This is a genomic window from Tenacibaculum todarodis (assembly GCF_001889045.1).
Classification (GTDB): Bacteria; Bacteroidota; Bacteroidia; order Flavobacteriales; family Flavobacteriaceae; genus Polaribacter; species Polaribacter todarodis.
Genome location: NZ_CP018155.1, coordinates 2,066,717 through 2,297,402, shown reverse-complemented (window position 1 = coordinate 2,297,402; position 230,686 = coordinate 2,066,717). Strand labels below are relative to the sequence as shown.

General features: G+C 30.7%; 211 protein-coding genes and 4 tRNA genes (2 of these 215 cut by a window edge). 122 read left to right on the top strand and 93 right to left on the bottom strand.

The features are described 5' to 3' along the window. Positions 1–618 carry the 3' portion of a DUF4837 family protein gene (locus LPB136_RS10510; protein ID WP_083426213.1) on the top strand. Its footprint begins 369 nt before the window's first position, so only the last 618 of its 987 coding nucleotides appear in the window; its start codon lies beyond the left edge, outside the window; the stop codon is at positions 616–618. Positions 619–858: 240 nt separating this feature from the next. Here the strand turns inward: LPB136_RS10510 and LPB136_RS10505 are convergent, their stop codons facing one another. Together LPB136_RS10505 and LPB136_RS10500 are read right to left on the bottom strand one after the other, a co-directional pair. Further along, positions 859–2,757, bottom strand: coding sequence for an amidophosphoribosyltransferase (locus tag LPB136_RS10505; protein ID WP_072556284.1), 1,899 nt, complete (start codon positions 2,755–2,757; stop codon positions 859–861). A gap of 64 nt (positions 2,758–2,821) precedes the next feature. Continuing rightward, positions 2,822–3,748, bottom strand: coding sequence for a PfkB family carbohydrate kinase (locus LPB136_RS10500; RefSeq protein WP_072556283.1), 927 nt, complete (start codon positions 3,746–3,748; stop codon positions 2,822–2,824). A 75-nt stretch (positions 3,749–3,823) separates the two neighbouring features. On the opposite strand from LPB136_RS10500, the gene LPB136_RS10495 reads away from it, so the two are divergent. The 10 genes from LPB136_RS10495 to LPB136_RS10450 all read left to right on the top strand — a co-directional run bounded on the left by LPB136_RS10495 (position 3,824) and on the right by LPB136_RS10450 (position 10,745). Beyond that, positions 3,824–4,249, top strand: a complete 426-nt coding sequence (locus LPB136_RS10495) for a SufE family protein (protein ID WP_072556282.1) — start codon at positions 3,824–3,826, stop codon at positions 4,247–4,249. A gap of 7 nt (positions 4,250–4,256) precedes the next feature. Then, positions 4,257–4,577: a DUF59 domain-containing protein gene (locus LPB136_RS10490; RefSeq protein ID WP_072556281.1), complete on the top strand. Its 321-nt coding sequence runs from the start codon at positions 4,257–4,259 to the stop codon at positions 4,575–4,577. Positions 4,578–4,686: 109 nt separating this feature from the next. Further along, positions 4,687–5,196, top strand: coding sequence for a DUF2480 family protein (locus LPB136_RS10485; RefSeq protein WP_072556280.1), 510 nt, complete (start codon positions 4,687–4,689; stop codon positions 5,194–5,196). Between the two features lie 7 nt (positions 5,197–5,203). Beyond that, positions 5,204–6,052 carry a DUF3078 domain-containing protein gene (locus LPB136_RS10480; RefSeq protein WP_072556279.1) on the top strand — a complete coding sequence of 283 codons (849 nt, stop codon included), beginning with the start codon at positions 5,204–5,206 and terminating at the stop codon, positions 6,050–6,052. 80 nt (positions 6,053–6,132) lie between these two features. Continuing rightward, the gene (locus tag LPB136_RS10475) at positions 6,133–7,059 is read left to right on the top strand and encodes a DUF3078 domain-containing protein (protein WP_072556278.1); all 927 of its coding nucleotides are present in this window, start codon (positions 6,133–6,135) and stop codon (positions 7,057–7,059) included. A 225-nt stretch (positions 7,060–7,284) separates the two neighbouring features. After that, positions 7,285–8,364, top strand: a complete 1,080-nt coding sequence (locus tag LPB136_RS10470; RefSeq protein WP_072556277.1) for a CNNM domain-containing protein — start codon at positions 7,285–7,287, stop codon at positions 8,362–8,364. 111 nt (positions 8,365–8,475) lie between these two features. Next, positions 8,476–8,805 (top strand): ArsR/SmtB family transcription factor, encoded by a 330-nt coding sequence (locus tag LPB136_RS10465; protein ID WP_072556276.1) that lies wholly within the window; start codon positions 8,476–8,478, stop codon positions 8,803–8,805. A 40-nt stretch (positions 8,806–8,845) separates the two neighbouring features. After that, positions 8,846–9,313, top strand: a complete 468-nt coding sequence (locus LPB136_RS10460; RefSeq protein ID WP_072556275.1) for a DUF6428 family protein — start codon at positions 8,846–8,848, stop codon at positions 9,311–9,313. Positions 9,314–9,329: 16 nt separating this feature from the next. Then, the gene (locus tag LPB136_RS10455) at positions 9,330–10,097 is read left to right on the top strand and encodes a metallophosphoesterase family protein (protein ID WP_072556274.1); all 768 of its coding nucleotides are present in this window, start codon (positions 9,330–9,332) and stop codon (positions 10,095–10,097) included. 18 nt (positions 10,098–10,115) lie between these two features. Beyond that, positions 10,116–10,745 (top strand): arsenate-mycothiol transferase ArsC, encoded by a 630-nt coding sequence (locus LPB136_RS10450; RefSeq protein ID WP_072556273.1) that lies wholly within the window; start codon positions 10,116–10,118, stop codon positions 10,743–10,745. A 37-nt stretch (positions 10,746–10,782) separates the two neighbouring features. Here the strand turns inward: LPB136_RS10450 and hflX are convergent, their stop codons facing one another. Continuing rightward, a complete protein-coding gene (gene hflX, locus LPB136_RS10445; protein WP_072556272.1) occupies positions 10,783–11,988 on the bottom strand; it encodes a GTPase HflX in 1,206 nt (401 codons plus the stop codon). A gap of 104 nt (positions 11,989–12,092) precedes the next feature. On the opposite strand from hflX, the gene dinB reads away from it, so the two are divergent. Continuing rightward, on the top strand, positions 12,093–13,175 hold the full coding sequence (dinB, locus tag LPB136_RS10440) for a DNA polymerase IV (protein WP_072556271.1): 1,083 nt from the start codon (positions 12,093–12,095) through the stop codon (positions 13,173–13,175). Here the strand turns inward: dinB and LPB136_RS10435 are convergent. The 3 genes from LPB136_RS10435 to LPB136_RS10425 all read right to left on the bottom strand — a co-directional run bounded on the left by LPB136_RS10435 (position 13,172) and on the right by LPB136_RS10425 (position 16,370). Continuing rightward, positions 13,172–15,085 (bottom strand): tetratricopeptide repeat-containing sensor histidine kinase, encoded by a 1,914-nt coding sequence (locus tag LPB136_RS10435; protein ID WP_072556270.1) that lies wholly within the window; start codon positions 15,083–15,085, stop codon positions 13,172–13,174. The genes dinB and LPB136_RS10435 overlap by 4 nt on opposite strands. Before the next feature lie 13 nt (positions 15,086–15,098). Then, positions 15,099–15,833 (bottom strand): LytR/AlgR family response regulator transcription factor, encoded by a 735-nt coding sequence (locus LPB136_RS10430; protein ID WP_072556269.1) that lies wholly within the window; start codon positions 15,831–15,833, stop codon positions 15,099–15,101. A 345-nt stretch (positions 15,834–16,178) separates the two neighbouring features. Then, entirely contained in the window at positions 16,179–16,370 is a 192-nt protein-coding gene (locus LPB136_RS10425) for a cold-shock protein (protein ID WP_072556268.1), read from the bottom strand. A gap of 390 nt (positions 16,371–16,760) precedes the next feature. Here LPB136_RS10425 and LPB136_RS10420 point away from each other — a divergent pair, with 390 nt between their 5' ends. Then, a complete protein-coding gene (locus LPB136_RS10420) occupies positions 16,761–18,035 on the top strand; it encodes a ribonucleotide-diphosphate reductase subunit beta (protein ID WP_072556267.1) in 1,275 nt (424 codons plus the stop codon). 3 nt (positions 18,036–18,038) lie between these two features. Further along, positions 18,039–19,823, top strand: coding sequence for a ribonucleoside-diphosphate reductase subunit alpha (locus LPB136_RS10415; protein ID WP_072556266.1), 1,785 nt, complete (start codon positions 18,039–18,041; stop codon positions 19,821–19,823). A gap of 208 nt (positions 19,824–20,031) precedes the next feature. On the opposite strand, the gene LPB136_RS10410 is transcribed toward LPB136_RS10415, so the two are convergent. Next, positions 20,032–20,271: a helix-turn-helix domain-containing protein gene (locus tag LPB136_RS10410; RefSeq protein WP_237267381.1), complete on the bottom strand. Its 240-nt coding sequence runs from the start codon at positions 20,269–20,271 to the stop codon at positions 20,032–20,034. Positions 20,272–20,419: 148 nt separating this feature from the next. On the opposite strand from LPB136_RS10410, the gene LPB136_RS10405 reads away from it, so the two are divergent. Genes LPB136_RS10405 through LPB136_RS10395 form a run of 3 tightly spaced genes read left to right on the top strand, consistent with a single transcriptional unit; the run spans position 20,420 to position 22,932 of the window. After that, entirely contained in the window at positions 20,420–22,192 is a 1,773-nt protein-coding gene (locus LPB136_RS10405; protein WP_072556265.1) for a hypothetical protein, read from the top strand. 11 nt (positions 22,193–22,203) lie between these two features. Continuing rightward, the gene (locus LPB136_RS10400) at positions 22,204–22,680 is read left to right on the top strand and encodes a hypothetical protein (protein WP_072556264.1); all 477 of its coding nucleotides are present in this window, start codon (positions 22,204–22,206) and stop codon (positions 22,678–22,680) included. A gap of 39 nt (positions 22,681–22,719) precedes the next feature. Next, positions 22,720–22,932: a hypothetical protein gene (locus LPB136_RS10395; RefSeq protein ID WP_072556263.1), complete on the top strand. Its 213-nt coding sequence runs from the start codon at positions 22,720–22,722 to the stop codon at positions 22,930–22,932. Positions 22,933–23,011: 79 nt separating this feature from the next. On the opposite strand, the gene radA is transcribed toward LPB136_RS10395, so the two are convergent. From radA to panC, 6 genes are all read right to left on the bottom strand, one after another. After that, entirely contained in the window at positions 23,012–24,370 is a 1,359-nt protein-coding gene (gene radA / locus LPB136_RS10390; RefSeq protein ID WP_072556262.1) for a DNA repair protein RadA, read from the bottom strand. Positions 24,371–24,456: 86 nt separating this feature from the next. After that, positions 24,457–24,738, bottom strand: coding sequence for a type II toxin-antitoxin system RelE/ParE family toxin (locus LPB136_RS10385; protein ID WP_072556261.1), 282 nt, complete (start codon positions 24,736–24,738; stop codon positions 24,457–24,459). Continuing rightward, a complete protein-coding gene (locus tag LPB136_RS10380; RefSeq protein ID WP_072556260.1) occupies positions 24,728–24,958 on the bottom strand; it encodes an addiction module protein in 231 nt (76 codons plus the stop codon). Before LPB136_RS10380 ends, LPB136_RS10385 begins: the two co-directional genes overlap by 11 nt. Positions 24,959–25,189: 231 nt before the next feature. Further along, entirely contained in the window at positions 25,190–26,137 is a 948-nt protein-coding gene (locus tag LPB136_RS10375; RefSeq protein ID WP_072556259.1) for a lysylphosphatidylglycerol synthase transmembrane domain-containing protein, read from the bottom strand. 2 nt (positions 26,138–26,139) lie between these two features. Further along, positions 26,140–26,490, bottom strand: a complete 351-nt coding sequence (gene panD, locus LPB136_RS10370) for an aspartate 1-decarboxylase (protein WP_072556258.1) — start codon at positions 26,488–26,490, stop codon at positions 26,140–26,142. Positions 26,491–26,538: 48 nt separating this feature from the next. Then, a complete protein-coding gene (panC, locus tag LPB136_RS10365) occupies positions 26,539–27,384 on the bottom strand; it encodes a pantoate--beta-alanine ligase (RefSeq protein ID WP_072556257.1) in 846 nt (281 codons plus the stop codon). Between the two features lie 98 nt (positions 27,385–27,482). Here panC and LPB136_RS10360 point away from each other — a divergent pair, with 98 nt between their 5' ends. Genes LPB136_RS10360 through glmS form a run of 3 tightly spaced genes read left to right on the top strand, consistent with a single transcriptional unit; the run spans position 27,483 to position 31,737 of the window. Further along, positions 27,483–28,304 (top strand): glycogen/starch synthase, encoded by an 822-nt coding sequence (locus LPB136_RS10360; protein WP_072556256.1) that lies wholly within the window; start codon positions 27,483–27,485, stop codon positions 28,302–28,304. A gap of 11 nt (positions 28,305–28,315) precedes the next feature. Then, on the top strand, positions 28,316–29,857 hold the full coding sequence (locus tag LPB136_RS10355; RefSeq protein ID WP_072556255.1) for a DUF4270 family protein: 1,542 nt from the start codon (positions 28,316–28,318) through the stop codon (positions 29,855–29,857). Between the two features lie 23 nt (positions 29,858–29,880). Continuing rightward, positions 29,881–31,737, top strand: a complete 1,857-nt coding sequence (glmS, locus tag LPB136_RS10350; RefSeq protein WP_072556254.1) for a glutamine--fructose-6-phosphate transaminase (isomerizing) — start codon at positions 29,881–29,883, stop codon at positions 31,735–31,737. Positions 31,738–31,777: 40 nt separating this feature from the next. Here glmS and LPB136_RS10345 read toward each other — a convergent pair whose 3' ends face one another. Beyond that, the gene (locus tag LPB136_RS10345) at positions 31,778–32,395 is read right to left on the bottom strand and encodes an FAD-dependent oxidoreductase (RefSeq protein ID WP_072556253.1); all 618 of its coding nucleotides are present in this window, start codon (positions 32,393–32,395) and stop codon (positions 31,778–31,780) included. Between the two features lies 1 nt (position 32,396). Further along, positions 32,397–32,978, bottom strand: coding sequence for a MarC family protein (locus LPB136_RS10340; protein ID WP_072556252.1), 582 nt, complete (start codon positions 32,976–32,978; stop codon positions 32,397–32,399). Between the two features lie 83 nt (positions 32,979–33,061). Between LPB136_RS10340 and LPB136_RS10335 the strand changes: the two genes are divergently transcribed. Then, complete coding sequence (locus tag LPB136_RS10335) at positions 33,062–33,631, top strand: DUF3109 family protein (RefSeq protein ID WP_072556251.1); 570 nt, start codon at positions 33,062–33,064, stop codon at positions 33,629–33,631. Between the two features lie 108 nt (positions 33,632–33,739). Continuing rightward, complete coding sequence (locus tag LPB136_RS10330) at positions 33,740–33,994, top strand: hypothetical protein (protein ID WP_072556250.1); 255 nt, start codon at positions 33,740–33,742, stop codon at positions 33,992–33,994. 51 nt (positions 33,995–34,045) lie between these two features. Here LPB136_RS10330 and LPB136_RS10325 read toward each other — a convergent pair whose 3' ends face one another. From LPB136_RS10325 to LPB136_RS10315, 3 genes are all read right to left on the bottom strand, one after another. Further along, complete coding sequence (locus tag LPB136_RS10325) at positions 34,046–35,383, bottom strand: deoxyguanosinetriphosphate triphosphohydrolase (protein ID WP_072556249.1); 1,338 nt, start codon at positions 35,381–35,383, stop codon at positions 34,046–34,048. Positions 35,384–35,507: 124 nt separating this feature from the next. Continuing rightward, entirely contained in the window at positions 35,508–36,254 is a 747-nt protein-coding gene (locus tag LPB136_RS10320; RefSeq protein ID WP_072556248.1) for a uroporphyrinogen-III synthase, read from the bottom strand. 14 nt (positions 36,255–36,268) lie between these two features. Then, on the bottom strand, positions 36,269–36,859 hold the full coding sequence (locus LPB136_RS10315) for a DUF4271 domain-containing protein (protein WP_418361247.1): 591 nt from the start codon (positions 36,857–36,859) through the stop codon (positions 36,269–36,271). 120 nt (positions 36,860–36,979) lie between these two features. Here LPB136_RS10315 and LPB136_RS10310 point away from each other — a divergent pair, with 120 nt between their 5' ends. The 3 genes from LPB136_RS10310 to LPB136_RS10300 are packed head-to-tail and all read left to right on the top strand — an operon-like array spanning position 36,980 to position 39,533. Further along, on the top strand, positions 36,980–37,699 hold the full coding sequence (locus tag LPB136_RS10310) for a polyprenol monophosphomannose synthase (RefSeq protein ID WP_072556246.1): 720 nt from the start codon (positions 36,980–36,982) through the stop codon (positions 37,697–37,699). A 2-nt stretch (positions 37,700–37,701) separates the two neighbouring features. Further along, the gene (locus LPB136_RS10305; protein ID WP_072556245.1) at positions 37,702–39,042 is read left to right on the top strand and encodes a dihydroorotase; all 1,341 of its coding nucleotides are present in this window, start codon (positions 37,702–37,704) and stop codon (positions 39,040–39,042) included. After that, complete coding sequence (locus LPB136_RS10300; protein ID WP_072556244.1) at positions 39,042–39,533, top strand: DUF4296 domain-containing protein; 492 nt, start codon at positions 39,042–39,044, stop codon at positions 39,531–39,533. The genes LPB136_RS10305 and LPB136_RS10300 overlap by 1 nt, the downstream gene beginning before the upstream one ends. 7 nt (positions 39,534–39,540) lie before the next feature. On the opposite strand, the gene LPB136_RS10295 is transcribed toward LPB136_RS10300, so the two are convergent. Next, the gene (locus tag LPB136_RS10295; RefSeq protein ID WP_072556968.1) at positions 39,541–40,542 is read right to left on the bottom strand and encodes an NAD-dependent epimerase/dehydratase family protein; all 1,002 of its coding nucleotides are present in this window, start codon (positions 40,540–40,542) and stop codon (positions 39,541–39,543) included. Positions 40,543–40,603: 61 nt separating this feature from the next. Here LPB136_RS10295 and tyrS point away from each other — a divergent pair, with 61 nt between their 5' ends. The 4 genes from tyrS to LPB136_RS10275 all read left to right on the top strand — a co-directional run bounded on the left by tyrS (position 40,604) and on the right by LPB136_RS10275 (position 44,752). Beyond that, complete coding sequence (gene tyrS, locus LPB136_RS10290; protein ID WP_072556243.1) at positions 40,604–41,908, top strand: tyrosine--tRNA ligase; 1,305 nt, start codon at positions 40,604–40,606, stop codon at positions 41,906–41,908. A 398-nt stretch (positions 41,909–42,306) separates the two neighbouring features. Continuing rightward, positions 42,307–42,675 carry a hypothetical protein gene (locus tag LPB136_RS10285; protein WP_083426212.1) on the top strand — a complete coding sequence of 123 codons (369 nt, stop codon included), beginning with the start codon at positions 42,307–42,309 and terminating at the stop codon, positions 42,673–42,675. Positions 42,676–42,752: 77 nt separating this feature from the next. Next, the gene (locus LPB136_RS10280) at positions 42,753–43,790 is read left to right on the top strand and encodes a transporter family protein (RefSeq protein ID WP_072556242.1); all 1,038 of its coding nucleotides are present in this window, start codon (positions 42,753–42,755) and stop codon (positions 43,788–43,790) included. A 50-nt stretch (positions 43,791–43,840) separates the two neighbouring features. Beyond that, positions 43,841–44,752 (top strand): metallophosphoesterase, encoded by a 912-nt coding sequence (locus LPB136_RS10275; protein ID WP_237267379.1) that lies wholly within the window; start codon positions 43,841–43,843, stop codon positions 44,750–44,752. A 9-nt stretch (positions 44,753–44,761) separates the two neighbouring features. Here LPB136_RS10275 and LPB136_RS10270 read toward each other — a convergent pair whose 3' ends face one another. Beyond that, entirely contained in the window at positions 44,762–47,077 is a 2,316-nt protein-coding gene (locus tag LPB136_RS10270; protein WP_072556240.1) for a TonB-dependent receptor, read from the bottom strand. 89 nt (positions 47,078–47,166) lie between these two features. Here LPB136_RS10270 and LPB136_RS10265 point away from each other — a divergent pair, with 89 nt between their 5' ends. The 7 genes from LPB136_RS10265 to LPB136_RS10235 all read left to right on the top strand — a co-directional run bounded on the left by LPB136_RS10265 (position 47,167) and on the right by LPB136_RS10235 (position 56,716). Further along, complete coding sequence (locus tag LPB136_RS10265) at positions 47,167–47,823, top strand: metal-dependent transcriptional regulator (RefSeq protein WP_072556239.1); 657 nt, start codon at positions 47,167–47,169, stop codon at positions 47,821–47,823. Further along, positions 47,820–48,656: a ZIP family metal transporter gene (locus LPB136_RS10260; RefSeq protein ID WP_072556238.1), complete on the top strand. Its 837-nt coding sequence runs from the start codon at positions 47,820–47,822 to the stop codon at positions 48,654–48,656. Before LPB136_RS10265 ends, LPB136_RS10260 begins: the two co-directional genes overlap by 4 nt. 125 nt (positions 48,657–48,781) lie before the next feature. After that, positions 48,782–51,937: a UvrD-helicase domain-containing protein gene (locus LPB136_RS10255; RefSeq protein ID WP_072556237.1), complete on the top strand. Its 3,156-nt coding sequence runs from the start codon at positions 48,782–48,784 to the stop codon at positions 51,935–51,937. Between the two features lie 48 nt (positions 51,938–51,985). Beyond that, positions 51,986–53,179 carry a glycine C-acetyltransferase gene (gene kbl, locus LPB136_RS10250; protein ID WP_072556236.1) on the top strand — a complete coding sequence of 398 codons (1,194 nt, stop codon included), beginning with the start codon at positions 51,986–51,988 and terminating at the stop codon, positions 53,177–53,179. A gap of 106 nt (positions 53,180–53,285) precedes the next feature. After that, on the top strand, positions 53,286–54,665 hold the full coding sequence (locus LPB136_RS10245; protein ID WP_072556235.1) for an OmpA family protein: 1,380 nt from the start codon (positions 53,286–53,288) through the stop codon (positions 54,663–54,665). 169 nt (positions 54,666–54,834) lie between these two features. Further along, the gene (atpD, locus tag LPB136_RS10240; protein ID WP_072556234.1) at positions 54,835–56,346 is read left to right on the top strand and encodes a F0F1 ATP synthase subunit beta; all 1,512 of its coding nucleotides are present in this window, start codon (positions 54,835–54,837) and stop codon (positions 56,344–56,346) included. A 76-nt stretch (positions 56,347–56,422) separates the two neighbouring features. After that, positions 56,423–56,716 (top strand): F0F1 ATP synthase subunit delta/epsilon, encoded by a 294-nt coding sequence (locus tag LPB136_RS10235; RefSeq protein ID WP_072556233.1) that lies wholly within the window; start codon positions 56,423–56,425, stop codon positions 56,714–56,716. Positions 56,717–56,784: 68 nt separating this feature from the next. On the opposite strand, the gene LPB136_RS10230 is transcribed toward LPB136_RS10235, so the two are convergent. The 3 genes from LPB136_RS10230 to LPB136_RS10220 are packed head-to-tail and all read right to left on the bottom strand — an operon-like array spanning position 56,785 to position 60,358. Further along, positions 56,785–58,593, bottom strand: a complete 1,809-nt coding sequence (locus tag LPB136_RS10230) for a GNAT family N-acyltransferase (protein WP_072556232.1) — start codon at positions 58,591–58,593, stop codon at positions 56,785–56,787. 51 nt (positions 58,594–58,644) lie between these two features. Next, a complete protein-coding gene (locus tag LPB136_RS10225; RefSeq protein ID WP_072556231.1) occupies positions 58,645–59,889 on the bottom strand; it encodes an aspartate kinase in 1,245 nt (414 codons plus the stop codon). Further along, positions 59,876–60,358, bottom strand: coding sequence for a GNAT family N-acetyltransferase (locus tag LPB136_RS10220; protein WP_072556230.1), 483 nt, complete (start codon positions 60,356–60,358; stop codon positions 59,876–59,878). Before LPB136_RS10220 ends, LPB136_RS10225 begins: the two co-directional genes overlap by 14 nt. Before the next feature lie 171 nt (positions 60,359–60,529). On the opposite strand from LPB136_RS10220, the gene fbp reads away from it, so the two are divergent. Both fbp and LPB136_RS10210 read left to right on the top strand, forming a co-directional pair. Then, positions 60,530–61,564, top strand: a complete 1,035-nt coding sequence (gene fbp / locus LPB136_RS10215; RefSeq protein WP_072556229.1) for a class 1 fructose-bisphosphatase — start codon at positions 60,530–60,532, stop codon at positions 61,562–61,564. Positions 61,565–61,685: 121 nt separating this feature from the next. Continuing rightward, positions 61,686–62,294, top strand: a complete 609-nt coding sequence (locus LPB136_RS10210; RefSeq protein ID WP_072556228.1) for a superoxide dismutase — start codon at positions 61,686–61,688, stop codon at positions 62,292–62,294. 59 nt (positions 62,295–62,353) lie between these two features. Here the strand turns inward: LPB136_RS10210 and LPB136_RS10205 are convergent, their stop codons facing one another. The 3 genes from LPB136_RS10205 to LPB136_RS10195 all read right to left on the bottom strand — a co-directional run bounded on the left by LPB136_RS10205 (position 62,354) and on the right by LPB136_RS10195 (position 64,789). Beyond that, a complete protein-coding gene (locus tag LPB136_RS10205) occupies positions 62,354–62,893 on the bottom strand; it encodes a hypothetical protein (RefSeq protein ID WP_072556227.1) in 540 nt (179 codons plus the stop codon). 101 nt (positions 62,894–62,994) lie between these two features. Further along, positions 62,995–64,143, bottom strand: coding sequence for a cystathionine gamma-synthase (locus LPB136_RS10200; RefSeq protein ID WP_072556226.1), 1,149 nt, complete (start codon positions 64,141–64,143; stop codon positions 62,995–62,997). Between the two features lie 190 nt (positions 64,144–64,333). Then, the gene (locus LPB136_RS10195; RefSeq protein WP_072556225.1) at positions 64,334–64,789 is read right to left on the bottom strand and encodes a DinB family protein; all 456 of its coding nucleotides are present in this window, start codon (positions 64,787–64,789) and stop codon (positions 64,334–64,336) included. 39 nt (positions 64,790–64,828) lie between these two features. On the opposite strand from LPB136_RS10195, the gene LPB136_RS10190 reads away from it, so the two are divergent. Further along, complete coding sequence (locus LPB136_RS10190; RefSeq protein WP_072556224.1) at positions 64,829–65,176, top strand: arsenate reductase family protein; 348 nt, start codon at positions 64,829–64,831, stop codon at positions 65,174–65,176. Positions 65,177–65,208: 32 nt separating this feature from the next. Here the strand turns inward: LPB136_RS10190 and LPB136_RS10185 are convergent, their stop codons facing one another. The 4 genes from LPB136_RS10185 to LPB136_RS10170 are packed head-to-tail and all read right to left on the bottom strand — an operon-like array spanning position 65,209 to position 68,534. Then, positions 65,209–65,685: a DUF4252 domain-containing protein gene (locus tag LPB136_RS10185; RefSeq protein WP_072556223.1), complete on the bottom strand. Its 477-nt coding sequence runs from the start codon at positions 65,683–65,685 to the stop codon at positions 65,209–65,211. Positions 65,686–65,736: 51 nt separating this feature from the next. Continuing rightward, positions 65,737–66,741 carry a DUF3089 domain-containing protein gene (locus LPB136_RS10180; protein WP_072556222.1) on the bottom strand — a complete coding sequence of 335 codons (1,005 nt, stop codon included), beginning with the start codon at positions 66,739–66,741 and terminating at the stop codon, positions 65,737–65,739. Between the two features lie 4 nt (positions 66,742–66,745). After that, positions 66,746–67,732 carry a glycosyltransferase family 4 protein gene (locus LPB136_RS10175; protein WP_072556221.1) on the bottom strand — a complete coding sequence of 329 codons (987 nt, stop codon included), beginning with the start codon at positions 67,730–67,732 and terminating at the stop codon, positions 66,746–66,748. 4 nt (positions 67,733–67,736) lie between these two features. Continuing rightward, positions 67,737–68,534, bottom strand: coding sequence for a hypothetical protein (locus LPB136_RS10170; protein WP_072556220.1), 798 nt, complete (start codon positions 68,532–68,534; stop codon positions 67,737–67,739). Positions 68,535–68,633: 99 nt separating this feature from the next. Between LPB136_RS10170 and LPB136_RS10165 the strand changes: the two genes are divergently transcribed. The 3 genes from LPB136_RS10165 to mscL are packed head-to-tail and all read left to right on the top strand — an operon-like array spanning position 68,634 to position 70,805. After that, positions 68,634–69,245 carry a thymidine kinase gene (locus LPB136_RS10165; protein ID WP_072556219.1) on the top strand — a complete coding sequence of 204 codons (612 nt, stop codon included), beginning with the start codon at positions 68,634–68,636 and terminating at the stop codon, positions 69,243–69,245. Beyond that, a complete protein-coding gene (alr, locus tag LPB136_RS10160) occupies positions 69,238–70,338 on the top strand; it encodes an alanine racemase (RefSeq protein ID WP_072556218.1) in 1,101 nt (366 codons plus the stop codon). Before LPB136_RS10165 ends, alr begins: the two co-directional genes overlap by 8 nt. Before the next feature lie 56 nt (positions 70,339–70,394). After that, complete coding sequence (mscL, locus tag LPB136_RS10155; protein ID WP_072556217.1) at positions 70,395–70,805, top strand: large conductance mechanosensitive channel protein MscL; 411 nt, start codon at positions 70,395–70,397, stop codon at positions 70,803–70,805. A gap of 213 nt (positions 70,806–71,018) precedes the next feature. Here mscL and LPB136_RS10150 read toward each other — a convergent pair whose 3' ends face one another. From LPB136_RS10150 to lysM, 8 genes are all read right to left on the bottom strand, one after another. Next, positions 71,019–71,576, bottom strand: a complete 558-nt coding sequence (locus LPB136_RS10150; protein ID WP_072556216.1) for an MOSC domain-containing protein — start codon at positions 71,574–71,576, stop codon at positions 71,019–71,021. Between the two features lie 3 nt (positions 71,577–71,579). Next, complete coding sequence (locus tag LPB136_RS10145; protein WP_072556215.1) at positions 71,580–73,076, bottom strand: GH3 auxin-responsive promoter family protein; 1,497 nt, start codon at positions 73,074–73,076, stop codon at positions 71,580–71,582. Continuing rightward, positions 73,077–73,943, bottom strand: coding sequence for a M23 family metallopeptidase (locus tag LPB136_RS10140; RefSeq protein ID WP_072556214.1), 867 nt, complete (start codon positions 73,941–73,943; stop codon positions 73,077–73,079). Between the two features lie 89 nt (positions 73,944–74,032). Next, positions 74,033–74,617 (bottom strand): nicotinate (nicotinamide) nucleotide adenylyltransferase, encoded by a 585-nt coding sequence (gene nadD / locus LPB136_RS10135; protein WP_072556213.1) that lies wholly within the window; start codon positions 74,615–74,617, stop codon positions 74,033–74,035. Continuing rightward, the gene (gmk, locus tag LPB136_RS10130) at positions 74,618–75,220 is read right to left on the bottom strand and encodes a guanylate kinase (RefSeq protein WP_072556212.1); all 603 of its coding nucleotides are present in this window, start codon (positions 75,218–75,220) and stop codon (positions 74,618–74,620) included. It lies immediately after the preceding gene. A 1-nt stretch (position 75,221) separates the two neighbouring features. Beyond that, on the bottom strand, positions 75,222–76,088 hold the full coding sequence (locus LPB136_RS10125) for a YicC/YloC family endoribonuclease (protein ID WP_237267378.1): 867 nt from the start codon (positions 76,086–76,088) through the stop codon (positions 75,222–75,224). Between the two features lie 31 nt (positions 76,089–76,119). After that, entirely contained in the window at positions 76,120–77,016 is an 897-nt protein-coding gene (locus tag LPB136_RS10120; RefSeq protein ID WP_072556210.1) for a DMT family transporter, read from the bottom strand. Between the two features lie 123 nt (positions 77,017–77,139). Beyond that, entirely contained in the window at positions 77,140–77,610 is a 471-nt protein-coding gene (lysM, locus tag LPB136_RS10115; RefSeq protein WP_072556209.1) for a peptidoglycan-binding protein LysM, read from the bottom strand. A 123-nt stretch (positions 77,611–77,733) separates the two neighbouring features. Between lysM and upp the strand changes: the two genes are divergently transcribed. Beyond that, positions 77,734–78,387: a uracil phosphoribosyltransferase gene (gene upp, locus LPB136_RS10110; RefSeq protein ID WP_072556208.1), complete on the top strand. Its 654-nt coding sequence runs from the start codon at positions 77,734–77,736 to the stop codon at positions 78,385–78,387. Here the strand turns inward: upp and LPB136_RS14140 are convergent. Beyond that, positions 78,382–79,308: a DUF6427 family protein gene (locus LPB136_RS14140; RefSeq protein WP_072556207.1), complete on the bottom strand. Its 927-nt coding sequence runs from the start codon at positions 79,306–79,308 to the stop codon at positions 78,382–78,384. The two genes, upp and LPB136_RS14140, sit on opposite strands and share 6 nt — an antisense overlap. A 41-nt stretch (positions 79,309–79,349) precedes the next feature. On the opposite strand from LPB136_RS14140, the gene LPB136_RS10100 reads away from it, so the two are divergent. From LPB136_RS10100 to LPB136_RS10005, 20 genes are all read left to right on the top strand, one after another. After that, positions 79,350–79,571 carry a DUF6341 family protein gene (locus tag LPB136_RS10100; protein WP_072556206.1) on the top strand — a complete coding sequence of 74 codons (222 nt, stop codon included), beginning with the start codon at positions 79,350–79,352 and terminating at the stop codon, positions 79,569–79,571. A gap of 12 nt (positions 79,572–79,583) precedes the next feature. After that, positions 79,584–80,255 carry a tRNA (guanosine(46)-N7)-methyltransferase TrmB gene (trmB, locus tag LPB136_RS10095; protein ID WP_072556205.1) on the top strand — a complete coding sequence of 224 codons (672 nt, stop codon included), beginning with the start codon at positions 79,584–79,586 and terminating at the stop codon, positions 80,253–80,255. Between the two features lie 56 nt (positions 80,256–80,311). Further along, positions 80,312–80,641, top strand: coding sequence for an MGMT family protein (locus LPB136_RS10090; protein ID WP_072556204.1), 330 nt, complete (start codon positions 80,312–80,314; stop codon positions 80,639–80,641). Between the two features lie 100 nt (positions 80,642–80,741). After that, positions 80,742–81,875 carry an Mrp/NBP35 family ATP-binding protein gene (locus LPB136_RS10085; protein ID WP_072556203.1) on the top strand — a complete coding sequence of 378 codons (1,134 nt, stop codon included), beginning with the start codon at positions 80,742–80,744 and terminating at the stop codon, positions 81,873–81,875. 9 nt (positions 81,876–81,884) lie between these two features. Then, entirely contained in the window at positions 81,885–82,121 is a 237-nt protein-coding gene (locus tag LPB136_RS10080) for a NifU family protein (protein WP_072556202.1), read from the top strand. Positions 82,122–82,334: 213 nt separating this feature from the next. Then, positions 82,335–83,390: an NAD(P)/FAD-dependent oxidoreductase gene (locus LPB136_RS10075; RefSeq protein ID WP_072556201.1), complete on the top strand. Its 1,056-nt coding sequence runs from the start codon at positions 82,335–82,337 to the stop codon at positions 83,388–83,390. A 42-nt stretch (positions 83,391–83,432) separates the two neighbouring features. Next, entirely contained in the window at positions 83,433–83,780 is a 348-nt protein-coding gene (locus tag LPB136_RS10070; RefSeq protein WP_072556200.1) for a four helix bundle protein, read from the top strand. A 35-nt stretch (positions 83,781–83,815) separates the two neighbouring features. Continuing rightward, the gene (locus LPB136_RS10065) at positions 83,816–84,145 is read left to right on the top strand and encodes a 2Fe-2S iron-sulfur cluster-binding family protein (RefSeq protein WP_072556199.1); all 330 of its coding nucleotides are present in this window, start codon (positions 83,816–83,818) and stop codon (positions 84,143–84,145) included. 236 nt (positions 84,146–84,381) lie between these two features. Beyond that, complete coding sequence (locus LPB136_RS10060) at positions 84,382–85,539, top strand: homogentisate 1,2-dioxygenase (RefSeq protein ID WP_072556198.1); 1,158 nt, start codon at positions 84,382–84,384, stop codon at positions 85,537–85,539. Between the two features lie 69 nt (positions 85,540–85,608). Then, positions 85,609–85,935 (top strand): four helix bundle protein, encoded by a 327-nt coding sequence (locus LPB136_RS10055; RefSeq protein ID WP_237267377.1) that lies wholly within the window; start codon positions 85,609–85,611, stop codon positions 85,933–85,935. Positions 85,936–85,982: 47 nt separating this feature from the next. Continuing rightward, positions 85,983–87,146 (top strand): 4-hydroxyphenylpyruvate dioxygenase, encoded by a 1,164-nt coding sequence (hppD, locus tag LPB136_RS10050; RefSeq protein WP_072556196.1) that lies wholly within the window; start codon positions 85,983–85,985, stop codon positions 87,144–87,146. A gap of 244 nt (positions 87,147–87,390) precedes the next feature. Beyond that, positions 87,391–88,311 carry a tryptophan 2,3-dioxygenase family protein gene (locus tag LPB136_RS10045; protein ID WP_072556195.1) on the top strand — a complete coding sequence of 307 codons (921 nt, stop codon included), beginning with the start codon at positions 87,391–87,393 and terminating at the stop codon, positions 88,309–88,311. Between the two features lie 166 nt (positions 88,312–88,477). Further along, positions 88,478–89,254, top strand: coding sequence for a DUF3108 domain-containing protein (locus LPB136_RS10040; protein ID WP_072556194.1), 777 nt, complete (start codon positions 88,478–88,480; stop codon positions 89,252–89,254). A 98-nt stretch (positions 89,255–89,352) separates the two neighbouring features. Next, entirely contained in the window at positions 89,353–90,630 is a 1,278-nt protein-coding gene (locus LPB136_RS10035) for a peptidoglycan DD-metalloendopeptidase family protein (protein ID WP_072556193.1), read from the top strand. 6 nt (positions 90,631–90,636) lie between these two features. Then, positions 90,637–92,205 carry a glucose-6-phosphate isomerase gene (gene pgi / locus LPB136_RS10030; RefSeq protein WP_072556192.1) on the top strand — a complete coding sequence of 523 codons (1,569 nt, stop codon included), beginning with the start codon at positions 90,637–90,639 and terminating at the stop codon, positions 92,203–92,205. Positions 92,206–92,426: 221 nt separating this feature from the next. Next, positions 92,427–94,976, top strand: a complete 2,550-nt coding sequence (locus LPB136_RS10025) for a TonB-dependent receptor (RefSeq protein WP_072556191.1) — start codon at positions 92,427–92,429, stop codon at positions 94,974–94,976. A gap of 11 nt (positions 94,977–94,987) precedes the next feature. Next, complete coding sequence (locus LPB136_RS10020) at positions 94,988–96,634, top strand: choice-of-anchor J domain-containing protein (protein ID WP_072556190.1); 1,647 nt, start codon at positions 94,988–94,990, stop codon at positions 96,632–96,634. Positions 96,635–96,734: 100 nt separating this feature from the next. After that, positions 96,735–97,148, top strand: a complete 414-nt coding sequence (locus LPB136_RS10015; protein ID WP_204218324.1) for a hypothetical protein — start codon at positions 96,735–96,737, stop codon at positions 97,146–97,148. 47 nt (positions 97,149–97,195) lie between these two features. Then, positions 97,196–97,930: a lysophospholipid acyltransferase family protein gene (locus tag LPB136_RS10010; protein WP_072556189.1), complete on the top strand. Its 735-nt coding sequence runs from the start codon at positions 97,196–97,198 to the stop codon at positions 97,928–97,930. Continuing rightward, positions 97,931–98,911: an acyl-ACP desaturase gene (locus tag LPB136_RS10005; protein ID WP_072556188.1), complete on the top strand. Its 981-nt coding sequence runs from the start codon at positions 97,931–97,933 to the stop codon at positions 98,909–98,911. It begins immediately after the preceding gene. Between the two features lie 165 nt (positions 98,912–99,076). On the opposite strand, the gene LPB136_RS10000 is transcribed toward LPB136_RS10005, so the two are convergent. Next, positions 99,077–99,883 (bottom strand): nitrilase family protein, encoded by an 807-nt coding sequence (locus LPB136_RS10000; RefSeq protein ID WP_072556187.1) that lies wholly within the window; start codon positions 99,881–99,883, stop codon positions 99,077–99,079. A 147-nt stretch (positions 99,884–100,030) separates the two neighbouring features. Here LPB136_RS10000 and LPB136_RS09995 point away from each other — a divergent pair, with 147 nt between their 5' ends. Beyond that, on the top strand, positions 100,031–102,772 hold the full coding sequence (locus LPB136_RS09995) for a PD-(D/E)XK nuclease family protein (protein ID WP_072556186.1): 2,742 nt from the start codon (positions 100,031–100,033) through the stop codon (positions 102,770–102,772). Positions 102,773–102,862: 90 nt separating this feature from the next. Here LPB136_RS09995 and LPB136_RS09990 read toward each other — a convergent pair whose 3' ends face one another. Then, positions 102,863–103,657, bottom strand: a complete 795-nt coding sequence (locus LPB136_RS09990) for a universal stress protein (protein ID WP_072556185.1) — start codon at positions 103,655–103,657, stop codon at positions 102,863–102,865. A gap of 207 nt (positions 103,658–103,864) precedes the next feature. On the opposite strand from LPB136_RS09990, the gene LPB136_RS09985 reads away from it, so the two are divergent. The 3 genes from LPB136_RS09985 (at position 103,865) to LPB136_RS09975 (ending at position 106,564) form a co-directional block, all read left to right on the top strand. After that, positions 103,865–105,199 (top strand): MATE family efflux transporter, encoded by a 1,335-nt coding sequence (locus LPB136_RS09985; protein WP_072556184.1) that lies wholly within the window; start codon positions 103,865–103,867, stop codon positions 105,197–105,199. Between the two features lie 22 nt (positions 105,200–105,221). Beyond that, entirely contained in the window at positions 105,222–105,989 is a 768-nt protein-coding gene (locus tag LPB136_RS09980; protein ID WP_072556183.1) for an enoyl-CoA hydratase/isomerase family protein, read from the top strand. A 122-nt stretch (positions 105,990–106,111) separates the two neighbouring features. Continuing rightward, complete coding sequence (locus tag LPB136_RS09975; RefSeq protein WP_072556182.1) at positions 106,112–106,564, top strand: 6-pyruvoyl trahydropterin synthase family protein; 453 nt, start codon at positions 106,112–106,114, stop codon at positions 106,562–106,564. Between the two features lie 85 nt (positions 106,565–106,649). Here the strand turns inward: LPB136_RS09975 and pth are convergent, their stop codons facing one another. The 3 genes from pth to LPB136_RS09960 form a co-directional block, all read right to left on the bottom strand. Next, complete coding sequence (pth, locus tag LPB136_RS09970; RefSeq protein WP_072556181.1) at positions 106,650–107,279, bottom strand: aminoacyl-tRNA hydrolase; 630 nt, start codon at positions 107,277–107,279, stop codon at positions 106,650–106,652. Positions 107,280–107,386: 107 nt separating this feature from the next. After that, a complete protein-coding gene (locus LPB136_RS09965; RefSeq protein ID WP_072556180.1) occupies positions 107,387–108,007 on the bottom strand; it encodes a 50S ribosomal protein L25/general stress protein Ctc in 621 nt (206 codons plus the stop codon). A 61-nt stretch (positions 108,008–108,068) separates the two neighbouring features. Continuing rightward, the gene (locus tag LPB136_RS09960; protein WP_072556179.1) at positions 108,069–109,010 is read right to left on the bottom strand and encodes a ribose-phosphate pyrophosphokinase; all 942 of its coding nucleotides are present in this window, start codon (positions 109,008–109,010) and stop codon (positions 108,069–108,071) included. Between the two features lie 126 nt (positions 109,011–109,136). Here LPB136_RS09960 and LPB136_RS09955 point away from each other — a divergent pair. Next, positions 109,137–109,218: transfer RNA gene (locus LPB136_RS09955), tRNA-Leu, on the top strand. A gap of 167 nt (positions 109,219–109,385) precedes the next feature. On the opposite strand, the gene LPB136_RS09950 is transcribed toward LPB136_RS09955, so the two are convergent. After that, entirely contained in the window at positions 109,386–112,619 is a 3,234-nt protein-coding gene (locus tag LPB136_RS09950; RefSeq protein WP_083426211.1) for an Ig-like domain-containing protein, read from the bottom strand. Between the two features lie 726 nt (positions 112,620–113,345). On the opposite strand from LPB136_RS09950, the gene LPB136_RS09940 reads away from it, so the two are divergent. Next, positions 113,346–117,275, top strand: a complete 3,930-nt coding sequence (locus LPB136_RS09940; protein WP_072556176.1) for a hybrid sensor histidine kinase/response regulator transcription factor — start codon at positions 113,346–113,348, stop codon at positions 117,273–117,275. A 112-nt stretch (positions 117,276–117,387) separates the two neighbouring features. Here the strand turns inward: LPB136_RS09940 and LPB136_RS09935 are convergent. The 3 genes from LPB136_RS09935 to LPB136_RS09925 form a co-directional block, all read right to left on the bottom strand. Then, positions 117,388–117,471 (bottom strand) — tRNA-Leu (locus LPB136_RS09935). 23 nt (positions 117,472–117,494) lie between these two features. Continuing rightward, positions 117,495–117,566, bottom strand: a tRNA-Gly gene (locus LPB136_RS09930). Between the two features lie 26 nt (positions 117,567–117,592). Beyond that, positions 117,593–117,666, bottom strand: a tRNA-Asn gene (locus LPB136_RS09925). A gap of 181 nt (positions 117,667–117,847) precedes the next feature. On the opposite strand from LPB136_RS09925, the gene LPB136_RS09920 reads away from it, so the two are divergent. From LPB136_RS09920 to LPB136_RS09890, 7 genes are all read left to right on the top strand, one after another. Beyond that, positions 117,848–120,574: a 2-oxoglutarate dehydrogenase E1 component gene (locus LPB136_RS09920; protein ID WP_072556175.1), complete on the top strand. Its 2,727-nt coding sequence runs from the start codon at positions 117,848–117,850 to the stop codon at positions 120,572–120,574. A 165-nt stretch (positions 120,575–120,739) separates the two neighbouring features. Further along, a complete protein-coding gene (gene odhB / locus LPB136_RS09915; RefSeq protein ID WP_072556174.1) occupies positions 120,740–121,954 on the top strand; it encodes a 2-oxoglutarate dehydrogenase complex dihydrolipoyllysine-residue succinyltransferase in 1,215 nt (404 codons plus the stop codon). Between the two features lie 625 nt (positions 121,955–122,579). Continuing rightward, on the top strand, positions 122,580–123,638 hold the full coding sequence (locus LPB136_RS09910) for a toxin-antitoxin system YwqK family antitoxin (RefSeq protein WP_072556173.1): 1,059 nt from the start codon (positions 122,580–122,582) through the stop codon (positions 123,636–123,638). 80 nt (positions 123,639–123,718) lie between these two features. Further along, a complete protein-coding gene (locus LPB136_RS09905; protein ID WP_072556172.1) occupies positions 123,719–124,087 on the top strand; it encodes a DUF2200 domain-containing protein in 369 nt (122 codons plus the stop codon). Then, positions 124,080–125,261, top strand: coding sequence for an MFS transporter (locus LPB136_RS09900; RefSeq protein WP_072556171.1), 1,182 nt, complete (start codon positions 124,080–124,082; stop codon positions 125,259–125,261). Before LPB136_RS09905 ends, LPB136_RS09900 begins: the two co-directional genes overlap by 8 nt. Before the next feature lie 37 nt (positions 125,262–125,298). Next, entirely contained in the window at positions 125,299–127,707 is a 2,409-nt protein-coding gene (locus LPB136_RS09895) for a helix-turn-helix domain-containing protein (RefSeq protein WP_072556170.1), read from the top strand. 166 nt (positions 127,708–127,873) lie between these two features. Next, positions 127,874–128,752 (top strand): phosphatidylserine decarboxylase, encoded by an 879-nt coding sequence (locus LPB136_RS09890; RefSeq protein WP_072556169.1) that lies wholly within the window; start codon positions 127,874–127,876, stop codon positions 128,750–128,752. Positions 128,753–128,902: 150 nt separating this feature from the next. Here LPB136_RS09890 and sufD read toward each other — a convergent pair whose 3' ends face one another. From sufD to LPB136_RS09855, 7 genes are all read right to left on the bottom strand, one after another. Beyond that, the gene (gene sufD / locus LPB136_RS09885; RefSeq protein ID WP_072556168.1) at positions 128,903–130,216 is read right to left on the bottom strand and encodes a Fe-S cluster assembly protein SufD; all 1,314 of its coding nucleotides are present in this window, start codon (positions 130,214–130,216) and stop codon (positions 128,903–128,905) included. Positions 130,217–130,364: 148 nt separating this feature from the next. Then, a complete protein-coding gene (gene sufC / locus LPB136_RS09880) occupies positions 130,365–131,114 on the bottom strand; it encodes a Fe-S cluster assembly ATPase SufC (RefSeq protein WP_072556167.1) in 750 nt (249 codons plus the stop codon). Between the two features lie 39 nt (positions 131,115–131,153). Beyond that, on the bottom strand, positions 131,154–131,978 hold the full coding sequence (locus LPB136_RS09875; protein ID WP_072556965.1) for an N-acyl homoserine lactonase family protein: 825 nt from the start codon (positions 131,976–131,978) through the stop codon (positions 131,154–131,156). 91 nt (positions 131,979–132,069) lie between these two features. After that, on the bottom strand, positions 132,070–133,515 hold the full coding sequence (gene sufB / locus LPB136_RS09870; protein ID WP_072556166.1) for a Fe-S cluster assembly protein SufB: 1,446 nt from the start codon (positions 133,513–133,515) through the stop codon (positions 132,070–132,072). Positions 133,516–133,554: 39 nt separating this feature from the next. After that, on the bottom strand, positions 133,555–133,947 hold the full coding sequence (locus LPB136_RS09865; protein ID WP_072556165.1) for a four helix bundle protein: 393 nt from the start codon (positions 133,945–133,947) through the stop codon (positions 133,555–133,557). Between the two features lie 35 nt (positions 133,948–133,982). Continuing rightward, entirely contained in the window at positions 133,983–134,312 is a 330-nt protein-coding gene (locus LPB136_RS09860; protein ID WP_072556164.1) for a HesB/IscA family protein, read from the bottom strand. Between the two features lie 130 nt (positions 134,313–134,442). Further along, entirely contained in the window at positions 134,443–136,356 is a 1,914-nt protein-coding gene (locus LPB136_RS09855; protein WP_072556163.1) for a M1 family metallopeptidase, read from the bottom strand. 47 nt (positions 136,357–136,403) lie between these two features. On the opposite strand from LPB136_RS09855, the gene thiL reads away from it, so the two are divergent. Continuing rightward, positions 136,404–137,453, top strand: coding sequence for a thiamine-phosphate kinase (thiL, locus tag LPB136_RS09850; RefSeq protein WP_072556162.1), 1,050 nt, complete (start codon positions 136,404–136,406; stop codon positions 137,451–137,453). Positions 137,454–137,505: 52 nt separating this feature from the next. Here thiL and LPB136_RS09845 read toward each other — a convergent pair whose 3' ends face one another. From LPB136_RS09845 to LPB136_RS09835, 3 genes are all read right to left on the bottom strand, one after another. Then, complete coding sequence (locus LPB136_RS09845; protein WP_072556161.1) at positions 137,506–139,896, bottom strand: TonB-dependent receptor; 2,391 nt, start codon at positions 139,894–139,896, stop codon at positions 137,506–137,508. Between the two features lie 146 nt (positions 139,897–140,042). Continuing rightward, entirely contained in the window at positions 140,043–141,158 is a 1,116-nt protein-coding gene (locus tag LPB136_RS09840) for a helix-turn-helix domain-containing protein (RefSeq protein ID WP_072556160.1), read from the bottom strand. 38 nt (positions 141,159–141,196) lie between these two features. After that, positions 141,197–141,976 carry an alpha/beta fold hydrolase gene (locus LPB136_RS09835; RefSeq protein WP_072556159.1) on the bottom strand — a complete coding sequence of 260 codons (780 nt, stop codon included), beginning with the start codon at positions 141,974–141,976 and terminating at the stop codon, positions 141,197–141,199. 35 nt (positions 141,977–142,011) lie between these two features. Here LPB136_RS09835 and brnQ point away from each other — a divergent pair, with 35 nt between their 5' ends. Beyond that, the gene (brnQ, locus tag LPB136_RS09830) at positions 142,012–143,286 is read left to right on the top strand and encodes a branched-chain amino acid transport system II carrier protein (protein ID WP_072556158.1); all 1,275 of its coding nucleotides are present in this window, start codon (positions 142,012–142,014) and stop codon (positions 143,284–143,286) included. A 36-nt stretch (positions 143,287–143,322) separates the two neighbouring features. Here the strand turns inward: brnQ and LPB136_RS09825 are convergent, their stop codons facing one another. After that, positions 143,323–144,642: a sulfatase-like hydrolase/transferase gene (locus LPB136_RS09825; RefSeq protein ID WP_237267376.1), complete on the bottom strand. Its 1,320-nt coding sequence runs from the start codon at positions 144,640–144,642 to the stop codon at positions 143,323–143,325. Beyond that, on the bottom strand, positions 144,614–145,834 hold the full coding sequence (locus LPB136_RS09820; RefSeq protein ID WP_072556157.1) for a cytochrome-c peroxidase: 1,221 nt from the start codon (positions 145,832–145,834) through the stop codon (positions 144,614–144,616). Before LPB136_RS09820 ends, LPB136_RS09825 begins: the two co-directional genes overlap by 29 nt. Positions 145,835–145,961: 127 nt before the next feature. On the opposite strand from LPB136_RS09820, the gene LPB136_RS09815 reads away from it, so the two are divergent. From LPB136_RS09815 to LPB136_RS09805, 3 genes are all read left to right on the top strand, one after another. Continuing rightward, complete coding sequence (locus LPB136_RS09815; protein ID WP_072556156.1) at positions 145,962–146,801, top strand: helix-turn-helix domain-containing protein; 840 nt, start codon at positions 145,962–145,964, stop codon at positions 146,799–146,801. A gap of 438 nt (positions 146,802–147,239) precedes the next feature. Continuing rightward, positions 147,240–147,788, top strand: coding sequence for a carboxymuconolactone decarboxylase family protein (locus tag LPB136_RS09810; protein WP_072556155.1), 549 nt, complete (start codon positions 147,240–147,242; stop codon positions 147,786–147,788). A gap of 32 nt (positions 147,789–147,820) precedes the next feature. Next, a complete protein-coding gene (locus LPB136_RS09805; RefSeq protein WP_072556154.1) occupies positions 147,821–148,189 on the top strand; it encodes a cupredoxin domain-containing protein in 369 nt (122 codons plus the stop codon). A gap of 69 nt (positions 148,190–148,258) precedes the next feature. On the opposite strand, the gene LPB136_RS09800 is transcribed toward LPB136_RS09805, so the two are convergent. The 5 genes from LPB136_RS09800 to LPB136_RS09780 form a co-directional block, all read right to left on the bottom strand. After that, positions 148,259–148,756 (bottom strand): DUF3575 domain-containing protein, encoded by a 498-nt coding sequence (locus LPB136_RS09800; RefSeq protein WP_072556153.1) that lies wholly within the window; start codon positions 148,754–148,756, stop codon positions 148,259–148,261. Positions 148,757–148,818: 62 nt separating this feature from the next. Continuing rightward, entirely contained in the window at positions 148,819–152,196 is a 3,378-nt protein-coding gene (locus LPB136_RS09795) for a hypothetical protein (protein WP_072556152.1), read from the bottom strand. 75 nt (positions 152,197–152,271) lie between these two features. Next, positions 152,272–152,754: a methylated-DNA--[protein]-cysteine S-methyltransferase gene (locus LPB136_RS09790; protein WP_072556963.1), complete on the bottom strand. Its 483-nt coding sequence runs from the start codon at positions 152,752–152,754 to the stop codon at positions 152,272–152,274. Positions 152,755–152,756: 2 nt separating this feature from the next. Continuing rightward, on the bottom strand, positions 152,757–153,842 hold the full coding sequence (locus tag LPB136_RS09785; RefSeq protein ID WP_072556151.1) for an acyltransferase family protein: 1,086 nt from the start codon (positions 153,840–153,842) through the stop codon (positions 152,757–152,759). Next, positions 153,835–154,599, bottom strand: a complete 765-nt coding sequence (locus LPB136_RS09780) for a TatD family hydrolase (RefSeq protein WP_072556150.1) — start codon at positions 154,597–154,599, stop codon at positions 153,835–153,837. Before LPB136_RS09780 ends, LPB136_RS09785 begins: the two co-directional genes overlap by 8 nt. Before the next feature lie 33 nt (positions 154,600–154,632). On the opposite strand from LPB136_RS09780, the gene LPB136_RS09775 reads away from it, so the two are divergent. Both LPB136_RS09775 and LPB136_RS09770 read left to right on the top strand, forming a co-directional pair. Continuing rightward, positions 154,633–155,115 (top strand): retropepsin-like aspartic protease, encoded by a 483-nt coding sequence (locus LPB136_RS09775; RefSeq protein WP_072556149.1) that lies wholly within the window; start codon positions 154,633–154,635, stop codon positions 155,113–155,115. A gap of 165 nt (positions 155,116–155,280) precedes the next feature. Beyond that, a complete protein-coding gene (locus LPB136_RS09770; RefSeq protein ID WP_072556148.1) occupies positions 155,281–155,496 on the top strand; it encodes a hypothetical protein in 216 nt (71 codons plus the stop codon). On the opposite strand, the gene LPB136_RS09765 is transcribed toward LPB136_RS09770, so the two are convergent. Beyond that, entirely contained in the window at positions 155,493–156,680 is a 1,188-nt protein-coding gene (locus LPB136_RS09765; protein ID WP_204218322.1) for a pyridoxal phosphate-dependent aminotransferase, read from the bottom strand. The two genes, LPB136_RS09770 and LPB136_RS09765, sit on opposite strands and share 4 nt — an antisense overlap. Positions 156,681–156,695: 15 nt before the next feature. Further along, positions 156,696–157,787: a fatty acid desaturase family protein gene (locus tag LPB136_RS09760; protein WP_072556147.1), complete on the bottom strand. Its 1,092-nt coding sequence runs from the start codon at positions 157,785–157,787 to the stop codon at positions 156,696–156,698. 119 nt (positions 157,788–157,906) lie between these two features. On the opposite strand from LPB136_RS09760, the gene rsmG reads away from it, so the two are divergent. Then, positions 157,907–158,536 carry a 16S rRNA (guanine(527)-N(7))-methyltransferase RsmG gene (gene rsmG, locus LPB136_RS09755; protein ID WP_072556146.1) on the top strand — a complete coding sequence of 210 codons (630 nt, stop codon included), beginning with the start codon at positions 157,907–157,909 and terminating at the stop codon, positions 158,534–158,536. Here rsmG and LPB136_RS09750 read toward each other — a convergent pair. Both LPB136_RS09750 and pruA read right to left on the bottom strand, forming a co-directional pair. After that, complete coding sequence (locus tag LPB136_RS09750) at positions 158,533–159,765, bottom strand: DEAD/DEAH box helicase (protein WP_072556145.1); 1,233 nt, start codon at positions 159,763–159,765, stop codon at positions 158,533–158,535. The two genes, rsmG and LPB136_RS09750, sit on opposite strands and share 4 nt — an antisense overlap. A gap of 618 nt (positions 159,766–160,383) precedes the next feature. Continuing rightward, on the bottom strand, positions 160,384–162,009 hold the full coding sequence (gene pruA / locus LPB136_RS09740; protein WP_072556143.1) for an L-glutamate gamma-semialdehyde dehydrogenase: 1,626 nt from the start codon (positions 162,007–162,009) through the stop codon (positions 160,384–160,386). Between the two features lie 82 nt (positions 162,010–162,091). On the opposite strand from pruA, the gene LPB136_RS09735 reads away from it, so the two are divergent. Continuing rightward, positions 162,092–162,772: an NRDE family protein gene (locus LPB136_RS09735; RefSeq protein WP_072556142.1), complete on the top strand. Its 681-nt coding sequence runs from the start codon at positions 162,092–162,094 to the stop codon at positions 162,770–162,772. On the opposite strand, the gene LPB136_RS09730 is transcribed toward LPB136_RS09735, so the two are convergent. From LPB136_RS09730 to LPB136_RS09720, 3 genes are all read right to left on the bottom strand, one after another. After that, complete coding sequence (locus LPB136_RS09730) at positions 162,769–163,911, bottom strand: DUF3667 domain-containing protein (RefSeq protein ID WP_072556141.1); 1,143 nt, start codon at positions 163,909–163,911, stop codon at positions 162,769–162,771. The genes LPB136_RS09735 and LPB136_RS09730 overlap by 4 nt on opposite strands. Beyond that, a complete protein-coding gene (apaG, locus tag LPB136_RS09725; RefSeq protein ID WP_072556140.1) occupies positions 163,912–164,298 on the bottom strand; it encodes a Co2+/Mg2+ efflux protein ApaG in 387 nt (128 codons plus the stop codon). A 74-nt stretch (positions 164,299–164,372) separates the two neighbouring features. Continuing rightward, positions 164,373–165,590: a type IX secretion system plug protein gene (locus LPB136_RS09720; protein WP_204218320.1), complete on the bottom strand. Its 1,218-nt coding sequence runs from the start codon at positions 165,588–165,590 to the stop codon at positions 164,373–164,375. A 161-nt stretch (positions 165,591–165,751) separates the two neighbouring features. Between LPB136_RS09720 and LPB136_RS09715 the strand changes: the two genes are divergently transcribed. The 6 genes from LPB136_RS09715 to nqrF are packed head-to-tail and all read left to right on the top strand — an operon-like array spanning position 165,752 to position 171,759. Beyond that, complete coding sequence (locus LPB136_RS09715; RefSeq protein ID WP_072556138.1) at positions 165,752–167,098, top strand: Na(+)-translocating NADH-quinone reductase subunit A; 1,347 nt, start codon at positions 165,752–165,754, stop codon at positions 167,096–167,098. A gap of 1 nt (position 167,099) precedes the next feature. Beyond that, positions 167,100–168,305 (top strand): NADH:ubiquinone reductase (Na(+)-transporting) subunit B, encoded by a 1,206-nt coding sequence (locus tag LPB136_RS09710; RefSeq protein ID WP_072556137.1) that lies wholly within the window; start codon positions 167,100–167,102, stop codon positions 168,303–168,305. 2 nt (positions 168,306–168,307) lie between these two features. Next, the gene (locus LPB136_RS09705) at positions 168,308–169,054 is read left to right on the top strand and encodes a Na(+)-translocating NADH-quinone reductase subunit C (protein ID WP_072556136.1); all 747 of its coding nucleotides are present in this window, start codon (positions 168,308–168,310) and stop codon (positions 169,052–169,054) included. 1 nt (position 169,055) lies between these two features. Continuing rightward, the gene (locus tag LPB136_RS09700; RefSeq protein WP_072556135.1) at positions 169,056–169,703 is read left to right on the top strand and encodes an NADH:ubiquinone reductase (Na(+)-transporting) subunit D; all 648 of its coding nucleotides are present in this window, start codon (positions 169,056–169,058) and stop codon (positions 169,701–169,703) included. An 8-nt stretch (positions 169,704–169,711) separates the two neighbouring features. Next, positions 169,712–170,452 carry an NADH:ubiquinone reductase (Na(+)-transporting) subunit E gene (gene nqrE, locus LPB136_RS09695; RefSeq protein ID WP_072556134.1) on the top strand — a complete coding sequence of 247 codons (741 nt, stop codon included), beginning with the start codon at positions 169,712–169,714 and terminating at the stop codon, positions 170,450–170,452. Continuing rightward, positions 170,452–171,759 carry an NADH:ubiquinone reductase (Na(+)-transporting) subunit F gene (gene nqrF, locus LPB136_RS09690; RefSeq protein WP_204218318.1) on the top strand — a complete coding sequence of 436 codons (1,308 nt, stop codon included), beginning with the start codon at positions 170,452–170,454 and terminating at the stop codon, positions 171,757–171,759. The genes nqrE and nqrF overlap by 1 nt, the downstream gene beginning before the upstream one ends. Before the next feature lie 118 nt (positions 171,760–171,877). Here the strand turns inward: nqrF and LPB136_RS09685 are convergent, their stop codons facing one another. Further along, the gene (locus LPB136_RS09685; protein WP_072556132.1) at positions 171,878–172,636 is read right to left on the bottom strand and encodes an HNH endonuclease; all 759 of its coding nucleotides are present in this window, start codon (positions 172,634–172,636) and stop codon (positions 171,878–171,880) included. A 5-nt stretch (positions 172,637–172,641) separates the two neighbouring features. Beyond that, positions 172,642–173,964, bottom strand: coding sequence for a serine hydrolase domain-containing protein (locus LPB136_RS09680; RefSeq protein ID WP_072556131.1), 1,323 nt, complete (start codon positions 173,962–173,964; stop codon positions 172,642–172,644). A 92-nt stretch (positions 173,965–174,056) separates the two neighbouring features. On the opposite strand from LPB136_RS09680, the gene LPB136_RS09675 reads away from it, so the two are divergent. After that, on the top strand, positions 174,057–175,268 hold the full coding sequence (locus LPB136_RS09675; RefSeq protein ID WP_072556130.1) for an aminotransferase class V-fold PLP-dependent enzyme: 1,212 nt from the start codon (positions 174,057–174,059) through the stop codon (positions 175,266–175,268). A 70-nt stretch (positions 175,269–175,338) separates the two neighbouring features. Here the strand turns inward: LPB136_RS09675 and LPB136_RS09670 are convergent, their stop codons facing one another. Further along, a complete protein-coding gene (locus tag LPB136_RS09670; protein ID WP_072556129.1) occupies positions 175,339–175,749 on the bottom strand; it encodes a BrxA/BrxB family bacilliredoxin in 411 nt (136 codons plus the stop codon). 288 nt (positions 175,750–176,037) lie between these two features. Here LPB136_RS09670 and LPB136_RS09665 point away from each other — a divergent pair, with 288 nt between their 5' ends. The 7 genes from LPB136_RS09665 to LPB136_RS09635 all read left to right on the top strand — a co-directional run bounded on the left by LPB136_RS09665 (position 176,038) and on the right by LPB136_RS09635 (position 184,349). Next, on the top strand, positions 176,038–176,814 hold the full coding sequence (locus LPB136_RS09665; protein ID WP_072556128.1) for a TerB family tellurite resistance protein: 777 nt from the start codon (positions 176,038–176,040) through the stop codon (positions 176,812–176,814). A gap of 12 nt (positions 176,815–176,826) precedes the next feature. Beyond that, positions 176,827–178,416: a DUF11 domain-containing protein gene (locus LPB136_RS09660; protein ID WP_083426209.1), complete on the top strand. Its 1,590-nt coding sequence runs from the start codon at positions 176,827–176,829 to the stop codon at positions 178,414–178,416. A 93-nt stretch (positions 178,417–178,509) separates the two neighbouring features. Beyond that, complete coding sequence (gene ileS / locus LPB136_RS09655) at positions 178,510–181,914, top strand: isoleucine--tRNA ligase (RefSeq protein WP_072556126.1); 3,405 nt, start codon at positions 178,510–178,512, stop codon at positions 181,912–181,914. 4 nt (positions 181,915–181,918) lie between these two features. Beyond that, a complete protein-coding gene (locus LPB136_RS09650; RefSeq protein WP_072556125.1) occupies positions 181,919–182,296 on the top strand; it encodes a TraR/DksA family transcriptional regulator in 378 nt (125 codons plus the stop codon). A 37-nt stretch (positions 182,297–182,333) separates the two neighbouring features. Continuing rightward, the gene (locus LPB136_RS09645; RefSeq protein WP_158009629.1) at positions 182,334–182,975 is read left to right on the top strand and encodes a hypothetical protein; all 642 of its coding nucleotides are present in this window, start codon (positions 182,334–182,336) and stop codon (positions 182,973–182,975) included. 42 nt (positions 182,976–183,017) lie between these two features. Continuing rightward, on the top strand, positions 183,018–183,623 hold the full coding sequence (locus tag LPB136_RS09640) for a lipoprotein signal peptidase (protein ID WP_072556123.1): 606 nt from the start codon (positions 183,018–183,020) through the stop codon (positions 183,621–183,623). 120 nt (positions 183,624–183,743) lie between these two features. Beyond that, complete coding sequence (locus tag LPB136_RS09635) at positions 183,744–184,349, top strand: DUF4230 domain-containing protein (RefSeq protein WP_072556122.1); 606 nt, start codon at positions 183,744–183,746, stop codon at positions 184,347–184,349. On the opposite strand, the gene LPB136_RS09630 is transcribed toward LPB136_RS09635, so the two are convergent. The 5 genes from LPB136_RS09630 to rplU form a co-directional block, all read right to left on the bottom strand. Continuing rightward, positions 184,346–184,759: a DUF6691 family protein gene (locus LPB136_RS09630; protein WP_072556121.1), complete on the bottom strand. Its 414-nt coding sequence runs from the start codon at positions 184,757–184,759 to the stop codon at positions 184,346–184,348. The two genes, LPB136_RS09635 and LPB136_RS09630, sit on opposite strands and share 4 nt — an antisense overlap. Positions 184,760–184,853: 94 nt before the next feature. After that, on the bottom strand, positions 184,854–185,411 hold the full coding sequence (locus LPB136_RS09625) for a YeeE/YedE family protein (RefSeq protein WP_072556120.1): 558 nt from the start codon (positions 185,409–185,411) through the stop codon (positions 184,854–184,856). Between the two features lie 2 nt (positions 185,412–185,413). Further along, the gene (locus tag LPB136_RS09620; RefSeq protein WP_072556119.1) at positions 185,414–186,649 is read right to left on the bottom strand and encodes a 3-deoxy-D-manno-octulosonic acid transferase; all 1,236 of its coding nucleotides are present in this window, start codon (positions 186,647–186,649) and stop codon (positions 185,414–185,416) included. Between the two features lie 91 nt (positions 186,650–186,740). Beyond that, positions 186,741–187,001: a 50S ribosomal protein L27 gene (rpmA, locus tag LPB136_RS09615; RefSeq protein ID WP_072556118.1), complete on the bottom strand. Its 261-nt coding sequence runs from the start codon at positions 186,999–187,001 to the stop codon at positions 186,741–186,743. Positions 187,002–187,039: 38 nt separating this feature from the next. Next, on the bottom strand, positions 187,040–187,690 hold the full coding sequence (rplU, locus tag LPB136_RS09610) for a 50S ribosomal protein L21 (protein WP_072556117.1): 651 nt from the start codon (positions 187,688–187,690) through the stop codon (positions 187,040–187,042). Between the two features lie 251 nt (positions 187,691–187,941). Here rplU and LPB136_RS09605 point away from each other — a divergent pair, with 251 nt between their 5' ends. Both LPB136_RS09605 and LPB136_RS09600 read left to right on the top strand, forming a co-directional pair. After that, positions 187,942–189,249: a M16 family metallopeptidase gene (locus tag LPB136_RS09605; protein WP_072556116.1), complete on the top strand. Its 1,308-nt coding sequence runs from the start codon at positions 187,942–187,944 to the stop codon at positions 189,247–189,249. Positions 189,250–189,257: 8 nt separating this feature from the next. Then, positions 189,258–191,303 (top strand): M16 family metallopeptidase, encoded by a 2,046-nt coding sequence (locus tag LPB136_RS09600; RefSeq protein WP_072556115.1) that lies wholly within the window; start codon positions 189,258–189,260, stop codon positions 191,301–191,303. 208 nt (positions 191,304–191,511) lie between these two features. Here LPB136_RS09600 and LPB136_RS09595 read toward each other — a convergent pair whose 3' ends face one another. Next, positions 191,512–192,384: a DMT family transporter gene (locus LPB136_RS09595; protein WP_072556114.1), complete on the bottom strand. Its 873-nt coding sequence runs from the start codon at positions 192,382–192,384 to the stop codon at positions 191,512–191,514. Between the two features lie 96 nt (positions 192,385–192,480). Here LPB136_RS09595 and LPB136_RS09590 point away from each other — a divergent pair, with 96 nt between their 5' ends. Together LPB136_RS09590 and LPB136_RS09585 are read left to right on the top strand one after the other, a co-directional pair. Next, entirely contained in the window at positions 192,481–192,933 is a 453-nt protein-coding gene (locus tag LPB136_RS09590) for a cation transporter (RefSeq protein WP_072556113.1), read from the top strand. 106 nt (positions 192,934–193,039) lie between these two features. Then, positions 193,040–194,056, top strand: a complete 1,017-nt coding sequence (locus tag LPB136_RS09585) for a COX15/CtaA family protein (RefSeq protein WP_072556112.1) — start codon at positions 193,040–193,042, stop codon at positions 194,054–194,056. Here the strand turns inward: LPB136_RS09585 and LPB136_RS09580 are convergent. From LPB136_RS09580 to mutY, 5 genes are read right to left on the bottom strand one after another with little or no spacing between them, the layout of a single operon-like run. Continuing rightward, positions 194,006–194,581 (bottom strand): hypothetical protein, encoded by a 576-nt coding sequence (locus tag LPB136_RS09580; protein WP_072556111.1) that lies wholly within the window; start codon positions 194,579–194,581, stop codon positions 194,006–194,008. The genes LPB136_RS09585 and LPB136_RS09580 overlap by 51 nt on opposite strands. A 17-nt stretch (positions 194,582–194,598) precedes the next feature. Further along, positions 194,599–195,153 carry a gliding motility lipoprotein GldD gene (gldD, locus tag LPB136_RS09575; protein WP_072556110.1) on the bottom strand — a complete coding sequence of 185 codons (555 nt, stop codon included), beginning with the start codon at positions 195,151–195,153 and terminating at the stop codon, positions 194,599–194,601. Then, positions 195,146–196,447 (bottom strand): gliding motility-associated protein GldE, encoded by a 1,302-nt coding sequence (locus tag LPB136_RS09570; protein WP_072556109.1) that lies wholly within the window; start codon positions 196,445–196,447, stop codon positions 195,146–195,148. Before LPB136_RS09570 ends, gldD begins: the two co-directional genes overlap by 8 nt. A gap of 20 nt (positions 196,448–196,467) precedes the next feature. Next, positions 196,468–196,908 (bottom strand): single-stranded DNA-binding protein, encoded by a 441-nt coding sequence (locus LPB136_RS09565; RefSeq protein WP_072556108.1) that lies wholly within the window; start codon positions 196,906–196,908, stop codon positions 196,468–196,470. Positions 196,909–196,948: 40 nt separating this feature from the next. Further along, positions 196,949–197,992: an A/G-specific adenine glycosylase gene (mutY, locus tag LPB136_RS09560; RefSeq protein ID WP_072556107.1), complete on the bottom strand. Its 1,044-nt coding sequence runs from the start codon at positions 197,990–197,992 to the stop codon at positions 196,949–196,951. Between the two features lie 113 nt (positions 197,993–198,105). On the opposite strand from mutY, the gene LPB136_RS09555 reads away from it, so the two are divergent. Both LPB136_RS09555 and LPB136_RS09550 read left to right on the top strand, forming a co-directional pair. Then, on the top strand, positions 198,106–198,414 hold the full coding sequence (locus tag LPB136_RS09555; protein ID WP_303435322.1) for an HU family DNA-binding protein: 309 nt from the start codon (positions 198,106–198,108) through the stop codon (positions 198,412–198,414). A gap of 281 nt (positions 198,415–198,695) precedes the next feature. Then, complete coding sequence (locus LPB136_RS09550) at positions 198,696–200,225, top strand: Rne/Rng family ribonuclease (protein ID WP_072556105.1); 1,530 nt, start codon at positions 198,696–198,698, stop codon at positions 200,223–200,225. Between the two features lie 60 nt (positions 200,226–200,285). On the opposite strand, the gene LPB136_RS09545 is transcribed toward LPB136_RS09550, so the two are convergent. Then, positions 200,286–200,915: a hypothetical protein gene (locus LPB136_RS09545; protein ID WP_072556104.1), complete on the bottom strand. Its 630-nt coding sequence runs from the start codon at positions 200,913–200,915 to the stop codon at positions 200,286–200,288. Positions 200,916–200,921: 6 nt separating this feature from the next. Beyond that, the gene (locus LPB136_RS09540; RefSeq protein WP_072556103.1) at positions 200,922–202,559 is read right to left on the bottom strand and encodes a hypothetical protein; all 1,638 of its coding nucleotides are present in this window, start codon (positions 202,557–202,559) and stop codon (positions 200,922–200,924) included. A gap of 127 nt (positions 202,560–202,686) precedes the next feature. Between LPB136_RS09540 and LPB136_RS09535 the strand changes: the two genes are divergently transcribed. Beyond that, a complete protein-coding gene (locus tag LPB136_RS09535) occupies positions 202,687–202,965 on the top strand; it encodes a helix-turn-helix domain-containing protein (RefSeq protein ID WP_072556102.1) in 279 nt (92 codons plus the stop codon). Here LPB136_RS09535 and LPB136_RS09530 read toward each other — a convergent pair. Both LPB136_RS09530 and uvrC read right to left on the bottom strand, forming a co-directional pair. After that, the gene (locus LPB136_RS09530) at positions 202,943–205,144 is read right to left on the bottom strand and encodes a patatin-like phospholipase family protein (RefSeq protein WP_072556101.1); all 2,202 of its coding nucleotides are present in this window, start codon (positions 205,142–205,144) and stop codon (positions 202,943–202,945) included. The two genes, LPB136_RS09535 and LPB136_RS09530, sit on opposite strands and share 23 nt — an antisense overlap. Then, positions 205,141–206,937: an excinuclease ABC subunit UvrC gene (uvrC, locus tag LPB136_RS09525; RefSeq protein WP_072556100.1), complete on the bottom strand. Its 1,797-nt coding sequence runs from the start codon at positions 206,935–206,937 to the stop codon at positions 205,141–205,143. The genes LPB136_RS09530 and uvrC overlap by 4 nt, the downstream gene beginning before the upstream one ends. A 65-nt stretch (positions 206,938–207,002) precedes the next feature. Between uvrC and moaA the strand changes: the two genes are divergently transcribed. The 8 genes from moaA (at position 207,003) to LPB136_RS09485 (ending at position 214,354) form a co-directional block, all read left to right on the top strand. Beyond that, on the top strand, positions 207,003–207,995 hold the full coding sequence (moaA, locus tag LPB136_RS09520; protein ID WP_072556099.1) for a GTP 3',8-cyclase MoaA: 993 nt from the start codon (positions 207,003–207,005) through the stop codon (positions 207,993–207,995). Positions 207,996–208,077: 82 nt separating this feature from the next. Beyond that, positions 208,078–208,269, top strand: a complete 192-nt coding sequence (locus LPB136_RS09515; RefSeq protein ID WP_072556098.1) for a hypothetical protein — start codon at positions 208,078–208,080, stop codon at positions 208,267–208,269. 5 nt (positions 208,270–208,274) lie between these two features. After that, on the top strand, positions 208,275–209,468 hold the full coding sequence (locus LPB136_RS09510) for a molybdopterin molybdotransferase MoeA (RefSeq protein ID WP_072556097.1): 1,194 nt from the start codon (positions 208,275–208,277) through the stop codon (positions 209,466–209,468). A 34-nt stretch (positions 209,469–209,502) separates the two neighbouring features. After that, positions 209,503–209,859 carry a four helix bundle protein gene (locus LPB136_RS09505; RefSeq protein WP_072556096.1) on the top strand — a complete coding sequence of 119 codons (357 nt, stop codon included), beginning with the start codon at positions 209,503–209,505 and terminating at the stop codon, positions 209,857–209,859. A gap of 25 nt (positions 209,860–209,884) precedes the next feature. Continuing rightward, entirely contained in the window at positions 209,885–210,358 is a 474-nt protein-coding gene (gene moaC, locus LPB136_RS09500) for a cyclic pyranopterin monophosphate synthase MoaC (RefSeq protein WP_072556095.1), read from the top strand. Beyond that, positions 210,351–211,508 carry an NTP transferase domain-containing protein gene (locus LPB136_RS09495; protein WP_072556094.1) on the top strand — a complete coding sequence of 386 codons (1,158 nt, stop codon included), beginning with the start codon at positions 210,351–210,353 and terminating at the stop codon, positions 211,506–211,508. The genes moaC and LPB136_RS09495 overlap by 8 nt, the downstream gene beginning before the upstream one ends. Continuing rightward, positions 211,508–212,584, top strand: coding sequence for a HesA/MoeB/ThiF family protein (locus LPB136_RS09490; protein ID WP_072556093.1), 1,077 nt, complete (start codon positions 211,508–211,510; stop codon positions 212,582–212,584). Before LPB136_RS09495 ends, LPB136_RS09490 begins: the two co-directional genes overlap by 1 nt. Beyond that, complete coding sequence (locus LPB136_RS09485; protein ID WP_072556092.1) at positions 212,585–214,354, top strand: MutS-related protein; 1,770 nt, start codon at positions 212,585–212,587, stop codon at positions 214,352–214,354. 90 nt (positions 214,355–214,444) lie between these two features. Here the strand turns inward: LPB136_RS09485 and LPB136_RS09480 are convergent, their stop codons facing one another. Beyond that, entirely contained in the window at positions 214,445–214,867 is a 423-nt protein-coding gene (locus LPB136_RS09480; protein WP_072556091.1) for a molybdenum cofactor biosynthesis protein MoaE, read from the bottom strand. 65 nt (positions 214,868–214,932) lie between these two features. On the opposite strand from LPB136_RS09480, the gene LPB136_RS09475 reads away from it, so the two are divergent. Beyond that, a complete protein-coding gene (locus LPB136_RS09475) occupies positions 214,933–215,205 on the top strand; it encodes a DUF3817 domain-containing protein (protein WP_072556090.1) in 273 nt (90 codons plus the stop codon). 104 nt (positions 215,206–215,309) lie between these two features. On the opposite strand, the gene LPB136_RS09470 is transcribed toward LPB136_RS09475, so the two are convergent. Together LPB136_RS09470 and LPB136_RS09460 are read right to left on the bottom strand one after the other, a co-directional pair. Further along, a complete protein-coding gene (locus tag LPB136_RS09470) occupies positions 215,310–215,552 on the bottom strand; it encodes a MoaD/ThiS family protein (protein ID WP_072556089.1) in 243 nt (80 codons plus the stop codon). 721 nt (positions 215,553–216,273) lie between these two features. Further along, positions 216,274–218,721, bottom strand: a complete 2,448-nt coding sequence (locus tag LPB136_RS09460; protein WP_072556087.1) for a DUF5686 and carboxypeptidase regulatory-like domain-containing protein — start codon at positions 218,719–218,721, stop codon at positions 216,274–216,276. Between the two features lie 142 nt (positions 218,722–218,863). On the opposite strand from LPB136_RS09460, the gene LPB136_RS09455 reads away from it, so the two are divergent. The 7 genes from LPB136_RS09455 to LPB136_RS09425 all read left to right on the top strand — a co-directional run. Continuing rightward, positions 218,864–221,152 (top strand): NADP-dependent malic enzyme, encoded by a 2,289-nt coding sequence (locus tag LPB136_RS09455; protein ID WP_072556086.1) that lies wholly within the window; start codon positions 218,864–218,866, stop codon positions 221,150–221,152. Positions 221,153–221,211: 59 nt separating this feature from the next. Continuing rightward, positions 221,212–221,793 (top strand): Holliday junction branch migration protein RuvA, encoded by a 582-nt coding sequence (ruvA, locus tag LPB136_RS09450; protein ID WP_072556085.1) that lies wholly within the window; start codon positions 221,212–221,214, stop codon positions 221,791–221,793. Then, entirely contained in the window at positions 221,794–228,933 is a 7,140-nt protein-coding gene (gene sov, locus LPB136_RS09445) for a T9SS outer membrane translocon Sov/SprA (protein ID WP_237267373.1), read from the top strand. A 19-nt stretch (positions 228,934–228,952) separates the two neighbouring features. Next, positions 228,953–229,333: a glycine cleavage system protein GcvH gene (gcvH, locus tag LPB136_RS09440; RefSeq protein WP_072556084.1), complete on the top strand. Its 381-nt coding sequence runs from the start codon at positions 228,953–228,955 to the stop codon at positions 229,331–229,333. Next, complete coding sequence (locus LPB136_RS09435) at positions 229,299–229,685, top strand: VanZ family protein (RefSeq protein WP_072556083.1); 387 nt, start codon at positions 229,299–229,301, stop codon at positions 229,683–229,685. The genes gcvH and LPB136_RS09435 overlap by 35 nt, the downstream gene beginning before the upstream one ends. A 64-nt stretch (positions 229,686–229,749) precedes the next feature. Next, entirely contained in the window at positions 229,750–230,472 is a 723-nt protein-coding gene (locus LPB136_RS09430) for an energy transducer TonB (protein ID WP_072556082.1), read from the top strand. A 139-nt stretch (positions 230,473–230,611) separates the two neighbouring features. Next, positions 230,612–230,686, top strand: the 5' end (the start) of a protein-coding gene (locus LPB136_RS09425) for an energy transducer TonB (protein ID WP_072556081.1). Its footprint extends 672 nt past the window's final position; 75 of the gene's 747 nt are visible here — the first part of the coding sequence; it begins with the start codon at positions 230,612–230,614; its stop codon lies off the right edge, out of view.

Sequence of the window (230,686 nt, the reverse complement as noted above, 5' to 3'; positions counted from 1 at the left end):
GCTGGTTTTATTAAAGTAATTCAACAAAAAAGCAAAGAAATTATAAAAACATTTCAAGCGTTAGACATTAAAAAAATGCAACGTCATTTTGCAAAAAATAAACTTGATGATTCAAAATATAAAACCACTAAAAATTTAGGGTTGTCATTAACAATTCCTAAAATATTTAAAACGGTAGATGACACAGGAGAATTTTTATGGTTACGCCAACATTTAAAAAGTGGAATTGCTCGAGGAGACGGAAGCAATAACATCTTAATTTATGCTTTACCTTTAGAAGATGAAGCTACAGTTGCCGAAAACATTACTAAAATGAGAGATGCAATTGGTGAAAAATACATTCCAGGAAGCGATGAAGGTATGTATATGATAACCGAACAAGCTTATGCACCATTTACTTTTGATGCAGAAATTGATGGTAAAAAAGCCTACGAAACTCGTGGAAAATGGGAAGTTAAAAACGATTTTATGGCTGGTCCATTCATCAACTACACAATTGTAGATAAAAAGAACAACAGACTTATTGTTTTTGAAGGATTTACCTATGCGCCGTCGGTAAACAAGCGCGATTTTATTTTTGAGCTAGAAGCAATCGGTAAATCGTTAAAAATTAAATAACTTTTTTTGGGTATTTCCCTGCGGGTCGTGCTATTCGCTATATCTTTTATGTGGTAACTTTTTTAAAAGTTACCACATAAAAGGATGCCGCTACTATCACTAATACGCTTACTTATAAAGTTTTAGCAAACCCGCTAATTTTACGATTTTTTACATTAAATACAGAATCTGTATATTTGAGTACTAACTAAAATTTTACAGTATTATGGAAATCAATTTTTATATTTTATAAAGAGTGTATTAATACGCTCTTTTATTATTTCCTTCATAAAAATTAATAAACGCTTCGTTTACTACTCTATTTCCACCATCAGTTGGATAATCTCCAGTAAAATACCAATCACCTAAATTATCTGGACAAGCTACATGTAAATTATCTACCGATTGATAAATAACTTCCACTTCAGCATTTATATCTTCCGTTTTTAACATTTGTGCTGTCTTGGCAGAAATTTGTTCCCTAGTAAAGGGTGCGTAAACTTCTTTTACAAAGTTTACAATTTCACTATCTGGTTTACCTCTTTGTGCAATTGCTTTTTTATAAACTTCTTCAACAATTCCATATTGATTAGTATCTTTTAACAATTCTAAAGCTGCTTTAAAAGCAATAAAATCACCAATTCTTGCCATATCAATTCCGTAACAATCTGGGTATCTAATTTGAGGAGCAGAAGAAACCACAACTATTTTCTTTGGTTTTAATCTGTCTAAAATTCTAATAATACTCTTTTTTAACGTAGTTCCACGAACAATACTATCATCGATAATTACTAAATTATCAGTAGGCTTTACAACACCGTATGTAATATCGTAAACATGTTCAACCAAATCATCTCTAGAGCTATCATCTGCAATAAAAGTTCTTAGTTTGGCATCTTTAATGGCAATTTTTTCAAAACGAGGTCTTTTAGATAAAATATCTACAACCTGTTCTTTTGTTAATTTACCGTTTCCTGCTAAAATACCCGCCGTTTTTTGCTGATTCAAAACATCTTCAGCAGCTTCCATCATTCCATAAAATGATGTTTCTGCCGTGTTAGGAATGTAGGTAAATACACTATTTTCTATATCGCTATTAATAGATTTTAGAATCTGTGGAAATACGTACTTCCCTAAGTTTTTTCTTTCTTCATAAATAGAAGCATCACTTCCTCTAGAAAAATAAATACGTTCAAAAGAACATGCTTTTCTTTCTCTTGGTTCTAAAACTTTTTTAATAGAAGTTATTCCATTTTTCTTAATAATTAAGGCATGCCCACGTTCTAATTCTTGAACCTTATCAATTTCTACATTAAAAACTGTTTGTATAACAGGTCTTTCAGACGCAACTACAACAACTTCTTCATCTTCATAAAAATAGGTTGGTCTAATTCCGTTTGGATCACGTAAAACAAAAGCATCTCCATGACCAACTAAACCTGCCATTGCATAACCACCATCCCAGTTTTTTGAAGATCTTTTTAATATTTTTTTAATACTTAAATTTTCTTCAATATAAGGTGATGCATTTTTTTTATTAAAACCTTTCTTTTTTGCTTGTTGGTAAAGTTTAGACACTTCATCTTCTAAGAAATGACCAATTTTTTCCATTACAGTTACTGTGTCTGTAAATTCTTTAGGGTGTTGTCCTAGTTCAACCAATTCTTCTAATAATTGATTAGAGTTGGTCATGTTAAAATTACCAGCAACTATTAAGTTTTTGTGTTTCCAGTTACTTTGACGTAAAAAAGGATGTACACTTTCTATAGAGTTTTTTCCGAAGGTACCATAACGAACGTGTCCTAAGAATAGGTTACCAATGTATGGCATGTTTTCCTCTTGCCAGGCAACATCGTCTTTTTTATCAGGATTTTGCTCTAAAACACCGTTTAAACGATCGTTAATTTGGGCAAAAATATCTTGTATTGGTTGTGTTTTATTAGAACGAACTCTACTAATATAACGAGTTCCAGGTTCTACATTAAATTTCACACTTGCAAAACCAGCTCCGTCTTGGCCACGGTTGTGTTGTTTTTCCATTAACAAATACATTTTATTAATTCCGTAGAAAGCAGAACCGTATTTGTCTTTGTAAAACTGTAATGGTTTTTTTAATCTAACTAATGCAATTCCGCATTCGTGTTTAATGGCGTCACTCATTATTGTGTTGTTTTTGTTGTGTTGTTGTATAAAAAAATCCGCGTGTTTAGACGCGGATTTTAATTTATGATAATTCTATATCAAATTGTGTTAATTCTTTAAACGCTTGCAAACGATTTTGAACTTCTTCTTTGGTTAGTTCTTCCATTCGATGTGTTCCAAATTTTTCTACACAAAAGGAAGCTAAATTTGAACCGTAAATAATGGCGTTTTTCATGTTTTCAAAAGAAACGTCTTCTGTTTTTGTTAAATAACCACAAAAACCACCAGCAAAAGTATCTCCTGCTCCTGTTGGATCAAAAACCTCAGCTAAAGGTAATGCAGGTGCAAAAAACATTTTTCCTTCGTTAAATAACAAAGCTCCGTGTTCTCCTTTTTTAATTACTACATATTTTGGTCCCATTGAATGAATTTTCTTAGCAGCATTTACTAAAGAATATTCTCCACTTAATTGGCGTGCTTCTTCATCATTAATTGTAATAACATCCACACGTTTTAAAACGGTGTGTAAATCTGCTAATGCAATATCCATCCAAAAGTTCATAGTATCTAAAACTACTAATTTTGGTCTTTCATTCATTTGGTCTAAAACAGACGCTTGCGTTAATGGATGTAAATTTCCTAACATTACAATGTCAGAATTTTTAAAATCTTCAGGAACTACTGGAGAAAAATGCTCTAATACATTTAATTCAGTAACTAAAGTATCACGAGAGTTCATATCATTATGATATTTACCACTCCAAAAGAATGTTTTTCCTTCTTTAATAACCTCTATACCTTCCGTATTAATTCCTTTGTTATTCATCATATCTAAATACGATTGTGGAAAATCTCCACCAACAACAGAAACAACACCAGTTTGTACACCAAACTGAGAAGCTGCCAACCCAACATAGGTTCCAGAACCTCCTAAAATTTTATCTGTTTTACCAAAAGGTGTTTCAATAGCGTCAAACGCAACAGTACCAACTGCTAATAATTTACTCATTTCTTAAATTTTATCAGTAATTTTGCACGGTAATTGTACAAAACAATTTGTAAAGTGCAAAAATAGTTTTAAAAAATGACTATCAAAGAAATACAAGAAGAAATTATTGATGAGTTTGACATGTTTGATGATTGGATGGAACGTTATCAATATATAATAGATTTAGGAAAAACATTACCCTTAATTGATGCAGCTTATAAAGTTGATGAAAATCTGATAAAAGGCTGTCAATCAAAAGTTTGGTTGTATTCAGATTTAAATGAAGAGACTTTAACTTTTACGGCAGATAGCGATGCAATTTTAACCAAAGGAATTGTAGCGTTGTTGTTACGTGTATATTCAAACCAAACTCCGCAGGCAATTTTAGCTGCTGAAACTAGTTTTATTGATGAAATAGGTTTAAAGGAACATTTAAGTCCAACAAGAGCAAATGGTTTGGTTTCTATGATTAAACAAATAAAAATGTATGCGATTGCTCAGCAAACTAAGCTTACAAAATAATAGTATAATGACAGATAAAGAATTAGAGGAAATAGGCGATAAAATTGTAAATGTTTTAAAAACTATTTACGATCCAGAAATACCAGTAGATATTTACGAATTAGGTTTAATCTACGATGTTTTTGTTTCTGAAGAAAACGACGCAAAAATATTAATGACACTTACGTCTCCAAATTGTCCTGTAGCTGAAAGTTTACCAGTTGATATTGAAGAGAAAGTAAAATCGTTAAAAGAAATTAACTCTTGTGAAGTAGAAATTACTTTTGATCCAACGTGGACACAAGAAATGATGAGCGAAGAAGCAAAGCTAGAGTTAGGAATGCTATAATTTAGTTATCAGTTATCAGTTATCAGTTATCAGTTGGATTGTGCAGCATTCAGTAGTAGTGCGCAAAACTTTATAACTTTTAACTTTAAGACTTTACAACTATAAAATAATGTCAGAAGAAATAATAAATAGAGTAGCCAACAGCAAACTAAAAACCTTTGACCTTGAGGAAATTTATCCTGAAGGAAAAAGAGTTGTTTTTGATATAAAAGACTGGTTGTTTGAAGAATTAATTCTGAAAGAAACAGATTTTAGAGCATCTGTTAAAAATCATGATTGGTCTCAATACAAGAGAAAATTTGTAGCTGTAACTTGTTCTGTAGATGCTATTATTCCGTCTTGGGCTTTTATGTTAGTGGCAGCAGAATTAACGCCGTTTGCAAATAAAGTTGTTATTGGGAATTTAGAATTACTAGAAACAGTTTTGTATCAAGAATTATTAGGCTTTGTAGATTTTAAAGATTTTGCAGATGCTCCAGTAATTATAAAAGGTTGTGCAGATAAGCCAATTCCGCCAAGTGCATTCGCTTTTTTAATAGAAAAACTACAACCAATAGCAAAATCAATAATGTTTGGTGAGGCTTGTTCGACGGTTCCATTATATAAACATAAAAAATAGTGAGAGAATGAAAAACGTTTATTTTTCAATAATATGTATCTTTTTAATTAGTGTTTCGGTATTTGGTAATCATACTACAGACAGCATTCAAAAATGGGCTATTAAAGGAAAATTCACTTTTTTATTCAATCAATCTGCTTTTTCAAATTGGACTTCCGGAGGAGATAATACTATTGCAGGAAATGTTAATATTAATTACGATTTCAACTACAAAAAAGGAAAATGGAATTGGGATAATAAGATTATAACAGGTTATGGTTTAAGCCATGTAGATGATAAAGGATTTAGAAAAACAAATGATCAGTTCGAATACAATTCTCTACTAGGTCTTAAGTCTAAAGGATTATGGTTTTTCTCTTTTTTTAATAACATAACTACTCAGTTTACGCGTGGTTACGATTACTCTCAAACACCGGTTAAACCAACTTCTACTTTTTTTTCGCCAGCGTATATAAGCTTTGGACCTGGATTATTATGGAAAAAATCCGACGATTATAGGATAAACATTGCGCCAGCAACATCTCGTTTTACTTTTGTTTCTGAAGAGTTTTCCGGGAAATATGGTGTAGATGTTGGAGAAACCAGCAGTTATAGTTTAGGTTTTAACCTTTCTACTTATATGAAGTTTGATTTAATGGAAAACATTAATATGGAGAATATAGTAGCAATTTATTCCGATTATTTAAATCATCCTGAAAATATAGATGTTAATTATCAAATGAATTTACTATTTACAATCAATAAATACTTTTCTATGAACATGACTTTGCATGCTGTTATTGACGATAATACGTCCAAAAGAATTCAGTTTAGAGAGATTTTTGGCTTAGGATTAAGCTATTTTTTTCAAAAATAAAGTGACTTTAAAAAAATATACTTGTCTAAATAAAAAAGCGTAAGTTTGCGCACATTTTTAAAAAATAAAAATTAAATAAAATGAAAAAATTAATTTTAATAGTAGCTTTTGCTATAACAGGTGTTTCATTAAACGCTCAAACAGTTGAACAACTTAAAAAAGAACTTGCAACTAAAAACGATGCAATAGGTAAATTACAAGGAGAAGCAGGTGCTTTACAATCTCAAATAGATGCTTTTCCAGGTTGGAAATATGGTGCATTTGGTACTTTTGGAGCAAACATTTCTGGATTTAACAACTGGTATTCTAAAGGAGCAACGTCTGATAACAAATCAGGTAATATTGGTATTGTAGGTAACGGTTTTGCAAATTTAGATAGAGAAAAGTTTTTCTGGAGAAACTCTTTAAACGTAAACTTATCTTGGATAAAAAATGATTCAGGTGATGAATCTAACGGTTTTGAAGGAGCAAACGATGTATTTACATTAAGCTCTTTATACGGATATAAATTATCTGATAAATTAGCTGTTTCTGCTTTAGGAGAATACAGAACTACTTTAATTAATAGCTTTAACGATCCTGGATATTTAGATTTAGGTGTTGGTATTACTTGGACTCCAATTCAAAACTTAGTGGTTGTTGTTCACCCATTAAACTACAACTTTGTATTTAGTGATAATGATACTGCTTACGAATCTTCTTTAGGTGCAAAAATCTTTGCAGATTATACAAGAAAATTAGGTCCAGTAAACTTTAAATCTAACTTATCTGCTTTCCAAAGTTATAAGTCTGGAGATTTATCTAACGTAACTTGGGTAAACTCTTTCGGATACACTTTCTGGAAAGGAATTGGTTTAGGGTTTGAGTTTGGTTTACGTAAAAACAAACAAGAAGCTTTAGCTAATGCTTTAGGACAAACACCAGCTTTAATTCCATCACCAACATTTGGTAATGTAGACAACAAATTACAATCTTACTGGTTATTTGGTCTTAACTTTTCAATGTAAGTTAAACCCAATTACAAGATTAAAAATAATAAACCTCAAGCAGCAATGTTTGAGGTTTTTTATTTGAAGCTATTTCCTGCTTTTCACTATATCTTTTTTATGAAAAATAAAAAAGGATGCCGTTTCAATCAGGGCTAACCATATTTATTAACTTTTTTCATATCTTAAAAATGGAGTCTTATTTACTGATTTCTTTTTATGTATTTTTGCTAAAAATTATTCTGAATGACATTATTATTAATTTACGGAACCGTATCTATTTTCTTTTCATTTTTATGTTCAATCTTAGAAGCTGTACTTTTAAGTGTTACACCAACATTTGTTAATGTAGCAAAAAGTGAAGGAAAATCTTTTGCAGAAGATTTAGAAACCTTAAAAAAAGATGTAGACAAACCTTTAATTGCAATTCTTACCTTAAATACATTAGCACATACAGTTGGAGCAATCTTAGTTGGAGCAGAAGCAAAAAAGGTTTTTAATGATGATGGTTATGGAGTTTTTATTGTCTCAGCCGTAATGACAATATTAATTTTAGTAGCTTCAGAAATTGTACCAAAAACTATTGGTGCAACCTACTGGAAACAATTAGCCAACTTTACTACAAAAGCATTAAATATGATGATATTTCCATTAAAATGGACAGGTATTTTATGGATTTTACAATTAGCAACAAAACTTATTGGAGGAAAAGGCGGACATGGAGAAAGTGTTTTAAGTAGAGAAGATTTTACAGCAATGGCAGATATTGCTCACGAAGAAGGCGTTTTTAAAGAATCAGAAAGTAAAGTAATTAAAAACTTACTAAACTTTAAAAAGATTTTAGCAAAAGATATTATGACCCCAAGTACAGTCTTAAAATCTGCCAACGAAAAGCAAACTATACAAGCCTTTTATGACGCACATACAAACCTGCGTTTTTCTAGAGTTCCTGTTTTTTCTGAAAAATCAGATAATATTACAGGTTATTTCCTAAAATATAACTTACTAGAAGCAATTATTAAAGGAAACGGAAATGAGCCATTAAAATCAATAAAAAGAGATATAATTGTTACTAATAGAGATTTATCAATTCCAAGTTTGTTTGAAAAACTAATAGAGCAAAGAGAACATATTGCCTTGGTTGTAGATGAATATGGATCTGTAAGTGGTTTGGTTTCTCAAGAAGATGTAATAGAAACCTTACTTGGTTTAGAAATTATGGACGAATTTGATAACGTAGCAGACTTACAATCTATGGCACGTAAAAATTGGGAAGTAAGAGCAAAACTAATGGGCATTATTCAAGAAGAAATTCCCGAAGAATAATCTAAGTACTCTTTTCACCTTTATTTAAGTATACCTTTTTTTAAAAATAAACAGCAGTTCTTTTCTGATTTAAATATTAATCGTAATATTGCAATATACTAATTAAGTAAAATGGGAATAACAAAATCAGAAATATTTACAGACCAACAAAATCAAATTGCATTGTATGCAAAAGTATTTGGACATCCAGCAAGAGTAGCAATTTTACAACACTTGTTTAAAATTAATGCGTGCGTTTGTGGCGATTTGGTAAACGAAATTGGTTTAGCACAACCAACTATTTCTCAACATTTAAAAGAATTAAAACAATTAGGACTTATAAAAGGAAGTGTTGAAGGAACCAGTGTTTGCTATTGTGTAAATTCAGAAAAATGGTCTGAAATGAAAAAAATAATGATTCAATTCTTGGATCAGGACATGTTAACAACCGATTGCTGTTAAACCCAACAAATAAACGTTAAACGTAATAAAAAATATAGAGATGAAACTTTCAGAAATTAAAAGTAAATTAAAACAATTAGACAAAATAGCCTTTCAATTACCAAATGGAGAATTAGTTCCTAGCCATTTTCATGTAACTGAAGTAGGTAAAATAACTAAAAATTTTATCGATTGTGGAGGAACTGTAAGAAATGAAGAGGTTGTAAATTTTCAACTTTGGAACGCAGATGACTACGATCATAGATTACATCCAGAAAAATTAATACACATTATAGAGCTTTCAGAAAAAGTTTTAAAAATAGAAGATCTAGAGGTTGAAGTAGAGTACCAAGCAGAAACTATTGGTAAATTTGGACTTGATTTTGACGGGACAAATTTCTTGTTAACTTCAAAACAGACAGATTGTTTAGCTCAAGATGCATGCGGAATTCCAGCTGAAAAACCAAAATTACAGTTTTCAGAAATTTCTTCAGGAGACACTTGTACTCCAGGAAGTGGTTGTTGCTAATTCTTAAATAGAAAACATGAAAATAGCTTTATTTAGTGATGTACATGCAAATTTACCTGCACTAAACGCTTTCTTTGAAAGTGTAGATAAACAAAACATAGATGCAATATATTGTCTTGGAGATTTGGTAGGTTATAATATTTGGCCAAATGAAGTAATACAAGCCATTAAAGAAAGAAGAATACCAACAATAGCAGGTAATCACGATTTTAATATTGCAAGAATGTCTACAGACAATGTAGCAGCTTATAAAACAGATAAAAACTTAAATAAAGGAAGTATTTCTAAAGCTTTTACAAATGAAGTTCTTAGTTTAGAAAATAGAAAATATTTACACACATTACCAATGCATATTAATTTAGAATTTCAATTAAAAGAATCTAAATTTAACCTGCTTTTGGTACACGGAAGTCCAAACAAAATAGATGAATATTTATTTGAAGAAAACGAAAATATGTTAAGCATAATGGAAAATGCAAACGCAGATATTCTTTGTTTTGGACATACACATAAGCCTTATCATAAAGTTTTAAGCACTAAAAAATCTGGAGAATTAAAATATAAACATGCAATTAATACAGGTTCTGTTGGAAAGCCAAAAGACAACAATAATAAAGGGTGTTATGTAATTTTAGACATAAATGAAAACGCCTCTTTGTTAAATAAACAAAGTATTAAAGTAGAATTTATACGTTTTAATTACAACATTGAAAAAGCTGCTAAAGCAGTTGAAGAAAGCATTTTATCAAATGATTTTGCTGAAAACTTAAGATACGGATATTAGACAAACATTGAAATAAAAATGACAACAACACTAACAACCTTATTTTCAGAAATAGCATCAACAATTAAAGGATTAGATCCACAAACTATTTCTGAAGAACGTAAACAAGTTCTACAACCATTAGTAGATTTTATACAGGCTAAAGTTGATAATAAGCAAGAAATTAGAATCAATTTTATTTGTACGCACAATTCTAGAAGAAGTCATTTATCACAAGTTTGGGCGCAAACAATGGCAAATTATTTTAACGTTAAAAATGTATTTTGTTACTCTGGTGGAACGGAAGAAACAGCACTTTTTCCTGTAGTTGCAAAAACGTTACAAAATTCAGGTTTTCAAATAACAACCCTTTCCGAAGGAAAAAACCCAGTTTATAGTATAAAGTTTTCAGAAAACGAACACCCAATAATTGGATTTTCTAAAAAGTTAGATAGCGATTTTAACCCAAAATCTAAATTTGCAGCAATAATGACGTGCTCGCAAGCAGATGGAGGTTGTCCTTTTATTGCAGGTGCAGAAACAAGAATCCCTATTACTTTTGAAGATCCTAAAGCATTTGATAACACACCACAACAAGCAGAAAAATATAATGAAAGAAGCTTACAAATAGCAACAGAGTTATTGTATGTTTTTTCTCTAATAAAGTAAAAAAAAATCCCGCTAAAGCGGGATTTTTTTATTTAAATTATTCAGTATACTCATCATATAAAAAGTTATTATATGGAAAACGCTGAATGTGTATTTTTTTAACTTGTTGATATGTTTTTTCTTTAAAAGCCTCTAAATTATCCTTGTTTAAAGCAGAAATAAAGATAGATTCTTTTTCTAAATCACTCATCCAAGTTTTTTTCCAATCTTCTAAAGTGTAATGTATTTTCGTTTTTTCAGTAACTAAATCGTCCTCATCAATGGTTTCATGAGAATATGCATCAATTTTATTAAAAACCATTATTATAGGTTTGTCACCGCTATCAATTTCATCTAAAATTGTATTTACGGAAGCAATATGATCTTCAAAATTAGGATGCGAAATATCTACAACATGTAGTAATAAATCTGCTTCGCGAACTTCATCTAACGTAGATTTAAAAGACTCAACTAATTGTGTTGGTAATTTTCTAATAAACCCAACTGTGTCTGTCATTAAAAACGGAATGTTCTTAATAACAACTTTTCTAACGGTTGTGTCTAAGGTTGCAAAAAGCTTGTTTTCTGCAAAAACATCACTTTTACTAACTACATTCATTAGGGTAGATTTACCCACATTTGTATATCCAACTAAAGCAACTCTAACCATTTTACCACGGTTTTTACGTTGCACAGCCATTTGTTTATCAATAGTTAAAAGCTTCTTTTTTAAGACGGTAATTTTATCACGAATAATACGTCTATCTGTTTCAATCTCTGTTTCACCAGGACCACGCATTCCAATACCACCTTTTTGTTTGTCGAGGTGCGTCCAAAGACGTGTTAAACGAGGTAATAAATATTGACATTGTGCCAATTCTACCTGTGTTTTTGCTGAGCTTGTTTGCGCTCTTTGAGCAAAAATGTCTAAGATTAAGTTGGTTCTGTCTAAGATTTTACAATCTAAAACTTTTTCTATATTTCTTATTTGTGCTGGTGATAATTCATCATCAAAAATAGCAGTACCAATATTGTGAGATTCTATGTAGGCTCTTACTTCGTCTAGTTTACCAACACCTAAAAATGTTTTAGGATTTGGTTTTTCCATTTTTTGAACAAAGCGTTTTACCGCTTTTCCTCCAGCAGTTAATGTTAAAAACTCTAACTCATCTAAATATTCATCTGATTGTGTTTCGTTTTGTTGTTGTGTAATTACACCAATTAAAACGGCTTTTTCTGAAGTTACTTCTCTCTCGTCTATCATACACAACAAAAGTACAAATATTGTTGTATTGATTTTGATTTTTTTACTTTTGAGTTCATAATGAATTTTTAAAAAGAAAAGCACAAATTAGTTGTCAGAATAACATGGAACTAAAACCACCATTTAAAAAAATAATTCATGTAGATATGGATGCTTTTTACGCATCTGTAGAGCAATTGGACAATCCTGATTTGAGAGATAAACCTCTTGCTGTTGGTGGAAGCGGTAAGCGTGGAGTGATTTCAGCAGCAAGTTATGAGGCAAGAAAATTTGGAGTACGTTCTGCAATGAGCGGGGTTTTGGCAAGACAAAAATGTCCGCATTTAATTTTTGTTCCACCACGTTTTGAGCGCTACAAGGAAATTTCAACTGAAATACGAAAAATATTCCACGAGTATTCAGATTTAGTTGAACCACTATCTTTAGACGAAGCATATATTGATGTTACTGAAAATAAAAAAGGAAATCCGTCTGCGAGTATGATTGCAGAAGAAATTCGCCAGAAAATTTGGGATAAACTTGAGTTGAGAGCTTCTGCAGGAATTTCAATTAATAAATTTATTGCCAAAGTAGCGTCTGATATTAACAAGCCAAACGGACAAAAAACGATAAACCCGGAAGAAGTTTTAGATTTTTTAGAACAGTTACCAGTAAATAAATTTTATGGCGTTGGTAAAGTTACCGCAGCTAAGATGTACAATTTTGGAATTTTTACTGGGTTAGATTTAAAGAATAAAACTATTGAAGAATTGGTAAATCTCTTCGGAAAAAGTGGTGCACATTATTACAATATTGTTAGAGGAATTAGTAAAAGCGTTGTAAAACCGAATAGAATTAGAAAATCGGTTGCTGCAGAAAGAACTTTTTTTGATAATATTTCTTCGGAAGTATTTCTGATGGAAAAACTATCTAAAATTGCAGATGAATTAGAACGACGTTTGGTAAAGTCAGATACTAAAGGAAAAACGGTTACCTTAAAAATTAAATATTCAGATTTTACAATGCAAACTCGAAGCAAAACTGGATTGAATTTTCTTCAACAAAAAGAAGAATTTTTACCCATTGTTAAAGAGTTGTTGTATCAAGAAAAACTACAAAATTCGGTTCGTTTAGTAGGTATTTCTTTCAGTAACTTAAATACAGAAAAGAGAGAACCTGTTTTTATACAATTAAAGTTCGATTTTTAAACCAAAGGTATTTTAATCTCTACTTTTGTTCCTTCAATATTATTTTTTTCGCCATTAATATCTGTATATTTAAGAGAGAAATCTTTTTCTAAACCTCTTACAAAACTTCTTAATCGCTCTGTAGTTAAACCAATTCCAATAGATTTTCTATTTGTAGTTTTACCTGCTTTAATTTTGGCAGAAGCTTTTCTCCCAATACCATTATCTTCAATAGAAATCAAAATATAATCTTCTTCTGTTTTTGTTACAGAAAGAGCTATTTTCTTAATCCCTTTTTTAGAAGATAAACCATGCCAAATAGCGTTTTCTATAAATGGTTGTAAAACTAATGGAGGTATTTTTATACTATCTAATTTTAAGTTTTCATCTACACTAAATGTGTAGTTTATTTCATTGTTAAAACGGATGTTTTCTATACTCATATATAACTCCATTGTTTCTAACTCTTCTCTTAAGCTTATTTCTTTTACGTTAGATGCTTCAAGTATTTTTCTAATAAGTTTAGCAAATTTATTTAAATAATAAACTGCATTTTTTTGCTCATTATTTATGATGTAAAGTTTTATAGAATTTAAAGCATTAAAAATAAAATGAGGGTTCATTTGACTTTGCAATGCTTCTTGTTTTAGAGTAAGAAATTTTTTCTCGTTTCGTAAAGAACGTTCCCTTATTATTGAATATAGAATAACAATTAAAAGAACAAATAAACTCGCAATAAGTATAAAGATATTTCTATTTTTTTCTAATTGTAGTTTAGCAATTTCATTTTGTTTAGATAAATCTTTAAGTTGGTTTTTAGTTCTTTGTTTATCGTATCTAGATCTTAATTCGTTAACATATAGTAGGTTGAGGTTGTTGTAGGTTTTTGCGTCTTCTTCTTTTGCTATCTTATAATATTGATGAGCTTTCTTAAAATCTTTTTTCTTTTCATATAATAATGATAAATTTTCATTAGACCGTACTACAATATTTTGAACATTATAGTTAGAAGCAATCTGTAGCGCTTTGTTTAAATTTTTTTGTGCTGGGTTTAATTTATTCAGATGTACTTGAGCTAAACCTAAAGTATTATAGGTGTTAGAAAGATAATACATATCTTTTTGTTTAATGGCTCTTTGTAAAACAGTATCAACTGTTTTTAGTGCTTTGTCGTATTTTTTTTGTTTTATTAATACATTAGCTATACTATAAGCACAGATAATTTTACCAACACTGTTTTCAAGAGCATTATTAAAATTTAAAGATTTAAGGTAGTTTTCATATGCACCATCTAAATCACCAAGCTCTTCTTTTGCATTACCGATATTTTGATAGTTAATAGCAAGACCTAACTTATTATTAAGTTGTTTTTGCACAACAATTGAATTACTAAATTCATTTAAAGCTAACTCATATTGTCTTAATGAAATATAAAGATTTCCCATACTGTTTTGAGAAATACTAATACTTTTTTTGATATCAATACTTGGGTTTTTAATATTCAGGGCAATGTCAAGAGCTTCTTGGTGGTAGTTTAATGCATTTGGAATGTCATCTTGTCTTCTGTAAGCTGAACCTATTGAGTTTAATACTTTTAATTCTGAGATTGTATCCTTTAGTTGTTTGGTTATTTCTACAGCTTTATTGTATTCAGAAATAGATTTTTCAAATAAAGAAAGATCCCTATTTATTCTTCCTAAAGATCTATGTCCATAAAACTGACCATATAAATAAGAGCTCTCTTTACTTTTATTAATTAATAATTTTAAATCTTTTTCATGTCTTCTATGCTTTTTAAAAATAGAGTCTACAATATCATCGCTAATAATGTTATTATTAATAAGGTATTGTATTTTTTCATTTACTTCTTTTTCTTGTGAAGAAATTGAAATAGAAAAAAGAATAATAAAAGTAAAAAGTATTTTTTTCATGCTATAACGATGCTTAAAATTTTTCTAAAAACTCAGATTTTCTTTGACGAGAAACAGGTATTTTATGATTTCCTTCAATTATAACATAACCATCTGTTTTTAAGAATTCTTTAATTTTATTTAAATTGATGATAAATGAATTATGAATTCTAAAAAAATGATTTGAAGGCAATAATTGATCTACCTCTTTAAGTTTTTTTGTTAAGACAATTTTTTTGTTTCCTATAGTATGTATTGTTGAATAATTTCCTTCAGACTCTACAAATAAAATTTCATCAGACTCTAAGAAGATAAGTTTTCCGTCTGTACTAACAGTAATTTTTCGTTGATTAAACTTCTCATTAAAACCAGTTAATATTTTTTCAAATTTTTCTGTATTATCAAAATGATAGTTATGTTTCTCAACCTTTTCTAGTGTGTCTTTTAAATCATCGGTGTCAATCGGTTTTAAAAGATAATCTATTGCTTCGTTTTTTAATGCTTTAATTGCGTAGTCATTATAAGCAGTTGTAATAACCACAGCAAAATCTCTTTTTTCAATTCGTTCTAAGAATTGAAAACCATCCATGGTTGGCATTTCAATATCTAAAAAAAGACAATCTATTTTATTTTTTTTTAGATAAACAAGGGCTTCTTCTGGATTGTTAAAAGTAGCTACAACATTAATAATTTCTTTGAAATTAGAAATTTCCCAAGACAAACTTTTTATTGCTTTAAGCTCGTCGTCTACAATTACAGCATTTATCATAAGTAAAGAGGGTTTTAGGTTTCAAAAATACTATATAATTTTATAAAACATCTTTTTAAGAAAATTATAACACAAAAAATAGCAGATTATACAAAAAACAATACCATTTATACAAAACACTATTTTAAAACCTAGCATATAATGTATATTTGTAGTGTAATTGAAGGGTTACAAAATATTAAAATTCAGTTTGAATTTAAAACATAGTTAAGGAATTGGGGGATTAATTAATTATGAAAAAACAAAAGCGATACTTATGTGTCGCTTTTTTTTGTTTATAATATTATTAGGTATAAAAAAACCTCGTAAAGATTTACGAGGTTTGTGTTTTGTAAAAAATAAAAATTAGATTACTCTAACGTCTACTGCATTTAAGCCTTTTCTACCTTCTTTTAAGTCAAATTCTACTGCATCTCCTTCTCTAATCTCATCGATTAAACCACTTACGTGCACGAAATACTCTTCTTTTGAACCATCTTCAATAACAAACCCAAATCCTTTAGATTCGTTAAAAAATTTTACTGTACCGTTTTTCACTTGTAATAAATATAAATTGTTAATAAGCTATAAAGATACTACTATTTAACTAATTTTCTTAATGAGTTTTTTATTTTTAGTTAAAATCCTTTTTTATAAAAAAACTAAATTCAAATAACTTTAAATAAATAATAGCTACAAATTTCAAATATGCCGTTTTTAAGAATTTCCATAAAACACACATGTAGGAGCGTTTTTTAATTTTTAAATAACTGTTAATCAATTTGTTATAAAAATTGTTTTTTTAATAAAAAACAAAAAAAAACAGTTTTTGTTAAAAACTTCAAGGGTTTTGTGAATAAGTATGGCTTTCATTTTGAAGCAAAAAAAGCAATCTTTGTGAGAGTCGTTCTCAACGATTAATTAACAATTAAATAATCTTATTTTACCGTGGAAATTACGCAAATCATAAAAAGGGACTCAGAAACTACTATTTTTGAGTTAGAAAAAATTATTAACGCTATAGAAAAAGCGATGATTACTGTAAATCACGGTACTAGAGAAGATGCTATAGCAATTTCTAAGATCGTAAACGGTACTTTATTAGAAAGAAAATTAAATGAACCTACTTATACACCAACTGTAGAGCAAGTTCAAGACATCGTAGAGTTCAAGTTAATGGACAGTCCTTTTCACGATGTAGCAAAAGCGTACATTTTATATAGAGATGAGCAAACAAGAAGTAGAAAAGCTAATATTTTTGAGAAGCGTATAAATTTAAAGCCATATGAATATCCTGCTTTAAATGAATATGTAGATGCCATTAGACATTCTTATTGGATTCACACTGAGTTTAATTACACAAGTGATATACAAGATTTTAAAACATCGCTTACTGAGGTAGAGAAAAATGCTATAAAAAATACCATGTTAGCAATTTCTCAAATAGAAGTTGCTGTTAAAACTTTTTGGGGAGACATTTATAAAAAGATGCCAAAACCAGAAATTGGTTCAGTTGGAGCAACGTTTTCAGAAAGTGAAGTGCGTCATCATGATGCATACTCTCATTTATTAGAAGTTTTAGGATTAAACAACGAGTTTAAAAACTTGAAGAAAAATCCTGTAATTATGAAGCGTGTTAATTACTTGGAAAATGCATTAAAAAATGTAAAAAGTGAAGACAACCAAGAGTTTTCTGAATCTATAATTTTATTTTCTCTATTTATTGAGCACGTATCTTTATTTTCTCAGTTTCTTATTATAATGGCTTTTAATAAGCATAAAAATGTATTAAAAGGAATTTCTAACGTTGTAGAAGCAACTTCTAAAGAAGAGCAAATTCACGGAGATTTTGGTATCGATTTAATTAAAATTATAAAAGAAGAAAATCCAGATTGGTTTAATGAAGAACATAATTTATTAGTACAAGAAACCTGTAAAGAAGCATTTCTTTCAGAAAGTAAACTAATAGATTGGATTTTTGAAGATGGAGAATTAGACTTCTTACCTAAAAACGTAATAAATGAGTTTATTAAAAATAGATTTAATAACTCTTTAGAAAGTATTGGTATTTCAAAAGTGTTTGATGTAGACCAAACTTTATTAGCAGAAACAGATTGGTTTGATGATGAAATTATTGGAACCAAACACGGAGATTTTTTCGTGAAAAGATCTATCAACTATAGTAAAAGAACAAAAAGTATAACAAGCGACGACCTATTTTAAATTATGAACCAAAACGAAACAAAGACTACCCAAACAGAACTTACTGATCACGAAAAGTTAATCCAAGCACAAAACGCTGCTAGAGAAGAAATGCTTAAAAGCAAAAATGAACCAGAAATTGAATGGCTAACAGAAAACAGTCGTAAGTTTTTAGAATCTGGTTATTTAACAGGAGATACAACACCAGAAGAAAGAATCCGTGAAATAGCAGACAATGCAGAACGTATTTTAAAAATTGATGGTTTTTCTGATAAGTTTTATAAATATATGGCTGCTGGTTATTTCTCATTAGCATCGCCAGTTTGGTCTAACTTCGGAAAGAAAAGAGGTTTACCTATTAGTTGTTTTGGTAGTCACGTTGCAGATGATATGGGAGATATTTTATTCTCACAATCAGAAGTTGGTATGATGTCTAAATTAGGAGGAGGAACTTCTGGATATTTTGGTAAGTTGCGTGAAAGAGGAGCAGATGTAAAAAATAATGGTTCATCATCTGGTTCAGTTCACATTATGCAATTGTTTGAAAAAATGGTTGACGTAGTAAGTCAAGGTTCAGTAAGAAGAGGTCGTTTCTCTCCATACTTACCAATAGATCATCAAGATATTGAAGAGTTTTTAGAAATAGGAACAGAAGGAAACCCAATACAAGAATTAACGCATGGTGTTACGGTAAGTAACGAGTGGATGCAAGAAATGATTGATGGTGATGTTGCAAAAAGAAGTCTTTGGGCTAAAATATTACAAAGAAGAGGAGAAATAGGATATCCATATATACTTTTTAGAGACAATGCAAACAATGGAACGGTAGATGTTTATAAAGACAATAACCACGAGATTTATGCAAGTAATTTATGTACAGAAATAATGTTACCATCTAATGAAGATTGGTCTTTTGTTTGTTGTTTATCATCAGTTAATTTGGTGCATTATGACAAATGGAAAGATACAGATGCAGTAGAAACACTAGCATTCTTTTTAGATGCAGTAATGCAAGAATTTATTACCAAGTTAGAAGTATATAAAGACTCATCAGATAGAGACGATCAGTTTACGTTTCGTTTTATGGAAAAAGCCTATAATTTTGCAAAAGAAAATAGAGCATTAGGTTTAGGTGCTTTAGGATGGCACTCTTTATTACAATCTAAAATGTTGGCTTTTGATAGTGCAGAAGCATATTCTTTAAACAGTGAAATCTTTAAAGTAATTAAAGAAAAATCTTACAAAGCATCTGAAGAGATGGCTAAAATGTATGGAGAACCAGCAGTTTTAAAAGGGTATGGAAGACGTAATACAACCTTAAATGCAGTTGCACCAACAACATCATCTGCGTTTATTTTAGGACAAGTATCTCAAGGTATTGAGCCAATTTGGTCTAATATTTATGTAAAAGATATTGCAAAGATTAAAACAACTATTAAGAACCCAATTCTAGAGAAATTATTAGTAGAAAAAGGGAACAATACACCAGATGTTTGGAGAAGTATTAGAGATAATGATGGTTCCGTACAACATTTAGATATTTTAACCGAAGCAGAAAAAGATGTATTTAAGACGTACTCAGAAATAGACCAAAATGTAATTGTATATCAAGCAGCAAATAGACAAAACCATATTGATCAAGGGCAGTCTATTAACATTATGGTGCACCCAGATATGCCAATTAAAGATGTAAATAAAGTGTACATTAATGCTTGGAAATTAGGCGTAAAATCTATGTATTACCAACACAGTATGAATGCTGCACAAAAATTTAAACAAAAGAAAGACTGTTTAAATTGCGAAGGATAATTCATTTGTCATTCTGAACTTGTTTCAGAATCTCATAAATTAAAAGTTCTTAAAAAGAGAAGTCGGAAGGCTTCTCTTTTTTTTGAAGCTATTTCCAGCTTTCACTACTCGCTTTTTTTATTCAGAAAAAGAATAAAAAAGAGCTCAAACAAACCGTTCAATCTGGGCTAAGCATATTTAAATACTTTTGAGTTTCTCTAACTTTCTGTCATTCCTGGGAAGTCAATTCATTAAAAAAATCTACAAAAGAAATTTCTAATGCTTCGGTAATCTTTAAAATTGTTAAAAGAGAAGTATTAATTTCAGCTCGCTCGATTCTACCAATTTGATTTATAGGAATATCTGCATCATTTGCTAAATCTTCTTGCGATAAACTTTTTAGAACTCTAAAATACTTTAGAGTCTTACCAACATTTATTAGAAAAAGTTCTTCTTGTTTGTTTATCACACACAAATGTGTGAATAGCTTTAATTTTTTATAAACACATATTTGTGTTATTTAAATTTTATTTATACATTTAACCAGAAAAATTGTTAGAAGACGAGCTATGATGTCTTCTTATTGCTAAAAATTTATTAACTTTAATTTTATTACTATGAAAAAAATTACACGATTTTATCATTTATTAACACTATTTATTTTATTATTTGGAACCTCATTATTTCTTTGGAACTGTCAAGGTGATAGTAAGATTGAATCTAACAACTTTATAAGTATTAGTAAAGTTGATGCAAGTCATTTACTTACTAACTTAAAAGTACAATCTAAAATTCAACAAAGAAATAATTTCAAAACAAGTAATAGAGAAGAACAAAATTTAATAGATGAACTATTAAATTTTACTGTTATTGGTGAACAAGCAAAACATATAGAACAAAATAATTATCAATCTTACACTTTCTCTACAAAAAGAAGGAATTCAATAGAAGGAATTCAAGAAAACTATTTTTTAAATTTACAAGAAGATGGTTCTTATAGAGAATACCTTATTTGGTATTTTACAGACAAAGAAAATTTTATTAACGCAGAAATAAACCCTTCTTTAATTGTAGGAAAAACAATGAAAATAATTGATTTAGGTTTATTAGAAACGTCAAATGATGCAAACATGTCATCACGTGATGGTGACACTATAACCAATCTTGTAAATAATTTACCAGGTGTTGGTTGCTACGAAATAATAATGCCTGAAGATTGTGATTGTAATGGTAGTTATGCTATAACAAATAAAGATTGCCCATCTGGAGGAGGTATCGGTACTATAGAGTTTGGCGGACCTGATATTACATTAACAGGTGGAGGAACACCATCAGAAGGCGGAAACGGAGGTGGGAACGGAAGCAACTCCTCATCTTCAAATGAAACAATATATACTTCAATAACAGGAACGCCTTTCGATACATGCTTAATTAGTAATTATGATTTATTTTATCAATTAAGTGAAGCAAATCAAAAAGCTATAGAAACATTTATAAATGAGAATGATTGTAATGAAGATACAAAAGGTTTTGTAAAACTTGCTATTGAAGCTTTGATGGATGGAGATGAAGTAGATTTTGAAGATAGAATTATTATAGATTCTACTTTTAAAGATACAAGTTTAGAATGTATACACAATAAATTAAATGAAGGAGATAATTTATATAAAAGAATGATTTCTAATTTTAACAGTACTAATGGCAATTCTATAACTTTTGCTAAAGGAACTACACCAAACGGTACATGGGCAATTACAAGAGGTCATGCAAGTAATGATAGAAATTTTAAAATTACTGTTAAAAATATAGTAGATAGCAGTTCTAATTTACATAAATTAAAGATTTTATGCCATGAGATGATTCATGCATATATGTTTGATGCTCTTAAAGATTGGGGATATATGAATTTTGATTCGATTGGAACACCATGGTTGGATGTAGATGCATTAAATTGTCAAAATATACCCACAGGAACTACTACAGTAGACCTTAATTCCTTATCTGAAGAAGAGAGATTTATTTCTGTTTTATGCGCTATCCAACATGCTGGTGGTATAACTTCAGATTGGTCTCATGAAGTTTTTAATACTATAACTTTTGATATGTTAGTTTATAGGCAAGAATTAGAAAATTTGGTGTTTAACCAACATGATTGGGATTCAGAAAGTTCAGTTTTAGTAAATATTCTTCAAAATAAATTCGGAACAGATTGGAAAAGAAAAACATCTGAGTATTTAAGTTGGAGTGGGTTAAATGATACTCAAGAATTTGCAGATTGGGCTGCTAATAATAATATTGATTCAACAATAGTAAATGGTAAAGTTGTTTATCCTGAATTTGAAGATCTAATATATAATATTGATTTCAGAGGTAAATCAGACTGTAATTAAATATTATAAAAATGAAATTAAACAAAATAACGTTCTTCCTATTTCTAATTGGAATATGCTCTAATGTATTTTCACAACAAGAAAAAATAATTTATTTAGATTTTAATAAAAATTTAGATAGTGTTAAAATAATTTATAAAAAACATAATGACTCATTAACATTTGTTTCATTTCGTTTTTCTAAAAAAATACCAAAGGAAGAATATCGATACCAACTTTCTTTTAAGGAAGGTGAAATTACAAAAGGAATTGAAGCAACTCATATAGATTTTGAACCAGGAATAATAAATTTGCGATATTATTCTGATATACTAAAGTTTTATAATTGTGGTGAATTGAATATTAATAAACAGAATATTATTAGCTATACAGATTTTTTGGAAACAAAATTTAGTAGTTTCCTTAATCTATTATATGATGCAGATAAAGTTTTTTTTATCTTAAAAAAAGAAAATAAAATTTATGAAGTTAAAGTGTCTCCCTATTAAACTTAGTAAATATGAAAATAAAGAAAATAAATATATTGGTTGGGAGGGAAAAGAATTCCAAAAACCTTAACTTATAGAGTAAAAAGTAATAAAAAAGAAATCATAGCACATTGTACTATCCACGATGATAATTTAAAAATTATAGACTATAATTGGTTAATGAAAAATAGTTGGAAGGAAAACAATCCTAATATTTTTTTTAAAGATTTATATTTTTTATTTAAAATAGAAAAAGATAAATATGTAAAATAAAAAGTAATGAGAACAGTTGTTGCTTATTAAATTATCGTTTAAAGAGAAGTCGAAAGGCTTCTCTTTTTTTATAAAATATCTAAGCAAACAACGTTGCAAAGGCCTCTTCAATTTTACCAACTAAAATCAATTTTATATTGTGATTTTTAGAGGCTGTTTTATTGTATTTTGAAGCAACAAAAGTTTTATAACCTAACTTTTCTGCTTCAATAATTCGTTGGTCTATTTTAGAAACGGGTCTTATTTCTCCAGCCAAACCAACTTCTGCAGCAAAACAAACATTTGGGTTTATTGCAATATCTTGGTTAGATGATAAAATTGCCGCAACAACTGCTAAGTCAATTGCAGGGTCGTCAACATTAATTCCGCCAGTAACGTTTAAAAACACATCTTTTGCACCTAATTTAAAGCCTGCTCTTTTTTCTAGCACGGCTAAAATCATGTGCAATCTTTTTAGATTATAACCTGTTGTAGAACGTTGAGGTGTTCCGTAAACTGCTGTAGAAACCAAGGCTTGTATTTCTATCATTAACGGTCTAATTCCTTCTAAAGTAGATGCAATTGCGGTTCCGCTTAAATCGGCATCTTTTTTAGAAATTAATATTTCTGATGGATTAGAAACCTCTCTTAATCCGGTTGAAAGCATTTCGTAAATACCTAATTCTGCTGTAGAACCAAATCTATTTTTTTGTGAGCGTAATATTCTATACGTATGGTTTCTGTCGCCTTCAAATTGTAAAACAACATCTACCATGTGTTCTAAAATTTTTGGGCCAGCAATGTGTCCTTCTTTGTTAATATGACCAATTAGCAATACTGGAGTTGCTGTTTCTTTAGCAAATTTTATCAATTCTGCGGAAGTTTCTCTAATTTGAGAAATACTTCCTGGAGAAGCTTCAATAGAATTTGTGTGTAATGTTTGAATAGAATCTATCACCAAAACTTCTGGTGCAACTTCTTCTATGTTTTTAAAAATTTGTTGCGTATTTGTTTCCGTTAAAATTAAGCAATTAGAGTTGCTACTTTCTAACCGTTCTGCGCGCATTTTTATTTGCGATTGACTTTCTTCACCTGAAACATACAGTACTTTTTGTTTGATGTTTAAAGCAACTTGCAGTAATAAAGTAGATTTTCCAATTCCGGGTTCTCCACCTAAAAGTGTTACAGATCCTTTTACCAATCCGCCACCAAGAACGGTGTCTAGTTCGTTATTATTGGTAATTACTCTTTCTTCAGGATTTAACTGAATGTCGGCAATTTTTAAGGGTTTTGTAACTGATTTTGCTGTTGTGGCTTGTTTCCAACTTCTTTTTTCTTCTTTCTGAATTACTTCTTCTACAATGGTATTCCACTCTTTACAAGCGCCACATTGTCCAACCCATTTTGCGTGTTGAGTTCCACAGTTTTGACAGAAAAAAGTTGTTTTGGTTTTTGCCATTTAATTTTAGTTACAAAGTTTTAGGGTAACAAAGTTACAAAGTTATCTTGTTACTTTAAGATGTTTTTAGGCTAGAAAAATAACTTCTATTTTGGTGATTTTTGACTTGTGTGAAGAATAGCATGAATATAAATAATGTCTTTTTCTAAAGTATAGTGAATTCCGTATCTAAATCTTTTTGTAAAAGTAATTCTAAAATCTTTGTATCGTTTTTGAAATAAATTAGGGTTTTCTTGAATTGCATCTATAAGTTTTGAAATTTCAAAATACAATTCAGAACCAAGGTTTATTTCTTTAGAATCATACCATTTTAAAGCTTCTAGGAGTTCTTGTTCAGCTTCTGGTTTAATGACAACTTTAAACGCCATATTTTAATGATAATTCAGATTTTACTTCGTTCCAATTTCTACCGCTCTTTGGGCTTTCCTTGTGAAGTTTTAATCTTTTATCTAAAATTGTTTTATGTGCATCAGAAATTTCTTCACTTTTAGAATGTAGTTTATAAACAGCTTCTACTTCATTTAGAATGTTTTCATCTGTTTCTAAAATCCATTTTGCTAATTCTTTTCTTTTTTCCTGAAGACTCATAAAAATTCCATTTTATCAAAGATACTATTTTTTAAATAAGAAATTTGCGTTGAAGGTTTTCTAAAAAGCTAGCAAACAGTTGCGTTAGCGATTGCAACGGCATCCTTTTTGTTTTTTCAACAAAAAGATATAGCCTTTTGACTCCGCTCAAGATAAATTCCAAGCGCGACTTGGTCCTGAATGTCTTCAGGATAAAGTAACGCCCACATTTCAACTACGCTCAATGCAAGCTTATTTTTTGTCTTTATTGTAAATTGGAAGGAATAGGAATGATAAGCCACCGAAAATGATGATCATTGCAGTTTGCGCTGTCCACATAATCCACCCAAAAGCGGTTGCAGGTTCTTCTGAAACACCAAATAACGCTAATGCGCCAGCTACGGCAACTGGATATAAACCAATACCACCGTTTGTTGCGGCTATTGAGAATCCGCCAGCAATAAAACCGATTAAAACGCCACCAAAAGGAACGTTTAAACCACTAATTGCAGGAATTGTTGCCCAAAACATTGCTACATACATTGCCCATATAAATACGGTGTGAAAGATAAACGCCCACTTATTTTTCATTTTAAAAATACTGGTAACGCCTTCTACTAAACCTGTAATAAATGTTTTAATTTTTAATCCAAAACCAGTTTTTGCTTTTTTAACGTATCTGGTAAAAACGAAAAAAAGCAAAGTTAAAACGGCTAAACCTATAATTATTTTTGTTGGATCGAAGTTTTTTGTGAGTAATTCGTAAATAAAATCGAATTGAAAAAAGAGTGTAATTGCTATGATTATTAGCATCATAATTAGGTCTGCAATACGTTCTGCAACAATGGTTCCAAAACCTTTTTCGAACGGAATACCTTCGTAATTGCTCATTACTGCTGCACGGGAAACTTCTCCTGCTCTTGGAACAGCATAATTTACTAAATAGGCAACTAAAACTGCCATAGTACTGTTTGCAAATTTTGGTTTAAAACCTAATGGTTCTAACATAAATTTCCAACGATAAGCTCTTGATAAATGGCTTAGAACTCCAAAGAATAATCCGAGTGCAATCCACCAATAATTGGCTTCTTTAAAGTATTGTAAAAGTGTTTCTAAAGAAACTTTAGATAAAGAATACCAAACTAAAAAACCACCCAAAGCGAGCGGTAATATAATTTTTAAAATCTTTTTAATATTCAAAACTATGTAAGTGTATTATCTTTTTCGTTAGGAAAAACTAATGAAGGTTTAAACTTTTTAGCTTCTTCTAATTCTAAAAATCCGTAAACAATTAAGATTAAAACGTCTCCTTTTGCAACTTTTCTTGCAGCGGCTCCGTTTAATGTTATTTCTCCGCTTCCTCTTGGTCCTGGAATTGCATAGGTTTCTAAACGTTCTCCATTATTGTTGTTTACAATTTGAACGCGTTCTCCTTCTATAATGTTGGCTGCGTCCATTAAATCTTCGTCAATGGTAATGCTTCCTATATAATTTAAATCGGCACCTGTAACTTTTACACGGTGAATTTTAGATTTTACAACTTGTACTAACATACTGCAAAAATAGTTTTTTAATGGTTAATGATTTGTTTTTGAACTGTTTTATTTTAAACGAATGTTATCTATTAATCTAATTTCCCCAGCAAAAACGGCAATAAATGCTCTGTATTTTTGTTTTGGTTCTTTTTTATTAACGGTTTCTAACGTTTTTTCGTTTGCAATGGTAAAATACTCCAATTCTAATAATGGGTGTTTTTTAAACTTCTTTTCTACCCATTTAGTAACTTTATCTGCACTTTTTGTGCCAAATTTTTTCTTTGCTTTTTTAAGCGTTTTATAGATAAATGGTGCTGCTTCTCTGTATTCTTTTGTTAAACGAGCGTTTCTAGAACTCATTGCCAAACCATCTTCTTCTCTAAAAATATCGCATCCTTTAATTTTTAAAGGTATTGTGTGTTTTTCCACCATTTTCTTGATGATTTGTAGTTGCTGAAAATCTTTTTTGCCAAAATAAGCAGTATCTGGCGCTACAATTTCAAACAAGGTCTTTACAATTGTACCAACGCCATCAAAATGACCATCTCTAAATTTACCTTCCATTTGGTGTTCTAATCCGTCAAAATCAAAACGTTCAGAACTAATGTTTTCTGCGTAAATTTCTTCTACCGAAGGTGAGAATAATACATCACAATTTACACTTTCTAAAAGTTGAATATCATTTTCTAAAGTTTTAGGGTATTTAACCAAATCTTCTTTGTTATCAAACTGTGTAGGGTTTACAAAAATGCTAACAACTGTTATGTCATTCTTCTCTTGAGCATTTTTTACAAGTGATAAATGTCCTTGATGTAACGCGCCCATTGTGGGAACAAAACCAATGGTTTTTTTATCATTTTTAAGTGTTGATAGATATTTTTTTAATTCAGATTTTTTATCAAATTTTCTCATTGGATGTAAATTGGAATACATGCGAAATTAGCATTTTAACATGATTTTTGCATATATTTTCGTATTTTTGCACTCGTAATTTTAAAGAGATTGATTTAATGAAGGACAAAAGAATATTATATGTTTCGTCGGAAGTAGTTCCTTACTTACCAGAAACCGAGTTATCATCAACCGCATTTAACGTTGCAAAGAAAGCACACTCTAAAGGAGTTCAAACCCGTATTTTTATGCCACGTTTTGGTGTAATTAACGAAAGAAGACATCAATTACACGAAGTTATTCGTTTGTCTGGTATGAATTTGATAATCAATGATATGGATATGCCTTTGATTATAAAAGTTGCTTCAATTCCTAAGGAAAGAATGCAGGTTTACTTTATTGATAATGAAGAATATTTTAAGCGTAAAGCTGTATATTCTGATGAAGATGAAGAACTTTTTGACGACAATGACGAACGCATGATTTTCTTTGCAAAAGGTGTTGTTGAAACAGTTAAAAAATTAAATTGGGCTCCAGATATTATTCATATTCATGGTTGGATGGCTTCTTTGCTTCCGCTTTATTTAAGAGAATTTTATAAGGAAGAACCATTGTTTACCGAAAGCAAGATTGTAACTTCGCTATATAATAGTGGTTTTGAAGGTGAATTAGATAGTGAAATGGCAGATAAAGTCCGTTTTGATAACTTAGACGAAGCTAAAGTTAAAACTATAGAAACACCAAACCATACCAATATTTTAAAAAGTGCCATAGAAAATTCTGATGCTATTATTAAAGGTAGTGATGATTTATCTGAAGAAATAACAGAATTTATTGAAAAATCTGATACAGTAGTTTTAGACTTTCAAAAAGACGAAGATATTACAGAGGCATATTTAGAGTTTTACTCAGAAAAAGTTTTAGAAAATTTAAACGATTAGTTCATTTTACGATGATTAAAAAAAGTGCTTATGTAGGAGCTTTCCTACTATTTTTATTCGGTGTTATTTCTTGTGAAAAAGATTTTACAGATATTGGTTCTTCAGTAATAAACAATGGAGTTTTTGAAACTAAAGACACTTTGTTAGATATTACAATTTCTCCAGTTGATATTGCTGCTGTTAGAGCAGATGGAGGTATAAGTGTAAACTTAGGAGAATACCTTTTAGGTGTTTATAAAAGCGATGATTTTAAAACTATTGAAGCTTCTATTGTTTCTCAAGTTGGTTTGCTAGCTGATTTAAAAGTTGTTGAAAATACGTATGGTGCAGATACTACCGTTGTAACTAAAATGGATAAGGTTTTAATCCGATTACCATATCAATCTACTAACACGGTTAATGCTGAAACAAGTGATGGAAATAGCTTTAGAATTGATTCAATTTTAGGTGATCCTACAATACCAGTTGCAGTAAAAGTGTATAGAAATTTAACTTTTTTAAATACATTGAATCCAGCAAACCCTACACAACAAAACACTTATTTATCTGACGCAGTTTATTCTAAAGGAAATGAGTTAAATGAAGATGCAAACTTTTCTTTTACTGTTCCTCAAACGTATCCTTTAGCTGACTTAAATTATGGTAAAAAAGATACAGTATACTATTTTAACAGACATTTAAGTAATGGTAATACTTTTACCGACAGTTTAAAAATTGCTAATTCGGCCCCTTTTATGGCTATTCCGCTTGATAATGACAAAATAAAAACCTTGTTTTTAGATAAATATGAAACAACGGATTTTGAGTCACTACAAGCATTTCAAAATTATTTTAGAGGTTTAATAATTGAAGCTTCTGGAGCAGATGGTTCTTTAGTTCCTTTTAATTTTTCTACAGGATCACCGGTAATAGATATTTTTTATACAAATACTGTTTTAGCAAATGGATCAGTAATAGATACAATTACTAAAAATAATTCTTTTCCTTTAAGTGGTGTTACAAATAGTATTTATAAGCCTACTGCGGGTAGTGCTCCTTCAGCAGGTAACTTTGTAGTTCAAGGTACAGCAGGAACAATGGCTAACATTGATATTTTACAAGGAACAGAATTGCAAGATTTAAGAAGTCAAGATTGGTTAATTAACGATGCTTCTTTAGTTTTTTATATAGACCAATCTAAAGACACAACTCACGTTCCTTTAAGTTTATTTTTATATAAAAATGAAGATGGTAATCCTAGCCTTATAAAAGATGTAATTTCTGAAGGATCAACGGTTTTTGGTGGTCAATTATTAACAGACGAAACCAACGCAAAAGATAGATACCACTTTAGAATAACTGATTATATCTCTGATTTATTATCTGGAGAATCTTCTTATAACCCTGCCTTAGGCTTAAAGGTTTATAATGCAACAGATTTACCAAATAGTACTATTGATACAATTGTAGATTCATTTAACTGGAATCCAAGAGGAATTGTGCTTCACAGTAATACTTCTTCAAATACTGCTAGAAAAGCGCAATTAAAAATATCATATTCAGTAAAAAAATAACTTATTAAAAAAACCTAATTGTTATGTGTGGAATTACAGGTTATATTGGCTTTAGAGATGCTTATCCTATTGTAATAAACGGATTAAAACGTCTAGAATATAGAGGTTATGATAGTTCTGGTGTTATGCTATATGACGGAGAGGAAATGAGAATGTCAAAAACTAAAGGAAAAGTTTCTGACTTAGAGCTAATCACCAATAAAGAAGAAGAAAGAAAACTTGGTAAAATTGGTATTGGACATACTCGTTGGGCAACACATGGTGTTCCAAATGATGTAAATTCTCACCCACATTTTTCTCAATCTGGAGATTTAGTTATTGTTCATAACGGAATTATAGAAAATTATGACACTATTAAGCAAGAATTAATTAATAGAGGTTATAAATTTCATAGTGATACAGATACAGAGGTTTTAATAAACCTTATTGAAGAAGTTAAAAAGAACGAAAAATGTAAACTAGGTAAAGCTGTACAAATAGCATTAACGAATGTTATTGGAGCTTATGCAATTGCTGTTTTTGACAAAACTAAGCCTAATGAAATTGTAGTAGCTCGTCTTGGTAGTCCAATTGCAATTGGAGTTGGTAAAGATAATAAAGAATTTTTTGTAGCTTCTGATGCGTCTCCTTTTATAGAATACACTAAAGAAGCTATTTATCTAGAAGATGGTGAATTAGCTATTATTAAAATAGGAAAAGAAGTACGTGTTCGTCAGATTAAGAATGATAAAATAGTAGACGCTACCATTCAAGAACTTCAAATGAGCTTAGAGCAAATAGAAAAAGGTGGTTACGATCACTTTATGCTTAAAGAAATTTATGAACAGCCAAAGGCAATTACAGACACTTATAGAGGTCGTATGTTAGCTGATGAAGGTATTATTAGAATGTCAGGAGTAGATGATAATCTTCAAAAGTTTTTAAATGCTGACAGAATTATAATTATTGCTTGTGGTACATCTTGGCATGCAGGTTTAGTTGGAGAATACCTTTTTGAAGATATGGCTCGTATTCCTGTTGAAGTTGAATATGCTTCTGAATTTAGATATCGAAATCCAATTATAACTTCAAAAGATGTAGTAATTGCTATCTCTCAATCTGGAGAAACTGCGGATACTTTAGCAGCTATCAAATTAGCAAAATCTAAAGGCGCATTTGTTTTTGGCGTTTGTAATGTTGTAGGATCTTCAATTGCAAGAGAAACACATGCAGGTGCATATACACATGCAGGTCCAGAAATTGGTGTGGCATCTACTAAAGCATTTACAACACAGATAACTGTTTTATCTTTAATTGCTTTGAAATTAGGAGAAGAAAAAGGTACTTTATCTAAGAATGTATTTCATACGTATTTACAAAGAATGCAGTTAATTCCTGGAAAAGTAGAAGAGTTATTAAAAATAGATAAAAAAGTACAGGAAATTGCTAGAGTCTATAAAGATGCTACTAACTGTTTATATTTAGGGCGTGGTTTTAATTTTCCGGTAGCTTTAGAAGGCGCATTAAAATTAAAAGAGATTTCTTATATCCATGCAGAAGGTTATCCTGCTGCGGAGATGAAACACGGACCAATTGCTTTAATTGATGAAAACATGCCAATTTTTGTAATTGCAACTAATAAAGGTCATTACGAAAAAGTAGTAAGTAATATTCAAGAAATAAAAGCGCGTAGCGGAAAAATTATTGCAATTGTTACTGAAGGTGATACTGAGGTTAAAAAGATTGCAGATCATGTAATTGAAATTCCAGAAACAGAAGAAGCTTTAACTCCTTTGTTAACTACAATACCATTACAGTTATTATCTTATCATATAGCGGTATTCTTAGAAAAAGATGTTGATCAGCCTAGAAATTTAGCGAAAGCTGTTACGGTTGAATAAATTTCAATCATTTTAAATATAAAAAAATCCGATGTAAATTTTACATCGGATTTTTTATTTTATCATGAATTTTGGTATGATTTCCATCGTTCCAATCGGTTAGAATATCTGTGGCTACACTTGCGCCACTTCCTGCTGCAATTGCAAACTGACTTCGCCAACCCGCTATTGTTCCACAGACGTATAATCCTTTTTTTATAAGGTGATTATAATTGCGTAATTGAATTCTGTCTTTTTGAGGATTGGCTCTTTGATGCGGTTCTATATATTGCTTTAATCCAACAATATCAAAAGGTTTAGAGTAATTTAACGCAACCACAATATTTGTTGCAGTATAAGCTTGTTTATTGGTTGTTATTTTAAAACCCTCTTTAATATCTTGAACTGAACATACTTTTTCATTTTCAATTTGAAAAACATGTGGATATACATCTTGTAACTGTTGTTTTCCTTCGGTTAAAACCTCGCTTCCTCGCTTTCCCTCAGGTAAACCTAAAACGTTGTTAAATAAAGCATTTTGTAAATGAGAAGAACGTTGATGTAAAATAATACCAATTGTCTTATTTTCTGCAAACCATTTGTTTTTTGCAGAACCTAAAACTAGTGCACATTGCATACCTGCAACACCACCTCCAATTATTAAAACATCAAAATTCATATTATGCAAATAACTCTTTAATATTATGAGCAAATAACTTTACAGCAATTGCTAAAAGTATTACACCAAATACTTTTCTAATAATTTTTATTCCATTTGCACCAATAATGCGTTCAATTTTTGAAGAGGTTTTTAAGACAATATAAATTACAAAAACATTTAATATTACTGCAATAATTATATTTTCTATATTAAACTCTGCACGTAAAGAAAGTAAGGTTGTTAAACTTCCTGGACCAGCAATTAATGGAAAGGCTAAAGGGAAAACAGTTGCTGTTATTCCGCCTTCTTCATCGTCTTTGTATAATGTTATACCTAAAATCATTTCTAAGGCTATAAAAAACAGGATAAAAGAACCTGCTACTGCAAAAGAATTAACATCTACTCCAATTAATGATAGTAAACTTTGCCCTAAGAAAAGGAAAATTATCATAATAAAACCAGCGATAAGTGAGGCTTTTTCAGATTGAATATGGCCTACTTTTTTACGTAAATCTATAATAATAGGAATATTTCCAATAATATCTATTACAGCAAATAAAACCATAAACGCTGTAAAAATTTCTTTAAAATTAAAATTCATTGTTGTTTATTTAATACCGCAAAATTAGTTAAGAAATCTTAATATACGTTTATAAAAGGTAAAAATAACTGTACTTTTGCATTATGTTTCAACTAGGAAAGACAATAGTATCGGAAGATATCATAGAAAAAGATTTTGTTTGTAATCTATCAGCTTGTAAAGGAGTTTGTTGTGTAGCGGGTGAAGCCGGTGCTCCACTTGACAAAGAAGAAACAAAAATATTGGAAGATATTTACCCGAAAGTTAAACCTTTTTTAAGAGCTGAAGGAATAGAAGCTATAGAGCAACAAGGTACTTGGGTTACTAGCGATTTTGGTGAGTTAGAAACGCCATTAATTGATGGAGAAGCGTGTGCTTATGTTACTTTTGATGAAAAAAACACAGCAATGTGTGGAATAGAACATGCCTATAATAAAGGTATTGTAGATTGGAAAAAACCAATTTCTTGCCATTTATATCCGGTTCGAGTAAAAGATTATAGTGAGTTTGCTGCTGTAAATTATCATAAATGGGATATCTGTGATGATGCTTGTACGTTGGGAAAAGAATTACAAGTACCTGTTTACAAATTTCTAAAAGAAGCTTTGATTAGAAAGTTTGGTGAAAATTGGTATTTAGAGCTAGAGAAAACTGCCGAGAAGCAAAATAGATAATTCCTTCCACATAAATAGTTAAATACCTTTTTGAAAATCAGTGTTTTACATTGATGTTTAACTATTTGTATTACATAATTTTGGGTTCTAATTATAAAACTAAATATTATGCCACACCATGCAAAAGGAACATCAGGATGGACAAAAATAACTACTTATCAAGCGGTTTGGGATCCAAAAATTGATTTAGGTAAATTTTACTTCACCTTTTTTAACGGAAAAAGAGAAGAAACACCTTATATGACTTCAGCTAATTTTGCCCGAGTTATTGATATACTTAGAAATGAAACTCCTGTCTATGGAAATTCTAGCACAGGTTCTGTAACAACACAAGGAGAATCTGTCGGGGAGGAAGAAAGCTAGTATTAACTTATTTGAATTAATAGAAAAAGAGCTAATTATTTAGCTCTTTTTTTAAATAATATTCCCCATTAATTTTTTGTGTAATCTAATAGCAAAACCATCTGATAAACCAGCAATATAACTGCATATTTGCATGATTCTATCGTATAAATTTTCTTGCTCTTTTTGATACTCTTCAGGTAATAGATTTAACACTAAGTTGTCGTAATTAGATTGATTTCCATCAAACTTATTGTTTAAAGCCGTTACAAAAACATCTAATAAATCGGCTATAATTTTATAACCTGCAACCTCTTTTTCTACAACTTCTTTAGAATTATATATTTTGGCAACACTAAGTTTTATAATGTCATTTATTTGGGCTTCGTATTTACACTTGTCTAGTAAACCTTTGTCGAAATCACCTTTTAAAATGGCTTCTTCATTATCTAAAAATATAGCTACAGCCTCGTTAATTAACACGCCAATTGCTAAGGCACGTAAATAACTTATTCTGTCTTTTTTATGTTGAAGTGAATGATATTTATTGCTATCAATTTTGTCTTTAACTAGTTTAATCATGTATTCTAAAGCAAATTCTTCGTCTATTAAACCAAGATTAATTCCGTCTTCAAAATCTATAATTGTGTAGCAAATATCATCTGCTGCTTCTACTAAATAAGCTAATGGATGTCGGTAAAAAGAAATTCCGTCACTTTCTTTTTTCAATAAACCTAAGTCTTCCGTAAGATCTAAAAAGGCTACTTTTTCTGATTGAAAAAAGCCGTATTTTTTATCTACAATATGATGCGTTGGTTTTTTTGGTAAGGACTCTTTTGGGTATTTTATAAACGCGCCTAAGGTTGCGTAGCTTAAACGCAAACCACCTTCTGTACCTTGTCTATTTTCGGTTAAAATTTTGAATCCGTTTGCGTTTCCTTCAAAATCTATTAGATCTTGGTACTCTTTATTTGTAAGTTGGTTTTTGTATTTTAATCCGTTTCCCGTTTTAAAATATTCACCAATTGCTTTTTCTCCGGAATGCCCAAAAGGTGGATTTCCTATATCATGCATTACTGAAGCACCAGCTACAATTGCGCCAAAATCATTGAATGTATAACCTAGTTTTGCTAATTCTGGATGACGTTCTAACAATACTTTTCCAACTCGCCTTCCAAGTGTTCTTCCAACAACGGAAACTTCTAAACTATGTGTTAAACGTGTATGTACAAAATCGGTTTTAGAGAGTGGAATTACCTGTGTTTTATCTTGTAAACTTCTAAAAGCTGATGAAAATATAATTCTATCAAAATCTACTTCAAACCCTAAACGAGTTTCGTCTTGTGCTATTCGTTCTCGTTTTTGAGTATCGCCAAAACGTTTTAAAGAAAGAAGTTGTTCCCAATTCATTGTGTATATATTTTAATGAAGTTTATGATAAGTTTAATTAAATAAGTTTCGAATTTACAAAAAAAAGAGAAGTCTTTTTAGACTTCTCTTTTCTCTTTATTTAATTTCTAAAAAACAAAATGTATTATTTTTTATTAACACCTTTAATGTATTTTTCTAAAGCCATTGTCATAGAAGGAGTTTCTGGTGTTGGTGCAGCAATGTCTACACGTAAACCTCTATCTTCTACTGCTTTTATGGTTGAGTTTCCAAATACAGCAAGACGTGTTTTGTTTTGTTTAAATTCCGGGAAATTTTTAAATAAACTATCTATTCCAGAAGGGCTAAAGAAAACTAATATGTCGTAAAAAACATCTTCTAAATCAGATAAGTCACTTACAACAGTTCTGTATAAATCAGCACGTTTCCAGCTTATTTTTAGCTTGTCTAATTCTTCAGGAATTAAAGGCTTTAATTTGTCGGAAGAAGGTAGTAAAAACTTTTCGTCTTTGTGTTTTTTAATCAGCTTAGTAAGTTCAGGAAATGTTCTTGTTCCTACATAAATTTTTCGCTTACGATATACAACGTATTTTTGCAAGTAATAAGCTACAGCTTCAGATTGACAAAAATATTTCATGTCATCAGGAACCGTAAAACGCATTTCTTCAGCAATTCTAAAGTAATGATCTACAGCGTTTCTACTTGTTAAAATAACAGCTGTAAAATCTTTTAAATCTATTTTATTAGCTCTAACTTCTTTCACAGAAATTCCTTCTACATGTATAAAAGACCTAAAATCTACTTTAATCTTTTGTTTATCTGCCAAATCAAAATAAGGCGAGGTCTCAGTTTTTGGTGCCGGTTGAGACACTAAAATAGTTTTCACTTTCATAGTATATCCTTTACTTATTTTAGTATTTTTAAAATAATAAATAGCGGTGCTATTTCAAGGGCGCAAAGATACAAAATAAAATAAAACAAGTGCTTTATAATCAGCTTTTTGTTATTGTAAAAAACTAAACCAAAACGAATTCCAAGTAAAATTAGAAAACTTCCCCAAAGAAAATTGTTATTTTTATAACCATAATTATAAATTATTAAAATAGGGAATAACCAAATTGAAAGTGTATAAAGGTAACCAACTTTTGTAAAAATAAAATACCTGATATAATCTGAAAGGTTAAGAAGTTTACTAAAAGAATAATCTAATAAACTTCTGATAATCATATATATAAATGTAAATGAAATTAAATAAATATAAGAAATTAGATTGTTTTGTGTTTGAGTTTCAGGGATTAATGTATGTATAAATAAACTAAGTGTTAAAACACAAAAAGAATATATTAAAACATGAAAAGTAGAAAAAATAGCAGGTTTCTCTTCAGCTCGTTTCTCTATAAATCCACGTGTAAAAAAAGAGATTGAATATCCTAAAAAACGTGAAGGTTTATATAGTTTCATAAAAAAAAGCAAAATAAAGCCTATTAGGAATAACATTGTTATCCAATTATTTTGTGTTAGTTCTCTAGGTATTGCTTGCATTTTTCAACAGAAATATTAACGCTAAATTAGGAATAAAATGATGTATATTTGTCTCTTATTTGAATAAAATCTACAATGTCTGACGCATTAGTTATAATACCTACGTACAACGAAAAAGAAAACATCGAAGCTATAATACGAGAAGTTTTTAATCAAGAAAAAGACTTTCATATTTTAGTTGTTGATGATAATTCTCCAGATGGTACTGGAAATATAGTAGAAAACCTTCAAAAAGAGTTTTCAACTAAACTACATATAGAAAAACGTACAGGGAAAAACGGTTTAGGAACTGCATATATTCACGGTTTTAAATGGGCTATTGAAAAAAAGTACGATTATATTATTGAAATGGATGCAGATTTTTCTCATAATCCAAAAGATTTAATAAGACTTTATAATGAATGTGCTAAAAAAGGCGCAGATGTTTCTGTGGGATCTCGATATTCTGTTGGAGTAAATGTTGTTAATTGGCCAATGCACAGAGTTTTACTTTCTTATTTTGCTTCTAAATACGTGCGTTTTATTACTGGAATTCCTTTGCATGATACAACTGCTGGTTTTGTTTGCTGGAAACGTAATGTTTTAGAAACACTTAGATTAGACAAAATTAAATTTATTGGTTATGCTTTTCAAATTGAAATGAAATACAAAGCCTGGAAACGCGGTTTTAAGATTAATGAAGTTTCTGTGATCTTTACAGATAGAACTTTAGGAGAATCTAAAATGAGTGGAAATATTGTATACGAAGCGCTTTTTGGAGTAATAAAAATGCGTTTAAGTAAATTACCAAAATAAAAATGACACAACATACCTTAATAAAAAATGCAAAAATTGTAAATGAGAATACCGTTTTTAATGGAGATATTCTTATTGAAAATGAACTTATTAAAGAGATTTCAGAATCAATTATAGCTCCTGAAAATGCAACTATAATTGATGCAAAAGGCAGTTATTTAATTCCTGGAATGATAGACGATCAAGTACATTTTCGTGAGCCGGGTTTAACACACAAAGCAAATATTGCTACAGAAAGCAAAGCTGCAATTGCTGGCGGAATTACCTCTTTTATTGAAATGCCAAACACAATTCCGCAGGCAACAACTCAAGAATTGTTAGAAGATAAATTTAACATTGCAGCTAAAGATTCTTACGCTAATTACTCATTTATGTTTGGTGGAACAAACGATAATTTAGAAGAGTTATTAAAAACCAATCCAGAAAATGTTGCTGGAATTAAATTGTTTTTAGGTTCATCTACAGGAAATATGTTGGTGGATAATGAAGCCGTTTTAGAGAAAATTTTCTCTTCAACAAAAATGGTGATTTCTGTACATTGTGAAGATGAAGCTACAATTAGAAAAAACACAGAAAAATATAAAGCCGAATTTGGAGATGATATTCCTTTAAAATATCACCCAATTATTAGAAGTGAAGAAGCGTGCTATATTTCATCTTCAAAAGCAATTGAATTGGCTAAAAAAACAGGCGCACGTTTGCATGTTTTTCATTTATCAACAGCTAAAGAAACAGCTTTATTTCGTAACGATATTCCGTTAGAAGAAAAACAAATAACAGCAGAGGTTTGCGTACATCATTTATGGTTTACAGATGCAGATTATGATACAAAAGGAACACATATTAAATGGAATCCAGCTGTTAAATCTCAAAAGGATAAAGATGGTTTGTGGAAAGCATTGTTAGATGACAGAATAGATATTATTGCTACAGATCATGCGCCACATACTTTAGAAGAAAAAGATAATGTATATACAAAAGCACCAAGTGGAGGTCCGTTAGTACAACATGCAATTCCTGCTATTTTTGAGAAAGTAAAAGAAGGCGTTTTATCGGTTGAAAAAGCGGTAGAAAAAATGTGTCATAATCCTGCTAAAATTTTTAAAGTTAAACAACGAGGATTTATAAAAGAAGGTTTTTATGCCGATTTAGTTTTGGTAGACACCAACAATTCTTGGACAGTTTCTAAAGAAAATATTTTATACAAGTGTGGTTGGTCTCCGTTTGAAGGAACTGAGTTTTCAAGTAAAATTACCCACACTTTTGTAAATGGAGAATTAATATACAGCAATGGTGTCTTTAACGAAGAGAAAAAAGGAAAGCGATTAACTTTTAACAGATAATGAAAAAAGTTTTATACATACTTGTTTTTATTTTTCTAGGTTCTTGTACAAGTAATACAATTTACAAGAAACCAGAAAATTTAATACCAAAAGACACTATGGTTGCTCTTTTGTCTGATATGTATATTGCATTATCTGCTAAAAACGTAAAGAATAAAATTCAGCAAAGACAAGTAAATTATTTGCCTTTTGTGTACGATAAATATAAAATAGACAGTGCTAGATTTAAAGAAAGCAATGTGTATTATACATCTGTTATAGAACAATACAATGAAATTTTACTAGAAGTAAAAGATAACATTAATAAGGAACATAAGAAGTACTCTGAGGAATTAAAAACACAAGATTCTATAAAGAATTTAGATAAAAAAAAGATAAAAGAAGAACGTCTTAAAAGTAAAAATAAGGAAGGAAAACTTAAGAATCTTATAAAATTAGACTCTTCTCAGTTAAAAAAACCAATTTTAGAAAAAGGGTTTAAAAAAAGATAATTTCTTTTTATAAAGGGTAATTTTTAGCAACTCGTTTAACAACAGTTTCTATTTTTTCAAAGCTGAAATTTAATGTTTTTGTTATTTTTTCTGCTGAATAGTAAGAAATTCCATGAGCAGATTTTGCCGAATGTTTTGTTAACAAAGGTTCTTTTCCAGTAAATTTTGATATAACCCAAGCAACTCTCCAAAAAATTGCAGTTTGCCAAGGTTTAATTTTTTTAGAAGGATGTTTTTTATCAAAAGCATCTGCTATTGAAAAGAAAATATCTTTGAATGATTTGTTTTCAGAAACTAGTATAAATCGTTCGTTTTTTACTTCAGAATTCATTAATAAAGTCATCGCTTTTACAACATCTTGTACACCAACAAATCCTGTTATTCCTTCAGTATAAAACTTAAATCCATTATAAATTTGGGTAAATAGTTTACTTGATCCTGTATTCCAAAAACCACTTCCTAAAATTACACCAGGATTTACAATTACTACATCAACACCTTCTTGACTTGCGCGCCAAACTTCCATCTCTGCACCAAATTTTGTAATTGCGTAACCGTGATTATCATCTTCATCATTCCATTCATTTTCTTCAGTAATAATTTCTCCGTTTATAGCATTTCCAACTGCAGCAATAGAACCTACAAAACAAAGTTTATCAACTTTAGCATCAATAGCAAGATTTACAATAATTGCGGTTCCATGAATATTTACTTTTCGCATTTCTCTATAATCTTTCGGATTAAAAGAAACCAAAGCTGCACAATGATATACTTTTTTAATGTTAATAAATGCAGGAATCATTGAAGGAATATCAGTAATATCCGCTTTTATCCATTCAATTTTAGAAAAATGTTTTGTTACTTCAGAAGTATAAAAAGAGAATACTTCTTTTACTTTTTCAAGCGTATTTTCAGAACGATATATAGCACGAATTTTATCATCATTTAACGTTAAATGATATAATAAATGTGCTCCAACCAAACCAGTTCCGCCAGTAACTAAAATCATAGCACGAAAATAGTTTTTTTTAAACGATAAAATTATCTTTGCGCTTTTAAAATATACCAAGATGACAAAGAATTTAGTTGAAGAATTACGTTGGCGTGGAATGATACACGATATGATGCCAGGAACTGAAGAGCAATTGCAAAAAGAAATGACTGCTGCCTATATTGGTTTTGATCCAACATCAGATTCGCTACATATTGGTAGTTTAGTACCAATTATTTTATTAGTTCACTTAGAAAGAGCTGGACATAAACCAGTAGCTTTAGTAGGTGGAGCAACAGGTATGATTGGTGATCCATCAGGAAAATCTGACGAACGTAATTTATTAAATGAAGAAGCATTAGCTAAAAATGTAGATGGAATTAAAAGAACGTTAGCTCGTTTTTTAGATTTTGATAACGGTACGGCTAACTCTCCAATTTTAGTAAATAATTACGATTGGATGAAAAACTTTTCATTTATTGAATTTGCTCGTGATGTTGGTAAAAGAATTACCGTAAACTACATGATGGCAAAAGATTCTGTGAAAAAGCGTATTTCTGGAGAAGAATCTGGCGGAATGAGTTTTACAGAGTTTACATACCAATTAATTCAAGGATACGATTTTTACCACTTATATAAAGCCCACAATTGTAAAATACAAATGGGAGGTTCTGATCAATGGGGAAATATTACCACAGGAACAGAACTTGTAAGAAGAATGAATGTTGGTGAAGAAGCTAAGGCTTATGCAATGACATGTCCATTAATTACAAAGGCAGATGGTTCTAAATTTGGTAAATCTGAAGGTGGAAATGTTTGGTTAGATGCTTCAAAAACATCTGTATATAAATTTTACCAATTTTGGCTAAATACATCTGATGAAGATGCAGAAAAGTATGTGAAAATATTTACTTTTTTAGATGAAAAAACCGTTGAAGCTTTAATTGAAGAGCACAAAGAAGCACCACATGTTAGAGTTTTACAAAAACGATTAGCAGAAGAGGTTACTACATTTGTGCACTCAAAAGAAGAACTAGATAAAGCTATTGCAGCTTCTAATATTTTATTCGGAAAATCTACTTCAGAAGATTTAAAATCCTTAGACGAGCAAACATTCTTAGATGTATTTGCTGGTGTTCCACAAGCGGAAGTTTCTAAAGATGATATAGCAGAAGGATTAGATATGATTGGTGCATTGTCAGCAAAAACAAACTTTTTAAAATCTAACGGAGATGCGCGTAGAGCTTTAAAAGAAAATGCTGTTTCGGTAAATAAAGAAAAAGTAAAAGAAGATTTTGTTATTACTGCTAAAGATTTAATAGCAGATAAATATGTGTTATTACAACGCGGAAAAAAGACTTATTTCTTGTTAAAAATCGCTTAATTAAAAAGAGTTCCTTGAGGCGGTGCCTCGAGGTTTCCTTTAAACCTGTCATTCCCGCGAAGGCGGGAATCTAAAACACATTTTTTTAGTTAAAAAAACAGGTGTTTTAAGAAGCAATTTTCACACTAAAAGTTAAAGGGCATCGCTTACAGTTGATGCCTTTTTTTTTGTACTTATTGCAACAAGAGCCTTTTGGTTTTATGCAATTGGTAGCACAAGACGTTTCGCAAGAAGAAAGCGAAAGAATATTTTTAACTGCTGTATGTTCTTTGTAAAATACAATCATAATTCTCTACAAAAATAATACTTATTTAGAATAAATAAAAATAATATTGTTTATTTTTTATTGCTTATTATTTTCAATAGAAATATCTTTGCCTTCTTTTCTAATAAATATTTTGAAGAAACAATACGTAACCTTTTTTTTAGTCTTTTTGTATTTAGTTGCAATGCTAAAGCCAATTGCTCCATTTGTAGAGTATGCTATAAAATACGATTACATTTCTAAGGTGCTATGTATTAATGTAGATAAGCCAGAACTACAATGTAATGGTAAATGTTACTTAATGAAGAAGTTAGAAAATGAACAAAAAGAAGATAGAAAAGCGTTAAGAGTTTCTATGGAAGAATATCCTGTTGGCTTTGTTATCTTACTTAAAATTAAAGAAAATTCATCATTTCTTTTTCAAACTAAAGAAAAACATAGTACTCCTAAGAATTATTCTTTTTTATATACATCTTCAGTATTTCACCCTCCAACAGTTTAAGTTTAAAATACCCGTATTAAATCAATCAGCTTTTATAAGTTGATTAAAAACACGCATAAAAACTTAAAATTTCACAAATGAAAAAATTTATTTTTTTAGGGATATTTGTATTCCTATCAAGCTTAATTATAGCACAAGAAAAAGAAGAAAAACAGTTAACAAATTGGAACGGAAATAGACCTGACGGACATGCTCCAATATCCGTAATGGGAGATCATTACCACAGTAAAGGTGGTATTATGTTTTCATATCGTTATATGAGTATGAATATGAAAGGATTACTTTCTGGATCAGATGAGGTATCTAATACTGAAGCTCACGATGCTGGTTATATGGTAACGCCTTTAGAAATGCCAATGAAAATGCACATGTTAGGAGCTATGTATGCACCAACGGATAGAATTACTTTAGTTGCAATGGCAATGTACACGCAGAACGATATGGATTTACAAATGAGAATGATGGGTAATATTGTTCCATTTTCAACTTCATCTTCTGGGTTTGGAGATTTAAAATTAGGTATGATTTATAAGTTCTTAAATAAAAACAGTCAATCTTTACACGGATCTTTAAACTTTTCTTTACCAACAGGAAGTATTGAAGAAATGGATGTAACTCCAATGAGCTCTCCTAATGAAGTTCAATTACCATATCCTATGCAATTAGGAAGCGGAACTTTTGATACTGAATTAGGTGTAACTTATTTAGGTCAAAAAGAAACTATTTCTTGGGGTAATCAATTAAAAGCTATTGTACGTTTTGGCGATAATTCTAACGATTATTCTTTTGGAAACAAATATGAATTAAACAACTGGTTTGCTGTGAAAACTGACGATTGGTTAAGTTTTTCTGTGCGTTTACAAGGTTTAATTGTTGATGAAATTGATGGAACAAACCCTAATTTAAATCCGATGATGGTAACAACAGCAGATACTACAAACTCTGGTGGAAGTTATATTAATGGAGGTTTAGGTTTTAATTTATATGCTCCAAAAGGAAGTTTAAAAGGTTTTAGACTTGGGTTTGAATATGCAACACCATTATATCAAGATGTTAACGGAATTCAATTAGAGCAAAAAGAAACTATAACAGTTGGTTTACAATATGCTTTGTAATCTTTTATAGAAATTTTTAAAAAGCGAGGTTTTATAACCTCGCTTTTTTTATGCATCTTTGGGTTATGTCTTCTAATAGTAGAATAACCAGCGCATTTAAAAAAGCAAAAACCCTTCCTTTAAATAAGGAGTCTAAATACGTGTTGTTTAGCGATTGTCATAGAGGTAACAATAGTTTTGCAGACGATTTTAAACACAATAGAGAAGTTTTTGTATTTGCTCTTGAGCAATATTTAAAAAAGGATTTTACCTATATTGAATTAGGTGATGGAGACGAACTTTGGGAAAATAATTTTAAAGATATCTTTGAAGCTAACAAAGATGTTTTTGGTGTTTTAAAGAAGTTTCACTCTAAAAATCAGCTTCATTTTATTTGGGGAAATCATGATATGGATTATAAAAACCCAAAGAACGTAGAAAAAAACTTAGCTTCTTATTATAGTTTTTCTGAGCAAAAAAAGAAAGAGCTTATGGTAAATGTTTCTTTTTCTGAAGCAATTATTTTAAAAAACACAGAAGAAGAATCTATATTTTTAATGCACGGTCATCAGGCAGATTGGTTTAATTACGTTTTTTGGAAATTAAGTAGATTTTTAGTGCGTTTTCTTTGGAGACCATTGCAATTAATTGGGATAAAAGATCCAACAAGTCCAGCACAAAACTTTAAAGAGTTAATTAAAGTTGAGCGTAAAATTGAAAAATGGATTCAAAGAAATAATAATCAAATGGTAATTACTGGTCATACACACAGACCAAGGTTTCCAAATTTTGACGAGTTACCTCACTTCAATGATGGTAGTTGTGTGCATCCACGATGTATTACTGGTTTAGAGATTGAAAACAATCAAATTACGCTAATAAAATGGCATTTAGAAAGTGATAAAGAAGGAAAAATGCATATTATAAGGACTAATTTAGAAGGTCCAAAAGAACTCTCTACTTACTTTAATATGAAAAAATAATATACTTTATTAACTCCCAAATTTTATTCCGAAGAAAATAGTTCTTGGTGTTGCTGGTCCGTAAATAAAATTACTATCACGTTCTTTTCCAATATCAAATTTAGATTGGTAACTATCAAACAGATTTTTTACACCAGCTGAAAACTCTAAATTGGTTTGTAACTTAGAAAGATTAAAATTATAACTCGATTTAATTCCAATTTCCGTAAAACTTGGAGAAGTAAAATATTCATCAGCAATTAAATTTTGTGGAGAAGCTACGTGTAAAACTTCCATTTCTCCTGTATAAACCAAGTTTAAAGCTGTTTTAAATTTCTGATTTGGCGAATACGTTAGTGTTGCAAAACCATAATTATTAGGAGTTCTTAAAAACTCTTGTTTCGGATTTAAAGCATCTGAATATTGAACAGGTGAAGCGTTTTTACTTGATTGAAATGTAAAACCACTTTCTAATTGGAAAATTCCATCGTAATTTAAACGAGCTTCTAAAGCAATTCCTTTAACGGTTGCTCCATCTCCATTTCTTTTTTCGAACAATTCACCAAAAGAATCGGTACCAATATTTTCTAAAATAAAAGCATCGTCTAGTTTTGTGTAAAAACTTTCCACAGTAAATCCGTAGATATAATGTTCGGTTGGTTTGTCATAATTAAAAGATACACTATAACTATTAGAACGTTCTTTTTTTAAGTCTTCTGCTAACTGAACTCTTGAAATTCCGCCACCTGCAAAAGCAATATGTAAATCGGTGTCAAAAGCTTGTGGAGCTCTAAAACCAGTTCCCCAAGTTGCTCTAAGTTGTGTTTTTTCAAATGGTTTATACAATAATGAAACTCGCGGACTAACCACATTATTAACTACTTCTTTGTTAATAGCTCTATTGTTTAACGTATGATTATCAAAACGTGCTCCAGCCAATAAATTCCATTTTTCGTTTATTTCCCAATCGCTTTGAAAGAAGATTCCAATGTTTTGCGTTAATTGATCTACTTTATATTGATAGGCTTCAATCACATCAAAAACATCATCTTGTACAAATTCACCTCCAAAAGTTAATACGTTATTTCCGCCTAAAAATTCGTCTAATTTATGGTTTAATTGAAGTCCACCTTGAAACGTTGTAGTTTCTGAAGTTCCATATGGCGGATTAGCTAAATGGTCTAAATCTTCAGCAGTTCCTTGCTCCGGACGAATACCAGTATAATGTTCTCTTCCGGTATATTGTGTTGCTAAATATGTGATTAATGAGCTTTTTTGGTCATTAAAATTAATTTGATAATCAATATTACCAACATACACATCGTGCGTTCTTTCTTCAGATTGAAAAGCAAAATGCGGAGCACCTTCAACCATTTCGCCACCATAACGGTATTCATTCATTTTACTAAAATTAACTTCTATTTTTTGATTTTCTGTTGGAAGAAAAAATAAGTTTGTACCAAAAGAAGTATTCTTTAATTCAGGTAATTCAGAAAAATTATCGCCGTTTGCATCGTATAAATTTCGGTGTCTGTTATTTACAAAAAATGAAACTCCTGCATTTCTATCTTCATTAACAACAGTTGCGTTTCCAGCAAAAATATGATCTGAACTTCCTTTAATATTTTGATACGTGTAACCAACGCTAAAATCGTTTCGTTTCGGGATTTTAGTAATCACATTTACAGTTCCTCCAATTGCACTTGAGCCGTATAAAGCAGAACCGCCTCCGCGAACAACCTCAATCCTATCAATCATATTTGCAGGAATTTGTTCTAAACCGTATAAACCAGTTAACGGACTAAAAATAGGTCTTCCGTTTATTAAAATTTGAGAATATCCACCAGCTAAACCATTCATTCTTAACTGCGTATAATTACACGTTTGACAATCAGTTTCTACACGTAAACCTGTTTGAAATTTTAAGCCTTCAGATAAATTACAAGCTTGTACATCAGCTAATGTTTGTGAGTTTATGATGTTTACAATTACAGGAGATTTTGTCCTTCTTTTGTCAGTTCTTGTTCCGGTTACCGTAATTTGATCTAATATTTCAGCAGTTTCTTTTAATGTAAAGTTTACAGTTTTTACTTCGTTAGCGTTTACAGTTATCGTTTTTCTTTGAGATAAAAACCCAACAGAAGAAACTATTAAAACAACTTTATTTTTTTTGGTTTTTATTTCGTACAATCCGTTTTCGTCGGCTGTAGTTCCGTTTATTGAACCTTTAATAACAATGTTTGCAAAAGGTAAATCGCTACTATTTGTAGTTGTTATTTTTCCTTTAATTGTTTGTGCATTTACAAAAGCAGAGAATAGTAAGAATACCGTAAAAAACTTATTCATTTTAAATTTTATTTTTGCAAATGTAAAATAATTTTTAGACTTATCTAAAAATATGTTTTTATAAATCAAAAAGTTATATATTTGCAGTAATGTTTACACAATCGGAAGAAAATTATATAAAGGCAATTTATCATTTAGCTGCAATTTCAGAAAAAGGAATTAGTACAAATGCAATTGCTAAAAAACTGGATACCAAAGCGTCTTCGGTAACTGATATGATTAAAAAATTATCTGATAAAGAAGTGGTCATTTATAAGAAATACCAAGGAGTTACCTTAACGGATTTTGGAAAGAAAACGGCTGCTAATATTGTTAGAAAACATCGATTATGGGAAGTTTTTTTAGTTGAAAAACTAAATTTTTCTTGGGATGAAGTACATGATGTTGCAGAGCAATTAGAGCATATTAAATCGCAAAAATTAATTGATGAATTAGATGCTTTGTTAGATTTTCCGACACATGATCCACATGGAGATCCAATTCCAGACAAAGAAGGTAATTTACAAACTATTGAAAAAAGTTTATTGTCAGTTTTAACTAAAGATGAAATCGGAATTTTAGTTGGTGTAAACGATTCATCTTCTGAATTTTTACGTTTTTTAGACAAACAAGGCATCGCTTTGGGGCAACAAATAACAATTATAGAAAAAGAGCCTTTTGATGACTCTTTATCAATAAAAATAAATGATAAGAAATTATCTATTTCAAACAAAATAGCAAACAATTTATATATTAAAAAACAATGAGTACATTTGATCAATTAGTAGATTTTGCGAAAGAAAATCCCATTTGGGCAGCATTATATGCTTCCCTTTTTACTTGGGGATTAACCGCTTTAGGTGCAAGTTTAGTTTTCTTTTTTAAGAAAATGAACAGAGCTGTCTTGGACGGAATGTTAGGTTTTACTGGAGGAGTAATGGTTGCTGCAAGTTTTTGGAGTTTATTGGCTCCAGCAATAGAAAACAGTCCAGGAGAAGGTTTTATGAAGGTTATACCTTCGGCAATTGGGTTCGGTTTAGGAGCTTTAGCGCTTTTTGGAATGGATAAAATTCTACCGCATTTACACATTAATTTTAAGGAAGAAGAGGCAGAAGGTGTAAAAACGGAGTGGCACAAAACTACCTTATTAGTGTTGGCAATTACGTTGCATAATATTCCAGAAGGTTTAGCGGTTGGGGTACTTTTTGGAGCAGCATCAACGTTGGTTGGTGTGGAGCAAACTGAAATGATTATCGCTGCAATTTCGTTGGCAATTGGTATTGGAATTCAGAATTTTCCAGAAGGTTTTGCCGTTGCAATGCCTTTAAGAAGACAAGGAGTTAGTAGGTTTAAAAGTTTTTGGTATGGACAACTATCAGCAATTGTAGAACCTGTAGCTGCGGTCCTGGGAGCTTTAGCAGTTTCATTTTTCACACCAATTTTACCGTATGCATTAGCTTTTGCAGCAGGAGCAATGATTTTTGTGGTTGTTGAAGAAGTAATTCCTGAAACACAAAGAGATAAATACACAGATATTGCCACGCTTGGTTTTATTGGCGGATTTATAGTAATGATGTCTTTAGATGTAGGTTTAGGTTAGAAGAACACAATGTGTTCATATAAATATTTTAAAAGAAGAATTTCATTAGTTGAAGTTCTGCTTTTCTTTTTCTTGATTCTTGTCTCTTGATTCTAAAAAGTCTATTTTGCACTAAAATAAATCAATTGCAACAACCATCAACTTTTCAAGTTTATAACGCATCCGCAGGAAGCGGAAAAACCTTTACATTAGTAAAAGAATATTTAAAGATTTTATTACAATCTGAAGATATTTTTCGATTTCAGAAAGTGTTGGCAATAACGTTTACCAACAAAGCTGCTGGTGAAATGAAGGAACGTGTAATGGAAAATTTACAAGCATTTTCCGAAGGAAATAAAACTGATTTATATCCAAAAATTCTCGAAGAAACTTCATTAGATGCCACTACAATTACAGAAAGAAGTAAGAAGGTTTTAGATGCAATTTTACAAAATTACTCCGCTTTTTCAATTACAACTATTGATAGTTTTACGCATAAAATAATTAAAAGTTTTGCGTTCGATTTAGGTTTGTCGCTCAATTTTGAAGTTGAAATGGACGCGGTTTCTTTGTTAAATGAAGCCGTTGATGTACTGATTTCTAAAATAGGAACCGATAAAAAACTTACTGAAACCTTAATTGAATTTTCGCTTGATAAAGCAGACGATGATAAATCTTGGGATGTTTCTAAAGAACTATATGAATTTGCTCGAATCTTGTTAAATGAAGACGATAATCTGCATTTTAGAGAATTAGCAGATAAAAGTTTAGAGGATTTTACAAGTTTAAAAATAAAACTTCAAAAATTAAATACTCAAATAGAAAAAGAGTTTAAAGATTTTGGGGATAATGTACTAGAATTTATAGAAAATAAAGGATTATTAACAACCGATTTTAGCTACCAAGATTACCCTAATCATTTTAAAAAATATCAAAATTTACGCTTCTTAAAAACCACAGATATTAAGTTTGAAGGACGCTTAAATTCTAATATAGAAAACGATAAAAACTTATATGGCGGAAAAACTTCTCCTTTAGCTAAAGAAACTTTAGATGATTTAAAAGAGCAATTTCATGCATTTTATTTTCAATCTAAAGAGCTTTATGAGACTAAATTTAAAGCTTATTTGTTAAATAAATTAGCCTTAAAAAGTATAATTCCGTTAGCGGTTTTAAACAATATTAATAGCGAATTAACAACCATAAAAGAAGATAATAACCTTCGATTAAATGCAGAGTTTAATCAGCTTATTTCAGATAATATAAAAGACCAACCTGCACCGTTTATTTATGAGCGAATTGGGCAACGTTTTATGCATTATTTTATTGATGAAATGCAAGATACTTCGGTGTTACAATGGCAAAATTTAATTCCGTTGATAGACAATGCGCTTGCCCAAGAAAACAGTAATTTATTGTTGGTTGGTGATGGAAAACAAGCCATTTATCGTTGGCGAGGTGGTAAGGCTGAACAATTTATAGATTTAGGTTCGGAGGAAGAAAACTCTGTTAATCCTTTTTTACTTCCGAAGGAAATAAAAACGTTAGAAACCAATTATCGTAGTTATTCTGAAGTGATTAATTTTAACAATAAATTCTTTCAACATACAGCAAGTTTTTTGCAAAATGAAAGTTATAATCGATTATTTATAGATGGAAATAAGCAATTAGAAAATGCCAAAAAAGGCGGATTTGTTTCACTTTCATTTTTAGAGAAAGCTGATGAGAAAGAAGATGAGAAATTAAAATACCAAAGAAAAGTTTTAGAGCGAATCAATATTTTAAAAAACGATTTTCAATTGAATGAAATTTGCGTTTTAACACGTAAAAAGAAACACGGAATTGAAGTTGCAAGTTTTTTATCTGAAAATGGAATTGATGTTATTTCACCAGATAGTTTGTTGTTGGAAAACAGCCAGAAAGTTGCTTTTTTAATTACAGTTTTACAAGTAGTTCAACATCCAAAAGATGAGGAAACCCGTTTTGAAATGTTACATTTTTTGCATGATCATTTATCGGTTTCAATTACAAAAGACGAATTTTTACATCAATTTGCTAAGAAAGAGATTGCTGTAATTTTTCAGGAATTAAATAGCTACGGTGTTTCGTTCGATTTAAATGCTTTTCAGCAAATTCCGTTTTACGAAAAAGTAGAAGCCATTATTAGAAGTTTTAATTTGGTAAACTCTTCAGATGCGTATGTACAATTCTTTTTAGATGTTGTTTTGGAGCAACAAAGAAAAGGAACTAATACTCAAGAGTTTTTAGATTTTTGGGAAGTTAAAAAGAAGAGTTTAAGTATTGTTGCTTCAGAAAATTCCAATGCGGTTCAAGTGATGACTATTCATAAATCGAAAGGTTTGGAATTTTCAGTAGTTATTTTTCCGTACGATTTAGATATTTACAGACAAGTTGATCCTAAGGTTTGGTTGAATGAATTACCGCCTACATTTGAAGGGTTCAAAGAACTATTGGTTCCGTTTACAAATGATTTGCAATATATAAATGATCGTGGAGCAGAAATTTATCAGCAACAAAGAGAGGAATTAGAGTTGGATAATTTCAATTTATTGTATGTTGCTTTAACACGTTCAGTTGAGCAATTGCATATTATTACAGAGAAGAAGCTTCCTGCAAAAGGTAAAGACAGAACAAATAGGTATTCACATATTTTTATTGAGTATTTAAAGAAAAATCAACTTTGGAATGATGATGAATTAGAATATTCCTTTGGAAACCCTGAAAGAATAAGTAAGCCTAAAAAAGAAGATTCAATTACAGAAGTACAAGAAACGTTTATTTCTTCGCCTTGGCAAGAGCACAATATTGCTATGTTAGCAAGTGCTTCTAAATTATGGGATACAGAACAGGGAAAGGCAATTGATTTTGGGAATTTAATTCATGAGATGCTATCGAAAATCATCACAAAAGAAGATATTGAAAAAGTAGTGAATCAATATAAAAACCAAGGAGAACTTCCGCAGGAAAAAGCATCAGAAATTGAAAAGAGTATTAATCAAATTGTGAATCATGATGAACTTAATGCCTATTTTTCAGAAGAAGTTGCCGTTTTTAACGAAAGGGAAATAGTTACAATAGACGGACAATTGATAATTCCGGACAGATTGGTTTTCAATAAACAAAATGAAGCCATTATTATAGATTATAAAACGGGAAAACCTTCAAAAAGTTATCATCAACAGTTATTAAAATACGAACAAGTTTTAAATTCAATGAATTTTAAAGTTGATAAAAAACTACTCATATATATTAATGAAGAAATTGATGTTGTTGAAGTATAGTCAAATTAAGGAAACTTTGTAACTTTGTTTTTTAAAAATTGATAAAAAATGTACGGTAAAATTAAAGATACTTTAAAGAACGAAATCCAGGAAATTAAAGATGCTGGGTTATATAAGTCGGAGAGAATTATTACATCGTCTCAAGATGCAGTAATTAAAATTTCAACAGGAGAAGAGGTAATTAACTTTTGTGCAAACAATTATTTAGGATTGTCTAATAACCCAGAAGTTATTCAAGCCGCAAAAGACACAATGGATTCTCATGGCTTTGGAATGTCTTCTGTGCGTTTTATTTGTGGAACACAAGATATTCATAAGAAATTAGAAAAAACAATTGCAGATTTTTATACAACTGAAGACACTATATTATATGCAGCAGCTTTTGATGCAAATGGTGGTGTTTTTGAACCTTTACTTACAAAAGAAGATGCCATTATTTCTGATAGTTTAAATCATGCTTCTATTATAGACGGAGTTCGTTTGTGTAAAGCGGCGCGTTATCGTTACAATAATAATGACATGACTTCTTTGGAAGAGCAGCTAATTGAAGCGAATAAACAAAACCATAGATTTAAAATTATTGTTACTGATGGAGTTTTCTCAATGGATGGAATTGTTGCAAAGTTAGATGAGATTTGCGATTTAGCAGACAAATACGATGCAATGGTTATGGTTGATGAATGCCACGCTACAGGTTTTATTGGTAAAACAGGTCGTGGAACTGTAGAGTTAAAGAATGTAATGGACAGAGTTGATATTGTAACAGGAACTTTAGGGAAAGCTTTAGGCGGAGCAATGGGAGGTTATACAACAGGTAAAAAAGAAATAATAGAAATCTTACGTCAGCGTTCTCGTCCTTATTTATTTTCAAACTCTTTGGCACCATCTTTAGTTGGAGGTGCTTTAAAAGTTTTTGATATAATTTCTAACGATACTACTTTACGTGATAAATTAGAATGGAATACCAATTATTTCCGTACAGAAATGGAAAAAGCAGGTTTCGATTTAGTAGGAGCAGATGCTGCAATAGTACCTGTTATGTTATATGATGCCAAACTTTCGCAAGAAATGGCAAATAAATTATTAGAAGAAGGAATTTATGTTATTGGTTTTTTCTTTCCGGTTGTACCAAAAGAGAAAGCTAGAATACGTGTTCAGTTGTCAGCTGCACACACAAAAGAACATATAGATAAGGCGGTGAAGGCTTTTGTGAAGGTAGGGAAAGAGCTTAATATTATATAAAAATAAGATTTTATTATAAGTTTTTATACATTTATCTTTGTAGATAAGTTTTAACAACTTACTTTTGCTTATTATAAAAACGAACTTTTAATTTAAAAATTTGATAATGAAACGATTAAAATTGGCTGTGATAGCTATGTTTGCTTTGCTAACAGTTAGTAATGTAAACGCACAAGATGAAAACAACCCATGGGTAGTAGGTTTCGGTATAAACTCTGTTGATATTAGAGGAAAAAGAAACTTTGGGGATTTAGTAAAAGATGGTATTGGTACATCTGATTGGAATATTCTTCCTTCAATTTCTAGAATCTCTGCTGAAAAATATTTAGAAGATGGGTTTACTTTACAAGTAGCAGGATCTTTAAATAAAATTGAGACTTACTTAAAACCAGACGATTCAGATTTTTTATATTATGCTATAGATGCAAATGTAAAATATAATGTTAACTCATTAGTCGATATGATTTTTAATGGGACTTCTCAATATTTTGATCCTTATATTTATGTTGGTGGAGGTTATACTTCTATTGACTCACAAGGAGCAGCAATGTTAAATGCAGGTGCTGGTTTTAATGTTTGGTTTAATGATAACTTAGGTTTAAACTTACAATCTGGTGCAAAACATGACTTTGGAGATAAAGTAAGAGGACACTTTCAACACACTTTAGGTTTAGTATTTAAATTTGGAGGAAAAGATACTGACGGAGATAAAATTTATGACAAAGACGATGCTTGTCCAGAAACACCTGGTTTAGCTGAGTTTAATGGTTGTCCTGATACTGACGGAGACGGAATCAAAGATTCTGAAGACGCTTGTCCTAATGTAGCTGGTTTAGCTTCAATGAATGGTTGTCCTGATACTGATGGTGATGGAATCAAAGATTCTGCTGATGCTTGTCCAACTGTAAAAGGAACTAAAGCTATGAAAGGTTGTCCTGATGCTGATGGAGACGGAGTAACTGATGCTTCTGATAAATGTCCTAAAGTAGCTGGTCCAGCTTCAAACGGTGGATGTCCTTGGGCAGATACTGATAAAGATGGAGTTTTTGATAAAGATGATAAATGTCCTAAAGTTGCAGGTCCTGCTTCTAACAATGGATGTCCTGAAGCAAAACCAGTAATTACTGAAGCTGCTGAGGCTGAATTGAAAACTTTTGCAAGAACTATTTTATTTAACACTAGTAGATCAACTTTCAAATCAGGTGTAACTGATAAATTAGATGCAATTGTAAAAATTATGTCAGATTATCCAAACGCTAGTTTTGTAATTGAAGGTCACACAGATAGTTCAGGTGCTGCAAGTTTTAATCAAAAATTATCTAACTCTAGAGCGAATGCTGTTATGGGTTATTTAGCAAACAAAGGTGTAGCTTCTTCAAGAATGTCTGCTGTTGGTTATGGAGAAGATTCTCCAATTGATACTAATGCTACTAGAGCTGGTAAAGCAAATAACCGTAGAGTTGAAATTAGAGTTACAAACAAGTAATTTTAATTAGATTATAATAATTTTAAAAGCCTCGCATTTGCGAGGCTTTTTTCATATATAAAAACTAGTAAAAACACTTTTTATATTGTTATAAAAAATCTACCTTTGCACCGCGAAAAGTGAGGGTAAACTTCACAAAATAAATTAAATAACTTAATTACATAAAGTAATGTCTACAATAACAGGTAAAGTTTCTCAAATTATTGGCCCAGTTATCGATGTTGAATTCGACACTCAAAACGCTGAATTACCAAAAATTTATGATTCATTAGAAATTAAAAAAACAGACGGATCTATATTAGTTCTTGAAGTACAACAGCACGTAGGTGAAGATACGGTTAGAACTATATCTATGGATGCTACAGATGGTTTACAAAGAGGTCAAGAAGTTTTGGCTACTGGTAGCCCAATCCAAATGCCAATAGGAAATGATATATACGGTCGTTTATTTAATGTAACTGGAGAGGCAATTGATGGATTAGGAGATTTACCTAAAAAAGGTGATGCAGGTTTACCAATTCACCGTTTAGCACCTAAATTTGAAGATTTATCAGTTTCAACTGAAGTTTTATTTACAGGTATTAAAGTAATCGATTTAATTGAGCCTTATGCAAAAGGAGGTAAAATTGGTTTATTTGGTGGAGCAGGAGTTGGTAAAACAGTATTAATTCAAGAGTTAATTAACAACATTGCAAAAGGACACGGAGGTTTATCTGTATTTGCAGGAGTTGGAGAAAGAACTCGTGAAGGAAATGATTTACTTAGAGAGATGTTAGAATCTGGAATTATCAAGTATGGTGATGACTTTATGCATTCTATGGAAGAAGGCGGATGGGATTTATCTAAAGTTGATAAGCCAGGAATGAGAGATTCAAAAGCAACTTTTGTTTTTGGACAAATGAATGAGCCACCTGGAGCACGTGCACGTGTTGCGTTATCAGGTTTAACTATAGCTGAGTATTTTCGTGATGGAGCAGGAGAAGCACAAGGAAAAGATGTACTTTTCTTCGTAGATAATATCTTCCGTTTTACACAAGCAGGTTCTGAGGTTTCTGCCTTATTAGGTCGTATGCCTTCTGCGGTAGGTTACCAACCTACATTAGCAACAGAAATGGGAGCAATGCAAGAACGTATTACTTCAACTAAAAAAGGTTCTATTACATCTGTACAAGCAGTTTATGTACCTGCAGATGATTTAACGGATCCAGCACCAGCAACCACTTTTGCGCATTTAGATGCAACAACAGTATTGTCTCGTAAAATTGCAGAGTTAGGTATTTATCCAGCGGTAGATCCTTTAGATTCTACTTCAAGAATTTTATCTGCTGAAATTTTAGGTGATGAACATTATAATACAGCAACAGCTGTAAAAGAATTATTACAACGTTATAAAGAATTACAAGATATTATCGCAATTTTAGGTATGGAAGAATTATCTGAAGAGGATAAATTAGTAGTTCACAGAGCACGTCGTGTACAACGTTTCTTATCTCAACCATTCCACGTTGCTGAGCAATTTACTGGTATTCCTGGTGTTTTAGTAGACATTAAAGATACTATTAAAGGATTCAACATGATTATGGATGGTGAATTAGATAAATATCCTGAAGCAGCGTTTAACTTACGTGGATCAATTCAAGATGCAATTGACGCAGGAGAAAAAATGTTAGCTGAAGCGTAAAACTAGTTTTGAGTTATGAGTTTTAAGTTATGAGTTAACTAAAAACTAAAGACTAAGAACTAAAAACTATAAAAATATGTTTTTAGAAATTGTAACACCAGAAGCTATCTTATTTTCATCAGAAATTGATTCTGTGACGGTACCTGGAATTAATGGTGATTTTCAAATGATGAATAATCACGCACCAGTTGTTTCTATCTTAAAAGAAGGAATGGTTAAGATTCATGTTCATACACAAGAACATTTAGTGCTAAATGACTTAAGTGGTCAATTTGTTCCACATATAGATGATGATAAAGTATTAACTTTAAGTATTAAATCTGGAACTTTAGAATTGAAAGATAACAAAGTAATTGTATTAGCGGATTAAGTTCGTTAAAACCCATAAAAAAAGCCAAACTTTTAAAGTTTGGCTTTTTTGTTTTATATAAACAATATTTATTTATTTAGTTCTTCTTGTGCTTTGCGTTCTAATTCAGCTTGAAACTCTTCCATAACTGGTTTAACAGTGCTTTCGGGTATATCTGCCACCTTAATATACATTAAACCATCAATTGCATTATTAAATTTTGGATCTACGTTAAAAGCTACCAAACGAGCGTTCTGTTTCACATACTTCTTTATTAAAACAGGTATACGCAATGCTCCTGGTTCAATCTCATCAATAATCTTATCAAATTTTTGCATATCCGCTTTTGTAGCATCGAAGACAAAATCTTTATCACCATCTTTTAGTTGAACCTTAAACTCTTTCTTAGGATGAATATATTGTGCAACATACGGATCGTAATAATGAGATTTCATAAACTCAATCATTAAAGATTTAGAAAATTCAGAAAACTGATTACTAATACTAACTCCACCCATTAAATATTTGTACTTAGGATAACGAAGCGTAACATGTACAATTCCTTTCCATAATAAAAATAGTGGCATTGGTTTTTGCTGATATTCCTTTACGATATATGCTCTACCTAGTTCAATAGTGTTTTCCATCATTGAATATAGTTCAGGTTCAATTCTAAATAAAGAATGCACGTAAAAACCGTTTATTCCATGCTTTTTAAAAATATCCTTACCAAGACCCATTCTATAAGCACCAACTAATGTGTTTTTATTACTATCCCATAAAATTAAGTGATAATAATACTTATCATATTTATCTAAATCTAACGGCTTATTAGTTCCTTCACCAACATCTCTAAAGGTAATTTCTCTTGTTCTACCTATTTCATGTAGTAAGTTTGGTATTTCTTTTGCATTGGCAAAAAACACTTCGTAGTTTTTACTTGCTAATAAACGATTTCCATCATCTCTAAGTTGGTCAATTTCTTTTTTAAATAACTCTGGACTTCTTTGTGCTGTAATTTTCTTAGCTTTCTTAGGAATTTTTAAATTCTGAGAAGATAAAATTTTAACTGGCGTTTTCTGAAAAGGATTTGCCAACATATAGGTTTTCTTCCTTATAAATTCATAAAAAGAAGGAATGTCTGGATACGCATCTTGATCTTTTACAGAAATAGGTTTACCTATTCTTACTTTAACAACACGTCTTTTTTGTGTCATTACTTCAGAAGGTAATTTAGCAGACCTTAACGTATCACTAATACTTGAAAGGATATAAAAAAGTTTACTGTTTTTAGCATGAAAGTAAATAGGAATTACAGGAACTTTTGCTTTCTTAATTAATTTTACAGCTCCTTCTTCCCAAGGTTTATCAACCTTTAATTCGCCATCTTTATAGGTTGAAACCTCACCAGCTGGAAAAATACCTAAAGGTTTTCCTTCACGTAAATGTAATAGTGAGTTTTTAATTCCAGCAATACTAGATTTTGCATCCTTTCTGTTTTCAAAAGGATTTACAGGCATTATATAAGGTTTTAAAGGCTCTGCTCTGTGTAGTAAAAAATTTGCAATTATTTTATAATCAGCTCTTTTTTCAACCAATAATTTTAATAATAAAACACCATCAATTCCTCCCAAAGGATGATTAGAAATTGTAATAAATGGTCCATCTTTGGGTATTCTTTTTAAATCGTCTTCTGGAATTTCAAATTCTATTTGAGCATCATTTAAGATACCATTTAAAAAATCTAAGTCAGATTTGTCTTTATTGTTGTCATATAGCCTGTTAACAGCAGAAATACGAGTAACTTTCATTAAAATCCAACCAACAAAAGTACCAAGAAAACCCCATTTTTCTAGTCCTATAACTTGTGCAATCTCCTTTGATGTAACTAATCCCATTAATATAAATTTGGCGTAATCGCAAATATATGAAAAATTAGATTACACTACTTATTTTATTACTACTTGGGTGGTTTCTTTATTTATTTGCTTTAGTAGAACTTTACCATTTTTTTCAATGTTTTTTACCGCTTCTTTATCAAAATGACGAATGGTATATAAGGTAACTTCTGAATGAAATGTAATTTTAAATGCGTTTTTTAATTCATTATAGAAAGCATCGAAATTAGAAAATTTGTCTTCAATACAAACGGAAAAACTAATAGCCGAGTTTTGAATTAAATTAACTTTTAATCTATGTTCATGTAGTTTTTTAAAGATATAACTAATATTATTTTCTACCATAAACGAGAAATCATTTGCTGAGATAGAAACTAATATTTGTTCTTTTTTAACCACGAAACAAGGAGTAAGTGGCATTAAATTAACACCTTTACTAACCTTTGTTCCGCTGTTTTTTAAATTGATAAACGAACGAACATATAGCGGGATTTCCTTTTTTTCTAAAGGTTGTAATGTTTTAGGATGAATTACAGAAGCTCCATAAAATGCCATTTCAATAGCTTCTGTATAAGAAATTTGGTTTAACAATTGTGTTTCTTTAAAAACACGTGGATCTGCATTTAAAACCCCATCAACATCTTTCCAAATAGTTACACTTTCTGCGTTTAAACAATAGGCAAAAATACCTGCCGTATAATCAGAACCTTCTCTACCAAGTGTGGTTGTATTATTACTATTTCCGCCTAAAAAACCTTGAGTAATATACAGGGTGTTTGCTTTTATTTTATGTTGAATATTTTCTTCTGTAAGTTCCCAATTTACTTTTGCATCTCTATAAGTAGCATCAGTTTTAATTAAATCTCTTACATCAATCCAATTATTTAATAAATTGATTTCAGTTAAATAAGCACTTACAATTTTAGTTGAAAGTAGCTCACCAAAACTTACAATTTGATCGTAAACAAAATTATAATTGGAGTTGTTGTTTGTAGCCATAAAACCACTTAATTCACCAAAAAGCATTTCTACTTCATTGTTTATTTGATGTTTTTCTTCAAATAAATCATCAATAATAGCTTTATGAAACTTGATTACAAAATCAAGATTTTCTTTTAAAACAATTTCTTTATTGTAAAAAGAGTTCGCTACGTTTTCAAAAGCATTTGTCATTTTTCCCATAGCAGAAATAACAACTAATGTGTTTTTTGTGCCTTCTTGTTGTAAAACATGAGCAACGTTTTTTACACTATCGGCATCTTTTACAGATGCTCCACCAAACTTAAATATTCTCATTTATATATGTATCTAAATTTCTTTCTGTCATATGAACAACAGACCAACCTTTTAAAATATTTGCTCCAGAGTTTTCGTAAAATTTAATTGCATTTGTATTCCAATCTAAAACTTCCCAAGCAACTCTTTTGCATTTGTTTTTATGTGCGTAATTTAAAACTGCGGTGTATAAAGCTTTACCAGCTCCAATACCTCTTTTACTTTGTGTAACCATAAGGTCTTCTAAATGAATAGAAACACCTTTCCAAGTCGAATAACGTTCGTAAAAAAGCGCCATTCCAATAATTACATTATTTTCTTCTGCAACAAAAGTTTTAAATTTAGGGTTTTCAGAAAAACCATCACGAAGTAAATCATCTACAGTAACTTCAACCGCATTTGGTTCCTTTTCAAATACAGCTAATTCTGTTATTAAATCTAAAACAGATTGCATGTCTTTTTGCTCTCCTTTTCTTATTATAAAACTCATTTTATGAAAATTTTATTCAAAGATAGTTTATTTGGTTTCATCTTAAAATAGATGTTAAATTATAACTGTTTTAAGAAAATTGTTTAGAATTTTAATTTCAGATTTTATTCTCAAAACATTGTAGTTGCGTAAAAAAGTTGGCATCTTTGTAGCACAACACAATTACAAGTTATGAATAATAAACATATGACACTTGGTGAGTTTATCATCGACAATCAAAATCACTTTAAATATTCTTCTGGAGAACTTTCTCGCCTTATAAATTCTATTCGTTTGGCTGCAAAAGTGGTTAATCACGAAATTAGAAAAGCTGGTTTGGTAGATATTACAGGAGCTTCTGGAGATATAAACGTACAAGGAGAAACACAACAAAAATTAGATGTTTTAGCAAACGACTTGTTTAAACAAACTCTAATTAATAGAGAAATTGTTTGTGGGATTGCCAGTGAAGAAGAAGACGATTTTGTAGTTGTTGAAGGAAAAAATAAAGCAAATGACAACAAATATGTCTTATTAATGGATCCTTTAGATGGTTCTTCTAATATTGATGTAAATGTTTCTGTAGGAACAATATTTTCTATTTACAGAAGAGTTTCCCCTGAAGGAACTCCAGTTACACAAGAAGATTTCTTACAAAAAGGAAGTGAGCAAGTTGCCGCAGGTTATGTGGCTTATGGTACTTCTACAATGTTAGTTTTTACTTCTGGAAATGGTGTAAACGGTTTTACATTAAACCCAGCAATTGGTACATTTTACCTATCGCACCCAAATATGAAATATGCTGAAGATGGAAGAATTTACTCTGTAAGTGAAGGATATTTTACACATTTTCAAGAAGGGATGAAGCGTTTCTTAATTCACTGTAAAGAGTTAAACGTAGCTGAAAAAAGACCTTATACAGCACGTTATATTGGTTCTTTGGTGTCAGATTTTCATAGAAATATGATAAAAGGTGGAATTTATATTTACCCAGCAACAGCAATTGATCCAAAAGGAAAGTTACGTTTGTTGTATGAATGTAACCCAATGGCGTTTATTTGCGAACAAGCTGGCGGAAAAGCTTCAGACGGTTTTACAAGAATTATGGATATTAATCCAACTGAATTACACCAAAGAGTTCCTTTTTACTGCGGAAGTAAAAATATGGTTTTAAAAGCGGAAGAATTTATGACAAAATTTTCTCCAGAAGTAAAGCCAAAGTATTAAATAAGAAATATTTATACCAAAATAAATTTAGAATAGGGCAAACGGTTGTTTGCCTTATTTTTTTGCCTTAAATTTACAATCAGAAAAAAAAGAAAATTAATCACATAAAAATCAAATAATTATGGCTTTTAAATTACCAGAATTAGGTTACGCTTATGATGCGTTAGAACCAAATATAGATGCAAGAACTATGGAAATTCACCATACAAAACATCACAACGGATATACAACAAAATTAAATGCTGCTATTGAAGGTACAGATTTAGAAGGAAAATCTATTGAAGATATTCTTGCTAATTTAGATATGAGTAATGGTGGAGTAAGAAATAACGGAGGTGGTTTTTACAATCACTCTTTATTTTGGTCAGTAATGAATCCTGAAGGAAAAGGACGTTTATCTGGAGAATTAAAAGATGCTATTGAAGCTGCTTTTGGTGATGTAGATGCTTTTAAAGATGCTTTTTCTAAAGCTGCAGCTACACAATTTGGTTCTGGATGGGCTTGGTTATGTGTACTTCCTGGAGGAAAAGTAGAAGTTTGTTCTACTCCAAATCAAGATAATCCATTAATGCCAGGAGTAACTTGTGGTGGAACGCCAATTTTAGGATTAGATGTTTGGGAACACGCTTATTACTTAAACTACCAAAACAGAAGACCAGATTATATTAATGCGTTTTTTAACGTTATTAACTGGAACGAAGTGGAAAGAAGATACGCAGAAGCTAAATAGTTTTAAAAAAATATAAAAAAATCCGCGATTTTGCGGGTTTTTTTATTTGTTGAATTTATTTATAGTTCTCCCATTTTTTGAGCAAAATCTAAAAGAATAGCTACATTTTTACCGCCTCCTTTTGCTATTGCGTGTACAATTTGATCGCCAGTATCTTTATCTGTATACACTTTAAATTGCTTTATTTTAAACTTAGAACCTTCCATAGCAGCTGGCAATGCATTTTCTTCTACATAACTAGCACTAACAGCTTGCCCCATTAATTGGTTCATTGCAGAATTTACCAATTCGCTATTTGCTAAATTATTTACATTGTCTAATGTGTTAGAAATGTTTTCAACACTATTAACATTCATGTTTTTTACATCCTTCACGGATTTTACCGCTTTGGTAATATTACCTAAAGATAAACCGGATTTTTTTACATAAGCATACGCAAACTTATTGTTATTACTTGCTTTTTTAAGTTGAATAATGTCGCCAACTTTAAACTCAGTTCCTTTAGATGTTTTGTAAGGACTTTTCGATTTTTTACCCTTAATTTGTGCAAATGCAATAAAAGGTATTAATAATAAGGTAAGTATAATTTTTGTTTTCATAATAAAATTAGTTTAGAATTAATACTCCAAAACTAGTTTTAAATGATTGTAAAAAAAATACGGCATTTGCCGTATTCTAATAATTAAGGTCTGAAATTCAGTTATTTAGAAAGTACCTTTTCTAAATCACCTAATAAGTCTTCAATATCTTCTATACCTACACTTAAGCGAATTAATGAGTCTGTAATTCCTGCTTTTAACCGTGCTTCTTTTGGCATTGATGCGTGAGACATGGTTGCAGCATGATTTACCATACTTTCTACGCCACCTAAAGATTCTGCGATGGTAAAAAAATTAAGGTTTTCTAAAAATTTAAAAGTAGCTTCTTTACTTTCGTCTTTTAAGCTGAAAGAAACCACGCCACCAAAATCCTTCATTTGTTTTTTAGCGACTTCGTAATTTGGATGATCGTCCAAACCAGGATAATAAACTGCTCCAGCTTTTGGATGGTTTTTCAATAAATTAGCCACTGCTTTAGCATTTTCGGAATGCCGTTGCATTCTAATATGTAATGTTTTTATGCCGCGTAAAGCTAAAAAAGAATCCATTGGACCTGCAATTGCACCTGCTGCAAATTGAATAAAATGTAATTCTTCGGCTAATTTTGCGTCTTTTACAATTAAAGCTCCCATTAAAACATCGGAATGTCCTCCTAAATATTTTGTTACTGAATGCATTACAATATCTGCTCCTAAATTTAAAGGTTGTTGTAAATAAGGTGTTGCAAAAGTATTGTCTACAGCTATTAATATAGATGGATTAACTTTTTTTACTTCAGATGAAATTGCTTGAATATCTGCAATTTTCATTAACGGATTAGTTGGTGTTTCTAACCAAACTAATGTTGTTTTTTCTGTAATTGCTTCTGATACGTTTTTAGCAGAATATGTATCTACATAGTTAAATTCTAATCCGTATTTTTTAAATAATTTGGTAAACATTCTGTAAGTTCCGCCGTACAAATCGTTTCCTGCAACTATTTGATCTCCAGGCTTTAATGTTCTTAAAACACAGTCTATTGCTGCTAAACCGGAAGAAAAAGCAAAACCATGTGTTCCGTTTTCTAAGGTAGCTAAACTATCTTCTAATGCTGTTCTTGTTGGGTTGGAACCTCTTGAGTAATTGTATTCTTGACTTGCTCCAAAACTTGCTTGTGCGTAAGTGGATGTTTGAAATATTGGTGGAACAATTGCACCAGTTGATTTTTCTGGTTTTTGACCTCCGTGAATTGCTTTTGTATTGAATTTCATACTGATTAGGTTGCTTTAAATTGAATAGAACACAAAATTTGCACTTACCTTATAAATATGCTTAGCCCCGATTGTAGCATTTGTTTGAGCTCTTTTTTGAGATGCTGATTTTTATCAGCACGAAGAAAAAGCGAGTGCCTTTCGACTACGCTCAAGATAAACTCCAAGCGGGAAATAGCTTCTTATAATTTTAAACGAATTTTTTAAGCGACATGATAATACCTAAATGGATACCTTCGTGATAGTTATTAAATGAAATTGCGTTTTCTATAGACTTTATAACATAACCAGTGCTTGTCGGATATTCATTATAATTCTCGAAAATACCAGCTTCATAATCTTCTTGTAAAGTTTCTGGTAAGCCAGAGAAAAGTTCTAAAACTTCGTCAAATTCTTCTTGTGTAAATGTTGTTGTTGGTACAGTTCCTTTTCTATAAGTTTCTATTAATTCTTCTGGACACAAACAATTTAAACCCGATAATTTATACTGTAATAACTGTTGTGTAACCACTAAATGGGCAATGTTCCAAGCAATGTTATTTTTAAATCCGTCTGGAATTTTATGTAATTGCTCTAATGTTAAACCGTCTATTGCTTTTAGCGTTAATGCTCTAGATTTTTCAAGAATATTAAATTGAGTCGTCATTTTTATTGTAATTTTGAAGTGTAAATATAATCTTAAATTATGAAGAAAGTCTATTTTTTACAAACTTGCGATACGTGCAGACGTATTTTAAAAGAAGTAAATATTGAAGGTTTTGAGAAGCAAGAAATTAAAGCTAATCCTGTTAATGTAGAGCAATTAGAAGAAATGCGAAAACTTACGGATAGTTATGAGAGTTTGTTTAACAAGCGTGCAAAAATGTATAAAGCAATGGATTTGAAAAACCAAACGTTGCTGGAAAAAGATTATAGACAGTTTATTTTAGATGAATATACTTTTTTAAAACGCCCTGTTTTTATTGATGAAAATGAAATTTTTATTGGAAATAGTAAGAAGGTTGTTGAAGCGTTGAAAGAAAGAATTGGATAAAAAAGCCTCACAAATTGTGAGGCTTTTTAGTTTTATTTTGAAGCTAATTTAATATCGGTTTTACTAATAATTGTATTTAATTCTTCTTTTGTTAGGTTTGTTTTTAAACCAACCATAACTGCGTCTTTATTTTTACTAAAGACATTTACTATAATTTCTTTAATTCGGTTTTTTTCTTCTCTAAAGTGAATGCTAATTCTATCTCCTTTATCTTTTATACGTACAATGGTTTTTAATTTGTTTCTTTTTACAAATTTTTTAAAATCGTTTTGTACACTTGTTGAATTATTGTCAAAAACTAATACCTTGTAATTGTTTGCTTTGTCTAATAAAGCATCTAATGCTTCGTCATCTTGGTCGTCAATAAAAAAACTTGCTATAAATCCAGGAACATTTAAAGAAACATCTGCTTCTTTTTTATGTGCTTTGTAAAATTCTTTAAAGTTTTTTTCTTGTGCTGAAATGCTTAAAATGAATAAGCAAAATACGGTAGTTAAAAATTGTTTCATAATACTTGGTTTTAATTTAGAGACGATAAACCAAATGTTTTGTTACAATCGTTAATTTTTGCTTAGCCAAGTTTTAGTTCTCAATTCTACGTTCTGTTTTACATCTTCCCAAAATAAATTAATATCGCCTGTATGGTAATTTTTCATAAAAGACATAAAAAAGCGCATCGGGAATTTAGGGTTTGTGCTCCAAACTAATCCGTCAGTAATTTCTATAGTTAGCGCTTTTTTATATAATTTATCATTTGTATATAAAAAACCTTTATGCTGTTCTAAAGTGGTAGTTTTTGCGTTATTCCACGTAATTGGATTTGTAGTTACGCTGCCTTTATACCAATCTTTATTTTCAGGAAATTTTCCTTTTTTGAAAGTGTTCCAAGAAATAAATCCACCGGTTTCAGTTGGTTCAAACATTGGTTTTATTGACTTGAATTCATTTGGTTTTAGGCCCATTCCAACTAAATAAGCTGCTATTAATTGTTTTTTTAGTGGTTTCTCATCAAAAAATTCTTTTAACAATCTACGTGAATGTGTTGTTCCTTGACTATGACTTGCAATAATTATTGGCCTTCCGTTATTGTATTTTTCTAAATAGGTTTTAAATGCATTTTTAACGTCTGAATAGGCAATTTCAAGTGCTTCTTTTCCACCTTCATTATATAAAGTATAAGAACGTACATGCGCTTGTCTGTAATATGGAACATAGATTTTACCAGAAGTTGCAAAAGGTGAAGCCTGGTATTTTACTGCCGAATTTAAAACTTTATCTTGTTGTTCTTTGTCATTAATTGGTACATTCCAACGAATGTCTTTTTTATCAGTATTTAAGGTTGGATAAATGTAAAAAACATCTGCTTTTAAGTTGTTAACTTCCGTTTGATTTGGTGCAAATTTTTGTAATTCTTCGTTGTAGGTTGTTGGTAAAACAGCCCAATTAATTTCTTGATTATAATCAGGAATAGATGGTGTGTTTTTGGATTGAAAAGTCTGTGTTTGGTAAGTTGATTTACAACTTAAAAAAAGCATAACAAATACTACTAAATACAAGTTTTTCATAATCTTAAGAATTATATACAGCCATTAAGTTATCGGCTTCTTTTTTGGCACTCCAATTTGCTATTATTTCTTCTCGCGCTTGTTTTCCTAAATGTGGAATCTCATTTTTTATCGCTTTTGATAAAAGGTTTTCTAGTTCATTAACATTGCCTGCTTCAAACAAATATCCGTTTTTCTGATTTGAAATTAAACTAGAATGTACACCAACATTTTTTGTTGCTATAACATTACATTCGCAAGACATTGCTTCTGCTGTAACTAAAGAAAATCCTTCTGAATAACTAGGAACAACAGCTATTTTTGCTGCTTGATAATAAGATATAATAGCTGATGTTTCATCTATAAAATAAACCTGATTTTCTATTTGATGCTTTTTAGCAATTGCTTTTAATTCTTCTAAAAAAGCAGGTTTATCTACTTTTCCAACAATAACTAACGCCCAGTTTTTATGAGTTTTTAAAACTTTTGAAGCTTCTAACAACACAATTTGACCTTTTGCTTTTCTAACTCTACCCGCACATAAAATAATATTTTCTTGTGGTATGTTTTTTAAGGTTGAATTTGAGTTTGGGGCAAAATTATTTATATTTACTCCATGACCAACAACGGTGTTTTTAATGCCCAAATTATCACTCATGCTTTTAATAAGTGTAATAACTTTGTCAGACTTTTTAAGTAAATGTTTTGTGAGACCAGAAGGATTTGTTTCAGCATGACGCGTAGAAACAAGCGTAAATTTAGCGCCTATAAAACGAAAATAAAGCATGCGTAAAACCTCATTATTTCTATGGCAATGCACCACTACTTTTTTATCAGAAAATAAAATCGATTTTAATTTTTTTCGAGAAATTTTGTTTCCTTCAATTCCGTAACCATAAACGTAAGTTGCTGTTTTAGCTTCTAGAAATGGTAACACATTTTCAATACTACGTGTAACGCCAGTTCTTCTTTTATGAAAATGAGTTTGAATTAAAATTAGTTCAGAATTCATTTCTTTAAGCAAATCTACGTTCAATTATTTCTATTAAACGAGTTTCATACTCTTCTTTACCAGTCCAATTATAATCTGGTTTTACCATTTTATTGATAAATTTTTTGGCTTCTTTTTCAGTTTTAAGAGTGTTTAATTGAGAAACTACACGATTAAAATCTCCTTGATTGTTATCAAAAAGATGTTTTACAAAGGCAATTCTATCATTCAAACCAATTTGTATATCACCAAAAAGTTGATCATTTAAAGTCTTTTGTTCTGCTTTTTCAAATAAATTAACAACATCATCTACAGAAACTGTGTCTTGCAGTTCTTCTTCTAACGTTGGCATTTTTGAAATTCCTCCAACATCTTTTGCATCATCTTTAAAACTATTGTTTGTATTAAATAACTGTTCTAATTCTTCAAAAGGCTGTTCTATATAAGTTTCTTCTTTGTCTTTTTCAATATCACCAATAACAGCATCAGCAAAATCATCTGCGGCATCTGTCATTTGTGATTCTTCTTCTTCAACTTCACCAATAATTTCTTCTTCTAAAGCATGAACAACTTTAGGTACTTCAACTTCTATTAGAGGCTCGTTTATTATGGTAGAAGCTTTTTCAATTTTATTAATTAACTCTTCTTTAGTAGCTGTAGCGTTTGGTGTTGTGTTAATATATTCTTCTACATAAGCTAATACAGCTAATTTTTCATAAATTTCATGAGCTTTCTCTTTAAGAACAAGTACATCTTCTTTATTTTTTAGTTGTAAAATGCTATGTGCTAAACTAGTTAAATCTGCTGCTAATTTTTTGTGCATAAGTTGTAAGTGTTATTTGAGTTTTGGGCTGAATTTTTAATAAATTTGTTACTTTTACAAAGTAAGTTAAAAATAACTTTTAAGCCTTAAAATTACAAAATGTTTCTTGAAAATACAGTAAATCATACAGAACAATTTGGTTGGATTGAAGTAATTTGTGGCTCAATGTTTTCTGGTAAAACAGAAGAGTTGATAAGAAGACTTAAACGAGCACAGTTTGCAAAACAACGTATTGAGATTTTTAAACCTGCCGTAGATACGCGTTATGATGAAGAAGAAGTTGTTTCTCATAACGATAGTAGAATTCGTTCCACACCAGTTCCTGCATCGTCTAATATATTATTATTAGCTAATAATGTTGATGTAGTTGGCGTAGATGAAGCTCAGTTTTTCGATGATGAAATTGTAAACGTTTGTAACGAATTAGCAAATAGAGGAATTAGAGTAATTGTTGCTGGTTTAGATATGGATTTTAAAGGAAAACCTTTTGGGCCAATGCCAGCACTAATGGCAACTGCAGAATACGTAACCAAAGTGCATGCTGTATGTACAAGAACAGGAAATTTAGCACATTATAGTTTTAGAAAAGCGCAAAGTGAAGATTTGGTTTTACTTGGAGAAACACAAGAATATGAGCCGTTAAGTAGAGCTGCGTATTATAAAGCATTAAGAGAGCAACAAGAAAAAACAGCAATAAAAGATGATGAATAATCACGTAACTGTATTAGAAATTGATGCGAAAGCAATCAAACATAATTTAGCGTTTTTTAAAAAACAACTACAACCAACAACCAAAATGATGGCTGTTGTAAAAGCTTTTGGCTACGGAAGTGATAGTATAGAAGTTGCAAAAATTATAAAAGATGATGTTGCTTATTTTGCAGTTGCGTATGCAGCTGAAGGAATTGCGCTTCGTGAAGCTGGTATTGAAACACCAATTTTAGTTTTACACCCGCAAATTGCAAATATTGATAGTATTGTAAAACATAGATTAGAACCTAATTTATACAATTTTAAAATACTTTCTGCTTTTTTAAAATATGCAGATGAAGCTCCGTTAATGAATTATCCAATTCATATAAAATTTAACACAGGTCTTAACAGGTTAGGCTTTTGGCATAATGATATTGGTAATATTTTAGTAGATTTAAAAAAATCGAATAATGTTAAGGTTCAATCTATATTTTCTCATTTAGCAGCAAGTAACGTTGCAGAAGAACAAGATTTCACTATCAATCAAATTAACAACTTTGCATTTATTGTAAAAGAAATGTATAAACATCTAGGTTACGAACCTATGATACATATCTTAAACACGTCTGGCGTTGTTAATTATGCCCAAGCGCAATTTGATATGGTGCGAGTTGGTATTGGATTATATGGTTTTGGAAATAATCCAGAAGTTACAGCACAACTAAAAAACACACATACTTTAAAAACAATTATATCTCAATTACATTTAATTGAACAAGGTGAAACTGTGGGTTACAACCGTGCTTTTGTGGCAAAAAGACCTACAAAAACAGCAACTTTACCAATTGGTCATGCAGATGGAATATCTCGTAAATTAGGAAATGAAGTAGGTTTTGTTGTTATTAACAATCAAAAAGCAATGATAATTGGTAATGTTTGTATGGACATGATTATGGTTGATGTTACTAATATTGAATGTAAAGAAGGAGATGAGGTTATTGTTTTTAACCATCAACAAATAGTTGAATATATGGCTTATAAAGCAGAAACAATACCTTATGAAGTACTTACTGGTATCTCTCAAAGAGTAAAAAGAATTGTAAAACATTAATTTTTGTTAAAATTTTCTTAATTTCGAGCCGATTAACAAATTAAAAACAAAGAATCATGTTAAAAGAATTTAAAGAGTTTATTACAGGCGGTAATGTTATTGAATTTGCCGTTGCTGTAATTATGGCTGGTGCAATTGGTACCGTTGTAAAAGGTTTTGTAAGTAATATTGTAATGCCGGTAGTTGGTATGTTTACAGGAGGAGTAAGTTTTGCAGACAAAAAGTATGTTTTATCTGAAGCTGTTGCAGATGCAGCAGGAAAAGTTACAACTCCAGAAAATGCAATTATGTATGGTGCTTGGATTGACTCAATTATCAACTTAATTATTGTAGGTTTAGTTATGTTTATGATGATTAAAGGTTATAATAATATGAAGAAGAAAGAAGAAGCTGCAGAGGAAGCTCCAGCAGGACCAAGTCAAGAAGACTTATTAACTGAAATTAGAGATTTATTATCAAAGAAATAATTTTTTTTTAATTTACTGAAATAAAAAAAATCCCGAGCAATTTGTTCGGGATTTTTACGTTTATTAAATATTTAGAAATCATTCAATTTCGATTTTTTACAAATTTAGTTGAAGAAATTTTTATAAATTTGTTATGCTATAGAAAAAGAAGTAGGGGTCTTTTTCTTGGTGAATTAGGCTCTTTCTGAAAAGAAAGAGCTTTTACCAATAATTTTACAGACCCTTTTTAGTATGTTCTGCAATATACAAATCTGCAATTGTTGGGTTTTTTGGACAACTTTTTATTTGTTGAAATACGTCTCCAGTTTTTACAAAACCCGTTTGTAAAACTTTAAAATAAACACCACAAAAAGTAGTATTCCAAAATTGCTTAACAATTTTCATGTCGTTAAAACGAATTCCTAATTTATAACATGGGTTTCTTGGAAGAGTTACTTCTAAAATAGCATCTCCAACTTTAAAAGTATCACCTTGATGAATTTTAGTTTCATCTAAATCATCAGTAGTTAAGTTTTCACCGAAAATTCCCATTTCAAAATCTAAATTTGGGTGAAACTCTTTAAAATAGGCGTAATGCTTTAAAGAATAACCATAAATAGCTTGTAATATTCCACCATGGTTTTCTCTGTTACAAATAGTATCTCCTTTTACATCTTCAAGATCTAAAAAAACAGGTTTGTCAACTGCATATTTAAAAATTCCAGTTGTTACAGTTTCTCCTTTCCATTCAATTTCTTTTTTATCACCTAAACAAGTTGCTACTATTTTCATGATTTATTCTTTTAGAAAGTTTTGTAATACATCAGCAATTTTACGATTATCAGACAACTGTGGAATCTTGTTTTGTCCACCAAATTTGCCAATCGATTTCATATATTCATGAAAACCACCTCTTTTTACTTTTCTAATAACTAATTGACGCAATATTTTACCATCAATTAAATCTAGATAATAAATGTTTTGAGCTTGCATAGAAGCATCAATTTTTGAAGCTAATTTTTCTAAATCTTCAGGTTCGTTTTCAAACTCTATAAACCATTCGTGATAAGGTAATCCACTATCTGGATTTACTTGAGGTGCAACTGTAAATTCACTTATAGTTGTTGAAGTTCCAATAATAGCATCATTCAAAGCCTTCTCTACTTCTTTACCAATAACATGTTCGCCAAAGGCGGAAATAAAATGCTTTATACGCCCAGAAACTTTTATTCTATAGGGTTTTAATGAAGTAAATTCTACTGTATCACCAATATTGTAACCCCATAAACCGGCAGTTGTGTTTAAAATAATAACATAATTTACACCTAACTGAACATCTTTTAAAGAAATCCTAGTCGGATTTTCATCAAAAAATTCTGAAGCAGGAATAAACTCATAGAAAATACCAGAATCAAGTTGTAATAACATTCCTTTTTCGGTCTGTGTGTCTTGATAGGCTATAAAACCTTCGGAAGCTGGATACAATTCTATATAATCTACCTTTTTACCAATAAGCGATTCGAACTTATTTTTATAAGGTTCAAAATTAACGCCACCGTAAATAAAGAAGTTGAAATTCGGAAAAATTTCTGAAATTGGTTTCCCCGTTTTTTCTATTAGTTTTTCAAAATACATTTGTACCCAAGATGGAATTCCGCTAATAACAGACATGTCTTCTGGTAACGTTTCTTCTACAATTTTATCAACTTTTGTATCCCAATCTTCAATACAGTTGGTTTCCCAACTTGGCAATCTGTTTTTTAGTAAATAACTAGGAACGTAGTGCGCTACAATTCCGCTTAAACGACCTAAATTGATGCCGTTTTTGTTCTCCAAAACCGGACTTCCTTGTAAAAAAATCATTTTCCCGTTTACAAAACTTGCATCCTTTTTTTCAGCAATGTAAAATAACAAAGCATTACGTGCAGCTTTAATATGCGTTGGCATCGATTCTTTTGTAATAGGAATGTATTTTGCGCCAGAAGTTGTTCCTGATGTTTTAGCAAAATAGATAGGTTTTCCTTTCCATAAAACATTTTCTTCACCCGCAACTATTCTATCAACATAAGGTCTTAAACCTTCGTAATCATTAACCTTCACGCGCTTTTTAAAGTCTTCGTAGGTATTTATAGAAACAAAATCATGATCTTTTCCAAAGGCAGTTTTACATCCTTCAGAAATTAAATATTGAAATACTTTTTCTTGAGTTTCGTGTGGTTTTTTTGCCCATTTTTTAACCTGCTTTGTAGCTAGTTTGGCAAAAGGTATAGCGAAGAATGATTTTAAGCTCATTTATTGAAAATCGATATAATTTTTAGGATTTACAGAATAACCATTGTTCCAAAGTTCAAAATGTAAATGCGGACCTGTTGTTAATTCTCCTGTAGAACCAACAGTAGAAATTACTTCTCCAGATTTTACAAAATCTCCTTGTTGTTTTAATAGGTTACCGTTGTGTTTGTATACTGAAATAAAATTATTTGTGTGTTGTATGGTTAAAACATAACCGGTTTCTGTTGTCCATTCAGAGAAAATAACGGTTCCATCTGCTATAGCTTTTACTGGTGTTCCTGTTTTAGCTACAACATCTATTGCAAAGTGTTTTTCTGTTGCGTTAAAATCTTGAGAAATAGTACCAGAAACAGGTGCGAAAAAAACAATTTTAGTTTTATTGTTTGTGCTGTTAGATAATGGAAAACGGTCTTTACTTTCAACCTTTTCTCTAAATAAAGAGTCTTCTTTAGTGGCATTAAGCATTTCTTCATTTATAACAATACTCTCAGCTTCTGCTCTTAAAGAATCAATACTTTCAGGTTCAATTTCTCCAGTTAAAACCGGTTTTATAGAATTAGTGAAGTTTTCTAAAACAGCTAATTTCATTTTTAAAGAGTCTGCTTCAAATGTAAGTTGGGTTGCTTTCTTTTTTAATGCTGTTGAAGAATAACCAGGAATATATTCTCTTAATGGCGTAAATGCAATTAATAAAATTGTTAAAGCAATAAGGAATATTGAGAAAAATCCGCCTAAAACAAAGACATTTAAGCGAGATAGTTTTAAAGAAAAACGTTCTTCAAATGTATCTTCGTTTAAAACTACCAACCTATATTTATCGGTTAGTTTTTGTTTTAATTTACCTTTCTTTTTTTGTTGTTTAGACACTGTAGTTTTTTAATCTTTTTGTAAAAATACTAATTACAGTTTTAAAATTGTTTTTCTGTTTAAATTATAACGAAAGATTATGACTTTTCTTACTTCTTATAGAAGTTCATTTCGTCAATATAATTCCAAACGGCATCTGAAAGTAATGGCTGAATGTTCTTTTTATCTTTAATTCCGTTACGAATCATTGTTGAAGAAATTTCTACAATTGGCGCTTTTACAGGGTGAATTTTTGGGTGATTATCGAATTGAGTTTCAATTTTACCTTCAGAAATTCTTGGATACACATATACATTATGGTTTTCTAAAATGGTTTCATAATTTTTCCATTTATGAAAACTTTTTAAATTGTCTTCGCCCATAATTAAGTTGAATTTATATTTTGGATACTTTTCTGAAATATGCGCTAATGTATGAACTGTGTAATTTGGTTGTGGTAATTTAAACTCTATATCGGTTGGTTTTATTTTATCAAACCTTTCTGTAGCTTTAAAAACCATTTCTAATCGATGGTGATTGTCTAATAAAGAACTTTTCTTTTTAAATGGATTGTGTGGTGTTACAACCATCCAAATTTCATCTAAATTAGAATTTTCTACCATATGATTGGCAATAATTAAATGTCCAACATGTATTGGGTTAAAAGTTCCAAAATAAAGACCAATATTTTTCATTTATTCCTCTTCTTGATTATTTTTTAATCCTAAGAAATTATCTACTAAATTTTCAGCATCTTTTAATGCAATATTTAAATCGTAATTTTTTATAATTTCATCAAATTGTGGTGCAGTTGCCAATTCTACAGATGCTTTTGCAATTCGCATATTTATCTTGTCTTCACTTTCAGTAGAACGTTTTTTTAGTCTTATTTTTAACTCATCTATACTTGGTGGTTTAACAAAAACAGCTAATGTTTGTTCTGGAAATTTCTTTTTAATACGAAGTCCACCAGCAACATCAATATCAAAAATAACGTGCTTTCCTTGTGCCCAAATTCGTTCAACTTCTGTTTTTAAAGTTCCGTAAAAATTATCTCTATACACTTCTTCCCACTCTAAAAAATCTTCATTTTTTATGTGTTGTTTAAATTCTTTGGTTGAAATAAAGTAATAATCTTCTCCATTTTTTTCTTCGCCTCTTGCTTCTCTTGAAGTTGCAGAAATTGAAAACTCTAAACCAAGTCTTTCTTGTTTTAATAGATGACGAACAATTGTTGTTTTTCCGCTACCAGATGGAGCAGAAAACACAAATAATTTACCTTTGAAATTAGTACTCATTTTATAAAACGTTTAAAATTTGTTCTTTAATTTTCTCCAATTCATCTTTCATTCTAATTACTAATTTTTGCATTGGTGCATAATTAGCTTTAGAACCTGTTGTGTTTATTTCTCTACCAATTTCTTGAATTACAAATCCAAGTTTTTTTCCGTTAGAATCTGGTGTAGCCAGCGTTTCTAAGAAGTAATCTAAATGATTTGCTAAACGAACTTTCTCTTCATTTATATCTAATTTTTCTAGATAATAAATTAACTCTTGCTCAAATCTATTTTCGTCAATTTCAACTTTTAAATCATCTAAAGCTTTTTGTAAACGAGCTTTTACATGATCTATTCTTTCAGTATCTAAAACTTTTATTGCCGCTAAAGCTTCTTTAATATTTGCAATTCTTTCGTTAAAATCTACTTCTAAAGAAGCAGCTTCGTCAGTTCTATATTGAATAATTTCTGTAATAGCTACATCAATAGATTCATCAATCTTTGCCCATTCATTTTCATCTAATTCAGCACGTTCAACCTTAAGAGCATCTGGCATTTTTATGGCCATTTTTAATAATTCTACATCATTATCAGAACCAATAAAAAGGGTATTTCTTAATTGTTGAACATATTCTAAAACTACATTTTTATTTACAGTTGTAGAGGTTTCATCAGCTGTCATTTCTACCCAAATAGAAAAATCTACTTTTCCACGAACTAAACTACTTGCTAATTTTTTACGAACCGATAATTCTTTTTCTTTATAGTAAGAAGGAATACGAACATTTAAATCTAAATTTTTACTATTTAAAGACTTAATTTCAATGGTTACTTTTTTTGTTGGCAGTTGTAATACGGCTTTCCCGTATCCTGTCATAGATTGTATCATAATTTCTTGAGAATGAAACGCAAAGATAAATTTATTTAGCGGAATTCTGCACTTGTTTTGTAACCAAATAAACACCTAAGAATATTAGCAAGGTTGCAGCTATTTTTACTGTATTTAAAGTGTCGCTACCAACAGAAAGCGCATAAATTGATGCAATAACAGGTTGTAAATAAATAAAAACACTTACCGTTGTTGGTTTTAATTTAGATAAACCATACAAATTAAATAAGTAGGTTACACAAGTTGTAAACAAGACAACAAAGCCAGCTTTTAAGTAAATTGAAGTTGGCATTATATTCCATTGTACTTCGGTTAATTCATTTAAACCAAAAGGAAGTACCCAAATTAACCCGAATAAATAGAGCCATTTTACAAATACAACTGGGTTATATTTTTCAATTAGTTTTTTAGCAAGTACTAAATAAAAACCATAAGAAGCTGCATTTACAAACACTAAAAAGTTACCAAGAATTATGTTTTCTCCGTTTACTTCGGAAGAGTTTCCGTAGATAATTAATAACAAAGCACCTATGAAACCAATTATAACACCTAAAATTTTTCTTGGAATTATTTTTTCTTTCAGTAAAAGACTAGCAAAAAGTAATACCATTATTGGAGACATAACCATAATTGCAGCAGCACTAATTGGAGTAGTTAAACTTAAACCTTTAAAAAAGGTAAGCATGTTTATACCAACGCCAAAAAATGATGCAAGTAATATGTGTTTGTAATCTTGTTTTTCAATTGATTTTGCTTTTATCAACAAGCCAACTAGCCAAAAAACAATTGTTGCTCCACCAACTCGCAATAATATAAATCCGTAAGGTTTTATGTATAAGGGCATTACTTCTTTAGCAATGGTAAATGTTACACCATAAATTAAAGATGTAATAAAAACTGCAATTAAAGCAATTGTTCTAGTGTTCATTTTACTTGAAATTTGGTTACAAAAATCCGATAAAAAATCTGTTTTTAATTGATTTCATTTGAAAATTAAAACAAAAAAAGCGCTACAAATATGTAGCGCTTTTCTCCTTTTGTTGAATTTTAATTAGTCAACTAAAGGTGGTATTCTTAATACTTGTCCTGGATAAATTTTATCAGGATGAGAAAGCATTGGTTTGTTTGCTTCAAAAATTACAGGATACTTCATAGCATTTCCATAATATTCTTTTGCAATTTTACCTAAAGTATCTCCACTTGCAACTGTGTGAAATTGAGCCATTAAAGCTTCATCAATTTCTTCTACTTCTGCAACAGTCATGTTATCTTCTACAGATGCAATTCCGTCAGTATTTCCTACTACTAAAACTACTTTTTCTTTAGTTGCTAAATCTGCTGCTTCACCAGAAACAGAAGCTTTATCATCTTCTATAGATACAGATAAGTTTTCTACTCCTAATTCTAAAGCTCTTACAGCTTCTACTAATTTGTTAGCTTTTTCAGCAGCTTCCTCTTCAGTTGTTTTACCGATACCAAATACTTTTGCACCAGCGTTTTTAATAAATGAAAAAAGTCCCATTCTTTTTGATTTTTGTTTTTAGATTAATAAATAATTTCAATGACCAATATACAACTTTTATGCCAATAATTATTTTATACTATTAGTTTTTAACCTACTTTTGGGTGGTAATACCTTAAGTTTATGCAAGTACATCATCTAGCGAAAGATAACTCAGTTTTAAATACTTTTTTAGCAGAAATCCGTTCTACTGAAATTCAACAAGATTCTATGCGTTTTCGCAGAAATATTGAACGAATAGGAGAGATTTTAGGATATGAATTAAGTAAAAGTTTATCTTATTATTCTACGGATATAACTACTCCTTTAGGAACAAAAACTATTAATGTGCCAAACAAAAACCTTGTATTAGCATCAGTTTTAAGAGCTGGTTTAACTTTGCATCAAGGGTTGTTAAATTATTTTGACGGAATTGAAAATGCATTTATTTCTGCGTATCGTCATCATCCAAATAACGATAAAGAATTCGAAATTGTGGTAGAGTATTTTGCATCTCCTTCAATAGAAAACAAAATCTTATTATTAGCCGATCCAATGTTAGCAACAGGACAATCTTTAGTTGCCGTTTATGAAGCCATTAAAAAACATGGAATGCCAAAAGAAATTCACTTAGTTTCTGTTATTGGTTCTTCGGAAGGAGTAGATTTTATCAAAAAACACTTTCCAGAAAACACACATTTATGGATTGCGGATATAGATGATACTTTAAATGATAAAGGATATATTGTTCCAGGTCTTGGTGATGCTGGAGATTTGGCTTACGGAGTTAAATTATAAGAAATAAACTACTAAAGAACACAGAAAAAATAACGTAATTAGTACTTCTTTTATTAATGTTTTTTCGACTAATTCTAATCCATTAGCTAAAATTATAGCAATAGGAAATAACAGATATAGAAACTCACTTCCGTTATGTTCTTTTAAGATAAGTATAAATAAGATTGTTATAAATAGATTCAGAATCATTAGTAACCAACTTTTTCTAAAAGTATTTTTTACTGATAGTATTTTTGGTGTTTTCATAAAAACCGAAATTAAACTTAAAACGCAAATTACACAAAGTGGAAAAATATAGATTAAAGCCCTGTAATTTTCAAAATCATAAGAAGTAAACCAGTTAAAAAGGTTGCAAAAGGCCTCGGTAGAATCATTCCAAAAACAATAAGTAAAGTATAAAAATAACGGAGTTAAAAAACCAACTACAGGTATTAGTAACGTCTGTAAAGAAGTTTTTTTATGTATAAAAATTGCGCCATATAAAAGTAGTGTAAAAATTAAAGTAAAAGGTTCTATTAAGAATGAAATACCCAACCATAAACCACCATCAAAAAGTTTTTTAAAAATATTTTTACTTGACTGTAAACTATACACTTTTCTTAAAAACAAGAGTAATAGTAAATTTACAATCAGTGTTTTTTCATCTAAAAAGGAACTTGGAAATAACCCTAAACAAAGAATAAAAAACAAAAAAGCATAACTGTTACCAAACGTTAAATTGTTTTTTACAACTATAAAATTCTGAAAAAAGAAGGTTAATAGCAGTAAAACAGCAAAGGTAAAGTAAGAAAAAATAGAATTTTTGAAATAAAAACTGATGTCAAACCCAGTAAAAAGCGCCAAAAACAAGTACACTACAAACAATAATCCTAGAACAACAAAAGTTATAGGCTTAGATTTTGCGAAAAAATTGGCTAACATCGTTTCTTTTTATATTTTTGCAGTGTAAAGATACTCAAGTTATGTTAGCATTCAATATTTTTAAATGGATTGGTAGTTTATTCACTGATTTATTATTTCTACCTTTTAATTGGTTACGTTTAGATCTTGCAAACCAAGAATATGGTTGGTGGCTCTCAAATGGAGTTAACTGGCTTTTCTTACTTGTGCTTATTGTTCTTTTTGCTTATTGGATGGGAGAATCTAAGAAGTTTGCAAACGAAGGAACTGAAGACAGAGCTTAATTTCTACATATTTTGGGAAGCAAAAACAAACAAAAGCGTTTTGAAGAAAATAAAACGTTTAAAAATGTAATTCAGCCAACTAGAGAAGAGGTTGTTACCGGTTTTTCTTTAAAAGGAAAATGGAACACTTTTTTTAAGAACGATAATCCAATTGTGTTAGAATTAGGTTGTGGTAAAGGTGAATATACAGTTGCTTTAGCTCAAAAATATCCTGAAAAAAATTTTATTGGTATCGATATTAAAGGCGCTCGTTTTTGGCGAGGTGCTAAAACTGCTACTGAAGAAAATTTAGAAAATGCGGCTTTTATTAGAACTCAAATTGAGTTAGTCGATTTTATTTTTGCAGAAAATGAAGTTGATGAAATCTGGATTACTTTTCCAGATCCGCAAATAAAATACCAAAGAACAAAACATAGAATGACAAATACGTCATTTTTAAAGAAATACCATCATATTTTAAAGGAAGACGGAATTATGAATCTTAAAACAGATTCTGAATTCATGCACGGTTATACTTTAGGATTATTGCATGGAGAAGGTCATGAAGTTTTATATGCAAACCATACGGTTTATAAAAATGAAGGCGCTCCAGAAGATGTTTTATCTACACAAACTTTCTACGAAAAGCAGTATTTAGAAACTGATAAAGCAATTACTTATATTCGTTTTAAGCTGAACTATTAGTTTTTTGTTATTCTGAACCTATTTCAGAATCTCATTAAACGTTGTATCTTCCCTTCGTGAAAGAATCCGATAATTTTTTTGAAAGAGTTTACAAAGTAGCACGTTTAATTCCGTTAGGAAAAGTAACAAGTTACGGTGCAATTGCAACTTATTTAGGAGCTGCACGATCTGCAAGAATGGTTGGTTGGGCAATGAACAAAGCACATAATTTAGAAGACATTCCTGCACACAGAGTTGTAAATAGAAAAGGTTTACTTACCGGAAAGCATCATTTTGATGGAACCAATTTAATGCAACAATTGCTGGAAAACGAAGGAATTGTTGTTATTGAAAATCAAATTCAAGATTTAGAAAAAGTCTTTTGGAACCCTTCGGAAGAATTATAATAAGCACTACTTATCAATCTATAAATAATCACAATCTACTTGCTTTATTTTCTGCCTACTAAGACGTATCTTTGCAATCAAGATTAAATAAAGATAAGACGTGAGTTTTAAGAAACAAGATATATACAAGGTATTAGAAACTATTACTGCACCAGGAGAAGGTAAAAGTTTAATAGAAAATAATAATGTTACAAACGTAGTAACTTTCGGTAACGAGGTTTTAATAGATGTAACAATTAGCAATCCAACATTACAAGCAAAAAAGAAAGTTGATACAGAAATTACAAAAGCTTTAAAAACTGCTTTCGGCGAAGAAATTGATGTAAAAGTAACTGTAAAAGTTGTTGCAGCTGCACCAAAGGAAAATCCGAATCAAATTCGCGGAAAAGAAATTCCAAATATTCAGAATATTATTGCCATTGCATCTGGTAAAGGAGGTGTTGGTAAATCAACAATAACAGCAAATACTGCTATTTCTTTAGCAAAAATGGGCTTTAAAGTAGGTGTTTTAGATGCCGATGTTTACGGTCCATCACAACATATAATGTTTGATGTAGAAAAAGAAAGACCACTTTCTGTAAAAGTAGAAGGTCGTTCTAAAATGAGACCGGTAGAAAATTACGGCGTAAAATTATTGTCTTTAGGCTTTTTTACAAATCCAGATCAAGCAGTAATTTGGCGTGGACCAATGGCAAGTAAAGCATTAAATCAATTAATTTTTGATGCAGATTGGGGCGAGTTAGATTTCCTTTTAATCGATTTACCACCAGGAACAGGAGACGTACATTTATCAATAGTACAAGCCTTACCAATAAACGGTGCGGTTGTTGTAAGTACACCTCAAAACATTGCCTTGGCAGATGCTAAAAAAGGAGTTGCAATGTTTCAGCAAGACAGCATAAACGTTCCAGTTTTAGGGATTATAGAAAATATGGCATATTTTACACCAGAAGAATTGCCAGAAAATAAATATTATATCTTCGGAAAAGATGGAGCAAAAAATCTTGCAGAAGACATAAAAACACAATTTTTAGGAGAAATTCCTTTAGTGCAAAGCGTAAGAGAAGCAGGTGATGTTGGTCATCCAGTAGCATTACAAAACGGAACAAAGTTAGAAAAAGCTTTTGCCGATATTACTAAAGAAATGGTTTCTCAATTATTAAAAAGAAATGCAAATTTACCACCAACCGAAGTTGTAAGAATTACAACAATGAGTGGTTGTAGCACAAAATAATCTCAGATTATGACAGCAACAGAAACACAAAATAACGTAGAAAAAGCCTTAGAAGAAATTCGTCCGTTTTTAGTAAGCGATGGCGGAAACATCAAGCTTTTATCTATAGAAAATAACACTGTAAAAGTGCAATTAGAAGGCGCGTGTATTGGTTGTTCGGTAAACCAAATGACCTTAAAAAATGGTGTAGAAGCCACTATTAAAAAGTACGCACCACAAATTGAAGAAGTTATAAATGTAGAATAAGCTGACAAAAATCAGTTTTTAAACATTCAAAAAAATATAATTTTGGGCGTTACCTAAAGGTCGGGCTTTTCGCTATATCTTTTTTCTTGTCATTCCTGCGTAGGCAGGAATCTCTTCAAAAAAAGGATGCCGCTTCAATCCCTAACGCGCTCAACAGCATAAAAAGACCTCACAAGATTGTTATTTTGTGAGGTTTTTTAAAATAAAATAGAAATGATTACAACAGATATCTTAATTATTGGAGCAGGACCAACAGGTCTTTTTACTGTTTTCGAAGCAGGTTTATTAAAACTCCGTTGTCATTTAATAGATGCGTTGCCACAAGTTGGCGGACAATGTTCAGAAATTTACCCAAAGAAACCTATTTATGATATTCCTGCGTATCCAGAAATTTTAGCGGGCGATTTAACCGATAAATTAATGGAACAAATTAAACAATTTGAACCAGGTTTTACATTAGGAGAACGCGCAGAAACTATAGAAAAACAAGAAGACGAAACCTTTATTGTAACCACAAATAAAGGCACAAAACATCATGCAAAAGTAGTTGCTATTGCTGGTGGATTAGGTTCTTTTGAACCAAGAAAACCACCAATTCCAAACATTGCAGATTTTGAAGATAAAGGTGTCGAATACATAATTAGAGATCCAGAATTTTACAGAGATAAAAAAGTAGTTATTTCTGGGGGAGGAGATTCTGCTTTAGATTGGTCAATTTTCTTAACAGATGTTGCTTCTTCAGTAACGTTAATTCACAGAAGAAACGAATTTAGAGGCGCTTTAGATTCAGTTGATAAAGTACAAGAATTAAAAGACGCAGGTAAAATTACCATGATTACACCTGCAGAAGTTAAAGGAATTATTGGAACCGATAAAGTTGAAGGTGTTTCTGTAGTACAAAAAGGAGAAGAGCCATTTACAATAGAAACCGATCATTTTATTCCGCTTTTTGGATTGTCGCCAAAGTTAGGTCCAATTGCAAATTGGGGATTAGAAATAGAGAAAAACGCAATTAAAGTAAACAATGCGTTAGATTATCAAACCAACCGAGAAGGAATTTACGCGATTGGAGACGTAAATACCTATCCAGGAAAATTAAAGTTGATTTTATGTGGATTCCACGAAGCAACTTTAATGTGTCAAAGTGCATACAAACGTATTTTCCCAGATAAAAAATATGTAATGAAATACACAACTGTTGGCGGTGTAGATGGTTTTGACGGAACACGTAAAGAAGCGCCAAAAGCGGTTGTTAAGAAAATAAATTAGTAGTTAGTAAAGAGGAATTAGTGGTTAGTAAACAGTTTAGTTATGGCAATTCAAAAATTTGAAGACATTATTGTTTGGCAAAAATCTCAAGATTTTTCAGTTGCAATTTATAATGAGTTTAAAAACAATAAAGATTTTTCTTTTAATAATCAGATAAAAAGAGCTTCAGTTTCTATTTCAAATAATATTGCTGAAGGTTTTGATAGAAGTTCAAATCCAGATTTCAAAAGGTTTCTTTATTTTTCGTTAGCATCAAATAGTGAAGTCCGTTCTATGCTTTATTTAGCCGTAAGATTAAATTTTATACCTGAATTATCAGCCAAAAAATTAATTAATAATTCAAATGAAATTGCAAGAATGATTTTTGGTTTAATCAAATCTTTAAAGTAATCCAACTAATACCTAACTACTAAACCCTAATTCCTATGAAAGACATCACAATAAAAATAACCGACCGAGAAGGAAAACTCCATGAAATTCAAGCGCCCACAGATATGGCAATGAATTTAATGGAAGTTGTACGTTCTTATGAATTGGCTCCAGAAGGAACAATTGGTATTTGTGGCGGAATGGCAATGTGTGCATCTTGCCAATGTTATGTAAAATCTGACCATGAGTTACAAGAAATGGGTGTTGATGAAGACATGATGTTAGCAGAAGCATTTCATGTAGAAGACAATAGCAGATTAGGTTGTCAAATACAAATAACACCAGAAATGGACGGATTAGAAGTAGAATTAGCTCCGGAAAGTTAATTTTCATACACTCAACTTCCCGCTCTTAACTTCTAACTTCTACAAAAACTTTCTGTATATTTGTAGAACAACCAACTTAAAAGGGCTAAAAAATGTATTTAGACTTACTGTCACTTTTAAAATATTTGATAAAACGTAATCCAGAATAAGGGTTCAATGTACTAATATATAAATGTTAAAATGTATCAATTACACAATTGTTACATTGTTTTATTAACTCATTAATACATTAAAAAATGCCTTTTTATCATAAATTAGGAAACATTCCACCCAAAAGACACACACAATTTCGTAAAAAAGACGGAAGTTTATACTACGAGCAATTGTTTGGTACTATTGGTTTCGACGGAATGTCTACCAACTCATATCACGAGCACAGACCAACAATGGTCAAAGAAATTAGAAAGCAATATTCAGTAAAACCGAAAATAGCCAAAGCAAATAATATTCAATCTTACAGATTTCGCGGATTTCAAGTGCCGCCCGAAAACGATTATTTAGAAAGCAGAAAAGTTGTTTTAACAAATTCCGATTGTAATATTATTCTGGCGGCCCCAAAACAATCTACCAAAGATTATTTTTATAAAAATACCGATGCAGATGAGGTAATTTTTATCCATAAAGGAACAGGAAAATTAAGAACACATCTTGGAAACATCGATTTTAAATACGGAGATTATTTGGTAATTCCACGTGGAATTATCTATAAATTAGATTTCGATGATGAGAACAACAGATTATTTATTGTTGAGTCATATTCGCCAGTTTACACACCAAAACGTTACAGAAACTGGTTTGGTCAATTATTAGAACACTCGCCTTTTTGTGAGCGCGATTTAAGAAGACCTTACGAATTAGAAACAAATAATGAATTAGGAGATTTCTTAATCAAAGTTAAAAAACAAGGAGAAATCATAGAAATGGTGTATGCTTCGCATCCTTTTGATGTTGTGGGTTATGACGGATATAACTTTCCGTATGCATTTTCAATTCACGATTTTGAACCAATAACAGGTCGTATTCATCAACCGCCACCAGTGCACCAAACTTTTGAGACAAATACCTTTGTAATTTGCAGTTTTGTACCGCGTTTGTACGATTATCATCCAAATTCAATTCCTGCGCCATACAACCATAGTAATATAGATTCAGACGAGGTTTTATACTATGTAGATGGCGATTTTATGAGTAGAAACGACATCGATCAAGGTCATATTTCCTTGCATCCAGCCGGAATTCCTCATGGTCCACACCCAGGAACTACAGAAAAAAGTATTGGGAAAACAAAAACCGAAGAATTGGCAGTTATGGTAGACACTTTTAAACCTTTAATGGTTACAGAAGAAGCCATGAAAATTGCCGATGAAGATTATTATAAATCTTGGTTGGAGTAAAAAAGAGTAAAGAAGTTAGAAGAAAGAATAAAGAGAGTGGAGAAGCGAAAAAGACATAATTACAAGAATTTGAAGATTTGGAAATTAGGAATCGAAATTGTTGATGATGTTTTTGGACTTTTAAGTGAATTTCCTAAAGATGAAAAATTCGGATTAAGATCTCAATTAAGTAGATGTTCTGTTTCTATTCCAAGTAATATTGCAGAAGGTTCATCAAGAACTGATAAATCTTTTTTGCATTTTTTAGATATCTCTTTAGGTTCTTCTTTCGAACTTGAAACTCAATTAATAATAGCGTGCAATAGAAATTATATAAATAAAGAACAATTAACAAAGATTGAAGTAAAAATTCAAGAATTTCAAAAGATGACAATGGGTTTTCAAAACAAACTCTAAAAGTCTTTTTTCTTGCATCTCTTCTCTCTTTTCTATAAAACATAAAGATGAGTAAAAAAGAAATAAAATCAGTAAACTACGGTTTAGAAAAAATATTTGAAGGAGCACAAGATTTCCTTCCACTTTTAGGAACAGATTACGTTGAGTTTTACGTAGGTAACGCAAAACAAGCAGCGCATTTTTACAAAACAGCATTCGGATTTCAATCGCATGCATATCGTGGATTAGAAACTGGATCAACAGATTCTGTGTCTTATGTGCTAACACAAGACAAAATTAAGTTGATGCTAACAACACCGTTAAATAGTAAATCACCAATTAACGATCATATTGTAAAACACGGTGATGGGGTGAAAATTGTAGCACTTTGGGTAGAAGACGCAAGACAAGCCTATAAAGAAACAACTTCACGCGGAGCAAAATCTTATATGGAACCAACCGTAGAAAAAGACGAACACGGAGAAGTAGTAAGAGCAGGAATTTACACGTATGGAGAAACAGTACACATGTTTGTAGAGCGTAAAAACTACAACGGAGCCTTTTTACCAGGATTTGAAAAATGGGAATCAGATTATAATCCGCCAGCAGCAGGATTAAAATATATTGATCATATGGTTGGTAATGTTGGTTGGAATCAAATGGATGTTTGGGTAAAATGGTACGAAGATGTTATGGGGTTTGAAAACTTCTTATCATTTGATGATAAACAGATTCACACAGAATATTCGGCATTAATGAGTAAAGTAATGTCTAACGGAAATGGGAGAATTAAATTTCCAATTAACGAACCGGCAAAAGCAGCAAAACGTTCTCAAATTGAAGAATATTTAGATTTTTACGAAGGTGCAGGAGTTCAACACATAGCCGTTGCAACAGATGATATTTTAAAAACAGTATCACAATTAAGAGCAAATGGTGTAGAGTTTTTATCAACGCCACCAGATGAATATTACAAATCGGTTCCAGGAAGATTAGAAGAATTTAGTCACGAATTAAAAGAAGATATCGAAAAACTAAAAGGTTTAGGTATTATGATTGATGCCGATGAAGAAGGATATTTATTACAAATCTTCACAAAACCGGTAGAAGACAGACCAACCTTATTTTTTGAAATTATTCAAAGAATGGGAGCACGTGGTTTTGGAGCAGGAAATTTTAAAGCTTTGTTCGAATCTATAGAAAGAGAACAAGAAAAAAGAGGAACACTTTAATTAGTAAGCAGAATTAAGTGGCAGTTTGCAACTAAATAAATGTCATTGCGAGGAACGAAGCAATCTCTTAGTAAATTATTAAAACTGATTAAAAGGGTCAAGAAACAAGATAAAATATTGAACCTTGACTCTTTAATTTTCTTCAACAGAAATGAATAAAAACTTCAAAAACATAAAATCACCTTTCTCATAAAGTTTGCTTTTTAGTAGTAAAAAGTAAATTTTAATCAATAAAAATATAAAAATGAGTAAAGACGAAATATTAAAAGCAATAGAAGAAAAGTACAGTAAATTAGGTGTTCCAATAGAAACGATGTTGGAAGGTTTGTTACATAGTACACCAATTACGTATTGGGATTACATTCAAACAGATGCTTTATTGGGATTACAAATACCAAGAACAACAGAAAAAGATGAAATGGTTTTTATCATGTATCATCAAGTAAATGAATTGTTGTTTAAAATGATTTTATGGGAAATTGATCAAATTTCACTTTCTACTAAGGAGATTACCGCAGAAAAATTTTCAAAACATTTAATGAGAATTAGTCGATATTTTGATATGTTGTGTAGCTCTTTTAGTGTAATGGGAGAAGGAATGGATGTAGATCAGTATTTAAAATTTAGAAATACATTAGCACCAGCAAGTGGATTTCAATCAGCACAATACCGTAAAATTGAATTCGCTTCAACCGAACTTATCAATTTAATAGATATTCGTTATAGAGATACAATTGACAGAAACTCATCATTCAGAAATGCATTTGAACATTTGTATTGGCAAGCGGCAGGTAAAAATCATAAAACAGGAGAAAAATCTATTTTAATTCAGCTTTTTGAAAAAAAATACATGGGAGATTTTATTGATTTCATGGAAGATTATAACGATTGTAATTTATCTAAAAAATTTAAACAGTTACCTGAAGAAGTTCAGCAAAATGAAGAATTAGTTAAAGCAATGCGTCATTATGATTATACTGTAAATGTTAAATGGGTTATGGCTCATTACAATGCTGCGGGTAAATATTTAGGCGGTGGCGATAAAGATTTGGAAGCTACCGGAGGAAGTAACTGGCGTAAATACATGCATCCAAAGTATCAAAGAAGAATATTCTTTCCGTATTTGTGGAGCGAAGAAGAAATAAAAAACTGGGGAACCTTTTAATTGAAAAAAACGTCTCAATTTTTAATTGAGATTACAAATAAAATTGTCATTCCCGTGAAAACGGGAAACTAAAGAATTCAGTTAAAAAGCCATTTATTTAGTAAAATAAGTGGCTTTTTTATTTTTGGAACGAATATTGTCATTCCTTTTTTATAAGTTTGAAATTATGAATAAGAAAATACTTTTTATTACACTATTATTCTTAACAACAATTCTCTCAAGTCAAACAAAGCCACAAGCTTTTAAAGATGGAGAATGGTTGCGTTATAAAATGAGTTATAGTGGTTTTCTAAAAGCAGGTTCTGTAGAGTTGTCGGTTAAGGAAGAAGAGTTAGATGGAAAAAAAGTTTTTCATTCTACAGCAAAAGGGTGGACATCTGGTATGGTAAGTTGGTTTTTTAAAGTAAAAGATACTTACGAAAGCTTTTTTGACCAAGTTACTGGAAAACCTTATTTTTTTAAACGTAATATTAATGAAGGTGGTTATAAAAAGAAGAAAGAAATTCGTTTTAATTATAGTGAGAATAAAGCCTTTGTTAAAGATGTTTTAAAGAAAAAAGACACATCGGTTTCAATATCAAATGTACAAGATATGATTTCTGCATTTTATTACTTAAGAAATCAGAATACAGATAACTTAAAAAAAGGAGAAGCTATTAAAATAGATATGTTTTTTGATGAAAAAACATATCCATTTAAATTAAAATTCTTGGGTAGAGAAACCCTTAAAACTAAGTTTGGGAAAGTAAAAACCTTAAAATTTAGACCAATTGTGCAAGCTGGTCGAGTTTTTAAAGAACAAGAAAGTGTTACAGTTTGGATTACTTCAGACGATAATAAAATACCAATTAAAATGAAAGCCTCATTATCTGTAGGTTCTCTGAGTGCGGAATTAGAAGGCTATAAAGGACTCGCAAATTCTTTTAAAATAGTTTTTGACTAACTCTTTTGTAACAATTGTTTGCATATTGTTAAAGTCCTTAAATAAACTTATTTTATTTGTATTTTTGTTTTTCAAACTTATTGATAAAACCATTTTTCTTGAGAACTTATTTAATCCCCATAATAGCAGTATTCTTCTTTTATTCTTGTAAAAAAGATGCTATTCCTGCAAAAATTACCGAAGTAATAAAACCTATTGAAATATTTGAATATGGTTTTAAATTGAATGACTTTGAGGTAATAAATGATACTATTAAAACGGGTGAAAGTTTTGGGGTTATAATGGATAGACATCATGTTTTATATCCAAAAATTAATAAAATTGCATCTTCAATAAAAGATACTTTTGATGTAAGAAGAGTACGCTCAGGAAAACCTTATACCATTTTAGCCTCTAAAGATTCTTTAAATAAAGCTCAAGTTTTTATTTATAAACATAATAAAATTGATGCAACAATTATCAATTTTAAAGACTCTACGATAAATGCTTATACCTATAAAAAACCAATTAAAACTGTAGAAAAAAAGATAATGGGCGTTGTAAATTCTAGTTTTTCTGTAACTATGGATAATTTAGGTTTAAGAGGGAATTTAACCAATGAAGTTGCCGATATTTATGCATGGACTTTAGATTTCTTCAAACTACAAAAGGGAGATACTTTTAAGATTATTTACGAAGAGAAATTTATTAATGACACAACTTTTGCAGGTTATGGAAAAATTAAAGCTGCAGTTTTTAATCACAAAGGAAAAGATTTGTATGCTTATAGATATGTTGCAGATTCCATAAAAAAAATTCCAGAGTATTTTGATGATGAAGCAAGTTTGTTACGTAGGCAATTTTTAAAATCTCCTATAAAATTTCAATATAGAATTTCATCTAGATATAATTTAAAAAGAAGAATTGCTCATTATGGATATAGAGTTAGACCACATAAAGGGACCGACTTTGCAGCTCCTAGCAACACTCCAATTATGGCAACAGCTAATGGAACTGTTATAGAATCTAGAAGGAGTGGAGGTAAAGGGAATTATGTAACAGTAAAGCATAATAGTACATATACAACAAAATATTTCCATATGAGGAGAAGAAAAGCAAAGGTAGGAGATTTTGTAAAACAAGGAGATATTATAGGTTATGTAGGTACTACAGGTAGTAGTAGCGGGAACCATGTATGTTATCGTTTTTGGAAAAATGGAAGAGAAGTAGATCCATTTAAACAAAAATTACCATCTGCAAAACCAATGGAGGAAGCTATAAAACCTGATTATTATGAATTTATTAAACCACTTAAAGATAAGTTGGATGGCATAAGTTTAGATGAAAATAATCTAGAAAACTTAATTGAAGAAGAACATCTAATTGCTAATAACTAATCAACTATGTTAAAAAACATTAATCCAACTAGTACAGAAGCTTGGAAAAAATTAGAAGCGCATTTTATTGAAACAAAAGAGTTGCACCTTAAAGATTTATTCAAAGATAACCCGAGTAGAAAAGATACTTTTTCAATTAGTTTCAATGATGTTTTTGTAGATTATTCTAAAAATAGGATAACTGAAAAAACAAAAGAATTATTATTAGAATTAGCAGAAGAGGTTGAGTTAGAAGATGCTATTTCTAAATATTTTTATGGGGATAAAATAAATGCAACTGAAGATAGAGCTGTTTTACATACTGCATTAAGAAGTAGTTCAGAAGATGAAGTATTTGTGGAAGGAAAAGATATAAAACCAAAAATACAAGCTTCATTACGTAAAATTAGGGCATTTAGCAATAAGGTAATTTCAGGAAAATGGAAAGGATATACAGGTAAATCAATTACTGATATTGTTAATATTGGTGTTGGAGGTTCAGATTTAGGTCCCAATATGGCTGTACAGGCACTTCAGTTTTATAAGAATAAATTAAATACACATTTTGTATCTAATATTGATGGTGACCATGTTGTAGAGGTCTTAAAAAAAATAAACCCTGAAACAACACTATTTATTGTGGTTTCGAAAACGTTTACCACAGATGAAACTATAGTAAACGCAAATACAATTAAAGACTGGTTTTTGCAACAAGGCCCTACCATATTTGATGTTTCTAAACATTTTGTAGCAGTTACAGCAAACTTAACAGAAGTAAACAATTTTGGAATACCTAAAGAAAATGTTTTTAGGCTTTGGGATTGGGTTGGAGGTCGATTTTCAATTTGGTCTTCTGTTGGATTGTCAATATCGCTTTCTGTTGGATTTGACAACTTTAGAGAATTATTAAATGGAGCAGAGGAAATGGATATTCATTTTAAGAATGAAAAACTTGACAGAAACATTCCTGTAATTATGGCTTTGATTGGTATTTGGTATAATAATTTTTATAAAAGCCAAACAGAAGTAATATTACCATATTCTCAGTATTTATATAAGCTTCCGGTTTATTTACAGCAGGCTATAATGGAAAGTAATGGGAAAGGAGTTGATAGAAATGGGAACCCAGTAAATTATCAAACCGGTAATATAATTTTAGGAAGCACAGGAACAAATGCTCAACATGCATTTATGCAATTATTGCACCAAGGAACCAAGTTAATACCCTCAGATTTTATTGGTTATAAAGAACCATTATTTAAAGTTGGAAACCACCACAAGAAGCTAATGGCAAATTTTTATGCTCAAACAGATGCGTTAGCTTTCGGTCAAACTAGAGCAGAAGTTCACTTAGGACTTAAAACTTCAGGAAATCAAGATAAAATAAATCATCTTTTACCGTTTAAAAATTTTAAAGGGAACAGACCAAGCAATTCTATTTTATTTGAAAAATTAACACCAAATAGTTTAGGTAAACTAATTGCAATTTATGAACATAAGGTTTTTGTTCAAGGAGTTGTTTGGAATATATTTAGCTACGATCAATTTGGAATAGAATTAGGTAAGGAATTGTCAAAAAAATACTTTGACAATTAATATTTAGTTTGTTTTCTAGGTAGATGATTTTGCAAACATAACAAAAAAGATGTATTTTGTTAACAAACGGGTTAATATTTAAGGCGTTGAAACTCAGTATACATCAGAATATTTTGTTATATTTGACCTCTTAATTTTTTGTTAAAACTTAACATTAAATTAATATTGGAGTTATCTAAAAGCAAGACTTTTGCAAGACATTTAATAACTAAAATTTAAAAATGAGAAATTTTAAAAATCTATTACTAATTGCGATGTTTTTTACATCAGCACTAGTTCTTGGACAAACAAAAATTACAGGTATCGTTGTTGATGAAACTGGCGAGCCTTTACCAGGTGCAGGAGTTCTTGAACAAGGAACTACTAACGGAACTGCTACTGATTTTGATGGGAAGTTTATTTTAAACACAAAATCAAATTCTGGAACAGTTGTAGTATCATTTGTTAACTACGCTAACAAATTAGTAAGTTTTTCTTCATCTAATACTAATTTAGGAAGAATTCAATTAGCAACTGATGGTAATATCTTAGATGAAATAGTAGTTACTGCTACTTCATTTGCAATAGGTAGAAAAACTCCAGTTGCAGTATCTACAGTTAAAGCAGCAGATATTGAAGATAAATTAGGAATTCAAGAATTTCCAGAAATTTTAAAGTCTACTCCAGGTGTTTATGCAACTAAATCTGGTGGTGGTTATGGAGATGGTGAAATTAACTTACGTGGATTTAGAACTCAAAATATTGCTGTTATGATTAACGGTATTCCAGTAAACGACATGGAAAATGGAGCTGTATATTGGTCTAACTGGGCAGGTTTATCAGATGTTACTTCTGCAATGCAGGTTCAAAGAGGTTTAGGAGCTTCTAAAGTAGCTGTTCCTTCTATTGGTGGTACAATTAATATTATTTCTAAATCTACAGACGCTGAAAAAGGTGGGTCAGTAAGAATGAGTACTGGTAATGATGGTTTCCAGAAATATGGAATGACATTATCTACTGGATTAATGGATAACGGATTTGCTGTTACTGCTTCTGCTGCTAAAGTATCAGGAGAAGGTTATGTAGATGGTTTACAGTTTGAAGGATTTAATTATTTTTTAAATGTTTCTAAAAAAATTAATGATAATCATAAATTATCATTTAATGCAATTGGAACAATTCAAGATCATGGACAAAGATATAACAGAAGAACAATAGCAGAATATAGAGCTACAGAACAAGGAGGTAAGAGGTTTAACCCAGATTGGGGTTATAGAAACGGTAAAGTAGAAAATTCATCTTTTAACTTTTACCATAAACCACAAATATCTTTAAATCATGATTGGGTAATTTCTGATAAAACGTTTTTAACTACATCTGTTTATGCTTCATTTGGTTCAGGTGGAGGAAGAAGAACTCAAGGAACAAAGTTTTCAAATGATTCTTATAGATTAGGAGATATAGATCAACCAATTGATTTTGATAGAATAGTTGATGAAAATGTGGCAAATGGAGTTGATGGAGCTACTGATATTTTTGCAGCTTCTAAAAACTCTCACGAATGGTATGGTGTATTATCAACTTTAAAAACAGATCTAAGTGAAACACTATCTTTGTCTGGAGGTTTAGATGCAAGATATTACGTGGGTTCACACTGGTATGAAGTTACAGATCTTTTAGGAGGTCAGTATTTCTATAATGATGATCTTGATGAAAAAACTGGAGGTCAAGCATTAAAAGTTGGAGACCGTTTTAATAAAGATTATGATGGTAAAGTAGGAAGATACGGTATGTTCGCACAATTAGAATATTCTAAAGATGATTTATCTGTATTTTTATCTTCATCTTTATCAAACTCTACTTACAGTAAAGTAGATCGTATGTCTTTCGGAGCAGAAAATAGAGAATCAGAATCGGCTAGTTTTATTGGATATAGTACAAAAGGTGGTGCTAACTATAATATAGATGAAAAACAAAATGTTTTTGCTAATGTTGGGTACTTTTCAAGAGCACCAATAGCAGACAATGTGTTTAATAGTGATTATGATGTTGACTTATATGAGGATGCAATTAATGAAAGAGTGTTTAGTGCAGAGTTAGGGTACGGTTTTAAAACACAATTATTTTCTGCAAATGTTAACTTATATAATACATATTGGTTAGATAGATTTATGACCTTTAGTCTTCCTGGTGCTGATGGAGAGTTTATTACTTCTAACGTAACTGGTTTAGATGCTTTACACCAAGGTATTGAAATAGACTTCTTATTTAGACCGATGGATAAATTAGCAATTACAGGTATGGCGTCTTTAGGAAATTGGACATGGAAAAATGATGCCTCTGCAACAACTTTTAATGATACAACAGGAGAGTTAATAAGTAGTGAAACAGTATATGCAAAAGATTTAAAAGTATCTGATGCTGCACAAACTACATTTGCTTTAGGTCTTAAATATGATTTATTAGAAAAAACAAATATTTCATTAGATTATAATTATGCAGGTGATAATTATGCTACAATGAATGTTACAGGAAGAACTGCAGATTCTCCAGAAGAAGCAGACAGAACTAATACTTGGAAGTTACCAAACTATAACTTATTTGATTTAGGCCTAAGACACGGTTTTGAGATTGGTGGTTTAGAGACAACACTAACTGCAAACTTGAATAATATATTTGATGTAGAATATATTTCAGATGCAAACAATGGTCCAAGTTCTGATTATGATACTGCACAAGTTTATTACGGGGCAGGTAGAACCTTTAGTTTAGGATTAAAAATTAAATTTTAAATACAAATAAAATGAAAAAAATATTTTTATTATTAGCAGTTTTTTCAATGGTATTCGCTTCTTGCGAACCATTAGAAGACATTAATACTGAAATTGACGCTCAAGATAGCGCAATAGTAGGTGACATAGAATATACACTTGTAGATGAAGATTATGATGCGTTAGACTTATCTTATGGTAGCTTTAATTCACTAGATGATGCTAAGGATGCATTACCAGGTTTTTTAACAACAAATTACCCAGTTTTAGGTAATGGTTCTTCTGCTTTAATAGGTTATAAATTATATGTAGGTTCAGCAGACGGTATAAGTGATTATACAAATTCTGATGAGCATTCATTAGCACTAGAAGATTACCCATCTTACCTTACTGATAACGCAGTTGCTTTTTATGAAAATGAAAACGCAAATGATTTTTTACCAGCTATTTTAGAAGCTAATTATACAGCAGCTGTAGAAGGAGATGTTGTTTTAGCTAAATACAATCAGTATGTAGGAGAAACAGTAAATGGAATTACTGAATTTTATACAGCAGATTTTGCTGGAGCAGGAACTTTATTAGATTATGAGGCGGTAAGTGTTAGTGGAGACCAAGTTTGGGAAGGTACAAATTACGGTGCAAAAGTAACAGGGTATGCTTCAGGAGTACGTAATGAAAATGAAGATTGGTTAATTTCATCAGATATAGATTTATCTAACTTTCCTAACGCTACTTTTGAAACAACTCAAATTTTTAATTATGGAGACCCATCAGAATTTAGTGTTTTAATCTCAACAGATTATACAGGTGATGTAACTACTGCAACTTGGGACGTTATTAATTTAACAAATGTACCAGATGGAACTAGTTGGACTGCTTTAACGTCTGATCCATACAGTTTAACTTCTTATAACGGAGAAACTATTAATATAGCTTTTAAATATGCTTCTACTAGCTCAAGTGCTGGAACTTATGAGGTTGTTGATGCATCTATAAAAGCAGCCGGAGTAGAAGGTGAAACAGTAGGAGTTTCAAATTTTTATACTTTTGATGGTGCTTCTTGGGAGTTATCTGAAGGTGTTTACTATTTAAGTAATGCAGATTTTGACGCAATGGGAGAAGGAGATGACCAACCAGGTCAATATGACAACTTTTCAAGTTCAATTTCTCCTGATAACTATTTACCAACTTTCTTAGGAAATAAATACCCTTATGCACAAGAAGGAGATGCTTTAAATGTAATTTATAAATATTACTCTAGTTCTACAGGAGCTCAATTAAGAGGTAATTTATATACTTATACAGCAGGTGCGTGGACAGCTTATCAATCTACTATTGATACTACTTTACAGTTAGCACACGATGGAGTTACTTGGGTACCAGATAACACTATAAAATATGAATTAGTTGGAGCAGATTATGATTTAATTGCTGATACTTATAGAAATGAAGCAGGTTATGAATCTGCCGTTGCTAATTTAGAGAGTTACGGAAACATTAGTACTTTTAACTGGGAAGAAGAGCAAATTGATGCAGTAATTAATACTGTGTTAAATAGCAATTTTTCGGGAATGGAAGAAGAGCAAAAATTTGCAGTAACAATATACGTATACGATGGATCTTCACATAATATAACAATTAATTATATTCTTGAAGGCGGGGTTTATATTAGAAACTAATATAAAACTAATCTTTTACTTTAAAAACCACCTCAAAAGAGGTGGTTTTTTTATACCCAAAAATTAGTACATTTACAATTATTAAAATTAACATAAGATTATGATAAAAAATATACACTCATATTGGGCATATATAGTATTAGTAGTATTAATATTTGCAGTAGTCAATGCAATAATTGGTTTAGTTAAAAAGAAAGAATTTACTCATAAAGATTTTCGATTAGGTTTATTCGCTTTAATTTTAACCCACATTCAATTATTAATAGGTTTAGGGGTTTATATTGCAGGAAACTGGTATAATTTCTTAAGCGATATGAAAAACTCATACACACGTTTATTAGCCTTAGAACATCCTTTAATGATGATTATTGCTATTGTTTTAATAACAATGGGTTGGTCTAAACACAAAAAACAAGTTAAAAGCGAATCTAAGTTTAAGTCTTTTGCTATTTTCTATGGATTAGCACTATTAATTATCTTATCTAGAATTCCTTGGTCTAACTGGTTGGCATAAAAGTGTTATTTTTCCCGCGTAAGCGAAAACATATTTAAAAGTTAATAATGAAGTTTTTAAGCTACATCTTATCGTCTATTTTCGCAATAGTTTTTTTCTTTTTTCTATTTATTTTTCATCCCTTACAATGGTTAGGTTTAAAAATATTTGGTTATAAAGGACATAAATTTGTTGTTGATATAATGAATTGGGTTTTAATGAAAACACTGTTAATTTTAGGTATTAAAGTTGCGGTTAAGAACAAACATAAACTTCCAGAAAAGACAACATTAATTTTTGTGGCCAACCACCAAAGTATGTTTGATATCTCACCAATAATATGGACATTTAGAACATACCATCCAAAATTTGTGTCAAAAATTGAATTATCTAAAGGTATTCCAAGTATTTCCTTTAACTTACGTCATGGAGGTGCAGCATTAATAGACAGAAAAGACGGTAAACAGGCAATTGCTGTATTAGGTAAATTTGCAAAGAAAATTAATAAAGAAAAATGGTCGGCTGTTATATTTCCAGAAGGAACAAGAAGTAGAAACGGTAAACCAAAATCTTTTTCAGCAAATGGTTTAAAAATGATAGCCAAATACAACCCAGAAGCTTTTGTTGTACCTTTAACAATAAATAATTCTTGGAAAGTATTTAAATATGGTAAATTTCCATTAGGTATTTTTAGCCCAATAACTATTGAAACACATAAGCCTATTCAAGTAAAATCCATGGATTTTAAAGAGCTTATTAAAGAGGTAGAAACAACTATAACAAACAACATAAACAACAACTAGATGTCTATAAAAAACATTCGTAAGGAAGTAATGCAAGCATTGGAGAAAAACATTGACAGTTTTGTTGATCAGTTTTTAATTCCGCCAGAAAAAATTTGGCAACCAACCGATTTTTTACCAAATTCTCAAAAAGATTCTTTTATAAGTGAAGTAGAGGAAATTAGAGAATTATCTAAAGAATTAGATGATGATTTTTGGGTAGTTTTAGTAGGAGATACAATTACAGAAGAAGCTTTACCAACCTATGAATCTTGGTTATTAGATTTAGATGGCGTACATCAAGATCCAGATAACGGTTGGGCAAAATGGGTTAGAGCTTGGACTTCTGAAGAAAATAGACATGGAGACACTTTAAATAAATACTTGTATTTATCAGGAAGAGTTAACATGCGTGAAGTAGAAATTACAACGCAACATTTAATTGCCGATGGTTTTGATATTGGAACTTCAACAGATCCTTATAAAAACTTTGTATATACAAGTTTTCAGGAACTAGCAACTTATATTTCTCATAATAATGTAGCTAAAATTGCGCGTAAAAAAGGACATAAAGCATTGGCTAAAATGTCTAAAATTATTGCAGGTGATGAAATGCGTCATCACATTGCTTATACCGATTTTGTAAAACAAATCTTTAAAATAGATCCATCTGAAATGATGCTTGCTTTTAGAGATATGATGAAATATAAGATTGTAATGCCGGCCTTACATTTAAGACATTCTCACGAAGCTAAAGGTACTTTGTTTGATGATTTCTCTGCGGTAGCACAAAGAATAGGAGTCTATACAGGTTTCGATTATGTAGATATTATCAAAAAATTAAACACAGCCTGGGAAATAGATAAGATTACAAACCTAACTCCAGAAGCAGAAAAAGCAAGAGATTGGTTAATGAAATTGCCAGACAGAATGTACCGAATTACAGAAAGAATTGTAATTCCAGACACAAAATTTCAGTTTAAATGGATGAATCCATTATAGTAGAAAAGCAACCTTTTTAGGTTGCTTTTTTTATTTAAGAGTATTTTTTTTAGAAGCTATTTCCTGCTTTTCGTTATATCTTTTGCAGAAAACGCAAAAGGATGCCACATCAATCAGGGCTAAGCTAATTTGTAAACTAACTATAATTGCGAGCAACTGTAGTAATTATTCAATTGTAAATGTATCTTTATCCTCTAAAAAACTAAATCTACTACGTAGTTTGTCTTGATAATTTTTATCTAAAGTAAAAAGTGAAGGTTCAGTTGTCTCTTTTTTAAAATGATTCACAGTGTTTCCAAGACAATCATAAATGGCAGAATTCCCATTATATTCATAATTATTAGCATCTTTTCCAACTCTATTTACGCCAATTGTATAACTCATATTTTCAATAGCACGCGCTTTTAAAAGCGAACTCCAAGCATTAATTCTTGGTTTTGGCCAACTAGCAACATAAATCAATAAATCGTAATTTTCAGTGTTTCTTCCCCAAACCGGGAAACGTAAATCATAACAAATTAATGGGGAGATTTTCCAACCTTTATATTCAACAATCAGCTTCTTTTTTCCTGCGGAATAAACTTCATGTTCACCTGCAAGTGTAAACGTGTGTCGTTTGTCATAAAACTCAACTTTTTCAGAAGGATGAACAAATAATAACCTATTAAAAAATTTGTCATCTTGAGCGGAGTCGAAAGATCTCTCAACAATAACAACACTTCCACAAATAGCAGTTTGTTTAGTTTTGGCAATATTTTGCATCCATAAAACTGTATCTCCATTCATGGATTCAGCTACTTTTTCTGCATTCATTGTAAAACCAGTAGTAAACATTTCAGGCAAAATAATCAGTTCTACTTCCGAAGAAAGAGAATCAATCATTTTTGTAAACTGATTTCTATTTTCAAAAGTATTTTCCCAAACCAAATCGGCTTGTAAAACAGCAACTTCTAAAGTATTCGTTTTTGTCAAAATTTAAAATTGAAGGTTTCTCAAAAATAAGATAAAAATTGTACATTAGTTCTAATAAACTACTGCTTCGCTGTCATTCCTGCGAAAGCAGGAATCTTTTAATTAAAAAGTATAGATTCCCGTTTTCACGGGAATGACAAATTGAATATGCAAACTTTTATTTCAGAGACACTTTTACAAATCTTAAAAACAACACAATCTTTTGACAACGTGTGTTTTGTGTTACCATCACAACGTGCGGGAGTTTTTTTAAAACAAGAGTTAAAAAATCATATTTCTGCAGGTTTTTTACCTCAAATTTTAAACATAGAAGAATTTGTTTCCGAAGTATCTGAGATAAAAAAAATAGATTCCGTTCAGTTATTATTTCACTTATATGGAATTTACAAACAAGAAGAACAAGAGCCAGTAACGTTTGATGTGTTTTCTTCATGGGCGTTTACAATTATTCAAGATTTTAATGAGATAGATCAACATTTGGTAGATGCAAAAGAGATTTTTGTGTATTTACGAGACATTCATCGTTTAAAAAAATGGTCCGTAAAAGGAGAGTTTAAAGAAACCGAATTGATAAAAGATCATTTATCTTTTATGGAAAAACTAAGTAAATATTATGATAAGTTTTATCAGTTTTTACTTGAAAAAGGAATTGGTTATCAAGGTATTTTATACAGAGAAGCCACACAAAAATCTGATGCTTTTATAGAGAAAAACTCGCACAAAAAATTCTTCTTTATAGGTTTTAATGCATTAAATAAAGCTGAGGAATTTCTATTTCAAAGAATGTTAATGTCGGGTAATACGCAAGTATTTTGGGATATTGATGCAGCGTTTTTAAAAGGAAATCACCAAGCAGGAAGATTTATAAGAAAATATAAAAAGTACTGGAAATATTATGAGAAGAATCCACTAAACACCGTTGGAAATACTTTTTCAGAAGTTAAAAACATTCAGATAATTGGCGCTTCAAAAAATATTACGCAAGTAAAATACGCTGGAGAAATTTTGCAGCGAATGCCAAATCATAATAAAACGGCTTTGGTTTTAGCTGATGAAAGTTTATTACCAATTACATTAAACTCGTTGCCAAAAAATACCGAAGCAATCAATATTACAATGGGTTATCCGTTAAAAGATATACCAACTACAAGTTTAATTTTTGCTGTTTTTCAGTTGTTTTTAACGCAAGAAAAACTGCAAAAAACAATTGTAAATCAGTTTTATTATAAAGACGTAATCAGTTTTTTTAAACAAGCTGCTATTTATAAGTTATTACCAGAAATAGCAGAAGAAATTGCTACAAAAATAGCTAGTCAAAATAGTACTTTTATCGACGGGAATTTTATAGACTCTCAATTAACGTCAACTTCCGAAGAAATAAATAAAACAATCGTTCGTATTTTTAATCCGTTTACAACAATTACAGATTTCTTAGATAGAATTTTACAACTTATTCAGTTGTTAAAAGAAGATACAACGGTTTTAGAAAAGGAATATTTATTTCGATTTTACACTGCTTTTACACAGCTTCAAAATTTACACTTAGAGTACAATTATATTCAAGATTTAAAAACTTTATATCAGTTCTTTAAACAATTAATAGATTCCGAAACGTTGTCATTTCAAGGAGAACCGTTACAAGGTTTGCAATTAATGGGAATGTTAGAAACCCGTGTTTTAGATTTTGAAAATGTAATTTTAACATCGGTAAACGAAGGCGTTTTACCTGCAAGTGCTACCCAAAATACATTTATTCCGTTTGATGTAAAAGTAGAATTCGACTTGCCAACCTACAGAGAAAAAGATGCAATTTTCTCGTATCACTTTTTTAGATTAATTCAACGTGCTAAAAACGTGTATATTTTATACAATACAGAGCACGATTCTTTTGGAAGTGGAGAAAAAAGTCGATTTGTAACCCAATTAGAAATGCTGAAAAAAGACTTTTCGGAGAAAATAATCAGTCCTAAAGTAGTAACTTCTCCAACTGAGTTAAAAGAGATTTCTAAATCTGAACAAACCGAAGCAAGATTAAAAGTAATTGCAGAAAGCGGACTTTCACCTTCTGCTTTAACTAATTATTTGTATAATCCAATAGCGTTTTACAAACAGAAAATATTAAGAATAAGAGAGTTTGATGATGTAGAAGAAACTGTTGCGGCAAACACAATGGGAACTGTAGTTCACGAAGTTTTAGATGAATTATACAAACCATTTGTGGGTAAATTTATAACTGCTGACAACGTTACTAAAATGCAGCAAAAAGTTGAAGAATTAACGCAAAAACACTTTAAAATTCAATTTAAAGATGGCGATATTTCAACAGGAAAAAACAGATTGATTTTTGAAGTAGCAAAACGATTTACACAAAACTTCTTATCACAAGAAAAAGAACTTTTAAAAGATAAAAATAACCAGTTAAAGATAATTGATACTGAGAAAAAATACGCGTTTGAAATTGAAGTAGAAGGCATAGATTTTCCAATAAAAATCCATGGAGAAGTAGATAGAGTAGATGAACTAAATGGTGTAACCAGAATTATAGATTACAAAACCGGAATGGTAAAAGCATCCGATTTAAAAATAGTTGATTTTGATGAGTTAAACGATTTTAAATTTGCAAAAGCAATTCAGGTTTTATTGTACAGTTATTTGTACACAAAAACTCAAAACTATAGCTTTAACAAACCAATTGAAGGCGGAATTTATTCTTTCAAAAATCTAAATAACGGATTTTTAAAACTCAATTTTTCAGATAAAAGAGGCGGACAAGACAATGAAGTTACAGAAGAAATTTTAGCCGATTTTATGCAACAATTAAAAACACTGATTAAAGAAATTTACAACAAAGAAATCACTTTTAAAGAACCCGAAGATTTGCCTTTTTAATCGAACTTGTCATTCCTGCGAAGGCAGGAATCTTGATAACTGTTAAGAATTTTAATTTAGAGATTCCTGCCTTCGCAGGAATGACAGTGTTTATTTCTTCCCACTCAACACCAACAAAGGAACATTACAATGAAACTCTTCCTTTAAAATAGTATTACTTTCCCAAAGTTTTTTAAAGAAACCACGTTTACGTCTAAAAACGCATAACATATCTGGATTTTGCGTTTGAAAATTAGCTAACACACCTTGAAAAGTAGTTGCGTTTTCGGCAATAATTAATTCGCTTTTTAAAGCATCTAATTTGCTATCAATAATTAAATCTTCATCCGTAAAACCAGGAGTTTTAACCAACAATAAAGTAGTTTTTAAGTTAAAAGCTTCTAAGACTGTTTTTAATGGTTTTAATACTTTTTTCTTTTTAAGAATACCAGATTTAAACGCAGTTAAAATTCTACGAACAGGCACATATTTATATCCTTCAGGAATAACCAAGACAGGTATTTCAGTTTGTTTTACAATCTTTCCAGATGTTTTTCCTAAGAAAACTTCTTCTTTAATCGAGTTACTTTTTGGCCCAACAACAATTAAATCGATTCCAATTTCACGTTCAATTGCCGTAATACTATCAATTACATTTCCTTTCGAAGCAATTAACTTAACTTCAACACCTTTTGTGTCGCAACCTCTAACCATAGAATTTAGGTACAAGTTGGTTTCGCGTTGCATTGTTGCATCAGCATTTACAAAAGCACCCGCTTTAGACAGCACTTGATATGCGCGCATTACAAATACTTTTGCATCAATTTCTTTAGCGAAATCAATAGCATATTGCAATGTGTTTATCGAATTTTCCGTAGAACCAATAGGAACCAAAATATGTTTCATAATCAAGTTTTTAATAAGAATGCAAAGATACTTAAAAAAAAGGATATTGTTTTGGGCGTTACCTTTCAGGTCGTGCTTTCACTACTCGCTTTTTTAGGTTTTAAAACCTAAAAAGAGCTCAAACAAGCCGTTCAATCACTAACGCTCCTATTTATAAACGAAGTGCATAAATACTCACTATATTTGTACTTGCAATTATTTTACTTTGTGAATCAAGAAATTAGTTTTAAAAACATCAATAAATTAGCAATTCCGGCTTTAATTGCAGGAGTTGCAGAACCATTATTGTCTACAACAGATTTAGCAATTGTTGGTAATATAGAACACAACGCAACCGAAAGTTTAGCAGCAATTGGTATTGTTGGCGCATTTTTATCGATGTTAATTTGGGTTTTTGGGCAAACCCGAAGTGGAATTTCTTCAATAATTTCACAATATTTAGGAGCAAACAAATTAGAACAAGTAAAAAACTTACCTGCACAAGCCATTGTAATTATTATAAGCACAAGTGTATTTATTTTGTTGTTAACCTATCCGTTTGCAAAACAGATTTTTCAATTTTATAATGCATCAGGATCCGTTTTAGATTTCTCTGTAGCATATTATAAAATTAGAGTTTGGGGTTTTCCGTTTACACTTTTTACAATTGCTGTTTTTGGTACGTTTAGAGGTTTGCAAAATACGTTTTATCCAATGTTAATTGCCATTGTTGGTACCGTTGTAAACATAGTTTTAGATGTAATTTTGGTCTATGGAATTACAGATGTCATTCCAGCTATGCATATAAAAGGCGCAGCCTATGCAAGTGTATTTGCGCAAATTGCAATGGCGTTAATTTCAGCAATTTTGTTATTGAAAAAAACATCAATTTCATTAAAATTTCAATTACCATTTAATAAAGAGATTCCACGTTTTATAAACATGATTTTAAACTTGTTTGTAAGAACAATTGCGTTAAACGCAGCGCTGTTTTTTGCTGTTTCTTACGCAACATCTTATGGAAAGGAACATATTGCAGCGTATACAATAGGATTTAATTTATGGTTGTTAGGTGCTTTTATTATTGACGGTTACTCTTCTGCAGGAAACATTCTAGCAGGAAAACTATTAGGAGCAAAACAATATAAAACCTTATTACAATTAGGAAATAAATTAATCATCTATGGTTTTCTAATTGGAGTTTTAATTGCTGTGTTTGGATTCCTTTTTTACAATTTTACAGGAACAATTTTTACTAAAGAAACAGAGGTTTTAGAGTTATTTCATCAAACCTTTTGGATTATTTTAATAATGCAACCAATTTGTTCAATTGCATTTATTTATGATGGAATTTTTAAAGGAATGGGAGAAATGAAATTTCTAAGAAACGTACTTTTACTATCAACAGTATTGGTTTTTATTCCTCTTTTATTATTTTTTGATCACTTAGAATATAAAATATATGCAATTTGGATTGCCTTTTTTGGTTGGATAATTGCCCGAGGTTTACCTTTAATCATCAAATTTAGAAGAAAGTTTATTCCGCTTGCGGAAAAAAGTTAACTTTGACAAAAATCAATTTTACATGACAACTACCAGACAAAACGGAAGTTTATACACAGATATTCAAAATAACATAGCAACGGTAGAGTTTGGTCATCCGGCAAGCAACTCTTTTCCAAGTGAGTTATTAGACAGATTAACCAAAGAATTAAATTCATTATCAGAAAATGAAACGGTTTCTGTAATCGTTTTAAAATCTGAAGGAGATCGAGCTTTTTGCGCAGGAGCTTCGTTTGATGAACTGGTTGCAATTTCTAATTTAGAAGAAGGGAAAGCGTTTTTCTCTGGTTTTGCAAATGTTATAAATGCAATGAGAAGTTGTTCTAAATTAATAATTGGGCGTGTACAAGGTAAAACTGTTGGTGGCGGAGTTGGATTAGCTTCAGCCTGCGATTATGTTTTGGCAACAGAACAGGCGTCTATAAAACTATCGGAATTCACAATCGGAATTGGACCTTTTGTTATTGCTCCTGCTGTAGAACGTAAAATTAGTGTAAGTGGTTTAGCAGAGTTAACTATAGATGCAACAAGCTGGAAAAATGCATATTGGGCAAAAGACAAAGGTTTATATGCAAAAGTCTTAGAAAATACGTCAGAATTAGATAAAGAAGTAGCGTTGTTAGCAGAGAAATTAGCATCTTACAACCCAGAAGCTTTATCAGCAATGAAAAAAGCGCTTTGGCTTGGAACGGAAAACTGGAACAATTTATTAATTGAAAGAGCAGAAATGTCTGGTAAATTGGTGTTGTCTGAATTCACAAAAAACGCATTAAACAAATTTAAAAAATAGTAGCTAAGCTACATTTAGAGAAATTATATAAAAGATTAAATTATGGGAGGAGATTATTTATTTGCAATTTTAGCAGTAGGTTTAGTAGTTGTATATTTTTACAATAAGAAAAGAAAACGTTAATGAGTACTATTAGAATTACAAAGCAGTTTAATTTTGAAACTGGTCATGCATTATACGGTTACGATGGGAAGTGTAAAAATGTACACGGACACAGTTATAAACTTTCGGTTACAGTTATTGGACAGCCAATTACGGATAGTTCAAACGTAAAATTTGGAATGGTTATCGATTTTTCTGACTTAAAAAAAGTGGTAAAAGAAGAAATTGTTGATGTGTTTGATCATGCAACAGTTTTTAATAAAAACACACCACATGTTGAGTTGGCAAAAGAACTACAAGATCGTGGACATCATGTTATTTTGGTAGATTATCAACCAACAAGTGAAATGATGGTAATTGATTTTGCTGAAAAAATTAAGAATCGTTTACCAGAGAATATTAATTTACATTCACTAAGATTACAAGAAACTGAAACCAGTTTTGCAGAGTGGTTTGCGAGTGATAATTTATAATCTGTTATTCCTGCGAAGGCAGGAATCATAATAAAGGTGAATAATTTTTTAAATGGATTCCTGCCTACGCAGGAATGACAAAAACTTACTTTCCATTAAACTCATTCATAGTGTTAGATAAACCCGCCGTAATAAAAGAAGTTACGGCATTAACGCAAAATGGTATTCTTTCAATCATTTCGCTTTGTTCTTCTTTATTCCATTCGCCAAGTACATAATCTACTTGTTTTCCTCTTCCGTAAGAGTTTCCAACACCAAATCTAAATCTTGGATATGCTCCAGTATTAAATTTCTCTTGAATATCTTTTAATCCGTTATGTCCACCAGAACTTCCTTTTCCTTTAATACGTATTTTTCCGAAGTCAATATTCAAATCGTCGGTAATTACTAAAAGATTTTCAACGTTAATATTCTCTTTTTTCAACCAAAACTGAACAGCTTTTCCGCTTAAATTCATGTAGGTGTTTGGCTTTAAAACAATAACAGTTTTTCCTTTAATTTTTAGTTTAGCAATGTCACCAAGTTTGTCTGTAGAAAAAGTTTCTTCGTGCTCTTTTACAAAAGCGTTTACTATTTGGAAACCTATATTATGGCGAGTATTGTTGTATTTTTCACCTATATTTCCTAAACCAACAATTAAAAACTTCTTCATTATATCTTCTTGCGTTTCTTTTTTAAATCCTAACAGATTTTTCAAAAATTGAATAATATTCATTTTTCAAAAATAAGAAGAATTTATTATTCTGAGATCCTGAAAAAAAATCAGGACAATAAAAAAGCGTTACACAATGTAACGCTTTTTGTAATTTATGTGAATAAAACTTATTCTGCAGCTGGTGCAGCAGCTTCAGCTCCTTCAGCAGTTTCTGTTTCTTCAGAATCTTCATCTTCAGCAGTAGCGTTACGAGAAGTTCTAACTTGAACAACAACTGTATTGTCTGGGTGCATAAAAGTGTAATCTTCATTAAATAAAGAAGTTATAACTAATTTATTTCCAATTTTTAACTTAGAAATATCTGCGGATATAAAATCTGGTAAATTAGCTGGTAAAGCTTTTACTCTTAATTTACGGTTTGTAAAACGTAAAGAACCACCATTTAATACTCCTGGAGAAGTTCCTGTTAATTTTACAGGAATGTTCATTGTAATTTCTTTATCATCAAATAATTGATAGAAATCTACGTGTAAAATTCTGTCAGTTACTGGGTGAAATTGAATGTCTTGTAAAATAGCAGCGTATGTTGCTCCTTCTACTTCAATCGTTGCAGTATATACATTTGGAGTATACACTAAATTCTTAAAAGCTAATTCTTCAGCTGAAAAGTGTACTGGCTTGTCTCCTCCGTATAATACGCAAGGCACCTGACCAGCATTACGTAAGGCTTTAGTTGCTACTTTACCTACGCTTTCTCTTTGAGATCCTTTGATTGTAATTGATTTCATTACTTTTTATTAAATAAATTAAATTTTCAACTTCCTTTTTGGACGTTGATCGTAGCCGAAACTACATTAAAAATTGGTCACTTATCGATGTATTGTTTTGAACTTTGTCCATCACATCAGCAAATAACGGCGCGCAAGATACAACTTTAATTTTAGAAATTTCTTGTTTTAAAGGAATTGTGTCTGAAACAATTAGCTCCGTTAATTTAGAGTTTTGAATTTTTTCATAGGCACCACCAGAAAGTATTGGGTGCGTACAAATTGCGCGTACTGATTTTGCTCCTCTTTCCATCATTATTTCAGCAGCCTTTGCTAATGTTCCACCAGTATCAATCATGTCATCAGCAAGAATTACATTTTTACCTTCTACATTACCAATTAATTCCATGTGACCGATAACATTTGCTTTTGTACGTTGTTTGTAACAAATAACTACGTCACTTTCTAAGTATTTAGAATATGCATACGCTCTTTTTGAACCACCCATATCTGGTGAAGCAATTGTTAAATTGTCTAAATTTAAAGACTTTATATAGGGAAGAAAAATAGTAGATGCATATAAATGATCTACCGGTTTTTCAAAGAATCCTTGAATTTGATCCGCGTGTAAATCCATGGTCATAATTCTTGTTGCTCCTGCAGTTTGCAATAAATTTGCAACCATCTTTGCGCCAATTGCAACACGAGGTTTGTCTTTTCTGTCTTGACGTGCCCACCCAAAATAAGGCATAACAGCAGTAATGTGTCTTGCTGAAGCTCTTTTTGCTGCGTCTAACATTAATAACATTTCCATTAAGTTGTCTCCTGGAGGGTTTGTAGATCCAATGATAAAAACACGTCTACCTCTTACAGATTCTTCAAAAGCTGGTTGAAATTCACCATCACTAAAAGGAGTTACTTTTACATTGCCAAGTTCTGCACCGTATTGTTTTGCTATTTTTTCAGCTAATTTTATGCTTTGTCTACAAGCAAAAATTTTTGGAGTTAACTGTTGTCCAGTCATTTGAGATAAAATATTTTAGTTAGTGTTGTTGTTGATTGCAAAAATAGAAATTATTTAACGAGTTATCTATATTATTAGAAGATTAACAGAAAAATATTTTTTAGCTTTGCAACAAGTTTATTTTTAGCTCGAGTGGCGGAATTGGTAGACGCGCTGGATTCAAAATCCAGTTTTTTCGGAAGTGTGGGTTCGATTCCCACCTCGAGTACGGTAAACCCTTTAAAAACGTTGTTTTTAAAGGGTTTTTTAAATATAGCTATAATAATTTCCTCTTCATTTTTCTCTTTTTAATAAGAAAAAGCAAAAGAAATTTATTAGTTAATCTAACTAGGATTATTTCTTTTGCGTAGAGAAAAATTATTTTTAGAACAATACTTATTTACTATTATTTGGTACGGAATCTGTATCTGGCTGATCACCGTGTGTTATTTCGGAAGTATTAGTTATTGTACCAGCGCCGTTAACTGTTACTTCTAGTTGCAAAATTATTGTTTGGTTAACTGCAACGTTTCCAATATTCCAAATATTTGGTGTTAATGCATCATTGTAAGTTGTTCCTGATGGAATTACAGTACCAGTTCCTGTTGAATTATATGTTACACCAGAAGGTAATACATCTGTTACTTGAACTCCCGTGGCATCTGATGGTCCATCGTTCTTTACTGTTAGTGTATACACTATTGTATCTCCAACTTTTACAATTGCTTTATTTACTGTTTTCGTTAAGCTTAAATCTACATCCGTAACACATGCAGATGTGTCATCTTTGTCTAAACCAGCGGGAGTAGTATCTTGCGGTGTGTCTGTTGAAATATCTAAACCATTTGCATCTGCTATTGGTACTCCGTAATTAGCACTTCCTTCTGTATTGTTTACAGTTATACCAAAATTCAATAAACTACTATCAACACCATTAGAACCTCCTGTTAACGTTGTTAATTGAGACACGATAAAACTACCATTAGCTTCTACCGCATCTGGACAACCATCATTGTCACTATCTGTATCTAGATTATCAGGAATAGTGTCATTATCTGTGTCTTGACATATAAACCCTGTTAAATTAAACCAAGCAGCTCTTTCTGTACTTGCAGCTGGCCCATTTATACCAAATAAATAAGTTTCATTTTGAAAATTATTATAATTAGTTATTAAAGCATTGTTCTCATTAAAAGTATCATTATTATTTGTTCCAAATGTTTTTAACCGTATCGTATCAAAACCTGTTGGGTAATTCGGATTGGTAAAGAATTCTACATTATTACCTACCGTAGACACATTTTGTTCAGCTCCAGAGTTTGTACTAACCCCTCCAATATCACTATAATTTTGCCCTCCAGAAGCATCTATATCGTAATTACCAGTTGTTACATTTGTAAGTGTTACGGGTATACCATTTGGTGTTGTATTGGTTACACTTCCAGCTTCCACAACTGCTACATTATAAGTAACATACTCATTTGCATTTGCTACATGATTTGGCATCTTTATAGTTACATCTGAAGTTACTTCTATTGCATGGTTCTTTGATAGAATTTCTAATCTAAGGTCATAATTAAGTGCATTACCATCAGATATTGCGTTGGAATAAAAAAATACGTTTCCTACTTGAGCATTATTTGTAGTTGCTCCATTAATTGGAGTAGGGTTGATTCCTGTTTGAAAACTTAAAATAGTACACTCATTGGAGTCTAAAATACCATCATTATCATCATCTAAATCACAAACGTCATCTATTCCATCATTATCTGTATCTATTCCTGAAGCAAATGGGCAATTACAGGACTTTACGTTTGGATCTTGAAAAGCACCTGTGTTATTAGATGACGCAGCTGTATTTGGAACACCTGTTGAGCTTACATCGTTAGAAGGAAACTGATAATTTGTGGTTTGATTTGTTGTTGTGCCAGCTTCTAATGCATCTGAACAACCATCATTATCAGAATCTAAATCTTTATAATCAGGAGTTCCGTCATTATCTGTATCTAATGGAGTATTACAAAAATTAAAACTACCTATACCTATACCGTGATTATTGCTAGGTGTAGTATCTACATTTTTAAATAGAACATCTATTTTAGAAACCCAAGCTTTAATACCTGAAATAATAAGATTAGCATTGGTGTCTGATCCTGTACCTGTAAAAGTATTAGGAGATGTGTGTGTTTGACCGTTTAATATATATTCAGAAACAGTTAGTGTGTGTGTTGTTCCATCTATTTTTGTAATTACTAATTGAACATTATCTGTAAAATTAATATCTTTATCAAGATCATATATTGTGAATCCAAGATTATATATGGCTTCAGTAAATTCAAATGTATGTATCGAATAGCTATTTGTAACAGAGCTTTGTAATAAAGTATAACTTGGGTTTGTTGTGTAAAAATCGTTTATTCTATATTCCTGTGTATTTAATGTACCTGTAGTTGTTCTTGATAACTTTATTTTTGTTCCATTAATTGTTAAACTAGGATTTGTTGCAATTGGGTCTTGACCAGAGGTAAAACTGTTACCGCCTTCAATATATTCGTTATCCCAATTTAAAGTAGAGTTATTAGTGTTACAAGTTCCTAATTCTATTGCGTCCAAAATTCCGTCATTATCATCATCCTCGTCTACAGTGTCTAAAATTCCATCTCCATCGTTATCAGGTAATACAGTTACAGTCAAAGTAGCTGGATTAGATGTTGCAGGTACAGAATTCCCATCTAAACTATAATCATCATTAACAGTATAATTTAATGTTGCCGCTCCAAGAAAATTTGAATTTGGGATAAATGTTACATTTCCAGAACTATCCACACTCCAATTACCTTCGGTTGTCGAGTTTGTGTTCTGTATTCCTGGAGTTGATGTATTTAAGTCTACCGTAGAATTTACTATGTTACCATCAGAATCAGAATCCGTACTAACAATATTAAAAACTGTAGTTGTATTTATAGCTGTAGTAGCTGAATTGTCATCAGCATTTGGTGCTTTGTTTATTGCATTAAGAGATACAGAAATATTTACGGATTCTAAATTAGCTGTGCTATTTCCCATATTATTTCCAGGTGTAAATTCGAAAGTTCTACTGGTATTTGTAGCAACAAATCTAGCTCTATTAGTCTGCCAAATCTCTCGAGTTACAGGTGTAACATTTACTTCTGAAAAGCCTTGAATTTGATATTGGTAGTAATCAATGTATTTAGGACTATAAGTAGGCGCTAACGCAGACATAGAATATATTATTACTTCATAAGTTTCACCAATGGTAAGACCTGTAATAGTTGTTCCTACGGCCTCTTCACCTGTAAGTGTACCAACATCTCTTACTGTAATCCATGTTGTATGTCCATTAGGAGGTAATGTTAACGGAGCATTTGTCCAAGCCTGTCCAGCACCTAATCCCCCACCAGTACCAGCTACAACATCTTTATTCGAAACATCTGGTGTGCCTCCATTATCTGACCAACCGTTTGGAACACAATCACCACAAGGATTTGTACGTCCATTTGTTGCAGGAATTAATTGAGCATTAGTATTGAATACAACTAACATGAAAAAACATAATATTAATAATGCCTTTTTATTTGCTATAAAATTGATAATTATATGAGCTTTCATATGATTTTTTTTAATTTGTTGTATTAGAATTTTTTGCAGTACTATTTAGTAGAATTGTATTTGCTGCATTCATAATAGAACTTATGTTAATTACTATAGCTTTATTCCTACTTGCACTTTTGTATACTAACCCTTTAGTACTATTGAATAATTCTGATTTTATAATTGTAAAGAATGATCTTATTTTTGAACTTGTTGCAAGAATAGATACAGTACTGTTACTTTCTAATTTTTTTATGATGCTGAGAGAAGAGTATGCATCGTTAAAATGAGTTTTATTATAATTTTTTGTAGATCCCTTTTTTAACATTATTTTCAATTAGTTGATTTTAAACAATAATTTAGAGTGAATATTAAGTTTTGGGGGTATGGAATGCAAAATTCGTTATCTGTTCTTGTGTTTAATCCTTTTTTTAAGACAGGGAATCATTTTTTTTAGACATAAGAATCATTTTTTTAAAATCAACTAATTGAAAATCATGGTATTAAATGCTCTTTTTTTAGACATGTATAGCTTTTTTTTAGACATCTTCTTTAGTCTGTTAATTATTAAGAGTGTTCTTTTTTTTGTTTTTCATAAATTTGTATTAACCTCAAATTTTCAAGTTAAGAATGAAAATTACAAGAAGATTCAGACTATTAATGAAAAGTATTAATCTTATTTTTAGGCTAAAAAACGGAAGATTTATTTTTAAAAAAGTACAATAAATACTTATGTATTATTTGATGAAATATTTAAAATTTGAAAAGACATTATTTTTAATAATAGCATTAATAAGTGCTATTTCTTTTGCACAAGAAAAAAGTGCAAATAATGTAGTTAATTATGGTTATAAAGAATATCGTGCTCACGAGCAAAATTGGAATGTAATTGAAGGGAGCAATGGTTTGCTTTATTTTGGTAATACTGATGGTGTTTTAGAATATGATGGCGTTAATTGGAGGTTAATACAGCTTCCAAATCAATCAAATTTACGCGCATTAGCAAAAGATGATAATGGAAGAATTTATGTGGGTGGAATTAATGAGTTCGGATATCTCTCACCAGATAAAGTAGGGAAATTAGTCTATGTTTCATTAATTGATAATATTTCAGATGCCTTTGGTTTATTTAATGATATATGGGATATTAAAATACTGGATAATAAAGTATATTTCTTTTCATATAAGTATATTTTTATATTAGAAAATAATAATTTAAAAACAATTGAAAGTGAGCATCAAATTTGGGGATCATTTTCTTACAATCATCAAATGTATTATCATGCCTTGAAGAAAGGATTAATGAAAATAGAAAAAGATTCGGTTGTAGATGTCTCTTTTGGAAATTTTTTTAAGGATAAATATATTTGGACTTACAGAGAAATTGAGGACAATAAAATTTTAGGGTTAGATGTTTTTACAAATAAATTTTATACAATAGACCTTTCTGTAAAAGATATTTCTTCTTCAGATTTTATACAACAATCTCATTTTGAAATTACCAAACAACTTAAAGGTGTAGAAGTATATACTTATATTCTTCTTAAAGATGGATCATTTGGTATAGCAACATTGTCGGGTTTTTATCATGTTAGTAAAGATGGAGAGTTTAAGCAAAAGCTAAGTTCTAAAAATGGTTTGCTAACTGATATTATTTGGAATTTATATCAAGACAGCTCTGGTATTTTATGGTTGACAACAGATAATGGAATTAGTAAAGTGGATATTAATTCGCAACTTAGTCATTGGACTAGGCAACAAGGAATTAAGAGTAAGCCGCTTGATTTATTGCGGATAGATAATAAGTTGTATATCGCTTCTTTTGGTGGTTTGCGCTCAATGACAGGTGATAAAGTTGCTGAAAAAGTGATTTTTGAAAATGAAAGCACAAATTTCCTCACTTTTAAGAACCCTGAAAGGCCATTTTTACCAAAATATCTTGTTAGTACATTTGATAAAGGAATTGTTGAGTTAAGCACAAATAAAACCACCAAAATTTTAGATGCTTCAACTTGGGTAATGTATCAATCTAAAAGCAAACTTTCTATAGTTTACCTTGGTACTTCAGAGGGCTTAATTGCTATGGAGTTTAAGAATTCTCAATGGAATTCACTCGGAAAAGTTTCTGGAATAGATGCAGATATTCGTTATATTTATGAGGATGATGATGGCTTCATTTGGTTAGGGAGCGTTTTTAAAGGTGTTTATAAGGTAGAATTGTCAGAAAATGTTTTGATTCCTAGTGAAATAACACAATACGGACTTAAAGATAATTTACCATCGCTTAAAAATAATTTCCCAGTTAACATAAATGGAGAATTATTTTTTAATACTAATAAAGGACTTTATCATTTTTCTGAGGAAGAAAATAAGTTTAAACCAGATTCATTATTCGGAATAGAGTATTGTAATGGAAGTCATAAAACATTTTCATTTACGTCAGATTCATTAGGAAGAGTTTGGATTGGAGGAAAAGTAAAAGGGAAATCATTTTTTAGCGTTGCTTCACCAAATAATGAAGGATCTTATACGGTTAAAAACGTTCCTTTTAAAGAGATGAATGAAGCAGATGTCTCTTTATTGTATGAAGAAAAAGACAGCACTGTTTGGTTTGGTGGCCCTGAAGGTTTGTTTAGGTTCAAAGGGAAAGTCCCTCAAGGTCCAAAATCCTTTTCCGCTCTTATTAGAAAAGTTGAAATTAAGAAAGATAGTGTTATCTATTTTGGTACAAAATCTAATACAAATGAAGGATTGGTTCAAAATACACCAAGAATAGATTATAATTTAAACAAGATTTTATTTCAATTTGCATCACCATTTTTTTATAGTGAAGATTTAACACTATATCAAACCAAGTTAGAAGGTTTTGAAGAAGGTTGGTCTAAATGGTCTAATAATCAAGAAATAGAATATATAAATTTAAAGGAAGGAGATTATAAATTTCATGTTCGCGCAAAAAATATTTATGGTAAAATTAGTGAAGCAGATGTTTTTGATTTCGCTATTATTCCTCCATGGTATAGGTCGTTATTTGCATACATTACCTATTTGATTCTAATTTCAACACTAATATATCTAATTGCTTACTTTAATGGAAGGCGTTTAAAAAGAGCAAACGTACTGCTGGAGCAAACGGTAAAAGAACGAACTGAAGAAATCGTAGCGCTAAAAAATACTTACATAGAAAATTTATCACACGAAATAAGAACACCTATTACTATTATTACAGGTTACCTGGAGTTAATTAGGAAAAATGTTTTTGATAGTAATAAAATATTATCCTATACAGATAAAACTATTAAAAGTAGTGAGTCGGTTATTAGTTATCTCAACGACTTTTTAACTGTTTTAAAACTAGAAAAGAAAACATTAAAAACACAAACTAGTATAAAAAATATGGGAATCTTTTTAAAAGAATTAGTCTATTCTTTTGAAGGAAATGTAACCTTAAAAAACATAAATCTCTTTTATAAAACCAATGTAAAAGTTACGCGAGATCAATTTATTTATGAGTATAGTAGTTTAACAAAAATAATGAACAACCTTATTACTAATGCTATAAAATACAGTAGAGATGGTGCTGCTATTTATATTGATGTAGAGGTTGCTGAATACGAAATGTGTATTACTATAAAAGATGAAGGAATTGGGATTTCTGAACAAGATTTGCCACATATTTTCTCTCGTTTCTTTCAATCGAAAGAACATTTAACCTCAGGAGGTTTTGGTATTGGTCTATCTTTAGTATGTGAATTAGTTAATAAATTAAATGGAAAAGTAACGGTTACAAGTAAAAAAAATAACGGTAGTGTTTTTAAGGTTACTTTACCTTTGAATTTTAATAATGAAATACAAATTATTGAAAACTCGCCGCAATATATTTTAGTAAATCCGGTAGATACATTAGAAGAAGAGAGTGTTCCTATTGAAAATACACTACCTAAAATTCTAATTGTTGATGATAATGGAGAAATATTATCTTTCTTAAAAGAGCTATTATCTAAGGAATTTAATTGCTTTACCGCTTATAATGGAAAGGATGGTTTAATATTAGCAAGAGAACATCAATTTGTGGTTGTACTGTCTGATTTATATATGCCAATTATGCAGGGTTTTGAATTTAAAGAGGCGTTAAATAAACTTGAAAACTATAATGAAACCCCTTTTATTTTATTATCTGCTTCACCACCCGAGGAGATGGATGCTTTAAAACTATCTTTAGGAATAGATGATTTTATTGTAAAACCATTTAAAAGTACAGAAATACAATCGAGAATTTATAATTTATTAGAGAATAAAGTATGTCGTGAAAAATTACAAAACATAACTTATGAAGGCGTTGAGGTTTCTGGACATAATTCAGAGTTTGTAAATAAAGTACGTGCAATTATTTTAAAAAACTTAAGTAATTCAGAATTTACAGTTAATGATTTGGCAGCAGCCTGTAATTATAGTTCAAAACAGTTAGGTAGAATTTTACAAGCGAATACAGGCTTAACTACTGTTAAAATTATTCTAGAAATACGTTTGTTAAAAGCATATGAATTAATAATGAAGCATGAGTTTCAAACGATAAAAGAAGTTACTTATGCAGTCGGTTTAAATAGTACAGATTACTTTAATAAGGTTTTTACAAAAAGGTTTGGAGTAAAAGTTAGTGAATTGATGAAGTAATAATAAATTTGAAATTAATATAAAAAAGAAAAACCTTAATCATTATTATAATGATTAAGGTTTTTTTAAATTAAAAAAGCCTTGAAAATCAAACGATTAACAAGGCTTTTAGTACTGAAGGCGGGACTTGAACCCGCACGTCCTAATGGACATTGGATTTTAAGTCCAACGTGTCTACCAATTCCACCACTTCAGCATTGGAATTTTTTCAAAGTATAGAGCGAAAGACGGGATTTGAACCCGCGACCCCCACCTTGGCAAGGTGATGCTCTACCCCTGAGCTACTTTCGCAGTCTTTATTTTAATGAACTTTTTTGCTCCTCCTTTAGGACTCGAACCTAAGACCCTCTGATTAACAGTCAGATGCTCTAACCAACTGAGCTAAGGAGGAGTTTGCGTAACACCATTTGTGTTTAGCGAGTGCAAATATATGCCATTTTTGAAAACAGCCAAAATAAAAATGAAAAAAAATGATTTTTTTTTCATTTTTTATTTTCAATCTAAAACAATAGCTAGATTTAGTAAAATTTGTATTTTTGTTTTAATTATATATACTATAAGTAAATAATAATATGGATAAGTTTTCGTTCTTAAACGCAGCACATACAGGATTTATAGCAGATTTGTACGAGCAATATCAAAAAAATCCTGACGCGGTAGAACCAAGTTGGAGAAGTTTTTTTCAAGGATATGACCTCGCAAATGAAGAATATTCGGATAATGAAGAAGTTTCATCTGAAATACCTGAAGGAGTTCGCAAAGAATTTTTGGTAATAGATTTAATTGATGGGTATCGTTCTCGTGGACATTTGTTCACTAAAACAAATCCAGTTCGTGAACGTAGAAAATATACACCTCTTTTAGAAGTTGAAAATTTTGGACTTACTAAAAATGATTTGTCAACTGTATTTAGTGCAGGAGAAGTTTTAGGTATTGGAGCCAAAACATTAGCACAAATTATTGACCATTTAAAGGCAATTTATTGTGATAGTATTGGAGTAGAGTATATGTATATTCGAAATCCAGAAGAATTAAAATGGTGGCAAAACCGTTTGAATAAAAACGATAATCATCCAAATTACGATTTAGAAGGAAAAAAATATATTCTTACAAAACTAAATCAAGCTTCAACATTCGAAAGCTTTTTACAAACGAAATATGTTGGTCAAAAACGTTTTTCTGTTGAAGGTGGAGAAACATTAATTCCAGGATTAAGTGTTGCACTTCGTGATGCCGCTGAAAAATATGGTGTTAAAGAATGTGTTTTAGGGATGGCACACCGTGGTCGTTTAAACACATTGGTAAACATCTTTAAAAAACCTGTTCGCGATTTATTTAGCGAGTTTGAAGGAAAAGATTTCGAAGATCAAACAATTAGTGGAGATGTTAAGTATCACTTAGGATTAACATTAAGTAAAGCCTACAAAGGGGGGCAAGAAATGAAGATGAATTTAGTTCCAAATCCATCTCATTTAGAAACTGTAGCTGCAGTTGCTGAAGGAATTGTTAGAGCCAAAATCGATAAAGATTACGAAGGAGATAATAGTAAAATATTACCAATTATAGTACATGGAGATGCGGCTATTGCTGGACAAGGAATTGCCTATGAAATAGCACAAATGATGACTTTAAACGGTTATAAAACTGGTGGATCTATCCATATTGTTGTAAATAACCAAGTTGGTTTTACAACGAATTATTTAGATGCACGTTCTAGTACCTATTGTACAGATGTTGCAAAAGTAACTTTATCGCCAGTTTTACATGTAAATGCAGATAATGCAGAAGCTGTTTGTCACGCTATGGAAATGGCTGTAGAATACAGAATGAAGTTTAAAAAAGACATTTACATAGATTTATTAGGATATAGAAAATATGGGCATAACGAAGGTGATGAACCTCGTTTTACGCAACCAGAATTATATAAAGCAATTGCAAAACATAAAAACGCAAAAGATATTTATGCTCAGCAATTAATTGCAAACGGAAGTATTACTGCGGAATATGTAACGCAAATTACTAATGAATTTAAAGAACACTTAGAAGAAGAATTTACACAATCTAAAAAGAAAACTACTTCTAAGATTCAAGAATTTATGCCAGAAGTTTGGGATGGTTTTGTCCGCAAACAATTAAAAGATATGTTGGAGTCTACCGACACAACGTATTCGGCAGATAAATTAAAAGAGATTGCTAAAGTAATTTCAACAACTCCAGAAGGGCATAAGTTTGTGCGTAAAGCAGAACGTATTTTACAAGGTCGTGAGAAAATGGTATTTCAAGAAAATTCTTTAGATTGGGGAATTGCAGAGAACTTAGCTTACGGAAGTTTATTAGAAGAAGGTTTTGATGTTAGAATCTCTGGGGAAGATGTAGAAAGAGGAACATTCTCTCACCGTCATGCAATTATGCGCGACGAAAACACCTTAGAACGTGTTAATTTATTAAACACAAACACAAACAATAAAGGAAAATTAACAATTTACAATAGTCATTTATCGGAATACGGAGTTTTAGGATTCGATTATGGGTATGCAATGGCAACACCAAAAACATTAACTATTTGGGAAGCACAGTTTGGAGATTTTGCCAACGGAGCACAAATTGTTTTTGATCAATATATAACGTCTGCTGAAGATAAGTGGAAGTTACAAAACGGATTGGTAGTTTTATTACCACATGGATATGAAGGTCAAGGACCAGAACATTCATCAGGTAGAATAGAACGTTTTTTACAACAATGTGCTGTAGATAATATTACGGTTGCAAATTGTTCTAATCCAGCAAATATGTACCATTTGTTACGTAGACAAATGAAACGTGACTTTAGAAAACCTTTAGTTGTCTTTACACCAAAGAGTTTATTACGTCATCCAAAGGCTGTAAACACTATTGAAGATTTAGCTGAAGGAGGTTTTAACGAAGTAATAGACGATACAATTAACCCAAAGAACGTTACCAAAATGGTATTCTGTATGGGTAAATTCTATTATGATATGTTAGCAGAACGCGAACAATTAGGTAGAGAAGATGTTGCTTTGGTAAGAATTGAACAATTATTTCCGTTACACGAAGAAAAAATTAAAGACGTTATTGCAAAATATCCGAATGTTGAACGCTATGTTTGGGCACAAGAAGAGCCTAAAAATATGGGAGCTTGGGGTTATATGTTAGAGCGTTTCGATTTTGTAGATAGATTAGAAGTTGCTTCTAGAGGATACCAAGCTGCACCAGCTGCAGGTTCAAGTACACGTTATAAAAAACGTCATCAAGAAGTATTAGATAAAGTGTTCGATTAATAACTGAACATAATAAGTAAGCGTGCGTTAAGGATTTCCACCGTTCAGCTACTTTCTAGTAGCTTTAACCTTTTTTATTTTTCATAAAAAAGATACAGTGTAAAGCCTGTTAAAACGCCCAAAAAGAATAAAATAGAATTTCAGATTAAAATAAATTAAGAAACCATGAGTGTTTTAGAAATGAAAGTTCCTTCTCCGGGAGAATCAATTACAGAAGTAGAAATTGCAACTTGGCTAGTTGAAGATGGCGATTATGTTGAAAAAGATCAACCAATTGCAGAAGTAGATTCAGACAAAGCAACCTTAGAATTACCGGCAGAAGAAAGTGGTATTATTACTTTAAAAGCTGAAGAAGGTGATGCTGTAGAAGTTGGCGCTGTTGTGTGTTTAATTGATACTGCTGCTGCTAAACCTGAAGGTTCATCTACTGCTCCAAAGGCAGAAGCTAAGCCGGAAGAAAAGAAAGTAGAAGTAAAAGAAGCACCTAAAGCTGCAACATACGCAACCGGAACTGCATCTCCAGCAGCTAAGAAAATTTTAGCTGAGAAAGGAATGGCAGCTTCAACGGTTAAAGGAACTGGAAAAGACGGTCGTGTAACTAAAGAAGACGCTACAAAAGCAGTGCCTTCAATGGGAACGCAACCAGCAAGTGGTACTCGTGGAACTTCGCGTAAGAAAATGTCTATGTTACGTAGAAAAGTTGCAGAACGTTTAGTAGCTGTAAAAAGCGAAACAGCTATGTTAACTACGTTTAACGAAGTAAACATGCAGCCAATTTTCGATTTACGTTCTCAGTTTAAAGTAGCCTTTAAAGAAAAGCATGGAGTTGGATTAGGATTTATGAGCTTTTTTACAAAAGCAGTTGCACGTGCATTAGAAATGTATCCAGCAGTAAATTCTATGATTGACGGAAAAGAAATGGTATCGTTCGATTTTATCGATGTTTCTATCGCGGTTTCTGGACCAAAAGGATTAATGGTTCCTGTAATTAGAAATGCAGAAAACTTATCTTTTAGAGGTGTAGAAAGCGAAGTAAAACGTTTAGCTATTAGAGCAAGAGACGGACAAATTACAGTTGATGAAATGACTGGAGGAACGTTTACAATTACAAATGGTGGAGTTTTTGGTTCTATGTTATCAACGCCAATTATCAATCCACCGCAAAGTGCAATTTTAGGAATGCACAACATTGTAAACAGACCAATGGCTGTTGACGGGCAAGTGGTAATTCAGCCAATTATGTACGTTGCGTTGTCTTACGATCACAGAATTATTGACGGTAAAGAATCTGTTGGTTTCTTAGTAGCTGTTAAAGAAGCGTTAGAAAACCCTACAGAATTATTGATGGATAACAATCCAACAAAAGCATTAGAAATGTAGTCAAAAATTTCGACCTATAAATATAAAAATCCTGTACGAAAGTGCGGGATTTTTTGTTTGAAGCTATTTCCTGCTTTCGCTACTCGCTTTTTTTCATTCTTCAAAAAAGAGCTCAAACAGACCGCTCAATCAGGGCTAAACTTGTTTGTGGGCTTTTTTCCTTTTTTTGAGTAGAAGTTTATCCTTTTAGGTTTTCTTATAAAATATATATAATTTAGCTTACTATGAACATTGAAAAGATACTTATTTTTTTTTGCCTTTTATCATTAACCATTTGGTTTATAATATCAGAATTTAAATCCTTGGGTAATGAAAATAAAGATAATGATGAGTTAACCAAAGTTAAAAAAAGGATTAGGAGTAAGGATAGTCTATTCTATGGAATAGTGTTTTTAGTTATATTAATATATTTATTTTTCAGTCAATTCTAACAAAATGAAAGTAACCGCTAAAAAAACGAGCAAGTTGCCAATATGATCTTCGCAACTATTTATTCACTTTACTGTAATAGATTGGAGAAAAATGGAGTTTGTGAGCATACTACAGTTAGCAACCATAAAATAAACCCGCGGTAGTATTTAATAACCCAACAAATCTAAATTGAAATATTTAACAATACATAATTATGAGAAAAACAATTATATTTTTAGCAATAATAATGTCTATCAATTTATTAACAGCTCAAGAACATAAAGAATATTTTGATAATGGCAATCTAAAAGAAATTGGAAAGTATGAAAATGATATTGCTACAGGCGAATGGAAACGTTATCACGAAAATGGTCAATTAAGTGAAATTGGGAAGTATGAAAATGGAATAAAAAAAGGCGAATGGAAATTATATCACGAAAATGGTCAGTTATTTTGCGTTGGGAAATTAAAAAATGGAAAAATAATAGGCAAATGGGTATTTTATGATGAACAAGGAAGAAAAACTGAAGAAATTGAACATAATAATGTTGGCTTAAAGCATGGTGTAAATATTAAATACACATATCAAATATTTACTACTGTAGTAATACATACGCCTTATATAAATGGTGTTAAAAGTGGTATTTACAAAGGTTATGCAGATGATAAATTATTAGAAACTGGAGAAATAGTTAATGGATTAAGAACTGGTGTTTGGAAAAATTACAACTTTAATGGGCAACTTACTGATATTGGAAATTACCAAAAAGGAGAAAAAATTGGTGAATGGAAAAATTATGATAAAAATGGTGAATTAATTGGCTCTATAAATTATAAAAATAAAAAAGTTAAATTTATAGATAATGGAAATGACAATAAAACAGAAGTAAAAACAAATACTAAGTTAGATCTGAATGAGAAAATTTCTTTTATGATTATTGAAAAACCACCTGTTTTTCCGGGTTGTAATGGTAATAAAAAAGAAATAAAAGATTGTTTTTCAAAATCTATTAGAAATCACATTCTTAAAGAATTTAATCAAGAAATATCAAATAACTTAGGTTTATCTTCTGGTAAGAAAATGGTTTTAATAGGTTTTCTTATAGACATGAATGGAAACATTGTAAATATTAATGCAAGAGCACCACATCCAAAAATTAAAAGTGAAATAATTAGAGTTATAAAACAATTGCCTAAAATGAAACCTGGTAATCAAGATGGTCAAAATAGAATTGTCAAATATTCAATTTCTCACATCATAGAAGTCAAATAATTATAATGATTTGTGCATTATGATGTAAAATTGCTTAGGTAATTTATGAAGAAATAAAGCTAAAGAAAAACTGAATCAAAATGAAAGTAACCACCAAAAAAAACGAGCAAGTTGCCAATATGATATTTGCAACTATTTACCCACTTTACTGGAATAGATTAGAGAAAAACGGTAGAACTCGCGAAGAATTTCATCAAGTATTAGAATGGTTTACGGGTTTTAATGAAGAGAAATTGCAATCGCTTATCGATGAAAAAGTAACCTATAAAACTTTTTTTGAAGAAGCTACCTTACATCCTAATGCACATATGATAAAAGGAGTTGTTTGTGGTTATAGAATAGAAGAAATAGAACCTGAATTTGAGCTGTATAAACAATGCCGTCAAATGGAAAAGCTAATAGATGAATTAGCAAAAGGTAGAAAAATGGAAAAGATTTTACGTGCCTAGAAATACTAAAATAATTCTTCCGATAATTGTAATTTCTCAATTTTTCTGCACCTCGCTTTGGTTTGCAGGTAATGGAGTTATTAATGATATAGTTACTACTTTTAACTTAAAAGATAATGCATTAGGCCATTTAACTTCAGCAGTACAGTTTGGATTTATTATTGGTACTTTAATATTTGCTATTTTAACAATTGTAGATCGTTTTTCTCCGTCTAAAGTGTTTTTTACAAGTGCTTTTTTTGGTGCTTTATTAAATTTAGGTGTTTTATGGGACCATAATAACATAACCAGTTTACTTTCAATGCGCTTTTTTACAGGTTTCTTTCTAGCAGGAATCTATCCTGTAGGAATGAAAATAGCTGCCGATTATTATAAAGATAATCTTGGAAAATCTTTAGGATTTTTAGTTGGTGCCTTAGTTTTAGGGACAGCTTTTCCACATTTACTAAAAAATGTAACAGGCTATTATTCCTGGAAATACACAATACTAACAACATCTATACTCGCCTTTTTGGGTGGTTTAATAATGTTACTATTTGTTCCGAATGGGCCTTTTAGAAAGCCTAGTCAGAAAACAAATTTATTTGCTTTTTTTAAAGTTTTCCATCAAAAAGAATTTAGATCGGCTGCTTTCGGTTATTTTGGACATATGTGGGAATTGTATGCTTTTTGGGCATTTGTTCCTGTTATTTTAAAGCAATATAGCTTACAACAAGAATTGTCTCTTAATATTTCTCTTTGGTCTTTTATAATTATAGCAACAGGAAGCATTGCCTGTATTTTTAGTGGTTATATTTCTAAGTTAATTGGTATAAAGAGAACCGCTTTTATCGCATTGTTTTTGTCTTGTTTATGTTGTATTATTTCTCCATTAATTTTGGGAAGTAACAATGAAATATTATTTTTAAGTTTTCTAATATTTTGGGCATTTGTTGTTATTGCAGACTCGCCTCTTTTATCTACTCTAGTTGCGCAAAATGCACCTGTAAAATTAAAAGGAACTGCACTTACAATTGTTAATTGTATTGGTTTTTCTATTACAATTATTAGTATTCAATATATTACTAGTTTAACCAATATATTAGATTCAAATAAAATTTATATGGTTTTAGCAATTGGTCCAGTACTAGGTTTAATTTCATTGAGAAAGAGGCAGAAAATAGTAAGAAAATAAATAGGTATTCTTTACCTTGCATCCTAAAAAAGCTACAATGCCTAAAAATCCTGAATTAGAACTTGCCTTACAGTTTATAGAAAAAACCGATAGAAATCTTTTTATCACAGGTAAAGCAGGTACAGGAAAAACTACTTTTCTGCATAAAATTAAAAGCGAATCTTTAAAAAGAATGGTAATTGTTGCGCCTACAGGTGTTGCAGCAATTAACGCAAAAGGTGTTACTATTCATTCGTTTTTTCAAATGCCATTTGGACCTATTTTACCAAATCAGATTGCCAATACAAACCAACAACGTAAGTTTTCAAGAACAAAAATTGATATTATAAAATCACTAGATTTAGTAATTATTGATGAGATTTCTATGGTTCGTGCCGATTTGTTAGACGGAATAGACCAAGTAATGCGCCGTTACAAAAACCGAAATAAGGTATTTGGTGGAGCACAAGTTTTAATGATTGGAGATTTACAACAGTTAGCGCCAGTTGTTAGACCAAACGAATGGAGTTTACTACAACAATATTACAATACCGTTTATTTTTTTAGTTCTCAAGCTTATCAAGAAGCCAATGTAGTTTCTATTGAGTTAAAGCATATTTATCGTCAGAAAAACGAAGATTTTATCACAATTCTAAATGAAATTAGAAACGATAAATTATCAGAAAAATCTGCTGCAATTTTAAACAAACGCTACAATCCAACTTTTTCACCAACCAAAGAAGAAGGTTACATCACGTTAACCACCCATAACAACAGAGCCAATTTAATTAACGATTCTGAACTGAATAAAATTTCTAACAGAAGTTATTATTTTGATGCTGAGGTTTCTGGTAAATTCAATGAAAATTCGTTTCCGAATTCAGAAAAACTAGAATTAAAAGTTGGAGCACAAGTTATGTTTATCAAAAATGATTCTTCACCAGAAAAAAGATTTTTCAACGGTAAAATAGGAATCGTAACTGATATTTCAAGAGAAAATGTAACCGTACAATGTGGCGATGAAATAGACGAAATTGTTGCAGAAAGAGAAACTTGGGAAAACATAAATTATTCAATTAACGAAGAAACAAAAGAGATAAAAGAAGATGTTTCGGGTTCGTTTAAGCAAATTCCGTTACGTTTAGCTTGGGCAATAACTATTCATAAAAGCCAAGGATTAACCTTTGAAAAAGCAATTATTGATGCCGAAGCTTCTTTTGCGCACGGACAAACGTATGTTGCCATGAGTAGATGTACTTCTTTGGAAGGCTTGGTGTTGAAAACTCCAATTACAAGCAGCGCAATTATAAATGATAAAACGGTTAGTTCTTTTAATGAATCGGTTGAAGAAAATCATCCTGACGAAAGTATTTTAAACAAATCGGAACAACAATTTCAGTTGAATTTAATTTCAGAATTGTTTGATTATCAACCTTTTTTATATCCAACTACGCGTTTAATTGATATTTTTTATAAAAATAGAACAAGTATAAAAGGTGAAGTTATTGATCATCTTCAAATTATAAAAGACAAAGGAGTTGTTGCGCTAATGAAAGTTTCAAGCGGATTTAGAAATCAATTGGCTCAAATTAACGAAGATGGCATTTTACCCGAAAATAGTTCAGCAATACAAGAGCGTTTTGCAAAAGCACTCGATTATTTTATAACACAAACAAAAGAGAATATTCTAAAACCACTAAATGCAATAGAGTTTTCAACAGATAATAAAGCGGTAAAAAAAGACTTCTCAAAACAGTTTGATGCATTGCAAGAAAGGTTAATGGAAAAGCTGTTTGCACTTCAAAAAATGAGCAAAGGATTTAAAGCTAAAGATTATTTAGGAGTAAGAGCCAAAGCGGTTTTACAAAAAACAGCGCCAACCAAAAAGAAAAAGAAACTTTCTTCTAAAAGAGATCCTATTTTAGCGTTAAAATTACGTGAATTAAGAGACGAAATTAGAATTGCCGAAAGTATACCAGCTTTTCAAATTTTTACGCAAGAAACCTTATACGCAATGTGTGATCTTCTTCCACGAACAGAAAAAGAATTGTTAAAAATTTCAGGAATGGGTAAAATTAGAGTTTCTAAATATGGTGAAGAAATTTTAGAAGTAATAAACAGTTATTGTGAAGAAAACGGAATTAATAAATTCAACGAGCAAAAAAAGGAAGATAAAAAACCAACGAAACAAATATCTTTTGAGTTGTTTAAATCTGGACTTTCCATAAAAGAAATTGGAAAAGCACGTAGTTTAACTGCTGGAACTATAGAAAATCATTTAGCAAATTATATTTCTTCAGGAGAAATAGATGTGCTAGAATTAATTGAATTAAAGCGCTATAAAAAAATATTAAAAGAAGTAGAAGCTGCTGGTGAAGTAAAAGGATTAACTGCACTTAAAGAAAAAGTAGATCCAAGTTTTACCTACATGGAATTAAAAATGGTTTTAATGTCTATGGAAGTTTAATGTTTTGTCATTCCTAAATGAGCCTTTTTGGGCGATTGAGAAATCTAATATTTTAGAGATTCCTCCTCATACTTCGTTCGGAATGACATACTGTATAATTTTTTATATCATTTCTAAAAATCAGTTTTCTTGTAGTATCTTTAACCATTCTTTATAAAATTCTTTAATGACAATTAAATATATAAACAGAAAAACAGGCGAATTACAAACCGAAACTCCGCCAGCAGAAAACTTATTGAAGTTTTTTTATAACAATCCGTTTGCAAAGTTAACCTTGTTGCCAATAGCAAAACGAAAGTTTATTTCTGCTTTTTATGGTAGAAGAATGGACAAACCTTCATCGGTTGAAAAGATTAAAGGTTTTGTTGAAGAGTTAAAAATTGACATGACCGAATCGGTTAAAAAAATAGAAGAGTTTACTACATTTAACGATTTTTTCTACCGAAAATTAAAATCATCAGCTAGACCAATTGAAAGTAATTTTGTGTCTCCTGGAGATGGAAGGTTGTTAGCTTTTAAAGATATTTCTGAAGTGCATAATTTCTTTGTAAAAGGAAGAGAATTTACACTTTCTGAGTTTTTAGGTAGTGAAAACTTAGCTGAAAAATATAAAAATGCTTCCATGTTAATTTTAAGATTAGCACCTAATGATTATCACCGTTTTCATTTTCCGTATGATGGTATTCCAACAGAAACCACAACAATAAAAGGTAGTTATTTTTCTGTTTCTCCACACGCTTTAGCAAGTAATTTCACCAAAGTTTTTTGTGAAAATAAACGTGAGTTTTGTGAATTAAAAACAGAAGATAAAGGTGAGGTTTTATTGGCTCCAGTTGGCGCAACTATGGTAGGAACTATTATAGAAACCTATACGCCAAATAAACCTTTAAATAAAGGAGATGAAATGGGCTATTTTGCTTTTGGAGGTTCTACAGTTGTAATTTTAGTAGATAAAGACAAAATTAAAATTGACCAAGATATTCTTACCAACACAAAAAACAAAATTGAATCCTTTGTTAAAATGGGAGAAAAAATTGCCGAATAGAAAATTTTGCGTTTTTAGGTTATCTGTCATTCCTGCAAAGGCAGGAATCCAAATAAAGTAAGAATAGATTCCTGCCTTCGCAGGAATGACAAGACGTAAAAAACCACGCAATTTGCGTGGTTTTTTAATATACTAAAAGTGTTTTAGATATTATAAATCAAAGCCAATATCAACACCTAATTTTGTTGCTATTAACTTATTAATACGTTGTTTAACTTCTGGTATTTTTACACTTTCTAAAACAGTATTTGCAAAAGCATACATTAACAATGCTTTTCCTTCTTTCTTCGGAATACCACGTTGTTGCATGTAAAATAAAGCATCATCATCTAGTTGACCAATTGTACAACCGTGAGAACATTTTACATCATCAGCAAAAATTTCTAATTGCGGTTTTGCGTTAATTGTAGCTTTATCACTAATCAACACATTGTTGTTTTGTTGATAAGCGTTTGTTTTCTGAGCTTCTTTATTTACAATTACTTTACCGTTAAAAACACCTGTAGAACGCTCGTCAAAAATTCCTTTATAATCTTGATGAGATTCGCAATTTGGTTCAATATGATGTACCAAAGTGTGGTGATCTACGTGTTGTTTCCCTTCAATAATTGTAATCCCTTTTAAGATAGAGTCCATGTGTTCTCCACGCTGATAGAAATTTAAATTATTACGAGTAATATTTCCTCCAAAAGAGAAAGTATGTACAGAAACTACACTATTTGTTTTTTGCTCTATGTAAGTATTATCTACTAAAGAAGCATTTATATTGTCGTTTTGAATTTTATAAATATCTACCGTAGAATTTTTAGCTGCAAAAACTTCCGTTACAATATTTGATAAAACTGCATTGTCTGTTAAACTTTGATTTCTTTCAATAATTTGAACATGAGCGTTTTCTTCAACAACAATTAAATTTCTTGGCTGAGTCATAGTTGCAGCTTCAGAACCTGTTGTAAAATTGATGATTTGAATCGGCTTTTCTACCTCTACATTTTTAGGAATATAGATGTAAGCACCTTCGTTTGCAAATGCTGTATTTAACGATGTTAAATTGTCTTGTTTTGCAATTTTATTGAAGTAGTTTTCAATTACAGGACTGTATTTTGCTTTTGATAAAGCAGAAGATAGTAGGCAAATATCTTTCCCATCGTGCGTTACATCAGAAAGGAAAGAGCTATATTTTCCATCAATAAAAATAATTTTATACGTGTCAATATCGTGTATAAAATATTTCTTTACATCAGCAAATTCAATCGTGTTTTCCTTGTTAGGAAAAATGCTATAATCGTTCTTTAAAACTGAATTTAAAGAAGTGTATTTCCATGCTTCTAATTTCTTAGTAGGAAATCCTAATTCTTCAAAATTTTGTAATGCCTTTGTACGTATATTATGTATTTCTGAATTGATGTCTACATCATTTTCAAAAGCTACATAAGACGATACTATTTTATCTTTTAATTCCATTTTTTCAGTTTTCAGTACTCAGTCTTCAGTTAGCAGTATTTAACTTTATGTGTTAAAAACACTTCAAAAAAGACAGAATATTTTAAAATTTGAGTTTTCAGTTTAGAGTGAGTCACTGCAAACTGTCAACTGCAAACTGCTTACTTATTTACACCAATTCCTTCTTAATCCAATCGTATCCTTTTGCTTCTAATTCTAAAGCCAAAGAAGCATCTCCAGTTTTTACTATTTTTCCATCGTGTAAAACGTGTACAAAATCTGGAACGATATAATCTAATAAACGTTGATAGTGTGTAATTACAACTACTGCATTGTCTTTAGATTTTAATTTATTTACACCATTTGCAACAATACGTAAAGCATCAATATCTAAACCTGAATCAGTTTCATCCAAAATAGCTAATTTTGGCTCTAACATTGCCATTTGAAAAATTTCGTTACGTTTCTTTTCACCTCCAGAAAAACCTTCGTTTAAAGAACGAGATAAGAATTTACGGTCTATTTCTAATAATTCAGATTTCTCACGAATCATTTTTAACATGTCTTTTGCTGGCATGTCTTCTAAACCTTTAGCTTTACGAGTTTCGTTAATAGCTGTTTTAATAAAGTTTGTTACAGAAACTCCAGGAATTTCTACAGGATATTGAAACGATAAAAATACACCGTTATGCGCTCTTTCTTCTGGTGCTAATTCGCTAATATCTTCACCATTTAACTCGATAGTTCCGTTGGTAACTTCGTAATCTTCTTTTCCTGCTATAATATTTGCTAAGGTACTTTTACCAGCACCATTTGGTCCCATTATTGCGTGAACTTCACCAGCTTTTACCTCTATATTCAATCCTTTTAAGATTGATTTATCTTCTATTGAGGCGTGTAAATTGTTGATTTTTAACATGATTATTTGCTATGTGCCTTAAGCTTTTGCTTTAAGCGTTTATTTTTTTAATAATTTTTCTAATTTTTCAAATGCTATTGGAGAATGTTGAATAATAACTTCAGCATTTTTTTCTTTTGCAAAAGCTTCAAACTTGTCTATACTTTCTAATGTTTGTGCAACATTATAATTAAAAGACGGTACTCCTTTTGTTGTTCTGTTTTCTTCAAAATGATATAAATCTCCCGTTAATAAAACAGGTTTTTCTAATCCAGCAACTTCTACATATAATACTTGATGCCCAATTGTATGACCAGGCATATATTTTATTACTACCGTTCCGTCTCCAAAAACGTCATAATCTCCATTAATTTTTTTAACGTTTGTTAAAGCAGTTAATGATGGATTTTTCACTTTTACAGAATCCCCAACTGTTACATTGTATTCATTTTCTTGTACAATCCAAGTTGCATCTTTCATATAACTTGCGTGTCCAATATGATCAAAATGTGAGTGAGACATTGCAAAGTATTTAAAGTCTTCAATTTTATAACCAATAGTTTTTAATTGATTAACTAAAGAATCTGGTCTCCGAACTCTGTAAACTCCACTTGGTTCATCATAAGGTTGTGGTTTTACTAATTGTTCTGGCAAACCTGCATCCCACATTAAGTTTCCTTTTGGATGAGAAATTACATAATAAGCATCTGTAAATTGTTTTTGTTGACCTGTATAGGTTGTGTCTTGAGAAAAAACTTCTAGCTTTTTTACTAAAATAGACCCACCAACTAATTGATGTAACTTTACATCAACTTGCTTTGTTTCCTCAGCTTTTTTACAGCTTACTATGCTAATTGCAAGTAATAAGAAAATTATTTTTTTCATATTTTCTGTCATTCCTGCGAAAGCAGGAATCTTATTATTAATTTATCTTTCTATTATGAGATTTCTGCCTTCGCAGGAATGACAATTTTAGCTACCCTACAGAACCTTCTAAACTAATTTCCAATAATTTTTGAGCTTCTACAGCAAATTCCATTGGCAATTTATTTAAAACCTCTTTACTAAATCCGTTTACGATTAATGCGATTGCTTTTTCGGTATCAATTCCACGTTGGTTGCAATAGAAAAGTTGGTCTTCACCAATTTTACTTGTAGTTGCTTCGTGTTCTATTTGTGCCGATTTGTTTTTTGCTTCTATATACGGAAACGTGTGTGCTCCACATTCATTCCCCATTAAAAGAGAATCGCATTGCGAAAAATTACGTGCATTTTCTGCTCTTGAATTTATCTGAACTAAACCTCTGTATGAGTTTTGTGATTTTCCTGCCGAAATCCCTTTAGAAATAATGGTCGATTTAGTGTTTTTTCCTAAATGAATCATTTTTGTTCCTGTATCGGCTTGCTGAAAATGATTAGTTACTGCAATCGAATAAAATTCGCCAACCGAGTTATTTCCTTTTAAGATACAAGAAGGATATTTCCAAGTAACAGCCGAACCTGTTTCTACTTGCGTCCAAGAAATTTTTGCGTTTGTTTCACATAAACCCCTTTTAGTTACAAAGTTGAAAACTCCACCTTTACCTTCTGCATCACCAGGATACCAGTTTTGTACGGTAGAATATTTAATTTCTGCATCATCCATTGCAATTAATTCTACAACAGCTGCGTGTAATTGATTTTCATCTCTACTCGGCGCAGTACAACCTTCTAAATAAGAAACGTAACTTCCTTCGTCTGCAACAACAAGTGTTCTTTCAAACTGACCTGTTCCTCCTTCATTAATTCTAAAATAAGTAGATAATTCCATCGGACATCTTACTCCTTTTGGAATGTAACAGAAAGATCCATCAGAAAAAACTGCCGAATTTAATGCTGCATAAAAGTTGTCTGTAGTTGGTACAACGGTTCCTAAATATTTTCTAACCAATTCTGGGTGTTCTTGTATTGCTTCAGAAATAGGCATGAAAATAATACCTTTTTCACCTAATGTTTTCTTGAAAGTTGTTGCAACAGAAACTGAATCTACAACAATATCAACCGCAACATTGGCAAGTTTCTTTTGTTCATCAATAGAGATTCCTAATTTTTTAAACGTTTCTAATAAATCTGGATCAACTTCGTCTAAAGAATTTAACTTTGGCTTTTGTTTTGGAGCAGAATAATAAGCAATGTCTTGAAATTTTGGTTTTTCATAATTTACATTTGCCCACTCTGGCTCTTCCATTTGTTCCCAAACTCTAAATGCTTCTAAACGCCAATCGGTCATCCATTGTGGTTCGTTTTTCTTTTTAGAAATAGCACGAACTACATCTTCATTTAGCCCTTTTGCAAAGGTTTCACTCTCTATATCTGTATAAAAACCATACTCATATTCTTTGGTTTTTAATTCTTGTTCTAAATCTTCTTCTGTATACTTCATAATTCAAAGTTCATTGTTTAAAATTCAAAGTTGTGCGTATTAACTTTTATACTTACTTCCTTTAAATTCACTTTTCTTTAAATAATTTATAAATCCACCAATCATTTTACTTAAAACTAATGATTGTTCTTTTAGCTTATTAAAATCTTTTTCATTTATATAATTTCTATCAAAAACTCTATATAATTGAGATCTTGTTTCTCCACAAGACGCCTTTGCTATTGATAAAAACTGAATAAATTCTTTATTTCCGTTTCTTTCAAATCCTTCAGCAATATTATCCATAACAGAACCCGAAGAACCATCAATTTGATTATACAATCTGTAATCTTTTCTTAATTCAGTATTATTTGCAACTTGATTAATGTCGTTACAAAGAATTCTAGAAAGTTTCCAAATTTCTAAATCTTCAAACATTTTAACGGTTGCCATAACTTTAAATTTTAAACCTTAAATTTTGAACTTTTCTACAAAGAAAAACTTTCTCCACAACCACAAGTTCTATTTGCGTTTGGGTTGTTAAATACAAAACCTTTTCCGTTTAAACCTCCAGAATATTCTAAGGTTGTTCCTACTAAATATAAAAAGCTCTTTTTGTCAACAACAATTTTTACATCATTTTCCTCAAAAAGTTTGTCGTTTTCTTGTTGTGTTTTATCAAACGTTAAATCATACGATAAACCTGAACAACCGCCACTTTTTACACCAACTCTTACAAAGTCTTTTGATGCGTCAAAACCATCGTCAGTCATTAACTCTATGACTTTCTTTTTTGCTGTGTCTGAAACTTTTATCATAATTTTAAATAGATTAAATCTAAATTGATTGCAAATATACGATATAAGTCGCATTAATACAGCAAACTTTCATTATCAAAGACAATGTTTAAATTGATTTTATTGATACTTCTAAAATTTGAAGAAAAAGTTACTTAATAATAATTTTTTTATGAAGAATTCCAGCATTAGTTAGGACTTTAACAATATAAATTCCAGAATTTAAAAAAGATAAATTTATTTGTTCACTTGAGGTTTTAAAAACTTGCTTTCCTAAAACATCATTAACTATTATACTTTTAATAATGATATCTTTTGTTGCTTCAATATTTAGAATACCAGAAGTAGGATTTGGATAAAAAGAAACATTATTTTCTACATATAATTGATTATCTAAACCTAATATAACAGTGTTGTTTTTTGAAATTAAATGAAAGTCAGGATCAATTTCGATAGTACTTACTATAAAAGAAACGTTTTCTAAAAAAGTTTCACCATTGGTAGTATTGTCTAAAACAAGATCTAAGATTTCACCATTTGACCCAAATAATCGCACAGGAACATTGGCTTCAAAAAAGGAGACAGAATTGTGGCTTTGGCTTTGGTTTAATGTTATTGAAACTTTATCTAAAGCAGGTTGATGCCAGTTTAAAGCATAAGTTGGATATCCTTGATTATATATCCAATCATTAAAAAATTCTTCTAAATTTAAACCACTTGAACTTTCTAAATGCGTTATTAAATCTGGAGTTTTTGCGTAGTTGTAGATTAAATTTGTGTCATTTATATAGTTTTTTATTCCTACGAAAAAGTTTGTGTCTCCTAGTTTTTTTCTCAACATATGGAGCACCATTGAACCTTTATTGTAAGATAATCTACTATTAAAAATTCTATTTACACTTAGAGTATCGTTGTCAGATAAATAAACAGCTCCGTTGGTTAAACTTGTTATAGAAGATATTTTAGAGTTTCTCCAACTTTTAAAAGAAGTTTCTCCATCTAAATCTTCAATACTTAAACCTGTTAAATATGTTGCAAAACCTTCGTTTAACCAAATATCCTTCCAACTTCCGCAAGTAATTTTGTTTCCAAACCATTGATGGGCTAATTCATGGGCAATTAAATCTCTATTAAAACTTCCCATAAAAGAAACTGTTGTGTGTTCCATTCCTCCTCCCCAGCCAAATTGAGCATGTCCATATTTTTCATTTTTAAATGGATAATCACCAAATAAATCAATAAAATTCTCCATAATATCAACTGTAATTAAAGTGCTAGTTTGTGCAGATGTTTGACTTTCTGGATACACATAATTAATTATTGGAAAATTATTTCCATTATGAGAAACTTGATGAGAATAAGTATTGTAATTGGTAACGGCAATTGCAATTAAATAAGCTGGAATAGGGTATTGATGTTTAAAATGTGTGGTTTTATTTCCAGAACTTGTTGTAGTTCCTTGCTCTAATCCGTTAGATACAGAAGTGTAAGTTTCGGGAGCGGTAATATATACGTCTATCTCATCAATTTTATCATTTAAATCTTGTTTACAAGGCCACCAACCTAATGCTCCATAAGGTTCAGAAAGCGTCCAAAGAACTGGAGTTCCATTATGTGTACTAACTTCAAAAGATCCAAAACCATTGCTTGTAGGGTTTCCACTATATTCTATAGAAACACTTGTAGCTATATTAGAATCTAATGTGTTTTGAAGTGTAATTACCAATTCATCATTTGTGTTTTGAGAAAATGAAAGTGAATTTCCGTTTTGAGAAACACTTGAGACAACCATATTATCATCTAAATCAAAAACAACAGTAGCTAAATTTTCTTTGGCTGTAAAGGTTGTAGTAACTTTTCCAGAAATACTTGCTACCGCTGGATCTACGGTAAATTCTAATTTATGATACGTAATGTCGTAATTAGAAGTGTTAGGATTTACTCTAAAAAGAGCTCTTTTTTCGGCAGATTTTGCTTCAGATTCAGAAATGTTTATAATTTCTTGCGCATTAATTTTAGTATTTCCAAGGAAAATAAAGATGGATATTGCAATTAATCGAACCATAACGAGTATTTTTGAACCCTAAAAGTAGTACTATTTATTTTTAAATTATGTTAGAAGATAAAAATCAACAAAAAACAACGTTAGCTGAACTTGGAGAGTTTGGTTTAATTAAGCATTTAACACAGTATTTTAAAATAAGTCAAGAATCGACAATTAAAGGAATTGGAGATGATTGTGCCGTTGTTTTTTCTGAAGGAAAAGAAACATTAGTTACTACAGATTTATTAATTGAAGGCGTACATTTTGATTTAAGTTATATGCCGTTAAAGCATTTAGGTTACAAAGCCGTTATGGTTAATTTGTCTGATGTGTATGCAATGAATGCTACTGCTGAGCAAATTACAGTTTCAATTGCTGTTTCTAACCGTTTTCCATTAGAAGCTTTGGAAGAATTATATGCAGGAATTCAACTAGCTTGTGAAACGTATAATGTTGATTTAATTGGTGGAGACACAACGTCTTCTACAAAAGGAATGTTGCTTTCTATTACTGCAATTGGAACTGCAAAAAAGGAAGATGTTGTGTATAGAAATACAGCAAAACCAACCGATTTAATTGTGGTTTCTGGAGATTTAGGAGCAGCATATTTAGGTTTACAGGTTTTAGAAAGAGAAAAACAAGTATTTCAGGTAGATCCACAAAATCAACCAGATTTAGAAAATTACACCTATTTAATCGAGAGACAATTAAAACCAGAAGCACGTAAAGATGTTGCTGGAGTTTTAGCAGAATTAAATATAAAACCAACTTCGATGATTGATATTTCTGACGGACTTTCGTCTGAAATTATGCACATTGCAACACAAAGTAAAGTTGGGTGTAAGATTTACGAAGACAAATTACCTTTAGACCCTCAAGTTATTTCTGCTTGTGAAGAGTTTGATATAGATTCTACCATGGTTGCTTTAAGTGGTGGCGAAGATTACGAGCTGCTTTTTACAGTTCCTATTGCAGATTTTGACAACATAAAAGGAAATCCTAATTTCTCTATTATTGGCCATATTACGGAAGAAAACCAAGGAATGAATTTAGTTACTCGTTCTGGACAAGAAATGGAGCTAAAAGCGCAAGGTTGGAGTTCTTTTAAAGAAGATTAAAAAATATTTTTTGAATAAAAAAAGCCATCTATTCGGATGGCTTTTTGCATTTCTAATTTGTTCTATTTCGCTCATCATTATTTCCAAAATTTCTATCTTTTACATTTATTTTTTTGTTCCCAAAATCATAAGAAAGTGAAATTCTAAAGTTTCTAGAGCTTTCATTTTGCCTGTAAATCTGTTCAATTCCGTCTACTACAGAAACATAATTATTTAAACTATTAGTATTTAAAACATCATTTGCTAATAAAGATAATTTAATATTACTTTTTGTGAAATTATGTTGTAATCCAAATGATAAATCAAACATTTCTCCAACGCTAAACAAACCTCTATTGTGTTTTGAGCTATATGAAGTGTTAACTTGAAGTTTTGTGTTTTCGGCTAAAGAAAAAGTATTGTTAGATGTTAAATATAATTGCACTCCATTTTTAGGCTTTGTTCCAAAGTCTTTTGTGAATTTTGTGTAAAACCCTAATAAATTAAAACTATTTTGACTTTGCCACCAAGACATTTTACTATAAGAAAAGCTCTCAGTAAAAACATAATTATATTGTTTGTAATAATTTTCTCTGGTAACAATTTGTGTCTGATTTACTGCATCAGAAGTAAAAACAGTTCCAGATCCGTCTGTAATAATATTTAAAGATAAGCTTGTATTAAATTTTCTTTTGTAAGAATGTGATAACTCAAAATTATCACTAAATGTTGGTTGTAAAAAAGGATTTCCTTCACTATAACTATTGTCATTAATATAATATCTAAACGGATTTAAATTTCTAAAATTTGGTCTATTAATTCTTCTTCCATAAGAGATACCAAAATTATTATTTTCATTTTTTGCGTACGAAAAATATAAAGTTGGAAATAATTTTGTGTAATCGTTTAAGTTTTTCTGATTAATTTCTTCATTTACACCTTCGGTTTTTGTATTTTCTAAACGCAATCCAAACTGCATTTCTAATTTATCGTTTAACTTAGTATTTCCAGAAGCATAAGCGGCAAAATTATCTTCTTTATATGTAAAATTATTAGATCTAGATGCATCTAATACAGGAGAACCAGAAATTGAGTTATAAAATAAAACATCACTAACTGTATTGGTAAAACTAGCTTTTAATCCAAAAGAAAGATTTACTTTTTTTAGTGGATAATCAAAATCAACCTTAGAACTAAAATTATTAATTTCTTGGTTAGAAAGATTTATTGCGGCAGAGTTTATTCCTTGAGAATTTCCAGTATTATTAAATTCTTCGGTTATAAAATCTCTATTGTTCTTTGAACTAAAACTAAAGTAATCAACATCAAAAGAAAGGCTTTTACCCAAAGAGTCTATGGCGGTAATAGCATGAAAATTTACAGAATTATTTTTGTTTTTAACATCATTATCACCTTTGTTAACTAGGGTTCTGTCTAAAGTATCATTATTATTTAAAATTGTAGAAGTTGTTGTAGTATAACCTCCAGGTTTACTAGTATTTCCTAAATATTGTATACCAATTGTTGTGTTTTCTGAAACAGCATAATCTAATAAAACTCTTCCGGAAAAACTGTCGTTACTCATTTTAGAATCTACATTTATATCCCAAAAATTAGTTGGATATTTTATTTGTAAACCTTCAGCATTTTCAAAATTTCCTTTTGTAGCGTTTACACTTGCTGAAAGTGAAATTTTATTTTTATTTAAATAGAAATTATTTCTAATGGTACCAAAATTGTATCTATTTTGATTGTAAACTAATGTAGTAGAATTTCTCCAAGAGTCTTGAATTCCTTTTTTTAAGATAATATTTATTAAACCTCCATTTCCTGAAGCATCATATTTTGCTGGCGGATTCGTAATTATCTCAATACTTTTAATGTCGTTTGCACTTAATCCGTTTAAAAAATTAGTTAAATCTTCTCCTTCCAATGGAGAAATTCTGCCATTAATTAATACTCTAGAAGTTCCTTTTCCAAGAATTGCAACCACACCATTTTGAACTTGAACTCTTGGTGCTATTTTTAAAATATCAATACCATTTCCAGCTGAAGCTACAATGCTTTTTTCAACATTAAAAACAAGTCTATCAACTTTTCTTTCAATAATTCTTTTGTTAGACTTAACAATAACTTCTTCTAAGTTTTCAGAATTTTCAACTAAAACAATTGTTCCAAGATTTAAGTTATTAGTATCAATTAAAACTTGTTTTGACCAATTTTTATAACCCAAAAAAGAAACTGTAACAATATAATTTCCTTTTTTTAAGGCGATATTAAAGCTTCCATTGTCATCCGTTGAAGTTCCAGTAATTATCTTATTTAATGCATCCTTAATTATTATATCGGCAAAAGGAATGTTTTCTGAAGCATCTTTTACTTTTCCTGAAATGCTTTGTGCAAATATTATTACAGGAAAAAATAATACTATTAATAACGCTTTAACTCTTTTTGAAGTTTTCATTTTTATGGTTTTTGTGTTTGATGATACAAAAGTGCGTTAGAATTAAAAGCTATGCGACCGAAAACACAAAGTCGAACTCATTTGTAGATTTAAAATGAGTTCGACTTTATTTTATAAACGTTCGACTTTGTGTTAACTATTTGTTTTTAAGTGCTTTTCCTGAACTCGGTTGGGGTTTTTCCAGTGTGCTTTTTGAAAGCAGTATTAAAAGAAGATTTAGAATTAAAACCGACTTCATACAAGATTTCTAAAACTGTATGCTTACTTTTAGATGGATTTTTTAATATTTCCATTGCTTCTTTTATTCTGTATTCATTTACAAAATCGAAAAAATGCTGATTTAAATTTTGATTAATCAATACAGAAACATCTCTAGAATTCATCTTAAGTTCTTCTGCCAAATTCCGAATTGATAAAGAAGGATTTAAATATGGTTTTTCAGTTTTCATGTAAGAAGTTAATCGTTCAATTTCTTTATTATTTTCGTTTTTAAAGATGTTCTTAGAAGAAGAAACTAATGCTGTTTTAGAATCAACGGCATTAAATAATTGAGGGTACTTTAATGCTTTTAGAACATACCAACAAATAACTATAAGTCCTAAAATACTAACAAGTAATTGTACCGACTCAAAAGTATTTTCTCTATTATCAATATACTTTAAAAAGTTTTTTACAATAACAACACTGTGTATTATTGCTGAAACTAGAGTAAATTGAAAAAGCCAATCGAATGCTTTGGAACCTGTATCAGAAAAATTTTGCTGATAAATTTTCTTATACCTATTTAATAGTATAAAAATTAAGATGATATAAATAATAAACTGTAATTCAATAGAAATATGCACATATATAAGTTCCCAAATACTATTATAGTCTTCCCATAGCTTTATTTTTAATTCCTGATTTACAGCATAAAACCTCGGTATTAATAAGATGTTAGCAATAAAAAAAGGAATTGTATGAAGTAAATGTTTTGGTTTTAACTTAAAATCGGAATAACATACAGATAGCACATAAAAATACAAAACGGGCATCTGAAAAAAAGAAAACAGGCTTTTTAACATTCCTAAATTACTTAAACCAGGAAGATATAGGTATTGAAACCAACCACTTAAATCAATAGCGCTTAAAATTAAAAAAGCAGCAAATAACTTGTTGCTAATTTTATTTTTTGACTTTACTGAAAGAAGGAAAAAAGCCAATAAAAGAGAAATACAAAAAGAGACAATACCAATTATAGATAATAAACTTATTTCTCTCATTTTTTTAAATTGAAATCAAATATAGTTAAAAATTAAGATTAAAAATCCTTCAAAAAACTTTTTAAAGTAGTAATTAATTCCTCTTTATTTTCAATATGACTCATGTGTCCATCAGGAAAAACAACTGTTTCGGTTTTGGTTCTTTTGCATTCTTCAATCAAAGAGTTATAATTTAAAACTGGATCTTTTTTACCAATAATCATCAACTTTTTATAGCTCGAATTCAATAAAACAGCTTCTCTATTTGGTCTTTCTTTCATGCCTTCATTTGTGGCAATATAACCTTGTATTGGTGTTTTTAATGCTTCCGTTTTTGTTGATTCTATTTCGTTTGAAAAACGCGTCCAATTTTCCGAAGAAAACAAATTGGCAACAGACATTTTAACCATGCTTTCAAAACTATTTTGAACCATTTTATTAGCTCTAGCACGTAGTTTTTTTCGTTCTTCATCATCCGCTTGCGCGGTAGAATTCATTAAACACAAACCTTTAATTTTTTTCTGATTTTTTTCAGCAAACGCCAATGCAACATAACCGCCCAAAGAATGACCTATTAATGTTATTCTACGTAATTTTAAATGTTTTAAAACTGCTTCAACAGCTTCAGCCATTGTCTCCATAGAATGCACATAACCCAAACAATCCGTTTGTCCATGACCAAGTAAATCTATAGTAATTACTCTATTTCTTTTAGTAAGTTTAGGAACTATGTCTTTCCACATTGTTGTATTTTCTAAAAAACCATGTAATAAAACCACAGCGCTTCCTTTTCCAACGTCTGAATAAAAAATATTGATGCCTTTGTGTTGTAAAATCATTTTTCTGTTATCTTCGGCAAAGATAAATTTACAAAATGAATAAAACGAAAGAAATTTGGATTGCAGGTTTTGCGCTTTTCTCACTCTTTTTTGGAGCTGGAAACTTAATTTTACCACCAACATTGGGTGTAAAATCGGGTTTAAATTGGTGGATTGTTGTTTTGGGATTTGTTTTAACAGCTGTTGCAATTCCTATTTTAGCAATTTTTGCACATGCAAAACTACAAGGAACGTTGTATGATTTTGGTAAAAAAGTGTCACCTATTTTTAGTTCAGTTTACTGTTTTCTAATTTATATTATTTCTGTTGCAATTCCATCTCCAAGAACGGCGGCGGTAACGCATGAAATGACTGTGCAGCCATTTTTTGAAACACCAGCACTTTTAACAAGTATTGTTTATTTTGGGTTGGTTTTTATTTTTGCAATAAATAGATCAAGAGTTATTGGTTTAATCGGTAAGTTTTTAACGCCAATTATAGTTTTAATTCTACTCGGAATTATTGTGGTTGCAATTTTTACTTCACCAGAAACAGTAAATCCTTCAGTATTTAAAACTCCTTTTATAGATGGACTTTTAGAAGGTTATCAAACTTTTGATGCAATTGGAGGTGTTGTTGTTGGTGCGGTTATTATTATTTCTTTAAACTATAGTAGTCATACAACTTTTGATGCCAAAAGAAAACTGATTAGAAAAGCAGGTTTAATTGCAGGAACAGGTTTATTATTAATTTACGGAGGTTTAATTTTAAGCGGATCATTATTTTCTTCAACTTTTGCAGAAAACTCTTCTAGAACCCAAGTTTTATCTAGTTTAAGTTCACAAACACTTGGTAATTTCGGAACCACTTTTTTAAGTGTCTTAGTTGCTTTAGCTTGTTTTACAACAGCCGTCGGTATTGTAACAGGAACAGCAGATTATATAAAAGGAATTTATAAAAATTCTAAAAAAATATACATAATTACTGCTGCAATTGCTTGTATAATTGGTGTTATTGTAGGAAGCTACAAAGTAGATTTAATTATTACGTTGGCTGTGCCAGCATTAATGTTTTTATATCCAATAACTATTGTGTTAATTCTATTAAATGTACTTCCAGAAAAATATGCATCAGCAATGGTTTTTAAAATGGTTGTTTTAGTAACCTTTATATTTAGTATCCCAGATTTTTTAGGATTTATTATTCCAAGAGAAAGCTTAACGGGTATAAAAAGTATTATTCCGTTTGCTGAACATAGTTTAGGTTGGGTTTTACCAGCACTTATTACCTTTTTGGTGTTGAATTTAAATAAATTAACTAGTAATAAATAAACATCTTTAAAGTTTGAGTTAACATAAGTTGTTATTTTATTGTCGAATATTTAATAATTCATTTTCTAATTCAGTTTTAGCATTAGTTTCTGTATTAGATAGTGTTCCATTTAATAAATTGTTTTGTTCGTAAGCATCATTAATTAAATTGTATAATTCTTTGTTGCTATTAGCCTTTTCTATTAACTTATAGTTTCCGTTACTTATAGTCCAAAGATTATTTGTTCCATCATCTTTTTCTGAATATTGAAAATGACGAATAGTTGATGGTTGATATAGTAAAGATTTAAAACTTTTACTATCGTGAATTTCATTAACAGATACACCAGAAATTTCAGCAATAGTAGCAAACAAATCTGTACTTGTGATTAAGTTATTATCAATTCCTGTTCTAGAAACTCCTTTCCCCGAAATGAACATTGGTGTATTTATTCCACCTTGGTATAAACTTCCTTTTGCTTTATTTCTTGTGTAAGGACTCTGAACAACTTCTGAAGTTGTACCGTTATCTCCAATAAAAATGATTATAGTATTTTCCTTTTCATCTTCAGTTAGCGAATTTATCATTTTACCAATTTGGAAATCCATAGCTTCTATTGCTGCCATAAAGTAAGGTGTTTCATCAATTCCATTAGTGTAATCAGGTAAATTTCCTTGAGAATGCATTTCATTTGGTGGAACGTGAAATGGTGTATGTGGTGCATTATATGCTAACCACATAAACCATGGTTTTTCTTGTTCTTTAATCCAATCTATTCCTAAATCGGTTAATTTTTTGGTAGTATATTCCGTTTGCGTTGTTGTATTTATATTTTCAGTTAACTCCCAATTATAATAATTACTAACTGCTCCATTAAAAATACCTGCATAATAATCCAATCCTAAGTTTTCTGGATTTATAGTTGTATTGTTGGCAGATAAATGCCATTTCCCTACAATTGCAGTTGCGTATGTATTAGAGGTATTATTGTTAATATATTTTTGAAGAATAGTTTCAGATAAATCTAATTGATCACCAACCCATTTTACACCTGTTCTATAACCATACTTACCTGTAATAATAGAAGATCGTGTTGGCGTACAGGTTGGGTAAACCCAAAAATTATTAAAACTAAGCCCTGTGTTTTTTATAGCATCAATGTTGGGCGTATTCGGTTTTATAATTCCTTCAGAAAACCCATTTGTAGCATCTTTTCCCATATCATCTGCAATAATTAAAAGTATGTTAGGAGAACTCTCAATAGGGTTTGTATTGTTAATTATTGTTTCATCTTTACCACAGCTAAAAAACGTAAAGATTAGAGTTATAAAAAGTAATTGTTTCATGTTATTCAAATGGATTGCTATATTTTTCATCAGAGAGCATTTGGTTATCTGTTAATGTTTTTAGAAACGCAACTAAAGCATCTTTTTCTTGCTGAGTAAAGTTAAACTGACCAACTTCTCCGTTACTATTTACCAAGGGTGATATTAAGTTTTGGTGATTTTGAATACCTGAACTATAATGTTCAACCACTTCTTCTAGAGTTGCAAACCTACCATCATGCATATAAGGTGGACGAATAGCAATGTTTTTAAGTGAAGGAATTTTAAACTTTCCAATATCGTTTGGATTTCCTGTTGTCTCATTAACTCCTAAATCTGTAGTGGAAGTGGCATCTAAACCATTTGTTGTTGTAAAAGTTGTAAGAGGACCTAGATTGGTAAGTGAAGGACCTATAAATGCTTCTGTTTGATGGCAACCAACACAGTTCCCACTTACTCCATTTGTAAGTTGACGTGGTAAATAGAAAAGCCTTTTTCCATTATTTTCTTGATTTGTAAAACTTGGGAAATCAGTAATTGGAGAATCAACATCTTCTCTAGCTAAATCATATTTTGACGTAACGCTTACAAGACTTCGAACAAACTGAGACAAAGCTTTTGAAATTCTATCACTTGTAATTGTAGGGTCTCCAAAAGCATCTTGAAATAAGATAGGATAATATGTTTGATTACTGGTAATACTTACAAGTTCTTGAAGCGTTAAACCCATTTCTACTTCGTCTTGAAAGGGCATTAAAACTTGTTCTTCTAAAGTTTCAGCACGTTCATCCCAAAAGAACTTTCCGCCAGCATTATAGCGAGCATTTACAATTCCCATAGAATGTCTTCGTGTTTCTTCCCCTTCAAAACCTATACTTAGTACGTTTGGATCAGAAAAACCTTGTTCAGCTTTATGGCAAGAAGCACATGAAACGGTTCCGTTCCCACTAAGTTTAGTGTCATAAAAAAGTACTCTACCTAATGTTGCTCCAGCATTTGTTATTGGGTTATTTGCTGGTGTATTATCTAATTCCGTAACAGCTGGAAAATTAAATTGTGAAGGAAATTCATCGATTGTGTAGTGGTCTGGTAATAGAATGTTTGCGTAATTAAAATAAGTTTCAGGGAGATTTAATTCTAAAAGCGGATTTTCTTCTATTAAGACATATTTTTCTTCATCTTTATCACAAGAAAAAAATAAAGATATTATTGACGCAAGTAATATAACTTTTCTTGTTTTCATAAATGTTTATTTTTATATACTATATTAAGACCTTATAATTGTAAAAAGGTTTAATCTTTTAAGGCAACTTTGCTAAAACAGTATATTAACACCTATTTTTACGACCAAGTAACCACAAAAACAATAAATGGCAGTTCAAGACATTGTAAAATACGCTTATAAAGATACTTTTTCGGTAAGTACAGTTCAGTTTGAAAAAGCCTGTACAATAGATCATAATGAGCAACAAAACGCCTATTCCATTTACTGGATTAAAGAAGGGCAAGGAACTTATAATATCGATTTTGAGCAATACTCATTTACAGACAATGTGTTGTTTTTCTTATCGCCTGGACAAGTGTTTACGGTAGATTCCGAACAAATTAAAACAGCTTATAAACTTACTTTTGTACGAGATTTTTACTGCATACAAACACACGATAAAGAAGTAGCATGCAACGGAATTCTATTCAACAATATTTATGAAACGCCGTTTGTAAAACCTTGTGAGAAAGATACCAAAAAGCTTAGTTTTATTTTAGAAAGCCTTATTGAAGAGTTTCAGCAAAACGAAACGGCTCAATATGACATGTTACAATCTTATTTAAAGCAATTTATTATTTGCGCAGTTCGTGTAAAGAAAGAAAATCATGTTATTAAAGAAGACACAGAAACACGTCTTTTTAAAGATTTTAGTTTGTTGGTAGAGCAAAACTTTAGAACGCTTCATTCCGTAACTGCGTATGCAAATAGATTGGGAGTTTCTCCAAAATCTATTACCAAACACTTTCAAAAGTTAGGCACAAAAACTCCGTCAGACTTTATTAAAAACCGAATTTTACTTGAAGCAAAGCGTCAACTTATATACACAGATAAATCTGTAAAGGAAATAGCTTTTGAACTTGGTTTTAACGATCCAGCTTATTTTACGCGCTTTTTTACTAAAGCAAACTCAAAATCTCCACTTCAATTTAAAAAGGATTACTAGTACAAAACTAGTTTCAGTATTTCTAATTTTCTTTTTTTGGGCGTGCCTTTATCCTGATAGCAATCAGGACCAAGTCAGGCTTTCCGTTATATCTTTTTAATTTGTTCTCGATACAATTTTCTTTCATTCTTCAAGAAAATTACTCTAACTGACATTAAAAAGGATGTCACTTCAATCCTTCACGCGGGCATTTTTGTCAACTTTTTTACTTAGTCCAAACAGAAGGAACTTTTGTCCAATTTTTGAGGTTGCTATTGGTTGCATCTTTGCAGTGTCAAACAATAACAATATGAAAACAATAGAAAATATACAATGCCCAAACTGTTGGGGTTACCAAACTTATGATGAACAAAACCCAGAACAACAACTTTGCGAGTGTAAAGAATAAAAGTAAAACAAGTTTAAAATAAATAATAAAACAATTTAAAAATAGAAATTATGAGCACATTTAACGTACCAAAAAGAGAAGAAGTATCAGCAAACAATCAAGCAATTTTTGATCAATTAGAAAAAGGTTTAGGTTTTGTACCAAACTTATATGCAGCATTTGCACATAGTGAAACAGCTTTAGGAAACTTCTTAGCAATAGGAGCTGGTAAAACAAGCTTCTCAGCAAAAGAAAAAGAAGTAATCAATTTAGCAGTAAGTCAAGTAAACGAATGTGTTTATTGTTTATCTGCACACACAGCAATAGGTAAAATGAATGGTTTTTCTGAAGATCAAATTTTAGAATTAAGAGTAGGTAAAGCATCATTTGATACAAAATTAAATGCCTTAGCTAATTTTTCTAGAAGTGTAGCTTTAAATAGAGGAGCTGCAACACCAGAAACAGTAGAGAATTTATACGCTCAAGGATATACAAAAGGAAATCTTGCAGATGCAATTATCTTAATCGGAGAAATTTCAATTACAAACTACTTCCATAAAACTACAGATGTAGCAGTAGATTTTCCAGTAGCACAATCTTTAGAAGTAGCAACTTTATAACAAATAATTTAAACCAATAAATAATAAAAATCATGAAAAAATTAATAGCAGTAGTAGTAATTGTATTAGGATTTGCATTTAACACAAATGCACAAACAGTAAAAACAGTTTCTTTAGAGCAAACATCTGGAGAATTTACACAAAAATCACTTACACTTTCAGAAGGAACTTATGTTTTTGAGGTTTCAAACAACAATGCTGCTCCAGAAGTTGGATTAGTTTTAATTAAAGACGGTAAAGATGGTTCTAAACCAGAAAACCATATAAAAGACGCGTATGTTTCTCAAATGGTAAAACACGGTAAAAAAGAATCTTCTAAAGAAGTAATCTTGAAAAAAGGAACGTATAAATACTTTTGTCCTTTTAACAAAACGCCTCAATATACATTGGTTGTTGAATAATCTTAAAAGGTAATAATAGAAAAAACCGAGCATATTGCTCGGTTTTTTTGTTTTAAATAGTTGAATAACTTAGAATCTATATCCTAAATTAACACCAACTCTAGGAACAATAATTGGAGATGCAGATCCAAACATGTTTCTTCCAATTCCACCATGTATAGCAACAACAAAACCACCACTAGACACATATTTAGAACCTATTGAGACGCCTAAAGCACCATCTGTATAGTCTTCGTAACTTTTTACACCATCAATTTCAACTTCATCTTCACCAGTATTTACACCCAAGAAAACTTCCCCAAAATAATTCCAGTTTTGGTTATTTGTAAAGTAATGACGGAAAAAAGGTGTAATCATTCTATCTTCATTATATCTAAAATCTGAAGTTCTTCCTTCAAAATTAAATAAAGCAGAAACACCAATTGAAGATTGTGGATTTATGTAATATTCATACGTTAATTCCAAAGTTTTCATTGCCAAAGCATCTCCTAAATCTACACTAATTTCTTGTTGCGCTTGAGAAAATGAACTAATAAACATTGTTATTACTATCAATAATTTTTTCATATATAATTTTTAAAATGAATATCTTAATTTTTATTGTATCAATTATAATACCACAAACATACTTAAAAAATAGCTTTTAACTGTACCAATCCTGTATGAATGGTTTTAGAGTTTTCGCTTTTTCTACCCAAATAATTTAAATTTAGATTTAGGTAAGAGTTTAATTTCTGGTTAAACAACATATTCCAAGTATAATTTCTACCAATTTGTAAACCTTCTAACATTTGATAACCAACAGGAGAATTAGCATTTCCAGTAAAATCGTTTAAAAACATGGTTACATCTGCACTAATCTGATTTCTTTTCTTACTGATAAAAAAGTAAGAAGCTCCAAACTGCTGTTGGTTTAATTGTTCAAAATTCTCAATACCGTTTTCCTTTTTTACATATTCATAAAAGACTGAAAATCGATGATCTTTATTATAGAGAAAAGTGAATTTTGGAGTAATTTCTTTACTCGAAATTGTATAATTTCTATTGGCAAAATTTTCAGTTTCTAATTTGTTTTCTGAAGTAGCTGTTTTAAAATCTAACACCCAAAATTTAGATAACTTATGTTGTAATTCCAATTGATGAATAAATGTGTTGTTTTCCTGATTTCCAACACTATATTGCTGTTTGTTTCTTGATTTTCCGTATGTATACGTTAAACTGTAATTCTGCAAATTTCTATTAAAATAGACACTGTTTCTAAAATTGAAAGCCAAGGCTAGTAGTTTGTCTTCGTCCAAATCAAACGGATTTAAATTAAAAGAATCTCCAACGCGTTGTTGTTCGTTATCAATTAATAAATAAGTTTGATTATAAAAGTGAGAAAGTGTCTTTTTAACTCCAGTTTTGTTTGCCCAACCAGCCGGATTTATACTAATTGATTGTTTCCATTTTGCACGTTGCGTTGGCACATAACGTAAGTTTGGCAAGGCAATTCGCAAGTAATCTGCTTGGTCTTGAAATTGCGCAATTTCAAATTCTTCAAACTGCTGAATTCCGTCGTTATTGTAATCAATCCAGGTGTAAAAACCTTGCCCTGGTTCTGTTTTTACATACACATAATCTTGTCTTGCGATGTTTCCAGATGAGGTTTCATAAGTAGTTCCTAAATTCAAGAAATTATTAAAAAATTGCTGATTATAAACTATTTTTGAATTCAAGGATTTTTCGTTTTCAGCAAACGCATTTTCCGTCAATCTATAATTTGCATACATAGATAAGTTTGTTGTTTTATTCTGAATAATTTTACTGTCTATATAAAACGTTTTTCTATTATTTATTTGGGTAAAACTATTGTTTTTTACGCTATCGTTGGTTCGATAATTAAATCCGAATTTTGCGAAAATCTTCGCAGAATCTCCAACGCCAACATAGGTTTCATATTCTTTAAATTGATGACTTAAATTGCTAAATTCATCTGTATTTTTATCTTTTCGTTCGTTGGTTTCAAAATTAATAAATGCTCCAGCCCAAGGTTTTCCAAAACTATGTTCTATAGTAGATTTTAATCTGAAGAAATTGTCTTTATCAACTAGTGAAGTGTTGTTTAGTAAGCTTCCGTCTGTAGAAAAAGTGGTTGTATTGAATTGTAATTTTGAGTTGATTTCATGCTTACTTCCATTAAAATTATCAGCAAAATTTAAATGATGAAATCCATAAGAAACAAAATCATTTTTTTTGTTTTGAAGGATAAATTTTGCACCAATTTGATGTTGATTTCCAATTGGATTTACCAAATTCCAATCTCGGTTAAATTCCACATTTTGAAAACGCTGTACTGTTGTAAAATTATCTTGAATATATTTATAATCAACATCACTTTTTAATTGCCATTTTTTATCAATTAAAACCTGTTGCCAATTAATTTTAGTAGCAAAGCGTTTGTTTTCGCTATCATTTATGGAAGAAAATAGATTGGAATCGTTATTACTATATGCTAATTCGGCATTTATAGTGGTTTTTTCTGTTGGATTGTAACTTGCGTTTATGTCAAAAATCTGTAAACTTGTTGGTGCAATCAATTTAACAATTGGGTTGTAATTACCTGCGTTATTTCCCGCGTAGCGGAAAATAGTTCCTATAGCAATCGTATTCTCAATAACATAATCTCCTTGATTTGTACCAACATTAGTGAAAGTTACTGTGTATAATTCGTCATTTTCATCTGTAGAATGTTCAAAAGTTTCTACAGCACCAACAATTGTTTTTTTATACTGAATTCTATTTGGTGAATATTCATCCAAAAATGCACTTTCAGAAATCATTAACGAAGTATCGTTACCAGCGTTGGCTAAAATTTGTTTTTGATCGTCGGTTAAACTTTGCTGTAAAGGTTGATTTTTAGCATCATTTTCATTGTAAAAATGACCCGAAATTGAGAAATTATCGCTTTTATATTCCGCTTTTTCATAAGTTATAAATCGTGTGTAATTTCTATCAGAATACTGAAATTCTACACGAATTCTCATGTCATTTGTTATTGGATATCTTGTATTAAAACGAATTTCTGCAATGTTGTAATCAATTACATAATCTTTAGTTTCACCTCTGTTTAATTGAATTCCGTTTACAAAAACCTTGTCGCTACCAGAAACAATTACAATTGCAGGTTCATTATTTGGTCCCAATAATTTATATGGACCTTGGTTTCCTTCAATTCCTACAAGATTAAAAGCAGAAAAACGACCTCGAACTACTGCTCCAGAAGCAGAAACGGTTGTTCTATCACTTAAATTTGCTTCAACTTCTACACCTGCAACTTGTTTTTCGAAATTTAAAAAATACGAATTATCATTTTTTAGAGAAACATCACCAGCTTTTACTCGCCAATTTTCACTGAACATTTCTATAAAAATTCTGTCAAAATCTGTAACATTTTGCGAATATCCATTTTGTTGTAGCGGAATATTAGTATCAAAAATATTGGCTCTAATACCAACTTTATCAGATAACTTTCCAGAGATATTTAAATCTAAAGACGAGTTTGTAACAGCATTTTGGTTGTTACCAACCGTTATTCCACGAGCAATAAAACCTTGTGTATTTAAACCGTCAAACAATTTAATATCCTTCTTGTTTTTGTTGGTAGTTAAACTATATAATTGTCCATCATTATTGGTATTTGGTACAATTAATTTCTTGTCGAAAGGTGTGTAGGTTTTGGTAATAAATTCAGGATATCGATAATATTCAACTAAAATATCATTGTATTTCTTACTGTTGATTATTAATTGTGCTTTTGAAAAATCTATTTGAAATTCTGAAGTTGAAAGCTGTTTTTTATCCGAAGTAAAAACCTTAAAATTTGCTGGGTTTATACTTATGGAATCTAACTGAATTGTATCTTTTTGTATGTTTATTATTTTTGACCTAAACTCTTTCGATATTTTTTGCGCTTGGGCAAAAAATCCGAAGAAAAATAAAAAAACAAAAAAGAGTTTTTTGATCATAATGTAGTAACGAAGTTATTACAAATTTAGTTTACTCGAAAGTCGAGACCTAATTTATAATCCTTTTTATACTTGTTAGAAAAGCGACTGTTGTTTTAAGAAACCTTCATGTTCTAATAACCATTTTTTACGCCATATTCCGCCAGCGTAGCCTGTCAAAGAACCGTCAGAGCCAATTACTCTATGACACGGAATTACAATCCAAATTGGGTTTTTACCATTTGCTGTAGCAACTGCTCTAATTGCTTTTATATCGCCTAGCTGTTTGCTTTGCTCTAAATAGGTTCTTACTTTTCCGTAAGAGATTTTTGGTAACTCTTCCCAAACTCTTTGCTGAAAATCTGTTCCTTGCGGATTTAATTTTAAATCGAATTCTGTTCTTTTTCCTGCAAAATATTCGTCGAGTTGAGTTATACAATTTTTTAAATTCTCAGGAATTTCCTTTTGATCGCTGAGCGTAGCCGAAGCGTCATCAATTACAGAAATAGATTGAATTCCATCTTCATCTCCAACAATTTTTGCTGTACCAATGGGTGTTTTGTAATATGTAGTTTGTATACTCAACTTTTGTAAAAATACTTTTTAAGTTTTATAAATTGGTTTTCAAATAGATAAAATGATATAATACTTACTATAATTGACAGTATTAAAGCGAATAGACTTATTGTTATATTCCTTAAAATTGCACTTTCAATTATTATAAACTTGTCTATAGTTCGGAATGTTAATTTAATAAAAATGGTGTGATGTAAGTATAAACCATAAGTGTATTTTCCTAATTTACTAAAAATAGAATTATTTGAAATAAACAGCTTATTGGTTTTTAAGATAGTAAAAACTAGTAAAATGGTAAATAAAACACCTAAAACTGTAGTTGCATACAACTCCCAATATGGAAAATTATTATTACTAATAATTACAACAGTTGCAATTGTAATTACTACAAAACTATGTTTTATAAGAGGGTTTAATTTTTCAAAATAACTAAAGATTTCTGGCTTTTTTATAATTAAATAGGCTGGAATTGCACCATATGCAAATAAATCTAAATTTGTAAAAACATCAATAAACTCTATTGAAAGATTATGGTATACAAGCCTAAAAATGTTAGCTATTATTATTGAACCAATTATTAATTTAGGAATATTTTTAATTGCTACTGTATAAAACAAAATTCCCCAAATAATATAAAAATGCTCTTCAATACAAACAGACCACATTACTCCTAAAGGAGAAACATTTGGAAATGAGTTTTGTAACATCATTTGGTAGTTTTCTAAAAATAAAATTGAAGAAAACCAATTTGGGTTATAACCTTCACTTGAATAAGAAAGGTTTAAAAAATCTAATAAATAGGGTGTTGCCCATGCAAATAGAATAAGTCCATAAAACAGCGGCCAGATTCTTAACATTCTTCTTGCAAAAAAGTTCTTTAGGTTAATTTCTTTTTGCTGTTTTTCAAACAATAAAATATAACTGATTAAAAAGCCACTCAAGACAAAAAAGAAAGAAACACCAATACCACCACTTTTTGAAAAATAGTTTAAGTACGGAATTTCTTTTAATGGACAATGTGATAAAAATACTACGAAAAAAGCGAAGAATCGTAAGGCATCAAGCGTCTCAAAATGTCTTCTTTTAGGCATTAAATATATCTTTAGAATTCTGCGTAGTAATTTTAGAAATCTCCTCGAAAGTTAAACCATAAATATCAACTAATTTATCTACAACTTGAGTTATATACGAGCTTTCGTTGCGTTTTCCTCTGTATGGAGTTGGCGCTAAATAGGGCGAATCTGTTTCTAAAACTATCTGTTTTATATCAATTTGATTCAAAAACTTATCAATCCTTCCGTTTTTAAAGGTTGCAACTCCACCAATACCTAATTTCATATTGTAGGAAATTGCTTTCTCGGCTTGTTCTAAAGTTCCTGTAAAACAATGAAAAATTCCGAATAAATCATCACTTTTTTCGGTTTCTAAAACTTCAAAAATTTCATCGAAAGCATCTCTGCAATGAATTACAATTGGCAATTTTTTCTCTTTAGCCCATTGTATTTGTGTTCTAAAAGCTTCTTGCTGTTGTGGTAAAAAGGTTTTATCCCAATACAAATCGATACCAATTTCTCCAATGGCAAAAAAGTTGCGCTTGTCAATCCATTCTTTAACTAACGCTAATTCTTCTTTGTAATTTTCTTTTACAGAAGTTGGATGCAAACCCATCATTAAAAACACATCATTTGGATATTCTTGTTCTAAAGTAAGCATACTTTCTGTGTAAGAACTGTCTATAGCTGGAATAAAAAAGCGAGAAACACCAGCTTCTTTTGCGCGTTGCATCATTGTCTTTCTATCTTCATCAAATTGTTCTGAATATAAATGTGTGTGCGTATCTGTAATCATTTTTGGCTATCTTTGTGTAACAAAAGTACTGAAATGAAAAGTCTGAAAAAAGTCTTACGAAAAAAGAAATTTATTAAAATTAAACTGAAAAAAATTGTTACCAATCATTTAGAATTGGAGGCAAAAATTAACGGTGTTAAAGGACGTTTTATTTTAGATACTGGCGCTTCTAATTCTTGCGTTGGTTTAGATTTAATTGAACATTTTAACCTGATTTCTGAAGAAAGTGAAATAAAAGCTGCTGGAGCTGGAGCAACAGGAATGGAAACTCAAAAATCTGAAAACAACACCTTAAAAATAGGAAAATGGAAAACTGATAGTTGTCATTTAGTACTGTTCGATTTAACGCATGTAAATACTGCTCTAACACAACATAATGCCAAAGAAGTTCATGGAATTATTGGTGCAGACATTCTAGAAAGTGGAAAAGCGTTAATTGACTATGATAAAAAAGCATTATTTCTTAAAAAGTTGAAGAAAAAGCGATTTAAAAAGTATTCAAAATTGAGTTTCTAAATAAAATTTTGAAATTTTTTTAATATTTTTAAGGGGGTTTGTGTAAACCATTCTTATTGATAATCGATTGATTTATAGCTTGTTTTTCAACGTATACTTGAAATATTCTTGTAACATTTTGTTTTTGATGTCGTCTAACAGATGTAATCAATTAAACTAAATAGTATGAAAACTTTATCAAACACATCAATCGAAGAAAGAGGAATTTTAACTTCCAGTTATAAACAAGAAATACGTAATAATGTACGTTCTATCCGTTCAAGATCTTTATCTGGATTTAAAAGTAATATAAAGAAATACAACGCAGCAACTTGTTGCTCTTTGGCAACAAGTTTGCAAGTGTCGTTGTTTTTTGTAGTCTTGGTCTTAATTTCTTTCTAAGACAATACTTCTTTAATTCTTTTTATAGCTTCTCTAAGTTGTAACTCAGAAGCAGCATAAGACATTCGGATACAATTTGGTGCACCAAATGCGTCTCCAGTTACCGTAGCAACGTTAGCTTCTTCTAATAATAACATAGAAAAATCTGTAGCATTTTCTACTTTCTTATTGCGGATAGTTTTTCCGAAGAATGAAGAAACATCAGGAAAAACATAAAAAGCTCCTTCAGGAACATTTATTTTAAGTCCGTCTATTTTACCAAGTAAATCTAATACAATATTTCTACGAGATTTAAACTCGTCTACCATATATTGGACTTTTTCAACGGGTGCTAAAACAGCTGTAATTGCAGCGCGTTGAGCAATACAATTTGTTCCAGATGTAATCTGACCTTGCATTTTTGTACAAGCCTTAGCAATCCATTGTGGAGCGCCAATATATCCAATTCTCCAACCTGTCATAGCAAATGCTTTTGCCAATCCGTTTACAGTAATTGTACGGTCAAACATTCCTTCAATTTTAGCAAAACTGAAAGGTTTTTCACCATAATTTATGTGTTCATAAATTTCATCAGATAAAATATAAATCTGCGGATGCTTTTTTAATACTTCAGCTAATGCTCTATATTCTGATTCAGAATAAATACTTCCACTCGGGTTATTTGGCGAGTTGAAGAAAATCATTTTTGTCTTTGGTGTAATTGCAGCTTCTAATTGTGCAGGCGTAATTTTAAAATCACTTTCAATTGAAGAAGGAATTTCTATAAAATTAGCTTCACTTAAGGTTGCAATAGCAGAATAACTTACCCAATACGGAGCGGGTAATAAAACGTCATCTCCTGGATTTAACAACACTTGTGCAATGTTTGCAATAGATTGTTTTGCTCCTGTAGAAACAACAATTTGATTTGGTTGATATTCTAAATCGTTATCTCTTTTAAATTTTGTGCAAATAGCCTCTTTCAATTCAACATAACCATCAACTGGTGTGTAAGAGTTATAGTCCTGATTAATAGCTTCAATTGCTGCGTCTTTAATAAAATCTGGAGTATTAAAGTCTGGTTCTCCTAAACTTAAGCTAATAATGTCTTTTCCTTCTGCTTTTAGTTCGCGGGCTTTTGCCGCCATTGCTAAAGTTTGAGAAGTTGGTAAATTGTTAATTCGATCAGATAATGGATGTGCCATTTTTGTAATAATAATTTATGCGGTTTGTGGTTGTTTTCCTAATGCTGCAAGATGTTTAAAGTGCTCTACAATTGCTTTTCTCATAGTTTTGTACTCATTATAAGGCAAGTTAAATTCTTTTGCTGTTTCTTTTACAATTTTAGCCAATTTGCCATAATGTACGTGAGAAATGTGTGGAAAAATATGATGTTCAACTTGATGATTTAAACCTCCTGTATAGAAGTTTACCAATCTGTTGCTAGGAGCAAAGTTAGATGTTGTATATAATTGGTGGACTGCCCAAGTGTGTTCTAAATTTCCGTCTTTATCCGGAAGTGGCATTTCTGTATTTGGAACAATATGCGCAAGTTGAAAAACAAGGCTTAAAATCATACCAGCAGTATAATGCATTACAAAAAATCCTATTAAAACTTTCCACCAAGCAACATCTAAAACTGCAATTGGTAAAACAATCCAAAATGCGTAATACACAATTTTAGAAATTACTAATTTTGTCCATTCTGTAGCTGGATTTGGAAATTTTCCGTAAGATAATTTACGTTTTAAATAACTGTGCATTTGCTTTATATCTGTTGTAATTGCCCAGTTTATAGTTAATAATCCGTATAAAAATATAGAGTAATATTTTTGAAGTTTATGAATAGGAAACCATTTAGAATGTTGCGAAAAACGAATAATTCTTCCTGCATCAATGTCTTCATCATGGTCTTTTACGTTGGTAAATGTATGGTGTAAAACGTTGTGTTGTACTTTCCAGTTATACACATTACCAGCTAAAATATAAATGCTGCTTCCCATTAATTTATTCACCCATTTTCTTTTAGAAAAAGACTCGTGATTAGCATCGTGCATAACATTCATACCGACACCAGCCATTCCAATTCCCATTAAAACAGTCAATGCTAATTTAATCCATTGAGACATGTCAATAGTTAAAATTAAAATGAATGGAACTAAGAAAATTGCAAACATTAAGATTGCTTTAGTGTATAGTTTCCAGTTTCCTGTTCGTTTTATATTATGTTCTTTAAAATATGTATTTACTCTTTTGTTTAGAGTTCTAAAGAATTTAGCTTTATCTACTCTCGAAAAGTTTATTGTTTTCATTTGTATTGTATATAATTTACAAATTTATGCTTTTTGTGGTTGCTTTATATGATAAACGTCAGTTTTTGTTGCTAATTGTTTGTTAAGTATAACTATTTTTGCAACTTATTATTTTATTTATGGAAATTATACAGAAATATTTTACAGAATTAACAGCAACTCAAATTGAGCAGTTTTCTAAATTACAAGAGTTATATGAGGACTGGAACTTGAAAATTAATGTTGTTTCTAGAAAAGATATTGATGAATTATACTTACGCCACGTTTTACATTCTTTAGGAATTGCAAAAGTGATGCAGTTTAAACCGGGTGCAAAAGTTATGGATGTTGGTACTGGAGGTGGTTTTCCTGGAGTTCCGTTAGCCATTTTATTTCCTGAAGTTCAGTTTCATTTGGTAGATTCTATTGGAAAAAAGATAAAAGTAGTAAACGAAGTTGTTGCTGGTTTAGGTTTGGAAAACGTAAAAACTACGCATGGTAGAGTAGAAGAGGTTAAAGATACGTACGACTTTATTGTAAGTAGAGCCGTTGCACAAATGGAAACTTTTGTTCGTTGGAATAAAGGTAAAATTGCTAAAAAACAAAATCACGATTTAAAAAACGGAATTTTGTATTTAAAAGGTGGCGATTTAACGGAAGAGCTAGAAAAATATACTTCTGCAACTATTTATGATTTACCAGATTTCTTTGAAGAAGATTTCTTTGAAACCAAAAAAGTGGTGCATTTAGGAATGAAGTTTAAAGCTTAATACCAGCGTTTTTTATTCTTTTTAGAATTAGCAGATTTTCTACTTTTCTTATGTTTACTGATCGTATTACTCGGTTTTTTGTTCTTTGGTTGTACTAATGGATAGGGATGATCGTCTACTTGTTTTATTGGTCTACCTAATAATTCTTCAATAAGGTTGATGTATGCATCTTCATCTGGACTACAGAATGAAAAAGCAATTCCAGATTTTCCTGCACGTCCTGTTCTACCAATTCTGTGAACATAGGTTTCAGGTACATTTGGAATATCAAAATTTAAAACAGCGTCAATTTTACTGATGTCAATTCCACGAGCAGCAACATCTGTAGCTACTAAAATATGTGTTTTTTTGTTTTTGAAGTCTTCAATTGCTTGATTACGCAATATTTGCGATTTATCTCCATGAATACTTCCAACTTTATAATCGTTTTTTAATAAGGTTTGCTCTAACTTATCTACACCAAATTTAGTACGTCTAAAAATTAATATTTTCCCGTTTATAGTGTTTCTTAATAAGTGTAAACACAAATCGGTTTTGTTTTTCTTTGGAAGACGATACAATAACTGACCTATAGTTTTTGCGGTTGTATTCTCAGGATTAATTTCTACTTTTTCAGGATTAATTAATGTTCTGTTTGCCAGTGCTACAATTTTCTCTGGCATGGTTGCAGAAAATAATAAAGTTTGCTTTTTTTGAGGACAGTAGCTTTCAATTTTTTTAACATCATTAATGAAACCCATGTCTAACATTAAATCGGCTTCATCTAAAACAAACATTTTTAGAGAACGTAAATCTACTTGCTCTTGCATGTGTAAATCGATTAGCCTACCTGGAGTTGCAATTAAAATATCTACACCTTCTTTTAAAGCTTCTTTTTGCGGATTTAAAGAAACGCCACCATAAACAGTGGTAGTTTTTAAGTCCGTAAATTTGCTGTAGTTTTTAAAATTTTCCTCTATTTGTAACGCTAATTCCCTTGTTGGACTTACTACTAAGGCTTTAATTCTCTTTTTCTTTTTTTCTGAATTTTGCCCGTCTAATAACATTTGAATAATAGGCAACGCAAATGCAGCAGTTTTACCAGAACCTGTTTGTGCAGAAACAATTACATCTTTTTTAGCCAATACTAACGGAATTGCCTTTTCTTGAACAGGTGTTGCTGTTCTGTAATTTTCTTGAGCAATTGCTCTTAAGATGGTTTCGTGTAAAGGTAAATCAGAAAACTGCATATTTATTTTTTATGCAAAGGTAACCTAAAACAAGATATTAGAAATGTAATTTTTTTGTTGGTTTTTGAAGGTTGAAAAAGAAAACTTTAATAGTTAAATTTATGAATGTTATAGAGTTTCAGAAAGTGCAACTATCCCAAATATAATAGCTGGAATTGCACTTGTAATAATCCATGATATTTTATATTTCTTAACTATTGTTATTATAAAAAGAACCACAGAAACCGCAGAAAAAAATTGAATTAAATCTCTAGCACTTGCTATATTTCCTAAAATTCTAAGATTGCTAAAAATAAAAACACTAAACAGAAAAAAGAAAATATTTAACAAAATAAGTGTCTTTAACTTGGTTATTGTCTTAAGTTGATTCAAAATATTAAGTGGTTTTTATGTTCAAAAACTCAAATTTACTGAAATAAATTTAGAAATGATTTGAAGTAAAATACTAAGATTAGCTCACAAACAAGTTTAGCCCTGATTGCAACGACATCCTTTTTTGAGGAACGAAAAAAAGATATAGTGAAAAGCAGGAAATAGCTTCAAACAAAAAAGCAACCTCAAGTGAGATTGCTTTTTAAAATTATATAGATTCTGAAACAAGTTCAGAATGACAATAGTTTACCCTAAAAAAGGATATTTATAGTCTGTTGGTGTTACAAATGTTTCTTTAATTAAACGAACAGATGTCCAACGTAATAAGTTTTGTGCAGAACCTGCTTTGTCATTTGTTCCAGATGCTCTTGCACCTCCAAATGGTTGCTGACCCACAACTGCTCCAGTTGGTTTGTCGTTAATATAGAAGTTTCCTGCAGCGTTTTCTAAAGCTTTAGAAGCTTTTTCAACAATGTATCTGTCTGTAGATAAAACGGCTCCTGTTAATGCGTATTCTGTAGATTCATCAACTAATTTTAATGAAGCTTCCCATTCTGAATCTTCGTATAAATAGATAGTCATAACTGGTCCAAATAACTCTGTTGTCATAGTTGCAAATGTTGGTGATTTTGCTAAAATCACTGTTGGTTCAATAAAGTAACCTACAGATTTATCGTAATTACCACCAATAATAACTTCGGCATCTTTGTCTGCTTTCGCAAGATCAATATATTTTGCAATTTTATCGAAAGAACCTTCGTGTATTACTGCATTTACAAAGTTAGATGGATCTGCTGGAGAGCCCATTTTTAATTCATTTGTTTGTGCAACTAAGTGTTTCTTTACATCGCTCCAAATTGAAGTAGGAATGTAAGCACGTGAAGCTGCAGAACATTTTTGGCCTTGATATTCAAATGCACCTCTTGTAATTGCTGTTGCAATTTGTAAAGGGTTTGCAGAGTTGTGTGCCCAGATAAAATCTTTTCCACCAGTTTCTCCTACAATTCTTGGGTACGTTTTGTATGTGTGAATGTTGTTACCAATTTGTTTCCATAATTCTTTAAATACAAATGTAGAACCTGTAAAGTGTAATCCAGAGAAATCTGCGTGCGATAAAACAGTGTCAGAAATCATAACTGGATCTCCGTAAACAACGTTTATTACACCGTCTGGTAAACCAGCTTCTTTAAATAAATCTACAATTACTTGTGCAGAATATGCTTGGTGATCAGATGGTTTCCAAACAACAACATTACCCATTAACGCTGCAGATGCAGGTAAATTTGCGGCAATAGATGTAAAGTTAAATGGAGAAATTGCATATACAAATCCTTCTAATGGTCTATATTCAACTCGGTTCCAAATTCCTGGTGCAGATGCTGGTTGATCTTTAAAAATATCCGTCATGTATTGTACATTAAAACGGAAGAAATCGATCATTTCACAAGCAGCATCAATTTCTGCTTGGTGTACGTTTTTAGATTGTGCAATCATTGTTGCAGCATTCATTTTTGCTCTATAAGGTCCTGCTAATAATTCTGCAGCTTTTAAGAAAATTGAAGCTCTTTCCATCCAAGAAACAGAAGACCAAGCTTCTCTTGCGGCTAATGCAGTAGAAATTGCAGTGTCTACATGAGATTTATCTGCTGTATGATATTGCCCAACAACATGTTTATGATCGTGTGGTGGAGTTATGTTTTTAGTGTTTCCTGTTCTAACTTCTTCGCCATTAATGTGCATTGGCACATCAATATTGCTGTTAAACATTGTTTTGTAGGTAGCTAATAATTCTTCTCTTTCTGGAGATCCTGGAGCATAGCCTTTTACAGGCTCGTTTACTGCTTTTGGAACGTTAAAAAATCCTCTTGCCATTTTGTATGTTGTTTGTGAATTTATATTAAATTTGAAATACAAAGTTACAATTTTTATACAACTTTAAATACCCTTTTAGTATATGTGTACAGTTACCTATCTCCCTTTGGGAAATAACAATTTTATATTGACTTCTAATAGAGATGAAAGTCCGATCCGAACAACCATTCCGCCTAAAAAATATGATGAAAATGGTGTGGAATTAACCTTTCCGAAAGATGAATTAGCTGGGGGAACTTGGATTGGTTTAAGTGAAAAAAATAGATTAGTTTGCTTACTAAATGGCGGATTTACAAAACATGAACGTAATAAATATTACAGGTTAAGTAGAGGTGTAATTGTAAAAGAAATTTTAATTTCTAATGATGCTGTAGCTTTTATAACTGATTATGATTTTGTAGATATTGAACCGTTTACCATTGTTTTGGTAGATTGGAATACAAGTTTACAAACCTTTGAATTGGTTTGGGATGGAACTCAAAAGCATTTCAAGCAACTAACACAAGAACCACATATTTGGTCTTCTTCAACTTTATATACGGAAGAAATGAAGCAATCTCGTAAAAATTGGTTTGCAGATTGGTTGAGTGAACAAGTTGATTTTCAGCAGGCGAATATTTTAGAATTTCATCAAGATGAAACAAAAGGAGATGTTGGAACTTCGCTAAAAATGAAACGACCGTTTGTAGAAACAGTGAGTGTTACTTCAGTAATAAAAGAAAATTATTTAGTAAAAATGACTTATAAAGATTTGTTGGTTTAAGATAGTGCAAACGCAATAAAAGAAATAGCAACCATACCTAAAGAAGCTAGAATTATATATGCGAAATTGGCTAACATAAATTTAAAAAATGTCTTGAAAAATCCTTGTTTATAAAACCTTTTCATTGCTATAAAAAGGTAGATAAGAAATAATCCTAAAAATAGTGGAATTGCATTTTCTGCATTGTTGGCAAAACTTATTAAATAAAAGATTGAAAAGAGTAAGAAAAATACGGTTTGTACATGAAATACAAATACTAAATGTTCTATATAAGTGAATTTTCTACGCACATAAATTATTCTTAAAAATAGCGTAAACATTGGTAGTAAAATAAACAAAGCAATAGAAGCATACGAAAGCATTTGTTTGTAGAAATTAGTACTTGTTTCACTGTCACTCATCATCTTATTCATAAAACCCGCTCTAGAATACCAAAATCTATTAGCAAATGTTTTTTCAATTTTTAAACTATCTAACGCTTGATCTGGCGAAGCGGAAGGGTTTTTTTTATGAAACAACATGTATCTTCCCATTTGATTAGAATCGCCAAAACCAAAGTTTATTCCATTATTGTTGTAGCCTAATATAGAGTCTTTTTTTTCTTCAGATATAGTGTGGTTTTCTACTAATCGAGTAAGTGAATCTTTTCTGTTTTCTTCTTTCTCTATTTGTTTAAAAACTTGGCTTTTAACAGAGTCTAAATTAACATCATTATTTTCTGCTTTTATGCCGTTTTTGTTAAAGGTAAAATTTTTCCCTTGCATTATACTCGAGCTCTTACCGCTTTTTAAATCTTGTAATCTCTGATAACTGTTAGTTAAACCAATTATTAAAAAGAATAAAATGGAAACCGTTAAATAAAAACGAAACGGATTAGAATAACGCTGTCTTTTCCCTTCAATATAATCTTTAGAAACCTTACCTGGTTTAAATAAAAGTGGAAAGATGGTTGTCCAAAACTTTGCATCCCAAGAGACAAAACCATTAAAAACTTCTTTTATAAAACTACCAAATGTAAGTTTGTTACCTTTATTTTTTTGACCACATTCTGGGCAAAAAACTTCATAACCAGAAAAAGGATAGCTACAGTTTAAACATTCAGGATCTTTAATCTCAATAAGTTTTTTACTCTTAGCCATTTAGTTGAGTTGTGGTGTAGTTGTAAGTTGAAAGGTTGGTATTGCTACTAAAAATTCATCACTATTTTCTTGGTTAATCATTTTGTAAAACCCTTTCATAGAACCTGCTGTAGATTGTAAAAAACAGTTAGATTTATAGGTGTATTCATCATTTGGTAATAATGTTGGTGTTTGTCCAATTACACCTTCTCCTTTAACAAAATCAGGGTCATTTAAAGAGTCGTAAATGTTCCAGAAGCGTTCTGTTAATTGTACAGTATCTTTAGATTTGTTTACAATAGAAATATAATAACTAAAAGCATGGTAAGTTATATCGTTACGATGGATTGTACCGTCGTAAGTAGTCTTTACAGAAATTTGAATGCCATTTGTTATTTTTGTAACCATTGAATAAAAATAATGGTTTTGTTTGAGTAGTGCAAGTTTTAAACTGGAAGATGTGTAAAGTTGTGGTAATAGTTTTACTTATTTTGATCAAAAAAACCGTTACCTACGCCAATAACTCTATGGTAAATTTCTCCAAAAGGTTTGTAGTAAACAATTACTGTATATTCATTTTCTGTCTGATAAAAAGAGCCATCAATTTCAGATAAATCTACAATTCCGTTTTCATTTATAGTTGCATAACTGTAATTGTAAAAACCTTGTTTCAAAGCAATTTCAGCTTCATAAAACTTAGCTTCTTTATTGTAGGTCATTTTGTTTTCAGTATTCAATTCAAAATTATTGAAAGCACCAAATACATAAACATCTTTGTTTTTATAAGGTTCTAAAGCTTCGAGAGCAAAATGTAACATTGCGTAATCTGCTTCAGTTTCTGGGTTTTTTCCGTCTAAAGTTCGCACAACAAATTGTCCGTTTATGTCTGGATTGTAGGTGTAAATATTTTCCGCCCTAGGTTCGTCAATATATAAATAGTTGTGGAAAATCTCTTTTTGTTCCGTCTTAGCAATATTTAAACTGGTGTTTCTAATGTATTTATTATCGAAATGTAAATATTCGTTTCCGCCCCAAAAATTAGTCTCTCTTGTGTACTTGTACAAAAGTTGATTTGGTCTTAAAAATTGAGGTTGTAAATTATTTATAGCAGTGTTCCAATTGTTGTTTTGTATAAGAGAAACACTTATCTCTTGAGAAGGATTATTTATTCGTATTCCAGGATAATTTATTGAGAATTGTATGGTTTGCTGTTCGTTTATTGTTTTAGTGTCTCTACTTCTATATACTGCAACTCCAACAGTTGTCGTATTTTCATAAAAGACAAATCTTCGTGTAAAGAGTATCTCATCATATTCATCTAAAACAGATAATAAATAATTGCCACTTTTGGTAATTAAGGTGCTTTGATTAGGAATTTGTACTGAATAATGTGAGTAGTTTTGCAATGTGTTAAATGAATTTGAAACATTAGAAATGTAATTTTGTTCAAATCCATTTATATATTGATTGGCAATTAAATTACTAGGCTCCCAATCGGGAGTCATATGTTCTATTTTGTATTGATATTCTTTACTGTCAGCGTCTAAATCATCAAAAGATAATTCTAAAACAGATCCCAAAGGAACAATTGCAGAAAACTGATTTTCGCCCAAGGGACGTAGTTGAATAGTTTTTATATTTTGGGCTTGAGTTAAGCTCAACATCAATAGAAAAAAAGAAAGGATGCAATTCTTTATCATATTTACAAATGTATCAAAATATACGCCAAACTAAAATCTATTTATTTAGAACGAATATAAATAAAGTTTTTATTTAAAGATAAGAAAGCAAATATTTACCCAAAATTTACAAAATCAGTAAATTTGCGTGTTTTTAAGATAACTAAAAGTTAAACTTGACTATGTCAAAAGACATTCGAATTAAAAAAGGCTTAGATATTAAGCTTGTCGGTGATGCAGAACAAACAACTACCAAACTTTCTTTAGGTAGTGTTTATGCAGTAAATCCCGAAGAATTTCATGGAGTTATCCCTAAGATTTTAGCAAAAGAAGGAACAGAAGTAAAAGCAGGTGAAGCACTTTTTTATGATAAAAGTGATGAACGTATTTTATTTCCAAGTCCGGTAAGTGGTAAAATTTCTGAGATAATACGTGGAGAAAGAAGAAAAGTATTAACCATCAAAATTACTGCAGATAGTAAGCAAGATTATAAGGATTTTGGAACAGCTAATGTAGACGCAATGTCTGCTGAGGAGGTTAAAAATCATTTATTTGCTTCTGGTTGTTGGCCTTTTGTTAAACAACGTCCTTATGATGTTGTTGCAAATCCAAATCAAGCACCAAAAGCAATTTTTGTTTCAGGACACGCAAGTGCGCCGTTAGCGGGAGATTTAGACTATACTTTAAAAGGTAAAGAAGCAGAGTTACAAACAGCTTTAACTGCGTTAACAAAGTTAACAACGGGTAAAGTGCATGTTGCTGTAGGTTCTTCAAATTCGCCATTAGCATCTGCTAAAGGAGTTGAAGTACACCAAGTTTCTGGACCGCATCCTGTAGGAAACGTTAGTACGCAAATTGCTAAAGTAAGTCCTATAAACAAAGGAGAAGTTGTTTGGGTTGTTAATCCGCAAGATTTAGTTGTAATAGGTGAATTATTCTTAACAGGAAAATTCAACGCAACAAGAACGGTAGCATTAACAGGTTCTAAATTTAACAAACCACATTATGTAACTGTATTAGCAGGAGCAAATATTGGTGACATTGTAAAAGGTAATTTAGATACCGATAATGAACGTATTATTAGCGGAAATGTATTAAGTGGAACGCAAGTTTCTCAAGATAATTTCTTAGGATATTACGACACTCAAATTACAGCAATTCCAGAAGGAAATGATTATGAATTATTTGGATGGAATAAGCCAATTTTTAATAAGATTTCAACTTCAAGAGCATTTACTTTTTCTTGGTTAACTCCAAAGAAAAAATATGATCTAAATACCAATACAAATGGTGAACATAGAGCATTTGTAGTAACAGGATCTTACGAAGAAGTTTTTCCTTTAGATATTTATCCAATGCAACTTTTAAAAGCTTGTATGTATAAAGATTTAGATGAAATGGAAGCTTTAGGTGCCTATGAAGTAGCGCCAGAAGATTTTGCATTGACTGAGTTTATTTGTGTATCAAAACAACCTCACCAAAAAATAATCAGAGAAGGGTTAGATTTAATGAGAGAAGAATTAGGATAATATGGGCTTAAAACAAAATTTACATAATTTAAAAGAGAAGTATAAAGGAACCAAAATGGCACCTGCATTTAATGCAATCCATACCTTTTTATACTTACCAAATGAGATCACTCATAACGGAACTCATATAAAAGCAGCTGACGATTTAAAGCGTACAATGAACATAGTAATTATGGCATTGGTACCTTGTTTAATCTTTGGTATGTTTAACGCAGGTTACCAACACAACGCAGCAATTAATGGTTTTACTGAAGGAATGTCTTTCTTTAGTGGAAACTTTTGGAACTTAGATAATTTACTTATCGGAGCAGCTAAAATTTTACCATTAGTAATTGTATCGTATGGAGTTGGTTTAATAGTAGAATTTATCTTCGCGGTAATTAAAGGACACGAAGTAGAAGAAGGATATTTAGTAACAGGAATGTTAGTTCCATTAATTGTACCAATAGATTTACCACTTTGGATGTTGGCAGTAGCCGTAATCTTTGGTGTTGTAATTGGTAAAGAAGTTTTTGGAGGAACAGGAATGAATATTTTAAATCCAGCTTTAACTATTAGAGCATTCTTATTCTTTGCATATCCAACTTGGATGTCTGGAGATAAAGTTTGGGTAGCAGACGCAAGAGAATTAACAGGAACGGCAGATGCAATTTCAGGTGAAACTATGTTAGGTAGTTTAGCTCAGAATGCACAATCAAGTTTTTCTAATTGGGATATGTTCTTCGGATTTATTCCAGGTTCGGTTGGTGAAACATCCACCTTACTAATATTACTTGGAGCGTTATTTTTAATTTTCACTAAAATTGGAAGTTGGAGAATAATGTTATCAGCAGTAATCGGAGCTTTAGTAATGGGCTTTGTATTCAACCAAGTTGTAGAAATGGGTTGGATTGGTGAAACAAGTAAGTTCTACGGATTAATGAGTTTAGATTTCTGGAAACATTTATTAATTGGAGGTTTTGCATTTGGAGCAGTGTATATGGCAACAGATCCTGTAACAGCATCGCAAACCAATAAAGGAAAATGGATTTACGGTTTCTTAATCGGTTTTATATCTATTATGATTCGTGTTTTCAATCCAGCATATCCAGAAGGAGTAATGCTTGCAATTCTATTAATGAATGTATTTGCACCAACCATTGATCATTATGTGGTTCAAGGAAATGTAAAAAAGAGATTAAAACGTGCTAAAGTTAAAACTGCCTAGTTATGAGTAAGAGAACAGATAGTAATTTATATACACTACTTTTTGCCACAGGAATGGTAATAGTAGTAGGATCATTATTAGCGTTTTTAGCATCATCGTTGAAACCAACAATTGATGAAAACAAACGTATAGAAAAACAACAGAATATTTTATACGCAATGGGTGTAAATGAAAATGATGAATCTAGCGCAATCTTTGTTTCTAAAGATAAAGTAGCTGGAGAATTTTCTAAATACATTACAAAGCAATTAGTAATTCAAGGAAATAAAACTACCGAAGACGAAAATGCGTATTTAATTGATGTTAAAAAGCAACAAACAGCAGAAAAAGAAGGGAAAGAAAGAAAGCTACCTTTGTTTATTGGAGAGAAAGATGGTAAAACATTTTACATCGCACCAATTAGAGGTAAAGGTCTTTGGGATGCAGTTTGGGCTTATGTTGGTATGGACGAAAATATGGTTATTCAAGGAGCCTATTTTGATCATAAAGGAGAAACAGCAGGTTTAGGTGCAAACATTAAACTACGTTTCTTTATGGATGATTTTATTGGAGAAAATTTAAAGAAAGATGGTAATTTCAAAGGAATTGCAATTTCAAAATCCAACAACGATCCAAAGAATATAGATAAAACAGATAACGAAGTAGATGCAATTGCCGGTGCAACAATTACTGGTGATGGAGTTTCAGCAATGATTAAGTCTGAGTTGAAAAAATATGTACCTTACTTTAAAACATTAAAAACAAATTAATATGGGACTTTTATCAAAAAAAGACGCAGCATTAATCACAGATCCATTTGCAGATAACAATCCAATTACTATTCAAGTATTAGGTATTTGTTCTGCATTAGCAATTACTGCAGAATTAAAAGCTTCTATTGTAATGGCGGTTTCAGTGCTGTTTGTAATGGGAGTAGGAAACGTTGTTATCTCTTTAATGAGAAACATTATTCCTTCAAAAATTAGAATTATTGCGCAACTTATTGTTGTTGCTACTTTAGTAATTATAGTAGATTTAGTATTAAAGGCGGTTGCTTATGATTTAAGTAAAACCTTAGGTGCTTTTATCGGACTAATTATTACAAACTGTATTATTATGGGACGTTTTGAAGCTTTCGCTTTAGCAAACGGACCTTGGCGTTCTTTCTTAGACGGAATTGGAAATGCAGTTGGTTACGGTGTAATTTTAATTTTGGTAGGATTCTTTAGAGAATTATTAGGTTCTGGTACTTTATTAGGATTTAAAGTTTTAGGAGATCCAATTGAAAAAACTGGATTATATGCTTTAGGATATGAAAATAACGGATTTATGTTATTAGCTCCAATGGCGTTAATTGTAGTTGGAATTATTATTTGGATTCAACGTAGTAGAAACGAAGCATTAATCGAAGAAAACTAAAAAATATTATGGAACATTTAGAATTATTTTTCAAGTCGATTTTTATAGACAACATGGTATTTGCCACTTTCTTAGGAATGTGTTCTTACCTTGCTGTATCTAAAAAAGTAACTACGGCTGTAGGTTTAGGAGCCGCAGTAATCTTTGTATTAATGGTAACAGTACCGTTAAACTGGTTATTAGATCAATATATATTACAACCAGGAGCTTTAAAATGGTTAGGTGCAGAATATGCAGCATACGATTTAAGTTTCCTTTCATTTATTTTATTTATTGCAACCATTGCAACAATGGTACAATTAGTAGAAATTATTGTTGAAAAATTTTCACCATCATTATACAATTCATTAGGTATTTTCTTACCATTAATTGCTGTAAACTGTGCAATTTTAGGAGGAAGTTTATTTATGCAATCTCGTGAGATACCAACTTTAGGTTTGGCATTAACGTACGGAGTTGGATCAGGAATTGGATGGTTTTTAGCAATTTTAGCTATTGCAGCAATTCGTGAAAAAATTAGATACTCTAACATTCCAGCGCCTTTAAGAGGTTTAGGAATTACGTTTATTGTTACAGGTTTAATGGCAATTGGTTTTATGAGTTTCGGTGGAATGTTAACAGGTGGAGAAGAAGAAGCAAAAGCTGAAGATAAAACAGCAATCGAAAAAACGGTTGAAGAGAAAAAAATAGAAGAAGCTACTAAAGAAGTTAAAGAAGAAGTAGCTGTTAACACTAAAGAAATTAAATAATGATAGGAGCAATTGACTTTGGAATTATTGGAGCTACAGTAGGAGCCTTTTTAGTAGTTACCTTATTATTAGTAGCGTTGTTACTTTTTGTAAAGCAAAAATTATCGCCATCTGGACCGGTAAAAATTACTATTAATGGAGAAAGAACTATTGAAGTTGCTTCAGGAGGTTCTTTATTAACCACTTTAGGTAACGAAAAAATATTTTTACCATCAGCTTGTGGTGGAGGTGGAACATGTATTCAATGTGAATGTCACGTAAACTCTGGTGGAGGTGAAGCTCTACCAACAGAAACACCTCACTTTACTCGTAAAGAATTAGCACATGGTGTTCGTTTATCTTGTCAGGTAAAAGTAAAACAAGACATGGACATTTCTATTCCAGAAGAAATTTTTGGAATTAAGAAATGGGATGCAGTTGTTGTAAGAAATTATAACGTAGCAACTTTTATTAAAGAGTTTGTTGTTGAGATTCCAGAAGATATGGGTTATAAAGCAGGTGGATATATTCAAATTGAAATTCCAGCTTGTGAAATAAACTATGCTGACATGGATATTACAGCGCATCCAGAAGAGCATGATGTAGCAGATAAGTTTGAAGCTGAGTGGAATAAATTTGGCTTAAGACCATTAGTAATGAAAAATACAGAAACTGTAGAAAGAGCATATTCTATGGCTTCTTATCCTGCTGAAGGAAGAGAGATTATGTTAAATGTACGTATTGCAACACCTCCTTTTGATAGAGTGAAAGGTGGATGGATGGATGTAAATCCAGGAATTGCTTCTTCGTACATATTCAACTTAAAGAAAGGAGATAAGTGTGTTATTTCTGGACCTTATGGAGAATTCTTTATCAATGAATCTGATGCAGAAATGTTATATGTTGGAGGTGGAGCAGGTATGGCGCCAATGCGTTCTCACTTATATCACTTATTTAGAACATTAAAAACAGGTAGAAAAGTAACTTATTGGTACGGAGGTCGTTCTAAAGCAGAATTATTTTATATCGAACACTTTAGAGCTTTAGAAAAAGATTTTCCAAACTTTAAATTTTACATTGCTTTATCTGATCCTGCAGAAGCAGATAATTGGACTACCAAAAAAGATATTAATGATGAAGCAGGAGATGGTTTTGTAGGTTTTATACATAATTGTGTAATTGATAACTACTTAAATCACCATGAATCACCAGAAGATTTAGAATTATATTTCTGTGGACCACCATTAATGAACAAAGCAGTACAAAAAATGGGAGAAGATTTTGGTCTTGCAGACGAAAATATCCGTTTTGATGACTTTGGAGGATAGACAATAACTTTTGTCATGCTGAACTTGTTTCAGTATCTTCAAAATTAAAATGTCAAGTCAAGCGCAGTCGAGACTTCATTATAAAACAAAAAACCGATACATTTCTGTATCGGTTTTTTTATTTATTCATAATACTATGTATAAAATCTATATCTGTGAACTTTTTAATTAAAGTAATGTCTTTGAAAAAAGTTGTTTTTTCTTTGAGGGATTTTTCTATATATTCTTTAAATTCATTTTCATCATAACTTGATATTGGAAAACCAAAAACATGACCTAAGAATTCAATTTCCTGAAATTTTTTGTTTGAAAATAAATATTTCATTCTGTCAAACAATAAAAAAGGTGTTGCTGCTTCATTTTCAGTTAACATAAAAATTCCATATAGTCTATTAAAATAAAAAACAGGTATATCACCTTTATTATATCGGGCGAAATTTCTTATGAAATTAAAGTTATCTTCATAACCAATATTTTTTTGCCTATTAAGTTCTTCAAAAAACATTTTATACAATCCTCTTTTAAATGAACGACATAATTCCTTTTGAAAATTTGAATTAAATTTAAATGAGTTATTATATCGTACAGATTTCTTTCCTTTACGTTCTTTAATCTCAAAAAAACGAGATTTAAATCCTCCTGTTTTCCTTTTATTTGGTGACGATAACAATATTCTATAGCGAGTAATATTAAACCCTTCTTTTAATGCCTCTTCAATTGAATAGATATTTTCATGCTTCGTTCCAAAATATTCATTGCACTCATCACAAACATTTTGATTATAGTTTTGACCACCTAAAGATTTTGGAATTGTATGAGCTTTTTTAATAAAAAGTGTTTCATTTTCATTTTTAAAGCACCACAAGCATTTCTTCATAATAATTATTTAAAACTTTTTAAAATCCCACTCAAAAAACTATTCACATCGGCTTTTTTAGTTAATCCCATTCTAACAATTACCAATTCTTCATTTGGTAAAATAAATACATTTTGTCCTTGGTAACCGTTAAAAGAATACATGTTTTTTGGTATATCAGGATATCTGTTTCCGGCATTTAACCAAATTTGAGCTCCATACCAACCATCTGAAGTTGGTGTTGGTGTAGTTGCGTAATCTACCCAATCTTTATCAAACAATTGTTCGCCTTTCCAAGTTCCATTTTTAAGATACAACAAGCCTAATTTAGCCCAATCTCTTGGTGTTGCCCAACCGTAAGAAGAACCAACGTAGTTTCCGCTTAAATCGGTTTCAACAAGCATAGAATTCATACCAATTTTATCAATCAAAGCTGTGTACCAATAATCTAAATATTCTTGATGCGTAGCAAAATTATCACGCAATATTCCAGATAACACATTAGTAGTTCCTGATGAATAATTCCAAGTTTCGTCCGGTTTTCCTACAAATTGTTTTTTAGCTTGCATTTTGGTCATATCCTTATCAAGGAATAGCATTTGCGTAGCGTCAGAAATTTCATCGTAATTTTCATCCCATTCCAAACCACTATTCATTTGTAATAAATTATGAATGGTAATTTCTTTTCTAGGATCATTTTGCCATGCTGTTATTGGCGCCTTGTTTTGCACATTCATTTTCCCTTCAAACTGACGCATTCCAACCAAAGTTCCTGTAATGCTTTTTGTCATTGACCAACCTAATATTTTAGAGTTTTTATCAAAACCAGTATCATATTTTTCAGCAATAATTTGGTCTTTATAAATTACAACAACCGCTCTTGTTTTTGTTGAATCACTAAAAATTGAAGTAACAGTTTCGTTCAATTTAGTGTAATCAATATTTGTGAAGACAGTATCTTTTTGTGCTGCATTTCCATACGGATAAGGAGTAATATTATCGGGAGTTAATCGTTTAGGAACTAACGAATTTTTCTCTAAATCACTTTCATCAGTAATTAAAACGCTACCTAAACCTTCTCTATAAATTGCTTTTCTTGTTAATAAACCAAAAGCAGATGATCTTGCCCATTTTTCTTCTGTAGAAATTTCATCAGAAGCCAAATTAATTGGAGCAAAATCTAAGTCAGTTTTATCAGTAAATTCCAAAGTTCTATCAGCTACAAAAACCGAAGAACTTGCATATTTTGCAGAATAACCTGCTAAAATATTCAACTTTGGGTAATTGTAAAAAACGGCTATTAAAAGTAAAACAGCCAATAGTAATAAAATTCGTTTTAAAGTTTTCATGTGTAGTAGTTTGGTTAGGTAAATGTAACAAATAATTTATTGTGTAGGTGTTGTAAAAAGCATGCCTTATCTTTGTTGTATAATTTAGTATTATGTTTAAAGTTGATAAAATTCGTGCTGATTTCCCTATTCTTAAAAGAATGGTAAATAACAAGCCTTTAGTGTATTTTGATAATGGAGCAACATCACAAACGCCACAAGTGGTTATTGATGCAATTGTAGATTATTATTCAAATTACAATGCAAATATTCATCGTGGTGTTCATAGTTTAAGTCAAGAAGCTACCGATAAATATGAAGAAGCACGTATTAAAATTCAACAACATTTTAATGCAAAACATTCATACGAAATCATTTTTACCACAGGAACAACACATGGAATAAACATGGTTGCATCTGGTTTTTCTGAGTTATTAGAAGAAGGAGATGAAATTATAGTTTCTGCATTAGAACACCATTCTAATATTGTGCCTTGGCAAATGTTATGCGAAAAAACTGGCGCTGTTTTAAAGGTAATTCCAATGGACGAAGATGGTTCTTTACGCATGGATAATTATCACGAATTACTAAACGGAAAAACAAAATTGGTTTTCTGTAATCACGTTTCAAATGCTTTAGGAACTATAAATCCAATTGAAGAAATTATACATGCAGCGCATAAATTTGGCGCCTATGTTTTAATTGACGGAGCACAAGCAACACCACATATAAAACCAGATGTACAAGAATTAGATGTAGATTTTTATGTAGCGTCTGCGCATAAAATATGTGGACCAACTGGAGTTGGATTGCTTTACGGAAAAGAAGAGTTATTAAAAATGTTACCACCATATCAAGGAGGTGGAGAAATGATAGAAACTGTAACGTTCGAAAAAACTACCTACGCAGGTTTACCACATAAATTTGAAGCAGGAACACCAAATATTTGTGGTGGAATAGCTTTTGGAGTAGCATTAGACTACATGAATTCTGTTGGATTCGATAACATTCAACAACAAGAAGACTACCTATTAGCTTATGGAACCCAAAAATTATTAGAAATAGACGGATTAAGAATTTACGGAACAACACATAAAACATCTGTAATTTCATTCAACATAGAAGGAATTCATCCATATGATATTGGTGTAATTTTAGACAAGTTAGGTGTTGCTGTAAGAACAGGACATCATTGTGCACAGCCAATAATGGAGTTCTATAAAATACCAGGAACGGTAAGAGCATCTTTTGCTTTTTACAATACTAGAGAAGAAATAGATGTAATGATTGAAGCCATCAAAAAAGCAAAAATGATGTTATCATAAATAAAAAAACCACTCGAAAGAGTGGTTTTTTAGTCTTGTTTCTTGTCTCTAAAAGTCTTGTTTCTAAATACTAACAAAACTCATCATAAGCACCTGCTAAATTCTGAGCAATCATTTGCGCAGATCTACCTTCAATGTGGTGACGCTCTAACATATGTACTAAATTACCATCTTTAAACAGCGCAATTGCTGGAGAAGATGGAGGAAAAGGAATCATATATTCACGAGCCTTAGCTGTAGATTCTTTCTCAACACCTGCAAAAACAGTAGTTAAATGCGTAGGAAATTTACCTGCACCTAAAGAAGCAATTGCTCCCGGTCTTGCAGTTCCTGCAGCACAACCACAAACAGAGTTTACCATTACTAAAGTTGTTCCTTCTTTTGCTAAGGCGTTTTCTACGTCTTCAGCGGTATATAATGCGTCAAAACCAGCGTTTATAAGCTCGTCTCTCATTGGTTTTACTAATTCTTCTGGATACATATTCTATAAAATTTTGAACTACAAAGATACTCATTTTTCTAAAATTCCTTGTATTGAGCGCAGTCGAAATATGGGCGTGTCGCATTTATAGCTTTTTGCTTCGTTTCTCTACACAAAAAACTACAAATCCGTCAGGCTTTCAATACTCGCTTTTTTCCTCGTTCCTCAAAAAAAGAGCTCAAACAAATATTTCAATCCTTCACGCAGGCTTATCAATCTGTTTTTTTCATTGTTTTTTACTTTGTAACTTTTTTACTTTGTAACTTTGCTACTATAAAAAACAAAAACATGGGGAAATTTGCAAGCTGGTTAGGCGCAAGTTTAGGATTTACATTAGGCGGACCAATAGGAGCAATAATTGGTTTTGCAGTTGGTAGTTTTGTAGACGGATTTAAATTGGATGGATTTAACCAAGAACAAATAGATTACGAAAGAGGACGACAAACCCAAACTCGTGGTAGAAGAAGACCACAACAAAGTCAAACACAATCGGGCGATTTTGAAATCAGTTTATTGGTTTTAGCATCAGTAGTTATAAAAGCAGATGGTAAAGTAGATCAGCGCGAGTTAGATTATGTCCGTCAGCATTTTGTAAACATGTACGGTAAAGAACGTGCAAATTCTGCATTTAGACTTTTTAGCGGAATTCTAAAAAAGAAAGTATCTGTACGTCAAGTATGTATGCAAATCCGCGAACATATGACGCACGCATCAAGATTGCAATTAGTTCATTTTTTATTCGGAATTTCAAAAGCAGACGGTAACGTTACAGCATCCGAAGAAGAAGAAATAAGAAAAATTGCAGGATATTTATACATCAATCAACGCGATTATGTTTCCATAAAAGCAATGTTTTTTAATGCAGTTGATAGTGCTTATAAAATCTTAGAAATAACAAAATCGGCAACGGATGCAGAAGTTAAGAAAGCCTACAGAAAAATGGCTAAAAAACATCATCCCGATAAATTACAAGATTTAGGACCAGAACATATTAAAGTTGCTCAAGAGAAGTTTCAGAAAATACAAGAAGCCTACGAGAAAATTAAAGATGAAAGAGGATTCTAATGTTTTTACATTATGAAAATTAATAAGATTATATTTTATTTATTTTTAATATTCAGTATTAAAATGTTTTCTCAAACTGGCCCTGGTGGTGTTGGTTCAATAGATGGAACTTCAAATTTAAAAATTTGGTTGAGAGGAAGTGATATTAATGCAGATGGAGATATAACTAATAATCCTGCTTTAGGAAGTAGAATAAGTTCTTGGAACGATTATAGCGGAAATGGAAATAATTTTACAAATACAGGAAACAGAAGACCAACTTATGCATTACCAACATTTAATGCCGTAAATTTTAATGCAGGCACAAATCCTGCACAATTTTTAAATGCAACTTCTACTGGAACATATACAAATGCAAGTGCTTTTTTTGCTTTAAACCCTGTTAATTCAGGAAGAAGTAACACCTTTTTTGATGGAGGTTCATTATCTCTTAGAGTAGAGCAATGGTCAAATACTAATAGAATTGGATATACTCGCTATGGTGTAGCAGATTATCAATCAACATTACCTTCTCCTTTTGGAGCAAATACAATTGTTTCTTTTCATAAGAACAATGCATCAAGTAGTGTAAATATATTTTCAAATAATCTAACAAGTACTATTAATGTTGGTAGTTCAACCGTTGGAATTCCTTATGACAGAATTGGAAGAAATACAAATGGAGCAGATGAAGCAAGTGGAGATTTTTATGAGGTAATTTTATATAATAATAGACTGTCTTTAGCAGAAAAGAATATTGTAGATAATTATTTAAGTGCAAAATTAGGAAGTATTGCTATATCAGATAACATTTATAATGAAGATGAAAATGGAGATTTTGATCATAAAGTTGCAGGTATCGGTCAAGCAACTGATGGAACAAATCATACTGATTCACAAGGAACAGGTATTGTTAAAATTAGCAACCCAAATGATTTGCAAAACGATGAATACCTATTTTGGGGAGAAAATGTAATGAATGCAAGTTATAATTTTTCAGCAGTTGCATCGCCAAGTAAAAGATATCAAATTGATACAAAATGGCGGGTTAGCGAAAGAAGTGATGTTGGAGCCGTTAATTTTTCTTTAAATGCGTCAGATTTAGATTTAACAGGAACACCAGCTGGAATTTTAAAACTGGTAAGAAGTACAGCGTCAGATTTTAGTACAATTGTTGAAGAATATAATTTAACTTTATCTGGTGGAGTTTATTCTTCAACTGCTACCTTTAATGACAACGATTATTTTACTTTAGAAATCGTCCCAACATCTGATTTAAGCTTAACAAAAACGGTAGATAAAGCATTACCAAAAGTTGGAGAAGTTGTTGTATTTACATTGTCAATAACCAATAATGGCCCACAAGATGCAACTGGAGTTTTAGTGAGAGATTTATTACCAACAGGTTTAAGCTTCAACTTAGCAAATTCAACCATTACTTCTGGGACCTATAACTCTACAACTGGAGATTGGGATTTAAGTGGAGTAACAATAATAAATGGGCAAACAGTTACTATTGAAATAGCTGCAACTGTAAATGTTGTCAATACAATTATTAACACTTCAGAAATTATTAGTTTAGATCAAGAAGACCCAGATTCAATTCCAGATAGCGGAAATTAAGTTACTTTTCTTTATTCTTACATTTTCAAACTTCAAACACAACAATTTACAGAAATTCCGTAATTTCGCAACCGTATAAGAAATATCGATAAAATGAGCGTAAAATTCGCAGAATATAAGCAGTTAGATTTACCAAAAGTAGCAGAAGAAATTTTAAACTATTGGGAAGAAAATAATATTTTCGAAAAGAGTGTAACTACAAGAGAAGGTGCAGAACCTTATGTGTTTTTTGAAGGACCTCCTTCAGCAAATGGTTTACCAGGAGTTCACCATGTTTTAGCACGTGCCATTAAAGATATTTTTCCACGTTATAAAACCATGAAAGGTTACCAAGTTAAGCGTAAAGCAGGTTGGGATACACACGGTTTACCAATTGAATTAGGCGTAGAAAAAGAATTAGGTATTACCAAAGAAGATATTGGTAAAACTATTTCTGTAGAAGATTACAACGCAGCTTGTAGAAAAGCGGTAATGCGTTACACAGATATTTGGCACGATTTAACCAACAAAATGGGTTATTGGGTAAATATGGATGATCCATATATTACCTACGATCCAAAATATATGGAATCGGTTTGGTGGTTGTTAAAAGAAATTTACACCAAAAAATTGATGTATAAAGGGTATACAATTCAGCCTTATTCACCAAAAGCCGGAACTGGTTTAAGCTCGCACGAGTTAAACCAACCAGGAACGTATCAAGATGTAACCGATACAACTATTGTTGCACAGTTTAAAGCTATTGAAGAAACACTTCCAGAATTTTTACAAAACGAAGGAACTATCTACTTTTTAGCATGGACAACAACACCTTGGACATTGCCAAGTAATACAGCGTTAACCGTTGGAAATAAAATTGATTATGTGTTGGTTGAAACTTACAATCAATATACATTTAAACCAATGAATGTTATTTTGGCTAAAAACTTAGTCGGAAAACAGTTTGATAAAAAATTCAATAAAGTTGAAGAGAAATCTGAACTTTTAGGCTATAAAGAAGGCGATAAAAAGATTCCTTTTTATGTTGTAAAAGAATTTAAAGGAAAAGATTTAGTCGGTATAAAATACGAACAATTATTAGAGTATGTATTGCCTTATGAAAATGCTGAAAATGCATTTAGAGTAATTTCCGGAGATTTTGTTACTACAGAAGACGGAACCGGAATTGTACATACAGCACCAACTTTTGGAGCAGATGATGCGTTGGTTGCAAAACAAGCAACACCAGAAATTCCACCTCTATTAGTTTTAGATGATAACGGAAACACCGTTCCGTTGGTAGATTTACAAGGAAAATTTAGACCAGAAATGGGTGAATTTGCTGGTAAATATGTCAAAAACGAATATTATACAGATGGTGAAGCACCAGAAAAATCTGTAGATGTTGAATTAGCAATTAAATTAAAAACAGAAAATAAAGCATTTAAGGTTGAGAAATATGTGCACAGTTATCCAAACTGTTGGCGTACAGACAAACCAATTTTATATTATCCATTAGACTCTTGGTTTATTAAAGTTACAGACGTTAAAGACAAGATGTTTAAACTGAATGAAACCATTAATTGGAAACCAAAGTCAACCGGAGAAGGTCGTTTTGGAAACTGGTTAGCAAATGCAAACGATTGGAATTTATCTCGTTCTCGTTATTGGGGAATTCCATTACCAATCTGGAGAACAGAAGACGGTAAAGAAGAAATTTGTATTGGTTCTGTTGAAGAATTAAAAGCCGAAATGGCAAAAGCTGTTGCAGCAGGAGTTTTAGCAAAAGATATTTACCAAGATTTTGAAGTTGGTAATATGTCAAACGAAAACTATGCTAAAATAGATTTACATAAAAATATAGTTGATGAAATTACTTTAGTTTCAGCAAGTGGACAACCAATGAAACGCGAAAGCGATTTAATTGATGTTTGGTTTGATTCTGGTTCAATGCCTTATGCACAATGGCATTATCCGTTTGAAAACAAAGAGAAAATTGATAAAAACGAATCGTTTCCAGCAGATTTTATTGCAGAAGGTGTAGATCAAACAAGAGGTTGGTTTTATACATTACACGCAATTGCAACTATGGTTTTTGATTCTGTAGCGTATAAAAATGTTGTTTCTAACGGGTTAGTGTTAGATAAAAATGGACATAAAATGTCTAAGCGTTTAGGAAACGCAACAGATCCTTTTGAAACATTATCAACTTATGGAGCAGATGCAACGCGTTGGTATATGATTTCAAATGCAAATCCGTGGGACAATTTAAAGTTTGATGTTGAAGGAATAGCAGAGGTAAAACGTAAGTTCTTCGGGACATTATATAATACGTATTCGTTCTTCTGTTTATACGCAAACATTGATAAGTTTGATTATTCAGAAGATGATGTTCCATTAAATGAACGTCCAGAAATAGATCGTTGGATTCTTTCAGAATTAAATACCTTAATCAAGAAAGTAGACGAAGCGTATAATGAATATGAGCCAACAAAAGCAACAAGAGCCATAAATAGCTTTGTGCAAGATCATTTAAGCAATTGGTATGTTCGTTTATGTAGAAGACGTTTTTGGAAAGGAGAATATGAGCAAGATAAAATTTCTGCGTACCAAACGTTATATACTTGTATGTTAACTGTTGCAAAATTAAGTGCACCAGTTGCTCCATTTTTCATGGACAGATTGTATCAAGATTTAATGGCTACAACGCAACAAGAAACGTTTGAAAGTATTCATTTATCAACTTTTCCTGTTTATAATGAAGCAATTATAGACAAAGCGTTAGAACGTAAAATGGAAGATGCACAAACTATTTCATCTTTAGTATTATCGTTAAGAGCTAAGGAGAAAATAAAGGTTCGTCAACCGTTACAAAAAATAATGATTCCTGTTTTAGATGATGCGCAAAAAGCGTCAATTTTAGCGGTTTCAGATTTAATAAAATCAGAAGTAAACGTAAAAGAGATTGAACTTTTAGACGATGCTTCAGATATTTTAGTGAAGCAAATTAAACCAAACTTTAAAACGTTAGGGCCAAAATTTGGTAAAGACATGAAGTTGGTAGCGAATGTTGTTCAAGGTTTTACGGCAGAAGATATTCAGAAGATAGAAAAAGACGAAAAAATTTCTTTAGAAATTAATGAAAAAATGATTACTTTAGAAGTCTCTGATGTAGTTATTACTTCTAAAGATATAGAAGGTTGGTTAGTCGCTAATTCAGACGGTATAACAGTAGCGTTAGATGTTACAATTTCTGATGATTTACGTAAAGAAGGTATAGCTAGAGAGCTAGTAAATAGAATTCAAAATGCACGTAAAGATTCAGGTTTAGAAGTAACAGATAAAATAAAATTAACCGTTTTAAATTTTGAAGACTTAGCAGAATCTGTATCTATTAATAAAGATTACATAATGAGCGAAACGCTTACCAATGAATTAGTTTTTGTGGATGCGTTGGAAAATGGTACGGAAATTGAGTTCGATACCATAAAAAGTAAAATATTAATACAAAAAATGTAGAATTATGGCAGATAGTATAGCTAAATATTCTGAAGAAGATTTAAACGAATTTAAAGAGATTATCTTAAAAAAGAAAGCACGTGCTGAAGAAGATTTAGCATTATTGCAAAGCTCATATAAAAATGGATCTGACAACGGTACAGATGATACATCACCGCAATTTAGATCGTTTGATGATGGAGCAGATGTAATGAGTAAAGAATCTAACGTACAGTTAGCAATAAGACAAGAGAAGTTTCTTAGAGATTTAAAAAACGCCTTGTTACGTATAGAAAACGGAACGTACGGAGTTTGTAGAGTTACTGGTAAATTAATTCAGAAAGAACGATTAAAACTTGTGCCTCATGCAACGTTAAGCATTGAAGCAAAACGCAAACAATAATTCAAAAGCTTCCTTAAAAAGGAAGCTTTTTTCTTTTATGAGAAACTCATTTTTACTTCTCTTTTTAATAAGTCAATCATTAAGTTTTAGTCAGCAATTAAGTTCTAAGAAATTTATTGCTTCAACTAATAACATAGAAATTGATACAAAAGGCTTGGATGAAATTGTTTTAGAAACTTCAGAAAATGATTTTATTACTGTTTTTTTAGATGAAGAAAATTCTTTTGCACATCATATTATTACTTCTGAAAAAAATGGAATTCTAAGTATTGATTTTCAACCTGAAATAAAACAAAAAGAACCTGTTTTTAGAAAATTTATTACTGAAAGATTAAACAGAGCTTCCGTAAAAATTAAAATCCCAAAGAATAAAAACCTTACTTTTTTAGGTGAAGAAGTTGATATTGTTTCTAAAAGTTATCAAGGAAATTTATCTGTTTTTATTGAAAAAGGTTCACTAAAATTTAATAGTTTAAAAGGAAATTTACAACTTCGTTTATATTCTGGGAATGTGTTTTTAACTGCTTCAGAAGGGGAAATAAATATAGATTCTTCAAATGGAACTATTAAAGTAAATAACGTTTTAGAATCAAATCCGTATCAAAAAAAACTTTCAAATTCCTTAAGAAATGTCACTATAATATCAAAGAAAGCTAATATTGTGTTAACGAGTAAATAAACACAATAGTTTTCTTATTTTTGTTGCTGTTAAAAATTACACATGTCAAAAAAATATATTGCAATTCTTACTATTTTCCTTGCCTTATTAATAGATCAAATAAGTAAGATTTATATAAAAACACATTTTGTTTTAGGTGAAGAAGTTACTGTGTTTTCAGACTGGTTTGTTATTCATTTTACAGAAAATAATGGAATGGCTTGGGGTTTTGAGTTTGGTGGTAAAACAGGCAAGCTATTTTTAACTTTATTTAGATTAGTAGCGGTTACTGGTATTATGTATTGGTTAACAAAAACAATAAAAAGAAACACTCATACAGCAGTTATAGTAGCAATTTCATTGATCTTTGCTGGTGCAGTTGGTAATATTATTGACTCTGTTTTTTACGGAATTATTTTTGACACACCATATAACGGAGTAGCAACACTATTTGCTGAGAAACCATACGGAGAAATGTTCTACGGAAAGGTAGTAGATATGTTGTATTTCCCGATGTGGGAAGGAACTTTACCTGAATGGTTACCTTTCTTTGGAGGAAAATACTTTACATTCTTTAATGCAATTTTTAATGGTGCAGATTCTTGGATTTTTATAGGTACTGTTTTGCTTTTTATCTTTAATAAACAAGCGTTTCCGAAGGAAGATTAAACTTAAGACGTGTCATTCCTGCGTAGGCAGGAATCTGATTAAAATTGATCTTGTTAATTTTGAGATTCCTGCCTACGCAGGAATGACAGAAATCTGTATCTTTATAAAAATACTTTACAAATGCGTTTTTTAAAATATGTAGCTGTTTTTTTATTAGGTTTTTTGGTTGCTAAGTTTTGGTACGATCAAAAGGAAATTAATCATAAACAAGAAGAAATTCAAGTTGTTGTAAATTCAATTAAAGACTTGAGTAAATTGGTGGTTTCTGAAGGAACATTTTCTGAAATGTACAATTATTCAGATTCAAAAAAATACTTCTACGATTATTTATCTTTTGATAAAAAGGCAATTATCTCTGTAAATGCTAAAGTTGAGGTTGGATACGATTTGTCTAAAATGGATATTCAAATAGACTCAATTACAAAGCAAATTATAATTAATAAAATCCCTGTAGAAGAGGTTTTAATTTCTCCAGATATTAAATATTTCGATTTGCAACAAAGTAACTTTAACTCTTTTACAAAAGACGAGCTGAATAAAATCAATCAAAAAAGTATTGATAAAATAAAAGAAACGGTTGAATTATCTAGACTAAAGATTGAGGCAAAAAAACGATTGTTTGAAGAATTGTCTAAAATTTATCAGCTTTCATCTATTTACAAATGGGAAGTTGTAGATAATACTAATCAAAATTTATTAGAAAAGCTCCCTAAGTTTAAAGATTAATGAGGTAGTTTTTTACTCAACAAACCATACACAAAAGCACCTATTAAAGCACCAATTAATAAAATGATTGCAGGGATCAATTCAAATCCTAGTATCACAAAAATTGGAGCAGCACAAGCGCCAGAAATCCCCCAACCTAAACCAAAGAATGTTCCACCTAAAATTGTTCTGATAGTTCCTTTTTTCTTCGGTTTTGGCACAATCCAATTTCCATTAATGTCTTTTATTTTTCCACTTTTAAAAAGTTGCATAAAAACCATTGAAACAATTACGGCGCCACCTATAATTCCATACATGTGAAAAGATTGAAACTTAAACATTTCATAAAAACGATACCAAGAAATTGCTTGAGTTTTGCTTAAAACGATTGCAAAAAAGATTCCTAAGATTAAAAATTTGATGTTTTTCATTTGAATATGTTTTTAAACTTTATTCTGTTTCCGGATTACTCACAAAGAAACAAAGTTAATAGTGTTTTTAATTTTGTTTAATACCAATTATTGGCTAAAATATTAAAGGGATTATAAACCAAGTGGCAATAATACCACCAATAAAAAATCCAATTACTGCTAATAATGAAGGTAGTTGTAAACTACTTAAACCAGTAATTGCATGTCCAGAAGTACAACCGCCAGCATAACGTGTTCCAAAGCCTACGAAAATACCTGAAACTAAAAGAATTAAAAATCCTTTTATAGAAGAGAAAGCTTCTTTGCTAAAAATTTCATCTGGAAAATATTGATTACCAACATTAGAAAAACCTAAATCTGTAAGTTCCTTAATTGTTTTTGGATTTAAATCTATAGTTTGATTAGGAATTAAATAAGTTGAAGAAATAAAACCGCCAATAATTAAACCAACTACAAATAGTAAAGCGAAATCTCGTTCTTTCCAATCCTTTTTAAAATAGTCTGAAATTTTACCTGCACCAGCCATTGTACACAGCGTTTCTAAATTAGTAGAAACTCCAAAGTTTTTACCAAAATAAAAGTATAGCAATAAAGATATTGCTATTAATGGTCCGCCTATAAACCACGGCCAAGGTTGTGTTATAAATTCCATAATTAAAGTATGTTTTTTAAATAATTAACAACTAAAGGAGTTGCTCCTAAATTTTCTTGAATATATTTTTTGTTGATATTTCCTGTTGATTTTCTATAGTTTTCATCTGCTTTAAATTTTGTAAAAATAGTAGAAAACTCTTCTTGATTATTAATTGAAATACAACCTTTTAAAGCTACCAAATCTTCAGCTTCTTTAAACTTTTTGTATTTGTTTCCAATAACAATAGGAACTCCAAAAGTAGCGGGTTCTAAAATATTATGCAAGCCAGTTTTTAATCCGCCACCAACATAAGTAGTATCTGCGTAAGAATATATTTTGGTTAATATCCCAATAGTATCAATAATAAAAACTTGATATTCTGCTAAGCTTGTATTCCCTTTAGCAGAAAATAACACCGTCTTTTTTAAGATTGAATTTTTTAAAATTTCAATATTTTTTTGATTGATGTTGTGTGGAGCAATAATAAATTTTTCTTCTTCAGATGCTTCGTTATTGATGTAGTTTACCAATAATTCTTCATCTTCTTGCCAAGTACTTCCGGCAACAATTACATATTTACTATTTTTAAATTCAGAAATAAAATCTAACCTATTGTCTTGGTTTAAGATTGTTGAAACTCTATCAAAACGAGTGTCTCCAGCAATTGTAACGTTGTTTAAATTAATAGATTTTAAGAGTTTTTTCGATTCTTCATTTTGAACAAAAAAGTGATTGAAAGTATTCAGCTTTTCTCTCATAAAACCCCCATACCATTTAAAGAATGATTGTTTCTCTCTTAAAATTCCTGAAACTAAAATAGTAGGAATTTCTTTTCGTTTTAACTGACTTAAAAGGTTTGGCCAGAATTCATACTTTATAAATATTGCAACTGTAGGGTGAACAATTTCTAATAATTTCTTCATCTTACTTTTAGAGTCTAAAGGAAGATAGCATACAATATCTGCTAAAGCGTAATTTTTTCTTATTTCATATCCAGAAGGAGAGAAGAAGGTTACAACAATTTTATAATTATCGTATTTATTTTTAAGCTCTTCTATAATAGGTATTGCTTGTTCAAATTCGCCCAAAGAAGCCGCATGGAACCAAATTACTTTATCGGTTTTATTGATAGAAGATAGTTTTGTAAATGTTTCTTTTCTTCCATCAACAAATAACTTTATTTTTTTATTGAATAAAGCTATCAATGGTAATAAAAGAGATGCAATAAAAACTAATATATTGTAAAGAAAATTCATTAACGTAAAAATACAAATTCAGTATAAATAAGAAGCATAAAAAAACGCGCAAACATTGTTTGCGCGTTTTTAATATTATAATCTTTATTTCTTAAGCCTCGAAAGGAATAATAGAAACGTAAGATTTGTTGTCTCTTTTCTTTTTGAAATCTACAACACCATCAACCTTAGCATGTAATGTATGGTCTTTTCCCATATATACATTTTCACCTGGATTGTGAGTTGTACCTCTTTGACGGACAAGAATATTACCTGCAATTGCAGCTTGTCCTCCAAAAATCTTTACTCCTAGTCGTTTCGATTCTGATTCTCTACCATTCTTCGAACTACCTACACCTTTTTTATGTGCCATTTTCTTGAGTTTTTATAGGTTAAAGTTATATTAGTGAGTTATTTTTCAACTCCTCCGTCTAATATATCTTGTAAATCTTTTAATTCATCCCACTTACCATCTGCAGCTAATTTAGCTTGTTTTGGCCAAGTATCTGTTACGTGGTTTCCACGAACACCTGCAATAATTTCAGAAATTGCAGCTGGTTTTGCTTTTGCTAAATCTGCAAAAGTTGCTAAACCTGCAGCTACTAAAGTTTCTGCAATTTTAGGACCAATACCTTCAATTTTCTTTAAATCATCTGCTTTAGAAGATTTTTTAGGAGCAGCTTTTTTAGCTTCAGCCTTTACTGTTTCCTTTTTAGGAGCAGCTTTCTTAGCAGTTGTTTTTTTAGCACCAGAAGCAGCGATAGATTCAATCTGAATCTCACTTAAATACTGTCTGTGTCCATTTTTCTTCTTGTAACCTTTTCTTCTTTTCTTTTTGAAAACGATTACTTTATCACCTTTTAAGTGACCTAGAATTTTTGCCGTTACTGCGGCTCCTTCTATAGCTGGGGCGCCAATAGTTACTCCACCTTTATCTTCAATAAGCATTACGTTATCAAAAGTTACTTTTGATCCTTCTGCTTCTTGTAAACGGTGAACGTAAACCTTTTGGTCTTTCGCTACTTTAAATTGCTGCCCTGCTATCTCTACGATTGCGTACATACTATTTGTTTTTTGTATTTATTACTACACTTTCTAACTGAAAATGCGGATGCAAATATACATATTTTTTGTTACTCACAATAAGTTATTAACAATAATTATTTTTTTTAAATAAACTTTATAACTAGCTAACTTTTAAGTTTTAATGTTATTTTTGAGAGCTTGTTTTTATTTTTTCTCAAATAGTTGTAACAAACAAAAAAAATGAGCGTCAAACTTTAAACTAAATCACTAATTAAATAATAAAATCAATGAAAAAAAGTATTTTAACTCTTGCTTCAGTATTTTTGATTGCATTTTCAGCAAATGCACAAAAAGTTGAATTTGAAGAGTACGATTTAGATAACGGAATGCACGTTATTTTACATCAAGACAAATCTGCTCCTGTAATTATTACCTCTGTAATGTATGGAGTTGGTGGTAAAGATGGAGATAGAAAAAGAACAGGTTTTGCACATTTCTTTGAACACCTTTTATTTGAAGGTACAGAAAATATTGGAAAAGGAGAATGGTTTAAAATTGTGTCTTCTAATGGTGGAAGGAATAATGCTAATACGTCTCAAGATAGAACCTATTATTATGAGATCTTCCCTTCAAACAAATTAGAATTAGGTCTTTGGATGGAATCTGAACGCTTATTACATCCAATTATTGGTCAAGATGGTGTTGATACACAGAACGAAGTTGTAAAAGAAGAGAAAAGACAACGTACAAGAGCATATTCTAATATTTTACCAGAAATTTCTAAAAACATATTTAAAGTACACCCATATAAAGACCCAAATGTTGGGTATATGGATCATTTAGATGCGGCAACGTTAGAAGAATTTTTAGCTTTTAATAAAAAATATTATGTACCAAATAATGCAACTTTAGTTGTTGCTGGTGATATTGATATTGCTTCTGCAAAGAAAATGATTAAAGATTATTTTGGTCCAATACCAAGAGGACCAGAGGTTGTAAGAAATTTCCCGAAGGAAGAGCCAATTACGCAAGAGTTTAAAGCGAAAGCGTATGACGAGAATATTCAAATACCAGCTATTATTGCTGCGTATAGAACACCTTCTTTTAAAACAAGAGATTCTAAAGTTTTAGATATGATTTCTACGTATTTAAGTGGAGGAAAAAGCTCTGTTTTATACAAGAAAATGGTAGACACTCAAAAGCAAGCTCTAGCAGTGCAAGCGGTAAATATTAGTCAACAAGATTATGGTGTTTATGCACTTTTTTCTCTTCCACTAGGTAAAACTACTTTAGATCAGTTAGTGGCTGAAATGGATGAAGAAATAGTTAAAATTCAAACAGATTTAATTTCTGAAAAAGCGTTTCAAAAGATTCAAAATCAATTTGAAAATAGATATGTAAATTCTAACTCAAGCGTTGTTGGTATTGCTAATTCTTTGGCAAGATATAATGTAATGTATGGAGATACTAATTTAATTAATACTGAAATAGATGTTTACAGGTCTGTTACTAGAGAAGAAATTAGAGAAGTTGCAAAGAAATACTTAAATAAAAATCAAAGATTAATCTTAGAATATTTACCTAAGAAAAAATAATATAAAAGATGAAGACAAAAATTTTATCAATAATAGCAATAATAGCAATGTCTTTTAGTGCAACAGCGCAAATTGACAGAAGTAAAATGCCAACTCCAGGACCAGATCCTGTTGTAAAATTAGGAACAGCAGAGAAATTTTCTTTAGAAAACGGAATGACAGTAATTATGGTAGAAAACCATAAATTACCAAGAGCAGCAGCTACTTTAAGAATAGATAATAAACCATATGCTGAAGGAAATATTGCTGGTGTATCTGATATGATGGGAAGTTTATTAGGAAGAGGGACTTCTACTATTACTAAAGATGAATTTAATGAAAAAGTAGATTTTTTAGGAGCAAGTGTTAACTTTTTTAGTACTGGAGCTTCTGCAAGATCATTAAAAAAATACTTTCCAGAAGTATTAGGTTTAATGGCAGATGGTGTTAAAAATTCTCAATTTACACAAGAAGAGTTTGATAAAGAAAAACAAGTGACTTTAGAAAACTTAAAATCTGTAGAAAAGAATATTCCTGCTATTGCAAGTAGAGTTGAAAATGTTTTGGTATTTGGTAAAAACCATCCTCGTGGAGAATTTACAAATAAAGAAACTGTAAATAATATTACTTTGGATGCAGTAAAAAATAATTTCAATACATATTACAAGCCTAATAACGCTTATTTAATAATTGTTGGAGATATTAATCCTACCGAAACTAAAAAATTAGTAAAAAGCTTATTTGCTGATTGGAAAAAAGGAAATATACCAGTTTCTACCATTCAAAAACCGGTAAATGTTCCTACTACAGAAATTAGTTTTGTAGATATGCCAAACGCAAATCAATCTGAAGTTGCAGTTGTAAACACTATCGATTTAACGTTAGGAGACAAAGATTATTATGCTGCATTATTAGCTAACAAAATTCTTGGTGGCGGTGGTTCTGCACGTTTGTTTCAAAATTTACGTGAAGATAAAGCTTATACTTATGGTTCTTATTCAAGAGTTAGCCAAAGTAGAAATACTGGAATATTTAGAGCAACTGCAGGTGTAAGAAATGTAGTTACGGATAGTGCTATTGTAGAAATTCAAAAAGAAATTAACAAGATCCGTTACCAAAAAGTAACTGAAAAAGAATTACAAGATGCTAAAGAAGAATATATTGGAGGTTTTGTAATGGATGTTCAAAAACCAGCAACAGCAGCTAATTACGCGCTAAACATTGCTTTATATGATTTGCCTGAAGATTTTTATGCAAATTACATTAAAAATATTAACTCAGTAACAGTAGATGATGTTCAAAATGCAGCACTAAAACACTTTAGAGGAGATAAAGCAAGAATAATGGTTACGGGTAAAGGAATAGATGTTCTTAAAAACCTTGAAAAAGGAGATTATGTAATCAGTTATTTTGATAAAGAAGGAAACCCGACTACAAAACCAGAAATGACATTGCCAATTCCTGCAGGAGTAACAGCAACAACAGTTGTAGATACATATTTTGATGCTATTGGAGGTAAAGATAAAGTTGCAACAATAAATTCTGTAATGATGATTTCTACGGGAAAAGTGCAAGGAATTGATTTAACAATGACTCAAAAACAAGCTGCACCAAATAAAATGGCTGTTGTTATGACAGGTATGGGGCAAACATTAAGTAAGCAAATTTTTGATGGAACTAAAGGATATCAAGAAGCACAAGGAAGAAGAAAGGATTACGCAGGCGAAGAGTTAGAGGCTGCTAAAACTACAAGTGCTCCTTTTGCAGATGCAGAATACAAAAAAGGAAAACTAGATAGAATTGAACCTATTGATGGTGAAAACTTCTATGTTATTAAGCATAATAAAATGGAAATTTTCTATAATGTCAAAACAGGTTTAAAAGCTAAAGAAGTAAGAACTGTTAAAGGGCCACAAGGTGAAGTGAAACTACCAACAACTTTTTCTGATTACAAAGAAGTTAATGGAATTAAATTTCCACATAAAATGGGACAAAAAATGGGTCCAATGGATTTATCTTTTGATCTTAAAGAAGTAAAAGTTAATGAAGGTGTTTCTGATGCAGATTTTAAATAATCTCTAAAGAAAATAACATAAAAATAAAAGAGTCAAGATTTAGTTCTTGGCTCTTTTTTTATTTTTGAATACTGAATACTGAATACTGAATACTGAATACTGAATACTGAATACTGAATACTGAATACTGAATACTGAATACTGAATACTGAATACTGAATACTGAATACTGAATACTGAATACTGAATACTGAATACTGAATACTGCCTATTTTTTTCTATTTACCAACCAAACACCAAATAAGATAATTACACCAGCTATTAATTGAATAAGGCTTAGTTTTTCGCCATCTATAATCCCCCAAATAACTGCCACAATAGGAATTAAATAGGTTACGGATGAAGCGAAGATTGGAGTGGAAATATGTACCATTTCATTAAACATTACTTTGGCAATTGCTGTTCCAAAGAAAGCTAAAATAATGATGTAGAATAATGCTGGCTTTGTTTCGGAATTTAATTCAAACTCAGTAAAAAAACCTGTAAAACTTAATACTACTAATGCAGGAACTATTACTAATATAAAGTGCCCTGTGGTTATAGTTAGTGCATTTAAATCATAGAGATGTTTTTTTATAATATTTACATTAAACGCGTAACCAATAGATGCGATAATAGGTAATAATGCATACCAATAATTTTGATCGGGATTTAAGTCTGCTCCTTTTAAAATTAGAATAATTGTACCAATCAAACCAACTAAAATTCCTGTTAATTGATTTTTTTGGAATGCAAACCCAAAGACCAAAGCTCCAATGATAAATGTGTTAAAAGGAGTCAAGGAATTTAATATTGATGCAATTGAACTATCTATTCCTTTAATAGCAAAAGCAAACAAAAAAGCGGGGATAAAAGTTCCAACTAAAGCGCTAAAAACAATATACTTCCAATGTCTTTTTTTTATTTTTTTTAAATTTTTATGGCCAACAATTATTACAAACACGGCAGCAATTATAGTGCGTAAAGCAGCTAATTGTATTGGTGATAAGCTTATTAAAGCTTTTTTCATTAAAATAAAAGAACTTCCCCAAACTAAAGAAAGTATTATTAAGTAAATCCATTTTTTTTGTTCGTTTTTCATTTGATTAGTTTGTTAGGTAGCACAAAAGTCCAACAATTCTATTGATTTCAATTCAATTATTAATAAATTTGCTTGATAAACAAATAATTATTTAAAATGAAAATTCAAAAATTTATATTCGCTTTAGTTGTAGCTTGCTTAGTTTTAACTTCTTGCAAAACTGAAGCTAAAAAAGAAACGCCAGTTGTTGCAAAGGATGCAAAGGTTGAAAAATTAGCTATTAACATTTCTGGAATGACCTGTGAAATTGGTTGTGCAAAAACCATTCAGTCTAAATTATCTAAAAAAGATGGAGTAATTGATGCTCAGGTTGTTTTTATAGATAGCGTTGCAAAAATTAAATTTGATGCAAACAAAACAAGTAAAACAGATTTAATTGCCTTTGTTGATGGGATTGCAGGAGGAGATTTATATAAAGCTACAGAAAAAGCACCAACAAAAATTTGTGATATAGATTGTAAAAAAGACTGTTGTACTAAAAAAGATGCAGACAAAAAAGCTTGTGCAGAAGATTGTAAAAAAGAATGTTGCGCAGATAAAAAAGCATAATCTCTTTTAAATATATTAAAAAAGGCTTCTGGTTTCAGAAGTCTTTTTTTGTGCTTTTTTGTATCTTTGTATAAACTTTTAAGGAACTGAAATAAACTCAGTATTGATGAAAAAAAACTTCCCAACACTTGTCAAAATCACCATTTTTGCTGTCTATTTAATCTTTTTAGCGGGCTCAATTGTTAGAATGACAGGTTCTGGAATGGGTTGTCCAGATTGGCCAAAATGTTTTGGATATTATATTCCGCCAACAGCGGAAGAACAAATTACATGGAAACCAAATGCTGAGTTTAAAAAGGGAATGATTATTATTAAAAATGAAACCCTTTTTGTTGCAGAAGAGGATTTAAAAACTTCGGAAGAATTCAATCTTAATAACTGGAAAAAGTACACAAAACACAGCTACGCAAAATTTAATAAATTTCATACTTGGACAGAGTATATAAATAGACTATCTTCTGCTTTAGCAGGAATTCCGTTGTTGTTAATGGTGGTTTTTTCTGCTTTCTTTTGGAAAGAAAAAAAGATATTTACGTTGCTTTCAATAAGTGTTTTAATATTGTTTTTGTTTGAAGCTTGGTTAGGAAAAACAGTTGTAGATACCAATTTAAAACCAACCGTAATTACCATTCACATGGTTGCTGGTTTGGTAATTGTAGCGCTTTTGTTGTATCTGTATTTTATTTCTTCGGATAAACCCAAAGTTTATAAATACAACTCATTATTTACGAAATTGGTAATTGTTTCGGTAATTTTCTCGTTGATACAAATTGCAATGGGAACACAAGTAAGACAATTTATTGATGAGCAAGTAAAACAATTCGGATTTGAAAACAAACACTATAGTTTATTAGAGCCTAATTTTAAATTTTATTTCCATCGCTCATTTACAATTGCAATTGTATTAGTTAATTTTGGTTTATTTTATTTAAATCAACTTAAAGAGTTAGGTTATAAACTTGTAAATTGGATTGTTTTTCTTCTTTTTTTAGAAACCATTACTGGTATTTTAATGTACTACGCAGAATTTCCAATAGGAACACAAGCAATACATTTATTAGCGGGTTCTATTTTATTTGGATTGCAGTTCTATTTGTGGTTGCAAAGTAGGAGAAGTAATTAGGTTTGTAATTACTTTACTAATTTTTTTGTTCTGAGTAACTATTGTGTAATAGGCATGAATATCTAATTTTAACTTAAATGTATTTATATTTTTTTTACTTGTTATTGAGGCATTCAAAAAATGTTGAGTCTTCCTTTTGTTAATATTTATGTATTCTTTCCAGCTTTCAGGAATTTTTGTAAAAGACGATGAGAGTTCACATATCATTTCGTAATTTTTCTTCTTTTTCCTTTTTTTTGGAATGTTTTTTAAATCATCTTTAAATGGATTTAAAGATGTTAGACTATAATTAAAGCCTACTTTAATGCCTTTCTTTTTAAATTGTTTCTTTAGTTTTTTAGTAAGATCTAAATAGTAGTTTATTAAATGAGTATCTCCCGAAATTTCAAATAAAATGGATTTAGGAACCTTGTAATTATTAGATTTATAAGAATTAATAATTTTGACTCCTTTTTTAAATTCTATTTCTGTTTGTGAAAAACAAAAAGTAGTGGTAATTAAAAATAATAGTAATATCTTTTTCATAGTCTAATATATACAAATTATTCCTCCCACTCTAAACTCTCCATCATTTTAATCATATCTTTTTTAATATAATTAATTGCGGGTAAAATAGAATCGTAATTAGGTTTTGTGTAGAAAAATAAAGAAGCTTTTAAAAAGTGTTTAGTGCTGTCTGTTGCATGAAATTGTACTTGAGAAGCTGCATTTCCTTCAATTTGATATATACTTCCAAAAACTTTTTTTTCATCATTAATATATTCTCTTGGAGCAGAAATCTGATCAGCCTTAATTGCGTGTTCAAAAACCAATTTTTCAGACTCAACCAACAATTCTCTTAAGTTGTTTTTTACAGGTCTGTAGGTTATATCTATAGAAGCTTTTAATTTTGGATAGGTAATTTTTAACCAATTTTTTGGTAGGTCTTTTACGGTTGCTTGTTTTGAAACATCAAAAGTATAGGGTCTTTTTAAAGATAATTTTTGATAGCTATTTTCAGGATATTGCAAACTTAAAAAACCTTTGGGTTTTGGTAAAGTTTCGCTTCCGCAAGAAATAAAAATAACACTACAAATAAGTAAAATAATACTACGCATTTCGGGTAACTTTAACTTGTTTAATGCGCCTTCTATCTAACGCTTCTATGGTAAACGTATAATTGGCAAAGTTTATTTTCTCGCCTTTCTTCGGAAATTTTCCAGAAACCTCTAAAATAAATCCGGCTAAAGTTTCACTTTCGCCTTTTTCATCTTCAAATTTCTCTTCATCATCGTCATCTAAAACCCTACAAAAATCTTTAATTGTTGTTTTTCCTTCAAAAACATAATTGTTTTCATCTAACTTAGAATAAGATAAATCGTCTTCATCAAATTCATCATTAATATCTCCAACAATTTCTTCGATTACGTCTTCTAAAGTTACAATTCCGCTTGTTCCACCATATTCATCTACAACAATGGCTAAATGATTTTTCTTTTCCCTAAAATCACCTAATAAATCGTCTAGTTTTTTGTTTTCAGGAACAAAAAAGGGTTCACGTAATAATTGTTGCCATTTAAAAGATTTCTTATTTAGATGTGCTAATAAGTCTTTGGCGTATAAAACACCAATAATATTATCTATACTTTCTTTGTAAACAGGGTTTCTAGAAAAACCTTTTTCTAGGATTTTTTGTAAAACACCTTCGTAAGGCTCTTCATCAGAAAGCGCAAAAACATCGGTTCTTGGTTTCATTATTTGAACCGTTTCTGTGTTTCCGAAGCTTACAATTCCTTGTAATATTTTTTGTTCATCTTTAGTAGTTGCTCCTTCTGAAGTTAGTTCTAAAGCTTGTGATAATCTTTCAACAGATAAGTTGTTGTTTTTGCTTCCTAATCTATTTTCAACGATACTTGTTAAGCTAATTAAAGGTAAACTTAGTGGTGTTAATAATGTGTTTAAGATACTAATTGGTTTAGCCATAAAGCTAGAGAACTTCATAGCTTTTCTTGTGGCATATACTTTGGGTAAAACCTCGCCAAACAATAAAATTAGAAAGGTAACTAATACAACTTCAACCAAAAATTTTATAGCAGGTGTTAAATTGCTGAAAAAAACTTCGCCTAAAGAAGCAAATAATAAAACAATTAAAATATTGATAAAATTGTTTGTTATTAAGATGGTTCCTAGTAATTTTTTAGGATGTTCTAATAGTTTTACAACAATATTTTCTCCTTTGGTTTGGTCAGATAGCTTGGTAAGTTGATGCTGTGAAAGTGAAAAAAAGGCTACTTCTGTTCCAGAAATTAATGCAGAACAAATTAATAATATAATTACTATTACTATGTTGATGCTTACCATTGTGTTAATGGCGGAAAAAGCTATAAATAAAAATCCGGAATCTGGGTCCAATTATGTGGTTTTTAGTTTAATTAAAATGGTAAATCGTCTTCCTCTTCGGGAGTAACCGTTTTTTCTGTTGGTTTTTTGGCAACTGGTTGGTTTGTTGCTGGCGGAATATTTGTATTTCCGCTATCTTTTTTAGGAGATAACATTGTCATTTCTGTAACCTGAACTTCAGTTGAATAACGTTTTACGCCATCTTGTTCCCATTGACGGTTTTTTAGTTTCCCCTCCACATAAACCTTATCGCCTTTTGTTAAATATTTTTCGCAAACTTTAGCCAAACCATTTCTAACAACAATATTATGCCAATCGGTAGTAGTAACTTTTTCTCCAGTTTGTTTATTGGTGTAACTTTCTGAAGTAGCTATTGGAAAACGTCCAACACAATTTTGATCATCAAAATAATGCATTTTTACTTCGTCTCCTAAATTACCAATTAATATAACTTTGTTTATTGTACCTGCCATAGCTTTAATTTTTACTGTATATCAAAGATAAGTAATTTTGTTATTCAGTTGATAAATAGTTGTCTAAAAACTTTGAAATTAACACAGGAACGGGTTGTTCTTTAACAATTTTCCAGTTGTAAGTTTTTATTTTTACTTCGGAAGTTTTAACAATCCAAAATCGAGTGTGTAAATGTTGATGCGATAGTTTATGTACAATCTCCTTTGTGTTAAAGAGAGAAATAGTGCTTTCAAAAGGGAATAAGTTTTCAAATTCTTCAGAAGCTACTACTTCTTTTTCATCAATATTTCTTGAAGTTTCTAGCAATGGAAATTGATACAGATTTTGCCAAATTCCTTTACCTTTTCGTTCTTCTATAATTGTTTCATTTTTATCAGTTACTGCAACTAAGAAATTAAAATAACGATGTTTTATTTTAATCTTCTTTTCTTTTATGGGAAGCTCTTTTATTAGCTTTTTTTCAAGCGCAACACAACTGTTTGCTAGCGGACAGCTATGACACAACGGATTTTGAGGTTTGCAGTGAAGCGCGCCAAAGTCCATAATTGCTTGGTTGTATGTTCCTGGTTGTTTTGAGTCGATTAAAGTTTGTGCTAATGCTTTAAACTCTTTTATTCCTGCAGAAGAGTTAATAGGTGTTTTAATTCCGAAGTATCGAGATAGTACTCTATAAACGTTTCCGTCTACAACAGCGTTTGGTTTATTAAAACATATAGATGCTATTGCAGATGCTGTGTAATCTCCAATTCCTTTTAATTGTAATAGTTCTTTGTAATTATCCGGAAATTCTCCATTTAATTCACTTGCAATATGTTTTGCTGTAAAGTGTAAATTACGTGCTCTTGAATAATATCCTAAGCCTTGCCATAATTTTAACACCGTATTTTCTTCCGCTTTAGCGAGGTCAAAAACCGTAGGAAATGCTTCTGTAAACTTTAGAAAATAAGGTAAACCTTGAGCAACTCTTGTTTGTTGTAGCATAATTTCGCTAAGCCAAACAAAGTATGGGTTTTTGGTTTTTCGCCAAGGTAATTCCCTGTTATTTTGTAAGTACCAGAAAATTAAAGTGTTAGAAAAAGCCATAATTAAAAATTAAAGTTGCAATATTACGTTTTAAAATTAAGTTTTTTTTAATGTTAAACATTTTCGGAATAGATTAATTATCATATATTTGCACCCGCATTTTAAGAAAACAAATACAAAAATATAATATTATGACGAAAGCAGATATCGTATCTAAAATTTCAGATAAATCAGGAATTGAAAAGGCAGATGTATTAGCAACTGTTGAAGCTTTTATGACTGAAGTTAAGGGTGCTTTAGAAAATGGAGACAATGTTTATTTAAGAGGTTTTGGTAGTTTTATCATCAAAACAAGAGCAGAAAAAACAGGAAGAAACATTTCGAAGAATACAACTATAAAGATTCCAGCACACAATATTCCAGCTTTTAAGCCTGCTAAAACATTTACAGAAGGAGTAAAAAGCAAAGTATTAGTTAAATAATAACAACCGACCTTTAAAAGGGTTTTAAAACATTAAACATTATGCCAAGCGGTAAAAAAAGAAAGAGAGCAAAGATCTCTACACACAAACGTAAGAAAAGAGCTCGTGCAAATAGACACAAGAAGAAAAAGTAAGCTTTAGCTTACTTTTTCGTTTAATTACGAGACACAAACAAAGTTCATTGACATTGAGATTGTCACAAATCAATCTCGCACGGTATATACATACCTTACAATAAAACCATCTACACAATTAAGTGTAGTGTTAAAACTTTTCAGATTATGAAAACTGAATTAATAATTCGTTCAAATGCATCTGATATTGATTTTGCCTTATTAAAAGATGGAAAACTTATTGAATTAAATAAAGAAACAAGTGATAATAAATTCTCTGTTGGCGATATTTTTCTTGCCAAAATAGGAAAAGTATTATCGGGTTTAAACGCCAGTTTTGTAAATGTTGGTTACCCAAAAGATGGTTTTTTACATTACCATGATTTAGGGCCACAGGTACAATCTTTAAATAGTTTTATTAAGAAAGTAAGCACAGGTAAGTATAAAGAATTCACTTTAAAGAACTTTCAATTTCAGAAAGACATTAACAAAGACGGTAGCATTAACGACGTACTAAAATCTGGTCAAAACTTATTAGTACAAATTGTAAAAGAACCTATTTCTACAAAAGGCCCAAGATTAAGCTCAGAGCTTTCTATAGCTGGTAGATATTTAGTTTTAGTTCCTTTTTCTAATCGAGTATCTGTATCTCAAAAGATAGAAGATCCAAAAGAAAAAGAACGTTTAAAAAGATTAGCAAAAAGCATTAGGCCTAAAGGGTTTGGTGTTATTTTAAGAACTGTTGCAGAAGGAAAAAAAGTAGCAGAACTTGACAAAGATTTACAAAACTCATTAGAGCGTTGGAAAACTATGTGTAAGCGCATTGCAAACACAAACACACCAACAAAAATATTGAGTGAACTTAACAGAGCATCTTCTATCTTAAGAGATGTAATGAATGAATCTTTTACAAACATTGTAACCAACGATAAAGATTTGAAACAAGAAATTAAAGAGTATTTACAAGAAATTTATCCCGAAAAGGAAAATATTGTAAAACTTCATCGTTCAGAGACTCCAATATTTGAGAAATATGGGATAGAACGTCAAATAAAAACATCGTTTGGAAAAACAGTTTCTATGAGCAAAGGTGCCTATTTAGTAATAGAGCACACCGAAGCACTACACGTTATTGATGTTAATAGCGGAAACCGTTCTAACAAAGCAGGTTCTCAAGAAGACACAGCATTAGAAGTTAACATGATTTCTGCCACAGAAGTTGCACGACAATTACAATTGCGTGATATGGGTGGAATTATAGTTGTTGATTTTATTGATATGCATAAGGCTGAAAATAGAAACAAATTATTTCAGCATTTAAAAGAACAAATGTCTTTTGACAGAACAAAGCATAAAATATTACCGCCAACAAAATTTGGTTTGGTACAAATAACGCGTCAACGAGTAAGACCAGAGTTGAGCATTAAAACTACCGAAGCCAATCCAAATAAAAATGGCCAAGTGGAAGCCCCAATTGTTTTATTAGATAAGATTGAAGCAGAATTAGAAAAAGTACTTTCTAATCCTAAAAATAAAAAGGTAGCATTAAATGTGCACCCTTTTATAGCAGCTTATTTAACTAAAGGAATTAATTCTATTAGATTTAGATGGTTTTTACAACACAAAAAGTGGATTACTATTATACCTCGTGATGCTTATACTTATTTACATTACAAGTTTAAAATTAAACGTAAATAAGAGGCAAACTTTTATCATATTAAAAGTCCCGCAACAAATTTGTTGCGGGACTTTTTTGTTTTAAGAAATAGACAACCCTTTTTGACATTTAATTTGCCACACATAATTAACTTTTTCTAGGTATAATAAAGTAGAAACTCCATTTAAGCGTCCTTTAGAAGCTCCTACTATAATTATAGCTTTATTATATTCTTTATTAAAAGCAATTCTTGAAAAATTTAATAACAAATCCATTTTATTAAAACCACTCCATGGTAATTTTTTAAATTCTTCTTTATATTGAATTAAAGTATCTTTTCCATATATAGTGACTTTTGATACATCAATTTTTTTATTTTCTTTCAAGCTATTGAATTTTTCTAATAATTTATCATCCACTATGCTACATTTACCTCTAAAACTATAGTTTTTTTCTACTCCAAATATGTTTTTATTTACAGCAATAGTTTTCTTATTTATTAATTGATTGTAGTGATACTTATAAATCCACAAACTATCTTGAATTGTTAATTTTTGATTTTTGGCACCTGGTGGTCTCGTTAACATAGGAGGTAAAACAATATAACTTTTATATTCATCTAATAGAGAAGTAACTATTTGATAAGTATTCTCTTCTTCATAGTTTCTAATCTTTTCCTTTTGACAAGAAAAAAAAATGACTACTAAAATTAAATAGGATGTAGCTTTCATAATATTCTAATTACAATTCTGATTAAAAGTTTGGGTATTAAAAGGACTTGTTGAATTAACTAAAGCTTGTTTTTGGGAAAAACCTGCATCATTCAACGGTATATAATTACCACTATTACTATCTAAATAATGATTAATTCCGTAAGGTCTCAAACCATCCCAAGCAAAACCCCAATAATAGTCTAAAGGGTATCTATTACCGTCTAATTCTCTAATTGCTTCTGCAACAGGCTTCACATATTTATCTGCCATATGTTCATGCTGAACAGTAGCATCTAAAAACATTGGATCTACTGTTGCTTTAAGATTAAAGTAATGATACATTAAGTTTGGTCTATCATTTACATCAACCCCATTATTTCTTTCCTGCACATACTTATAAAGTTCAGCATGTATACCTTCATGCAAAATAGTTGCAGCAAAATCTAAATAAGAACTATTTAAACCACCAGGAAATTTCATTTCAATGATTCCAATATCAATAAACTCATCGCTAGTACATTGAGAAGCTCCACTACTGCAAGGTCTGTAACTAATAATTAAATCATAATCACTATTTTCAAACTTCTTTATAGTACCTTTAAATAAACTTAAAGTTTTTAATCTTTTAAAAATACATTTAGCACTACCAATTAATTCATTAATAATTCTATCCTCAAAATCTACTTCTCCATCATCTACACCGTCATTATCTAGTGCTTCAATAGCCAGTTCTGCAAAGTTTTGGGTGTCTGTAGAGCATCCATTTTGACTAATAAAATTTCTTATAGCCGTTCTATTTCGAGGGGTTAAATTATTATATGAGTTTATATTTATTATTTCTGAATCTCTTAAACACTCTTCATAAGGCTGTATAGCACAATCTCCATCTAAATCTCCTTGGGTTGAAGCTTCACATGCAGGGTTTTGTGTTCCATTTCCTTCTCCTGGGTTATAATAACCAATATTAGATGAGTTTGTGTAGCTACTTCCAGCTCCATCATCTACAAAAATTGTTTCATAAGTCATTGTTGTTGTAGCACAATATTCGGGACAACCATCACATCCTTGATAACATGCTTGCCCAACTCCTCCATAAGTACAATGGTAGGTAGTCACCTCTCCAAAGTAATGAACCCAGCGAGATTGTAAATTATCTGGAACCCCATTTTCACTATAAACTTCTTCGATACTTGAGAATATTTTAGGAATTGAGGTATCGTTGTTTTTAACAAATAAAAAAATTGTACTTACCCATTCATTTTCTATTTTTCTTATCAGCAAATTATAAGTTTCATTTTCTACTATATTTTCTTTTAAATTAATCTTAAAGGAGAAAGAAGAATTATCAGATTCTATTACTAATTGTTTTACAAGAGTTGTATCAATTTCAAAATCTTCAAAGCGATACGTTTCATTTCTTTCCATTGTATTATTTTCAACTTCTCTCCGCCTGTTTTTTAAATGCTTTTTAAGGTTAAAAATTTTTGTTGTGTTTTTAAAGAAATCTAATGACACTTCATTTGGTTGTTTACCATCATGATGTCCAATTTCTTCTTTTTCAATAACAGAATTATCATCTTCACAATTCCAAAGAAATAATGAGGTTCCAAAAAGAATAATAAATAAGATAAGTATACGATAAAATCGTGTAATCTTTTTCATAGTAATAAAATTAAAGTTAGTAAATTTTTAGCAATAAGAAGACATCATAGCTTGTCTTCTAACAATTTTTCTGGTTAAATGTATAAATAAAATTCAAATAACACAAATATGTGTTTATAAAAAATTAATGCTATTCACACATTTGTGTGTGATAAACAAACAAGAAGAACTTTTTTTAAATAATATAGGTGATACACTAAAATATTTTAGAGTTCAAAAAAAAATGTCACAAGAAGATTTAGCAAATGATGCTGATATTCCTATTAATCAGATTGGTAGAATTGAGCGAGCTGAAATTAATACTTCTCTTTTAACAATCTTAAAGATTACAAACGCTTTAGAAATTTCATTTTTAGATTTCTTTCAAGAATTAGAAAATCTTTCTAAAACCAAAACCCAAGATTAAACAACCAATAATGCTCACTATGATCTGGAGACCAGCTGTATTTTAATTCTACAGGACCAACTAGGGTTTCTATACCGTAACCAAATGCATAGCCAGATTTAATGTCTTTAAATAATTCTCCTCCAAGAAAAACATTCTTTTCTACACGAGCAAAGTTGGCTAAACCTGTTACATAATGCTTATCAAACAAACGATATCTGAGTTCAAGCTCCGAACGTAAAAAACTTTGGTTGGTTAATTCACTTACATCATAACCATACATTTGGTAAAATGTATTAATGTAATTTTTATTATAACTACCAAGTCTATAATCAAAAACTTCGGAGTCCTCTTCGCCTAGAGTAAAACCAGCTTCAGAAGTATATTGCAAGGTAAGTTTATCCCAAAATGTTGTAGCAAAGCTAATGGTTCCATCTATCTGTGAAAACTGATTAAAATCGCCTGCTGATGCATCTAATTTATGTAGAATTTCATTTCTATCTGACCACATATACCATTTAAAACCTAAGTTAGCATAGAAGCCTTTTGTTGGAAATTGGCTTTTATCAAAAGTATCTAATCTTAAAAAACCAAAAGTATTTACATAGTTGCTGTCATCAAAAAAAGTGTCTTGGTTGTTGGTTAAAAAAGTATCTGAGGATACTTCAATATTTTTATGCTCTACTCCAAAACCAAAAGCAAATTTTTTATCTATAGTAGTTTGTATATAGAATGCATTTGTAAAATCTCTATATCTAATATCAATCTTATTAATATTATTTGTGTTAAAAAACACATTAGAGGAAAATGTATTATATCTTGATGAAAACCCATAACTCAACGGTAGTCCATTGTCTACAAAGTATTCTAAATTATAGCGAATCCTGTCTCCAACAACGACATCAACTGATAATTCATCATTTTTAAACAATAATTTTTTATGATTGTAATTTAATAAAACTCCAGATTTATAAAGTAAATCGTAGTGCACACCTAGTTTTAAAAAAGACTTGGTTTTATCTTCTTTTACTTTAAGTACCAATTTTTTTCCACTAAACGATTTCTCAAAATGATAATCTATACGTTCAAAATTTTTGGTAGCTGTAAGTGTGTTTATTTTTTTTGATAATTCTTTGTAAGAAATACTATCTCCTTCTTTAATTAATAGTTTACCAAGTATGTAGTTTTTAGAGTAATTTTTATTTCCTTCAATTATTATTCTATCTAATAGAAAAGGCTCTTTATTTAGATTAATTTTTACTTTCGGTCTTTTTATAGTTTGAAGTTTGGCAATACTATCAAAAACAGCTTTATAAGGTTTGGCAACCTTTATTCCTTCATTAATAATAGCTTCCGTATTTTCAAAAGAGATAACATTGTACTCAAGAATATCTGGACGTAAATAAATATTTACTAATTTAATTTGATCATCTGCTTTTTTATACATCTGAAAATTAATTATTTGCCCTAATATTGATGCAACCGAAGATAATTCTTCTCTATTGTATAAATTACCCTGAACGTTTACGCCAATTATAATATCTACGCCTTTTTTCTGCATAATATCTACCGGGAAGTTATTTACAACACCTCCGTCAATAATTAGTTTACCATCAACTTCAACAGGATTTAATAAAGAAGGGAAAGAAGCACTAGCTCTTAAAGCCAAAGGAAGAGAGCCTTTTTCCATGAGTACTTCATTTCCCGTTTCCATATCAGTTCCAATACAAAAAAATGGAATAGGTAGTTTTTTGAAATCCGTAATTCCATCAACTGGGGCTAATAATTCAGTTAAAAAATTCAGTACATTTTGTCCTTTTGATAAGCCTAACGGAAGACCAATTGTGTTATTTCTAATTGGTAAAGATATTGCGTGTTTTTCTCCGTGAGCTTTTTCAAAATAGGGTTTTTCTCTTCGTGGAATTTCATCACGTAGCAAAGGCATAAAAGATGTTTTGCCTACAATTTCAAGTATTTGTTCAGAAGAATAACCGCTAGAATATAATCCGCCAATTATAGATCCCATACTGGTTCCTCCAATATAATCTATTTGCACATTTGCTTTCTCTAATTCTTGTAAAACGCCAATATGAGCAAATCCTTTTGCGCCACCGCCACTTAAAACTAAACCAACTTTGGGTTGTTCTTGAGAAAATACAAAAAATGATACAAGTAATAGTAAGTAAGTTAGCTTTCTCATTGCTTTTTTTGGTTGAAATATTCGTATACTTTTTTAGCTCTTGCGTTACCAATTTCTGAAGAAAGTTCATCTAAAGTAGCAGTTTTAACACGCTTAGCCGATTTAAATTTACGTAATAAAGTTGTAATAGTTTGCTTGCCAACATCAGGAATTTGCTCTAATTCAGATTGAATAGCACTTTTACTCCTTTTGTTTCTATGTAATGTTAAGCTAAATCGATGCGCTTCATTACGTAAATATTGTATAATTTTAAGTGATTCTGATTTCTTGTCTAAATACAACGGAACCGAATCTCCTGGATAATAAATTTCCTCTAATCGTTTTGCAATTCCGATTATCGCAATTTTCCCACGTAAACCTAAAATATCTAAACTTTTTAAAGCAGATGAAAGTTGTCCTTTTCCACCATCAATAATTATTAATTGCGGTAAAGGTTCGTCTTCTGCAAGTAAACGCTTGTAACGTCTGTAAACTACTTCTTCCATGGAAGCAAAATCATCTGGACCTTCAACCGTTTTTATATTGTAATGTCTGTAATCTTTCTTACTCGGTTTTCCGTTTTTAAATACTACACAAGCAGAAGTGGGATTGGTTCCTTGAATGTTAGAATTGTCAAAACATTCAATATGTCTTGGTTCTTCAGAAAGACGTAAATCCTTTTTCATTTGCGCCATAATCCTTTTTACATGACGATCTGGATCAACAATTTTTATTTGCTTAAACTGTTCCATGCGATAATACTTAGCATTTCTTTCTGATAACTCAACAATACGCCTTTTATCACCTAATTTTGGAACGGTTACTTTTGTGTTTTCGCCTACATCAACCTTAAAAGGAACATAAATTTCTTTAGATTGAGAATTGAATCGTTGGCGCGTTTCAATAATAAAAAGTTCTAGTAACTCTTTATCAGATTCATCTAATTTTTTCTTAATTTCTGTAGTGTAAGATTGAATTATAGAACCGTTTGCAATCTTAAAAAAGTTAACATAACCGTGTGTTTCATCAGAAATAATAGAAAAAACATCTACATTATTTATCGTTGGGTTTACAACGGTAGATTTTGCTTGGTAATTAGCCAGTAAATCTAATTTTTCTTTAATTTTTTGAGCCTCTTCAAATTCCATTTTTTCAGCAAAATCAAACATCATTTCCTTGAATTTCGCCAGAGTTTCTCTAAAATTCCCTTTAATAATACTTCTAATTGCTGTTATTTCTTGCTGATAATTTCCTTCAGTTTGCAAACCTTCACAAGCACCTTTACAGTTTCCTAAATGATACTCTAAGCAGACTTTATATTTTCCTGTGCTAATTTTTTCTGGATGTAAATCAAAAGCACAAGTTCTTAACGGATAAATTTCTTTTATCAAATCTAGCAAGGCTCTAACGGTTCTTACGGAAGTGTAAGGTCCAAAATATTCAGAACCATCTTTTATTACATTTCGAGTTAAAAATATTCTTGGGAAACGTTCTTTTTTAATACAAATCCAAGGATATGTTTTATCATCTTTTAAAAGAATATTGTAACGAGGTTTGTGCTTTTTAATTAAGCTGTTTTCCAATAATAATGCGTCAGTCTCAGTATTAACAACAATATGTTTTATGCTGACAATTTTCTTTACTAAAACACGTGTTTTACCATTTTCGTGATTCTTGGTGAAGTAGGAAGTAACACGTTTTTTTAAGTTTTTAGCTTTACCAACGTATAAAATTCCATCGTCTTTATCAAAATATTGATAAACACCAGGTGAATTTGGTAGTGTTTTTAGTTGAAGTTCTAATGGAGTTGGCATTAAACGAAAATACAATTTTTATTAATTCTATATGCTGAAAAATGTAGAATTACTACCTTTACGATATGAGTAAATTAATAGACAATTTTGGGCGTCAAATAAACTACGTTAGGTTAGCGGTTACAGATCGCTGTAATTTGCGTTGTCAATATTGTATGCCAGCTCACGGAATTGATATTGTGCCAAGAAAAGAATTGCTAACTTTTAAGGAAATGTATCGTTTAATTCGTGTTTTAACAGAGTTGGGCGTAAATAAAATTCGTTTAACTGGAGGTGAACCTTTTGTACGTAAAGATTTTGTTGGGTTTTTAGAAATGTTGTCTTTTAACGATTTGTTAGAAGATATAAATATTACCACAAATGGCGCGTTGATTTATAATCATATTGAAACCTTAGAGAAGCTAAAAAAAGTAAAGAATATCAATTTAAGTATTGATAGTTTAAAAGCCGATAAGTTCAACGAAATTACACGTAGAAATGTTTTTGATGAAGTTTTTAAAACCATGGAAGCTTTAGAAAAAAGTAGTATGAATTTAAAACTGAATGTTGTTGTACAATCTGGTATTAATACAGATGAAATTAACGATTTTGTTCGTTTAACAAAAGACAAAAACATTACAGTTAGGTTTATAGAAGAAATGCCTTTTAATGGAAAAGGACAGCGAGAAATGCAGGAGAATTGGACTTTTAAAAAGATTTTAAATGAAATAAAAAGTGAGTTTTTGGTTGAAGAAATTCAGTCTGAAAAATCATCAACTTCGCGTAATTTTTCAATTGAAAATCACGTAGGTTCCGTTGGAATTATTCCTGCTTTTACAAGAACAATTTGTAACGATTGTAACCGAATTAGAATCACTTCAACCGGAACATTTAAAAATTGTTTGTTTGATGATGGAGTTTTTAATCTGCGAGATTTTATAAGAAATGGTGCTTCAAATGACGATTTAAAAGAGCTCTTTTTAAGTTTGATAAAAGAAAAGCCAGAAAATGGTTTTATAGCAGAAGCAAATAGAACAAAAGGAGATGTTTCCGAAAGTATGAGTACAATTGGAGGTTAGTTTTTCGTTTATTTGTTTATTCGTGTAACTGTTTAAAAGTCTGGATGTCATTCCTGCGTAGGCAGGAATCTAAAAAAGTAAAATGGAAGAGAAATTAGGAGATACTTTAATAGGTTCAGCTATGTTGGTTTTAGGAATTGTTTACTTTGTTTACAGAGTAGGTAAATCTAAAAGAGATAATGATAAAGGCATTTGGGAAAGAGTTAGTAATATAGATTCCTGGGGTATAATTGCTATTTTAATATTAGGTGGAATTGTAATAATTTTTAGATAGTTTTAATGATTTCAGTAGAGCAAGCAAAAAATATAATTTTAAACTCAACTCAAGATTTTGGCGTTGAAGAAATTCCGTTTATAAAGTCTGTTGGTAGAATTTTAAAAGAAGATATTGTTGCAGATAGAGATTTTCCTCCGTTTAATAGAGTTTCTATGGACGGAATTGCAATTAATTATACTTATTTCAAAAACGGACAAAGAGGTTTTAAAGTTGAAGGAATTCAAGCTGCAGGAAGTGAACAATTGTCAATGCAATATGCTGATAATTGTATTGAAGTAATGACTGGAGCAGTTTTACCAAACAATTGCGATACCGTTATTAGATATGAAGATGTAGTCCTTGAAAACGGAATTGCAATAATTACTGTAAATGATATAAAAGACAAACAAAACATTCACGTAAAAGGAAAAGATAAAAGCAAAAATGACGTTTTAATTGCGAAAAATAAATTGATTTCTGCTGCAGAAATTGGCGTTTTTGCAACCGTTGGAAAATCAGTTGTAAAAGTTGCAAAACAACCCAAAGTACTAATTGTTTCTACTGGAGATGAGTTGGTTGGTGTTGATGAAATTCCGCTTGAACATCAAATAAGAAGAAGCAATGTTTTTACCTTAGTTTCTTTGTTGGAACGATTAGATATTCCGTCAGAAACAACACATATAACTGACGATAAACCAGTTTTAAAATCTAAAATAGAAACGTATTTACAAGAATACGATGTCTTGCTTTTTAGTGGCGCGGTTAGTAAAGGAAAATACGATTTTTTACCTGAAGTTTTTGATGAATTAGGTGTTAAAAAACTATTTCATAAAGTAACTCAAAGACCAGGAAAACCATTTTTCTACGGAAAAACAAATAATTGTAATGTGTTTGGATTTCCAGGAAATCCAATTTCGACTTTTGTAAACTGTTTGGCGTATTTCTATCCGTGGTATTATAAATCTATTGGATTAAAAACCAAAGAAGAAACTGCAATTTTAAATGCAGATGTAACTTTTAAATCTAATTTAACTTATTTTTTACAGGTACAATTAGAAACTAAACTCGGACATTTAGTAGCAACTCCAATTAAAGGAAATGGTTCTGGAGATTTAGCAAGTTTGGTTAATACAGATGCTTTTATTCAATTACCAAACGATAAAACAGAATTTAAAAAAGGAGAGGTTTTTCCGATAATTGCCTATCGGAGTTTTTAGTTTTTAATGTTTAGTTTTGAGTTAAAAAATAGTTATGAAAGAAAGTATAGTGCAGAGAAAGAGTTTTCAGTTTTCTTTAAAGATAATATCACTTTATAAAAAACTTCAAATTGAAAAAGAATTTATAATTTCAAGACAAATATTAAGAAGTGGAACTTCAATTGGAGCAAATATAGAAGAGGCTTTAGCGGGACAAAGTAAAAGAGATTTTACAGCAAAAATGTCAATTTCTTCAAAAGAAGCAAGAGAAACTAAATATTGGTTAAGGTTATTAAAAGAAAGTGATTTAACAAAAATTGATGTTGCTAATGAGCTTTCAGATATACATGAGTTAATTAGAATTTTGACTTCTATAGTTAAAACATCGCAAAGTAACTTAACTAAAAATTAAACATTTAAAACTAAAAACTATTTAAATGAATTTTTCACATTTAAATTCCAAAGGAAATCCTAAAATGGTAAATGTTTCTGATAAGAAAATTACCAAACGAACAGCAATTGCAAAAGCAACAATGTTTTTAGGGAAAGAAATAATTTCTCATTTTACAAATGATGAATTGATTACTAAAAAAGGACCTGTTTTTCAAACAGCAATTATTGCTGGAATTCAAGCAGTAAAAAAAACGTCAGAATTAATACCAATGTGTCATCCGTTATTAATTAATGGAGTTGATGTTGATATTAATATTGTAGATGAAGAAAATATAGAAGTGCTTTGTAAAGTTACTATTGAAGGTAAAACGGGCGTAGAAATGGAAGCTTTAACAGGTGCAAATATTACATGTTTAACTATTTATGACATGTGTAAGAGTATTAGTCAAGAAATGGTGATTAAAGAAGTAATGTTACTTGAGAAAACTGGAGGGAAATCAGATATTAAAAATGAGTAAACATAAAAAACATACAAACTTAGAAAGGCGAAATAACGATAATTTTGCTCCAAATGAAATAGCTATTTTGGGTGCAAATTGTGGTGTTATTTCTGATTTAGTTTCTGAAGTTTCTAAAAAAATATCAGATTATAAATTAGCTTATTTTGATGCTTCGCATGCAAAAGATATTGAAGAGAATACGTTATCTGAATATGTTTTTCATCATCAAGGAAATGTACAAATAACTACTTCTGGAAACATAAATAAATTTCAGCAACGCTTAGATTTTTCGAAATTTGATTATGTTTTTGTCAATGGAAATCATTACCAAGGAGCAAAACAAATTCTAATTTTAGATGAAGCAAAAGAAGCTTCTGTTTTAAAAAGATTAGAACAATTAGACAGTATTCAATTTGTGATAAAATTGAAAAAGGAAACTGCCTATTTTGATTTTCTAGTTGAAAAATATCCACAGATAAAAAACTTGATTTGTTACACAATTGATGAAGTTGATAAAATTGCAAATCATATAAATAATCTCATTCAAGAAAAGATTGCTCCAATTAAAGGTTTGGTCTTAGTTGGCGGGAAAAGTACCAGAATGGGAGTTGATAAATCGACTTTAGAGTATTACGGGAAGCCACAAAAGGAATTCGCAAAGGAATTGTTAGAAAGTAATAATATAGAAACCTTTTACTCGGTTCAACCTTTCGACTCCGCTCAAGGCGACAAGGAAGATGCAAATGTCATTTCGAGCGCAGTCGAGAAATCTCAAGAAATTCACGATACATTTTTAAATTTAGGTCCTTTTGGCGGAATTTGTTCTGCGTTTCAAAAAGACCCAAATTCTGCTTGGATTGTTTTAGCTACAGACTTGCCTTTTGTAGATAAAAACCTGATTAGACAATTATTGAAAAGAAGAAATAGCAGTAAAGCAGCAACGGCTATTAAAGGAAAAGATAAAGATTTTCCTGAACCATTGATTACAATTTACGAACCAAAAGCATATCCTATTTTGTTGCAATATTTAGCGCAAGGATACTCTTGCCCTCGAAAAATGCTAATTAATTCGGATGTAGAAATTGTTGAGGTTGATGATGCTTTTATTAGAAATGTAAACACTTCAGAAGAGTTTGAAGTTGCTAAAAAAGAGATTGAAAACTTGTAATGAAATCAACAAAAAAACAACTTTTTAAACGCCAAGTTACACTTCAAGAAGTTGGAGAAGAAGGGCAACAGAAACTACAAAACGCAAAAGTTTTAGTGGTTGGTTGTGGAGGTTTAGGAAGTCCAATTGCAGTGTATTTAGCTTCAAGTGGTGTTGGTAAAATTCATTTAGTCGATTTTGATACTGTTGATATTACCAATTTACATAGACAAGTTTTCTTTTTATTAGAAGATGTTGGTAAATCAAAAGCTGCCGTTTTATCAGAATTTATAAAGAAGAGAGCACTATTTACGGAAGTTAGCTTTAGTGATTATCCAATCACAAAAGAGAATGTTTTTGAGCTAATTTCTGAATATGATATTATTGTAGACGGAACGGATTCTCTACCAACAAAATACTTAATAAATGACGCTTGTGTTTTAAAAGATAAACCCTTGGTGTATGGTTCTTTGTATAAGTTTGATGGTTACGTTTCTATATTTAACACTTTACAAGAAGACGGAACAAGAAGTTCTAATCTGCGAGATGCGTTTCCAAAAATGGCAACAGATATTCCAAATTGCGAAGAAGCTGGAACTTTAAATCCTATTGTTGGCATGATTGCTATGCAACAAGTTAATGAAGTTTTAAAGTGGATTTTAAAGTTAGATAAATTACTGATTAGACAATTATTAGTTTATAATTTTTTACAAAACACGCAATTGAAAATGAAGTTGAATAATACGGTTTCAAAAGAACAAATTCAGCACATTTTTGCAAACGAAACTTATTTTGATGCAAGTTGTGAAATTAGAAACCCAGACTGGTTAATATCTGCTGACACACTAAAAAGTAAGATTAATGAGGTGGAAATTATTTCAGTAATAGCAAACCAAGAAGTTGAATATCCATTTAAGGTTGATGAGAATATTCCACTTTCTCAATTAGAAAAGTCTGATTTTATTCCGAAGGAAAACAAAGAATATGTTTTTGTCTGTCAAAAGGGAAATTCAAGTTATACTGCAACAAAATTATTAAAAGAAAAATTTCCTGAAGCAACTATATTAAGTTTGGTTGGTGGAATTACAAATTACTAAATGAAAAATCCAATAGAATTTTATACAGAAGTAAAATCTGACTTAGAAGGACAAGCTGCTGTTTTAAAAAGAAAATCAATTAATTTAAGTGTATTTAGGTTTGCTGTTTTTTTAACAACTGCTTTTTTGGTATATCTAACTTTTGGTAAATATCCAGATGTTTTTATCATCGCTTTTTTGGGTATTTTACTGTTTAGTTTTCTGGTAACAAAACACATCGATTTAAAAAGAAAAAGGGCAATTATTGATGCTAAAATATCCTTAAATACTACAGAGATAAAAGCGTTAAATCGTGATTTTCATGATTTAGAAACTGGAGAAAAATTTATTAATCCATCTCACTTTTACAGTAATGATATTGATTTATTTGGAAAAGGTTCTTTTTTTCAATTTGTAAATAGAACTACAACTAATGATGGACAAGAATTACTAGCAAATACATTTACAGAAAATAATATTGATGACATTGTTAAGAAACAGAATTCCATAAAAGAGTTGTCTGTAAAAGTACAATGGAGGCACCATTTTGCAGCTTTGGCAAGTTTGGTTTCTGTAAAAAATACATCAAAAAGCATTGTAAATTGGCTTACTAATTACACTGCTGTATTTCCAAAATTCCTATCTATAATTCAAGTTGCTTTCTCAATTGCATCTTTAATGTTAATTGGTTTGCTTTCTTTTGGTCTTATTTCATTTTCAATATTAGTTTTGTGGTTTTTTATTGGACTCGCCATAACAGGAGTTTTCTTTAAAAGAACGCAAAAATTATATAATGATACAAATGAGGTTAGAAAGATATTTAAACAATATCATGTATTGTTAAATGAAATTGAAAATGAGGAGTTTACTTCAAAAATATTGATAGAAAAGCAAAAAATCATCAATTCAGAAAACAAAAAAGCATCAACTATTTTTAAGGAGTTTTCTAAAATATTAGATGCGTTTGATCAGCGAAATAATATCTTAATTTCTGTGGTAGGAAACGGACTTTTTTTATCAGAAATTAGAAATGCGGTAAACGCAGAAAAATGGATTATCAACTATAAACATACTGTAAAAGACTGGTTTAATATTGTTGCTTTTTTTGATGCTCAAAATTCGTTAGCTAACTTCCATTTTAATCATCCAAAGTTTGTTTTTCCTGAAATTTCTTCAGCAAATGAAATTATAAAATCATCTAATTTAGGACATCCTTTATTAGATGCTAAAAAGAGAATTGACAATGATTTTTTAATTGATGACGAACAATTTTTTATTGTTACAGGAGCTAATATGGCTGGGAAAAGTACGTTTTTAAGAACCGTTTCCTTGTCTATTGTTATGGCAAATTGTGGTTTACCTATTTGTGCAGATTCGTTTTTGTATTCGCCAATAAAACTAATTACAAGTATGCGAACTACCGATTCTTTAACGGAAGACGAATCTTATTTTTATTCCGAATTAAAGCGATTAAAATTTATTGTTGATGAGATTAAACAAGAAAAATACTTTATCATTTTAGATGAAATTTTAAAAGGAACCAACAGTAGAGACAAAGCAATTGGTTCTAAAAAGTTTGTGGAGAAATTGACAAAATCGAAATCGACCGGAATTATAGCAACACACGATGTTAGTTTGTGCGAATTAGAAAATGAGTTTTCAGAAATTAAAAACTATTATTTTGATGCGGAAATTATTAAAGACGAATTGCATTTCGATTACACCTTAAAAAACGGAGTTTGCAAAAATATGAATGCTTCTTTTTTGTTGCAGAAAATGGAGATAGTTTAGTTTTCTGTCATTCCTGCGAAGGCAGGAATCTCATTAATAAAAGTATAGATTCAAAAAATAGATTCCTGTCTCCACAGGAGTGACAAGTTGTTACGGATGTGCATTCACCCAAACTTCGCCATCAGAAAAATGTTCTTTTTTCCAAATTGGAACTGTTTCTTTTAATGTGTCAATAGCAAACTGACAAGCATCAAAAGCTGCTTTTCTATGTTTTCCAGACGCGGTAATTATTACAGGAACCTCACCAATTTGCAACATTCCTTCTGCATGATGAATGGCAATTCTTTCAATTTTAAATTTCTCCAACGCTAAATCAGCAATTTTTTGTATTTCTTTAATCGCCATTGGTTTGTAGGTAGAAAAATCTAACTGAGTAACCTCTTTTCCTTGTGTGTCGTTTCTAACAGTACCAACAAACGCAGCAATTCCACCACAAGAATCGTGGGTTACAAAATTGTAACATTCTTGTAAATCGAGTTTTTTAGACGTAACTTTTATTGAAGTTTTAGACATAATCAACACAAAAATAGCAAAACAAACTTGTATCTTTGCCAACTTAAATAAATATCTAATTTATTATGAAAAACATATTTAGAATTGTTAGTTTTTTTGAAGGAGTTTCTTACTTGTTATTGCTTTTTATAGCAACACCAATAAAGTATTTGCAAGGTGATGCATCTTACGTAAAAATGCTTGGAATGCCACACGGAATTCTTTTTATGCTATATATTGTTTTGGCAATTGTAATTAAAAAAGAAATGAATTGGAGCAACAAAACACTAGGAATTGTATTGTTGTGTTCTATTATTCCTTTCGGAACTTTTTACATGGATAAAAAGTATTTGAAGTAAGTTTAATTGTATTCAATCTTGTTATTCTGAACTTGTTTTAGAATCACATTTTTAGATTTCTCAATCGCCTAAAAAGGCTCATTTCGAAATGACAAGAAGTGATTTTATCCTCCAGAAACAGGCGGAATAATTGCAACAACATCGTTTTCTTGAAGCGTTAAAGTATTGTCTGCATAACTTTCATTTACAGCAATTGCATAGCTTTCTATGTTTTTTAACTGTGGATATTTTATCAATAACTCACGTTTTAAATTTTCTACAGAACTATTAGTGGCAACTTCAAAATCTAAAGATGAAGTTTCTAGTAAATCAGATGTAATTCCGAAAAGGAGTATTTTAATTTTCATTGTTTTTTTGAAGGTTCGCTAACGTTTATGTATATGGAAAGTTGCGTGTTTGCGTGCGAGGATTTTCCGAAGGAAAATCAGACGTAGCAAACGTGCAACGACCTTTTTTTTAGCCTAATACCAGCAATTTTTTATATACGGTGTTGGTGTTTCGTTTTTATTCTATTCAGTTTATTGCTTTTAATTTCTTAAATGTTTTAATCGAATGTGTCATTTTTAATATTCCATAAAGAAATAAAATCAAACTCAACAAAGTCCTAGAGATTTCAGAAAATGACAAATCCTTAATGTGATATACAGTCAAGATTCCTATAAAAAGCACAGTTATGGTTATTCCGATTAATATGTTTATTATAGTAGAAACCTTAATTCTATTTATTTCTTTTTTGCTTAATATTTCTAAATTATTATTGTGAAATTGATGTGATTTAACATTGTAAAAACTAACTGATAAAAAAAGGACAAGTAATAGTAGAATCAGTAGAATACTTCTATAGTCAAAAATTGTAGTTCCTTCATAAATTTCTTTAATCGTCAAGAAGATTCCAACAACAAAAAATAATTGTAAGAAATATGTCAAAAATTTGTATGTTTTCAATATTTTCATCTCGTTTGTTTAAATGAACACCAACTTAAATGATATGCCGAGTTTTAATTCGATATATCAGGAGTTAACAAAGTTACCAAAAAATATCTTTAGAGTAAAGATAAGCTCAATCAGTTAAAACAAACTCACACCAAAAACAAAACCATTGTTTGTTTGTCCGTTATAATTAGAACGCACATAATCTACACGTAAAACACGCCATTTCCCCCAACCAATATTGTCAATACCAACTGAATATTCTGTGTACGGTTTTCTATCTGCTGTAAACAATGCTTTTGCGCCACCAACTAAATGAAAGTTTAGTTTTTCAATTAGTGGAATTTTACCCAAAATAGCTCCTTTAAAGTTATGTTCTACATGCATTTCTGCGTACTTGTCGTTAGTGCTAAAAGCATAATAATCTAGTAAGTTAAATCGGTTTGTGTGATTGTTGTTTGGTGTTAGTTTTAATAGATTTCCGTTTGCATGAAGGTAATCCATTAAAGCAATATTTTTCTTTTCTAAAAAGATTCCTGATCGTATGTTGTATCTAAAATCTCCTAAATTACCAACAGTAATATTTTGGCGCAATCTTGCGGTAAATAAATCGGAATTTAATTGCTCATTATCTGCTCCAAAATTCTTGCGATATCCAATATATAAAGAAGGATATTTGTTGCTATCCATATTAAATTTTCTATTTGGATACAGTAAATACTTTTGACCAAAAGTTATGTTTGCGCCAACATTTAAAGACCAAATTTTATGCTCGTTAAACAATTGTGGATTGTTAGCTGTATAGCTAACATTATCTCTATTAATTGCTGAATAATTTGTGGTATTAAATAGCGGTTTTCTGTTTGCGTATTCCAAAGAACCATTTACTAAAATACCGTTTACCGCTTCTTGAGAGTAACCAACTCTAGCATAAGTTTTTTCGTAAATTTTTAAGTAATTACGTTCCCAAAAAATTGAATTAAAACTATTGTATAATTTAGAAATAGGATTTCTATTATTGAATTGTGGCGTACTAATTCCTCCAGAAACATTTAATCTTGGTCGTTTTAAATTATTCCACTTCTTATTGAAGTAAAAAACAGGTCTCAGTTTTTTTTCTGATAAACCATAATTTAAATCTACGCCAGTATTCCACCATTTCCCTTCATCATTTAAGCGTTTAAAATAGCTTAATCCTACTGTTGCATTATACCCTTTTACGGTATTGAAATTTATACTTGTTAATGGCGAATTAAAACTAACTCTCCAATCTTTATAAGAATTTCTGTACGTGTAACCTGTAATTGGAGAAAGCCAGTTTAGTTTGTTTCTTTTTACATCTACAGAATCTAAATATTTCTTAGACTTTCTAACAATTTTAATGCTGTCTTTTATGGTGTAATCTTTAGTTTCTTCAATAGTTAAAGGAACTGGACGTAATTTATTCCAGTAAACAGAATCTTTTTTTGTGGCTTGTTTTTCAAAAGATAATACTTGATTTGTAAATGTTTTATCCGTAAAATTTGGAGCGAAATCATATTCAGAATAAGCTGCCGAAAAACGACCGTTTATATTAAAACCAAACATTCCTATTTTAAAATCTACCGTTTGAGAAATTAAAATCCAGGTTTTTTGTGCTTCAGAAAAATTATAATTCAATTTAAAGTGCAATTTGTCAACCGCAGTAATGTTTACTTGTGTTCCGGTTACAGTTGCGTCAACTCCATACAACATCCAATCGTCTTCAACTACATAGATAAATCCGGTAAAAACACGGTCATTTTCTCTTTTTGGTGTTATTTTTATTTTGTTGATGAGTTTTCCATTTTTATCATAAAAGATTCCTTCTAATTTAAATTTGTAAAATCCAAAAGCGTTGTTGGCAATTGGTGAAACTAAATTAGCGTCTGCTACCACAACTTGATTTTGATAAAAATCGAAATTAGCTTCTTCAGCTCTGTTAAAAGAAATTCCGTTGTCGCGCCCGCTAACTTTAGAAGCTATAATGTGTTCTTTAAATTTTTGAGGTTTTTTCTGAAATGAAATGTTAGAAATGGTTTCAGAAAGATAGATGATTCCACTTCTTGTAGAATCTAATCCGCCGCCAAAATCCCCCAAAGTTTGTCCTAATATTTTTTCTGGAGCATCTTTAATTTTAAATAAGCCACGAGAATAAAATTTGGCAGTATAAGCAGCCATTTTATCGGTATTTTTCTCCTTGTTTGCAATTACATTTCTTATAATTTTATTTGCAGGATCTTCTTCCGAAGAAATTAAAACTTCCTCTAAAACAAATTCTTCTTCTGTTAGTTTTACGCTTAAATTATATGGAAAACTCTCAATTTTTACTTTTTTTGAAAGTGTTTTATAGCCTAAAAACTGAAAAATTAAAGTGTGATTACCAGTTTTTTTAATTGGTAAAATATATTCTCCATTATCATTTGTTGTAGTTCCGGTTACCGTTCCGTCTAAATAAACGCTAACAAAAGACAGTGCTTTATTATTTGTATCCGTTACAGTTCCTCTAATTTGAGAAAAAACAGCAATAGAAATAAATACAAAAAGTAGTGTAGTAATTTTTTTCATAGTATTTAGGTTGGATTTTACAAACATATAATATCATTAGATAGGTATTCGACTAAAAAACGTTAAAGATGTTACAAAAGTTTATTAATTATAAGAACTTCGAGCTAAACTATTATATTTGTTAGTTCAAATTAACAAACTTATGAGCGATTCTAGAAAAAGACACGAAGCTTTATTATACCATGCAAAACCTAAACCAGGGAAAATTGAAGTTGTACCTACAAAAAAGTATGCAACACAACATGATTTAGCTTTGGCATATTCTCCAGGAGTAGCAGAACCTTGTTTGGAGATTGAAAAAGATAAAAACAATGTTTACAAATATACTGCTAAAGGAAATTTAGTAGCTGTAATTTCTAACGGAACCGCAGTATTAGGTTTGGGTGATATTGGTCCAGAAGCCTCTAAACCAGTAATGGAAGGGAAAGGTTTGCTGTTTAAGATTTTTGCAGATATAGATGTTTTTGATATAGAGGTTGATGCAACTGACGTAGACAAGTTTGTAGAAACAGTTAAGGCTATTGCGCCAACTTTTGGGGGAATAAATTTAGAAGATATTAAAGCGCCAGAAGCTTTTGAAATTGAAAGAAGATTAAAGGAAGAGCTAGATATTCCTGTAATGCATGATGACCAACACGGAACCGCAATTATTTCTGCGGCGGCATTAAAAAATGCGTTAGAAATTAACGGAAAAGATATATCTAAAGTTAAAATTGTAGTAAACGGAGCTGGAGCTGCGGCAATTTCTTGTACACGTTTGTATTTAAAACTAGGTGTAAAAAGAGAAAATGTTGTTATGTGCGATAGCAAAGGTGTTATCAGAAAAGATAGGGCTAATTTAACGACTCAAAAAGCAGAATTTGCTACAGATAAAGATGTAGAAACTCTAGAAGAAGCAATGCATAATGCAGATGTTTTTATTGGTCTTTCAATGGGGAATGTAGTAACTCCAAAAATGTTATTATCAATGGCTAAAAACCCTATTGTGTTTGCAATGGCAAATCCAGATCCAGAAATTGGGTACGATTTAGCAATAGACACAAGAGATGATATTATTATGGCAACAGGAAGATCAGATCATCCTAACCAAGTTAATAATGTGTTAGGTTTTCCGTTTATTTTTCGTGGAGCGCTAGATGTTAGAGCAACAGCAATTAACGAAGAAATGAAAATGGCTGCTGTGCATGCTTTGGCAGATTTAGCAAAGAAATCGGTGCCAGAACAAGTAAATATTGTGTATGATGAAGTGAGTTTATCCTTCGGAAAAGAATATATAATTCCAAAACCATTTGATCCACGTTTAATTTATGAAATTCCACCAGCAATTGCTAAAGCAGCAATGGATTCTGGAGTAGCTTTAGAGCCAATTTTAGATTGGGATAAATATCGCGAAGAGTTAATGGAACGCTCAGGAAGTGGAAGCAAAGAAATTAGATTACTACATAACCGAGCTAAAAGTAACCCTAAAAGTATTGTTTTTGCAGAAGCGGATCATTTAGATGTGTTAAAAGCTGCACAAAGAGTACATGAAGAAAAATTAGGAAAACCAATTTTATTGGGAAGAAAAGACCTTATTTTAGAACTAAAAGAAGAAATAGGCTTTACAGCAGATGTGCCAATTATAGACCCAAAAACGGATGAAGAAAAAGAGAGAAGAACTCGTTTTGGAGAAGCCTATTGGAATACAAGACAGCGTAAAGGAAGAACTTTGTCTGAAGCAAAAAAGTTAATGCGTGAACGTAACTATTTTGCTGCAATGATGATAAATGAAGGCGAAGCTGATGCTTTGGTTACAGGATATTCTAGACCTTATCCAACGGTTGTAAAACCAATGTTAGAGTTAATTGAAAGAGATAAAGGTGTTAGCCGTATTGCAGCAACTAATTTAATGTTAACAAAACAAGGCCCAATGTTTTTGGCGGATACAACTATTAATGTAAATCCAACTGCAAAAGATTTGGCTAAAATTTGTCAGATGACATCTCAGTTGGCAAAAATGTTTGGTATGAAACCAAATGTAGCAATGTTATCTTTTTCAAACTTTGGCTCTTCAAATACAGAGACTTCTAGAAAGATTAGAGATGCGGTTTCTTATATTCATCGTCATTTTCCACATGTAAATGTTGATGGAGAAATTCAGGCAGATTTTGCGTTAAATTCAGAAATGTTAGCAAAAGAGTTTCCTTTTTCTAAATTAAATGGTAAAAAAGTAAACGTGTTAATTTTCCCTAACTTAGAATCGGCAAATATTACCTATAAATTATTAAAACAAATTGATAAAGCAGAGTCTATTGGGCCAATTATTTTAGGATTTAGTAAACCTGTGCATGTTTTACAATTAGGTGCAAGTGTAGATGAAATGGTAAATATGGCTGCAGTTGCAGTTGTGGATGCGCAAAACAAAGAAAACAGGGCAAAATTAAAGAACTAAAAATCAGTTTTTCAAAACAAATAATTTTCCTACTTTAGAAGCCTTGTAAAAAGTATTTAATGATAACACAAATAAAAGGGAAATTAGTAGAGAAAAATCCAACGTACGTTGTAGTAGATTGTAATGGTGTTGGGTATTTGCTGCATATTTCTTTAAATACGTTTTCTGCAATTCCAGAGAGTGAAGCAGTTTTATTTTATACACATTTAGCTGTTAGAGAAGACGCTCATACGCTTTTTGGTTTCGTAAATAAAACAGAACGAGAAGTTTTTAGGTTATTAATTTCTGTTTCTGGAGTTGGTGCAAGCATTGCAAGAACCATGTTGTCATCTATGACTTCGGAAGAAGTTCAGCATGCAATTGCTAGTGAAAACGTTGCTGTTATTCAATCTGTAAAAGGAATTGGTGCAAAAACAGCACAGCGTGTAATTATAGATTTAAAAGACAAAATTTTAAAAACGTTTGCTATTGATGAAGTTTCAGTAGTAGAAAGCAATACAAACAAAGAAGAAGCGTTATCTGCATTAGAGGTTTTAGGGTTTAATAAAAAACAAGCCGATAAAGTAATTAATAACGTTTTAAAAGAAATGCCAACAGCAAGTGTGGAAACACTAATAAAACAGGCGTTAAAAAATTTATAATTGAAGTTGAAAAAAAGATTTTTAGATATACTTTTAACAACACTTGCAATACTTGTAAGTGTTTTTGTGTTTTCTCAAACCACGCCAAGAGATAGTGTTGCTCCATTAAAATATAAGTTTAATAACAATCAAAATGGAGGTTTGTTTTTAAACAATCCGTCGGAAACAATTGTTCGTTATGATGAAAAATTAAACAAGTTTGTTATTGTAGAAAAAGTGGGTGATTTTTATGTAAGTAACCCAATATTTTTAACACCAGAAGAATATGAAAAATATCGTTTAAAGAACGATGTGAAAGATTATTTTAAAGAAAAAGTAGCTGCTACAAATTCAAGAAGAAAAGGGAACCAACAAGCACAAAAGAATTTACTTCCTAAATATTATGTGAATTCAAAGTTTTTTGAAAGTGTTTTTGGAGGAACAACAGTTGAGGTTATTCCAAGCGGGCAAATAAATCTTAAACTTGGAGGGATATATCAAAATAATGAGAATCCACAGGTTTCTATAGACAATCAAAGTAGTTTTACATTTGATTTTGACCAACAAATTAGTGCAAGTATTTTAGCAAAAGTTGGTGAACGTTTAAAGGTTACTGCAAATTACGATACCCAAGCAACTTTTGGTTTTCAAGACCAAATTAAATTAGAATATACACCAACTGACGACGATATAATAAGAAATATTGAAGCAGGTAATATTAGCATGCCAATTAAGAACTCCTTAATTAATGGAGCACAATCTTTATTTGGTGTAAAAACTGAATTACAATTTGGTAAAACCTATGTTACCGCAGCATTTTCTCAGCAAAATTCAGAAAGTAAAACAGTAGTTGCAGAAGGCGGTGCAACTATTGAGCCTTTTGAGTTAAGAGCAACAGATTACGATAATGATCGCCACTTCTTTTTATCACAATATTTTAGAGATACTTATAAAAACGCATTATCTAATTACCCATTAATTACAAGTCCTGTAAATATTACAAGAGTAGAAGTTTGGGTAACTAATAGAAATGCAAACACACAAGATTATAGAAGTATTGTTGGTTTTGCTGATATTGGTGAATCTACATCAGCAAACTTGGTAAATAGTAACGTTACACCTAACTCACCTGCAACAGTAAATGTTGGAGGAATGGGAGTAAATTTACCATACAACGAAGTAAATAATATTTCAAACTTATTAGTACAAACTGGCGGAATTAGAGATGTTGCTACTGTAGATTCAGCTATTAGATCTGAAGTAGCAAGTGCAGAGCAAGGGACAGATTATTCGTATTTACAAAATGCAAGAAGATTACAGGCAAATGAGTTTACATTACACCCACAGTTAGGTTTTATTTCTTTAAATAGAAGATTAAATGATGGTGAAGTTTTAGGTGTAGCTTTTGAATATACGGTTGTTGGAGCATCCAATGGAGAAAGCGTTTTTAGAGTTGGAGAGTTTTCTAACGATGGAGTTGCAGCACCAGCTAATATTGCGGTAAAATTATTACGTAGCGAAATTTTAAGAACCATTACAAATGGAGCGCCAGATGTAGCTTTTCCTACTTGGAGGTTAATGATGAAGAATGTCTATGCTTTAGGTGCGTTTCCGTTAACACAAGATGGTTTTAGATTTGAATTATTGTATAGAGATGATGAAACAGGAATCTTACAAAATACCTTGCAAAATGCTGATGATACAGCAATACAAAACAAACCGTTATTAAACTTTTTAGATTTAGATAAGTTAGATCAAAGTCAGTTTTCGGTACCAGGCGGAGATGGTTTTTTCGATTTTGTAGAAGGAATTACCATAAATTCTCAAAGAGGATATGTTATTTTTCCAGAGCCAGAACCTTTTGGAAAAGATTTAGAAGCAAGGCTTTCTTTAGTTAGTGACCAAAATAGATATACATTTAATGAGCTGTATTTAACAACAAAAGCACAAGCGCAAAATGAATATCAGAATAAAGATAAATTCTTTTTAAAAGGATATTTTAAGTCAGAAACAGCAAGAGGAATTTCACTTGGAGCCTTTAATATTCCACGTGGATCCGTTAGAGTTACCGCCGGAGGTCGTGCATTAGTTGAAGGAGTCGATTATGTAGTCGATTATCAATTAGGGCGTGTTCAAATTTTAGATCCAGGTTTAGAAGCATCTGGTATTCCTATTACTGCACGAGTAGAAAATCAACAGTTTTTTAATCAACAAAGAAAAACATTTTTTGGTGTTGATGTAGAGCACCGTTTTTCGGAAAACTTTGTTATTGGTGGTACATTTTTAAATGTAAATGAATCTCCAATTACACCAAAAGTAAATTTTGGAGCAGAACCTATAGATAATGTTATGTTAGGTTTTAATATAGATTATTCTACGGAAGTTCCATTATTTACAAAATTAGCAAACAAATTACCTTTTGTAGATACAGATGCACCTTCTAACTTATCTGTTAGAGCAGATATGGCATATTTATTACCAGGTTCTCCGAGTGGAATTGATGTTGACGGACAAGCAACATCTTATGTAGATGATTTTGAAGCTTCACAAATTCCAATTGATTTAAGTTCACCTTTACAATGGTTTACGGCAAGTACACCAAACACACCAACATTTCCTGCATTTGGTGGAGATTTAAGTAACGATTTACAATACAATAATAAAAGAGCTCGTATGTCTTGGTATACTATCGATCAGCTTTTTTATAGTAATAGCGGTAACAGACCAAATAATATTAATAACGAAGAATTATCTAGAGAAGAAGTACGTCAAATTCGTTATTCAGAATTATTTCCTAATACAGATTTAGATATAACACAGCTTAACTTTGTTAGAACTTTAGATTTAGCATATTTCCCTAGTGAAAGAGGAACTTATAATTTTGACACAAGTTCTACTGTTAATGCAGACGGAACATTTTCTGATCCAGAAGATCGTTGGGGAGGAATTATGCGTGCCTTAACGACCACAAATAATTTTGAACAATCAAATGTTGAATACCTACAGTTTTGGTTGCAAGATCCGTATGATAATTATTCGATAACTAATGAAGAAGGTTTACCTGTGGGAATTGATCCTACAAATCCTATAAATCAAGTTGGAGATTTATATGTAAACTTAGGTAACATTTCCGAAGATATTTTAAAAGACAACCGTAAACAATACGAAAACGGTTTACCTGCAGATGGAATAAAAACACCAAACAATACCATTAATACAACTTGGGGAGATGTGCCTTTTAATCAATCTATATTATATTCTTTTGATGCAGATGAAGCAGCAAGAGTTAATCAAGATTTAGGTTTAGATGGTTTGTCAGATGAAGAAGAACGAATTAAATTTCCGGCATTTTCTGGTTTAGATGATCCTGCAGGAGATAATTTTCAGTTTTTTAGAGGCGGTAATTTAGATAGCCAAAACGCATCTGTCTTATCTCGTTACAAACTATATAATAATACTGAAGGAAACTCACCAACTATAAATCAATCTACAGAATCGTATCCAACATCATCTACAACCTATCCAGATGTAGAAGATATAAATAAGGATCAAACTATGAACTCTGTGGAAAGTTATTTTGAATACAGAGTTTCGCTAAATAAAAACGATTTAGAGTTAGGTAAAAATAATATTGTTGATACAAAAACTACAACTGTTACTTTAGCAAACGGAGCATCAAGAAGTACAACTTGGTATCAATTTAGAATTCCGTTACGTAATGTTACTCCAGCGCAACAAATAGGAGGAATTACCGATTTTAACAGTATTCGTTTTATGCGTATGTATCTTACAAAATTTAAGATGCCAGTTGTGTTACGTATGGGAGAATTAGAGTTAGTGCGTGGAGATTGGCGTCGATACACAAAAACGTTAGATCCAGCAACATTGCCACAACAAAACCTTACCAATCCCGAGTTAAATAACTTTGAAGTAGGTGTTGTTAGTATTGAGCAAAATGAAGAACGTTATGTTTTACCTCCAGGTATTTTAAGAGAACAATTACAAGGAACCAATACAATTCAGCGTCAAAATGAGCAATCAGTTTCTTTAAAAATAAAAGACTTAGAGCAGGATAAAATTAGAGCAATTTATAAAAACATTAGTATTGATTTGCGTAGGTATACAAACCTAAAAATGTTTATGCACTTAGAGGATGCTAAATCTACAAATTTAACAGAAGATGACGATGTTGTAGCTGTTATACGTCTTGGGACAGATTTAAATGATAATTTCTATCAAATTGAAATGCCTTTAAAATTATCTACAGTTTTAGCGAATCCTACAGCTTTAGATGCGTGGCCAGAAGCAAATAATTTAGACTTAGCTTTAGATAGATTAGGGAAATTAAAAGTAGAAAGAGACGGAGCTGGTTTGGCAATAAATCAATTGTATCCTGCGGTAGCAATGGCAGATGAAGATGGATTGATAATTAGAGTAAAAGGAAACCCAACTCTAGCACAAGTTAGAACTGTAATGTTAGGAGTTAAAAATAATTCTGTTACAGAGAAAAGTGCGGAAGTTTGGTTTAATGAATTACGTGCAGTTGGTTTTGATAATAAAGGAGGTTGGGCAGCAGTTTTAAACGCAGATGCAAATTTTGCAGATGTTGCAGATGTTTCTTTAGCGGGTAGAATGAGCACTATTGGTTTTGGTAATGTAGAAGACAGAGTGCAACAACGTAGTATAGAAGAAGTAAAGCAATATGATGTTGCAACAACCATTCAAGTAGGTAAAATGATGCCTAAAAAATGGAACATGCAAGTACCAATGAGTTATACATACGGTGAAGAATTTCGTGATCCAAAATACGATCCTCAATACCAAGATGTAGAACTTGCAGATGCTTTAGAGGTGAACCCTAATAGTGCAAATGCACAAGATTATACAAGAAGAAAAAGTATTAGTTTCATAAATGTAAAAAAGAATAGAAACCCAGAAAGCAAGAAGAAACCTAAGTTTTATGATGCAGAAAACTTTTCTGTTTCTTACGCGTATAATGAAGAGTTTCATAAAGATTATAACATAGAAAGTTATACTAATAAAAATGTAATTGCTGGTGCAAATTATAATTTTGGCTTCCAGCCTTGGGTTATAGAACCGTTTAAAAAATCTGAGTTTTTAAAAGGGAAATGGTGGCAAGTTATTAGAGATATTAACATAAATCCAGTTCCTAAAACATTAGCAATAAATTCTAATATTAACAGGAATTACACCGAACAACAGTCTAGAAATTTATTAAATGATCCATTGAATCCATTACCATCTCAGCCAACATTAACGCAAAGAAGATTTTTGTTTAATTGGGATTATACTATTGGTTTTGATTTAACAAAATCGTTAGCGTTAAACTTTAATGCTACTAATAATTATATCTACGATAACCAAAACGAGCAATTAGATGTGTTCGATAAGTTTTTTGCTATTGGGAGACCTGATCATTACCATCAAAAATTAAATGCAACCTATCAAATTCCATTAGGTAAAATACCAGCACTTAATTTTATAAATGCAGACTATGGCTACACAGCAGATTTTGATTGGCAAGCTGCTTCACAAAGTTATGTAGACAAGGTTGGTAATATGATACAAAATGCCAACAGTCATAATATCAGTAGTACTATTGATTTTAGTCGTTTTTATAAAAACATTAAGCTAGATAAATTATTTATAAAAGGGAATAAAAACCAACCTAAAAAAGTAGTTAAAGGCGGGCCATCTCTAGCAAACTCACAAAAACCAACACCTACTAGAAATTTAAAAAAGAATGCTTCTGCCGGACAAAAAGTATTAAAAGGTTTGTATGATGTAATTACATCTGTTAAAAAAGCAAAAATCAGTTATTCTGAAACAAACCAAACAATGTTGCAAGGTTATACACCAACTGTTGGGTTTTTAGGAAGAGATAATGTTGGCGGAGGTTTAGCACCAACTTTTGGTTTTGTTTTTGGAAGCCAAACAGAAATTTTAAACAGAGCAATTGAAAACAATTGGTTAGTTACTAGAGAAAATAACGAAGAGTATTATAATAAAACCTACGGAAGAAATAATTTAAAAAAGTTAGATTATACCGTTTCTGTAAAACCATTTAGAGATCTTATTATTGATGTTCGAGGGAATAGAACTAAAACAAATAGTTTAAATCAGCAATTAGATGTAATTCCAGATGGTAATGGAGGTTATGAGCAAAATACAGCGCTTAAAACTTTTGAAACCGGTAATTTTAATTCAAGTTACTTTATGCTTGGAACTGCTTTTACAGATGCAGATGTGTTGTTTCAAAATTTCTTAGATTTTAGAACAGATGTTGCTAGTAGATTATCCGCTGAAAACGGTTTCCCAGTAGATGGTTATACAAATTCTAGCCAAGAAGTATTGTTGCCGGCATTCATGGCGGCTTATTCTGGAAAAGACCCTAATTCAGTAGATACAGGAATCTTTAAAAACGTCCCAATTCCTAATTGGACATTGCGTTATAATGGCTTAATGAAGTATAAATGGTTTAAGAAAAACTTTGCTGCATTTTCAGTATCTCATGGTTATAATTCTTCTTATACAATTGGAGGATACACAAATAACTTATTATATGAGGGAGTTAACTCTAATCAACCAGTTAGTTCAACAAACTTACCGGTAAAAAATTCGGCAGGAAACTATCAATCTCAATTATTAATATCTTCAGCAACATTAATAGATGAATTTTCACCATTAATTAAAGTAGATTTTAGAATGAGAAATTCTTTTTCTTTTAAAGGTGAAATAAGAACAGATAGAGCATTAACACTTAACTTTAATAATAACACATTAACAGATATTAAAGGGACAGAATATGTTGTTGGATTTGGATATAGAATAAGAGATGTAAAATTCAACACACGTTTTGCGGGTAAAAAAGAAGTATTAAAAGGAGATGTAAACCTACGAGCAGACGTTTCAATGAGAGATAATATAACTCAAATTAGAGCAATTGATGAAGGAAATAATCAAATTACAGGAGGAGAAAAATTATTTAGCTTTAAGTTTATAGCAGATTATAATTTAAATAAAAACCTAACAGCTTCTTTTTATTACAACCATCAAACATATAGATATGCAATATCAACAACCTTTCCAAGGCAAGCAATAAATGCAGGAATAAACATAATATATAATTTAACACGATAAACTATAAAATAAAATTACAATGAACATACCTACAGATTTAAGTTACACAAAAGATCACGAATGGATTAAAATTAATGGCGATATAGCAACAATTGGTATTACAGATTTTGCACAAGGAGAACTTGGAGACATCGTTTATGTAGATGTAGATACATTAGATGAAACAGTAGAAAAAGATGAGGTTTTTGGATCTGTTGAAGCAGTAAAAACAGTATCAGATTTATTTATGCCATTAAAAGGTGAAGTAGTAGAATTTAATGAAGCTTTAGAGGATGAGCCAGAATTAGTAAACTCAGATCCTTATGGAGAAGGTTGGATGATTAAGCTTAAAATTGAAGATGAAAGTCAAATTAAAGACTTACTAAATGCTGAAGCGTATCAAGAACTTATTAAAGGATAATAGATTTTTTATAGCAATTGCAATAACTATTGTAATTGCTGTTTTAAGCTTAATAAAATTAGGTAATCAGCCAGTTCAGATATCAAATATTGATAAAATTGAACATTTAATTGCTTACTTAGTTTTAACTTTAAGTTGGTTGTTTGCTTTTAGAACAACTTTATCAAACAATAAAAATAAATACCTTGTAGTAGTTGCCTGTATTTTTTACGGCATAATTATTGAGGTTTTACAAGGAACAATAACCGATTACCGGGAAGCAAGTTATTTAGATATGCTTGCAAATACATTAGGAGCAATCATAGCAATGTTAATTTTTAATAAGAAAATTGAAAAAAAACAAGCTATTTAACGTTTGGACTTGTATAAGTCATAAAAAATTAAGTAAATTAGCGAACTATTAAAAACTTTTTAGGATGGAAATTAAGAAAAATCCAAAATCAAATTTAGAGAATTACAGCAAGTTGTTTATGCAGCTAGGTTTGGTTTTAGCGTTATTTGTAACGTATATGGCAATTGAGCAGAAGACTTATGACAAGTCTGTATCTACTCTAGGAGATTCAAACATGGCAAATGAAATTGAAGAAGAAACAATTGTCATGCAAAATACACCACCACCACCACCACCAAAAACTCCACCACCACCAACTCCAGAAAAAATTGAAGTTGTAGAAGATGAAGAAGAAATAGTGGAAACAGTAATTGAAACTACTGAAACAGATGAAACTGAATCTGTAGAGGTAGAGGAAATTGTTGAGGTAGAAGAAGAGGAAGAAGTTATAGAAGACGTTCCTTTTTCAATTATTGAAGAAGTACCAGTTTTTCCAGGTTGTACGGGAACAAAAGCACAAAAGAAAGATTGTTTAAATAAAAAGATGCGTAAGCACGTACAAAGAAACTTTGATGCTGAATTAGCAAATGAGTTAGGTTTAGCGCCAGGTAAGAAGAAAATCTATGTTCAATTTAAAATTGATAAAGATGGAAGTATTACTGCTATTAATGCAAGAGCACCACACCCAAGATTAAAGAAAGAAGCTATTCGTATAGCAAAGAAGTTACCTAAAATGAAACCAGGTAGACAAAGAGGTAAAGCGGTTCGTGTAGGTTATACACTTCCAATTACTTTTAATGTAGAATAGATAAAAATATTTTTATATTTTGAAAAACGCAACTCATATGAGTTGCGTTTTTTGTTGTTTTAAATGTTAAAATTTAAATTAGTAATGTAATGGCATGTTTCTTGTTTTAACATAGTCTTAACATTTAAACTATCTTATTATGAACAACTTAAAGAAAAAACCGAGAAAACAATTAGAAAAGTTCTCAACAGTATTTATGCAACTAGGTTTGGTA

Excerpts from the sequence above, each read along its gene's own strand:
- LPB136_RS10505 (WP_072556284.1), bottom strand. The coding sequence starts at position 2,757 with ATGAGTGACGCCATTAAACACGAATGCGGAATTGCATTAGTTAGATTA.
- LPB136_RS10500 (WP_072556283.1), bottom strand. The coding sequence starts at position 3,748 with ATGAGTAAATTATTAGCAGTTGGTACTGTTGCGTTTGACGCTATTGAA.
- LPB136_RS10495 (WP_072556282.1), top strand. The coding sequence starts at position 3,824 with ATGACTATCAAAGAAATACAAGAAGAAATTATTGATGAGTTTGACATG.
- LPB136_RS10490 (WP_072556281.1), top strand. The coding sequence starts at position 4,257 with ATGACAGATAAAGAATTAGAGGAAATAGGCGATAAAATTGTAAATGTT.
- LPB136_RS10485 (WP_072556280.1), top strand. The coding sequence starts at position 4,687 with ATGTCAGAAGAAATAATAAATAGAGTAGCCAACAGCAAACTAAAAACC.
- LPB136_RS10480 (WP_072556279.1), top strand. The coding sequence starts at position 5,204 with ATGAAAAACGTTTATTTTTCAATAATATGTATCTTTTTAATTAGTGTT.
- LPB136_RS10475 (WP_072556278.1), top strand. The coding sequence starts at position 6,133 with ATGAAAAAATTAATTTTAATAGTAGCTTTTGCTATAACAGGTGTTTCA.
- LPB136_RS10470 (WP_072556277.1), top strand. The coding sequence starts at position 7,285 with ATGACATTATTATTAATTTACGGAACCGTATCTATTTTCTTTTCATTT.
- LPB136_RS10465 (WP_072556276.1), top strand. The coding sequence starts at position 8,476 with ATGGGAATAACAAAATCAGAAATATTTACAGACCAACAAAATCAAATT.
- LPB136_RS10460 (WP_072556275.1), top strand. The coding sequence starts at position 8,846 with ATGAAACTTTCAGAAATTAAAAGTAAATTAAAACAATTAGACAAAATA.
- LPB136_RS10455 (WP_072556274.1), top strand. The coding sequence starts at position 9,330 with ATGAAAATAGCTTTATTTAGTGATGTACATGCAAATTTACCTGCACTA.
- LPB136_RS10450 (WP_072556273.1), top strand. The coding sequence starts at position 10,116 with ATGACAACAACACTAACAACCTTATTTTCAGAAATAGCATCAACAATT.
- hflX (WP_072556272.1), bottom strand. The coding sequence starts at position 11,988 with ATGATAGACGAGAGAGAAGTAACTTCAGAAAAAGCCGTTTTAATTGGT.
- dinB (WP_072556271.1), top strand. The coding sequence starts at position 12,093 with ATGGAACTAAAACCACCATTTAAAAAAATAATTCATGTAGATATGGAT.
- LPB136_RS10435 (WP_072556270.1), bottom strand. The coding sequence starts at position 15,085 with ATGAAAAAAATACTTTTTACTTTTATTATTCTTTTTTCTATTTCAATT.
- LPB136_RS10430 (WP_072556269.1), bottom strand. The coding sequence starts at position 15,833 with ATGATAAATGCTGTAATTGTAGACGACGAGCTTAAAGCAATAAAAAGT.
- LPB136_RS10415 (WP_072556266.1), top strand. The coding sequence starts at position 18,039 with ATGAACCAAAACGAAACAAAGACTACCCAAACAGAACTTACTGATCAC.
- LPB136_RS10405 (WP_072556265.1), top strand. The coding sequence starts at position 20,420 with ATGAAAAAAATTACACGATTTTATCATTTATTAACACTATTTATTTTA.
- LPB136_RS10400 (WP_072556264.1), top strand. The coding sequence starts at position 22,204 with ATGAAATTAAACAAAATAACGTTCTTCCTATTTCTAATTGGAATATGC.
- radA (WP_072556262.1), bottom strand. The coding sequence starts at position 24,370 with ATGGCAAAAACCAAAACAACTTTTTTCTGTCAAAACTGTGGAACTCAA.
- LPB136_RS10385 (WP_072556261.1), bottom strand. The coding sequence starts at position 24,738 with ATGGCGTTTAAAGTTGTCATTAAACCAGAAGCTGAACAAGAACTCCTA.
- LPB136_RS10380 (WP_072556260.1), bottom strand. The coding sequence starts at position 24,958 with ATGAGTCTTCAGGAAAAAAGAAAAGAATTAGCAAAATGGATTTTAGAA.
- panD (WP_072556258.1), bottom strand. The coding sequence starts at position 26,490 with ATGTTAGTACAAGTTGTAAAATCTAAAATTCACCGTGTAAAAGTTACA.
- panC (WP_072556257.1), bottom strand. The coding sequence starts at position 27,384 with ATGAGAAAATTTGATAAAAAATCTGAATTAAAAAAATATCTATCAACA.
- LPB136_RS10360 (WP_072556256.1), top strand. The coding sequence starts at position 27,483 with ATGAAGGACAAAAGAATATTATATGTTTCGTCGGAAGTAGTTCCTTAC.
- LPB136_RS10355 (WP_072556255.1), top strand. The coding sequence starts at position 28,316 with ATGATTAAAAAAAGTGCTTATGTAGGAGCTTTCCTACTATTTTTATTC.
- glmS (WP_072556254.1), top strand. The coding sequence starts at position 29,881 with ATGTGTGGAATTACAGGTTATATTGGCTTTAGAGATGCTTATCCTATT.
- LPB136_RS10345 (WP_072556253.1), bottom strand. The coding sequence starts at position 32,395 with ATGAATTTTGATGTTTTAATAATTGGAGGTGGTGTTGCAGGTATGCAA.
- LPB136_RS10340 (WP_072556252.1), bottom strand. The coding sequence starts at position 32,978 with ATGAATTTTAATTTTAAAGAAATTTTTACAGCGTTTATGGTTTTATTT.
- LPB136_RS10335 (WP_072556251.1), top strand. The coding sequence starts at position 33,062 with ATGTTTCAACTAGGAAAGACAATAGTATCGGAAGATATCATAGAAAAA.
- LPB136_RS10330 (WP_072556250.1), top strand. The coding sequence starts at position 33,740 with ATGCCACACCATGCAAAAGGAACATCAGGATGGACAAAAATAACTACT.
- LPB136_RS10325 (WP_072556249.1), bottom strand. The coding sequence starts at position 35,383 with ATGAATTGGGAACAACTTCTTTCTTTAAAACGTTTTGGCGATACTCAA.
- LPB136_RS10320 (WP_072556248.1), bottom strand. The coding sequence starts at position 36,254 with ATGAAAGTGAAAACTATTTTAGTGTCTCAACCGGCACCAAAAACTGAG.
- LPB136_RS10315 (WP_418361247.1), bottom strand. The coding sequence starts at position 36,859 with ATGTTATTCCTAATAGGCTTTATTTTGCTTTTTTTTATGAAACTATAT.
- LPB136_RS10310 (WP_072556246.1), top strand. The coding sequence starts at position 36,980 with ATGTCTGACGCATTAGTTATAATACCTACGTACAACGAAAAAGAAAAC.
- LPB136_RS10305 (WP_072556245.1), top strand. The coding sequence starts at position 37,702 with ATGACACAACATACCTTAATAAAAAATGCAAAAATTGTAAATGAGAAT.
- LPB136_RS10300 (WP_072556244.1), top strand. The coding sequence starts at position 39,042 with ATGAAAAAAGTTTTATACATACTTGTTTTTATTTTTCTAGGTTCTTGT.
- LPB136_RS10295 (WP_072556968.1), bottom strand. The coding sequence starts at position 40,542 with ATGATTTTAGTTACTGGCGGAACTGGTTTGGTTGGAGCACATTTATTA.
- tyrS (WP_072556243.1), top strand. The coding sequence starts at position 40,604 with ATGACAAAGAATTTAGTTGAAGAATTACGTTGGCGTGGAATGATACAC.
- LPB136_RS10280 (WP_072556242.1), top strand. The coding sequence starts at position 42,753 with ATGAAAAAATTTATTTTTTTAGGGATATTTGTATTCCTATCAAGCTTA.
- LPB136_RS10275 (WP_237267379.1), top strand. The coding sequence starts at position 43,841 with ATGCATCTTTGGGTTATGTCTTCTAATAGTAGAATAACCAGCGCATTT.
- LPB136_RS10270 (WP_072556240.1), bottom strand. The coding sequence starts at position 47,077 with ATGAATAAGTTTTTTACGGTATTCTTACTATTCTCTGCTTTTGTAAAT.
- LPB136_RS10265 (WP_072556239.1), top strand. The coding sequence starts at position 47,167 with ATGTTTACACAATCGGAAGAAAATTATATAAAGGCAATTTATCATTTA.
- LPB136_RS10260 (WP_072556238.1), top strand. The coding sequence starts at position 47,820 with ATGAGTACATTTGATCAATTAGTAGATTTTGCGAAAGAAAATCCCATT.
- kbl (WP_072556236.1), top strand. The coding sequence starts at position 51,986 with ATGTACGGTAAAATTAAAGATACTTTAAAGAACGAAATCCAGGAAATT.
- LPB136_RS10245 (WP_072556235.1), top strand. The coding sequence starts at position 53,286 with ATGAAACGATTAAAATTGGCTGTGATAGCTATGTTTGCTTTGCTAACA.
- atpD (WP_072556234.1), top strand. The coding sequence starts at position 54,835 with ATGTCTACAATAACAGGTAAAGTTTCTCAAATTATTGGCCCAGTTATC.
- LPB136_RS10235 (WP_072556233.1), top strand. The coding sequence starts at position 56,423 with ATGTTTTTAGAAATTGTAACACCAGAAGCTATCTTATTTTCATCAGAA.
- LPB136_RS10230 (WP_072556232.1), bottom strand. The coding sequence starts at position 58,593 with ATGGGATTAGTTACATCAAAGGAGATTGCACAAGTTATAGGACTAGAA.
- LPB136_RS10225 (WP_072556231.1), bottom strand. The coding sequence starts at position 59,889 with ATGAGAATATTTAAGTTTGGTGGAGCATCTGTAAAAGATGCCGATAGT.
- LPB136_RS10220 (WP_072556230.1), bottom strand. The coding sequence starts at position 60,358 with ATGAGTTTTATAATAAGAAAAGGAGAGCAAAAAGACATGCAATCTGTT.
- fbp (WP_072556229.1), top strand. The coding sequence starts at position 60,530 with ATGAATAATAAACATATGACACTTGGTGAGTTTATCATCGACAATCAA.
- LPB136_RS10210 (WP_072556228.1), top strand. The coding sequence starts at position 61,686 with ATGGCTTTTAAATTACCAGAATTAGGTTACGCTTATGATGCGTTAGAA.
- LPB136_RS10205 (WP_072556227.1), bottom strand. The coding sequence starts at position 62,893 with ATGAAAACAAAAATTATACTTACCTTATTATTAATACCTTTTATTGCA.
- LPB136_RS10200 (WP_072556226.1), bottom strand. The coding sequence starts at position 64,143 with ATGAAATTCAATACAAAAGCAATTCACGGAGGTCAAAAACCAGAAAAA.
- LPB136_RS10195 (WP_072556225.1), bottom strand. The coding sequence starts at position 64,789 with ATGACGACTCAATTTAATATTCTTGAAAAATCTAGAGCATTAACGCTA.
- LPB136_RS10190 (WP_072556224.1), top strand. The coding sequence starts at position 64,829 with ATGAAGAAAGTCTATTTTTTACAAACTTGCGATACGTGCAGACGTATT.
- LPB136_RS10185 (WP_072556223.1), bottom strand. The coding sequence starts at position 65,685 with ATGAAACAATTTTTAACTACCGTATTTTGCTTATTCATTTTAAGCATT.
- LPB136_RS10180 (WP_072556222.1), bottom strand. The coding sequence starts at position 66,741 with ATGAAAAACTTGTATTTAGTAGTATTTGTTATGCTTTTTTTAAGTTGT.
- LPB136_RS10175 (WP_072556221.1), bottom strand. The coding sequence starts at position 67,732 with ATGAATTCTGAACTAATTTTAATTCAAACTCATTTTCATAAAAGAAGA.
- LPB136_RS10170 (WP_072556220.1), bottom strand. The coding sequence starts at position 68,534 with ATGCACAAAAAATTAGCAGCAGATTTAACTAGTTTAGCACATAGCATT.
- LPB136_RS10165 (WP_072556219.1), top strand. The coding sequence starts at position 68,634 with ATGTTTCTTGAAAATACAGTAAATCATACAGAACAATTTGGTTGGATT.
- alr (WP_072556218.1), top strand. The coding sequence starts at position 69,238 with ATGAATAATCACGTAACTGTATTAGAAATTGATGCGAAAGCAATCAAA.
- mscL (WP_072556217.1), top strand. The coding sequence starts at position 70,395 with ATGTTAAAAGAATTTAAAGAGTTTATTACAGGCGGTAATGTTATTGAA.
- LPB136_RS10150 (WP_072556216.1), bottom strand. The coding sequence starts at position 71,576 with ATGAAAATAGTAGCAACTTGTTTAGGTGATAAAAAAGAAATTGAATGG.
- LPB136_RS10145 (WP_072556215.1), bottom strand. The coding sequence starts at position 73,076 with ATGAGCTTAAAATCATTCTTCGCTATACCTTTTGCCAAACTAGCTACA.
- nadD (WP_072556213.1), bottom strand. The coding sequence starts at position 74,617 with ATGAAAAATATTGGTCTTTATTTTGGAACTTTTAACCCAATACATGTT.
- gmk (WP_072556212.1), bottom strand. The coding sequence starts at position 75,220 with ATGAGTACTAATTTCAAAGGTAAATTATTTGTGTTTTCTGCTCCATCT.
- LPB136_RS10125 (WP_237267378.1), bottom strand. The coding sequence starts at position 76,088 with ATGATACAATCTATGACAGGATACGGGAAAGCCGTATTACAACTGCCA.
- LPB136_RS10120 (WP_072556210.1), bottom strand. The coding sequence starts at position 77,016 with ATGAACACTAGAACAATTGCTTTAATTGCAGTTTTTATTACATCTTTA.
- lysM (WP_072556209.1), bottom strand. The coding sequence starts at position 77,610 with ATGGGACTTTTTTCATTTATTAAAAACGCTGGTGCAAAAGTATTTGGT.
- upp (WP_072556208.1), top strand. The coding sequence starts at position 77,734 with ATGCAAGTACATCATCTAGCGAAAGATAACTCAGTTTTAAATACTTTT.
- LPB136_RS14140 (WP_072556207.1), bottom strand. The coding sequence starts at position 79,308 with ATGTTAGCCAATTTTTTCGCAAAATCTAAGCCTATAACTTTTGTTGTT.
- LPB136_RS10100 (WP_072556206.1), top strand. The coding sequence starts at position 79,350 with ATGTTAGCATTCAATATTTTTAAATGGATTGGTAGTTTATTCACTGAT.
- LPB136_RS10080 (WP_072556202.1), top strand. The coding sequence starts at position 81,885 with ATGACAGCAACAGAAACACAAAATAACGTAGAAAAAGCCTTAGAAGAA.
- LPB136_RS10075 (WP_072556201.1), top strand. The coding sequence starts at position 82,335 with ATGATTACAACAGATATCTTAATTATTGGAGCAGGACCAACAGGTCTT.
- LPB136_RS10070 (WP_072556200.1), top strand. The coding sequence starts at position 83,433 with ATGGCAATTCAAAAATTTGAAGACATTATTGTTTGGCAAAAATCTCAA.
- LPB136_RS10065 (WP_072556199.1), top strand. The coding sequence starts at position 83,816 with ATGAAAGACATCACAATAAAAATAACCGACCGAGAAGGAAAACTCCAT.
- LPB136_RS10060 (WP_072556198.1), top strand. The coding sequence starts at position 84,382 with ATGCCTTTTTATCATAAATTAGGAAACATTCCACCCAAAAGACACACA.
- hppD (WP_072556196.1), top strand. The coding sequence starts at position 85,983 with ATGAGTAAAAAAGAAATAAAATCAGTAAACTACGGTTTAGAAAAAATA.
- LPB136_RS10045 (WP_072556195.1), top strand. The coding sequence starts at position 87,391 with ATGAGTAAAGACGAAATATTAAAAGCAATAGAAGAAAAGTACAGTAAA.
- LPB136_RS10040 (WP_072556194.1), top strand. The coding sequence starts at position 88,478 with ATGAATAAGAAAATACTTTTTATTACACTATTATTCTTAACAACAATT.
- pgi (WP_072556192.1), top strand. The coding sequence starts at position 90,637 with ATGTTAAAAAACATTAATCCAACTAGTACAGAAGCTTGGAAAAAATTA.
- LPB136_RS10025 (WP_072556191.1), top strand. The coding sequence starts at position 92,427 with ATGAGAAATTTTAAAAATCTATTACTAATTGCGATGTTTTTTACATCA.
- LPB136_RS10020 (WP_072556190.1), top strand. The coding sequence starts at position 94,988 with ATGAAAAAAATATTTTTATTATTAGCAGTTTTTTCAATGGTATTCGCT.
- LPB136_RS10015 (WP_204218324.1), top strand. The coding sequence starts at position 96,735 with ATGATAAAAAATATACACTCATATTGGGCATATATAGTATTAGTAGTA.
- LPB136_RS10010 (WP_072556189.1), top strand. The coding sequence starts at position 97,196 with ATGAAGTTTTTAAGCTACATCTTATCGTCTATTTTCGCAATAGTTTTT.
- LPB136_RS10005 (WP_072556188.1), top strand. The coding sequence starts at position 97,931 with ATGTCTATAAAAAACATTCGTAAGGAAGTAATGCAAGCATTGGAGAAA.
- LPB136_RS09995 (WP_072556186.1), top strand. The coding sequence starts at position 100,031 with ATGCAAACTTTTATTTCAGAGACACTTTTACAAATCTTAAAAACAACA.
- LPB136_RS09990 (WP_072556185.1), bottom strand. The coding sequence starts at position 103,657 with ATGAAACATATTTTGGTTCCTATTGGTTCTACGGAAAATTCGATAAAC.
- LPB136_RS09980 (WP_072556183.1), top strand. The coding sequence starts at position 105,222 with ATGACAACTACCAGACAAAACGGAAGTTTATACACAGATATTCAAAAT.
- LPB136_RS09975 (WP_072556182.1), top strand. The coding sequence starts at position 106,112 with ATGAGTACTATTAGAATTACAAAGCAGTTTAATTTTGAAACTGGTCAT.
- pth (WP_072556181.1), bottom strand. The coding sequence starts at position 107,279 with ATGAATATTATTCAATTTTTGAAAAATCTGTTAGGATTTAAAAAAGAA.
- LPB136_RS09965 (WP_072556180.1), bottom strand. The coding sequence starts at position 108,007 with ATGAAATCAATTACAATCAAAGGATCTCAAAGAGAAAGCGTAGGTAAA.
- LPB136_RS09960 (WP_072556179.1), bottom strand. The coding sequence starts at position 109,010 with ATGACTGGACAACAGTTAACTCCAAAAATTTTTGCTTGTAGACAAAGC.
- LPB136_RS09950 (WP_083426211.1), bottom strand. The coding sequence starts at position 112,619 with ATGAAAGCTCATATAATTATCAATTTTATAGCAAATAAAAAGGCATTA.
- LPB136_RS09940 (WP_072556176.1), top strand. The coding sequence starts at position 113,346 with ATGAAATATTTAAAATTTGAAAAGACATTATTTTTAATAATAGCATTA.
- LPB136_RS09920 (WP_072556175.1), top strand. The coding sequence starts at position 117,848 with ATGGATAAGTTTTCGTTCTTAAACGCAGCACATACAGGATTTATAGCA.
- odhB (WP_072556174.1), top strand. The coding sequence starts at position 120,740 with ATGAGTGTTTTAGAAATGAAAGTTCCTTCTCCGGGAGAATCAATTACA.
- LPB136_RS09910 (WP_072556173.1), top strand. The coding sequence starts at position 122,580 with ATGAGAAAAACAATTATATTTTTAGCAATAATAATGTCTATCAATTTA.
- LPB136_RS09905 (WP_072556172.1), top strand. The coding sequence starts at position 123,719 with ATGAAAGTAACCACCAAAAAAAACGAGCAAGTTGCCAATATGATATTT.
- LPB136_RS09895 (WP_072556170.1), top strand. The coding sequence starts at position 125,299 with ATGCCTAAAAATCCTGAATTAGAACTTGCCTTACAGTTTATAGAAAAA.
- LPB136_RS09890 (WP_072556169.1), top strand. The coding sequence starts at position 127,874 with ATGACAATTAAATATATAAACAGAAAAACAGGCGAATTACAAACCGAA.
- sufD (WP_072556168.1), bottom strand. The coding sequence starts at position 130,216 with ATGGAATTAAAAGATAAAATAGTATCGTCTTATGTAGCTTTTGAAAAT.
- sufC (WP_072556167.1), bottom strand. The coding sequence starts at position 131,114 with ATGTTAAAAATCAACAATTTACACGCCTCAATAGAAGATAAATCAATC.
- LPB136_RS09875 (WP_072556965.1), bottom strand. The coding sequence starts at position 131,978 with ATGAAAAAAATAATTTTCTTATTACTTGCAATTAGCATAGTAAGCTGT.
- sufB (WP_072556166.1), bottom strand. The coding sequence starts at position 133,515 with ATGAAGTATACAGAAGAAGATTTAGAACAAGAATTAAAAACCAAAGAA.
- LPB136_RS09865 (WP_072556165.1), bottom strand. The coding sequence starts at position 133,947 with ATGGCAACCGTTAAAATGTTTGAAGATTTAGAAATTTGGAAACTTTCT.
- LPB136_RS09860 (WP_072556164.1), bottom strand. The coding sequence starts at position 134,312 with ATGATAAAAGTTTCAGACACAGCAAAAAAGAAAGTCATAGAGTTAATG.
- LPB136_RS09855 (WP_072556163.1), bottom strand. The coding sequence starts at position 136,356 with ATGGTTCGATTAATTGCAATATCCATCTTTATTTTCCTTGGAAATACT.
- thiL (WP_072556162.1), top strand. The coding sequence starts at position 136,404 with ATGTTAGAAGATAAAAATCAACAAAAAACAACGTTAGCTGAACTTGGA.
- LPB136_RS09845 (WP_072556161.1), bottom strand. The coding sequence starts at position 139,896 with ATGAAAACTTCAAAAAGAGTTAAAGCGTTATTAATAGTATTATTTTTT.
- LPB136_RS09840 (WP_072556160.1), bottom strand. The coding sequence starts at position 141,158 with ATGAGAGAAATAAGTTTATTATCTATAATTGGTATTGTCTCTTTTTGT.
- LPB136_RS09835 (WP_072556159.1), bottom strand. The coding sequence starts at position 141,976 with ATGATTTTACAACACAAAGGCATCAATATTTTTTATTCAGACGTTGGA.
- brnQ (WP_072556158.1), top strand. The coding sequence starts at position 142,012 with ATGAATAAAACGAAAGAAATTTGGATTGCAGGTTTTGCGCTTTTCTCA.
- LPB136_RS09825 (WP_237267376.1), bottom strand. The coding sequence starts at position 144,642 with ATGAAAAATATAGCAATCCATTTGAATAACATGAAACAATTACTTTTT.
- LPB136_RS09820 (WP_072556157.1), bottom strand. The coding sequence starts at position 145,834 with ATGAAAACAAGAAAAGTTATATTACTTGCGTCAATAATATCTTTATTT.
- LPB136_RS09815 (WP_072556156.1), top strand. The coding sequence starts at position 145,962 with ATGGCAGTTCAAGACATTGTAAAATACGCTTATAAAGATACTTTTTCG.
- LPB136_RS09810 (WP_072556155.1), top strand. The coding sequence starts at position 147,240 with ATGAGCACATTTAACGTACCAAAAAGAGAAGAAGTATCAGCAAACAAT.
- LPB136_RS09805 (WP_072556154.1), top strand. The coding sequence starts at position 147,821 with ATGAAAAAATTAATAGCAGTAGTAGTAATTGTATTAGGATTTGCATTT.
- LPB136_RS09800 (WP_072556153.1), bottom strand. The coding sequence starts at position 148,756 with ATGAAAAAATTATTGATAGTAATAACAATGTTTATTAGTTCATTTTCT.
- LPB136_RS09795 (WP_072556152.1), bottom strand. The coding sequence starts at position 152,196 with ATGATCAAAAAACTCTTTTTTGTTTTTTTATTTTTCTTCGGATTTTTT.
- LPB136_RS09785 (WP_072556151.1), bottom strand. The coding sequence starts at position 153,842 with ATGCCTAAAAGAAGACATTTTGAGACGCTTGATGCCTTACGATTCTTC.
- LPB136_RS09780 (WP_072556150.1), bottom strand. The coding sequence starts at position 154,599 with ATGATTACAGATACGCACACACATTTATATTCAGAACAATTTGATGAA.
- LPB136_RS09775 (WP_072556149.1), top strand. The coding sequence starts at position 154,633 with ATGAAAAGTCTGAAAAAAGTCTTACGAAAAAAGAAATTTATTAAAATT.
- LPB136_RS09770 (WP_072556148.1), top strand. The coding sequence starts at position 155,281 with ATGAAAACTTTATCAAACACATCAATCGAAGAAAGAGGAATTTTAACT.
- LPB136_RS09765 (WP_204218322.1), bottom strand. The coding sequence starts at position 156,680 with ATGGCACATCCATTATCTGATCGAATTAACAATTTACCAACTTCTCAA.
- LPB136_RS09760 (WP_072556147.1), bottom strand. The coding sequence starts at position 157,787 with ATGAAAACAATAAACTTTTCGAGAGTAGATAAAGCTAAATTCTTTAGA.
- rsmG (WP_072556146.1), top strand. The coding sequence starts at position 157,907 with ATGGAAATTATACAGAAATATTTTACAGAATTAACAGCAACTCAAATT.
- LPB136_RS09750 (WP_072556145.1), bottom strand. The coding sequence starts at position 159,765 with ATGCAGTTTTCTGATTTACCTTTACACGAAACCATCTTAAGAGCAATT.
- pruA (WP_072556143.1), bottom strand. The coding sequence starts at position 162,009 with ATGGCAAGAGGATTTTTTAACGTTCCAAAAGCAGTAAACGAGCCTGTA.
- LPB136_RS09735 (WP_072556142.1), top strand. The coding sequence starts at position 162,092 with ATGTGTACAGTTACCTATCTCCCTTTGGGAAATAACAATTTTATATTG.
- LPB136_RS09730 (WP_072556141.1), bottom strand. The coding sequence starts at position 163,911 with ATGGCTAAGAGTAAAAAACTTATTGAGATTAAAGATCCTGAATGTTTA.
- apaG (WP_072556140.1), bottom strand. The coding sequence starts at position 164,298 with ATGGTTACAAAAATAACAAATGGCATTCAAATTTCTGTAAAGACTACT.
- LPB136_RS09720 (WP_204218320.1), bottom strand. The coding sequence starts at position 165,590 with ATGATAAAGAATTGCATCCTTTCTTTTTTTCTATTGATGTTGAGCTTA.
- LPB136_RS09715 (WP_072556138.1), top strand. The coding sequence starts at position 165,752 with ATGTCAAAAGACATTCGAATTAAAAAAGGCTTAGATATTAAGCTTGTC.
- LPB136_RS09710 (WP_072556137.1), top strand. The coding sequence starts at position 167,100 with ATGGGCTTAAAACAAAATTTACATAATTTAAAAGAGAAGTATAAAGGA.
- LPB136_RS09705 (WP_072556136.1), top strand. The coding sequence starts at position 168,308 with ATGAGTAAGAGAACAGATAGTAATTTATATACACTACTTTTTGCCACA.
- LPB136_RS09700 (WP_072556135.1), top strand. The coding sequence starts at position 169,056 with ATGGGACTTTTATCAAAAAAAGACGCAGCATTAATCACAGATCCATTT.
- nqrE (WP_072556134.1), top strand. The coding sequence starts at position 169,712 with ATGGAACATTTAGAATTATTTTTCAAGTCGATTTTTATAGACAACATG.
- nqrF (WP_204218318.1), top strand. The coding sequence starts at position 170,452 with ATGATAGGAGCAATTGACTTTGGAATTATTGGAGCTACAGTAGGAGCC.
- LPB136_RS09685 (WP_072556132.1), bottom strand. The coding sequence starts at position 172,636 with ATGAAGAAATGCTTGTGGTGCTTTAAAAATGAAAATGAAACACTTTTT.
- LPB136_RS09680 (WP_072556131.1), bottom strand. The coding sequence starts at position 173,964 with ATGAAAACTTTAAAACGAATTTTATTACTATTGGCTGTTTTACTTTTA.
- LPB136_RS09675 (WP_072556130.1), top strand. The coding sequence starts at position 174,057 with ATGTTTAAAGTTGATAAAATTCGTGCTGATTTCCCTATTCTTAAAAGA.
- LPB136_RS09670 (WP_072556129.1), bottom strand. The coding sequence starts at position 175,749 with ATGTATCCAGAAGAATTAGTAAAACCAATGAGAGACGAGCTTATAAAC.
- LPB136_RS09665 (WP_072556128.1), top strand. The coding sequence starts at position 176,038 with ATGGGGAAATTTGCAAGCTGGTTAGGCGCAAGTTTAGGATTTACATTA.
- LPB136_RS09660 (WP_083426209.1), top strand. The coding sequence starts at position 176,827 with ATGAAAATTAATAAGATTATATTTTATTTATTTTTAATATTCAGTATT.
- ileS (WP_072556126.1), top strand. The coding sequence starts at position 178,510 with ATGAGCGTAAAATTCGCAGAATATAAGCAGTTAGATTTACCAAAAGTA.
- LPB136_RS09650 (WP_072556125.1), top strand. The coding sequence starts at position 181,919 with ATGGCAGATAGTATAGCTAAATATTCTGAAGAAGATTTAAACGAATTT.
- LPB136_RS09645 (WP_158009629.1), top strand. The coding sequence starts at position 182,334 with ATGAGAAACTCATTTTTACTTCTCTTTTTAATAAGTCAATCATTAAGT.
- LPB136_RS09640 (WP_072556123.1), top strand. The coding sequence starts at position 183,018 with ATGTCAAAAAAATATATTGCAATTCTTACTATTTTCCTTGCCTTATTA.
- LPB136_RS09635 (WP_072556122.1), top strand. The coding sequence starts at position 183,744 with ATGCGTTTTTTAAAATATGTAGCTGTTTTTTTATTAGGTTTTTTGGTT.
- LPB136_RS09630 (WP_072556121.1), bottom strand. The coding sequence starts at position 184,759 with ATGAAAAACATCAAATTTTTAATCTTAGGAATCTTTTTTGCAATCGTT.
- LPB136_RS09625 (WP_072556120.1), bottom strand. The coding sequence starts at position 185,411 with ATGGAATTTATAACACAACCTTGGCCGTGGTTTATAGGCGGACCATTA.
- LPB136_RS09620 (WP_072556119.1), bottom strand. The coding sequence starts at position 186,649 with ATGAATTTTCTTTACAATATATTAGTTTTTATTGCATCTCTTTTATTA.
- rpmA (WP_072556118.1), bottom strand. The coding sequence starts at position 187,001 with ATGGCACATAAAAAAGGTGTAGGTAGTTCGAAGAATGGTAGAGAATCA.
- rplU (WP_072556117.1), bottom strand. The coding sequence starts at position 187,690 with ATGTACGCAATCGTAGAGATAGCAGGGCAGCAATTTAAAGTAGCGAAA.
- LPB136_RS09605 (WP_072556116.1), top strand. The coding sequence starts at position 187,942 with ATGAAAAAAAGTATTTTAACTCTTGCTTCAGTATTTTTGATTGCATTT.
- LPB136_RS09600 (WP_072556115.1), top strand. The coding sequence starts at position 189,258 with ATGAAGACAAAAATTTTATCAATAATAGCAATAATAGCAATGTCTTTT.
- LPB136_RS09595 (WP_072556114.1), bottom strand. The coding sequence starts at position 192,384 with ATGAAAAACGAACAAAAAAAATGGATTTACTTAATAATACTTTCTTTA.
- LPB136_RS09590 (WP_072556113.1), top strand. The coding sequence starts at position 192,481 with ATGAAAATTCAAAAATTTATATTCGCTTTAGTTGTAGCTTGCTTAGTT.
- LPB136_RS09585 (WP_072556112.1), top strand. The coding sequence starts at position 193,040 with ATGAAAAAAAACTTCCCAACACTTGTCAAAATCACCATTTTTGCTGTC.
- LPB136_RS09580 (WP_072556111.1), bottom strand. The coding sequence starts at position 194,581 with ATGAAAAAGATATTACTATTATTTTTAATTACCACTACTTTTTGTTTT.
- gldD (WP_072556110.1), bottom strand. The coding sequence starts at position 195,153 with ATGCGTAGTATTATTTTACTTATTTGTAGTGTTATTTTTATTTCTTGC.
- LPB136_RS09565 (WP_072556108.1), bottom strand. The coding sequence starts at position 196,908 with ATGGCAGGTACAATAAACAAAGTTATATTAATTGGTAATTTAGGAGAC.
- mutY (WP_072556107.1), bottom strand. The coding sequence starts at position 197,992 with ATGGCTTTTTCTAACACTTTAATTTTCTGGTACTTACAAAATAACAGG.
- LPB136_RS09550 (WP_072556105.1), top strand. The coding sequence starts at position 198,696 with ATGAAAACTGAATTAATAATTCGTTCAAATGCATCTGATATTGATTTT.
- LPB136_RS09545 (WP_072556104.1), bottom strand. The coding sequence starts at position 200,915 with ATGAAAGCTACATCCTATTTAATTTTAGTAGTCATTTTTTTTTCTTGT.
- LPB136_RS09540 (WP_072556103.1), bottom strand. The coding sequence starts at position 202,559 with ATGAAAAAGATTACACGATTTTATCGTATACTTATCTTATTTATTATT.
- LPB136_RS09535 (WP_072556102.1), top strand. The coding sequence starts at position 202,687 with ATGCTATTCACACATTTGTGTGTGATAAACAAACAAGAAGAACTTTTT.
- LPB136_RS09530 (WP_072556101.1), bottom strand. The coding sequence starts at position 205,144 with ATGAGAAAGCTAACTTACTTACTATTACTTGTATCATTTTTTGTATTT.
- uvrC (WP_072556100.1), bottom strand. The coding sequence starts at position 206,937 with ATGCCAACTCCATTAGAACTTCAACTAAAAACACTACCAAATTCACCT.
- moaA (WP_072556099.1), top strand. The coding sequence starts at position 207,003 with ATGAGTAAATTAATAGACAATTTTGGGCGTCAAATAAACTACGTTAGG.
- LPB136_RS09515 (WP_072556098.1), top strand. The coding sequence starts at position 208,078 with ATGGAAGAGAAATTAGGAGATACTTTAATAGGTTCAGCTATGTTGGTT.
- LPB136_RS09510 (WP_072556097.1), top strand. The coding sequence starts at position 208,275 with ATGATTTCAGTAGAGCAAGCAAAAAATATAATTTTAAACTCAACTCAA.
- LPB136_RS09505 (WP_072556096.1), top strand. The coding sequence starts at position 209,503 with ATGAAAGAAAGTATAGTGCAGAGAAAGAGTTTTCAGTTTTCTTTAAAG.
- moaC (WP_072556095.1), top strand. The coding sequence starts at position 209,885 with ATGAATTTTTCACATTTAAATTCCAAAGGAAATCCTAAAATGGTAAAT.
- LPB136_RS09495 (WP_072556094.1), top strand. The coding sequence starts at position 210,351 with ATGAGTAAACATAAAAAACATACAAACTTAGAAAGGCGAAATAACGAT.
- LPB136_RS09490 (WP_072556093.1), top strand. The coding sequence starts at position 211,508 with ATGAAATCAACAAAAAAACAACTTTTTAAACGCCAAGTTACACTTCAA.
- LPB136_RS09485 (WP_072556092.1), top strand. The coding sequence starts at position 212,585 with ATGAAAAATCCAATAGAATTTTATACAGAAGTAAAATCTGACTTAGAA.
- LPB136_RS09480 (WP_072556091.1), bottom strand. The coding sequence starts at position 214,867 with ATGTCTAAAACTTCAATAAAAGTTACGTCTAAAAAACTCGATTTACAA.
- LPB136_RS09475 (WP_072556090.1), top strand. The coding sequence starts at position 214,933 with ATGAAAAACATATTTAGAATTGTTAGTTTTTTTGAAGGAGTTTCTTAC.
- LPB136_RS09470 (WP_072556089.1), bottom strand. The coding sequence starts at position 215,552 with ATGAAAATTAAAATACTCCTTTTCGGAATTACATCTGATTTACTAGAA.
- LPB136_RS09460 (WP_072556087.1), bottom strand. The coding sequence starts at position 218,721 with ATGAAAAAAATTACTACACTACTTTTTGTATTTATTTCTATTGCTGTT.
- LPB136_RS09455 (WP_072556086.1), top strand. The coding sequence starts at position 218,864 with ATGAGCGATTCTAGAAAAAGACACGAAGCTTTATTATACCATGCAAAA.
- ruvA (WP_072556085.1), top strand. The coding sequence starts at position 221,212 with ATGATAACACAAATAAAAGGGAAATTAGTAGAGAAAAATCCAACGTAC.
- gcvH (WP_072556084.1), top strand. The coding sequence starts at position 228,953 with ATGAACATACCTACAGATTTAAGTTACACAAAAGATCACGAATGGATT.
- LPB136_RS09435 (WP_072556083.1), top strand. The coding sequence starts at position 229,299 with ATGCTGAAGCGTATCAAGAACTTATTAAAGGATAATAGATTTTTTATA.
- LPB136_RS09430 (WP_072556082.1), top strand. The coding sequence starts at position 229,750 with ATGGAAATTAAGAAAAATCCAAAATCAAATTTAGAGAATTACAGCAAG.